Consider the following 229,090-nt stretch of genomic DNA (forward strand, 5'->3'; position numbering starts at 1 on the left):
CTGGCCGTGGCCGCCAGCCTGCTGGCGGCACCCGCAGTTGCGGCGGACAAGCTGCTGCTGAAAACACCGATTGCCTTTTCGACCGAACTGCCGGGCCTGGGTTCACCTATTCCACGTGTGGCTGATCAGCTGGAACTGATGTCCGGCGGCACGATGAAGATGAAGGTGTACGAGCCGGGAAAACTGGTGCCGCCCTTCGAAATTCTGGACGCCGTGTCCACCGGCAAGATCAACTCGGGCTACACCACGGCTGGTTACTGGGCCGGTAAAATCCCGGCTGCGCCGCTGTTCTCGGCCGTGCCGTTCGGCCCCGAGGCGGGCGAATACATGGCTTGGCTGTATTATGGCAACGGCATGACCCTGTATCAGGAGATGTATGATCAGGCCGGTTACAACGTAAAAGTACTGCCCTGCGCCATCATCGCGCCGGAAACCTCGGGCTGGTTCGCGTCCGAGATCAATTCGCCCGAAGACCTGAACGGGCTGAAGATGCGTTTCTTTGGTCTGGGCGGCAAGGTGATGCAGAAACTGGGTGTAGCGACCTCGCTACTGCCAGGTGGTGAGATCTTCCCCGCATTGGAAAAAGGCGCGATTGACGCGACCGAGTTTTCGATGCCTGCCATCGACGCGCGTCTGGGCTTCCACAAGCTGGTCAAGTTCAACTATTTCCCCGGCTGGCATCAGCAGGCGACCGTGTTTGAACTGCTGATCAACAAGGACGTCTGGAACGAAACCAGCGATCAGCACAAGGCAATCATCGAAAGCGCCTGCAAGGCTTCGATGGCGGACAGCTTTGCCGAAGGCGAAGCCATCCAGCACGCGGCCCTGATCGACAACGTTGAAAACAACGGCGTCACCATCAAGCAGTGGTCGCCCGAGATGTTGGATACCTTCCGCGCGACCTGGGAAGAGGTTGCCGCAGAAGAGGCCGCCAATGATGCCTTCTTTGCCAAGGTTCTGGCCGACATGAACGAATTCCGTGACGGCTATAACCTCTGGAAGACGAACGCCTTCCTCCCACGTCAGTAAACTCTCCCTCACTGACGTTGCCGGGGCGGCCCGATCCGCCGCTCCGGCCTCTGCTTTTCGATCTTCGGACTTTCTAACTTTTCACTGCCCGTATTCCGGGTTGCTGAGCGAGGAATGACCATGACCACCCAAAAGAACCTCAACGATCCAGTCGAAGCCTATGAAGGCATCCTGGAACACCCCGAGTCCGACCGCCAGAAAATCGCCGTCACGATCGACGCCGGGGTCAAGGCTGTGGGTCATGTCGTCATGTGGGCCAATGTCCTGCTGATGGGCGCGATCTTCGCACAGGTCTCGTTGCGCTACCTGTTCAGCCAGAACTACCCGAAACTGGATGAGATCCAGTGGCATTTCTATGGAATCGTCACGATGATCGGCATCTCGTATGCCTTGATCACCGACAGCCATGTGCGTGTGGACGTCCTGCATATGCAGCTTTCGCGCCGCGCGCAGCGGATCATCGAGGTGATCGGCATCCTGACCCTGCTGACCCCGTTCATCTATCTGATGGTCGATCAGGGCTATGATTATTTCTACGAAAGCTTCCGCGTCAACGAACGCTCGGACAGCCCAACCGGCCTGCCTGCGCGTTGGGCTTTCAAGGCGGTCATTCCGATCAGCTTTGTACTGTTGGCGCTGGCCGCGTTGGCACGGTTGATCCATGACGGGCACGCGCTGATCTACGGGCCGGCCTCGGAACGTGAAGGCGCGCCGCTGCGCCGTGTTCTTCTGGTGCTGGCGGTATTCGCAGCCGTCTGTGTTGGCCTGACCTTCCTGGTCGAAACAACCGAGGAAAAGCTGGTCATCGCGATGTTCCTGACCTTTATCGCGCTTTTGTTCACCGGTTACCCGGTGGCGTGGGTGCTGGCCGGTGTCGGCGTCGCCTATTGCGGTCTGGCCTATCTGTTCGACAACGATCTGATGCTGTGGACCGGGTTGGAAAGCACCTTTACCGGGCTTGATTATCTGACGCTTGGCGCGGTGGTGAACCGGGTCTACGCGACCATGTCCAACGCGGTTCTGGTTGCCCTGCCGATGTTCATCTTCATGGGGCTGATGCTGGACGAATCCGGAGTGGCCGAGCGTCTGATGTCCTCGATGCAGCGCCTGTTCGGGACGGTGCGCGGAGGACTGGCCATCACCGTGACCCTGATCGGGATCATTCTGGCGGCTTCGACCGGCATCATTGGTGCCTCGGTTGTACTGCTAGGCGTGCTGTCGCTGCCGTCGATGATGCAGCAGAAATACCAGCCGACGCTGGCTGCGGGCGTGGTTTCGGCCTCGGGGACATTGGGCATTCTGATCCCACCCTCAATCATGTTGGTGATCATGGCCGACCAGATGGCGCTGTCCGTCGGAGACCTGTTCATGGCCGCGGTTTTCCCGGGCGTGATCATCGGCGCCTTGTACCTGACCTACATCTTCATTCTGGCTCTGGTGAAACGCGACGCGGCTCCCGTGCCCGAAGGTGCGAAAGCCCCCGACTGGGCAGCCGTGAAGGACGTTCTCATCGCCGTCATCCCTACGCTGATGCTGATCCTTGCCGTGCTGGGGTCGATCTTTGCCGGTCTGACCACACCAACCGAAGCGTCCGGCATCGGTGCCTTGGGTGCGACCTTGCTGGCGCTGGGCTATCGCAAGCTGACCTTTGCCAAGCTGTGGAACGTGCTGGTGTCGACCTTCAACACCACCGCCTATATCTTTGCGATCTTCCTCGGTGCGACTGTATTTTCCTATGTGCTGCGCGAACTGGGCGGGGATGAACTGATCGAACATGTGGTGCAATCCACCGGCTTTGGTGCCAACGGAACAATTCTGTTCATCCTGTTCATCGTCTTCCTGCTGGGCTTCGTACTGGACTGGATCGAGATCACGCTGATCGTGCTGCCCCTGATGCGCCCCATCGTGAACGGTCTGGGCATCGACATCCCCGGCTTTGGCGTACTGGATGAACCGGCGCTGGTCTGGTTCGTGATCCTTGTCGCTGTGACGCTGCAAACCAGCTTCCTGACGCCGCCCGTTGGCTTTGCCTTGTTCTATCTCAAAGGTGTTTGCCCGCCCGAGATCAAGCTGACGCATATCTATAAGGGCATCATCCCATTTGTCCTGCTGCAATTGACCGGTTTGGCGCTAGTGTTCCTGTGGCCGACCCTTGCCACCTGGTTGCCGTCGGTCGCCTATTAAGGAGCTTATCGGATGCGTCTGAGCCAATGTCATAACTTCCACGACTTCCGGCGGCTGGCCAAACAGCGGCTGCCGGGGCCGATCTTCAACTATATCGACGGTGGCGCGGATGATGAGGTGACGTATCGGGAAAACACCAAGGCGTTCGACCGCTGCGATCTGTTGCCTTCGGTCCTGCGCGGGGTTTCGGACGTGGACATGTCCGTCACGGTGATGGGGCAGAAACTGGACATGCCGGTCTATTGCTCACCCACCGCGTTGCAGCGCCTGTTCCACCATCAGGGTGAGCGCGCGGTCGCGGCGGCGGCCGAGAAATACGGCACCATGTTCGGAGTTTCCTCTCTGGGAACCGTCTCGCTGGAGGAGCTGCGCCAAAAACACAAAAACCCGCAGGTCTATCAATTCTACTTTCACAAGGATCGCGGGTTGAACGCCGCCATGATGCAGCGCGCCAAAGAGGCGGGTGTTGAGGTCATGATGCTGACCGTCGACAGCATCACCGGCGGCAACCGCGAGCGTGATCTGCGCACGGGGTTCTCGATCCCGTTCCGCTTGACGCTGGGCGGCATGATCCAGTTCGCGATCAAGCCGATGTGGGGGATCAACTATGTCACTCATGAAAAATTTCGGCTGCCTCAGCTTGAGGAACATGTGGATATGGGCGGTGGGGCCAGCTCGATCGGCGGGTATTTCACCGACATGCTCGACCCGTCGATGAACTGGGATGACGTGGCGCAGATGGTGCGCGACTGGGATGGTCAGTTCTGCCTGAAGGGGATCATGACCGTCGAAGATGCCAAACGCGCGGCTGAGATCGGTTGTACCGGCATCATCCTGTCGAACCACGGTGGCCGACAATTGGACGGATCGCGCACGCCGTTCGATCAACTGGCCGAGATTGTCGATGCCGTCGGCGACAAACTGGACGTGATGATGGACAGCGGCATTCAGCGTGGCACCCATGTGCTCAAGGCGCTGTCGATCGGGGCCAAAGCGGTGGGTATCGGGCGGCACTACCTGTATCCTCTGGCTGCCGCGGGGCAGGCTGGGGTCGAACGGGCCCTTGGGCTGATGCGTGCCGAGATCGAGCGCGACATGAAGCTGATGGGTGTCACCAGTGTTGGCCAGCTCAGCCGCGAGAATATTCGTTTCCGCAATCCCTAACCCGAAACGGGGGCCGATATGACCAATGACGCGTTGATCAAACATTTCCGCTCTATCGTCGGTACGCGTCACGTGCTGATCGGAGCGCGCGCGACAGAGCGCTTTCGGCGCGGTTTCCGCTCGGGCGAGGGTGAGGCGCTGTGCGTCGTTCAGCCGGGGACCCTGCTGGAGCAATGGAAGATCCTGCAAGCCTGCGTTGCAGCCGACAAGATCGTCATCATGCAGGCGGCCAATACTGGTCTGACCGAAGGGTCTACGCCGTCCGGCACCTATGACCGTGACGTGGTTCTGATCAACACGCGCCGGATGGATACTCTGGTGCCCTTGAACGACGCAGAGCAGATCGTCAGCTTTCCGGGCGCCACGCTTTTTGCGCTGGAAAAACTGCTGGCCCCGTTCGGACGCGAGCCGCATTCGGTGATCGGTTCGTCCTGCATCGGCGCGTCGATCGTGGGTGGGGTATGCAACAATTCCGGCGGTTCTCTGGTAGAGCGCGGTCCGGTTTACACGGAACTTTCCGTCTATGCGCAAATCACCGAACAGGGTGAATTGGAACTGGTCAACCATCTGGGCATCGATCTGGGCAGCACGCCGGAAGAGATCCTTGCAAACCTCGATGCAGGCAGGTTCGAACGCAATCCCGGGGCAACCAACAAACGCGCATCGGCCAGCGACTACGCACAGATCGTGCGGGACGTGAATGCGCAAACGCCTGCGCGGTTCAATGCGGACAAGGCCAGGCTTTTCGAATCTTCGGGCTCGGCCGGGAAGCTGGCCGTTTTTGCGGTGCGCCTTGACACCTTTCCCAAGAACGAGGTTGAGAAGGTGTTCTATGTGGGCACCAACAATCCCGACGATCTGGCGGACCTGCGGCGCCACATATTGTCAGAGTTCAAATCGCTGCCGGTTTCGGCCGAATACATGCATCGCGAAGCGTTCGATATTGCAGCACGCTATGGCAAGGACACGGTCGTGATGATCGACAAGCTTGGCACGGACCGTCTGCCGATGTTCTTTGCGATGAAAGGCGCCGTGGATGCACGCCTGCGGCGCATTCCGTTTTTGCGAAATTTCACTGATCGTTTCATGCAGGCAGCTATAGCTTTGTGGCCACGTGTCCTGCCCAAACGTATGACGGATTTTCGCGACAAATACGAACATCACCTTATCCTGAAAATGAAGGATGAAGGTGTATCCGAGGCCGCTGAGTGGTTGCCGCGATTTCTGAGTGGCCGGGATGGCGGATTTTTCGAATGTGATGCGCGCGAGGCCAGAATCGCAGGCCTTCATCGGTTTGCGGCGGCGGGCGCGGCGGTGCGTTACATGGCGATCCATTCGGACGACGTCGAAGATATCATCGCACTGGACGTCGCACTGCGCCGCAACGACCAGGACTGGCTGGAGAAGCTGCCGCCTGAGATCGAAGACCAGTTGGTTCACAAACTCTATTACGGGCACTTCATGTGCCAGGTGATGCATCAGGACTACATAGTCAAAAAAGGAGCTGACCCAAAAGCTCTGAAGGCCGCAATGTTGAAACTGTTTGACGAACGCGGCGCGGAATACCCCGCTGAACATAACGTGGGGCACCTTTACAAGGCCAAGCCCGACCTGGCGGCACATTACAAATGCTGCGACCCGACCAACTCGTTCAATCCCGGTATCGGCAAAATGTCCAAGGCGAAGAATTACCAATAACCGGTTTTCCGGCGCGGCAGGGTGCTGTGAAAACGGCCGGCAGATACACCGGGTTCTGATGAAAAGGGTGTTGGTGCCCGACTGTCTGATATCCTGAACGCAACCCCGCAAGCATCTGCCGCGCAGAAGGCTGCCAAAACCGAATGAGCGTCGCGTGACAGGTATAGGGGAGATTCGGAAGGCGCAGTCGGGGTCGTCGGAATCGGCAGAGAATGTCGCGTTGAGACGCGGAATTCAGTAGCGTTTGACGCAAATCGTTTGGTTTTGAGTATCACAAACACGCATTTGACAGGCTGTCCGGGATCTGAACCGGCGGGTTCATGCGGTCAATTGACAGAGCACCTTTCTGTTCAGGTAATTTCAGGGTCGCGTGATTTCTGGCAGGTTTTCCTAGGGTTACCCTTGGCTTGCAATCGGCTGCAGATCACCCCTGTGAAGCTGCGGGCCGGAAGCCTGTCTTGCATGCGAAAATTTGCAGATGACCGGGGCCGGGAAAGCGCCACTTATCCCTTATTATTCGCGTTTCTTGGGGAACTACGGGAAACCCCCAATTTCGCGCCGCGACAAACAGGGGTAAACATATTTTACCGTACTTACCACACAAACACACACGGTACTAACTTTCCCCGATGAGGGGCTGGTCACACCCCCTCGGCCGGCCCCTCTTAACTTTTGGGGTCCATGGCAGTTGGGGTCAGTGGTCATGCGGATCGTTGCCGGTGTCAGCTTTTGATCAATTTGGCGACGAAGGCGGGCAAATCTTGTGATGCGCCATAGGCCACGGTGTGTGGAATTTCGGCGACCGGCGTCTTCCGGTATCCTTCAGTAAACAGCAAAAACGGGATCTTCGCACGCGCAGCCGTTTCCGCGTCAACTTCGCTGTCGCCGACGAACAGACGCGGGCCGGACGCCTGAAGCGCATCGAAGCTTGCGAACAGATGGTTGGGATCCGGTTTTCGCGTCGAAAGGCTGTCGCCACCCAGAACCGCGTCGAAAAACCGGGACAGGTTCAGTGCCTCCAGCACATGCCGCGCCGGTGTTTCGGGTTTGTTGGTGCAGACGCCTAGAACGCATCCCATTTGCTGCAATTTGGCCAGTGCCTCCGGGATGCCGGGGTAGGGAACGGTCGTTTCGCTTGCAGCGGAATTGTAGTGTTTGAGGGTCAGTTGGGTCAGTTCCGCATGGCGATCCAGCGGCAGCCCGCAATGCCGGATCATGCGTTCGACCAGCTTGGGTAAACCGTTGCCGACGAATCCTTTGATGATATCCGTCGCCAATGGATCATGCCCAACGTCGTTCAGCGTGCGGTTGGCCGCCGCCGCCAGATCGCCCAGGCTGTCCACCAGCGTTCCGTCCAGATCGAATACAACTGCTGCGGTCATGTTTGCTTGCCCTTCATCACCCGACCCAAGACCTAACCCGCCCTGTACCGAGGGGCAATCGCCTGTTTCAAAACCATGCTTGACAATCCTTACTAAAATAATCAGATTAAGCGGCAGGAACAGAAAGCCAACCCTTTCGGGGTCAGCCAAATCAAGTGAAACGCGATAGATATGGCACCATGCCGAAACGCTCTGGAGATGTCCCGATGAACGTACAGAACCCGACCCCAACCCAAGGTTACGCTGTCTCGATGCTTCCCGCGCACAAGGCCGAGGATCTGACCAAGGGCGGCAACCTGGCCCATATAGAACTTGGCGATCAACTCTATACCCTGCGCATCACCCGTGCAGGCAAACTGATCCTGACGAAATGAGCGCGCCTTTCAAGCGCGGCGGTGCAGCGGTTGGCCGCCTTGCCGATCTCGATCCCATCGAAGCGGGCGCCGTTATGTATCTGCGGATGTGGAGCGAAGGCGAGGGCGGTCGTGCCGACGCTGCCAGCGATTTCCAAGTCGCGCTGGGCGCGGATTGCGGGCGTGCGGCAATGCTGACTTTGGATCGTTTATGCTCGCTATGTGCTACCCATGGCCGCCGCCCGCTGATCCGGCATGGTCTTGGATGTGCATGCCTTGGCGCGGACGAGAATTGCTTTGCACAGATGATCGCGGCAGCGTCCGAAGGGGCGCGTGAAGATGCGATGATGCTGGCGTCTTTGATCGTACGTCCAGATTTTGCCCCCGCGCTGGCATCTCTGTCGGAAGAACTGGGGCTGACTCTCAGACGTATGACCGCAGGTTTCAAAATGCCGACCACCGGCCACCAGACCCCCTCGGCCGTGCTCCACTGACCCTGAGTGTGGAACGGTTGAACCCCGGCGCTGCGCCGGGGTTTTTTCGTTCAGCAGCACCCGCATCCGGCATGGTGATGGTCATGATCGCAAACAGGGGCAGGGGTAAAGTCGCCCACCTCGGACAACACATCCCGCAGCGCCCAGAGGATCATGTCAACATCCTCGGCCTCGATGGTCAGGGGCGGACGGATTTTCAGGATGTTGTCTTTGGGCCCTTCGCTGCCGATCAGGATGCGATGATCGCGCATCCGGTTTTTGACATAGCTGCAAATCTCGGTGCCTTCGCTTCCATCGGAGTTGATCAGCTCCACGCCGAGAAACAACCCCATACCCCGCACGTCGCCAACGCAACCAAAGTCGGCTTCGATCTGGCGCAGTCCCGCCATCAGACGATCCCCCATCCGGCGGGCATTGTCCTGCAACCCCTCGTCATCGACGATATCCAGCACCTCTTTGCCGATCCGGCAGGACAGGGTCGAGCCGCCAAAGGTCGAAAAGAACTCGATCCCGTTGTTGAAGCTGTCCGCGATCTCGCGGGTTGTCACCAGCACGCCCAGTGGGTGCCCGTTTCCGATTGGCTTGCCCATCACTACGATATCCGGAACCGCGCCCTGGTGTTCGAAGCCAAAGTAATACTCACCCAACCGTCCCAGACCTGTCTGCACCTCATCGGCGATGCAAACACCCCCCGCAGCACGTATTTTTTCGTAAACCGCAGGCAGATAGCCCTTGGGCGGAATGATCTGACCGCCGACCGACGGGAAGGTTTCCGCGATGAACCCGGCCACGCCCTGTCTCCTGTTGCGAAGGGCGGCAATCGCCGGATCGACAAGATCAGCAAATTTCTGTGCCCGGTCCGCATCGTCCCGCCTGAATGACCCGCGATAGTCATCGGCAACCTCGACCAGTTCAACCCAGTCGGCTTTCCCGATGCCGCCCGGTTTGTTGAATTTGTAGGCCGAGATCGCCACTGCAGCGTTCGTGTTCCCGTGATAGCCGTGATCCGGCGTCACGATCCCCTTTGCGCCGGTATGGGCGCGGGCCAGCCGCAGGGCAAGTTCGTTTGCCTCGGTGCCCGAGTTGACGAAAAAGCAGACCTGTAGGTGATCCGGCATCTTCGACAGAATCTTGTCGGCAAATTCCACCTGTGCCGGATGCAGATAACGGGTGTTCGAATTCATCCGCTTCAGCTGATCCGCCGCCACGGCCTGAATGCGTGGATGCGCGTGCCCCACATGCGGCACGTTGTTGTAGGCGTCCAGATAGGGGCGTCCCCATTCGTCGAACAGGTGATGCTTCCAGCCGCGCACCAGCATGACTGGATCGTCATAGGTCAGGGATAGGTTGCCCCCGAAATGCGCCCGCCGTTTGTGCAGGATTTCCGCTTTGTCAGTTGGGTGATAGAACACCTTGTCATCCGGCAGGTTCAGCAACGCCGCCGGGTTCGGGCAGACCGCGTGCCACAGCTCCAGTTCGTCCGGGTCTCCGACACCGGGCCAGTCCGCTTCCATGCCATCGGTGGTCAGTGCCAGCTGGAAATGCACATGCGGGGCCCATCCGCCATTCTGGTCGGCATCGCCCAACCGCGCAAACGCGGCGCCCTGTGCCACCGGGTCGCCGGGTTTCAGCCGGTCACAGCATTCCGGATCCAGATGGCCATAGAGCGTATAGAACGGGTCGCCTTCGGGCGTTTCGTGATGCAGGATGATCACCCCGCCGTAGTCAAGGTGCTGGTCGCGGTTTTCGACCACTTCGATCCGCCCGCTCATCGGTGCATGCAGAACCGTCCCGGCAGGCGCAAACACATCCACGGCCAGATGAACCGTCCGCCTGTCCGAGGCTTTCCACGGGCCCTTGCGGAACCCCGGCTCGGCATAGATCAGGCGGGGCTCGTTATAGTAACCCAGCCACAGGTCCTGCCCGTATTCCTCGCCAACGCGCGCGGCCTCGGCCAAAGGCATGTGGAACGGGTTCCGGGGCCAGACGCAGTTTTCGACCGAAAGCGAGCCCATGGGCACATCGCCCAGGTCCTGGCCGAACATGTCGGTAAAATGCCCCCGGTGTTCCTGAAGATAGGCGTGGATGCGTTCAGCCCCATCAACCACGGGCAAGCCGCAAGCCGCCCGCAACCGCGCCGACATCAGCCCGCCATTGACTGACGTGTTCTCAAGAAACCGCCAAGCAGGCGCCTGAGAGATCGTCACATAGGGATCATTCGGATTCTCGGCCGCCATCAGGGTCGAGTTGACGACCGATACGGCAAGCCGCATCCTCAGCAACGGCCAGATCAGGTCAACCTCATCCGCCCGCAGCCGGTTGGCCGCGTGATAGCCCTTTACCAACGCAGCCAGTGCCCATTCCGGCTTGGGGTGATCCAGCACGACATACGCGCCGGCAATCGCCAGATCGCAGATGCGCGGCGCGGCGCACATGTCGCCCAGATCAATCAGGCCCGAGATCCGCCGCCGCTCGCCCAGTTCCCCTTCGACCAGAATGTTGTAGTCATTGGCGTCATTGTGGATGGCCTGTTTCGGCAGGTCCGCAAGGACATCCGCGATTGCAGCGAACCCCTCACAGATTTCCGTCAGCAGTGCCTGCCGCGCGGGGTCAGAGATCGCGTTTAACTTGTCAGCAATCCAGCCCGCCTGCATCAGGTCCCATTTGAAACCGATCCGGTGCAACCCTTCATGCTCAAACCCATCCAGGGCCCGGTCGGTTGCCCCCAATACGCGGCCCAGTTTCAGGATCAGCTCTTCGGATTTTGGGGCGGCCTTCGCGTAACATTGGCCCGGCAGGCACTCCAACAGCCAAACCAGCCTGCGCTGTCCTTCAGAATCGGCAATCTCGGGCAGCATTGCTCCGGTCAAATCAGGGAACACCTTGGGAAACGGCAACCCCGGTGCCTCAGAAGCGATATGCGCCAGCGCCTTGATTTGCAGATCAACCAGATCCGCATCGCATCCGGCCCGCATGGCCTTAAGCACATAATCCTGACCATTGGTGGCGTGCACCAGAAAGTTCAGATCATATTCACCATCCAACCGCGTCAAGCGGGCGTCCAGCCCCCAGAGCTGCCGCAGCGCGGCCGTCCAAAAAGCACTTAAATCGTCCATTCCCGTCTCCGCTCCGATCGCGCCGGAGCCCTCTTCATCTGGCCAAAAATATCCTCGGGGGGAATCGCGCCTTGGCGCGATGGGGGCAGACAGCCCCTCCGCGTTACCCCAGGGCCCGCAGGCGCTTGATCAACGACGAGGTGTCCCAGCGGCCACCGCCCAGTTTCTGAACATCCTTGTAAAACTGATCGACCAGAGCGGTAACAGGCAGGGACGCACCGGTTTCATTGGCGGTATCCAGACAGATACCCAAATCTTTGCGCATCCAGTCGACGGCAAAGCCATGTTCGAACTGATCATCCAGCATGGTCTCATACCGGTTTGCCATCTGCCAGCTGCCAGCGGCGCCCTGGCTGATCACCTCGACCACGGCCCTTCCGTCCAGCCCGGCCTTCTCGGCGAAGTGCAACGCTTCGCTCAGGCCCTGAACCAACCCTGCGATGGCGATCTGGTTGCACATCTTGGTCATCTGGCCCGCGCCGCTGTCCCCGATGCGGCGGCAGATCTTCGCATAGACCTGCATCACCGGTTCAGCCGCATCATAAGCCGCCTGATCTCCGCCGCACATGATTGACAGAACACCGTTTTCGGCGCCTGCCTGGCCGCCCGAGATCGGCGCGTCCACAAAGCCGATACCCTGTGATTGGCCGGCAGCGTACAATTCCCGCGTGACCTTTGCAGAAACCGTGGTGTGGTCGACGAAAACAGCCCCGCTGGACATGCCGTGAAATGCGCCGTCCTCGCCCGTGCAAACCATGCGCAGATCGTCGTCATTGCCGACGCAGGCCATCACAAACTCGGCGCCTTCAGCCGCGTCTTTCGGGGTGGCTGCCATCGATCCGCCATGCTGCTTTACCCAGGCTTCGGCCTTGGCAGCCGTGCGGTTGTAGACAGTGACGTCATGGCCTGCGGCCTGAAGATGCCCAGCCATGGGATAGCCCATGACGCCCAGGCCAAGGAACGCGACTTTTGCCATTTTGTGATCCTCTCCGCTGTTCGGTCGGCTTCAGCGGTGCGTGCCTGGCCGAAATGTTTGGCGAAGACAAAGCAAAGCTGCGCCCAAAGGGCAACCCCAAGTCAGCCCTTCCCGCCCAGATCCTGCAGGATCGGGCAATCCGGCCTGTCATCCCCGGCGCAGGCGTCGATCAGGTGGCTCAGCGTTTCGCGCATCGCGTTCAGGTCGGCGATCTTGGCTTCGATCTGCGCCAGATGGTCCCGCGCGACCTGTTTCACATCTGCGCTGGCGCGGGTTTCATCCTCGTAAAGCGCCAGCAATGTCCGGCAATCCCCGATGGTGAATCCCAAAGCCCGGGCACGGCCCAGAAAGTTCAGCTTGTGCACATCCTGATCGCGAAATCGGCGATAGCCGTTGTCGTCGCGCAGCGGTTTGATCAGGTCGATGTCTTCATAGTACCGGATCGTCTTTGCAGGCAGGCCGGTGCGGGTGGACACATCTCCGATATTCATGCGTGCACCTCCTTGGCGGGCGGGATCGGGGTTTCCGGCACGCTGGCTTGAACGCGACGCAGACGCAGCGCGTTCGAGACGACAAAGACACTCGAAAGCGCCATCGCGCCCGCGGCCAGCGCCGGAGACAACAGATGGCCTCCGAACGGGTACAGCGCACCAGCGGCGACCGGGATCAGCAGGACATTGTAACCGAATGCCCATCCCAGGTTCTGGCGAATGTTTCGCATCGTTCTACGGCTGATCTCGGTTGCATTTGCAACCCCGCGCAGATCGCCGGACATCAGAACGACATCAGCCGTTTCGATGGCCACATCGGTGCCCGTCCCGATGGCGATGCCGATGTCAGCCGTTGCCAGCGCCGGGGCGTCGTTTATGCCGTCGCCGACGAAAGCCAGCGTTCCGAACTGGTCCCGCAAGGCGGTGATCGCATCCACCTTGCCGTCGGGCAGCACTTCGGAGGTGACGTGATCGATCCCCAGCCGATCAGCCAAGGCTTGCGCAGTGCGCGCGTTGTCTCCGGTGACCATGGCCACGGTCAGACCCATTTGGTGGAGACGCTCCAGCGCCTCTTCGGTGCCGGGTTTGACCGGGTCGGACACAGACAACGTGGCTGCGGCCTGCCCATCCAATGCGACGAACAATGGTGTTGCCCCTTCGGCGGCGCGGGCCTCTGCCTCGCTTGCCAGGGGACCAAGGTCGATCCCGCGTTGTTGCATAAGACGGTGCGACCCGATCAACACGTTCCGGCCTTCAACCAGCCCCTGCATGCCAAGCCCGGTAAGCGACAGGACGTCCGTCGCCTGTGGCAGCGTCGCAGGCCCGGCCCGGGTGATCGCCGAAGCTATCGGGTGTTCCGACCGCGCCTCGAGGGCGGCGGCCAGCCGCACAACCTCATCCCTGTCAAACCCGTTCGCCGTCAGAACATTGTCCAGTTCCGGGCGGCCCAGTGTCAGGGTCCCGGTCTTGTCCAGCGCGATGACGCGTGCCTGCTGAAGCTGTTGCAAGGCATCGCCCTTGCGGAACAACACCCCCAGTTCGGCCGCGCGCCCGGTGCCGACCATGATCGAGGTCGGAGTGGCCAGACCCATGGCGCAGGGGCAGGCTATGATCAGCACGGAAACCCCGGCGACAAGCGCCAGCGGCAGGGCGGGGCTTGGGCCGAAGATCAGCCAGGCTGCGACGGTGATCACGGCGACCAGGATGACCGCCGGGACAAAGCGATATGTAATCCGATCGACCAGACCCTGGATCGGCAGTTTGGCCCCCTGCGCCTGCTGCACCATGCGAATGACCTGGGCCAGCACCGTGTCGCCCCCCACGCGCGTCGCCCGAACCCGCAAGGCGCCAGTGCCATTCACGGTGCCGCCGACAACAGCCGCGCCGGCTGATTTTCCAACGGGTATCGGCTCGCCCGTGATCATGCTTTCATCGACGTAAGAGGTGCCCTCGAGCACTTCGGCATCCACCGGCACGCGTTCGCCCGGGCGGATGTGCAGGATGTCGCCCACCGCAATCTCGGCGATAGGGCGGTCTTCTATCCGGCCATCGATTTCGACCCGCGCGCTTTTGGGCTGAAGGCCCGCCAGTTTACGGATCGCAGCCCCGGTTTTGCCCTTGGCGCGCGCCTCCATCAGACGGCCCAGAAGGATCAGAACGACAATCACAGCCGCCGCCTCGTAATAGACGTTGGCAGTTCCCATCGGTAACGCGCCGGGGGCGAATGTGGCCACCACCGAATACAGATAGGCCGCCCCGGTTCCCAGTGCGACCAGCGCGTTCATATCCGGCGTGCCCCTCAGCAACGACGGGATGCCCTTGCGATAAAACACGCGACCGGGCCCCAGCAGCAGGGCCGTTGTCAGGGCGAACTGAATCAACTGGCTGGTCTGCGTGCCGATGGTGGCGTGTACCCAATGGTGGAAGGCGGGGATCATGTGCCCGCCCATCTCAAGAATGAACACGGGCAGGGCAAGAGCGGCCGCCAGCAGAGTGGCCCGGGTCAGCCCTGCTGTTTCAGTGTCTGCGCGATCTTCGGGTGTCGAAACGGCTTGAGGCCGCGCCGGGTAACCGGTGTCGGTGACCACCTGTGCCAGCGCCTGTGGCGATGTTGCCCCCGCGGCGTAGGTCACCGCGGCAGTTTGTGTCGCCAGATTGACCTGCGCTTCGATCACACCGGGGCTGGCCGTCAGCGCGCGCTCGATCTTGGCCACGCACGAGGCGCAGTTCATACTTTCAATGCTCAGATCCGCCCGGCTGGTCTCGGCCGGATACCCTGCCGCGTCCAATGCCTTGGTCAGCGCCGAAGCTGGCCCGTCAAAAGCCACCTGTGCGGACTTGGTTGCAAAGTTGACCGAGGCCGTTTCAACCCCGGGCACATCACGCAGCGCCTCTTCAACGCGTCCCAAGCAGGATGCGCATCCCATGCCCGTGATTTTCAGCTCTGTCAGTGATTTTTGCGCCATGCGACTCGCCCATGAAGTTTCCTTACCCACCAGATGGGGGTTCCAGTGACGGAAAGGTCAAGGGCCTGGGGCAGCTTTTTTTAGTGCCCCGAGCCGCGCATGTTTCGTTCCATCATGCGCTGATAGAGGCGCGGTGACAGACGGTTGAGCCACCAGGACAGGCGCGCCACGCGGCCAACCGGGATCATGGGCTGCGATTTGTCCAGCCCGCGCAGGATCGTCTCAGCGGCGGCCTCGGGGCTCATTTCGTCCATCCCGTCCTTCGCCGATCCGGGGCGCGCTGTGCCATCCGCCTGCTCTTGTGCGTTGCCGGGGTTGGTGGCCACAAAGGAGGGCGCAGCGATCAGAACGTCAACGCCATGAGGGGCTTCTTCCGAGCGCAGCGATTTGAAGAACCCCTCCAGCGCGTGTTTCGAGGCAGCATAGGCCGTCCGATGGTAAAGCGGTGCAAACCCGGCCACCGATGAGATGGCCAGATGTGTCCCCTTTGACGCCCGAACCGGGTGCAAGAAGGCGCGGGCCATTTCAACGGCCGCAAAATAGTTGATGTCAAACAGAGTTCGGTGGCTGGCCGCGTCGGACTTTTCAAAGCCCCTGATTTGCGTGACGCCGGCGTTGTAGATGACCAGATCGATACTGTCACTGGTCGCGATCACCTTTTGAGTTGCCCTGGCAAGCTGGTCGGGATCCGTTAGATCGCAGCCAACAGGCAACTGGTTCGGCCCGGTGTCCAGACCTGAAACATCGCGATCCAGCAGCACCACCCGCCACCCGCGACTTTGCAGAGCATGGCTGAGGGCCCGCCCCAAACCGCCCGCCCCGCCGGATATGACAGCCGTCTTCATAGCCCCGCTTGCTTTTGCCAGAGCGAGAATACCTGGGCGCTGGTTTTTTTCGGAGTGTAACCGAAGTCGGATTTCAGGGCGGTGTTGTCCAATACCGGTCGATATTGCAGAAATCGCACCTGTTCCGGCCCATAGCGGGACAGACCCAGCGGACGTGCAGCGGCCAAAGCCGATTTCAGCGCCCAAGCGGGCAGGCGCAGAACCGGTTTCCCCATCGCACGCGCCAGATCGGTCACGCCCATCGCGCCGTCCCCGGCGACGTTGTAAACGCCAACCGGCCCGTCGGTTGCCGCGCGCTTCAGGATGCGTGCCAGATCATGCGTCCAAATGAACACAAACGGGCTTTCGCTGCCGACGACGGCCAGCAGGCTGGGTTTGCCAAACAGGGCGGTGATCTGGTTTTCGGACCCGGCCCCCAGAACCGTGCCCACGCGCAGCACGACCTGTTCCAGATCGGGGGCGGCACTGCGAACCTCGGCCAGCATCTCTTCGACCTGCCTTTTGTGATCGGAATACGGAAACTCGGGGTTGCCGCGCAACGGATCATTCTCGCGCAGGGGCACGGGGTTGTCCGGGTGATAGCCGTAGGCTGCACCCGAGGATGTGACCACCAATCTTCGCACTCCGTTGGCAAGGGCCGCGTTCACCACCTTGCGGGTGCCCTCGACATCAACCGCATATGCCGCCGCCCGTTCCATTTTTGGCGGAGGCGTCACGATGGAGGCCAGATGCACTATGACATCAGGCTTCACGTTGGAGATCACGCGCGCGGGCGCGTCGGTCGTCACATCCAAGGGCAGATAGTGGACGTTTTCCGGCATGCTGTCGGGGCGTTTGATATCCGTTGCAAAAACATCGTGCCCCTTGAGTTCGGGCAACAGTGCCTGCCCGACCATACCGGCGGCGCCCGTGATCAGGATACGGCTCATCGCGCGGCCTCGGTTCGGGCCATGAACGACGCCAGGGCAATCCCCGAGATCGCGTGCCAGATGCCCCAGAACGCGGCCACCACGGCCATGCCGCCCAGCCCGTGAAAAAAGGCAAAGATCAGCACCAGCCCAAGGCCGGAATTCTGAATGCCGGTTTCGATGGTGATGGCGCGGCGATCGAAAGGGGACAGCCGGGTCAGAGTGGCCACAACCCAACCGCCCCCCAGCGCCAGGGCGTTGTGAAGGATCACAAGCCCGGCAACAGCCCCGGCAAAGCTGAGGAAGAACCCCCAGTTCGCGCCCAGGGCAAGTAAGATGAAAGCCGAAAAAATACCCATCGACAGGTATTGCAGCGGCGCACGCAACCGTGCGGTCAGGGCCGGGCGGCGCTGGTTCAGAGCGATGCCCAGGACCAGAGGCAGGATCAACATCAACCCGACAAGGATTGCGATTTGCACCGGGTCAATCTGGGTCTGTTGCAGGATCGCGCGTGTTGGCGGATACAACCCGCCCCAAAGCGCAATGTTGAAGGGCGTCATGAAAATCGCGCCGATGGTGGCAAAGGCGGTCATCGACACCGACAGCGCCGCATTGCCACCGGCGCGGTGCGTAATGAAGTTCGAGATATTGCCCCCCGGACAGGCTGCGACAAGGATCAGCCCAAGCGCAATAGACGGTCGAGGGGCCATCACCCACACAAGCGCAAAAGTCAGCGCCGGCAGGACCAGGAATTGGGATACCAGCCCGACGATCACTGGCTTCGGCGCGCGCCTGAGGCGATCAAAATCCCTTGGTGTCAGATCGATCGCAATCGAGAACATCACGATCGCCAGTATCGCATTCAACAGCGTCAGAGAGGCCGGGCTGAAATTCAGCGTAATTTCGTCGATACCACTCATACGGCGGCTTTCCGCAGCCGTTCGATCCATCCGGTGACAGCCTTTCTGTAGGTGGCCTTGTCCACGTAGTAAGCCATTCGCGGCAGATCGATATAGCTCATGCCTCCGGTGGCGCGCGTATAGTCTTTTTGTTTTTTGGATTTCAGATCGGCCGCCACCGGGCAGCCCTTTTGAAGACCTTTGATATAGCGCGCCACCATTTCGGCCTGCTCGTGCCTGCCTTGCCAGCCCAGACCCGTGGCCTCGACCATGCCCAGCACAAAAAGATCGTCCCGTTCGGGGTGCATCGCGTTCAGGTACAGATGTGGAGCATCGCCCTGCCAGTTCAGCAGGCCCTGGTCGATGAACGGATAGTGCAGCTTGTATCCGGTCGCGGCGAGAATCATGTCATAGTCTGCGCGCGTGCCGTCCTTGAAATGCACGGTTTTGCCTTCCAGGCGGTTGATATCGGGGCGAATGCGCAGGTCGCCATGGCCCGCGTGATACAGGACAAGCGAATTCACCACCGGGTGGCTTTCGTAAAGCTGATAATCGGGCTTGGGAAAGCCGTATTTCTGCGGATCACCGACAAACCAACTGAGGATGAGGCTGTCCACCTTGCGCTTCAGCCACATCGGCAGGCGGATCTTGCCGCCCATCGTGTCGGCCGGTCTGCCGAAAACGTATTTCGGCACGAAGTAATAGCCGCGCCGCATCGACAGATCGCAGCGTTCTGCGTGATGGATTGCGTCAACCGCAATGTCACAGCCGGAATTGCCCGCGCCCACGACCAACACACGCTTGCCGTCGAACTGACTGGGGTACCGATATTGCGAGGCATGAATCAACTCGCCGTCAAACGTGCCGGGAAAGCTGGGCATATTCGGTTCCGACAAGGTGCCGTTTGCAATCAGAACCCCTGCGAATTCGGCCTGATGTTCACCTTGGGCGTCCCGCCAGCCAACACGCCAACCATCACCGGATTTGCCTAGCGGAGTGATCCGGGTGACTTCTGCATTGAACCTGTAGCTTTCACGCAGGCCGAAACGATCGGCAAAGGACCGGAAATAGTCGCGCATCGCCCGGTGCGAGGGGTACTCGGCCACCGCCTCATCCATCGGGAAATCCTCGAATTCGGTCATGCGTTTTGAAGAGATCAGATGCGCCGATTCATACATGGTTGATCTGGGGGCATCGATATCCCACAGACCGCCCACATCCGAATGCAATTCGAACCCCTGAAAGGCGATGCCCTGTTCCTTCAGCACCTTGGCTGCGGCCAAACCCATCGGCCCCGCCCCGATCAGGGCGAATGCGTTGCGCGTCTGTGTCATGAACCCTCCCGAAGTTCGTGACGCTTAACTTGAACGAACGACCAAAATAAGGCAAGATGAAATTCATGAGTCCAAAAAACATCGAAAAACCAAGGCAAAGAGCCCCGTCCAGGCGATCGCTTGAAACCAAGGCGCGGATCATGGATGCGGCTGAAACCGTCTTTGCCGAACGGGGATTCGAGGGTGCGTCGATCCGGGATATCGCGGCCTTGGCAGGGGTTCAGATTGGTCTTGTGCACCATCATGGTGGTGGCAAGGAGGAATTGTTTTACAAAACCGTGGCGCGGCGCGCGGACGCGCTGGCGCAGCTTCGGATCGACGCGTTGAACAGGGCCAAGGCCGTCGCTCCGCTGACGCTTCACAGCATTCTGGACAGCTTTATCCGACCCTATGTGGACCTGGCAGAAACGGGTGGGCCCGGATGGATGGCATATGGGCGGTTGGTGGCCCACGTATCGGTTGACCCCAGGTGGCGCGATATCGCAGCGGAATGTTTCGACCCTACCGCCCAGCTGTTCATAACCGAGATCGCCACGCTTTACCCGGATGTCGATCCTGCGGTTTTGGCAAGTGGCCAGGTTTATTCGGTCTCGGCGATGCTGGCCCATCTCAACAGCGGATGGCGGGTCAAAGCCCTGTCGCAGGGCGGTGACGTATCAGGCATGGAGCGTCTGGTGGACTTTTGCGCCGCCGGTATCGAAGCAATGGTACGATCCGACCATTGATGAACCACCACGCGGCGCCCGGTTGCGTGTTCAATCGTTCAGTTGGCGCCTTGTATCCGAAGTATCTGTTTCCAAAAGTTGGACAATTGGCGCCTACCAGATGATTGTGACCTTTTCGACGCTCTTTGGGGCGTCATTCGCCTTGATTGAGGTGAAAACGTGGCGTCAATGTGGCGCTTGAGCTAGGAATATGATCCTGTTGTGCTGCTCTTTCCCAGAGTGGTTTGTAACGAGTATTCATACGTAAGGTGGGCACATGACTTTGATACGAAACATAGCTGCGATCGCTGTTGCAGGTGTGATGGCTGCAAGCGGTGCGTCGGCGCTGACCATTTCCAGCATCTCGCCCTCTTGGCAAAACGTAAATCCAAGTTCCGGCGTTACTGAAAGCACCTCTGGTTCTACGATTTCTCTTCGGTGGGGAAGTGGCAGCAGCTCAAGTGGTTACGATTTCACGCCAACTGGCACGCCAATTTCAGGTCTGTTGCCTGGAACGGCATTTGCTCTGGGTCAGTTCTCGCATCTGAATTTCCCGATCACTGGAACAACACTGAGCTCGGTCGACCTTCTTGTCGATATATTGATAAGCGGTGGCCCTCTGGTGTCCTCTTCGTTTGCCCTGACGCACAACGAGACATTGAATCGCCCAGCGAACTGTCCGGCGGATTCCACCCCTTGTGATGACATCGTGACCATTGCCAACAATTTGGGCTCTCAAAGCTTTAATTTTCGTGGGCAAAATTATGTGTTCTCGGTCCTCGGTTTCTCTCAGGACGGCGGCAGCACCATTTCTAACGGCTTCAGCACAACGGAAAACATGCAAAACGTCGCAACGCTGTATGGGGAATACACGATTGCCCCCGTGCCGCTGCCCGCTGCTGGCTGGCTGCTTCTTGGCGGCATCAGCGGTTTGTTTGTGATGGGGCGTCGGAAAAAGCGCAGCACGGCCTGATTTGGCTTTACATGCTCTCACCATTATTGGTGGTGAGAGCAGACCCGGAACTGTGCCGACCTTTTTCGACCAGGATTTTCAGCCTGACAGCGCATGCGCCCCCTGGGTTCGACTTGATAGCTTTTGTTGGAATCGACAAGCGCGCTTGTTGGACACCTGTCGCGGTGACGCGCGGTCATCATTCTTGCTGCAAGTGTTCGAACAAAATCTTGCTGAATACCGATGGCGGCGATGTTCGTACCGCACTGGGTGAAGCGAAAAAACCGAACATGATGATCAGAATGATCAGAGCAGTACCGGCAAGGCAAGCCGCCGAGAGGTGAAAGACCGAGCGAACCATTGCGACACTCCCTTCTCTTGATATCCGTAAATTTTGTGAGGGCTGAAACGTCAACCTGACTTTGCCAATTGCTGTTTCAGCCTTTGGTTTTCCGCCTGCAACTCTGCCAACTGCTGCCCCAGCCTGTTCAGATGAGGGCGCAACTCTGCTTCGGTGAAGCGCGGCGTGATGTGGCTTGGGCAGTTCCAGTCCAACGCCTCGACGCGGATGACCACGGCCCGTTCGGCCGGTGCCTCGGCCTCTTCCGGGTAAAGGGTGGCGGCCGCTGTTTCGCCTTCCGTGAACACGACACGCCCAAGGATCTTGAGACGGCGTCGGTTGGCGTAATCCATCAGGATCATTGCAATACGATCATTGCCGTCCAGATTCCCGCGCGAGATATACTGTTTATTGCCGGAAAAATCCGCATATCCGATGGTCTGAGGGCCAAGCACCTTCAGAAACCCTGTCGGCCCGCCCCGATACTGCACATAGGGCCAGCCGGTCTCGGACACGGTGGATTGATAGAACCCGTCCCGCGCCTGAATGAACTCTTTCTCGGGGTCTCCGATCAGATGGCCTTGCCGCGGGCCACCTGCAATGAACTTGGCATAGGTTCTGGCAGATCCCATCCTTTCTTGATGGGCGCGGACTGCGGGTGTGAAGGTCAGTTCGGAAAAAGCGCGGGGCATTGGAAAATCCTTTCAAAGACCCAGTTCGGACAACCCGGGGTGGTCATGAGGGCGTTCGCCCAAGGGCCAATGGAACAGCCTGTCATCTTCGGCTATCGGAAGATCGTTGAGCGAGGCATGGCGATGTGACATGCGCCCGTCATCGGCGAACTCCCAGTTTTCATTGCCATAGGATCTGAACCACTGACCGCTGTCGTCGCGCCATTCATAGGCATAGCGTACGGCAATGCGATTTCCGGCAAAGACCCACAGTTCTTTGATCAGGCGATAATCCAGTTCCTTCCGCCATTTGCGGGTCAGAAAGGCGTGGATGTCGGCATGGCCGGACAGGAATTCAGCCCGATTCCGCCATTGACTGTCATCCGTATAGGCGGGCGTCACGCGGTCGGGATCGCGGCTGTTCCAGGCATTTTCCGCCGTGCGCACTTTTTGAGTGGCAGTTTCCAATGTGAAGGGAGGCAAGGGAGTTCTGGACATTTCGCAAAGGCTTTCAGGTGAGGGAGGCGGCAAGAAGAGCCATGGTCAGAAGGAAGGGGACGTACTGAGGTGGAAAAATGCTGGCGCGACGTTTCATCGGTCAAATCCTCGGGTGTACAGATCGGTCAACTTACAGGCAAAGTGTACCGATCTGTAAACTTTTGCAAGTGGAAATTTCATGGTGAGACAAGGCGCCTGGTAAAACTATTTCAAAACAACGCTTTGGCCTGGGGTCATTGTACTTCACGCTCCATGGTAATATGTACAGAACGGTACACCATGGAGCCGAATCATGCGCCCAAACAAACGGGATGAGTTGGTCAGCAAGGCCCTGAAGGTCTTTTACCGCGACGGGTTTCACGCAACCGGCATGGACAAGCTGGTCGTGGAAACAGGCGTGTCCAAGACGTCGATGTACAAGCATTTCCGCACCAAGGAAGACCTGATCGTCGCCGCGCTGCACTTGCGGGATGAGAACTTTCGCGACTGGTTCTTTCAGCGCATCGACGAGATGGCGGAAACACCGGCCGAGCAGATCATCGTCAGTTTCGATGCCCTGAAAGAGTGGTTCGAAGAGGACGGGTTCCGGGGCTGCATGTTCATCAAGGCCGGGGCCGAGTATCAGGACAAGGATCACCCGATCCATGTACAGGCCGCCGAACACAAACAGCTTTTGCTGGAACACTTCACGGCCATAGCCCAGCAGGCCGGCGCGCATGATCCTCGGAAGCTCGCGAGTCAGATCGTGTTGTTGCAAGAAGGAGCCATTGTTTCCGCCGTTCTGCTCAAGAACTGCGATCCGGCGGAAGACGCCAAGGATGCGGCCAAGCACCTTTTGGCCAAAGCACTGACTTAACCCCGCCAGCCAATAGGTATTCTCTGACATCGTAGGCCAGGGAACGTTGCGTTGTTCCGCAAAGGGACGCGGCGTCACAAGGATTGGCGTGAACCGAACACGGCGCTAGCCTTTTCCGGAAAGACCGATTGGAGGGCGTTCAATGTCACTTTTCACTTCGACTGCGGCATGGGTCACTGATGAACACCGCATGTTCGCGGATATGGCGGGTCGGTTCATGGATGACGAACTGTCGCCTAATATCGAAACCTGGGTTGAAAACGGCGTTGTGGATCGCGATTTCTGGCGCAAGGCCGGCGAAACCGGGCTGATGGCGGGTGCGATCCCCGAAGAATATGGCGGCGTCGGTGGCGGCATGGGCTTTGACGCCATCACGGCCTACGAACAGGGCGCGCGGGGTGATGCGGGTTGGGGTTATGGCATTCAGTCGATCGTGACCCACTATCTCACCGCGTATGGCAGCGAAGATCAGAAGAAGAAGTGGTTGCCCAAACTGGCGTCGGGTGAATTGGTCGGCGCGCTGGCAATGACCGAACCCAGTACCGGTTCGGACGTGCAGGCGGTGCGGACGACTGCCGAGAAGGACGGCAACTCCTACCGGTTGAACGGGTCCAAAATCTTCATCACGAACGGACAGACTGCGGATCTGATCATCGTGGCCGCCAAGACCGACAAAACCGCTGGCGCACGCGGCGTTTCGTTGATCGTGGTGGAAACTGACGGGTGTGAAGGTTTTCGCCGGGGGCGGAACCTCAAGAAACTGGGCATGAAGGGCAATGACACTGCCGAACTGTTTTTCGAAGATGTCAAAGTGCCGATGACAAACCTGCTGGGCCCCGAGGAAGGGCAGGGATTCTATCAGCTTATGAAACAGCTGCCGTGGGAACGGCTGAATATCGCGATCATGGCGCTGGGCGCGATCGATTTCGCCATCGGCGAAACCGTGAAATACGTGCAGGAACGCAAAGCCTTCGGGCAGCGGGTGATGGATTTTCAGAATACCCGGTTCAAACTGGCGGAATGCAAGACCAAGGCCGAGGTTCTGCGCAGTTTCATCAATGATTGTATCGGGAAACTGGAAGCAGGCGAGTTGGACGCGGCAACTGCTTCGATGGCCAAATACTGGGGGTCCGAGGTGCAGAACGAGATCATGCATGAATGCCTGCAACTGTTCGGCGGCTACGGGTTCATGATGGAATACCCGATTGCACGTCTTTACGCGGATGCCAGGGTGCAGATGATCTATGGCGGCACCAATGAGGTCATGAAAGAGCTGATCGCGCGATCGCTCGACGTCTGAGCCCACCACGCGGGCCCTCCCGCCCGTCGTCTTCATTCCTGACGGAATGACTCCTCCGGTTGGGCCCGGCAGGCCCGGGCAAAGCCCGGGCCTGCCGGGCCTGTTTCGTTGTCGCAGCACGGGTCAAAAGGCCGCTTGCAAAGGGGGGGTGTCGGTATGATGATCCGCCGACAAGACTCAGAGGCCCGACGTGAACGATCCCGAACAATCACTTTGGCAGACCACCTGCACCGAGACAGTCCCCGCACCGCCCCTGACCGCTGACGCAGCGGTTGATCTGGCTGTCATCGGAGGTGGCTACACCGGCTGTTCAGCGGCTTTGACCGCTGCCCGCGCCGGCGCGTCGGTCTGCCTGCTCGAGGCGCAGGAAATCGGGTTTGGCGGTTCGGGGCGCAATGTCGGTCTGGTCAATGCGGGGCTGTGGCTGCCGCCGGATGACATCCGGGCGCATATCGGTATTGAACCGGGGAACCGTTTGATCGACTTGCTGGCCAAGGCGCCGGCGGATGTGTTTGCCTTGATCGATGAATATGGCATTGCGTGTGAGCCCGTGCGCAGCGGAACCCTGCATTGCGCTCATTCCGCGTCGGGTTTGAAGGACCTGCATACGCGTCATGCGCAGTTGAGCGAAGCCGGAGCGCCGGTTGTGCTGTTGTCGGCGGACCAGGCCGGTGAACGCACCGGCAGCCAGGCCTTTCACGGTGCCTTGTTCGATCCACGGGCAGGAACCATTCAACCTTTGGCCTATGCGGTGGGTTTGGCACGCGCGGCGTCACAGGCCGGGGCGCGGATACATACGCAAAGCCCCGTGCAGACCATGACATATGAGGGCGGGCACTGGGTTCTGGTGACACCGGGCGGGACGGTTCGGGCAAGATCGGTCATTCAGGCGACGAATGCCTATCATCTTGCGCTGCCGGATACCGCGCCTGCCTATGTGCCGGTCTATTATTTCCAGTACGCCACGGCCCCGCTGACGGACAATTTGCGCGCCAGTATCCTGCCACGGAAAGATGGGTGCTGGGATACCGGGCTGATCATGACGTCATTCCGGCTGGATCAGGCGGGGCGGATGATCATTGGCGGCATGGGGGATCTGGGACACGCCGGCCGGGTTGCACATTCCGGTTGGGTCCGGCGCAAGCTGGCCGAGCTCTATCCGCAATTGGCCAACCAGTCGTTGGAACACGGGTGGCACGGGCGGATCGCAATGACATCGGATCATATTCCAAAGATCACGCAGATCGGCCCCAACGCTTTGGCCGCACACGGGTATTCCGGTCGCGGCATCGGCCCGGGCACGGTGTTCGGCCGCATGATGGCCGAAAGCCTTCTGGCCGATGATCCCTCGCTTCTGCCGGTTCCCGCCGTGTCGGAACACCGCGAAAACTGGACGCGCGTGCGCCGCGCATTTTTTGAATCCGGCGCGGCGCTGACGCATCTTGTAAAGGCGCGGTTCTAAGTTCAGACAGACCGGGTGATACCGCCGTCCACCCGGATATTCTGTCCGGTGATGTAACCGCCGCCTTCCGAGGCGAGCAGAGCGACGACCGAGGCGATCTCGTCGTAGCTGCGCCCATAACGACCCATCGGAATGCGGCTGCGGAATTCTTTTTTCTCGGGCAGGCTGTCAATGAAGCCCGGAAGAATGTTGTTTATGCGGATATTCTCGGCCGCATATTTGTCCGAGTACAGCTTGGTGAAGGCGGCCAACCCGGCGCGGAACACGCCCGACGTCGGGAAAACCGGATCCGGCTCGAAGGCGGCAAAGGTCGAGATGTTGATGATCGAGCCTCCTCCCTGCGCCTGCATGATCGGGGTCACAAGCCGGGTTGGGCGCACCGCGTTCAGGAAATAGACATCCATGCCGGTGTGCCAATCCTCATCCGTCAATTCAAGGATCGGGGCACGGGGGCCGTGACCGGCAGAATTGACCAGAACGTCAACACGCCCCCAATGGGCCATGGCGGCATCGACAAGCTTCTGCAAATCCTCCGTGGACTGGTTCGAGCCGGTAATACCGACACCGCCCAGCTCTTTTGCCAAAGCTTCCCCTTTGCCCGAGGAGGACAGAATGCCGACCTTGAACCCGTCCGCCGCCAGCCTCCGGGCGGAATCCGCCCCCATGCCGCTGCCGCCCGCCGTTATAAGTGCTACTTTTTCCATCTGACATCTCCGTTTTCAGTTGATCCCAAGATGGCCGTCGGACAGTGGTTTGACCAATCAGTTCTGCTGCCTCTATTCTGTAGAAAATCTACAGGATAACAGCATGACCGCCCTTCCACCCCTTAACGCCTTGCGCGCTTTCGAGGCTTCTGCCCGTCACTTGAACTTTCGACTGGCCGCCGAAGAGCTGGGCGTGACGCAGGGCGCCGTGGCGCAGCAGGTGCGCGGGCTTGAGGCGCGATTGAACGAGGTTCTGTTCGACCGCCTGCCGCGCGGGTTGCGCCTGACGGATGCCGGGCGGCGGTTTCACGCGCCCCTGCGACGTGCTTTCAGGTTGATCGAAGAGGCTGTGGCCGACTTGTCTCCGGACCGGCGGATCACATTGTCGGTCACGCCCAGCTTTGCCTCGAAATGGTTGGTGCCGCGTTTGTCGGGCTTCACGGACCTGTATCCGGACGTCTCGGTTCAGGTGGATGCGCGCGAGCGTCTGGCGGATTTCAGTTCGGATGGCGTCGATCTTGCAGTCAGGCAGGGTCGGGCGCCGTTTGCGGCGGAACTGGAGGCGGTGCCTTTGTTCTCGACCGAATTCATCCCGGTATGCAGCCCTTCTGTTGCGGGCGGAATCAGCACCTCTTCTGATCTGCTGACGCAAGTGCTGCTGAACGACACCCACGGATTGTGGCCCTTGTTCCTTGAACGGGTGGGGGTAAGCGGAAAACCCAGAATGATGAGCTTCAGCCAGACCAGCCTTGCGATCGATGCCGCAGTTTCGGGGCAGGGGATAGCACTGGCCAATGCGCCTCTTGTCGCGCCCGAGGTGGCCTCGGGCCGTCTTGTTCAGCCGCTTGCGGATGTCCTGGTTGCAGATCTGGGGTTTTACGTGGTTGCGCCCCGCAAGCCGCGCCAGCCGCAACTGGTCAGGATCATGCGCGACTGGCTGTTGTCTCAGGTCTGAAGAGACGCGGCGATCGCCTCGATCCGGGCCCGCAACCAGCGATGTGCCGGATCATTGGCCGACCTTTGGTGCCAGACCATGTAGATCGACACCGGGGCGCATTCGAACGGCAGTGGCGCGCAATCCAGCATGGCCAGCGGGCCCTGTTTCATCAGCGCCGTGTCGGTCGAGATCAGGTCGCTGCCCAGTATGAAGGCCGGGATGGCGTTGAAATGCGGCAAGGTCACCACCGCTGGCCTGATCTGGCTTTGATCGACGCCACGCATGACGGCGCGGGCATTGCGGCCATCGGCAAAGCGAACCTCGACATGATCGCAGTTGCAATAGGCGTCCCAACTGTCCGGCGGCGTGCGCTGTGTGGCGTCATAGAACAGCATCAGCGGGCTGGTCATCAGGCGTTTTTGAAAGATATCCGGCCCATCCGGTGGCAACGGGGTCAGCATCAACTGGCATCTGTCACTGCGCAGCAGCTCGGGGTCGGGCACGCCTGAAGGAATGAATTCCAGCCGCAGACCCGCGCCTTCGGCACGTGTTTCTCGTAACAGCTGCGGAAAGATCAACTCGCGCGGCATGTCATTGGTGGCGATGCGGATCCTGATCTGTTCAGACTGCGGATCGAACGGCCGCCCTTCGGTCAGCGCCCGCATTCCGTCCAGCACCTTTTGTGCGGGCTCCTTCAGGGACAAGGCGCGCTCAGTCGGGGTCAGGCCCTGACCGGACCGAACAAACAGCGGGTCGCCCAGCACCAGCCGGAGCTTGGCCAGCGTGTGGCTGATGGCCGATTGCGTGACGCCCAGCCGATCCGCAGCTTTCGAAACCGAGCTTTCCTCGAGAATGGTCAGAAAGGTGCGCAGAACCTTGCCGTCGAGATCAGTAAAATCGATTTTCCTCATACCACTTATGACTATGCATGAATGGTTTTGCTGTCCATGACGGGGTAGGGGATGGATGGCAACAGGAGGCGCATAATGGGAATCCGCTTTTTCTCGGACAAGAACCGGCCCGTTCACATGGGGCGATACCCGTTGGAGCGTTTGACCCGACAAGATACCATGCCGGATTTGTCGCGCGTGCCCGCCATGGGCGAACTGAGTTTCCTCCGGCCGGAACGGTCCGACAGCATCGTCAACGCCATGGGCGAGTTTCAGGCGATGCTGGACGCGATCCGCGACGGGTTGGTGAACCCGATTGCATCCGAGATCCCCTCAGATCCGCAGGAGCGCGCCAACCATCTGAAGGCATTTGGGTATTTCAACGACGCATCGATGATGGGCTGTGGGCCGTTGCCGTCGGATGCACTGCTGGAGGAACCACGCCGCAACCCCGATATCGACCGGCTTGCCCACGCATTGCGCACGCGCCAGACCAAAACGCTGGCCTCTGGGATCGATCTCATCATGGCCGATCTGAAAGACAGTATGGAGGCCGCGCCCAAGCCGATTGACGACCACCGTCACGCCATCGTCTTTCTTTACGAACACAACCGCGACCCTGACCCTTCCGAACCCGGTGCGGACTGGATCATCGACGCGCAGGATCATCGTGCCTGCCTGCTGGCAACCGAGAATGCGGTGGTCATCGCCAACTATATCCGACTGCTGGGTTTTGACGCCCGCGCGCACAGCATGATGTCGTCCGAAGTTGATCTGGGCAAGCTGGCCATGGCCGCCGGTCTGGCCTCGGTCGAGGGCGACCAGCTGGTTGCGCCTTGGCTGGGCACCCGGTTTGGCCTTGCTGCCGTGACGACCGAGATGCCCATCGCGCATGACCGGCCGCTGAGGCCCATGCCGCAACAGCCGTGGTTTCGGACCCAAGGTCCGGCATGGTGGCTGGGCACGGGATTTGCCAAGAACGCCCTCAACCGTGACCCATATGCCAAACGACGCTATGTGGACGGGGCCCATCCCTTCGAAAAGCTCAAACGGGTCGAGGCTCCGACAACCTATATCGACGAAGAGAATGTGGCCCGCGTTCCCAAGCGCGCCGACATGTTCGCCCGCGCCCAGTTCGGCGACATGGGCAAGTCATTGCAGGACGCCGCGAAAGGCGGGTACTACGTGCGCAAGGCCGCGCCCAGCTTTGCCCAGCGTCGCGCGCTGGGTGCATTCGTTCTGTTGCAGGATGGTGAAAGCGCCGGGGTCGCCGGATCCACCGAAGCCGAGCGCAATGCGGCGAACATCAAGGCGGCGACCTATTTCCTTGGGGTCGATGCGGTGGGCCTCAGCCGCTGCCCGGAATGGGCGTGGTATTCTCATGACGCCACGGGCGAAGAAATCGTGCCGCCGCATGATCAGGCCATCAGCATGATCATCGATCAGGGCTATGAAACGATGGAAGGTGCCAGCGGTGACGACTGGATCAGCGTCGCCCAATCCATGCGCGCCTATCTGCGCTTTTCGCTGCTGGGCGGCGTGATTGCCCAACAGATCCGCAACCTGGGCTACAAGGCCAAGGCGCATACGGTGATGGATGGCGAGGTGCTGCAACCGCCGCTTTTGCTGCTTTCGGGGTTGGGAGAGGTCAGCCGGATCGGAGAAGTTATCCTGAACCCCTATCTGGGCCCGCGCCTGAAATCAGGCGTGGTGACGACCGACATGCCGATGACGCATGACAAACCCATCGATTTCGGCCTGCAAACCTTTTGCGAATCCTGCAACAAATGCGCCCGCGAATGTCCCTCGGGCGCGATCACCGCCGGACCGAAGCTGATGTTCAACGGTTACGAAATCTGGAAATCCGACAGCCAGAAATGCGCCACGTACCGTGTGACGACCCCGGGCGGCGCGATGTGCGGGCGCTGCATGAAGACCTGCCCGTGGAACCTCGAAGGCCTCTTCGCTGAACGCCCGTTCCGCTGGGCTGCGATGAACATCCCCACCGCCGCGCCCGCGCTGGCCAGGCTGGACGATGCGGTCGGCAATGGCGGGCTGAACGACACCAAGAAATGGTGGTGGGATATCGAGTTGCAGCCCGACGGCGCCTATCGCCCTACGACGCACCCGTTGAACCGGCGCGATCTGCAAAAGGATCTGGACCTGAAATACGAGGATCAGACCCTGGCCGTCTATCCCGCTTATCTGGCTCCGCACCCATGGCCCTATCCCTTTGCAATGGACCGAGAGGCCGGGATTGCAGCCTATGAGGCCATGGTGACGGCTGACGAGTACAAGGCCCGCAAGGCAGGCGGGGACATGTCGATCATCCATCGCTATCAGATCGCCGGTGATGCGCCCGTGATGCGGGTCGCCGTGACCAAGGTTGAAAAGATGACGGCGGATGTCACGAAATACGAATTTGCATCGCTGGACGGTGCGCCCCTGCCGGGATGGACAGCGGGCGCACATCTGGACGTTCTGGTCGCGCCGGAATTCCTGCGGCAATATTCCATGTCCGGCGACCCGTCGGATCGTACGAAGTATCAGATCGGAGTGCTGCGCGAGGATGACGGGCGCGGCGGGTCCGCGCTGTTGCATCGCATCTTCTCCGAGGGCCGAAAGGTTTTCGTGTCCAATCCGATCAACCACTTTGAATTGGATGAAAGGGCAACCAGAACATTCCTCATGGGTGGCGGCATCGGAATCACCCCGATGATCGCATTTGCCCATCGTCTGCATGCGCTGGGCCGCGAGTTCGAATTACACTATTCGGCCAGCACACGGGGCGGGGCGGGGTATCTGGATGATCTGGCCGCCATGCCCTGGGCGGATCGCGTTCATTACCATTTCTCGGATGAAGGCACCCGCGCCGACCTGAATGTAATTCTGTCCGGCTACCAGGATGGATGGCATGTCTATACCTGCGGGCCGGATCGTTACATGGACGGCGTGGTTCAGGCGGCCGAGCAGCAGGGCTTTCCCGAAGAGGCGCGTCACCTGGAATATTTCTCGGTTCCTGAAACGCCTGAATATGAAAACCACGCGTTTGAGCTCAAGCTTGCGCGTTCGGGCCGGACACTGCCCGTGCCCGCAGACAAGGACGCGGCGCAAGTTCTGAACGAAGCCGGTATTCATGTGGATGTGAAATGCGCAGACGGCATCTGCGGCGTCTGTAAATGCGGTGTCATTTCGGGCGAGGTCGAGCATCGGGATTTCGTTTTGTCCCGCAAACAGCGCGAAGGCGCCATGATCCTGTGCCAAAGCCGCGCGGCGGAACCTGATGGGGTGATCGAGATCGATCTCTGAACCCTGTCCAAAAGCGACATTTGGAAGTTGAATTTTGATCGCTCGGCCCATGGACGCCGGACGAGGGGTGAATTAACGTCGCCGCGAACCCAGATATTCCTGACCAACAGGTACGAGGTAGCTTCATGGATTATCACAGCCCTGCCAGCTTTGCCGAAGCTTCGGCTCTGGCCGCGAACGCGACGGGCATCACACGTTTTCTGGCGGGCGGTACGGATGTACTTGTGCAACTGCGCTCGGAACTGGTGACGCCCGATACGCTGATCGACATCAAGAAGATCGACGGCGTGCGTGACATCACCCGCAATGCCGACGGCAGTTGGACGATCGGCGTGGCCGTCACCGGCGCCGAGATGAGCGAGCACCCCGAGCTTGGCCGCGACTGGCCCGGTGTGGTCGAGGCGATGGACCTGATCGGTTCAACTCAGGTTCAGGGCCGCGCGACGCTGACGGGCAATCTGTGCAATGGCTCACCTGCGGCTGATTCCGTGCCCGCTATGGTGGCCGCAGGCGTGACCGTCACCGTAACCGGCCCCGATGGCACGCGTGACGTTGCGGTCGAGGACATCCCGACCGGGCCCGGCAAGACCTCGCTGGCGAAGGGCGAGTTGATCTCGGCCGTCAACATCCCTGCCCGAGGCAAGAATGGGGGCGACGCCTATCTGCGGTTCATCCCCCGTACCGAAATGGACATTGCGGTGGTGGGCGTAGGTGTGAACCTCCGTCTGGACGGTGAAGTCATCACCGAGGCGCGCGTGTCGCTGGGTGCCGTGGCACCGACCGTTCTGTTGGTTGAAGACTGTGCCAACGCGATCATCGGCAGCACTTTGGACGATGCCGCCCTTGACGCACTGGCCGCGGCCGCGTCCGCCGCCTGCAATCCGATCGACGACAAACGAGGTACGATCGCATTCCGTACCGAAGTCGCCGGCGTTCTGGCCAAACGTGCCGCAAAGATCGCCTATGCCCGCGCGAAGGGAGAAAACGCATGAGCAAGCTCCACATATCCACCACCGTGAACGGGGACGCAGTCGAATACCTGTGCGACCCGCGCGAAACCCTGCTGGACTGTCTGCGCGACAAACTGAACCTGACCGGCGCCAAAGAGGGCTGCGGCACCGGTGATTGCGGCGCGTGTTCGGTCACCGTCGATGGCCGCCTTGTGTGCTCGTGCCTGATGCTGGGTGTCGAGGCCGAAGGCAAGCAGATCGAAACCGTCGAAGGGATTGCGGATGGTGACATCCTGCACCCGTTGCAGAAGAAGATGATCGAATACGCCGCGCTGCAATGCGGCATCTGCACCCCGGGCATTCTGGTGGCGGCGAAGTCGCTGCTGGAGAAGAACCCCAATCCGACCGAGGAAGAAACGCGCTATTGGCTAGCGGGCAACCTATGCCGCTGCACCGGTTACGACAAGATCATTCGCGCCGTGATGGACACGGCGGCTGAGATGCGGGAGGCGTCATAATGGCTCTGGACGATCGCAAAACTGACTTCACCTTCGTTGGCACCCGCCCCGATCGCCCTGACGGTCTGGACAAGGTGACGGGCCGGGCCAAGTTCGGTGCGGATATCTCGGCCCCCGGCATGTTGCACGGCGCGATTCTGCGCTCACCCCATGCCCATGCCCGGATCGTCAGGATTGATACCTCGAAAGCCGAGGCATTGAAGGACGTCAAAGCCGTCGTGACCCGCGCCGATTTCGCCGATGTCCCGTTCAAGCCCGGGCTTGAAGGCGAATTCTGGAATGTGCTGGAAAATGTCATGGCGGGGGAAAAGGCGCTCTATGACGGGCACGCGGTAGCTGCGGTGGCGGCCACATCTGCCTTGGCGGCACGTGATGCGCTGAAACTGATCGAGGTCGAATACGAGGTACTGTCGCACGTCACCGATGTGGACAAAGCGATGGCCCCGGATGCGCCGGTGATCCGGGAAGGTGCTGCGGATTATTCGGTGCCGGAAGGGATGCACCCGAACGTCGTGCGTTATCACGAAAGCGGTCACGGTGACGTCGAGGCGGGCTTTGCCGAGGCCGATCTGGTTATCGAAGACAGCTTTGTCACCGAGGCGACCCATCAGGGCTATATCGAACCGCATGCCTGCCTGGGCATGCTGGGCAATGACGGCAAGGGCGAGTTGTGGTGCACAACCCAAGGCCACTGGATCGCGCAAAAGACCTGTGCGGCGCTGCTGGGAATCGAAACCTCTCAGCTGCGCGTCACGGCGTCTGAAATCGGCGGCGGTTTTGGCGGCAAGACCACGGTGTTCATCGAACCCGTCGCGCTGGCGCTCAGCCGCAAGGCCAACCGTCCGGTCAAGATCGTGATGACCAGGTCCGAAGTTTTTCGTGCCACCGGGCCGACCTCTTCGGCGTCGATGGACGTGAAGATCGGCATGAAGAAAGACGGCACGGTCACGGCGGCGCAGGGTGTCTTCCGCCTGCAAGGCGGGGCCTTCCCCGGCGCCCCGGGCGATATGACGGCCATGTGTGCCTTTGCGCCCTACAACCTGACCAACGTCAAGCAGATCGGTTACGATGTGATGTCGAACCGTCCGAAACAGGCCGCGTACCGCGCGCCGGGCGCTCCGATGGGCGCCTTCGCCGTTGAATCCGTCCTTGATGAGCTCTGCAACAAGCTGGGCCTCGATCCTATTGATGTGCGTTTGAAAAATGCCGCGCATGAGGGCACGAAGGCCAGCTATGGCCCGACCTACGAACGCATCGGTCTGGTCGAAACCCTTGAGGCTGCCAAGGCGCATCCCCATTACGCGGCACCGCTGAAGCCGGGTCAGGGGCGCGGGGTTTCCTGCGGTTTCTGGTTCAACCACGGGGGCGAGACCAGCGTCTCATTGGCACTGTCCGAGGATGGTTCGGCGCAGTTGATGGTCGGCACACCCGACATTGGCGGGTCGCGCGCATCCATGGCCTTGATGGCGGCCGAGGTTCTGGGCATTCCGTATGAAAATATCCGCGTGACCATCGCCGACACGGCGACGCTGGGTTACAACGACGTGAGCCATGGTTCGCGCGTGACCTACGCGTCGGGCCTCGCGACGATCAAGGCAGCAAGACACACGGTCGAGAAACTGTGCGAACGTGCGGCGGCCAAGTGGGGCATCCCGGTCGATGCGGTGAAATGGGAAGACGGCTGCGCGGTGCCCTCGGGGCCTAATGCGGGGGATTTCGACCCGATGCCTTTGGCCGACATCACGGCGGATATGGGATCGACCGGAGGCCCGATTTCGGGCCATTTCGAAGCAACCCCCGAAGGCGCGGGCGTATCCTTTGGCACCCATATCGTCGATGCCGAGGTCGACCCGGAAACCGGCAAGACATCGATCACCCGGTACACGGTCATTCAGGACGCCGGCAAGGCGATCCACCCGACTTATGTGGAAGGGCAGTTTCAGGGTGGCGCCGCACAGGGCATCGGCTGGGCACTGAACGAGGAATACATCTATGGCGAAGATGGCCGGTTGCAGAACTCGATCTTTCTTGACTACCGGATTCCCGTTGCCAGTGACCTGCCGATGATTGACACGGTGATCGTCGAAGTGCCCAACCCGGGCCACCCGTTCGGGGTGCGCGGCGTGGGCGAGACGGGCATTGTGCCGCCCCTGGCCGCCATTGCCAATGCGGTGTCCAATGCGGCGGGTGTTCGGATGAAGCAACTGCCGATGTCTCCGCCGCGCATTCTGGCGGCCCTGAAAGAAAATGGTTGAGGTCCACCTTTGGTCCGGCCTCCGGTCACTGACCGGGGGCCAGCAAGTGGTTGAGGTCGAGGCCAAAACCACCGGAGAGCTATTACGGGCTTTGGTCCGTGCCCACCCACAGTTGCAGGCCCCCATTGATGCAGGGGTCTCCATCGCGATCGACGGGCGCGTCATAGCCACCGGGCTTACCGAGCCGATTCCCGAAGGCAGTGAAGTCTATCTGATGCAACGTCTCAGGGGCGGTTAGGCGTCAGGTGACCAGGGCTCGCGCCCGACCATCCGGTCAGCTTCTGCCGTGATGTCGTTCATGTGCTGCTCCAGGCTCAGGCGCAGGGTCTCGATTTCCTCTTCGCTGGCCTTGCGGGGCACTGTTTCAGTCCATTCCCGGCACAGAAACACGCCTTCATTTCGCCAGGGGCGGGGCATCAGAAGGTGATCCCAGGTTCCCGCTTCGCGACCATGTTTCGCGGAAAAGGTGATACCGAATACGCGCTTGCCCGAGGTGCGCGCCCATACCAACGGAACCGTCGACAGAACCCGTTCCGGCCCGCGCGGTCCGTCTGCCGCGATCCCAATAGAGATACCCTGCTTCATCTTGCCCAGAACCTGGCGTGACAAGGCAACGTGGCGTGTCTTGCTGGCCATGGCGATCGTGTCCATGCCAAACAGCTTTTGTACCCGGCCCACCATGCTGCCCGCCCGGGCAGACGAGGTGATCGAACAGATGCGCCCCTTGTCCAGCGGGAAGAAATAGGGCGACTGCGCCAGCCGTTGGTGCCACAGCACAACGATGACCGGTTCACCTTGTTCGGCCAGCTGATCCAGTTCTTCGTATCCGATGCGCTGCCAGCGTGTGTTGCGGTTGACCAATCGAATGTAAGTGGCGATCCGGCGGGCCACCCAGTTCAGCACGGCTTCGCTGTCTGCGATCTTCTTGCGGAGGTTCACACGGGGTTCCTTTTGCTGACCGGACCTTGTCTTAGCGCACTGCACATTTTGCGCAACTTGTTTGTCGGCTCAGATAGTGGCGTGGAATTCGAAAAAGCCTCTTGAGTCCGCCGCGCGGCTGTCATATCTGGGGCTCACCATAGGGGTATAGCTCAGTTGGTAGAGCGACGGTCTCCAAAACCGTAGGTCGCGGGTTCGAACCCTGCTGCCCCTGCCATCCGCATTAAAACACCATTCGGCAATCGTGCCTGGCGCGTTTCCAGCGCGCGCGGCTTTCGGCTATGGCCGGGGCGGACCGGCAATAAGAACGCATGCAGGCTTTGTGAGCCGCAGTGCAGCCAAACCCTATATGCCATCTAAAAATACCGGCCCAGAGTGTGAACAGCGTCACTGACGGATGTTGGAAAGTCTGGTTGTTTGAGAATGTCAAAGAGTTGGCGTTCAGGTTCTGCACAGAACGCAGGTTTTCAGTTTCTCCCTTGTGACTGGGGCGCGCTTGTGGTCGAGCGCGCCCTTTCCGTTTCTGGTCAGCAACCCATAGTGACGATATCAGAACGTGCAGAGAATCCGTCCAAAGACGGTACTTGAGCAGAACCCGCAAAATCGGGCTTTGCACCATAGAAAGGTGTTGGGCGACCGGTCAGTCAGGCCAGCAGCGCCAGATCCCCGATATTTGTCTTGTGCCGGGTCGGCATCGTTTTTGCCGGATGGCCGTCGATCGTCAGGGCGAGGTCCTCATAAAACCCGCCGCTGTCGAACCACCAGCGATGCGACTTCATCATCTTGCGCTGCCCTTTGGGGACGTCTCGTTGATATTGGTGGTCACAGAAAATATCCCAATGACCTTTCGAGGTCAGCTTCGGCATCCCGACACGACCAGCGCGACGCCGACCGCCGTGAACAATCCCGCCGGCCAGGGCCAGCACCTTGTCTTTCCGGCTATAGTAATTGGTGAATCGCTTGCACCGTTTTTTCAGGACCAGATCGCCCCATGCGCCCTTTTCCAGCCATTCTGAATCGATGTCCGCTGATGCAAACATGACCTGATCCGCCGACCATATCTTGTTGCCTGGCCCGGCCGAATCCCCGAAGTCCGAGAAAGCGCGCAGTACCACCAATGCCCCCATGGAATGCGCGATCAGATGCACCTTGGGGCGTGGCGACATCCCCAACAGCGGCAAGATCCCGTCCCCCACCAGATGCGGCGCCACCGCCTTGGCATCGGAGCGGTCCGAGTCGTAGGTGTGCACCGATCCGTCGCTGGGCCAGTCAAAGGCAACGACCGCGCCCTGATACCCGTTGCCCCTGAGATTGGTTTCTATTTTCCCCAGCCGGTCCAGCATGTCCTTCTGGCTGGTGTTGAACCCGTGAACATAGATCAGGACGGCCGAATCCCCGCCCTCCTGTCGCACGAGATCCAGCCATTTGGTTTTTTTGATAATACTACCCTTACGAATTTTTCCACCAGGGCTTTGCTGGGTGATGTGAACATACCTGGTCTTTGCCGCCGGCTTAAACGTGAACTTTTTCTTCGGGGCGTTATAGGTGCGGCGTGAAAAAAACAGTGCCAAGTCGGAAACTCCCTTCTGAACAATTCCTGAATTGTGCCACGAACTGCCATTTTCACAAAGGGTTGGCCTTTAACCACTTCGGGGCCAAATCGGCGTCGTTGGGAGAATGCGGGAATGCGCCAAGGTTGCATACCGGGGCATCCTGACGTCCAATGCCTGTTTCCTCTGCCGGCTTAATGCCCTAGTGTCCGCTGCAAACGAACACACGCACGAGGCCCCATGTCGCGTTTTGATGGATATTTCCTGCGGCAATTGCTGATTCTGTTTGGCTTTTTCACCCTGGTGCTTGTCGGTGTGTTCTGGATCACCCGGTCTGTCAGCCTGTTTGACAGGGTCATCAGCGGTGGGCAGTCGGCGATGGTCTTTCTGGAATTCACCGCGCTGACTTTGCCGACCCTGATCCGCACGGTCATGCCCATGGCGGTGTTTGCCGCCGCCGTCTATGCCACAAATCGCCTGAGCCGCGAAAGCGAACTGACGGTTATGCTGGCCACCGGATCCAGCCCTTGGCGGCTTGCCTGGGCGGTGCTGCTGTTCGGTGTGATTACCGGGGTGATGATGGCGATCATCAGCGTGTTCCTGCGCCCGGCCTCGGTTGAACAGCTGGAAATCCGGCAGGCTGAAGTGGCCGGAGATGTGACGGCTCAACTGCTGAACGAAGGCGAATTTCTGCACCCCGCCGAAGGTGTCACGGTTTACATAGGCAGGATTGATCTGGACGGCACACTTCATGAAGTCTTCGTGTCTGATCGCCGCGATCCTGAAAACGCGGTCAGCTATTCAAGCGTAACGGCCTATCTGGTCAACAATGATGCTGGCATTCACCTTGTGATGGTTGATGGGGTTGCATTGCGCCTGAACAAGGAAGGCAAGGTGTTGTCATCGACCCTGTTCCAGGACGCGTCCTACGACATCTCGGAACTGACGAATACAAATCCGATGGCCCGGCGCAGCCTCGAAGCCATTCCAACCGCCGACCTGATCCGCAACCGGGATGAGGTTTCAGCCACGGAAGGGTTCAGCCAAGGCAAGCTGATCGAAGAGCTGCACCAGCGGTTCTCGTGGATTGCGATTTGCATCGCCGTGGCGCTGGCCGGGTATTCAACCCTGATGCTGGGCAGCTTTTCCCGGTTTGGATTGTGGCCTCAGATATTGGGCGCCTTCACCATTCTTGTGCTGCTTGAAGGTGTGCGCGGGTTTGTTTCCCCGGTGGTGATCGATGACCCGGAGCTTTGGTTTCTGCTGTACCTTCCCGCAATCATAGGGGTGCTGATCTCGGGCCTTTTCCTGCTTGTTGCTGGTCGGCCGCTTGTGCGAAAACGGCAGCGCGATCCCCAGATCATGCCGACACCGGCCTGAGTTCTAGCCGCGAAGATCCACCAAACAGCTGTGAATGTCGTCAAATTCCTCGCGATCACCGCGGGTGACCAGATACATGGGCAGCGGCAAGCTGATACTGTCCTCGACCCGCTCCAGAGCACCCGAGGCCAGATGTTCGGAAATGACGTAATCGGGGAAATAGCCGTTTCCGCCTCGGTGCAGAACATATCGCAGCGCCATCATGCAATTGCCAAGAAACACTGTCTGACCCGACGCCCGTCGCGCAGCCGATCTGACATGGTCCTGATAGACCTCGCCCAGTTCAAGGTTGACGAAGATCATGTCATCGTCCGTGCCGTCAGCCTGTGGCGTCCGGACCAGGGACAATAGCTCGGGTTCAAGCGCGTACCATGTGACACGCCGGTCCGCCGGCTTTTCATGTGTGATCGCCGCGTCCAGCACATGGGTTGCCACCGCTTCGACCATGTTCAGGTCGTGGTCATAGTTCAGCGTCAACAGCAATTTGCCAAAGCGCTGTTCAAACCGAACCGCCAGGTCCACCAGCAACGGATCCCAGATGCTGAGCTGGCCGCCCAACCGCAGTGCCGGGCGGTTCTGTGCCTGTCCCGGCAGGTCGCGCGATGCAAAGCCCCAAAGGGACAACATCTGTTCCGCATAGGGTTTGAACTGCCGGCCGAACTCGGTCAGCGCCGTTCCTCCGGCACCGCGCGTGAACAGCGCCCTGCCGGTTTCCTCCTCGATCAGGCGAATACGCGCGCTGACAGCGGTCTGCGTCACATTCAACTTGCGAGCGGCGGCATGAAAGCCACCGGCTTCGGCCACGCAGAGAAAAGTTTCCAGAGCTTTGAATTGCATGTCGAAAGTATTTTTTGATCATTGCGATAAAATCAATTCATTTTTTTGAAAGGTGGTTTCGAACTACGCTTTCGCTCAGGACACATGCCAAAGGATCAGCCATGCTGGACAAAAGCCACAAACCCACCTGGACCAGTTTCGAAACAGCCACCAAGGCCGACTGGGACGCCGTGATGGAGTATGAAGAGGCGTATAATGCGGCCCTGCCAGACCGTATCCTCGATGCCATCCGCTCGTTGGACGAAGAATGGACGCCCTATCCGGTCAACCGTTACCAGCACAGCCTGCAAGCCGCGACCCGTGCTTACGAGGACGGTGCGGATGAGGAACTGGTAGTGGCGGCGTTGATCCATGATACCGGCGATATTCTGTCGCCCTACAATCACGGAGAGCTGTCAGCGGCGATGATGAAGCCTTACGTCAGCGAAAAGACGTATTGGATTCTCAAGCATCATTGTGTGTTTCAGGGGTACTACTACAACCACCATCTGGGCGGCGACCGCAACGCGCGCGACAAATATCGCGACAGTCCTTATTGGGAAGATTGTCGCTATTTCTGCCATGAATATGATCAGAAGGCGTTTGACCCGAATTATCCGACCAAGCCGCTGGAGTTCTTCGAACCTATGCTGCGCCGCGTCCTGAACAGGGGCGAAGGCCATATGGAGCTGAACGAAACCGCCGATGACGGCAAAACTGGCTAGGAACCGGATCAGGCGGGCCAGCCCGGCCCGCCTGTCTGATCAGCAGCTCGCCATCAGGCGATAGACGATCTGCGCCGCGGTGAAATCCCAGGCGGCATTGCCGTCGGGGGCCAGTTCGACCACGTCGAAGCCGACGCATTTACGACCCTTCAACGCATGTTCCACCAGGCGAAGCGCCTGATAGTATCCCAGCCCGCCCGGAACAGGCGTGCCGGTCGCGGGCATCTGCGCCGGGTCCAGCCCATCAACGTCAAAGCTGACATAGACCAGTTCGGGGAAGTCGTCGGGCAGGTCGACGGCATGGATGTTGCCGGTCACCAGCTCTTCGGCATCCACGTGGAAGACGTGGTTCCTCAGGCGGCTTTTGGCTTCCTCGGTGGAAAAGGCGCGCACGCCGAACTGGGCCAATGGGATACCTTCCTCGGCCAGCAGATGCATCACCGAGGCATGCGAGTGTTTTTCGCCCTGATAGGCGTTGCGCAGATCGGCATGGGCGTCGATCTGCACGATACCGACGGGCTGGCCCAGGGCGCGGGTCACACCCATGACCGCGCCATAGCTGAGCGAGTGTTCACCGCCCAGCGTGACCGGCACCTTGCCGGCACGGACGGCGGCCTCGGTGTGCTGGGCGAGGCGCTCCATGACGTCCGGCAGCGGGCCGGCGCAATCCAGTGGGGCTTCGGTAAAGATGCCTTCGACGCAGGGTTCCGCGTGACCCGTGATGCGTTCGAGTTCATTGCTGGCCTCGATGATCGCTTCAGGGCCTTTGGCGGTGCCAGACCCGTATGAGACCGTGCGCTCCAGCGGCACCGGGATCACACGGAACCGGGCGTCTTCGCTGCGTTCGGCCTCGGTCAGTTCGCTGTCGAGGAAAATGCTCATGAAAGTCTGTCCTTAAAGTCGTCATAGCCGAATTCCCTGATGATCTTCAGGTCATCGGTTTCGCTGTTCCACAGGGCGATGGTGGGCAGGGGCACGCCGTTGAACGTGTTGGTCTTGACCATCGAGTAATGCGCCTGATCGAGGAAGGCAAAGCGCTGCCCGATCCGCAGCGGCTCGGCCCAAGTGTAGTCGCCGATCACGTCGCCCGCCAGGCACGAGGGGCCGCCCAGGCGATAGGTGTGGCCGGTTTCGGCCTCGTCCATCAGGGCGGGGCGATAGGGGGCCTCGATCACGTCGGGCATGTGGCAGGTGGCCGAGATATCGGTGATGGCGAGGTTCATGCCATTGGTGGGTAGGTCAAGGATTTCTCCGACCAGAATGCCTGCGTCCAGGGCGACGGCCTCACCGGGTTCGAGGTAGACGTCGACGCCATATGCCTCGCGTATGGTTTTGATGAAAGCCACCAGACCCTCACGGTCGTAATCGTCGCGGGTGATGTGGTGACCGCCGCCGAAATTCAGCCATTTGAGCTGGCCCATGAATGGCCTGAGTTTTGGTTCGACAGCCGCCCACGTGCGTTGCAGCGGCTCGAACCCTTGTTCGCAGAGTGTATGCATGTGCAGGCCGTCAACTCCGGTCAGAGTCTCGGCAGTCAACTGGCTGACCGGCGTGCCCAGGCGTGAGCAGGGCGCGCAGGGATCGTATTTCGGCACCTCACCTTCGGAATGTTCCGGGTTGATCCGCAGGCCGACCTGAACGCCCGCGGCCTGGGCTTTGGTCAGGAACCGGTCTTTTTGCGCCGGAGAGTTGAAGATGATGTGATCGGACAGCGACAGGATTTCGTCGATATCCGCGTCCTTGTATCCGGCGCAGAAGGTGGCAACCTCGCCGCCATATTCTTCGCGGCCGAGCCGTGCCTCGTAGATGCCGGACGCACAGGTGCCGCCGAGGTGCTGGCGGACCAGCGGGGCCAGTGAGAACATGGAAAACGCCTTGAGCGCGCTCAGGACATGCGCGCCGGACCGGGTGCCGATGTCGGCGAGGATGCGCAGGTTTCGCTCAACCGCTTTTTCATCGACCACAAAGCATGGGGTTGGCACGCGGCTGAGATCGAAATTGCGAAAGGCACCGGCATCGCCGGCTTGTGTGGTCATCATGTCTGCCATGAGAATCCAATCCCTTTCATTCTAACCGCGGCCCCTCAAGTTCTAGGCAGTTTCAGAGGAGGCCCATCATCCAAAGTGGCACAATGAATGACAGGAGATGGGCGATGAGAGCGACAGGATTTTCTACTGCCACACGAATGGTGGATTTTTCCAAGCGGAACATTTCGACCGTATCTGTCCTATAACGCTTGGAAAAAACAAGAAGGAGTGCGTAGGTTCCGAGCATCGACCCGATCAGAACAGCCATTTGCTTATCTGACGACATTGTTTCTACACGCTCCTTCCTTTGTTTTAGGACGATTGAGCTTCAGAACTCGACCGGGCCGTCGAGTTCGTGGACCTGCCAGGGCAGGCCGTGTTCATTCAGCATGTCCATGAAATCATCCGGATCGAGCTGTTCCATGTTCCACACGCCGGGCTCGCGCCAGTTGCCTTTCAGCACCTGTGCTGCACCGATCATGGCGGGGACGCCGGTGGTGTAGCTGACGGCCTGAGAACCAACCTCGCGGTAGCACTCTTCGTGATCACAGATGTTGTAGATGTAATAGGTTTTCTCGCCTGAGCCGTCCTTGGCCTGACCCGTGGCGATGTCGCCGATGCAGGCCTTGCCCTTGGTTTCGGCGCCCAGATCGCCGGGATCGGGCAGCAGGGTTTTCAGGAACTGGATCGGGATGATTTCCTTGCCGTCATGCATCACCGGATCGATGCGGGTCATGCCGACATTTTCCAGCACCTTGGCGTGGGTGATGTAGGCGTCGCCGAAGGTCATCCAGAAACGGGCGCGCTCGATTTCGGGGAAGTGGGTGCTGAGCGACTCCAGTTCCTCGTGATACATCAGGTACATGTTCTTGGGGCCGATGGCGGGGAAGTCGAACTCGACCTTATGGGTCATGGCGGGGGAGTGTTTCCACTCGCCACCTTCCCAGTGGCGCACCTCGGCCAGCACTTCGCGCAGGTTGATCTCGGGGTTGAAGTTGGTGGCGAATTCTTGGTCGTTGCTGCCGCCATTGGCGTCGAGCACGTCGATCTGGCGGATCGTGTCCAGCTTGTGTTTCTTGAGCCACTTGGCGAAGACGGATGTCACGCCCGGATCGAAACCCGAGCCGAGGATGGCGGTCAGGCCAGCCTGTTTGAACTTGTCCTGATAGGCCCATTGCCAGTGATATTCGAACTTGGCCTCATCCTCGGGCTCGTAGTTCGCAGTGTCGAGATAGTGGCACCCGGCCTCGAGGCAGGCGTCCATCAACACCAGGTCCTGATAGGGCAGGGCCAGGTTCACCAGGATCTCGGCACCGGTTTCCTTGATCAGCTTGACCGTGTCTTCGACCTTGTAGGCGTCAAGCTCGGCGGTGGCGATGTCAACGCCCACGCGCTCTTTCACCGATTTGGCGATGGCGTCGCATTTCGACTTGGTCCGGCTGGCCAGTGTGATTTCGGTGAAGATGTCCGAATTCATCGCCATCTTGTGCACGGCGGCGTGGGATACGCCGCCCGCGCCGACAACCAGTGTTTTGCCACTAAGTGAACCCATGGGGGTAATCTCCTCTCACAGGGGGTTATTCGTAATAGGTGTAGCCGTTGATCGAGTCGCGATAAGCGCTCATCAGGGTTTTGCGGTCCTTGGCTTTCAGAGTACCGGTCGAGATCGCCTCGTCCACCATTTTGCGGAAGGCGGCGACGCAGTCGGTGGGGTCGAATTCGACATAGGACAGCACCTGACTGATCGTGTCGCCCTCTTGTTCGTGCAGCAGGTCGAACCCTCCGTCAGCGCGCAGGTCGATGGTGACGACGTTGGTGTCGCCGAACAGGTTATGCAGATCGCCCAGCGTTTCCTGGTAGGCGCCGACGAAAAAGACGCCCATGAAATATTCATCATCTTCCGGCAGGGTATGCACCGGCAGACTGGGTGAAACACCGTCGGCCAGGATGAACCGGTCGATCTTGCCGTCGCTGTCGCAAGTGATGTCGGACAGGACTGCGCGGCGGTCGGGTGTTTGGTTCAGGCCCTGCAAGGGCACGATCGGATGCAGTTGGTCAATGGCCCAGACGTCTGGCAAGGACTGAAACAGAGAAAAGTTGCAGTGGTAGATATCGGCCACTTTCTCAAGCTGGTCGTCCACGTCGGTTTCCAGATCGTCACTGGCCGCCAGCGCCTTGAGGCGGGCCATCAGCGACAGGTAGATCCGTTCGGCCCGGGCCATCTGGCGCAGGTCTACATATCCACGGCGGAACAGGGCGCGCAATTCGTTGCGATAGAAGGTGGCGTCGTTCCAGCATTCCTGAAGACGGTCTTTGCTGAGATAGCCGTGCACCGCGGCAAGGTCTGAAACCATGTGGTGATCGTCGGCTTCAACCTCGGGGCCGTTGGGCGCATCATAGAGCGTGCTTTCCAGCACGTTGAACACCAGCATCGACGACGTCGCCACCACCGCGCGGCCGCTTTCGGTAACCAGCGTCGGGTGGTCCACCTCGGCCTCGTCCATGGCATAGGCCACGGTTTCCACCACATTAGCGCAGTATTCCTCGACCGTGTAGTTGATCGAGTTTTCAGCCGCCTTCTTTTCACCGGTATAGTCCACCCCCATACCACCGCCGAGGTCCAGATGGGTCAGCGGCACGCCCTCGCGCGTCAGTTCGGTGTAATAGCGGCAGGCCTCGCCCACCGCGCGGCGCACGTCGTTGACGTCCTGCACCTGAGAGCCCAGATGCGAATGCTGCAACTTCAGGCAATGCAGAAGGCCCGCGTCGCGCAGCTTGTCCACCGTAGCCACCAGTTGATCGGTGTTCATACCAAAGGCGGACCGGTCGCCCGAGCTTTCTTCCCATTTGCCGCTGATCTGGTTGGTCAGCTTGACCCGCACGCCAATCAGGGGTTCAATGCCCAGCTCTTTGTATACTTCGATCACCGTGTCAGCCTCTTTCGGGCTTTCAAGAACGATCACCGTGTTGAACCCGATCTTGCGGGACAGGATGGCCAGCTGGATGAATTCGGCATCCTTGACACCGTTGCAGACGATCAGCGCTTCGCTGGCCAGCCGATGTGCCAGCGCGATCACCAGTTCGGGTTTGGACCCGGCCTCGAGCCCATAGTTGTACTTCTTGCCGAATTCGACGATCCGGTCGACGACCTGGGCCTGCTGGTTCACCTTGATCGGGAACACACCGCGATAGCTGCCCCTGTAGCCGACGCGGGCGATGGCTTCGCGGAAGCTTTCGTTCAGATGCGCGATCTCGTGTTCCAGATAGGAAGAGACGCGCAGAACCATCGGGGCCTTGATGCCTCGGTCGTTCAGATCGCTGAGAATACCTGGCAGGCTGATCGCGCCAACATCGGGAGCCAAGGGATTGCGCAGACCGATCTCGCCCTGCTCCGTCACCTCGATGAGGCCTTTGCCCCATTTCTCAACTCCGTAGATCGAATGCGGTGCGTCGGGCGTCTGTTTCAATCAAGTCGGTCCTTAACGTTGGGGTGCCAGTATCGCGCCCGGCAATACGGCAGCTGTTTGATTCTTCCAAGTCTAAACTATGTGACGGAAAAATCCGAATTTCATGCCGGTGGGCTGATCGGGACCAGATGATTGTCCCACTGGCACTTCGCGCGGGTCCGGATCTCGGGGTGCGCAGTGGTCAACGCACCGAACACACCGGTTCCGGTGGTGAAAACCAAATCGTTTGGGCCGGAACCAAGCCCGCAGACATCCTCAAGTTCGAACGCATCGCTGAATGTGCCACTGGCCACGTCGAACCGCTGCAACGCATTGCCGCGTGGACAGGTGATGGCAACGGTTGCACCATCCGCCGAAAACGCGATGCTGCCCGCATAACCTTGCAGCGTGCTCTGATCCTGCACCGGCGCAGACAGAAGGTGCGGGTTTTCCCCCTGACGGTGCAGGCCCAGCAAGGGCGGATGTTCGGCTTTGCTGCCCTGCCACTGCATCGCAAAGCCCACCAGCCCGTCGCGACGGACCGCCAGATGGCGGATCGAGTTCTTGTGAAGCGCAGGCGACAGCGACACCTGTTCCTGAACCAGGCCCGTCAGGGAAAGGTAGGTCAGGTTGGGCTTCATCGTCGGCAGGTTCAGCTTCGTGCGCCCGGTTTCGGGATGGGTTTCGATACCGCCATTGGCAATCACAAGCGTTTTCCCACCCGGCATCAACCGCATGTCATGCGGCCCGACGCCGCCGGACGGGAATTCGCCCAAGCGCGCAAAGGTTTCAGCGTTCCAGACGCCTATGATACCTTTTCCGGCCTCGTAATCGTTTTCGGTGGCAAAGAAAATCGTGCCGTCGGCTGAAAAAGTACCGTGACCATAGAAATGCCGGCCTTCCGGCGCCGTCAGCCGCGCGATCGGTGATCCCGTCACGCAATCAATCACCACGGCAAAGGTGCCCGGACGGCGCGCAAAGGCGACGGCCTGTGCTTTGACCGGATGTGCCGCAGCCGCATGCCCGCGCGCGGGCAGGGGCACGGAAAACAGAAGGGTTCCCTGTGCATCCAGACCGGCCAGTCGATACGAACCATCCGGAAACAGCGCTGCGGCCAGAAACTCCGGCGTGCCCACCGAGGCCCATCCATGGATCGGAGGAAGAGAGGTTGCAGCAAGCCCTGCAAGGAAACGGCGGCGCGATGTCACGGATCAGTCTCCGTCCAGAGAATTGAAGCCTGCGCTGACGCCCAGCGTCGGGCCAAGTTCAGTCGAAGCAATTGCGCGAATATCGTGGATGGACTGTTGCAGGGCCTCGATACGGAACCGGGCCTGCGGATCCGCAACGCCGGCCAGCGCCGGGTCGTCAATGGCCTGCGCATTCTCAATGGCGCGCGCAAAAGCAGCATCCAGATCCGCGGCGATATCGGGATGATCAAAGGCCAATCGCGATGCAAGATCACGAAGGGCCATCAGCGAAAGTTCGACATGGCGCAAGGATCGCTTCGACCGCCACGCTTCGGCGCGGTTCGGACGCGGGCGGTCGAACGTGCCCAACGGGCGACCAAGCCGAGTGTCGGCCGTGAATTCAAGACTCGTGGACAATGCCTTGAACAGTTCCTGCATCGCTTCGTCCTGCGTTCGGAAGCGGCCGTTCTCGCCGGGCCGGGTCAGGCTGGGGGCATAGCTTTGCCAGTCATCGGCCATCGCCCGTGCGTTGGCATCAATGTCCGCCGCGATCGCCTGAATCAGCGCGCAGCGGTAATCCGCATTGCCCTGCTCTGCAAAGGCGGGATCGAACAGCATTCGTTCCAGCGCAAAGAACCCGCGTCCGGCTATGGATGTCTCGGCATAGGCTTCGGGGTCTTGCACGGCGTCATCCTCGGTTGCGATATGCTGGGACAGGGCTTTGGTGGTGAACCCTTTCGTGTCGGGCCAGAACGCCATGGCAAATGCACGATCATCGACCTCGGTCGGACCGAACCGCAGGTGACTGGCGGAAATCCAGCTGTCGAAGGCCGCATCATAAGCCGCGCGCAACGCAGGTGAGGTCGGATCGCAATCCACCCGCGATGCACTGACCAGAGCCCCGGTCGTTTCCGGCAGCTTGTCGAACCTGGGCAGTATATGTGTCTCGGCAACTTCCATCAGGATCGGTGCGCGGTCCTGCGCCTGTGCGGCAAGCGGCATCATCAACGCGGCAATAATTGTAAGAATACGCATGGGTCAGAGGCTCTCCAGAAAACGGATCAGGGCGTCGCGATCAGTTTTCGGCATCGACACAACCGCATCGCGCGCGGCCTGGGCTTCGCCGCCGTGCCACAGGATCGCCTCGAGCAGATTGCGTGCCCGCCCGTCATGCAGAAACTGCGTGTGGCCCGAGACGCGTTCGGTCAGACCAACACCCCACAAAGGCGGCGTCCGCCATTCGCGCCCCGTCGCGCGGGCCTCGGGGCGGTGATCCGCCAGACCTTCGCCCATGTCATGCAGCAGCAGATCCGTGTAAGGCCAGATCAGCTGAAAACTGTGCTCGGGCCGATCTTCCAACCGGTGGGTGACATGGGCCGGAGTATGACAGGATGCGCAGCCGGTCGTGTGAAACACCTCTTTGCCGCGCAAAACCTCGGGGTCGTCGACATCACGGCGGCCGGGCACGCCCAGATTGCGGCTGTAGAAATCCACCAGGTCCATGCCCTGCTGATCGATCTCGAACTCGCGGGTATCGGTGTCGCCATGCGGGGCCTCGACGCAGTTCACCTGCAACTCCGTGCAGTCCCCCTGAGGTGCCGGGTAAAGCGGGCTTGAAATACCGATATCCCCGGCAAAGGCTGCGGCGGATTGCTCCATCACCGTCGGCATGCCTGCCTTGTGCCCGAACCGGCCCATCATCGGGGCGCCGTATTCAACAGACCAGACGATGTTCGGACGGCCCGAGATGCCATCCCCATCCACGTCGTCGGGATCAGCCTTGGCCAGAAGGTCTTCGACCGGGATCGCCTCGAGCAGGCCAAGCCCGATCATCTGTGGTGCGACCCTCGGGCTCAGCATTGCATCCGGGTGCAGCGGGCCATAGCCCAGATCAGCGGCCCTGTAAGTCGGGCGGCGCAGTGACGCGGTCTCGCCGTCAGAGAGTTCAACAGGGACTTCTTCGTAAGAGATATCCAGCCGATATTCCGCCGGATGCCCCGCAAGCGCGAAATCCTGCATCTGCCCGCCATAGTTGGGATCGGGCCGGGTGGCGATGTAATCCTCGATCTCGGCATACCCGTCTTCCGGCGCGCCGGGGATCGAGACCCGAAGGAACATTGAGACCGCGTTGTCATCGGGCCCGTTCGGTGTGTGCCCCCGCCCATCCTTTATATGGCAACGCTGGCAGGATCGCGCGTTGTACAGCGGCCCCAACCCGTCAGAGGCCAATGTGGATGATGGTGACGACACCCAGATTTTCTTGAACAACCCGTTGCCGACCTTGAAATCCAGCTCCTGCTCGAAGCTCAGATTGCCCGAGGGTTGCGAGAACGCATCCGCGTCGTTGCGGACCCGGACAGTTGCCGCCCCGGCAGAGAGTTCTTCGAACGGCTGCGACACGCCAAAATCCTGCGGGGGTGCCGTCACGGCGGCAATGCGGGCGCGTTCCTCGTCGGTGCGGGGGCTGAATTTCAGATGCAGGTCCCGCAGCTCGGCTGCCAGGGAGGGGGTGGCCGCCAGGGCGGCCACTGACAGGGCAAAAAGACTATTCGCCTTCGTCCATTTTCGATGCGTTGAGTTGCGCATAATTGGCTTCGCCGATCCTTTCATACAGGTCGAGCTGCGTTTCGAGGAAGTCGATATGTCCCTCTTCATCGGACATCAACTGTTCGAACAGCGACATGGAGACAAAGTCGCCGGCCTCCCGACAATACTCGCGCGCTTCCTTGTAAAGTGCCCTGGCGTCGATCTCGGCCGCCAGGTCGCATTCCAGCGTTTCCTTCGGCGTCTGACCGATCCGCAACGGGTCCAGTTTCTGAAGGTTGGGGTGACCTTCCAAAAAGATGATCCGTTCGATCAGCTTGTCCGCGTGGCCCATCTCTTCGATGCTTTCCTCGCGGCTTTTCTTGGCCATATGGCCAAGGCCCCAGTCTTCTTGCAGGCGGTAATGCAGCCAGTATTGACTGACGGCAGTCAGCTCATGCCGCAGAGACTTGTTCAGATATTCGATGACCTTCGGATCGCCTTTCATCAGCCTTCTCCTGTGTTGCTCCGGCACGCAAAGTGCGGAGTTGCATGGGGACTTCCAGATTACCGCTGGCCCGCATTGTGTCTAGGAACAGCGGCATGCACCCGCCACAATCCGCCGATTTGCCAAGGGCATGGTAGATCTTGCCGGGGGTGATTATGGTCCGCGGATCCGCCGTGCGCATCCAATCGATGGCGGCACGGATGTCGTGATCGGATATGTTGGTGCAGTGGCAGACAATCATTGGTCTTGGCTCGTTTCGCCGCCCTGTCAGGCGATCAGTAAGGTTTGCAGGGGCCGGAAAGAAACCCTCTCCGGCCCGCTTGAAGATTAATGGAAGACGGCGTCCGGGTTATCCAGGCTGTCTGACCCTTCAAACGCAACCCCGTCCAGCTCCAGCGCGGTTACGATGCGCTCGATCGTTTTGGTCTGATCGATCAGGCCGTTGACGCCGCCCATGATCAGGGCCTCACCGCCTTCGTTACCGCGCTCAAGCATCTGGTCATAGGCAAATCCCGCCTCGGCCGTTGTCTTGATCTTGCCCAGGGCCTGCATGGTGGCGGCCAGTTTCGCTTTCATCTCGGTATCCAGCGCCGGATCGGTGGCGATGACCAGATCGGCCAGAGATGCGCCCGAAACCGGGGTGCCATCAATGCGGGTATAGCTGCTCAGATAGACGTTCTGGATGCCCAACCCGTCATAGTAATGGCTGTTGTGGGTGTTGTCCGAAAAGCAGTCATGTTCTTCTTCGGGATCGTTCAGCATCAGGCCAAGGCGCATCCGTTCGCCGGCTTGCTCGCCATACGAGAGAGAACCCATGCCGGTCAGGATCGCGCTGATGCCTGCTGCTTCGTTCTCCACAAGGGCTGCGCGCGCCGCTCCGCCGTCTTTCCACTGATCCGCCATCCAGGCCAGATCGCTGACCAGCAGTTCGGTCGCAGCGCTCAGATATTGCGCGCGACGGTCGCAATGGCCGCCGGTACAGTCCTCGCCCTGCGCATAATCGGTCGCTGGGCGGTTGCCGGCACCGGCGCCATGGCCGTTCATGTCCTGACCCCACAGAAGGAACTCGATGGCGTGATAGCCGGTTGCCACATTCGCCTCGATACCATCGGCTTCGTGCAAGGTGTCGCTCAGCAGTTCGGGGGTGATTTCGCTGGCATCAATGGTCTCGCCCGACAGTTGGAAACTGGGGTTGGCGATGACGTTCAGCACGGCAAATTCGTTTTCGTCCGTCGCGCCGCCGTAGGCCGCGTCGACATAGTCGATCAGCCCTTCGTCCAAGGGCCAGGCGTTCACCTTGCCTTCCCAGTCATCAACGATGGCATTGCCGAAGCGATAGACTTCCGTCTGCTGATAGGGGACACGCGCAGCAACCCAGGCCGCGCGCGCCGCGTTCAACGTTGCGTCCGAGGGATCGGCGATCAGCGCGTTGACCGCATCCTGCAATTTCCTGGCTGAAATCAGGCTGTCCTCAAATTTGGCTTCCGCAATATTGGCATAGGTGTTCAGTACATCTGCCTTGCTGGGGGCATCACCCGAGATCGCGGCGGTTGCCATGCAAAATGTCAGGGCGCTGGCAGTGGTGAATAACTTGGTCATAGGAGTTCGATGCTTTCCTGTCAGAACTGTCGGATCGCGCGGGGATGCCCCGCGGGTTTTGCGAAGAAATAACTGAGTGATTTAGTCGGCAATGTCAACCTGAGTTTTATTGTCGGATATAGGTGGTGATGGTTGAATCCCACGCTCCTCCCCAAATCTGGCGAGCTCCGATCCGAGGGTTAACGTTGCGTGGCAGGTGATTCGCGGTAAAATCACTGTTGTGATTCTGTTCAAGGCGGTTTTTGGTTAATGAAGTGCTCTGTTCTGGCGTTGTCTCTTTTTCCGGCAGCTCTTGCCGCTCAGGCGACGCAGATCACGCCCACCCATCAACATGGGTCCGGTCAATTGGAAATCGTGTTTACGGACACGGAATTTACGCTGTCGCTCAGGGTTCCAAGCATTGACATCATTGGGTTCGAGACCCCGGTGGCAAGTGATGACGAGCGTACGCGTGTCGCCATCGCGATTTCCGAACTGTCCAAACCACTGGATCTGTTTGTCGTCCCGCCCGACGCCGTGTGTTTTACCGCATCTGCAAACGTGATCCTGACGCATGATATTCCGGGGCAGCAGGACAACGCGGGCGAGGGGGGCACGTCATTCGCAACGGGCGAACATTCGGAATTTCAGGCTGACTACGTTGTTCAATGTCAGGATATGGATGCGCTGACCACGATGGAATTTGCGTATTTCCAGCGGTTCAACGGGACAGAGAAGCTGAACGTTCGCGTCGGATCAGGCGCGGCGACCAGCGCCCATGAAATCACGCGCGCCGCGCCCAGGCTGGATATGACGCAAATCCGTTAGAAACGGCGCTTGAGCGCCTGTTGGGCGGTTTCAGGCACGCAGCCGAATCTGTCGAGCCAAGATTGCCCCGTCCATCCGTGGGGTGCCGGGCAGAAAACGAACACCTCAGATCGAAGCATATTGCTCCCCGGTGCGATCTTTGAATGCAGCAAGGACGAAACCTGTAATTTATATTTTTTGCAAGTGGTTATGGCCTTTGAGGTTGCCGGACTTCGCTGAATCAAAAGTCTCCAATTGAGGCAAAGATTAACGAATAAGGGCACAAGAATCGCATGTATGACAAGTTCTCGCAAAACTTATGCCAATATCCAAATCTATTGGTACATCATCCTGCCGATCTGTTGACTAGTCCGGTTTTAATGAGGGGGTATCTCGGCAGGGTTAGGGGGATGCCCGTTCAGGCCCGTCATGGGCCGACAAAGCGCGGCATCCCCTGCCGTTTCGATTGCGGCAAACCCACTACCACACAATGTCAGTCGATCTTGTTGCGTTGCGCGTGCGGGGTGACGCCAAAGCTTGATCGGTAGACGCGCGAAAAATGGCCCGGGTTTTCAAAGCCGCAGGCCACGGCAATCTCGGTGACGGATGCTTCGGTCTGAAGCAGCAGTTTCTGGGCGCGTTCCAGCCGCATTTCCATGAAGTATTTCTTGGGCGACGTGTTGAGGTATTTTCCAAACAGCCGCTCAAGCTGCCGGGTTGAAATGCCAAGTTCTTCTGCAATGAACGAAGGGGAAACCGGGGTTTCGATACTGTCCTGCATGATTGTGATTGCCTTGGCGAGGTGCGCATTGCGCATTCCGTTGCGTGATTGCAGGGAAACCCGTTGTTTGGCCGTGGCATTGCGTACCGCGTTATAGACCATCTGATCCGCCACATCGATGGCCAGTTCTTCACCGTGATCGCGTTCGATCAGGTGCAGCATCAGATCCGCCGTTGCCGTTCCGCCAGATGCGGTAATGTGCTTTTCATCGGCCACGAACACGCTGCGTACCAGGTTGACCTCGGGAAAGGCCTCCATGAACGCGTCGTGATATTCCCAGTGGATTGCCGCTTGCATTCCGTCGAGAAAGCCAGCCTCGGCCAGCACCCATGCCCCCGAGCACAGGGCGCCGATTTTCGTGCCGCGCGCGCGTTCGCGGCGAAGGGTTGCAAGCAGGGGGCGGGTGACGTGGTCACGCATGTGAATGCCCGACAAGACAAACAGCTGATCACATTTGGCCAGACCCTGAAGGCCGGAATGCACCAGCGTGATGGATCCGTTCGAGCACACGGCCTGCTCGCCATGTTCTGACAGAAAGGACCAGCGGTACAGTTCATCGCCGCTCACAAGATTGGCGATCCGCAAGGGTTCGACTGCGCATGAAAACGCAAGGTGCGAGAACTCCTCGACAAGGACGAAAGTGATGTGCCGCGTCTGAGGCATGAGCAGTACCGTTTGCAAGCTGGGACAAAGCCCAGAACATGAGTCTATTTCGCAGGCTCTTATGCTGCACGAATTATTATTGTATACAAGTTGTATTTTAATGGAATACAAAACTGTGACCGCACGCGATTCGACCGCGTTCGCCGAACAGAAGGATGAGGCCAAAGCATGAAAGACGAAGCCAAGTCTCGTAAAAGCGCGCTGAAAGAGCACCTGAAAGTGTCCATCCTCACGCTGCGCCTGCGCCCAGGCGCCGATCTGGACGAAGCGCATTTGTCCGAGGAATTCGGCTTGTCGCGCACGCCGCTGCGCGAGGTGTTTCGACAATTGGCTGGCGAAGGCTATCTGGATCTGCGGACAAACCGCAGCGCCCGGGTTTCGGAAATGTCCTACACCACACTGCGCGACTTCTTCCTTGCCGCGCCCATGGTATACGGAGCGATCCTGCGTTTGGCGGCTTTGAATGCGTCGAACGCCCAGATCAATGATTTGAAAAAGGCCCAGCAGGCGTTCAAGGCGGCCCTTCGGTCCGGGTCCGGCGAGGACCGAGCCTTGGCCAACAACCGCTTTCATGACGTGACCGGCGAAATGTCCGGAAATGTCTACCTGCTGCCGTCGTTCAACCGGCTGTTGATCGATCACGCCCGGATCGGCATGACGTTTTACCGGCCTCAGACGGCTGAGATGTCCGAGAACCTGTCCGAAGCAAGCCGCCAGCACGACGCCATCATCGCCGCCATCGAGGCGCGCGACGAGGCGGCTGCTGCGCAGCTGGCCGAAGATCACTGGAACCTGTCACGCGATCAGATCGAGATGTTCGTGATGCCTGACGCGCTGGATGTCCCGATGGGCGTCCCGCCCCTTTCGAAACCTGCATGAGGACGGAATGAACCCGATTTTCAAGTTTGAGGGGATCTATACCCCTGTGGTCACGCCCTATCACGACGATGGCAGCGTGAATTGGGACATGCTGTCCGACGTGATCGAATACCTAATCGAAAACGGCGTGCATGGCCTGATCTCGGGTGGCTCAACCGGCGAGAACTATGCCCAGACCGTCCACGAACGTGTGGAACTGGCCCGGTTCACGCATGAGCAGTTGAAGGGCCGGTTGCCATTGGTGGTTGGCACAGGCGCGATGCTGACGCCGGATTCGATTGCCCTTGCCGCTGGCGCGCGCGAAATCGGCGCCGATGCGATCCTGCTGGCCAGCCCGCCGTATTCGGTGCCGACTGATCGGGAAAACGCGCTGAATGCGCTGGCCATCGACAAGGCCGCGGACCTGCCGGTGATGCTGTACAACTACCCGCACCGCACCGGCACGATGATGGGTGAGGAATTCCTCGACCGCGTTGGCCGCAGTCGCAACTTCTGCGGCATCAAGGAAAGCTCGGGCGATATCAACCGGGTGCATTTGCTGGCCCGCGACTATCCGCATATCCAGCTTGGCTGCGGCATGGATGATCAGGCGCTCGAATTCTTTGCCTGGGGTGCGCCGTTCTGGGTGTGCGGCGGGTCCAACTTCCTGCCTGCCGAACATGTGGCTCTGTATCAGGCCTGCGTGGTCGAAGGGAATTTCAACAAGGGCCGCCGGATCATGTCGGCGATGATGCCGCTGATGCGGGTGCTGGAACAGGGTGGCAAGTTCATCCAGACCATCAAGCATGGCGTGACCATGAACGGGATCGATGCGGGCGCTATGCGGCCTCCGTTGAAGGGCTTGAACAAGGACGACAAACGCGCGCTGGAACAGGTCACGCGCGTGCTGAAGAAGACAATCGCCGACATCGTGGCGGAAGGGTAAGAGACATGGATCTGCTAACACAGGACGAATACCAATCCATCGCCGCAGGCCTGAACCTGCCGACCGGGGCGTTCATCGACGGCGCATTCCGCCCGGCGATCTCGGGTGAGACGTTTGCAACCGTAAACCCGGCCACCGGCGACAAGCTTGCCAATATCGCATCCTGCGGTGCGGCGGATGTGGATTTTGCAGTCGAAAAAGCGCGCGAGGCCTTCGACGATGGCCGCTGGTCGAAACTGCACCCGTCCGAGCGCAAGGACGTGCTGATCCGGCTGGCCAAGCTGATGACCCGCAATGCCCGCGAACTGGCGGTGATGGAAAGCCTCGACAGTGGCAAGACCATCTATGACTGCGAAACCGTGGACGTGCCCGAAACCATCCACTGTCTGAAATGGCATGCCGAGGCGATCGACAAGATCTACGATCAGGTCGCACCTGCCAGCGACGACCATATCGCCATGGTCGTGCGTGAGCCGATCGGCGTCGTGGGGCTGGTACTGCCGTGGAACTTCCCCCTGCTGATGCTGGCGTGGAAGATCGGCCCGGCACTGGCGGCGGGATGTTCAGTGGTTGTGAAACCCGCGGCTGAAACCACACTGACCGCGCTGCGTATGGCCGAACTGGCGATGGAGGCTGGCCTTCCCCGCGGCGTGCTGAACATCGTACCGGGTGGCGGTGCCGACGTGGGCGAACCCATCGGGCGGCACATGGATATCGACATGGTGTCCTTCACCGGCTCGACGGTGACGGGCAAACGGTTCCTGACCTATTCGGCGGAAAGCAACGCCAAGGAAGTGGTGCTTGAGATGGGCGGCAAGAACCCTGCCATCGTCATGGATGACGCCGAAAACCTAGACCGGGTGGCGGCGCATGTGGTGAACGGTGCGTTCTGGAACATGGGCGAGAACTGCTCTGCCTCGTCGCGCCTGATCGTGCACAAAGACGTGAAAGCCGAACTGCTGGACCGCATCGCGCATCACGCCAAACAGTGGAACATCGGCGACCCGCTGGATCCTGAAACCCGCATGGGCGCGCTGGTCAGCGAAGGGCATTACAACAAGGTCTGCGGATATCTCGATCAGGTTGAAAACGTGGTGATCGGCGGCAAGGCCGATAAAGGCTTTGTCGAGGCGACCGTCGTCGAAGTGCCGGGCAATGACGCCGTGCTTGCCCGAGAGGAGATCTTCGGCCCGGTCCTGTCGGTGATCGAAGTGTCGGGCTTTGACGAGGCCATCAAGATCGCCAATGACACCGACTATGGCTTGTGTGCCTCGATCTTTACCGCCAACGCCAAACGGGCCATTCGTGGTGCGCGGGCGATCCGGGCGGGCACCGTGACCGTCAACAGCTTTGGCGAAGGCGACATCACCACGCCGTTTGGCGGCTACAAGCAATCGGGCTTTGGCGGGCGCGACAACTCGATCCATGCGCATGATCAGTACACCCAGCTGAAAACCGTCTGGATCGATCTTGCTGACGACGCCGACGAGGCTGTGGATTGACACGATACGAGGCAAAAAGACTGCCGCGGCAGACCGGTCCGGCGGGATGGAATGCCATCCTGCCGCCCCAGGACCCTCTGCCAGAGCTCGAACAGGACCTGACCGCCGACATCACCATTGTCGGTGGAGGGTTTGCCGGGCTGACGGCGGCGCGGCGATTGCACCTACTGGACCCTTCGCTGAAGATCGCCCTGCTGGAAGCGGGCCGATTCGCCGATAGTTCGGCGGGGCGGAACTCGGGGTTCATGATCGACTTGCCGCATGATCTGGCCTCGGACAATTACGCAGGCGATGGGCTGGAAGCGGATCGCGTCGCCATTGCCCTGAACCGCAAGGCCATCGCCTTCGCGGCCGAGGTCGCCGCCGATTGCGACCTGCCGCAGGAAATGTTCGACCCTTGCGGAAAATACAATGCGGCCGCCACACGGGCAGGAGACGCCCATAACCGCGCCTTCGCCGAGCATCTGACCAAACTGGATGAGCCGCACACGCTGTATGACCAAAAGCAGATGCAAGAGATCACGGGCAGCCCGCATTATGTTTCGGGGCTGTTTGCGCCGGGGACGGTGATGATCCAGCCCGCAGCCTATGTACGGGCGCTGTCGGGTCAACTGGCTGGCCAAATCAACGTATTCGAGAACGCGCCAGTCACCAGCTTTGAAAAGCAGGGCGCAGGTTGGGTGGTCAACACCGCCAGGGCCAAAGTCAGCACCGGGCGGATCGTTCTGGCCAACAATGGCCATCTGGAAAGCTTCGGATTCTACCAACGGCAATTGATGCATATCTGCCTCTACGCCTCGATCACGGCGCCGCTGACCGAGGCGCAGATCAAGACACTGGGCGGGCAACCGCGCTGGTCGGTGACCCCGGCGGATCCGATGGGCACCTCGGTCCGGCGCATTTCGGGCAGCTACGGGGATCGCATCCTGATCCGCACCGGGTCCAGTTTTCACCCGACGATAGAAACCACCCGGATGCGGTTGCGCAATGCCGGCTGGGTGCATGACCGGAAGTTCCGTGAACGCTTTCCGCATCTGCCCGATGTACGGATGGAGCATCGCTGGGCCGGGATGCTGTGCCTCAGCCGCAACGGATCCGCAGCGTTCGGCGAAGTGGCGGATGGCGTGTTCTCGGCCTGCTGCCAGAACGGCCTGGGCATCGCCCGCGGCACCCTGCAAGGCATGGGCATCGCGGAACTGGCGCTGCAAGGCGGATCAGAGATCGCGGATCACTTTCTGGCGCAGCCGGATCTTCCGCGATTGCCGCCCGAGCCTTTCGCCTCGCTTGGGGCGAACAGCTATCTGATCTGGAAAGAATGGCGGTCCGGCAAGGAATGACGCGTGGGCATCAGGGCAAGCTCAGCTTGGCCATACGCCCACCATCTATCGTAAAGACCTGCCCGGTGATGAAACCCGCATCCCCGGACGCCAGAAACGCGACGAGCGCGGCAACTTCTTCAGACCGCCCTGTTCGGGCCACCGGGTGGATCTTGGCGATGTCGCGACGGAATGCGGGCGGGTCGGGCATGGATTCGATGAAATCCTCGTTCAACTCGGTATCGATCCAACCGGGCGCGACGGCGTTGCAGCGGATACCTTCGCCCCCGTGATCCACGGCAACGGCGCGGGTCAGGCCGTGCAACCCTGCCTTTGATGCGCAATAGGCAGCGTGGCCAGGATTGCTGCCTAAGCCTTCGATGGATCCGGTGTTGACGATGGCGCCCTTGGTCTGGCGTAGATGCGGCAGCGCGGCCTTGATCATCAGGAACGGGGCGGTCAGGTTCACCGTCAGGTTGCGGTGCCAGTCCTCAAGGCTCATTCCTTCGACCGAGGCTTCCTGCATCATGCCGGCGTTGTTGACCAACACGTCCAGACGCCCGGCTTTCGCGATCACTTTGTTGACCACCTGTGCCGGGCTGTCGGGAAGGGTGAAATCTGCAGCAATGCCTTGGAATTCGGTGTCCTGACCACGTTGGGCGGTGAAGACCAGTGCGCCTTCGTCGTGCAAACGCCGGGCAATGGCCTTGCCGATGCCGCTGCGCCCGCCGGTGACCAGTGCCACCTTTCCATCGAACCGCCTCATGATACCGGTTTCCCTCCATTCACCTCAACCAGCGTGCCGCAAACATAACGCGACGCGTCCGAGATCAGGAACATGATGACGTCGGCGATGTCCTCGGGCTCGGCGATCCGGCCCAGCGGCACGGTCCGGCCCAGTTCGGCTACGGCTGTATCGGGGTCAAAGCCCCGCGTTTCAAAGCCTGATCGCAGCATCGGGGTATTCACTTCGTTCGGGCAAACGGCGTTGATGCGGATACCCTGATGGGCGTGATCCATGCCCATGCACTGGGTCAGGGACGCGATGGCCGCCTTGGTCATGCAATAGACCGCATGATTGGGGCCGGGGCGCAGCCCCCAGCAGGACGCGGTGTTGACGATGGCCCCGCCGCCAGCGTCCGCCATGATCGGAATTGCCGCACGACAAATGCGGAACGGGGCTTCGACATTGACACCCAATGACAGAGACCAATCCGCATCAGACGTATCCGTGACCGACCCGCGCGTGATGACGCCCGCATTGTTGATCACGATGTCAAGCCCGCCCAATGCGGACGCGGCTGCGCCGGGCAGCTGGTCTGCATATTCGGGAACAAGCAGATCACCGGGCAGATGTGCCTCGGCCTCGATGGCATCGACAGCCCGGTCGGCGACTGCGACCCGCGCCCCGGCATTGCGCAGGCGTTGAACGATTGACGCCCCGATGCCGCCAGCCGCGCCAGTGACCAGAGCCGATTTTCCTTTCAGGTTCATATTGTCATCCATTTCTTAGAATGATGCGACAGGTGCGCCGAGCAGGCTTTCATCAGGAACCACGCCCAGCCCCGGCCCGGTTGGCAGCGCGATATGCCCGGCGTCGACCCGGATGCCGTTTTCGGGATCGTAGTTGCCTTCGATATATGGCGCAGCCAGCCAGACGCCTTCCAGCAGGTCGGGCCGAACGGTTGCACCGATATGGGTGCATGCAGCGGCGATGATGTCCCCGCCCCAGCTGTCATCGCAGGTATGGGGCAGGTTGCGCGCCTCGCAGATATCACGGAAGGCGCGCATCGGGTGCAAGCCGCCGATGCGGGTGACCTTCATGCCGAACCCGTCGACCAGACCGGTGCCCGCCGCCGAGACCACGGTGTTCAGGTTGGTGCTGTTTTCATCCATATAGATGCCATGCGTGACCTGAGGCCGGATCTTCCTGAGATCTTCGATTGTGTTGCAGGGCTGTTCCATGATGAAGGGGATTTCGGGGCATTCGCGGCTGACCCGCAGGGCGTCTCGTGTGGTCCAGCCCCGGTTGCCGTCGACGGCCAGACGCATACCCGATTCCTTTACCACGTCCCAAACCTTTCGAATGGTTTCGATGTCGATCTCGACCGGGCGGCCTCCGACCTTGATTTGCAGACGCGGGTAGCCTTCGGCCATTTTCTCGGCAGCCAGTTTCGCGATGTCGTCGGGTGCACCGACGCCCGTGGCGTAATAGGATGGCACCTTGTCCGTCATCTTTCCGCCCAGCAGATCGCAGACTGGAACACCTAAATGTTTGCCCAGCAGGTCATGCGAGGCGATGTCGATGGCCGCCTTGGCATAATTATGCCCGTTCAGCAGCCCGTCCATCCGGCGATGCAAGGCCAGAGGCAGGACCTCTGTTCCGATCAGGCCCGGGGCCATTTCGACCAGAGCGGCGCGCGCCCCGGCGGCGTGCGCCTCGGCATAGGTCGGGCCAACCGGGCAGGTCTCGCCCCAGCCGGTCAGACCGTTGTCCGACACGATTTTGACCAGCGTGGTATCCAGCGCCCAGACCTGAGCGTTGGCCATGGTATAGGGCCCGTTTTTGACCGGCAGGTCGTGGCTGTAGATATGCAGTTCGGCGATCTTCATCTTGGTTTACGTGTCTTGAGTGGAAAAAAAGGGCCCACCCGGATGACGGGTGGGCAAGTACGGGGAGTGCGGATCAGTATGTTTGGTTCAACTCGTCCGCCGCCGGGATTTCCCTTTCGCGGCGGGCGATATAGTCCAGAAGGGCCTCGTTCTTGGCCTCGTCCAGCTTTGGTTCTTCATATTCGGCCAATAGTTTCCGCGCATGTTTCAGGGCGCGTTCGGTGATTTCCACCTCCCCCTCGGCCACCCATTGCTCGATCGAGTTGTTGTCGAACAGTTCCGGCATGAAGAACGCGGTCTGAAAGTTGTCCTGCGTGTGCGGATGACCCAGATAATGCCCGCCGGGCCCCACATCGGGAACCGCTGCCAGGGCCTGATCGAAATCGTGCCACTTTGGGCCTTCCGCCATCCGGTAAGCCATCGCGCATTGTTCGGCGTCGACGATAAACTTGGCGACCGAACAGTGCATGCCCGCCTCGTTCCAGCCTGCCGAATGCCAGATATAATTGGCCCCGGCGTGAATGACCGCACTGAGCGTCGTGGCGGATTCGTACCCGGCCTGTGCATCAAAGGTCTTGGCCCCACCCAGAGTGTTCGAAGTGCGCCACGGTACGTCGTAGAAGCGCGCCATCTGGCCGATCATGAAGTTCATCAGGCTGATTTCGGGCGTGCCGGCCATCGGCGCGCCGGATTTCATCGAAACGGTCGACAGGTAATGCCCCCAGATCGCCGGGCAGCCCTTGCGGATCACCTGCGTATAGGCCAGCGCCGAAAGCGCCTCGGCGGTCAGCTGCGCCACGGTCGCGGGCACCGATGCCGGGGTGTTCGCGCCACCCAGAACAAAGGGCGAGCACAGAACCGGCTGATTGCGGCGGCAGAAGGCCCGCATCGCACCCAGCATGGTTTCGTCCCACACCAGTGGGCTGTTGCCGTTGCAGTTGCCGGTGGTGACCGGATGATCGTCAATGAACCCTTCGCCGAACAGGATATCGCACATATCCATCACATCCTCGGCATTCCTGGGCGAGGTGGTCATGCCCATGAAGGTCTTGTCCGAGTACTTCATCGACGAATAGGTGATGCGCAGGTGCCGCTGGCTGATCGGGTGGTCGTAGGGCTCGACAATGTGATGGGCCGAGCTGTGCAGCGCCGGCATCATGTGCGACAGCTTGTGGAACATCGCCAGATCATCCAGCGTCGGGTTCCGGCGCACGTCATCCAGATCGCGCAGGAAAGGGGCCCCGGTCATTGGCACGAAGATCGCGTGCTTGCCACCCAGTGCAAGGTTCTTTTGCGGGTCGCGCGCGTGATAGGTGAACTGCGCCGGAATGGTCGAGATCAGCTCGCGCACCATATTTCGGTCCAGATAGACCAGTTCGCCGTCAACCTTGGCCCCGGCTTTTTTCCAGTCTTCCAGCGCGATGGGGTCGCGGAACTGAACGCCGACATTTTCCAGAATGTCCATCGCCGCATTGTCGATGCGCTCAACCTGGGTTGCGTCCATGACTTCGCACAGCGGGATGCCTCGGGTCAGGCCCGGCAGCATGTCGAAATTTGGAGCGGTGCGTTGGGCTCGGCGGGCAGAACGTCCGCCGGAACGCGTGACAGTGCGAGTGGTCAAGGGGCAATCCTCCAATTTTGAAACAAACTGACGGATTCGCGGCGCAACCACCTCTCTGATTGCGATATGTGCTTGCAATAAGCGACACGGGTCATTCCAAATAATTTTGTCCCTGCGTAACGAAAAAGACGCCGGGTCATTGTTACCTGTGTGACCTACTTCACAGCCAGGCAAGTGCATATATCTGCAACAGATAAACGCAGGGTTGTTTCAGAAGGCACTCACTCATGCACCACAAAACAGAGATGCTGATCGTCGGCGCCGGGTTTGCCGGGCTGACGATGGCGCTTGAGGCGCGCAAGCGCGGTATCAAGGATATCGCGATTTTGGAAAAGGCCGATGATATCGGGGGGACATGGCGCGAAAATACCTATCCCGGTGTCGCCTGTGATGTGCCGTCGCATCTGTATTCCATGGCGACCCATCTCAACCCGCATTGGAGCCGCGCCTATGCCGGTGGCGCGGAAATTCAGGCTTATCTGCAAAATGTCGCGCGTCAGGAAGGGTTGTATGACCTGTGCCATTTCCGGCAGGAGCTGAAATCGGCCAGCTGGGATGGAACGCGATGGCAAGTTGAAACGATGGATGGCCAGCAATGGTCGGCGCGGTTTCTCGTCTCGGCCATTGGCGCACTTCATTATCCCAGCATCCCGGATATCCCCGGCGCCGACGGTTTTTCGGGGCCCAGTTTCCACTCGGCCGAATGGAATCACGAAGTCGATCTGACCGGCAAGCGCGTGGCGGTCGTTGGAACCGGCGCATCCGCCGTTCAGTTTGTACCCGAGATCGCCAAGATTGCAGGCCACGTCGCGATCTTTCAACGCAGTGCGCCTTACGTGATGCCGCGCCCGGACGGTCCGATTGCGCCCTGGGTGCGCAGCCTTTACGCTTGGCTTCCCATTTTGCCCCGCATTCGGCGCAAGCTGATATTCATGATCTTCGAATTTCGCCACCGCGTGTTTCGTGGTGAGGAACGCGCGGTGAATTTTGCTTTGAAGATGTGGCAAAAGGCATTGGAGCGCGCCATCACCGATCCGGTCGAACGGCGGACTCTGACCCCCGACTATCGGATCGGCTGCAAACGTATCCTGAGTTCGAACGATTGGTACCCGACCCTGGCCCGCGACAATGTCAGCGTTGTTCCGAAGGGCGTCGCTCGAATCGAAGGTGACACGGTCATCGCGGCGGATGGCACCCGGACCAAGGCGGATGTCTTGATCTGGGGCACCGGGTTTCACGTAACCGACGTGGTCGAGCGTCTGGACATTACCGGTACGGACGGGCTGACGCTGCGCTCTGCCTGGTCGGATGGCATGTGCGCGCATCTGGGTACCGCAGTTTCGGGTTTTCCCAATTTCTTCCTGCTTCTGGGGCCGCATACCGGGTTGGGGCACAACTCGGTCGTGCTGATGATCGAGGCCCAGGTTGGCCATATCGGCCGGGTCCTGAGCGAGATGCAGCGCGAAGGGTTGTCCGCAATCACTCCAGACGCCGCAAAACAGGCGGCGTTCACGCGGGAAATGCACAGCCGCCACGCGGACGGCGTCTGGCAGGCCGGCGGCTGTACATCCTGGTACATGGATGCGGAAGGCCGAAACACGACCTTGTGGCCCGGCACCGTTGCCGAGTTTCAGAAACGCATGGCACAATCAGGGTTGGAGCAATACGGACCCGCCGCCCCTGGCAATGGAGAAAACTGAATGACAACCGTTCTGATCGCAATCGCCGTCCTTGTTGCGGTTCTGTTTGTCTTGAACCTATGGACCCGGAAGATTACCCGCCGGGGTCGTGAAACCGTGCCGCAGCTGGGTCAGATCACACCCGTTCGCGGCGGCAGCATCCACTATGTGGAAAAGGGAAATCCCGAGGCGCAGACCATCGTCATGATTCACGGTCTGGCCGGGCAGTTGCAGCACTTTACCTATGCGCTGGTGGATCTTCTGGCCGACGACTACCACGTTATCGCGCTGGACCGGCCGGGATGCGGGTATTCAACGCGCGATACGGCCGAGCTGGCGCAATTGCCCCACCAGGCAGGCATGATTGCCGAGTTTCTGGACAAAAAAGGCGTGGACCGCGCCGTTCTGGTCGGCCATTCACTGGGGGGCGCGGTTTCACTAGCGATGGCACTGGACCATCCGGCCCGGGTCGCCGGTCTGGCGCTGCTGGCGCCGCTGACGCACAAACTGCCCGAAACCCCGGCGATCTTCAAACCGCTTGAGATCCGCTCCGAATGGATGCGCAGCCTGATCGGCAACACGCTTGCCGTTCCCCTTGCGTCCAGAACCGCGCCGCACACGCTGAGCGCAGCGTTTGATCCGGAAACCCCGCCGGACGACTTTCTGGACCGGGCAGGCGGCGCGCTTGGCCTGCGGCCTTCCGCCTTTGTCACGGCCTCTCAGGACGTTGCCGGGGTCGATGCAAGTATCAATGCGCAGGTCGCGCGCTATCCGAAACTGACTGTCCCCGGGGGCATCTTGTATGGCCGTCAGGACGCGATACTGTCACCGCCGCTGCACGGGCCGACAATGACCGAGTTCGGGCTGAGTTACGAAGAGCTGGACGGGTTCGGCCACATGATTCCGATCACAGAGCCCGAAATATGTGCCGTCTTCATCCGCAGGATGACCGACGCGACCACATCCCCTCGAACATCCTTGCAGGACAGGCCATCAGAGCAGGCGTGAAAGAAATCTTGAGGTTGGTTGATTTCCCTCTTGACCCTCCCGGGCCCCTCGCTTACATCGCCTCTCACTCAAGGCGGAGTAGCTCAGTTGGTTAGAGCAGCGGAATCATAATCCGCGTGTCGGGGGTTCAAGTCCCTCCTCCGCTACCAAAACCCTTCCCATTTTGTTGAATGGTTTGAGGCCGCAACGCCGGGGATCCTCCTTCGCTTGTGTATCTACGTATCCAGCCGGCAACACCCGTCTTTGTGCAGATGCTGCCAGCTTGTTCTGGCGTGCCTTGTGCGTCAAATCCGCCCCATGCCGTTAAAGAGCCGGGGGTCTGCGTCCTTGATCGCCCGGCGGCCGTGCTTTACCCGTGTGTGTTGTCGATCACGGCGATATCCCCGTCCTGCCAGTTGATTTCGACCGTGCAGCTTTCGGCGATGTCGTGTTCTTCGTTCGTCAAGAAAACTTCCGCCGCCCCACATCAGGGAATTTACAGGAAGTGTCCCGAGAGTCCGAGTATATCTACAACATCGACTAAATCGGAAATCATGGTGCTGCTGGAGAGAATTGAACTCTCGACCTCTCCCTTACCAAGGGAGTGCTCTACCTCTGAGCTACAGCAGCGCTGTGGGCGGGTGATTAGACTCAAACGAAACGCGGCGCAAGGGTGTCTGGACGGTTTTTTTCGCCTCCTGTAGAGAAAGATCATGACGAATAAAAATTCACCCAAAAAACAAGGCAAATCCGGGGATGCGCGCGAAGAGCGGCTGAAAGCGGCGCTGAAGGCCAATATGGCCCGGCGCAAGGCGCAGGCCAAGGCGCGGGCGACCTCTGGGGACAAGGCCGACAAGGACAAGGGATAAGAGCAGATGGATTCGATTCTGGTGACGGGCAACGGCCCGCTGAATGGTCAGATACCGATTGCGGGGGCCAAAAACGCGTGTCTGACGCTGATGCCTGCAACCTTGCTGAGCGAAGAACCGCTGACGCTGACGAACGCACCACGCCTCAGCGACATCAAGACCATGACCGCTCTGCTGCAATCACTGGGGGCCGAGGTGTCGTCGCTGCAAGATGGTCAGGTGATCGCGATGTCGAGCCATAGCCTGACCAGCCAAACGGCGGATTATGACATTGTGCGCAAGATGCGTGCCTCGAATCTGGTGCTGGGCCCCTTGCTGGCGCGGTTCGGGCAGGCGGTTGTTTCTCTGCCCGGTGGCTGCGCGATTGGTGCCCGTCCGATGGACTTGCATGTCGAAGGGCTCGAGGCGCTGGGCGCCGAGATCGAGCTGAAAGACGGGTATCTGCACGCCAGGGCTCCGGGAGGGCTGAAAGGCGCGGTGCACGAGATGCGCTTTGCCTCGGTCGGGGCCACCGAAAACATCGTCATGGCGGCGACGCTGGCCAAGGGCACCACGGTGCTCAAGAACGCCGCGCGCGAGCCCGAGATCGTCGATCTGGTCGAATGCCTGCGCAAGATGGGTGCGCAGATTTCGGGCGAGGGCAGCTCGACCATCGAAATTCAGGGCGTCGACCGGCTGCACGGTGCCACCCATCAGGTTGTCACCGACCGGATCGAACTGGGCACCTATATGCTGGCCCCGGCGATTTGCGGTGGCGAGGTCGAACTGCTGGGCGGGCGCATGGCGCTGGTTGAATCCTTTGCGGCCAAGCTCGACGCGGCGGGGGTCAGTGTCACCGAAACCCAAAACGGCTTGAAAGTGGCGCGCAAGAACGGCCGTGTGCAGGCTGTGGATGTGGTGACCGAACCCTTCCCGGGCTTCCCGACCGACCTTCAAGCGCAGATGATGGCGCTGATGTGCACGGCTGAGGGCACCTCGGTTCTCGAAGAACGCATTTTCGAAAACCGCTTCATGCATGCCCCGGAACTTGTGCGCATGGGCGCGAATATCGAGGTGCACGGCGGCACTGCCACCGTCACGGGTGTCGAAACCCTGAAAGGCGCCCCGGTGATGGCGACGGATCTGCGGGCTTCGGTGTCGCTGATCCTCGCCGGATTAGCGGCAGAAGGTGAGACGACGGTAAGCCGGGTCTATCATTTGGACCGCGGATATGAACATGTGGTGCGCAAGCTGGAAGGCGTGGGCGCAAAAATCGAACGGATCAAGGGCGAATGACGGACGCAAGTTTTGAAGACGGGCGCGAAGCCCCGCTGAATCTGGGGGCTGAGGATGCAGATGACCTGAAGGTGATCTCGACCCTGGTGCAGGATGCGGTTTTTCCCGTGACCGAGATGAAATGGCAACCGTCGCACCGCCGCTTTGGCCTGTTGCTGAACCGTTTTCGCTGGGAAGACAAAGATGCCGCCGCCCGCCGTGACCGCCCGTTTGAACGGGTGCAGTCGGTGCTGGTCTTCGATTCCGTTCTGTCCGTGTCCAGTCAGGGCATTGATCGCAGCGAGAAAGACATGGTCATGTCGCTGCTGTCCGTCGAATTCGAACCCGGTGAGGATGGCGCGGGCCAGGTCTTGCTGACCCTGGCGGGTGACGGCGCGATCCGCCTGACGGTCGAGGCGTTGGATGCCACGCTCAAGGACGTCACGCGCCCATATCGGGCCCCATCCGGCCGGGTGCCGCAGCACCCCGAATAGATGCAGAACAAGCGCGGCATTTCTCAGGCGTTTTCAAATGTGCCCGAGGGTATTGCCCTGCGTCCCGCGACCGTGTTCGATGTGTTCGACATCAGTCGCGTGCTGATACGGTCGATCACGCAGCTTTGTGTGGCCGATCACAACAACGATCTCGACCATCTGGAACAATGGACCGCGAACAAAGACCCGGCGACCATCCGGGGCTGGTTCAAGCCGGGATCACAGATCTGGCTGGCCGAGCGTGAAGGGCGGGTGGCCGCGGTCGGTGGGTTGTTCGAAACCGGCAAGATCACCTTGCTCTATGTTGACCCGGATCACGTCGGCAGCGGGGTGGGGGCCGCGTTGCTCAACCGGCTGGAACGGCAACTGGCTGCGTGCGGCTGTACCGAGGCGCATCTGGACGGCACGAAAACCGCCCGGGAATTCTATTTGCGCCACGGCTGGAAGGTCACCGGTCAATGCAGTGACAGTCGGGACCTGACCTGCTTTGCCATGCGCAAATCGCTGCACCCCCAGGGCTGAGGGTTGAGGCCGCGCCCCGTGGGCGATATGTCCCGTGGCGCAACGCCCGGAGTGCCAGATCATGCCCGTTTTCCTTGACGCCACATCACCCGATTTCGAAACCGCCTTTCAGGCCCTGCTGTCCGCCAAGCGCGAGGACAGCCCGGATGTGGACGCGGTTGTGGCGCAGATCATCGACGATGTCCGCAACCGGGGCGACGCGGCAGTCATTGAATTGACCGCGAAATTCGACCGGTTGGAGCTGACGCCCGAAACGCTGGCCTTCAGCGCTCAGGAAATCGCGGACGCGGTGACGCAGGTCTCGGCCGAGGATCGCGCGGCGCTGGAACTGGCCGCCGCCCGCATCCGGGCCTATCACGAAAAGCAGATGCCTAGCGATCACAGCTGGACGGATGAGGCCGGGGCCACGCTGGGCTGGCGCTGGTCGGCGGTTTCTGCCGCGGGGCTTTACGTGCCGGGCGGGCTGGCTTCTTACCCGTCATCGGTGCTGATGAATGCCATCCCGGCCAAGGTGGCGGGGGTTGAACGGCTGGCCATCGTGGTGCCCACCCCGGACGGGCAGGTGAACCCGCTGGTGCTGCTGGCAGCGCAGCTGTCGGGTGTGGACGAGGTCTATCGCATCGGCGGCGCGCAGGCCGTGGCGGCGCTCGCCTATGGCACCGACACCATCGCGCCGGTCGACAAGATCACGGGCCCGGGCAACGCCTTTGTTGCGGCGGCCAAGCGCCGTGTCTTTGGCAAGGTCGGCATCGACATGATTGCGGGCCCTTCCGAGATTCTGGTTATCGCCGACAAGAACAACGATCCCGACTGGATCGCGCTGGACCTGCTCAGCCAGGCCGAACACGATGAAAGCGCGCAGTCGATCCTGATCACGGATGATGCCGCTTTTGGCCAAAGCGTCGCTAAGGCGGTCGAAAAACGCCTCGAAACCCTGCAACGCCGCGCCATCGCCGGGGCCAGCTGGCGCGACTTCGGTGCCATAATCACCGTCCGTGATCTGGATCAGGCTGCAATCCTATCGAACCGTATCGCCCCGGAACATCTGGAGCTTTGCGTCGCAGACCCGGTGGCGCTGAGCGAAAAAACCATCCACGCCGGGGCCATCTTTCTGGGCCAGTACACACCTGAAGCCATCGGTGATTATGTGGGCGGTCCCAACCACGTGTTGCCCACCGCGCGTTCGGCACGGTTTTCGTCAGGCCTCAGCGTGCTGGATTTCCTCAAACGCACCACGCTCAGCCAGATGACCCCCGAAGCCCTGCGCGCCATTGGTCCTGCCGCCGAACAGTTGGCGTGCTCGGAAAGCCTCGAGGCGCATGGCCTCTCGGTCACCGCGCGCCTGAACCGCCTGAATGGCTGAAATGACGCAAAGACCTGGCGCATATGGCGTTTCTGTGCGTTGCCCGTTGAATATCATTGCTATAGGTCTGTGCTGACGCAAGGAATGTGACTGTAAAGATGACCCGCATCTCGCATATCGAACTGGATGATAGAAATCTGCCGCCGCCCACGCCCGAGATCGAGCAGGAACGCAAGGTTGCCATCTATGATCTGCTGGAAGAAAACAGCTTCTCGCTGCCCAAACGCGACGACCGCGTTGTGCCCGAAGGCCCCTATCGCCTTCAGCTTTCGATCCGCGACAAACGGCTTGTCTTCGACATTGAAACCGAGGCCAACGAAAAAGCGGCCGAGTTTCACCTGTCGCTCGGTCCCTTCCGGCAGGTGGTCAAGGATTACTTCCAGATCTGCGAAAGCTATTTCGATGCGGTGAAATCACTGCCGCCCAGCCAGATCGAAACCATCGACATGGCCCGCCGGGGTATCCACAACGAAGGCAGCCGCGTGTTGCAGGAACGGCTGGAAGGCAAGGCAGATGTCGACACCGACACCGCCCGTCGCCTGTTCACGCTGATCTGCGTTCTGCATTTTGGGGGCTGACGCGTGAAGCCTCTGCCGCAGTCGGTCTTGTTCTGTTGCGACCACAACGCGGTTCGGTCCCCGATGGCCGAGGGGCTGATGAAGAAATTCTATGGCACCGGCACCTATGTTCAGTCCGCCGGTGTGCATAACGATCTGGAAATCGACGGCTTCAGCATCGCCGTCTGCCACGAGGTCGGCGTAGAACTGTCCCGCCACCGCTCGCGCTCCTTTGACGAGATGCAGGAATGGGGTGATGACCTCAGCTCGTTTGATCTGGTGGTAGCGCTTTCACCCGCCAGTCAGCGGCAGGCGCTGGAACTGACCCGGGTTTTTCACCTCGATGTCGATTATTGGCCAATAATGGACCCTACCGGGTTGGGCGAGACCCGCGAAGAAAAGCTACATCACTACCGACAGACCCGCGATCAGATCATCAAACATCTGAAAGACCGCTGGGGCGAACCTACGGAGTGACCATGAACCAGACCGTCAAAACCTATTTCGAAGCCTTCAATGCCGGTGACGTGGATGCCATGCTGGCCTGCCTGTCCGATGACGTGGCCCATCACGTGAACGAAGGCCAGATCCGCATTGGCAAGGACAAGTTCGCCGCGTTCTGCGCGCATATGAACCGGTGCTACAAAGAAAACCTGACCGACATCGTCGTGTTCGAAGCCGAAGGCGGCACCCGCGCCGCAGCCGAATTCATCGTCAACGGCACCTACCTGGAAACCGATGATGGCCTTCCGGATGCGCATGGCCAGACGTACCGCCTGCCTGCCGGTTCGTTCTTCGACCTGAAGGATGGCAAGATCACCCGCGTCACCACTTTCTACAACCTGGCAGACTGGACCAAACAGGTTTCGAATGGCTGAGGTCACCGACGTCCGCCCCCTGACCGGAGCGGCACTCGGGGCCGCTCTGGACGATGTCGCCCGCCTGCGGATCAGAGTGTTTCACGCCTGGCCCTACCTCTATGACGGCGATCTGGAATACGAACGCAAATACCTGCAATCCTACCGCGACAGCGACAAGGCCATCGTGATTGGCGCCTTCGACGGCGACCGCCTGATCGGCGCCTCGACCGGCGCACCGCTGACTGACCACGCTGACGATTTCGCGGCGGCCTTCGAGGGCTCCGGGCTTGACCTGCATGACATCTTCTATTGCGCCGAATCGGTGCTGTTGCCCGACTATCGTGGGCAGGGTGTCGGCCACAGGTTCTTTGACGAACGCGAAGCCCACGCCCGCGCGCTGGGTTTCACCAAATGCGCATTCTGCGGCGTGCAACGCCCGGCAGATCATCCGATGCGGCCCGACAATTACCGCCCGCTGGATGCCTTCTGGCGCGCGCGGGGATACACGCCTTTGCCCGGTGCGATCGCACAGTTTTCGTGGAAAGACATTGAGGAAGAGGGTGAGACGCTGAAGCCGTTGCAGTTCTGGATCCGGGATCTCTGAACGCCAAACGCAAAAAAATTCCCGAATCATGGTAGTGTTGGGTTTTCTGTGGGGGAATTGCCATGAAACGCTATGTTATCGAACGCGATCTTCCGGGTGTCGGTTCCATGTCCGGTGACGAACTGTGCGGCGCGTCTGCGAAGTCGAACGAAGCGCTGGCGCAAATACCCGGCGTGCAGTGGGAGCATTCCTATGTTGCTGGTGACAAGACCTTTTGCATCTATCTGGCCGAGAGCGAGGACGCGATCCACAAGCATGCGGAACTCAGCGGGTTCCCGGCCAACACGGTCACCGAAGTGACCACGATCATCGATCCGACGACCGCAGGGTAATTGGGCTGTACTCCGGTCTGCGTCCGCGACTAAGGTCACGCGAATTTGACCGAACGGGGACGCTGCCATGAAAGTCGCAACTGCCGCCTACAACCTCGACTGGCTGAATAGCTGGGCGCAATACGAAGACAAGCTTGAGGGGTGGGTGTCCCAGGCCGCAGGGCAGGGGGCCGAATTGCTGGTCTTTCCCGAATATGGCGCGATGGAGCTGTCGACCCTCGAAGGGGCCGAGATTGCCGGCGATTTGGAGCGGTCGATCCGGGCCGTGTCCGACCGGATGGAGGATGTACAAAACCTGCACACCCGCCTCGCCAAGACGTACAAAACCTACATTCTGGGTGCGTCGGCGCCGGTTGTTGATGGCCCCGGGCGTCCGGTGAACCGTGCCGCCTTCTACGCGCCGGATGGCAGTTTCGACCATCAGGACAAACAGATCATGACCCGGTTCGAACGCGAGGATTGGGACATCGCCCCGGGGGGTCCGCTCAAGCTGTTCGACACCGCACTGGGCAAGATCGGTGTGTTGATCTGTTATGACAGCGAGTTTCCGTTGCTGGGCCGCGCGCTGAGCGAGGCAGACCTGATCCTTGCGCCATCCTGTACCGAAGCGCTTTCGGGTTACTGGCGCGTGCGGATTGGCGCAATGTCAAGAGCTTTGGAAAATCAATGCGTTACGGTCATGGCCTCGCTGGTCGGGAACAACCAGTGGTCCGAGGCGGTGAATATGAACACCGGGACCGGAGGCGTCTTTGGCCCGCCCGACAAGGGGTTCCCGGCCACCGGTGTGCTGGCCGAAGGCACTTTGAATCAGCCGGGCTGGACCTATGCGGATGTCGACCTGTCAGCCATCGCCGAGGTCCGCGCGGACGGTCACGTGCTGAACCGAACCCATTGGGAGGAACAGGCCGCCCGAGTCGAATCGGTCACAATATCCGCTCTTTAGGTGATTCCGCCCTTGAAATAAGGCCGAAATAGGCTCATTTAAGCGCACACCCCCGCAGATTCTGCGGGTGCAACGTAATGATGGAGACAACATGGCCAAGGAAGATACGCTCGAATTTCCCGGTGTCGTGAAGGAACTCCTGCCTAATGCGACGTTTCGGGTCGAGCTGGAAAACGGCCATGAGATCATCGCACATACGGCAGGCAAGATGCGCAAGAACCGCATCCGTGTTCTGGCCGGCGACAAGGTTCAGGTCGAGATGACCCCATATGATCTGACCAAGGGTCGGATCAACTATCGCTTCAAGTAACGCCTGCCGCAATGGCGTTCATTCTCGGATCGGGCAGCCCAAGACGGCTGGACCTGCTGGCCCAGCTTGGCGTGCGGCCCGATGCCATTTGCCCTCCTGACATCGACGAAACGCCCTTGAAGGGCGAGCTTCCGGTTCCGTATTGCCACCGCATCACGCGCCAAAAAGTGCAGGCTGTTCAGTCAGATAGAGGTGACGTTACCCTCTGTGCAGATACCACCGTGGCCTTGGGGCGTCGGATTCTGGGAAAGCCCGAGGATGCGGGGCAGGCGGCAGAGTTTCTGCATTCCCTGTCTGGTCGTCGTCACCGCGTGATCACCTCGGTTGCGGTCCGGCGCGGAGACCGTGTGCTGCAGCGTGATGTCGTCTCACAGGTCAAGGTCAAACGTCTGTCGGATGTCGAGATCAACGCCTATCTGGCGACCGGAGACTGGCGCGGCAAGGCAGGCGCCTATGCGATTCAGGGGCCCGCAGGGGCTTTCATTCCATGGATTTCGGGGTCGTTTACAGGCATCGTTGGCCTGCCCCTGTCCGAGACCGCGGCCTTGCTGCAAGGCATCGGCTATCCACTGTATCGAGAGGCATCATGAAAGGTCGCACCATTGTTCTGGACCACATCCAAGGCCGCGAAGCGGCTGCGCTGATGGTCGACGGCAAGTTGGATGACTTCTTGATCGCCACAGACGCACCCGCGCCCGGCACGATCTATCGCGCCCGCGCTGACCGCCCGGTCAAGGGGCAGGGCGGAATGTTCCTGACCACACCAGATGGCCCTGCTTTCCTGCGACAAGTCAAAGGCTTGGGTCCCGGTGCCCTGTTGTTGGTACAGGTTACCGGCTTTGCAGAGCCCGGCAAAGCCATACCGGTGAGCAATCGCATCCTCTTCAAAAGCCGCTATGCGATTGTTACGCCGGACGCTCCGGGCCTGAACATTTCGCGCAGTATCAAGGACGAGGACACACGCGATCAACTGCTTGAAATCGCCCACGAGCAGATGGGTGACAGCGCCTATGGATTGATCCTGCGCTCCTGCTGCGCTGGTGCGGATGCCGAAGAGATCTCGGAAGACCTCTCGGCCATGTTGACGCAGGCCGAGCAGGTGATGAATGACGACGGGACCGAGCCTGAACTTCTCAGCGAAGGTGACAGCCCCCATATCCTTGCCTGGCGCGACTGGACCGACCCGGCCGAAGTCGTGACACAGGCGGGCGGGTTCGAAACCCACGGCGTTCTGGATGCGCTGGATACCGTGCGTGGAGCGTCCGAGCCTTTGCCGGGCGGAGGGTATCTTTACATCGAACCCACACGCGCGTTGGTCGCCGTGGATGTGAACACCGGAGCGGACACCTCGCTGGCGGCGGGCACCAAGGCCAATTTCGCCTGCGCCAAGATGCTGCCCCGTGCTTTGCGCGTACGTGGGCTGGCTGGTCAGATAACGCTGGACCTCGCTCCCATGCCAAAGAAGGATCGCCGCGGGTTTGAGTCCGCTTTGCGTGCCGCGTTCAGATCAGACCCGGACGAGACGATTCTTGCAGGCTGGACCCCGCTGGGCCACTTTGAGTTGCAGCGAAAGCGTGGTCGCGTTCCTGTAATGGAGATCCTGAAATGAACTGCCCGATTTGCGGAGGCGAGACCGAGCAGAAGTTTCGTCCGTTTTGTTCCAGGCGGTGTGCGGACATTGATTTGGCCAAGTGGCTGAACGGGTCCTACTCGGTTCCGTCGCAGCGCGAAGATGACCTTGAAGCCGAGGATGACACGCAGGACTTCACGCCAAAGCGACCGCATTAAAAAATGTGAAAAAGCCTCTGGACACCGCTGGTAGCAAGTCATAGAAGGCCCCCACCCAATGACGAACGTCGTTCCCGTGCCCGGGTAGCTCAGGGGTAGAGCAGTGGATTGAAAATCCTCGTGTCGGTGGTTCGATTCCGCCCCCGGGCACCACTTCCTCAGGTAAGCCCTTGGCTTCACTCCGGCTTTTAACAGCAGGTTGGAGCCGTAGGCCATGGCAGAGACCATTTCACCCAAGTACACCTTCGTGAAAGAGGGTGTTTTTTACTTCAGTCGCCGCATCCCCAAGGAGCTTTGCCGCTACTACTCTTCTTCTCGGATCGCATTTTCTTTGCGTACTCACTCGGTAAACGTAGCGGCGACGATAGCAAGAAGAGCAGCTGATCAACTGGATGAGTATCGGTTTCATCTGAAGTCGAAGGATGCGCAACTGCGTGGAAAGTACATGTTGCGTCTTGGCGCAGCCAACTCCGCCGTAGCGCCAGTTGTTCTAAACGAGACTTCTGCTGCTTCTGTGCTGTTGCCAGAGGCAGTCGAGATTTATCTTACACAGAAAGGTCAAGGACGCCCCGTGACGTTTCACCGGGGTGCCGAGAGAACGTGCGGCTACGTGATTGATGCCTGTGGCGACAAACACCTTGAAGTCTATATCAAAGCCGACGTGAACGGGTGAACAACCTGACGGTCTGACCGCGGATTACCTGATCAGGTCGGGCTTCCCGGCGATCTGGTCAGGTGAGCACAAGCAGTTTGCTGAACTCAGGTCTACAGACTCTCCCAAGGTCACCAAACTCGTACCGCCGGAATGGCGAACTGAGACTGCGGCCCGAAATCGACCATTGTTGCGCATAAACTCGGGTCTCAGCTGGAGTAGCCGGATGATAACCTGCTGAAAACACGCGCTAATAGGCGGCCAAATTCTCAGTGCGTGATTCTAGAGAAAATCATGGCTGGGGTGGTAGGAATCCTTGCCGACCGATGAAACCTATGGGCTTTTCAGCGAAGCCCGAGAAACTGGGGCGGTTTCGGGGGCATTTAAAGGGTGAGCACGGGGCATTCTCGACCGGAGGAGTACCCGTTCACTGCCACTAGAGTGCCGCTCACTGGCGCTGGCGGGACCTCTGACGAGTCGTTCCGGGGTGCTGACGGGGGTCGCTGCTGCTGGCGGGTGACTGAGCGGTCGTCCGAGCCTAGTGCTGCGGATGACCGTTGAGAGCCCAAGGCTGACGACGAAAAGACGGCCAATCGCTATTGGGTTTCTATTGCGTTTTCTAAGCAGCGGCTACTCAATTGCCGTTCGAAATGTCTCGGTCAGCCGTGTGTTCAAACCGTGATGAGGTTTGGCTGAAGTACCGTAGTGCAACTCCGCCAAGGCAGCGATGTCATTGAAAATGACTACGGAGCCGCCCTCTTCATTCGCATAAACCAGAAGTTTTTGGCAAAAGGCATCCAAACCAATTGCTGGAAAGCCCGCCATTGCCACGCCACCGGGTGCTGGTCCGCCGAACAGCAAGAGAACCGTATCCGGCAGCGCCACCCCCAGTTGGGAAGCTTCGGTCGCAAAATCGATTTCCCCAAACCAGACGGTATCGTCCTGCCCCATCACGGCTGTCCTGAGACGTTCGACTGCCTCTGGTACGCTGAGCTGAGATCGCAGCTCGATGATCCCGTAGTCGGCAAACAACCCGTTGGTCGGCGCTGGTGTTGCATCCAAGTCGTTTAGAACTTCGAGCATCTTGCTCTGAAACGCACGCAACGAAGAAGCGTCCGTGAGTCCATGCCGGACTTTGAGAAACTGCGAGTCTGTGTAAGCGATCTGTGGGCTACCATCCTGAGCGAAGGAAAGTACGCGAAAAGGAAGGTCCAGACCTGCTCGCACAGTCTCTTCCAGAATTGGTGTGTTTATCTCAGGATCAGAAAAAATGAGTACACGAGACGCTGGCATTTCTACGCCTTCGGCATTGGCCAGTCGCGCGTGATCTATCGATGCGTTTGGAGTAACTCCCGCTTCGGCAACGACAGTCTCAAGCGCCAAGAAGTTTTCATCCACCGCAGTCTGGATGGATGACGATTGTGCAAGAGCGGATGGCGACACAGATGAAGTCGCAACCATCGAGAGAACGAAGAAAAACCTCAGCACTTTACCACTTCCTATTTCATCAAACTTTTTTCAGGGAAACTGCCGCCAGAGCCGCAAATGCTATCTCGGCTGCAAGATAAAAGAGAAGTATCCCGTTCGGAACTCCATCGATAAGAATGCTTAGTATGCGTCCAACGGCCAGTCCCGACATAAACAAAAATAGAACCCACAGCGCGGGGCGTTGTAATTCTGGTTTCGAAGCGGCCGCCAACCAAAACAAAGCGTTTGCCAGATAAAGACCCATAATCGCTCGGAACACGTGGGTTTGGTTCGTTCCTTCCACCGGAAATCCCAGCAAAACTGGGATCGAACTGCCCGGCATCAGGCCATATGATAACGCAATTGGCACGAGGCCGACGGCAGCAAGCAGAAGGACTAATCTGGCACTCATGGAGGACTCCTTCCCGTAGAGGTTTCGCTTTTTTGCGAAAATCCTAGTCGGTTTTTTGGGCACCCGATGATCCGACACGGATGCCCACGCTGCGGTGAGAAAGGCGTATTGGAAGCCTCGCTTTTTCTACTGAGAGATGCCGCCTTCGGTTGTTGTCTGTTCTTCAACATGATCTTGATTGGCGACCGGCTTACCGCGCGGAGGGAACTCCTCGAAAGTAGCGAGATGTGCCTGCACTAGTCGGGCGGCTGGGCCGAAAGCCCACATTTTCTCACCCATCCAGCGGACGTACATCCCGCTTTCCTCTGCTGCTTTCTCATACGGGTCGCGGCGAAGGTTGAAAAGCAAGGGGGCGACCAATTCTTCTTTAGGACCTGACCAGCCGTGGTTTTGAACGACAAAATGCGCCTTCCAATCGTTGTACCGTACTGCTTGGAGATCCGTGCCCTGATAGTAAATCAGCTCGCGGCGGCTACTCTCTTCATCCTCACCGGTCAGGTAAGATAGCTGGTTGTAGCCATCGAGGTGTACTTTGTACCCTTCATAACCCTCTAGGAGTTTCTCTCTTAGGTCTGTGGGGCCTCCCGCCGCGGCGACAAAGGTTGGCATCCAATCCATACCGCTGAAGATACCGTTCAAGACTTGTCCTTCAGGAATTTTGCCCGGCCAGCGAATAATCGCAGGTACCCTAAAGCCACCTTCCCAGGTAGTACCCTTTTCCCCATGAAACGGTGTCGTACCACCATCGGGCCACGTCAGGGTTTCCGGGCCGTTATCGGCGGTGAACATCACTATGGTATTATCGGCGACTCCCAGATCCTCAAGGTGGCTGAGAACGTTACCAACGTTGTTGTCCAACTCCTTCATGACAACATCCTGAAGTCCACGCCCATTGCCTAACATAGCTTCGTATTCGGGGCTAAGGTGGGTCCAGACGTGTGCACGGGCAGGAGCCATCCAGACAAAAAACGGAGTGTCCGACTCTACTGCACGAGAAATGAAGTCCTTCGTGTAAGATGTCACTTCGTCATCCAAAGTCTTTTGGCGCTCCGGAGGTGCAGGCCCGTCATCAATGATGCGCTGCTTCCCTACTTTTCCAAATCGCGGATCGACTGTTTCGTCTTCTTCCTCTGTTGCGAACGAATGAATGATGTTGCGAGGCGCAAATTGCGCATTGAATTCTGGGGCGTCTGGCCAATCCGGATCAGACGTATATTCCATAGCATTCAGGTGATAGAGCCAACCCCAATACTCGTCGAAACCTTTTGTAGTCGGTAGGAACTCGTTGAGATCGCCCAAGTGGTTTTTACCGAACTGGCCCGTCGTGTACCCCAACTTTTTCAAGAACATCGGAAGCGTCGGATCATCTGGATTTAACCCTATCGGATCCCCCGGCAGCCCTACCGTGTGCATACCAGTCCGAATAGGCAACTGTCCGGTCATAAAGGCTGATCGACCGGCAGTACAACTTGGCTCGGCATAATAATCTGTGAGACGAGCACCCTCAGACGAGAGGCGATCCAAGTTCGGCGTCTCGATGCTTTTGACACCTCCGTGGTAAACGCCGACGCTCGCCCAACCCACGTCATCTGCCATGATGACAAGAATGTTGGGCGGGGTATGCTCGTCGGCCCAAGCTCCAGTGAAAGAAAAACAGACCGCACCCGCTACTGAGATAAGCTTGTTCATTAAGACCTCCCGATACGCAATTTCTCACCAACGATAAGAAAAACATCGGCTTGGAGGAACAGTCTAATTTGTTAACTTTTAAGCACAGCACCTTGGTGCAAGAAATGCCTTTGGCCGCAAAGTCCGCAACTTGGTCATTCCCGCAATAAACCTGAACGTCCGCCCCCCGTCGAAACCGAGCAACCTCCTGCATCTAAATAAAGAAGCAACTGCAGGAGTTTGATCCATGAAGTACCTGTCTGCCCTCGGCGTTCTCGTCGGGGGTTTTCTTTTGCACCCACCGCCCAAGGCTGTCCTGACGACGATGCTCTGGGTGGTGTCTCGGTCCCATCCCGCTGTCTCGGCGCTGGTTCTGCTGGCGGTCCTCTGGACGTGGAGGTCCGACGATGACTGAGCTGAAACTGAACCCCGGTGACGTCGTGGTCGTCCGCGCCTTCGATGACGTCCCTGAACATCTGTTCCGCGTGGAAGAGGTGTTCGAAGACTGCGTGACCGGCCATGCCGTCACCGGCCCTCTGGCTGGAGCCTACGGCGAACCGGCACTCGAGATGATCGTCCGGGTTGTCTCTAGCGCCTAACGGCAATCCCCAAAATTCAAAACAGAAAAGGAGGAGATTGATGTCTGCTCACATTCGCTATGCCTATCTGAAGGGCCATACGTGGTTGTTCAGACGCAACTATCCCGTTGACGTGGCTCTCGCGCTGGGCGCTCAGGCGCTGAAGCAGAGCCTCAAGACCGGAGATCGTAACACCGCCCGTGTCCGAGCCGCTGAAGTCAATGCACGGTTCGAGACACTGGTGGAGCAAGTCCGGGGTCAGGCAGAGGAGGCCCTGTCTGCCACAGAAAGCACCGCTGACGGTCCTGATTGGCTTGACCAGCCAGAGTCGTCTCTCGTGCGTCTCCGGGCCACTCTGGAGGGCTCCGGGACAGTTCTGGACGGTCCTGCCTTCACCCGACCAGCCGCACCGGTAAAGGTAGTGATCCGGGACCTGAGCCGCGCCTATCTCTCCCGGCGTAGTGATGAACTGCGACCCAGCGGGTTCAAATCGGTCCGATACTCTGTTGGGTTGTTCACGAGCCGATATGGTGACCAGTCGGTTTGCAGTCTGACGCGGACGGAGGGGCGAGAGTTTCTGTCAGCGATAGCCCAACTGTCTCCGATGATCGGTAAGTCAGAGAGGACCCGCGGGCTGAGCCTGGACCAACTCGTTACCTACTCGTCTCGGGGGTCGGTGACCATCACCGCCAGAACCCAGCGGCGGATCTGGTCGCAGGTCAATCACTTCCTCGACTGGGTGGTCTATGAGGGGCATCTGGAGGTCAACCCGTTCAGGACTGTTCTCTTCGACCGGAAAGTGCGTCCTCAACCCTATGCGGTGCCGACTGACGAGGAAGTCGTGCGATTGCTGGGAGCCAAAGACCGGGACCTGCATTCCGTGCTGCTGACCTGCCTGTTGACGGGAATGCGCGCTGGGGAAGCGGTTGGGTTGCTCCGAGAAGACCTCGTGGCCAAGGGCAATCTCGGTTGCTTCGTTCATGTTCAACCGAACCAACTGAGACTGCTGAAGACCGACGCGGCGGAACGACTGGTCCCGGTTCACCCGGTGCTGGATGAGACCTTCCGGCAATTGCCTAGCCATGGTCCTCTGTTCCCTGACCTGACCGTGGCGCACGTCACCAAGGGGTTCGCGAGACTGAGACGTCGGCTGGGTCTGGAGCGACCGGGACTGGTGTTCCACTCGACCCGCAAGTGGTTTGTGACCCAGTGCGAGCGAACAGGTGTCCCTGAGCACTTCACGGCATCTCTGGTCGGTCACCAATCGGCGCGGTCAGAGAACGGGATCACCTACGGGATTTACTCGGCTGGAATCAGTGATGAGCAGCGTCGGTCGATCGTTGACCAGATACGGCTTCCGGTATGACGTTCCCTGACATTGATGCGTTCGAGGAACGGGCCGCTATCGCTGAATACGATGGTGGCTGCACCCGTAAAGCGGCGGAAGATCTGGCTGCTCGGGCTCAGGGATTCCGGGATGCGGACGCCTACTGGCAGTGGTTGGCTGACTACGTCGTCAACCGCGGACCACCCTGACGCCTAACCCTCGGCGGCCCTAATCGGGTTGCCGGGGGACGCTCACTTTGTTTTCTTTTTTCAGAAGTGGGCGTTGGGTAACGGTTGGCTGAATGGTCGAGTTGCGGGACAATGCGAACCTATTGGTCTTGTGTAACTGAACATTTGTGTCGGATCATTCAGCCAAGCCACAAAATGCCTGAGAGGCGGAAATCATGCGGGTACTTCTGAGTGAAATTCGAGATGCCAAGCACACGCAAGCCGCGTATATTGTGGCGCTTCTAGGCTTTATGGCAAACGCCATATGGACTGTAGCTAATGTCTTCGTGGGAGAGAGGTTTGTTACTGTCGAAAACGCTATCGTCAGTGTCTTGTTTTTGCTTGCTCTGCTCCTGCTTCGTCGCAACAGGCACGGTGCCGCTGCACTTTTGATTTCGACAGTCTTTCTATTGCACATGTTATTTGTTGCATTGACCTTTGGATATGCCTCGGGTGCGCATCAGTTCTTCTTGCTTGGGACAGTCATCCCCTACCTTGTCTTTCCTAGGTCGGCCCGACACGCGGCGAATAGCTTTGCGGCCCTTTCCGGCTTGGCATATCTGGCTTGCACAGCTTTGCGAGATCAGCTTCCCGGAACGATTATCGTCGGAAGCGAAACGGGTATGGCAATATTGAATGCAGCTTTATTGCTGTTGATCCTAGCGGCGACTACCGCTTTCTTTGTTACAGAGATGCGCAAGTCGGACGATGCGCTGGAGGCCGAACATGCCCGTTCCGAAGACCTTCTCTACAACTTGCTTCCGACTGAAATCGCGGCACGCCTCAAAGACGCACCGGATCAGATCATCGCTGACAGCCTCGATCACATTGCGATCTTATATGCCGACATCGTCGGTTTCACCCAGTGCTCAGCCCGGATGGCACCGACCGATCTTGTAAGCTTCCTCAACCGTATCTTTTCCACTTTCGACCACCTTGCGGCAAAACATAAGCTGGAAAAGATCAAGACCATTGGCGACGCCTACATGGTTGCCGCGGGGACGCCTTCTCCCGTGGGCGACCCGGTTCAGTGCATCGCCGAGATGGCGCTCGACATGCAGGCCGCCGTGCAAGACATGTCGCCCGAGTTTACCGACGGGTTGCAGCTACGTATTGGCTTGCATGCCGGTCCCGCCATTGCGGGGGTAATCGGCACCAAAAAACTTTTTTATGATGTCTGGGGCGAAACTGTGAACATTGCAAGCCGAATGGAGAGCCACGGCGAACCGGGCCGCATTCAGTTAACTGGTCTGGCCTATGAAGAACTAAAGACCGAATATACTTTCGAAGAACGCGGAACCATTGAAGTGAAGGGTATGGGCGAGGTTAAGACCTGGTGGCTTACTGGGCGGGTAACTTCCGCATAGGGCTCGGCTCGGTCATCCGACAGAATTTGTTAGATGTATGGTTTGAGGGTGCGAGCGGACATAGCGACCGCTCGCGGGGTGGTCAAAACTCGATCTGTTTAGCAACACTAGGCTTTCCAAGTGAGACTAGAGAGTGCCTTCATCAGTCAACGACATGATGCCATCCGTTGTACCGTCACTGTAAGCGATGCACTGCCATGGGGCGCGGTCAGGTCCTACACCAACGCGCACGAACGTCCCGGCTTCAGAGAACTCCGAACCGAACAGTGCCACATCCGGATTGTTGGTAGTTGCGGTGACATCACGCAAGCAAGCTTGCTCAGCCGCGGTTGGTGTCGCCGACGTAGCGCTGGTTGTACTACCTTCATCACAGGCGGCGAGAAGTGCGACCGCTGGCAATGCCAAAAGATAATTTTTCATAATACACCCTGTTCCGTGTTGATCCATAGAAGCGCCGAAGCGCACTCTGCGGGAACTTAGTTGTGTCCCATATTCGACAATACGGTTTTCACATAGGTGGTCAATTTCTTGCGCTTTTCAAAGGCTATCTAGCTCGGTCTACGAAATTGCTTCCGCTCTGGGCTCAGACCAGTCGTTCGCAGCACTTGGATTGAACGACCGCTCAGTCACCCGCCAGCACCAGCGACCACCCGTCAGCACCCCGGAACGACTCGTCAGAGGTCCCGCCAGCGCCAGTGAGCGGCACTCTAGTGGCAGTGAACGGGTACTCCTCCGGTCGAGAATGCCCCGTGCTCACCCTTTAAATGCCCCCGAAACCGCCCCAGTTTCTCGGGCTTCGCTGAAAAGCCCATAGGTTTCATCGGTCGGCAAGGATTCCTACCACCCCAGCCAGTTCATCGAACCATCGTTACTTCGATACCCGTGGCACCCGTTTGCCACGGAAAATGCCCCCGTTTATGCCCCAGTGGTTTCGGGTGTTCTGACACCCTCTGACCTCTTCTCTTTCCTAACCTCTAGCAGGGGTTCTATGGGGGTGGGGAATAGGTATAAGTAATGAATAGAAACCGGAGGATAGAGAGACCCGAGTATCCTCGTTCCTGATCCATAATACACAGAGGGAGGAGGAGGTTATGGGGGAGATAGAGAACCCATGGCACTCGCGGCCAATCGACGTTCACCGCTGGTCGGATCATCCAGAGGTGGCAGAGTTGGTCGACCGTATCTGGGACAACTACCTGCCGAGTGATCAGACCTCCGGACCGAAGCCGAAGACTGCATTCAGACATCAACTCCGAGTGCTGGTTCTGGACCTGTATGTTGCTTGGCTGGAAGACCCAGAACTGTCTATCGGCGTCTCCATGTCCTCGAACCACTGGGACACGTCTTCTCGCTATAACGCGATCCATATATCTAAGAAGATCATCCCGATCATTCACACCCTGATTGAGGCAGGACTATTGGATGTTGCCAAGGGCAGCTACTCGGGTCCTCTGGCCCAGGGGAACAGAACAACAAGGATACGAGCCTCCGAGGTCCTGCAGGGATGGTTCGCCGAAGTGGCATTCCGACGAGATGACGTTGGTCGGGTCGAAGGTGAAGAAATCATCATCCTCAGAGGCGACAAAGCAGAGGCACTGGTCGAGTACGAGGAAACCGACGAGATCATTAGAATGCGGGCTGAGCTTGAGCGCTATAACCAAGTTATTGGTGGCGCTTTCATTGATATCCCTGTTTTGGATGAACCAAGGGTCGATGATGTCACCACCGATCATCATCATAAGTTCACCCGCAGGATATTCAGCCGCTCTGACTTCAACCTGAATGGGCGCTTTCATGGCGGTTGGTGGCAGCAGATAAATAGTGACTGGAGGTCGAAGATCTTCATCAATGATACGCCAGTTGTCGAAGTGGACTTCCGCAGCCTCCATGTCTCGTTGCTCAGCCTTCGAGCAGGAAAAGAACTTGATGGCGATCCCTATGAATTGCCCAACATACTGGGTGCATGGCTGCCTTCAGTGCTGCAGCGTCAATTTATCAAGCGGCTTGTACTGACAGCAATCAACGCCGGTTCCAGGGATGCCGCCTTCCGGGCGTTTCGAGACGGACACCCAACCGGCCACGCAGGCAAGACACTGACGAACGAGCAACTGGAGGCCCTGCTGACTGGCTTTCTGGAAAAGACCCCTCACATCAGGGACTTTCTGTTCGCGGATCAAGGTATTCAGTTGATGAACCTTGATAGTGAGATAGCGGAGCGCGTCCATCGGCACTTCTGCGATCGGGCCGTTCCAGTCCTATCCGTGCATGACAGTTTTATTGTCGATTACACCCGAGTGGGCGAACTGAAGCGGGTGATGGCCGAGGCGTCTGCTGAAGTGGCTGGTGCACCGTTACCAACATCAAACAAGTTCTACGGGCTGGACGAACAACCCGACCCGAACGCCAACCACGTCAAAGACTACATCATCTGGCGGCAGACGGCCCGGTCTGAGGGGTATCTTCAGAGGTTGGCGGAACATGAACGGAGAACTGGGCGAGAAGTGGTGCCGTTCGAAGCTCAAAATTGACGCTGCAGAAATAAGTGGGACGAGTTATCGGACAGACGAAGGGTTGAATTGAGCATAAATCAGTTTCTAACACTCCGTGAAGTCACAGGAAGCTATTGCTGTGCTCATTCAGTTCTTTCATCTTCAATTTTGTGACCTGACGTTAACTTGGAGCGGTGCGAAGCTAAAGCCTTTGCAAAAAACGCTACGGATACTCATTTTGGTAACCCTGCTTTTAGCCAACCCTCACGCCAACTATCTGCACAGGATGGAACAGTGAATATTGGCATTTGTGTCTGCGCTGAGGCTGCAGTCAGGCCTGGGCGCAACGTCTGAAGGTCAGCTACCGCTTTGCGAGCTGCAGCATCATCGGTGAGGTGTCCTAAAGCAGCAATCAGCATGAGATGGCTCATTACGAAATTTGAGCGTACAGATAAAGCGTCTCGGCAAGCCTTAGCCGATTCTTCATAACGCCCAAGGTGAAAAAGCGCGCTAGCCTGAGCAAGGTAAGCAGCGTGGCGCAATGGATCGTGAGGGCTGAGCTCAACAGATTGAACCGCGTGACTTAGTGCTTCCTCTGGACGATCAAGCAGAAAAAGGTTGATGGAGCCCAGCATATGGACCGTTGCGGCATTTGGATTTTGCTCAAGGGCTTGTTTGAAAGCAACCCGCGCGCGTGGCAGGTCTCGCGCCAGCATAGAGATTGAATGCGCAGCGTACGCCAACGCGATGCCGTCTGCACGATCGCTCAACAGAACCCGCTCGGCTGCCTGAATAGCCTCTTTCGGCCCTTCACCAATTGGCTCAAGCCCTTGAACCATTCGTTGAATATGCAACCAAGCCAACAGCCCTGACGCGGAGGCGTATTCTGGATCACGCCTCAATGCGAGGTTTGTCAGTCGTATGGCCTCTCGATTGTCTTGATCCGTTAAAAGATGGAAATGCGATTGTGCTCGAAGATATAGTTCATAAGCTTCCAAATTTCCCGTAGGTTTTGCCCGCGCACGGTTAGTTTCGGCGTGCCTTAGAGACGGTTCAATCGCGGTTACGACCTCCAGCGTTACTTTGTCTTGAAGTTCAAAAATATCATCAAGCACGCCGTCGAAGCGATCTGCCCAGAGATGACTGCCGTCGTCCGCATCAATCAACTGACCTGTAATGCGGACTCGTTGACCTGCTCGTCTGACTGAACCCTCGAGAACGTAGCGCACTCCAAGAATGCGACCCACTTCGCGTATGTCCGTGCTTTTTCCTTTGAATGTAAAAGATGAATTTCGTGCCACGACCATCAGCCAACGGAAACGAGACAACTCTGTGATAATGTCTTCGGTAATGCCGTCCGCAAAAAACTCCTGTTCGGGATCACCAGACATATTGTCGAATGGCAGCACTGCAATCCCGGGTCTGACATCTGCCTTTTCTGATAGATTGGCATAAGTGCCCTTTGGCCAGCACCAAACACCAATGCGGCGCGTGATATTTTTGAGTTCTGTCTGCTCGCCGCCATCGAATTTGGACGCGTCACCTCGGTCAAGACTGTTGTGAGATGTGTCCGATATCAAAACCTGATCCGGCTCGGCCAGCGCTTCGAGACGAGCGGCGACATTTATTCCGTCACCAAAAATGTCATCGCCTTCTGTAACGACCTCGCCAGTATGAATGCCAATTCGAAGCTTGATGCTCTCTGGTTTCTGCGCTGACTGTAATGCAATAGCGCAATCTGCAGCGTCTGATGTGGACTTAAACTCGGCAATCCAACCGTCGCCCAAGCTTTTGATCAATGTCCCCCTGTGGGCTTGCAGCAGCGACTGAAGTGTATCTTCACGGAATGATCTAAGCGCAGCAATCGTACCTTCACGGTCATGATCCATCAGTGCTGAATATCCGACGATGTCCGCCGCAAGCACTGTGGTAAGCCGTCTGTCCATTCGTTCCCCCGTTTTGAGGAACTTAGCGCGACACTCAACTTCTGTCAGCCCGACAACTTTGCCTTTGAGCGGTAAACCCTAAGTCCCAAACTGCTCTCAAAATCCATTCCATGCTGGAGATCATCCCAGATACGGTCGACCAACTCTGCCACCTCTGGATGATCCGACCAGCGGTGAACGTCGATTGGCCGCGAGTGCCATGGGTTCTCTATCTCCCCCATAACCTCCTCCTCCCTCTGTGTATTATGGATCAGGAACGAGGATACTCGGGTCTCTCTATCCTCCGGTTTCTATTCATTACTTATACCTATTCCCCACCCCCATAGAACCCCTGCTAGAGGTTAGGAAAGAGAAGAGGTCAGAGGGTGTCAGAACACCCGAAACCACTGGGGCATAAACGGGGGCATTTTCCGTGGCAAACGGGTGCCACGGGTATCGAAGTAACGATGGTTCGATGAACTGGCTGTGCGCGCAGTCTCGAGCTATCCAGTCTCCGGCTTCGAAATCCCTGTTTACAGGGAATTTACAGGGAAATTCGTACGCATTGCAGTGTCCCGGGCTGATTTCGGCGCAAATAACGGAGACTTATCAATCGGTTGCGATATATTTCCCTACACGCCGAAACAGGGAATTTCACCGACCTGAACAAGGTATCTGGCGGACAAGAACAGGGAACGTAAGCGTGCAGGAAATGCGACTGTAAGGAGCGGAACAATGATCGCGGCGCCGTCGAGGATGGGCATGACACTCAGGACTGTGGTAGCGCTGCTGGAGTGTGAGGCGCAGGAAAAAATGACCCTGATCGGCTAGAATGCATGTACAGAAAAAAGGTAAGAAGATGGTGACACTACGTAACAGGCTGCAAGCGCATCTGGAGGGTTGGAGAAGTAATCTGCGACCTCTTTGGCGCGAGTTTTTTGCGGAATGCGATGGTCCCAATATTCTTGGTCTTTCGAACGTTTGCTTGCCGGATGCAGCGTTGCGCGATCCGTTTCCGCCGCTCCTTGACCTGAACGGACCACGTCAGGACGGTGATCCGGTTCCGGAGCGTCATATGTCAAAGGCTTTCGACTGCATCGATCCAAACGACGTGCGTGTTATCGTCCTGGGTCAAGATCCTTATCCGAACCCGGCCCAAGCAACTGGGCGGGCATTCGAAGATGGTGCATGGAACGGGCGAAGAACACAGGATATCGCCAGCAGTATGAAACCTCTTTTGCTGGCGTCTTTGGCCACCCGGCAAGGCCATCAAGGAGATTTTCGTGCAGGACAGTGGCCGAGGGTGCGACGAGAGATTGAGCGAGATGGCTTAATCATTCCTGCACCCAGTGCCTACTTCGATCATCTGGCACGCGAAGGCGTGCTATTCATAAACGCTGCTTGGACCTTCACTCGCACGGAAGATTTTAATAGCCATTTGGCGCTTTGGGAACCTGTGGTGCATTATACACTTTCCAAGCTGGTTCGAGATTCACGGCACATGCTTGTCTTCGTTCTTTTCGGGGTACCAGCCCAGCGGGTGTATGTCGCAAGTGATGCAGCGAGGATAGCTCAGCAAGTCAACGCACGAGTAGACCAGGTGGAGAGGGATCATGTCAGTCGAATGCGTCTTGATCATAACCCCTGGCTGGAGGTGAACCATATTTTCACCAACGCGACGGAACAGGAAATCGTGTGGTGGCCCCCGGGGGGTGCATAAGCGCCACTATGTTTAATTCCCCCCGCTCCGATTAGCGGTGTCTTAGTCGCGGACGTACTCCGATCTTGATCAATGATCGCTGACGAGCGACAACAGGATGCATAACGGATCCGGCTGCGGAAGTTTCAATCGTCCCGCTCCAAATTCCTGGATGAAACTGATCGCCTCAGTGCCATTTAGGCGAGCCATTTCAAGTGAGCGCTCGAGCGCGGAAATCTGGCCCTGCCAGAGTTCGATGGGCACGCCTTCAGGCTGCGAATTTCTGCGCCGTTGCAGTCTGAGCTCTCGGTTCCGGATTTCAATTTCGAATTGACTGGAAACTTGGGTGGCAAACTCTTCCAGCACCGGGAAGAGCTGTGCAACGCTATCGTGATAAAACTGATGCGCTTCAGCTCGTACGAGCTCCGACTGTTTTGAGCGAAGTGCGGAGGCCACCTCAGGCTTTAGGAAGTTTGACATGGGCCTTCGGCCACGGGCCATCGCTTTGTCGGTAGACGCCGTAATTGGTTGAAGGCATTGGTCAACATCCTCAGCGTTCATGCGTTTCCACCCGTCTGAACCTCTTACAACCCCCTCTCGGATCAATCTTCCCGGAACTTCAAGACGCACCCTGCGCTGTAGTGCGTGGAAAAGTGCTTGTAGGGCCTTCCGGTCTTCAAGGAGCGAGCTTCTCTGAGCGTCAGTTGTCGCCCGGTCAAGAAGCGCTCTGGCTTCCGAAGACCAAAGGCCCGGCACCAGTTGATCTGGGAAAGGGTCAAGCGTCGAAACCGCTAAGAACGCAAGAGGCCCGACTTCTCGAGCTGGGTGGCCTTCCGGAAGAATAACGCTCGTTTGCACAACCGGTGTATCGGGTCCGAACTGACTGCTGACGGCTTTTGCATATCCACTCAGCAAGGTGTCATGGACAACGCTCCCATGGTCGAGGAAATGCAAGGGCCTGGCTGTTTCTTCGCCTTCATCCGTGAACACAGCCTTTCGTGGCGGAGTTCCAATATCTGAGCGCCGATATATGAAAGGAATATGATCGGACATCCAGTTATCGCGGGAGGTAGCTGGCAGCTGAAATGGGCTGTCCCCAGCGCGTCCGGTGGCGGCTTCGCGATAGTACCACAACGTCCTGAAGCGATAGTCATCCAACGTGTCACGGCGCGAACTCACGTCGAAATCATCAGATTTCCCAATGGCTTGAAGCCAAGCCCCCAAGGCGCGCTCTTCTCTTCTGACGGGCGTGTCCTGTGGCCGCTCGATATCTTGCATCATAGCTGGAGCCGGGCACGATTGCACTTGCCACTCAGAGAACGTTTTGACCGCCCGCTCTGGAGTATACGGATCTTGCGATGTGAGTCGGGTCGTCAATCCGGTTCCGTCACCGGTAAGTCGCACAATCGATCCGGGAACTTTTCGCGACTTTGCTGTTTTGCCCAGCTGGGCTTGAACCTGTTGCAGTTCGTCAGCGGAAAGTGGCGGCATCGGTGCATCAAACACGCCCAACGAAGCAACCATATCCGCAATTGCGGCTTCCTGCGAACCCTCGATAAGGATGCGCCATATATCGACAGTATTCTGCTTCCGGCTCCGCGATTTCGAGCCGCCAAGGCGGTCGATGCGGCCGATAAGCTGATCGATGCTGTCAATTTCCCAAGGCAGCGAGAAGAAAATGATACCCTGGGCAACGTGATGTAAATTCAGTCCGGCCTGCACCCAGTCACCCACAAGGAGCAGCCTGCTCTCGCCCGCGAGTAGCGGGGCAAGAGTTTCCTGAACCTCTCGAAGGTTAGCGACACCATCGAGCTCACTTGTTGCAGGGCGCCGCATCACCGAAATCGCTCCTGCCAGAACAGGGAAATAACGAGGTAGTGTCGTGCGGAGCATATCGATCGTAGGGTTGTCGCCACAGACGATGATGAAGGCTCGGTCCGCTGCTGAATTCCATTGATCTGCAAGAATGTCGAGAAGTGCGTCGAGGCGGCTGTCCCCGGGGTCTTCGAGCGAGGCCATTCGCGCTCGTTCTGCCCTTTCGCCCAGATCTCCTTCCTGCATTGAAAGGTCCGTCAGAACGTTTCGCGCAGCCCTTGCGCTTCTCTGCAAAGCGCGTGCAGCAGTCCACAGTGGCCCCTGAAGACCTTTCTCCGGATCAGCTTCTTGCAGCAGTCTGTCGGCAATTTCATACCGGGCCCGTTCAGACTCAATAGGTTGGATGCGTACCTCATGGTTCCGGCGCCTAGGCAAGAATTCGCTCCATTGGTTCCGTCCGTTGCGGATCACTCTCCTGCCGGCAGCGGCTAGCAAGAAGCTTCGCGACCCTTGCTGTGTGTCGGCGCTATCTCCTATGAGCTCAATAGCGGCATTCTCGCGTTCCTCGAGAACATCAACGAGAGTACGGCCTTCCAATCCCGCCAACTGGCTGGCTTCCGGTTCAATCATCCGCAGGATCAATTCACGCCATGCCGGATCACCGAGGCGCGGGGTAGCAGAGAGCACGAGCGTCTGCCTGAAGTTGTCAGAGGTCTGTGACAACAGTTGGATCGTCTCGCGAGGCATGGTCTGCGGTTCGTCTACTACCAGCAGATCAAACAGAGTTGAGTCTGCAGAGATGGTGCGTGTGCCCTCACCCTGTCGGATCATCAGATCACGAGGCCTTGCAAGGGTAACAGGTGCCGTTTCGTCGACGCTATTATCGATGGTGCCAGCAAGGGCAGGCATAATGTGCCCACGAACCCAGCATTCCTCCTGCCATTGCGACAAGAGGTTGTCGGGCGCAACAATAATTGTGCGATGCGAGGGCTGCTGCCAGCGCAAAGCATTGATAATCATTAATGCCTGGACCGTCTTCCCGAGACCAACTTCATCTGACAAAAGGTGTCTGACTCGGGTATCGCCGAGCACGCGTCGTACCGTTGAAAGCTGGTGAGGAAGAGGATCGGCCGCCACACCAAGAGCTCCGCAAAGGCCGATGCTAAGGGCCGAGGTTCTGCGGCGCAGTGCCTGGACTCCATTGACGAAACGAAGGTATTGATCTGTCACGCCGGCGCTCCATCGCGCATGTCAAGGCGCGCAAGCTTGTAACGCAGAGCAGTATAGCGAACGGCGCGCGCCGATCGCACATCTGACAAGGCTTTTGACAAAAGCCGTGGCCAGTCTTCCTCAAATATCGTCGATTCGGGTGACAGCCAGAATTGCAATAAAGTCCTCAACTCAGCCCTGCCAATCCATCGCTGACCAGGCCGACGGGATGCATCAACGTGGCACTCGTCAAGGAGGTCCACAAGATCGTCCTCGGTAAACTCGTCATACGGTGCACTGGTTAGGGCTATCCAACGTGAGTCCGGCAAGATGAACCGCCTGAACATTGGTAGTAGTGGCATTTCCTGTGCCTGCTTCAATGCCCTTAGCCAATCCTCTGCCGGGCGCGCCATATCGACTTCTTCGAACGCTTCGCGGTTGTTTTTTTCCAGATGAAGTCGAAGGTCTTCGTAGGCGTCGATCACGGCGAGATCCAAATCTCCGCCCAAGTCCTCATCCCAGTGATGAACGGTTTCCGGTAATGTGGTCACTATTGCCCGAAAACGGTCAATCAGGCGGTCTCTGAAAAACATCCAGTCGGAATTGATTTCAATCCTCGGCAGGTCTTCACCTGTAAGGAGACCCAAAGACTCCGCACATCGAAAGAGCGCTCCATGTTGAGACAAAATCGAAAGGTCTATTCCCGCCTCTGTTTTCTGCCAGTCGGTACCACAAAGCAGTCCGATTACAGCCGCTTCGAGCTGGTCGAGAACGGAGAAGCGGCGCCAGTTGCTGATCAGGTGGTCTGCTTCGGCCAATTGCCAGGCCAAAGTCGCCCGAGCAACATCGGTCAATCCTGCGCAGCCGTCACGGGAGTCGGCTTCACGCAACAGAGACGGCACATTGACCTTCTCTCCGGCCAGTTGTGCAAAGCTGAGCCGACGGTCGTCCGAAACAACAATACCTGATCTCAGCGTCTCGTGCCGAGGGGAAGCAGGCAGGAGCAGCCTCAGGTCGCCATCTCCAGATGTGTCACCATGGGGCAGTGGAGAGTCCGGGGTCGCAACGAGAGTCGAGAATGTTCTTTTTTCGTTGCTTTCGTCCAGCCAGAGCCCTGAAGCCTGATCGTAGCGGAGGTCCAGGGGGTCGGATGTAATCAGTGCATGGGCCGGGCGAAGTCCTTGGACTTCCACGTCGAGGCGCAGGCCGCTCAAGGGCGCTTGATGCTCCAGCAATTGCGTCTGCAGGCGGCGCAGCGGTGGCGAACCTCCGGCAATGACGTGAGGTAGTCGCTCTATTGTGTCTTCGACTATGGAGATCTGCCGGTCGCCTGACGAAATGCGAAGGCAGACAGGCACCTGTTCCAATGCAAGCGGCGACGAGATTTTTATCTCCAGTCTGCCTAGCTCAAGATCACGCAAAGTTGCGCTTGCCGGCTGAATACTGATGGATGCCGGTTCAATATCGGGAGGCTCCACAACCTCGAAAAGGATAGTGTCACCATCGTCGAGTTCGGGCGATGAGAGCGTATGCTCTCCAGGGGAAGGCCGAAAAGCAGCCCATTTGTTACCGCGCAGCTCGAGCCAATCCGCCGGGTGTATCTCACCGTCGAGAAAGGGAGTAGGGCCATGACTTCGAGCTGAAACAAGGATTGGAAACTGCGCAGAATAGCTTGGATTAGCGCCAGGCATTGGAAGACCGAGAACTTGTAGCTCTGGCTGCTTCGATAGTAGCGTGAAACCATGCCGTCGCAGGTACTCAGCGTCGGCATCTGAATCGGTATCGAGACGACGAAACTCGGGCGAACCGGTTTGATCGGTGCGAATCCAATGTATGACGGTCGCACCTAGAGGAAGCACATCCCCCGGTACGACAGCGGTGGCAGTTTGCCCCTCTGACTCAACAAGAAAGAACGAAGCCGCGGCAGGCTGTAAATCTTCTAAGAGAGATTCTGCAGTTTCCTGTTGTGGGCGCAGGAAGGTATCGCCTCGATACAGAGGAGAGTCTGGCAAAATGCCGAATTGACCCAGTACGATCTCGCCGCCGGCAAGGAAGGAGCGCAATGGAGTACTGTGTTCCGAACCCGTTGCTCTTATTCTGTCTCCATGAATACGCAAACCCGCGATCACCTCTTCTCGCAAACCTGCACCCAGAACAGGTCCGCGAATCGCCACATTGACAGGCACGCCATCAGAAAGGCATACTACGAACCGGGACGATGGAATTTCTTTTGGTCGTGAGACCCTTCGCGCGGAATTCCGGCGAGCTTCGGAAATCGCGCGGAATGAGCGGGCGTCCTGTCGGACATCCTTATCAATCCGATGAAGAATGCCAGCAGACATCCACCCCTCAGAAGCGGGAATGAGAAGGCGCCGCATAACCTCGAGCGCGACATTGGTATTTCCAATCCAGTGCTCAAAGCGACGGCTGGCGTGTCCCGCGGCGAGCTTCTTGAGATACTCGATTATCCCCTCTGTATCTTCGAAAGAGATTCCTGCGCGAACAGCTCGCCGCAGTGCGTCTGTAATCTGGGGCTGAATCTCCAAGGGCACCAACGCGTTACCAATTGGCCACGCTATTAATGGAAAGTGTCGCTCCCACGGGCTGTCCCCAGGCCGAAACAGCTGAAAGCTCTTGGTGCCGAGTTCAAACAGCCGGGTGATCGCAGCCCGGAACTCTCCACCGGTCTCAACCGTCAGCTCCCGGGACAGCATCGGCCAGAAGTCCGTTCCTGTCCCACGGTAACGATAGCCAGTTTCGGCAGCCACCACTAACAATGGGAGGTAGCGCCAAGCCCATCTGGCCCCCCTCAATTGAGGGTCCTGCTCAATCTCAAGCGCGAGAGCAGCCCGGAGTTCCGAGAGAGCCTCTTGGTCCAGATCATGTTCTATGGCAAAAACCGGAAAGGCTCCGCGAACACTTGCCAGACCTGAGAAACGATCAGCAAGCGAAGCGTGGTGATCCTCCAGAGTTTTTTGGAACCACGTCATTCGCTCTCCTACACAAAAATCAAAATTTTGCCGCTTCGTGCGGTTGAAAAATGGCGCAACCTCGACGAGAGTGTTCATCATTAAGTCTTGGAAGGTCAACGCCAATTTAGCAGAAAGCCCATTTAGAACGTGAACACGGTCTCCCAGGAGTTTCCAGATTTGGTTGTGTCGGCAGAGCTCGGGCCGACGGCCAGACGTATGATTGCCGACCTTTTACGCAGCATTGTTTATGCCCGGAAAGGCATCAGCCGGATCGCTGCTGTGGAGTGGGTGTCTCAGTTGATGAGCGATGGTCCCTCCTCGGAAGCAATGTCCACAGTTGAGAGCGTGATCGATACATTGTGCGGCGTTCATGACATCGGCTTTGGGACAGTTCGTGGTGAAGCTGTCCTGGTATCGTTGCCCGAGCGGCGCATATCTCTGCCGGATGGCCGTACTATCACACTCGGGAGCTATGGTATCGGCGCCGGCAAGGACCCTGATCTTCTTTTCCCGGTCGTAAAAGAGGGCGGAACAGAAACCCTGATCGACCTGCTGCGGGAGTTAGGCCATAGCGACTTGCAGGGTGTCACCGAGTTGCTTCCATCGGAAGGCCGGTGGGCGAAACCGGACCCTATGCCTGAGACTTTGAAGCTCGCGCTTCAACTGTGCGGTTCCTTCGACCCTGTGACGCAGGAGTGGTCGCTGAGCGAGCCGAATGCCAGGTTCCTGAACGAATGGTTCGGGATAGCGTTGTTGCCTGAGGATGCCGAAGGCACTCGGCCACACGATCCCAGCCAGGACAGAGTGATCAAAGCACCAGGCCACGCTCGCCTCGTAGTCGAGGCAGGACCGGGGTCGGGGAAAACCCATGTTGCGTGTGAACGCGTAATTGCGCTTGTACAGGAGGAAGACCTTTCTCCCTCACGTATCCTACTTCTGAGTTTCACGCGCATGGCGGTGGCAGAACTCAGAGAGCGGGTTTTGGTGCGGCTCGCTCAGGAGCCGAATGTAACCGCCGTTCAAATACGGACCTTCGACTCCTTCGCCTCACGTCTTCTTTCTGTCACAGGCGCCACGGGCGGGGCTACCTACGATGCCAACATAAGAGCCGCGGCCCAGCTGCTGCGTTCCGGTGATCCGCTGGTTGCAGATGCAATCGGCCAGCTTGAACACGTCATTATCGATGAGGCTCAGGACCTCGTGGGTGATAGAAAGGCGCTTTGCGATGCGCTGGTCGAACTGCTGCATCCGGAATGCGGTGTCACGATTCTTGGTGATTTTGCTCAGGCAATCTATGGCTACCAAGGCCGCGACAGGACTGAGTCCACTTTCCTATCGGAGAAGGCAGATACAAATGCGTTCGAGACCTGTCGTCTGGAGCATGATCACCGGACCAGTAACAGCTCCCTGAAGCAGCTCTTTTCAGACGCTCGGGAGACCCTGCGGAATGACCCTCGAGGTTCTCGTGATACGTACTTCGAGGTGCGCCGGAGAATACAGAACGCGGCTCTCGAGGCAGATGTAAAGAGCTTCACCACCCATCCGTCCACGACAAGCGGCCTGATCCTTACGCGGAGCCGCAACGCGCTCTTTACAGCGGCAGAGGCCCTGCGAGTGGAAGGCCGACAGTTTCGTATGCGCCTTCCCGACCGCCCTATTCGGATCGCGCCTTGGATCGGTGTGACACTTGGCGGACTTTCGGGGTCCGAGAGACTGTCAAAAGATGCATTTGAGTTCCTACACAGTGCCGTTCATCCAGCAATTGACCAAGATTATGAGTCATGTTGGGAAATCCTTCTGGAGCTTGACGGAAGCGGTCGAGATAGCATCCTGATTGGCCATGTCGCGGAAGCGCTTGAGGATGCACCTCTGGAGCTACTTTGCGACTATGAAGGCAAACGTGGGCCATTGCTTTCAACGATCCACGCGGTAAAGGGTCGTGAAAATCAACGAGTGATGTTGCTTCTGACGCGTGCTCCATACGGCGACACGGTCGATTGGGGAGAGGAGGCGCGTACACTCTACGTCGGCTCGACACGTTCCTCTGCTGAACTGAGGACGTCATGGATCCATCCGGATAAGTATTATTCCACAGGCAAGCCCGAAAGGTACTGGGCGCCTCGCAAGGACAACAGATTGATCGAAATCGGTCTCGAGGGCGACCTAGAAAACTGGCAGGATTTTACTCGAGCAGTGCAGGTAAGTGATGCTCGGCTTGTGATCGAAGCGATCTGGCGGGCGGCGGCGGGCGGGGTTTCTGCTGAGACGTTCCTTGATTCCCAAGGCAGGCTGCTGGTTCGAGCTAAAGAAAACGATGCTGACGCAATTGGTTGCCTGTCTTCCGGTTTTATCGAAGCGCTGCGGTCCGTAAGTCAGACTACTTCGGATAGTCCAATGCCTGAGCGGATTTCTGGTTTTTCTGTTGTAGGAGCAACAACCGTTGTCGTTCCAGACCGCACGGGTAACGCACCATCTATTGGGTTGATGCCCCTTTTAGGCGGCTTTGCACAGGTGCCTCGCTGAAGCGAAAAAGATCTTGGAGAATTCGGATGAACGATGCCCGCGATACAATGCTTGAACGACTGAAAGTGGACCTCATCGGGCCGGAAGCAAACGACGAGGTAATCACCGACAGGCCGACGGACCGATATCTTACCGGCATTCTCTTTGCTCACAGAACAACGATTTCTCCAGAAGAGGATGATGAGGCATCTGATGCCGACGACGCGGACTATGCCGGCACATCACTTGACGGGGTAAAGGCCTCATCAACGTTCAGGCCGAGCTCCATGGGCCTGTCGTTCGCGGTTCAGTCGCTGGGGAATGAGGCTTCATTGCGTGTCCGGGTTGAAGGAGCCCGTTACCGAGCCGAGGAGCCTGCGAACGAGGATGAGGATACCCGCACTCGACGAAGAAAAGACTGGCGACGCGAGCCGCATGTAGCCGAGCTCGTTCTTCCACTCGACAAATTGCAATCTGGAGAAGTGCCGATAATCAGTCTGGCGGAACATGGGCTTTCTGGCGCAAGCCTTCATGTCCGTGCTGCACCCTGGTCAGATGTCCTTTTGGTAACTCTGGCACTGACCAACGATACCAAGCCAGCGCGGGCAAAGAGCCGAGAGGCCAACGAAGAGGCCGCGTTGTTTCAGGTTTCGCTGGCTGTTCAATGTGATCGGGAATGCCGCCTTGTTCCAAAGCCAGATCGTCTGGTGGGAGAAAACCAAGACGACGATGCAAAATCGGCGAGTCTGCTTTACAGGAATGTAAAGCAGTGGGCTGTGGGGCACACGTGTTCCGCAACATGGAATGAGCCGGTCGACGGCACAATCCAGGAGATAAGAACCAGCTGGTTTCCGGAGGCGACGGTTCACGTTGTCAGCGCGGCGGGTGATGTCGAATTCAAAGGGGACAAAGTTCGTGCCGCGCTTAGTGCCCGCTGGCTCGCAACTCAGGACAGAATTGAGCTTTGCGGGTCCCTGAATGCGTTCGTGGATGCATATTCGGCATGGATTGCAAGGACGGCGGGTGGCGTTACCGGGCTTCCAGCGCAACTGGTTGAGCAAGGCGATCTTCACATGAGGCGTTGCCGTGCGGCAGAGGACCGTATGCGAAGAGGTATCTCACTTCTGGCCGAAGCGCCTGATGTTCTCGATGCCTTTCGCTTGGCCAATGCTGCGCTTGCGCTTCAATACTCCTGGAGGGTCGAGCCCGACCCGCCTGAATTGTCATGGAGGCCTTTCCAGCTCGGTTTCGCGCTTCTAAGTTTGGAATCCCTTGCAAATGGCGCTTCGCCAGAGCGCGAGACAATGGACCTCCTCTGGTTCCCGACCGGAGGCGGGAAAACAGAAGCGTATTTGCTTCTCACAGCCTTTACTATATTCCTGCGGCGCCTCAGAGCCGCTGGTGATCCCAGTGGTGCGGGGGTAACCACTTTTATGAGGTACACACTTCGGCTCCTCACAATTCAGCAATTTGAAAGAGCCGCTGCGCTTATTTTGGCCTGCGAATTGATCCGGATCGGCAAGGCCGATGCAGGCATAAGTCAGATACCAAAGCACTTCGAAACTGATGCACCGATTTCTCTCGGTCTCTGGGTCGGAGAAGGGGCTACGCCAAACAGTGTGGCGGATGCCGAGAGAGCCCTTGCGAACAACGGCGACAGCTCTCCCGCACAGTTGCGAACATGTCCTTGCTGTCACAAGCCTATGGAGTGGAAGCTTTCCGCCAATGGTGATCGGGTCGAAGCACGTTGTAATTCGGCGTCTTGCGAATTGGCCCAGTCGATAAGCCCAGTACCTGTCTGGACGGTTGACGAGGACGTGTATCGCGAGCAGCCAACGCTCATCATTGGAACGGTGGATAAATACGCACAGATTACGCGAAATCAGACATCGGGTCGTTTGTTCGGTATCGGAACTCCATCAGACCCGCCGGAACTTATCATTCAGGATGAGTTGCATCTCATCTCAGGGCCCCTTGGAAGTCTCGCGGGCCTCTATGAAACCGCAATCGACGAACTGTGCCGGGGCACTTCAGGCTGTAGGCCAAAAATCATTGGGTCGACTGCAACAATCCGCCGTGCCGAAGCGCAGATCAGAGCGCTGTTTGATCGAAACTCCTTTCAGTTTCCCCCGCCGGGACTCGATCATACCAATTCCGGGTTTGCTGTTGAGGATCGCACTGTTCCGGGCCGCCGGTATGTTGGCATCTCTACGGTCGGACGCTCGGCCAAATTTACTCAGCAGGCGGTTGCTGCTTCGCTTTTGCAGGCGGCGACTGATCAAAGATTGGATGACAAGTCCCGCGACGGCTACTGGACGTTGGTGAACTATTTCAATTCGCTGCGAGAACTCGGAGGTGCTCTGGTTCTGATGCGAGACGACGCGGCACGAAGTATTCATGATTATGCTGCGCGCCATGGGAATGAGCCTGAGCGCGATGCTCAGACGCAAATCGAGTTGACGAGCCGTGTTCGCTCCAGTGAAATTCCTCGCTTCCTGAAAGATCTGGAGCGGCCATGGAATGATACGGATCATATCGATATCGTGTTGGCCAGCAACATGATCTCGGTTGGAATGGACGTCTCGCGTCTTGGCTTGATGTTGGTTAACGGACAACCGAAGACCATCGCAGAGTACATTCAGGCTACGAGCCGCGTTGGTCGCAGCAGCCGTGCCCCCGGCCTTGTGATTACCCTGTTCAACGCCGCAAAGTCTCGAGACCGCAGCCGGTATGAGACTTTCGCCAGCTGGCACCGCAGCCTTTATCGAGACGTCGAAGCAACAAGTGTCACACCCTTCGCCCCGCGCGCTCGAGACAGGGCACTTCATGCTCCGTATGTGGCGCTCGTTCGCCACCTTGTACAAGGGATGACAGACCCAGGAGCTATTGAGCAACATCAGAAAGACGCAGAGGACTTGCTTGATAAAATCATTGATCGGATCGATCGAATCGATCCGTCCGAGGCTGAAGCCGCGCGACGGCAACTAGACACATTCCTGGACGACTGGTTCGACCATCAAGGTCTTAGCGAGTACTGGAGCGACTATAACGATGCGCTGTTAACCTCCGCGGAAGCTGCCGCTGAGCGCGGAAACAGAGCGCGCTTCAGCAAGCAAAAACCGACGCCAAATTCACTTCGGACAGTTGAGGCGTCGACACCATTCGTTCTCCTTAGCGGATCTCAAGACAGAGAGGCAAATCGATGAAACCTATTGGGAAGATTCGACGGAGCCAGGTTCTCTCTGGCAATGGCCCTGGGGCCATAATTGACTTTCGGGGTGAAGACGGAGCGCCAATTTCGGTGGTTGCAGCTGGTCTCGAGTCCTGGGATAAGCTCTCGACCAAACCAGGCTTGCTGAATGATCAGCGTATCAATCACGAGCCACTCCAGGCGCGTCTTCAAGTTCGGGGCTTCCGGTTGCCACCTGTGGGTGAGGAGCGGTTCGGCCAGTCCAAAAGGCCACGGCTTTTGCCAGCGTATCGTTTCCCCGACTGGCATGTATGCCCGAGTTGCAATCTTTTGCAGCGAAGCCGCTTCTGGGGCTCTGAGATCGAAAAGCCTGAACTCTACTGCACAAACTGCAGCACTGGCAGAGGGAGACGGATCAGAAAAGTCTACGCGGTGCCGGTAAGATTTGTCGTTACTTGCCCTGCCGGGCATCTCCAGGATTTTCCCTGGATGTCCTGGCCGAGACATCTGGAAAAGTGCTCAAGAAAGAAACCCTTAAAGCTTGTTGGCGATGGCGCCGGTCTGAAAGGCCTGAAAGTTCACTGTACTGAATGCAAACAGGAAAAAGATCTGGACGGGGCGCTGTCCCCGGGAGCGCTTGGAAAACTGCCCTGTGAAGGCAAGTCGCCATGGCTGAAATCTGAGGCAAAGGGGTGCAGTCATCAGCCCGTCGCAATTCAGCGCGGTGCTTCCAATGCTTATTTTCCGGTCATTGCTTCGGCGTTGGATGTACCTCCTTTCGGCGGTTCATTCCGAGATATGCTTGAAGAATTCTGGGATGATTTGACATCCTTGGACGACCGCAATCAGCTTCCTCTGTATGTGAAGAAGAAGATCCACCCGGTTTGGCCTGATCCACAGGTTACTGCAGACGAACTCGCGGCAAAAATTCTGACTTTGCTCGTTTTGCTGGATGACCAAACCGGCGATCTTCGACCCAACGAGCATATGATGCTCTGTTCGGGGATGGCGGGTGATGAGCACTTCCCCGAGTTTCAAATAAGCCCACAGAGTCTGCCACCCGAGTTGACTGGTTATCTGAGTCACCTCGTGTCAGTCGAACGATTGCGCGAAGTCCGGGTGCTGCGAGGCTTTAGCCGGCTCAATGCTGTGGAGGCCAATGATAACAGTGCCTTTGTTGCCCCGCTTTCTGACACGAAACTGAACTGGCTTCCGGCTATTGAAGTACGTGGAGAAGGAATCTTCATAAACTTTGACGAGGAAGAGGTCTTACGTTGGGAGGCCCGGAAAGATGTTTCTGACCGGGCTAAAGAGGCGCACTCTGCGGCAGAAAGCGCGTGGCGCGAGCACAATGGAGACGATCGCCCGTTCCCTATGACGATCTCGCCACGTTTCCTTTTGGCACACACGACCGCACATGCTCTTGCTGAGCAGCTGTCGCTGGACAGCGGGTATTCTACCGCTTCCATCAGAGAGCGTCTGTACGTTTCGTCTGGCCCTGGTGGAATGTGCGGCTTCCTTCTGTACACGTCGGCGCCGGATTCCGATGGCACACTTGGTGGGTTATCGCGAAAGGGGCGAACAAGTGAGTTGGGACCGCTTTTGGTTTCTGCCTTGCGTGATCTGGAATGGTGCTCCTCTGATCCACTGTGCAGCAGCGGGATCCTGTCTTTATCGGAAGGCTCGGGTTCCGCGGCATGCCATTGCTGCACATTCCTTCCTGAAACTTCCTGCGAGCATTTCAATCGCCACCTTGATCGCGGCATGATTGTCGGCACCCCGGATCAGCCTGGAATCGGATTTTTCAGAAAACTTCTCGACGGGAGTGAGTGATTATGGCCCGCATGTATCCTTCTCAGCTTCCTAAACATGTTATCGAAAATCCAAAACTGTCTTCCGAAATTCGCGTTTACGAGAAGCTTCGCGACCTACTCGCAGGCGATTACAATGTATATTACTCACGCTCATGGCATGAAGCGGACGCCGGCGGTGGCGAGTTTGATGGCGAGGCGGACTTCATCGTTGCGCATCGCGAGAATGGACTTCTTTTTCTTGAAGTTAAGGGTGGCCGCGTAAGCTGTCGCAAGGAAGATGGTCAATGGCTCAGTACTGATCGGGATGGATTCACGTTCAGAATCAAGAATCCGATTTCTCAGGCTCGGAGCAGTAAGCATCACTTTCTCAAGCGAATTAAGAAGCGTCTCGGCAGCCGTTTCCTACGAGTACGTCACGGGGCAATCCTTCCGGGAAGCACTCGACCCTCACGGGCACTTGCTTCTGATGCACCGCTCGAAATCGTGGCCTTTGGTGACGACATAGAGAAACTCGATCGCTGGGTCGTGCGCCGAATGACAGAAGGGGCTGACGCTCGAGAAGAGCCACTTGGCCTCGATGGGTTGAAAGCACTTGAAGAACTGCTGGCCAGCCACTTCGAACTTCATGCTCATATCGGTGGCAGCCTGGCGGACGACGCCAAGGAAATAGAACGCCTAACCGGCGAGCAGGCCTGGATACTTGACTCCCTGACTGACAACAATGAACTGGCGATTTCCGGCGGAGCAGGTAGTGGAAAGACCGTTCTGGCAATTGAAGCCGCCATCAGATTTGCAAAGGACGGACAGCGTACATTGTTGACCTGTTTCAACGCGCCACTGGCAAGCCATCTTCAAAACTCATGCAAAAATCAGGAGAACCTTGTAGTCGCCAGTTTCCACTCGCTATGTCGCAAGTTTGCTGAAGAGGCTTCCATTGAGTTGCCTGCGAACGCTGGGCAGGCATTGTTTGATACACTTCTGCCAGAAGCTTTGATGGAGGCAGTTGGTAGTCGATCTGATCTCGGCTTCGATACAATCATAATTGATGAGGGTCAGGATTTCCGTGACTCTTGGTTAAACTCATTGCGCATGATCTTGAAAGATGCAGGGGAGCAGCGCTTCTATGTGTTTTTCGACGACAATCAGCGTCTTTTCTCGCAGGACGATAACTTCATCTCAGCTTTGCCGCAGTCGGCCATTCCACTTACGCGAAACCTCAGAAACACCCGGCGCATTCATGCACTTATTTCCAAGTGGTACGAGGGTCGGCGGTCAACGGCCATTGGCCCTGAAGGCGAACCGGTAGGCATAATGGAGTGTCGCTCAAGCGACGTCGCATTTTCCAAAGTGAATGAACGAATAGCTCGCTTGTTATCATCCTCCCAGGTTGGTGTCGGACAGATTGCCGTGCTCACGGGAAATTCGGCAGACTTAAGAGCGCCGCCTAGAAGAATTGCTGGCATCGAAACTTGCCCCGCGGATGGCCTGTTGCCTAACCATATAATCTTCGACTCTGTCCGCAGATTCAAAGGTCTCTCCCGACCCTGCGTCTTTGTAATCGGCCTTGAAGAATTGCGAGATCCCGAGTTGATTTATGTCGCTACAAGCCGGGCCAATATTCTGCTTGAGCTGGCAGGGACGTCTGAAGACATCGCTCGAGTAACCATGACTAAGGAAGATGAGGCTCGCAATACGGGTTAGTCTGCCTTTAGACATCCGCAGCGGGTCAGCCGTTCAATTTTTCAGCGCTGGCCTAGAGCGGGCGTTGAAGCCAAGCTTAGCTAATGGCCGTTTTCGAGCGTATGTTCAAAAGATAAGGTCCGTTATGTTAAATTTTGGCTGCATGCTGCAGGAGGCCCGACCGAGCCCTAGGCACCCGGCGCACGTAATTACTTTCTAGTGCGCCAGATCCTTGACCCATTCTGAAACCGCCGCGCCCATCGCGTTGATGTGATCCGTATGGGTAAGGCCGGAGACGCGCTTGCGCGGCTTGAGGTCATGATCGCCGTCTTCAAACCACCTCATCCGGATGGCCGGGGAGAGTTCGTACTGGCTGACTTCATCCCTTGAGCCGAACTGGTCACGCGTTCCCTGGCAGATCAGCGTTGGGGTCCGGAGGTGTTTCAGATGCTCAGTCCGAAGCTTCTCGGGTGTCCCGATCGGGTGGAATGGATAGCCTAGGCAGAGCAGCCCGGCGATGCGATCCGCTTCAAACTGCTCATCGGCAATCATACTGGCAACCCGCCCACCCATGGACTTCCCGCCTATTATCAACGGGCCTTTGACTTGCAGCGCTTCGATTGCGGCTAAGTACTCCGAGTTCAGTTTTTCGGCGCGCGGCGGAGGTTTCCGGGTGCCTTCAGTTCGGCGGGCAGCCATGTAGGCGAATTCAAAACGAACAACTCTTAGGCCCTGGTCAGCTAGTGCTTCCGCGATTGCGGTCATCGCAGGAGAATCCATTGGTGCGCCGGCGCCATGCGCAAACAGGATGGTTGCCGTTGCTGGATTGGGTCCGATCCTCAAGAGTTCAACTGACATGGGCTAATTCGCTATTCGGTTCGAGGTGCTTTCTCAGTGTTCAGCAACTCCATCAAGAAACCGCTGGAAGCTCGGTACACCCCACCCCATAAACGGCTTTGGGACAACTCTGGTCCAGCGCCGATCCCGCTTGGACAGTGAGGTCACACGTCAGCGAAACTTCTGCCTAGTTTGACTGCCTGTAGCTCCCATACCCCAGGTTGACCCTTATGCGAGGTCATTCCCTAGACTATCAGCACTGGTTTGCGTCATAATATCACCAAAAAAAGAAGTACCCTCAAAGGGTTGACGCAAGACAGCTGGAAAACCGGAATGAACACGGCCGCGGACATAAGGCAATCCGATATTCTTGATCGATGTGTCTCCATCGATCTCGAAGTCGATCCTGAGAAGGCGAAGATCTTCGCCTTCGCGGCTGTCGTGCGCGACCCAGATAGCCCTAGCCTAGTCGTGAAGGGTCACGTCGAAACGGGACTACCGCGGCTCGATGATTTCTGTAGAGGCTTCGGTCACGTCATCGGGCACAACATTCTTCGCCATGACTTGCCACATCTCGCAGCCGCCTCAACCAGGTTTGTGAAGTTGGCTGAGGCTCCAATCGACACGTTGTGGCTCAACCCATTGGCCTTTCCACGCAATCCTTATCACCACCTGGTCAAACATTACCAAGATGGTCGCCTGCAAACAGGGCACATCAATGATCCTGAGTTCGATGCACGTCTGGTGTTCGAGGTCTTGGAAAACCAAATCAGCGAGTTTCGCCGGCTTAACGATCGGGCGCCAGATGCCCTGATTGCCTACCACTATTTGTGTTGTCGCACGCCAAACAGCGGCGGCTTTGATCAGTTGTACTCAGAAATCCGCGGGGGCGCGGTCCCGACACAGAGCGAAGCTGAGAATGCAATTCGTCGTTTGCTAGAGGGTGCGGCGTGTTCTGTGATGGTTGAGCAAACGTTGGCCCGTCTCGACGACACAAGTCTTTGTTGGCCTATGGCCTACGCACTGTCTTGGATTTCCGTGGCTGGCGGAGATTCTGTCATGCCGCCCTGGGTTCGCATGCAGTTCCGCGAAGCATCGCATATTGTGAAGGCCCTCAGGGATACCAACTGTGGTAATCCCGATTGCGAGTACTGCCGCGCCCACAACGACCCTAAACAGGCTCTAAAGCGATGGTTTGGATTCGAAGACTTCCGTCCCGAGCCCATAGATGAGTTCGGACGTCCCTTACAGGAACGTATCGTGGAGAGCGCGATGCAAGGCGAAAGCCTTCTAGGCATTCTCCCAACGGGAACCGGCAAATCGATCTGCTATCAAATCCCCGCACTCTCGCGTTTTGACAAGACGGGTGCGTTGACTGTCGTGATATCTCCGCTCGTCGCGCTCATGGCGGACCAGGTTCAGGGGTTAGCTCGAGCGGGTATCTCGTCAGCAGTCACGATAAACGGATTGCTTTCACTTCCCGAGCGGCAGGACGCATTGGACAAGGTGCGTATGGGAGACGCCGCCATTCTACTTATTTCGCCCGAACAACTGCGCAGCATGTCGGTGCGGTCTGTGCTTGCGCAACGTGAAGTCGGGTTATGGGTTTTGGACGAAGCGCACTGCGTCTCGAAATGGGGCCACGACTTTCGACCTGACTATCGATATGTTGGGCGTTTCATCAAAGAGCGATCCGATGACGAGATCGCCCCCATCCTTTGTCTCACCGCCACAGCAAAACCCGATGTCGTTCAGGACATCCGAGGACACTTCAACGAGCGCCTCGGACTTGAACTGACCTTACTTGATGGCGGTGCGTCTCGCTCGAACTTAAGCTTCGAGGTTCTCCCGACCCAACGATCTACCAAGTTGGCTGACATCCTGGATCGCATAGAGGAATACCTCCCTGCATCCGGGGCCTCTGGCGCTGTCGTCTATTGCGCGACTCGAAGCGCCACGGAACGCGTGGCCGAATTTCTGAAGCAACAGGGTCTGGCAGCCGAGCGCTATCACGCAGGTCTATCAGCAGACGACAAGCGAGAAATCCAGGAAGCGTTTCGCGTCGGCGAGCTTCGCATCATCGCGGCAACCAACGCGTTCGGGATGGGCATCGACAAGCCTGATATTCGTCTTGTTGTGCACGGAGACGTGCCCGGTTCATTGGAGAACTACCTACAAGAAGCGGGTCGAGCGGGTCGGGACCGTGCGCCTGCCCGTTGCACACTCTTATTCAGCAGTGAGGATGTAGATCGCCAGTTTAGCCTGAGTGCCCGCTCACGATTGGCGCGCCATGAAATAGGCGCGATCCTCAAAGCCGTTCGGAGGCTTGACGGAAAAACACGCAAGAACGGCGAGGTCGTCGCGACTTCGGGTGAAATCGTCAAAGAAGAGAAAGACCACGATTTCCAGCGCGACAGTGCCACTGACGATACGCGTGTCAAAACAGCCGTGGCTTGGCTCGAAGAGTCAAAGCTCCTTCGGCGCGAGGAGAACCGCGTTCAGGTGTTCCCAGCCTCATTGCTGGTAAAGGACATTGATCAGGCCAAGTCTATTCTTGATCGCGCAGACGTCACCGAAACGCGAAGGCGACAGCTTCTCAAGATTGTCCAGCACATCATCAACGCACCCCCAGAGGAGGGGATTTCGACAGACGACCTAAGTGGCGCAAGTGGGCTCACAGGACCAGCCTTGCGTAGAGCACTCACCGATCTGGAAGCGCTGGGCATCGCCAATGACGACACTAACATTACGATTTTTGTGCATGTCGGTGTGGAGAACGCGTCGCAGGCTCGGTTGGAAGCGGCTGCAAAGCTTGAGGCTGGATTAGTCTCTATTCTGAGGGAAGAGGCTCCCGATGCTGATGATGGAGAGCCAACGCCGTTCAATCTCGCAGCAACGAGCCAAGTACTCAGAGAAGCCGGCCACGACACTGTGCGCCCAGACATTGTGGAGGGTCTTTTACGTGGAATGGCGCAAGACGGCCGGGACATGGAAGGAGGCCGGGGGAATCTGCACGTTAGAAAGGCCTCGCGCGGAAGCCTGTTTGTTCGGCTGCAGCGCTCTTGGTCCATTGTCGACAAGACCGCTGAAATCCGCCGCCTAGGCGCCGAGCGACTTCTCTCTCATTTAATCGGGAAAGTCCCGAAAGGCGTCAGGGGTAAGGACATCTCGGTCGAAACGACTTTGGGTGGTTTGTTGGCCGCGATAAATGGCGACGCCATTCTTCGAGAAGCCGTCAGCGACCCGAATAAACTCATGGATCGTGCGCTTCTCTGGCTGCATGAACAGGAAGTCGTAACGCTCGGCAAAGGTCTTTCGGTCTTTCGACCAGCAATAACTCTTCACCTTGACCCCAAGGGAGGGAACTTCACGGTGCAAAACTTTGCGCCGCTTGAAGAGCACTACACAGAGCAGACCATCCAAACTCATGTCATGGCGGCCTATGCCGAGAAAGGCCTCGAAAGCATCGACGACGCCGAGAGGCTGGCGGAAGATTACTTTGTTTTGGAGCGCGACGCATTCATGCGTCGATGGATGCCTGGCCGCGGCACGGAGTTTCGCAGGCAAGCAACGGGTGAGACTTGGACCAATATCGTCGACTCGTTGGGCAACAGCACCCAGGAGCACATCGTCCGCGACGATCGCGAGCAGACCAATGTTCTTGTTCTGGCCGGCCCGGGCTCTGGCAAGACCCGCGTTCTGGTGCATCGCATTGCCTATCTGGTGAAAATCAAACGAGAAGATCCCAGAGGCATTTTGGTCCTTGCCTACAATCGGCATGCCGCCGCTGAGATCCGCGAGCGTCTACGTATCTTGATTGGAGATGAGGCCCGGTTTGTGACTGTCTCGACCATTCACTCCCTAGCGATGCGTCTCGTGGGAGCGAGCTTTGCGGGCACCGCTGCCGCCGAGAGTCCAGATTTTGACAACCTGCTGATGGATGCCGTTCGACTTCTGCGCGGCGACGGTATGGACAAGATCGCGGCCGAGTCATTGCGGGATACCCTGATACAGAGCTATCGCTGGCTTCTTGTTGACGAATACCAGGACGTCGGCCCGGAAGAATACGCTCTGATTTCGGCAGTTGCTGGCCGGAGTCTTGATGATCCGGACCTTCGAATCAGTCTCTTCGCGGTTGGAGACGATGATCAGAATATCTATTCGTTTGCAGGCGCCTCTATCCGTCATATCCGTCAGTTCGAGGAAGACTATTCTGCAAAACCAGTCTTTCTGATCGATAACTATCGCTCAACAAACAACATCATTTCCGCGGCTAATGCGGTAATCGAACATGCCGCAGACAGGATGAAGACAGGCCACGACATCACGGTCGACCCGGCGAGGCGAAGCGATCCGCGAGGCGGAGAAATGGCCGGGCTTGATCCGGTTGCCCAAGGAAGAGTTCAAATTCTGGAATGCGCTCACGGCAACGACGCACAAGCGATGGCAGCGATCGACGAGCTTGTTCGCTTGTCACGGTTGATTCCCGATTGGTCCTGGTCAAAGGCGGCCGTCATCTCACGAGACTGGAAGAAACTCGCGCCTGTCCGGGACTTTGCTGAGGCGCTGCACATTCCTGTCGAGGTCGCGAATGAACAGCTGCCCGGCCTCTGGCGCATGCGCGAAATGCAAGCGTTTGTCGAAGCGCTCCGTCAGGACCACAGCCGGGTAGTCTCGATATCCGATCTGACGGACATTCTAAACTCGATCCCGAGCTCGCGCTGGACCAATCGCATCGGAGAGGGCTTGGGCTTACTCGCCCGCGAGATCAACGATCGCAGCATGCCTGCTGCTGATGTCATAGAATGGCTTGCCGAGTGGTCCAGAGAGTCATGGGGCGAGCAGCGAGGGTTAAAGCTCCTCACGGCACATCGAGCAAAGGGGCTCGAGTTCGATGATGTCGTCATCCTCGATGGAGGTTGGGAACGCCCTTCGCGGAACGAGGATCAGGATGCCCCCAGGCGTTTGTTCTATGTAGCTATGACACGCGCGCGTCGAAATCTCATCGTGATGAGCAACGACAACCATGAATACCTTCCAACGCGATCACCTGCGATTGTCAGCCGGTCTGTAACGCCCGACCTTTCGGCCTTCCCAGGTCCGAGGCGATACTTCCAATCTGCTGAAACAGGAATTGTTGATCTGTCGTTCGCAGGTCGCTTGGGCCAAAGAAATGAAGCGCTAGATGCCATTTCCGATGCGAAAGTTGGCGACCCGGTTTCTTTGGATCTTCGCGAACACCCATACACAATTCGCGACGCAGAAGGTCGAAGCATTGGGCGTATGGCAAAGAGTTTCTCGGCTCCGCCCAATACGAGGTTTCTGCGCGGGGAAATCGCTGCGATCGTTCGCAGACGGAAAGAAGACAGCGACGAAACATATCATCACACACTAAGGCGAGATGCCTGGGAAGTTGTGGTCCCGGAGTTGGTATTTGAGACGCAATAAAACCGCACAACGGGACGAAACCTGACTTCGGATTCAGGACAAGCGCAGTCTGCGCTTGCCGCGATGTGCGCAAGTGACAATCACGCCGCTATCGCCGACGCCCAGAGATGCATCGAGGGTGCGCTCAAGTTGAGCATACCTCATGCCTCGTACTCCTCATCCCCGATCATGCATTTTTGAGCAGCCGGTTTTCCAGGGTCAGGTCGGCAACCCGTGAAAGCGGAGTGGCCGCGAGTCGGGATGGCCAGACTTCATCCACAAGCCGGCGTCCACGGGGCCTCCGGCCGGTGCAAATAGCTCTGAAATGCAGATTCTGTATAAGCGATTTATATAGTACCAAAACTTTTTGTTGACCGCTGCTCCGAAACCGGCGCAGAAGGATGCCCGCAGATTGCCTCAAGCGCAAACCTGCACAAAGACGTAACGTGGATTGCCTGTGGCTTTCGCACGGATCGGTACTAAAGCCGACAACTCCGAAGGCATTCCCCGGGTTTGCCTGCACATCAACTGAAACAACGGCGTGTCGCGGCGCTTGATCGCCGCAACTTGAGTTTCGAAGTCCCCGGAATGGTCCGGGGACAGTTGGTGTGAAAGGAGCAAAGCCATGAACGCCGCCACCCCGGGAACCGAGATTCCCAATCTGAGGGATGAAACCCTCGAAAAGATCGTCTGGTATGATCCGGAGGAGCTCGACTTCTATGCGCTAAATGAGCGCGATCACAGCGATGCTGAGATCGACAGCTTTCAGCGGACGATCCGTGACTACAACGGCGCGCAGCCTGTTGTCGTAGATGATGACGGCAACATCATTGCAGGTCGTGGACGTGTCGAGGCTGGGTATCTGCTCGGTGTCGATGACGTTCCGGCGCTGCCAATATCCGCGCTGACCGCCGACGATGTCCACCACTATCTCGATACTGTAATCCGCTTCGGCAAATACGTTGGCTGGACTCGCGAAATGCTGGAGATCGACCTGCAGCACTTACTCAATATCGATGTTCTAATCAGAGCCGCAGCTGACGATACCGCGTCGAGACTCAACTGAGACCGCAACCGGAAATGCTGGGCCTCATTGGCCCGGCCCAAACAAGCGAAGTGATCGGCGGGGGGCCTGCCGATCTTGTGCCGGAGCGATCCGGCCCTTTGCAAGGATCTGATGATCCGGCCTCTCCCAGAAACAGCGCAGACCGGCTCCCGAGTTGGGGGTGGTCCCTGTCACGGCGAGCCGGCTGCGCACATCATGAAAGGCCCTGACAATGGCTGACATCAAAGCACTGCCGGAACAGACCCGGCTCAACGTCGTCTATCGGAAGACCGACGATCTTATCCCTTACGCGGGTAACGCCCGCACCCATTCTGACAAGCAGATCGCCCAGATCGCAGCGTCGATCCGGAAATTCGACTTCGCGAATCCGGTGCTGGTCGACAGCGATGGCGGCATCATCGCCGGTCATGGTCGCGTTGCGGCCGCCAGACTGCTCGGCATGGAAACGGTGCCAACAATCGAACTGGCGCATCTTTCCGCGGCTGAGCGGCGGGCTTACGTCATCGCCGACAACCGTCTGGCCGAACTGGCGGGCTGGGACCGTGATATCCTGAAGATCGAATTTCAGGCCCTGGCTGAGCTCGATCTGGACTTTGAACTGGAAATTACCGGCTTCGAGACTGCCGAGCTGGACATCCTGCTGGACGACGATAGCAGCGAGGCTGCCGAAGACCCGGCTGATATCGTACCGGAGCCCGATCCGGGCCCGGCAGTCACACGTCCCGGTGATATCTGGCAGCTCGGTCGTCATCGGCTGATCTGCGGCGATGCGCGTGACCCGGCGACCTACGCCGCGCTGATGGGCGGTGATCGTGCCCGGGCTGTGTTCACAGACCCGCCGTACAATGTGAAGATCGACGGCCATGTCTGTGGCTCCGGCGCGGTGAAACACCGCGAATTTGCTATGGCCGCCGGCGAAATGGATGCCGGCACCTTCACGGCCTTTCTGGAGGTTTCGCTGGGCGCCATGGCGGATGTCAGCCATGACGGCGCCATTCACTTCGTCTGTATGGACTGGCGGCACATGGCCGAACTGCAGACCGCGGGTTCAAAGGTCTATTCCGAGCTGAAAAACCTCTGCGTCTGGGCCAAGACCAATGGCGGCATGGGCACTTTCTACCGGTCCCGCCATGAGCTGGTCTATGTCTGGAAGGTTGGCACAGCGCCACACACGAACACCTTCGGCCTCGGCGAAAAGGGACGTTACCGGACGAATGTCTGGGACTATCCGGGCGTCAACAGCTTCGGCGGAAACCAGCAGGATCTGGCACTACATCCGACCGTCAAGCCAGTAGCGCTGGTGGCCGACGCGATCCGCGATGTCACCCGGCGCGGCGAGATCGTGCTGGATGGCTTCGGTGGTTCTGGCACGACCCTGATCGCAGCCGAGCGCAGTGGTCGCGCCGCACGGCTTGTCGAACTGGATCCGGTCTACTGCGACGTCATCTGCCGCCGTTACGCGGCGCTGACGGGCCATGATGCGGTCCTGGCAGAAACGGGCGAAAGCTTTGCTGCGGCCGCCGGGCGGCGGGCACAAGAGGCACTGACCCCGGCAACGGAGGCGGCAGAATGACCGATCAGACCAAGACCTCGGTGGGCTATATGAGCCCGCCGGAGCACAGCCGCTTCAAGAAGGGCCAGTCCGGCAATCCGAAGGGCCGGCCGAAAAAGCCCGATGACATCTACTCGCATCTGCAACGTGTCCTGAAACGCCAGGTCAAGCCAAAGGGCGCAGACAGACAGATGCCGATCAGTGAAGCTCTGATCCGGAAGTTGCGCGAGCTGGCCCTGTCGGGAGACAGGCGGGCACTGGCACTGCAGAGAAAGATTCTGGACGAAGCCGGTGTCGCTGAGGCCCGGCGCTTCGATCCCGAAGCAAAGAAAAAGGAGATCCTCGATCGGATCCGGCGCGTGGACGCGAAGCTCAAGAACGAAGGAGGCAACGATGCCGGATGAATATAATATCGGCTACGGCAAACCGCCAAAAGCCAGCCGCTGGAAGAAAGGCCAGTCGGGCAATCCGAGGGGTCGCCCGAAGACCCGCTCTGATCTCGTAAACGAGGCTGCAAAGATCCTGTCTGAGCCGGTGACGGCCCGGACGCCGGAGGGCCGCAAAGTGTCCCTGGCCGCCTATGAGGCGGGGTATCTGGGGCTCTGCAGGCGCGGACTTGCGGGGCATGTCCCGTCCCTTATTGCGGCAATCAAAATCATGCTGGAGGTCCAGCCTGCCGTAGACGCGCGTGAAGAAAGTGACCGGCAACAGCGCGATGATTTCTTCGCCAGACTGGAGAAGATGGGCGTAAAGGTGCCAGGCCGGGAGCCTGGAGATGAGGCCTGATCCCCGCCAGATTAACAGGCAGCCACTATAGGCCCCACAGCCGTGCACGGACCGCTGTGGGGCCGTATGTTGCCAGCGCAGGGCTCCGGGGCACCAAGCCCACAACAGCTTAAGAGCGGCTCTCAGACCCTTGGGCAAAACTGGATAGATCAAGGGGCGCCTCCACGCCTGAGCTCCCGGTTGTGATGGGTATTGTGAGCCAGAACCCGGTTGCCTCAATCTCATGAAATCGACCAAGCAGGTTCCTGTTTTGTCCTTGTATCTCGCCTGGATACAGTAGGTATTAACGGAAAATATACCATATGTCCGCAGATTGTTCTTGTCTGGCGGGCGCGCGCCCGCCATAGTGTCAGAAAAATTCCCAGGGCGGTGAGCAGTGATGACGGACTTTGAGATCCTTCTCCGGAAGGCAGGTTATTCGGTACCCCAGGCGGCAGAACACCTCGATTATTCAGAGGGTCATATTTATCGCTGGATCCGGGGCGAAGAGCGGCCGAGGGACGGTATCATCCGTCTGCTGGAGTTGGAAATCAACCAGCGGCGCGGGCCGGACAGCGGCGGCGGCTTCACCTTCATCGATCTCTTTGCCGGGATTGGCGGTCTTCGGAAAGCGATGGAAAGCGCGGGCGGGCGCTGCGTCTTTACCTCTGAGTGGGACAAGTACGCGCAGCAAACCTATCTTGCGAACTTCCCCGACAACCGGCCCATCGCGGGGGATATCCGCGAGGTCGATGCTGCGGCGATTCCGGATCATGATGTCCTGGTGGCCGGGTTTCCTTGCCAGCCGTTCTCTATTGCCGGGGTCTCAAAGAAGAATGCGCTGGGACGCCTGCATGGATTTGATGACGAGACCCAGGGCACGCTCTTTTTCGATGTCCTGCGGATTCTGATGGCCCATCGCCCGGCGGCCTTCCTGCTGGAAAACGTCAAGAACCTTAAAAGCCATGACCGGGGCCGGACGTTTGACGTGATCCGCCGCAAGCTGGAGGACGACCTCGGCTATACCCTCCAGACCCGTATCATCGACGCGGCACACTACGTGCCTCAGCACCGCGAGCGGATCGTTATTGTCGGGTTCAGGGAAGAGGTGCCATTCTCTTTCGACGATATTGATCTTCCGAGGCGCGGGCACCGTGTGATGCGGGATATCCTGCACCCGGAAAACGGTCTGGAGGCGCCGGAGCGGCACTACACGGTCGGCGACAACGCCGCCGTCAGCGACAAATACACCCTGACGGACAAGCTCTGGCAATATTTGCAGGACTACGCGGCCAAGCACCGGGCGAAGGGCAACGGCTTTGGGTTCGGGCTGGTCGATGGCGACAGCATCGCCCGCACGCTGTCGGCCCGGTATTACAAGGATGGATCGGAAATTCTCGTCAGCCGCGGCGAGGGAAGAAATCCGAGGCGTCTTACTCCGCGCGAATGCGCCCGCCTCATGGGCTACGACGAAGATTTCCGGATCCCGGTCTCCGATACCCAGGCCTACAAACAATTCGGGAACTCTGTCGCGGTGCCGGTCTTCGCGGAGGTTGCACGGATCATGAGACCGCATATCCTGAACCTGACCAGCAATCAGGCGGAGCCGGTAATCAGAGTTGGCTGATGTTCATGACAAAGCGACCCGCAGCCGGAATATGGCGGCGATCCGGGGCGCTGACACCAAGCCGGAAATGATGATCCGCCGCGGGCTCCACGCCCGCGGTTTCCGCTTCCGGCTGCATGATCGGAGGCTGCCCGGACGCCCTGATCTGATTTTTCCGAAACATCACGCGGTGCTCTTCGTCCATGGTTGCTTCTGGCACGGCCACGGCTGCCATCTCTTCAAGTGGCCAGGCACGCGGGAAGAGTTCTGGCGTCAAAAGATCGGGGCCAATGTTGCCCGGGATGAGGCCAGCAAAAAGGCGCTGCACGAGGCGGGCTGGCGCGTCGGGGTTGTCTGGGAATGCGCCCTGAAGGGGCGCCAGAGACGGCCGGTGGACGATGTGCTGAACGCCGTTTCCGATTGGCTGTACGCGCCGGTTGGCGACTTCAGTCTGCAGGGTTTGACCGCGGATGAGCCAGAGGCGGTGCCCTCATGAAGTTCGGTGTTCTGGCAGATCTTTTTGAGGGCGCCGGGGCCAAGGTGCTGACCGAGGTCGAGATTAACCGACAGCGCTCAAACCAGCACGAGTTTCAGGGCGTCAGCGGCTTCCGGGCATTTCTGGGCACGCCCGCCGAAAAGCAGACGTTCCCGGCGATCTTCTACTGGCTGGAAGACGATGAGGACGCCGAACCCGTCCGGCTGGACTCGTTTTGTACCTGGAGCGACGTTCGTCGAGGCAGGGCAGGACGGAGCCCTGAATATCACCTTTACTATGCAGCGGAGTCTGAGCCGGCTGTGCACCGGGCCCGGGCCGGCGATCAGGTTGTGATTGCCCGGACAAAGGATGGCAGCCTGATGGTGCTCCTGACGCCGGAGGGGTCAACGATCGGCCAGCAGCTTTTGTGGCTCTTCGGGCTGGATCTTTTCGAGGGAAGATCTGTCGCGCGCCGCCTTGATCGCGACGATGCGGTTGAACTTGGCTTTGCAGCGCGAAGCGTTCTGGCAGATCTGGGGATTGAGACAGATGAGCCGGAGCCAGATGCCTTTGACCTGCTGGTCGAAAAGTTCGGGCGGGCGTTTCCAGGAACCGTTCCGCTGTCTGTATTTGCCCGGGAAACGCTGTCACATATCGATCCGCTGGACGATCCTGACGGTGCGCTCATTGCCTGGATGGAGCACGAGGAGGCGCTGTTCCGCCATCTGGAACGCGAGATCGTGTCAGACCGTCTCAAGGCAGGCTTCTTCGAGGCGGATAGGGCTGATGTCGACGGGTTCCTGAGCTTCTCACTGAGCGTTCAGAACCGGCGCAAATCGCGGGCAGGCTATGCCTTCGGACACCATGTCGAAGCCATCCTGCAGGCCCACGGGGTCAGCTACACGCGCGAAGCAACGACCGAGAAGCGGAACGCGGCAGATTTCCTGTTCCCCGGCGAGGACGAATACGCGGACCTCCGATATCCCGATGACCAGCTTGCTATGCTGGCGGTGAAAACAAGCTGCAAAGATCGCTGGCGGCAGGTTCTGGCAGAGGCGGACCGGATCAGGACAAAGCATCTGCTTACCCTTGAGCCGGCAATATCGAAGATTCAGACGGGCGAAATGCAGGGCCAGGGCCTGCAGCTTGTGCTGCCCGCCTCATTGCACAGCACATATCAGGCTGACCAGCGCGCGTGGCTCATGGGAGTCGGGGATTTTCTCGGAGCGGTCCAAGACCTTCGTGGGCGGCAACGTCTTTTGATTTGAGGGATTGTAATGAGCGAAGAGTTCTGGCGCGTAGGTCACCAGTATCGTGACAAGGCGGGCGTGAAGTTCGAGGAAGACGAACTTCTGCGTTGGCTGAATACGTCCGCCGGTTCGATCGCGAACTCGGGTGGTATCAGGTTCAAGGACCCGGTCTCGGGAGGACCAGTGGATCCGGAGACAGAGCGTGCCGTCCCTGCATTTTTTGTCCTGATCACCAGGGACATGTCCGCCCAGCATCACAATCCCTGGGACGACGTCGTCGATGAGGTCAGCGGAAACATCTACTATTGGGGTGATGCGAAGTTTTCGGCGCGCGAGAAGTTGTTCAATCAGTTTCCCGGCAACGCGCGTATCGAAGCGACAAACAACCTGCGACTCGCCGGGCGGCTCGATGAGATGCCACCGATACTTCATTTCTCGAAGCAGAAATCCGGGTGGCTGACATTCAATGGTCTTTGTGCCTTATCTGACGTCAGACATGCGTGGTTTGAGGACGAAGGGAAGCCGATCAAAAACCTGCGCATCCTGCTTTCCATCCTGGATACCGAGACGGTTTCTGTAGAGTGGCTTCGGCAACGTGTCATTGCCGGCGATGTTCGTGAGGTCGACAGGAAACTTGCCCCGGAAGTCTGGCGGAAGGTAATCAAGGGTAAGATAGAAAGGCGGCAGGTCTGGTCTTCTAAGGTTCGGAGCAAACAGCAGCAGGTTCCGGTTGCCGGATCAGATGATGAGACGATCCTTGAAGAAGTCGCTGCGCTCACGCCCGCTGAATTTGAGGCGTTCACCGTGGCCCTGATCGACAAGCTCCCGGACATCGTTCCGGGCCTGGAGCATCGCGTTACGCGAACCAGAAGGACAGGCGACCACGGCATCGACTTCTTCGGCATGTTTAAGATGCCATATCCAATTGACTATGAGATCGAGTTCCTAGGTGAGGCCAAACGCTACAAGACGGCCATCACGCCGGATCAGGTTTCCCGTCTTGTTGCACGGCTTGGGAGAGGCCAGTTCGGGCTGTATTTCACAACGTCTTGGTACTCTGAACAGACGCAGAAAGAGATCGAGGCTGATCGCTATCCAGTGCGCCTATTTTCCGGGCAGGACATTGTAAACATCCTTCGGGCTGGAGACTGTGTCTCCGGCGGAGGACTAAGGGCCGAGTGGAAAGAGCTGGCCCTTGCCGATGTGGAGGGACATAGCGCCGACGGTCTCAGGCCCACATCTTTGTGGTAGATGCGGTTTCAGGGAGCTTTGCCGCGCTCATTCACACGCACACATACTTGGAATTATCGGCTCAAAGGAGACATCGATGGTATGCTCGAACGCTGCATCGCAACACCCGTGAAACTGCCATTTCCGCCTTGAACCACAACAGCAGACGCGTTTGCTAGGCGATTGGGCTGATATCGTTCTTCGGAGCAGTCTGATCCCGACCATCAAAGCCATGTAACGGGTTGCGGCACCGCTGGACACACAACTTTTGCGAGTTGCCTCGTCAAAGCTCTTAGGCCATGGTGAATCCAAAATACCAAGAGCAGAATATTAAATGTCAAACCCTTACAAGCTCGCCCCCAACTGCATTCTATCCCGTGTTACGGACGCCAACGAAAGTTCAGAGAGCTATTGCGCAGGCTTCGAACTATCCGAGTGGCGGTGTTCTGGTCTCGCTGACAATCTAATAGAATGGATTATTGACTACGCATTAAAATCTGACGAACTTCGCGACACGAACCACACCAATACGTTTGTTCGCCTCAAACAGGCAGCTTCCAGAGTTTATACCAGTGAAAAATATGAACGGCGTGGCGAGGTAGGTGAGATTGCCGCTCACGCTGTTTGCCGAACCTATTTCAATACAATACCGGTTGCGGCTAGGGTAAACTATCTGAGCGCATCAAACGATCCGGTAAAGGCATTTGACTTGGTTCATGTGCGGTACGTCGGCGGTGACAATATAGAGCTTTGGTTGGGTGAAGCGAAATTCTTCGGAAACCGGAACGACGCAATTAAGGATGCAATCGCATCCATAAAAGGGCACATCACGTCCGGATTCCTTAAAAACGAAAAGCTGCTGCTTGGACCACAGGTTTCCAATGACATTCCGCACAGCATGAAAATCAAGAAACTCCTGTCTGCGGAAGCTTCACTAGACGAACTAATTGCGAGTGCAGTTTTCCCAGTTCTGATCGCAGCAAACAGCGATGCGACTTCTCGCCACGTATCGGCAAACGATAGCTACAGCATCGAGGTAACCGACGAGATGAACGCCTTGTGGGAGAAGTTGAAGGCGTCAGGGCTGACAAAAAAAATAAGAATCAAACTCATTTACGTCCCGTTGGGCGACAAAGATGCGCTCAACAAAGCCTTCGATGACCGCCTTAAAGGGCTTCAAATTGTTTAAGGTGTAGGAAATGCCCGTTCTGGATATCAACTGGAGTGATCTGAATGCGCTAACTGGTTCCGATTTGAAGCGCGAAACCTTTCGAGTGCTGCAAGCCGCGTCGTTCGCCATTCAATCAACCGACGTCGACGACCCAAGCTTGCTTGAGGTCGTGCCTAGGCTTGCCGATCTCTTGGACACACACCAGGAAGAACTTCTAAGCTATCGGCCTCTCGTAAGCTCTTTGGCCCGAGCTACGGGCCTGTGGAATTATATCGAAACTGAGTTTGCAGACGAGACAGACGCGCTTGTTGCTGAGGCTGTAACTGCTCCTGAATTGGGAGGGGTAACGTTTCACCGTGAACAGATCAAAGCTCTGGATGCGCTCCTAGCAGGGCGAAATCTTATCTTGAGCGCCCCTACCAGTTTTGGAAAGAGCCTGTTGATCGACGCTCTACTCTCGACGGAACGCTATCGTCGCGTGGCGGTTGTACTTCCAACGATTGCGCTACTCGATGAATTCAGAAGACGCTTTCGGGACCGCTTTTCGGAAAAGTTCAAGCTGGTGATGCATCAGAGCGAAACATCGACAGATGAGCCAACCATTTTCTTAGGTACCCAAGAACGACTGATATACCGCGAAGATTTGGGGGATTTGGACCTCACTGTTGTTGACGAGTTTTACAAACTTGACCCCGACAGACGTGACGAGCGAAGCATCACACTCAACGCTGCGGTCTACCGTTTGCTCAAGCGGTCCAAGCAATTCTTCTTTCTTGGCCCCAATATCGACAAAATATCTGTCGCACCAGATTCCCGGTGGAACTTTGAGTTTCTGAGGACTCGGTTTTCTACCGTCGCGGTGGAGACCTTGGACCTCCAAACTGTATCGGACAAGCGCGGACGTCTGATTGAAGAAATTGGCGAGGATAGAAACTGGCCTGCGCTTGTCTTCATTTCGTCGCCGGGCCGGGCCAACAAACTCGCAATCGAACTTTCTGAAAAGATGGCCGTGGCAGAAGACACGAGCGACTTCGCTGTCTGGTTGAAAAACAATATTGGGCGAAACAATTTTCTGTCATTGGCAGTCTACTATGGATTTGGTGTTCATCATGGCCGCATTCCGCGAGCAATTGCCGCGCAAATGGTTCGCCTCTTCAATCAAGGTAAGCTGCCCGTACTGCTTTGCACGTCAACGCTCATAGAGGGCGTCAACACGGCGGCAAAGACCGTCATGATATATGACAAAAAGATAAACCGAGACTCGTACGACTTCTTCACCTACTCAAATATCAAAGGGCGCGCTGGGCGGCTGGGACAACATCACGTAGGCCAAGTTATGGTCTTCAACGATATTCCTGAGCACACCGAACTGGAAGTCAGCCCAACACTGTTTTCTGAGGATGACGAGCTACCCGACGAATACATCGTGCATATCGACAAACCGGATAGGTCAAAACGGTCAGATGATCGCTTTCGTTACTACCGGGATCGTTTGGGTCTAGAGGGCGACGATCTCAAACTGGCGTCTTCAATCGGATTGGAAACTGCCATCGCGATAAAGGAGCAGGTAAACCGCTCCCTTAAAAAGAGCGACAAATTGATTTGGGCAAACTGGCCAAGATGGCCCGAGATTCTCGAAGTCTGTGATGTATTCTGTTCTCAACAGAAGGTCGGCTCTTTTGGAGCGTTCAATACCAGACAACTTGCTACTCTTATCGACAGACTTCGAAAGGCAACAAGCCTAAGAGGTTTCCTTCTGGACCAAGATCAGAGCTACAAGGGCCAACCGGAAAATCGGGACAATATTTTTAAGTTTTTGCGGGCTTGCGAGTATGGTTTGCCGCAGAACTTTGCTCTGGTAGAGCTATTTGTCCGCCAGTCCTCGCCACAAGCCGACTACAGTCTGTTTCTTGGCAGCATTGGAAGCTGGTTTCAGCCAGAAATTCTCAAGGAGTTGGACGAGGAAGGGGTGCCAATTCAGATTTCGCAGGCGTTCTATGTTGATGGTGACACCAAGACGAGCTTGAGGAAACGCTTGTACGAAGCCATCCGCAACCCGAAGACAGAGCTAACGAAATTCGAGCGTGAGTGGTTGCAGCAAGCCTTGTGATGGTGGTTCGGCCAAGAGCATAGGCTGTCGGCGGCCGCTCTCTCGCAGCCGCAGCGAATGACCGGATTCCCGCCAAACTTTTCCATAATCCACTGGACTTTTGAGCGTGATAGAGCGGAACTGGGCACGCACCCTGTCGCCCGGAATGTCCGGGCTCCACTCAGTACTGGGCGGGGGATTGGCCTTAGTCCGCAGAGTGGAGAAACAGGATGGCAATGTCATCTCATCAAGAGAACAAACCGGCGAGCCCAAAACCTTCCGGAGGCAACGCGACGCGTAGCGTCCAGTTGCACAAGTTGCTGACCCGAAATCCGGAGTAACGCTGGCGCATTTACAGAAGACCTTCGGCTGGCAGCCCCATACAGCACGAGCCGCGATCTCTGCCCAACGCAAGGCAGGCTACCAGATCGAACGCAGCGATAGCGACAAAGGTTCGGTCTATCGCGTGGTCTGGGCGGACACTGCGGCATGAGCGGTGACGGCCCCGGCAAGCTGGAATGCCTGATTGCAGACATCAGTGCCTTTGACCGCACCGAATGCCTGGATCGCTGGAGAGAGGTGTTTGGGCGTCCGCCACCCAAACACCTCTCACTGCAGTTTATGAAGCGGGTGCTGATCTGGGAGACACAAAACCGGGCGCTGGGCGGTGTGTCACTCAAGACCACCCGGCGCCTGAACCAGATCGCCTCCGGTAAATCACTTCCAGCCACGACAAAAGCGGGGTCGCATCTGATCCGCGAATGGAATGGCCGCACCTATCAGGTTGAGGTGGTGGAGGGGGGCTACGTCATGGATGGGAAAACCTGGCGGTCCTTGTCGGCCATTGCCCGACACATCACCGGCGCCCGGTGGTCCGGACCCCGCTTCTTCGGAGTGCAGTGATGCGCCGGATCCGCTGCGCCATCTACACCCGCAAGAGCTCGGAAGAGGGGCTTGAGCAGGATTTCAATTCTCTGGATGCGCAGCGAGAGGCCTGCGAAGCCTATATCGCCAGCCAGAAGCACGAGGGCTGGGAACTGCTCCCGGACCACTATGACGACGGCGGGATCTCCGGAGGGCATCTGGATCGTCCGTCTCTGCAGCGATTGATGCAGGCTGTCGATGAAAAACGCGTCGACCAGATCGTTGTCTACAAGATCGACCGCCTGACGCGCTCGCTGGCTGACTTCGCAAAACTGGTCGATCGATTGGACGCGGCCGGGACGTCCTTTGTCTCGGTAACCCAAAGCTTCAACACGGCCACCAGCATGGGGCGGCTGACTCTCAACATGCTGCTCAGTTTTGCCCAGTTCGAACGTGAGGTCACGGCAGAGCGCATCCGCGACAAGATCGCAGCCTCAAAACGCAAGGGCATGTGGATGGGCGGAAGCGTTCCACTTGGCTATCAGCCGGATGGCCGAACGCTGAAGATCGACGAGGATGAAGCGAACACGATCCGGACGCTTTACGACCTCTATCTGAAACACGGCATCTTACGAGAGGTTAAAGAACGGGCAGAGCAACTCGACCTCAGGTCCCGGTGCCGTAACCGGGCGGGTGGTCGGATATCAGGCGGAAAACACTTTGATCGTGGTCACCTCCAGCACATCCTGAGCAACCCAGTCTATGCCGGACGGATCCGTCACAAACAGCAGGTGTATGAAGGGCAGCATCCGGCGATCATTGATCCTGAGATCTGGGACACGGTTCAGGATATGCTGCAATGCAGGGCCTCCATCGCACGCGGTTCAGTAAAAAAGGCAACAACATCTCTGCTGGCTGGAAAGCTATTCGATGAAACTGGCGATCGCCTGACACCCAGCCACAGCCGCAAGAACGGCAAACGTCTGCGCTACTATATCTCTCGCAGGCTGGTGAAAGACCGTAGTCGGAAACATCCTGACGCCTGGCGGCTACCCGCCGAGCAGGTTGAAAGGCTGTTGTCAGATCTTGTTGCGCAGCATGTGGGCCGACCTGATGCGGCGTCGTCAATGATCCAGAATGCATCGGCGGCAGAGATCGTCTCGGCTGCCGAAAAACTGAAAGAGCTGACGCAGACGCGAGCATGCCTGGCGCTTGTTGAACGTGCTGATTTGCGACCGGGTTTGGTCACCGTGCAATTGAGCGCTGCCGTTCTCGCAAAACAGTTGGGGTGCCAATCGGAACAGATCTATCAGGCGGAATTGATGATCAAAGCGCCCTTCCAGATGCGCCGGCGCGGGGTGGAGTTGAGATTGCATCTGGGTGCACCGCCACCAGAGATCGATCAAACCCTCGTGCAGAACATCATGAAGGGGCGCCGTTGGTTGTCGATGGTCATTGCGGGAAAGACCTTCTCGGAGATCGCAGAAACCGATGGCGTTTCAAAACGGCGCGTCCAGGACGTGGCCAGTCTCGCGTTGCTCGCCCCTGATATTCTTGGCTCCATCGCTCAGGGTGGACAACCCGCAGGTCTCACCACCGACTATCTGATCAAGACCCGGTTCCCCGCAATCTGGTCAGAACAGCGCGTGCAGTTCGCAGCGCTCTGATATCAGAATCTCCCAAACTCGTACCGTCGGAATTGCAAACAGAGACTGCGGCCCGAAATCGGCCTTGGATGTGCCCGGGATTGTGTCTCTGCTCGAAGCGCCGCACGCCAAGCGCCCGGAAACACGGGACAATTGCCCGGTAACTTCTCAGCGTCTGAAATCAGGGAAGTGTTTGGCTGGGGTGGTAGGATTCGAACCTACGATACACGGTACCAAAAACCGCTGCCTTACCACTTGGCTACACCCCAACAGTGAGCGGCTATCTACGATTGTTGTTGGCGGGGATCAAGAGCGTTTTGTCAAAAAAACTCAGGTTGAACCGATTTTTTTCAGGGCAGTCATTGGGTGTCGATCAACACGGCTCCGGTCCGGTTTCCATCCTGCACCATTGCATGCGCAGATGCGCATTCTTCCAGTGCAAAGACCTTTTGAACAGGGCAGGTCAAAGCGCCATCCGTCAATGCCTTGTGAAGGGTTTTCACGGCATTGGTACGAAGATCCAGCGGAAGAAGGTAAATCAAAATGGTCTCAAGCGTCATGGCTTTGAACATCATCGGTCCGAATGGAAACACGGGGGCCATGTCTTGGGCAGAGCCATAGGCGTTGATGCGACCGTTCTCGGCAATGACCGCGGCGTTTGTTTGAATATTCCGGCCGAATTCGACGTCGATAATTCGGCCGATTGTCTTTCCTTCATTTGCATCGAGAATTTCGGAGGAAAGATCCTTGCTGGCGTAATCAATCACGATATCTGCGCCGGCTTCTCGGACCCGGTCAAAGTTGCGAGGGCTGGCGGTAGCGATCACGCGCGCGCCTGCCCATTTGGCAAGCTGAACGGCCAGAAAGCCGACGGTGCCCGCGCCACCGTGTATCAAGATCGTTTGCCCATCGGGACAGCCGCCTGAAAACACCGCGTGGCAGGCGGTAAGACCGGGAATGCCCAGAATCGCGCCGGTCTGCATCGACACCGCATCCGGCAGAGCCACGGCCTGGGCATCGGGAAGGGTGATGTGGCTGGCGGCGGTGCCGAAAGGGCGTTGCCATTGCCCGTTCCAGATCCACACGCGCTGCCCGATCCGAGATGCGGATACTCCGTCGCCAACGGCCGAAATCACACCAGCGCCGTCACTGTGCGGGATGATCAGGGGGAACGGAGGCTCTGTCACGCCCGGTCTGGTCCCGGCGCGGGCTTTGACGTCGGAAGGGTTCACTCCGGAAAAGGACAGCTCTACCGTGACCTCGCCCGGACCCGGCGGGACCGGAGGGAGGTCCTTTATCCGCAGGACATCGGCCGGGTCTCCGAAGTTGGAATATGTAACTGCGCGCATGATCGCCTCCGTTTTGGTCGAGTTTCACAGCATATCGGCAGGAAACTCAAACACCTTGTCGCGTGTCCGCAACGCGGGGGAAGGTCGGCCCTGTGGTTATTCGCGAATCTCGGACGGGTCGACCCCCCAAAGGTTCGACTTCAAGGTCCAACCCCGATACCCGCCGGCGGTGATCCGGCACCAGTCCAGCGAGCAGGTTCCCAGTCGGGCCACGACCCCGGATTCGAAATGCGCATTCACGGGGGAGGTCGGATCGGGTCGGGCATAGACAGGCAGCATTTCGGATTCAATCAGCACTGTCCGAACACCCGACAACAGGGCGTAGTGAACCCAGCCTCCGGCGCCGTCGCGGTCCTGAACCCGTCGCCAGTTGCCGTATTCGGCAGTGACTTGAAGCGGCATTCCGCGCCGTTTGAACACCCAGTCGATTCGATGTGTCAAAGAAGGTCCGCGTCGCACGTTGCCTTCTGCTGCTTTCATCGAGACATAACGGGGCAGGGGGAGGTTGGTGACGGATCCTCGTTTCACGTCGGCATGAGCAGCCCATGCGCCGAACATGATCAGAAATACGGATAGTGCCGCCAGACAGCGGCGATTTACCGGTCGAATACCACTCACTGACTGCCTGCTCTTATGCCTGTTGATCCGGTTCCGAAAAAAGGTCGACTCAATGCCAAAGGGGTTCTTGTGCCCCGCCTTATCCTGCGCCACGATGCCATGGCGCGCGTCCGTTTGCAAAGCAGTGGGAGGGCCGAGGTGCCAAGAGAACGTTTGAGTGTTGTCGTTACGCGACGGTTGCCCGAAGCGGTCGAAACACGTTTGAGCGAGTTGTTTGATGTGCGCTTGCGCGACGATGACACTCCGATGACGCGCGAAGAACTGGTGGCCGCAGTGCAGGACGCTGATGTCCTGGTGCCTACGGTGACTGATGCGATTGATGGCGGTCTGCTGGGGCAGGCGGGCGAAAGGCTGAAGCTCATCGCCAATTACGGTGCCGGTGTCGACAATATTGACGTGTCCACAGCGCGCCAGCGTGGGATTCTGGTGTCGAACACGCCGGGGGTTCTGACCGATGACACCGCCGACATGACCATGGCCCTGATTCTGGCCGTTACCCGACGCATTCCCGAAGGTCTGAGCGTGATGCAGCAGGGAGATTGGTCCGGCTGGGCGCCCACCGCGTTTCTGGGAGGCCGTATCGGTGGTCGTCGTCTGGGCATTCTGGGCATGGGCCGGATCGGGCAAGCGGTGGCGCGGCGTGCGAAAGCGTTTGGAATGCAGGTCCATTATCACAACCGCCGCAGGTTGCGCACCGAGACCGAGCAGGAGCTGGAGGCAACCTATTGGGAAAGCCTCGATCAGATGGTCGCGCGGATGGATGTGATCTCGGTTAATTGCCCCTCAACGCCGTCGACCTTCCATCTGATGAACGCACGTCGTCTGAAACTGATGAAACCCTCGGCAGTGATCGTGAACACGTCACGTGGTGAAGTTGTGGACGAAAACGCCCTGACCCGGATGATCCGCGCAGGTGAAATTGCGGGGGCGGGGCTGGATGTCTACGAACAGGGCACTGACGTGAACCCGCGCCTGCGGCAGCTGCCCAATGTGGTTCTGTTGCCTCATATGGGATCAGCCACGCTCGAGGGCCGGGTGGAGATGGGCGAGAAGGTCATCATCAACATCAAGACCTTCGAAGATGGCCACCGCCCGCCGGATCAGGTTGTGCCAGCAATGCTCTAGCGCTCTGGAAAGGAGCAGGAATGGACGTCTATGAAGGAGGGTGCCGTTGTGGAAATCTGCGCATCAGGGCTTCGGGTCGTCCTCTGCGGGTCGGAATCTGTCACTGTTTGGACTGCCGCAAGTATCATGGCGCGGTTTTCTATGCGGCGGCCGTTTTCCCGGACGACAGAATAGAGGTTTCCGGCGAAGCGCGTGGTTATGCTAACAGGTATTTTTGCCCCGGCTGCGGCTCTCCGGTCTTTGCGCGCAGCGGAACCGAAGTGGAGGTGCATCTTGGATGCCTTGATGCGCCAGATCAGTTGGCGCCAACATATGAAAGCTGGGTCATCCGGCGTGAAGCTTGGTTGCCCGAGTTCCGCGGTATGACCCGCTATGATCAGGATCGATTGGTGGGCGACGCAAAGGCTTAACGCGTGCTGCGGACACCGGCCATTTGCTGATGGCGTGCAGGTTGGACTTGTTCAGAGCGTGTTCGGCGCGCAGTTTTGATAATCAGGGATGTATCGGAGGATTTGATCAGATGAGACGTGTTTCAGTTCTACTGTTTTCTGCATTTTGTTTTGCTGCTCCGGGGGTCGCTCAGGAAGCGGCCGATGCCGTTGCGCCCGAAAAGGCCACGGAAGGGCAGGTACAGGCCATGACCGACGAAGTCATCGCGGCGCTCGAGGCCAAACTGGATGGCGTTCCGGTCACGTCCCAGAACTGGATGGTTGCCGCGGCCAACCCGCTGGCGGTGGAAGCCGGTGTCAGAGTATTGCGCGCAGGTGGGTCTGCCGCAGACGCCATGGTTGCGGTGCAGGTCGTGCTGGGCCTGGTCGAACCGCAATCCTCGGGCTTGGGCGGCGGTGCGTTTCTGGTCTGGTACGATGCAGCGACCGGTCAGATGACAACTCTGGACGGGCGAGAAACGGCGCCGCTGGCGGCTACACCGACCGTGTTTCAGGACGAAAACGGTGAGCCGCTGAAATTCTTCGATGCGGTTGTCGGTGGGCTGTCCGTGGGGACGCCGGGCACACCTGCTTTGCTGGAAGAGGCGCATCGCCGCTGGGGGCGTTCCTCGTGGCCCGGATTGTTTGCCGATGGAATCCGGTTGGCGGATGAAGGGTTCCTGGTGTCCCCACGTCTGGCCAGCCTGGTCGAAAAAGATGCCGAGCGCCTGTCACGCTTCCCGGAAACCGCTGAATATTTCCTGCCGGGGGGCGCACCGCTGCGACAGGGGCAGCGCCTAATGAACCCGGCTTATGCCGAAACGCTGCGTGTGTTGGCCAGTGACGGGGCGGCAGGATTCTATGGCGGTGAGATTGCCGCGGATATCGTGCGCACGGTTCGCAATGCTCCAAGCAATCCTGGTGTTCTGTCCGGTGCGGATCTTGCGCTGTATCAGGTGATCGAGCGCGAGCCGGTTTGCGCGGAATACCGCGCCTATGAAGTCTGCGGCATGGGCCCGCCGTCGTCGGGTGCGCTGACCGTGGGGCAAATTCTGGGGATGCTGAACGGCTATGATCTGGCGGCTATGGGGCCGGAAAGCGCCGAGGCCTGGCGGTTGATCGGGGACGCTTCGCGCCTCGCCTTTGCGGACCGGGGCCGGTACATGGCTGACAGCGATTTCGTGCCCATGCCGACCAAGGGGCTGGTTGATCCGGCCTACCTGTCGCAAAGAGCGGAATTGCTGAACACCGAAGGCGCGCTGGCAGATGTCGGGCCCGGTCAGCCGGAGTTCGACCACGCGCTGAACTGGGCGGATGATGTGTCGCTGGAGCTGCCTTCGACCTCGCATATCTCGATTGTAGACAGCTATGGCAACGTGCTGTCGATGACCACGACCATCGAAAACGGCTTTGGCTCACGTCTGATGACGAACGGGTTCCTTCTGAACAACGAACTGACGGATTTTTCGTTCAAGACCCACAGCGATGGTGTGCCGATCGCCAACCGGCTGGAACCCGGAAAACGCCCGCGTTCGTCCATGAGCCCGACCATCGTGATGCAGGATGACGCGCCGGTTCTGGCGATTGGCTCGCCGGGCGGCAGTCGGATCATCGGCTATGTGGCCAAATCGATCATCGCATGGGCCGACTGGGGCATGGATGTGCAACAAGCCGTGTCGCTGCCGCATCTTGTCAATCGTTTCGGAACATATGATGTCGAGGCCGGGACCGCTGCCGAAGGCTTTTCCGACGGGCTGACCCAGTTTGGGTTCGAGGTAAACCCGCGTGACCTGACATCTGGCCTTCACGCCATCGAAATCGGAGACGGGCTGAGCGGTGGTGCCGACCCCCGTCGCGAAGGTATTGCGCTGGGCGAATAGGGCCTCGGTATTTGTGGGGATTGCCGGCACTTGGCGGGCCCTTTAGTCATGGACTGAACGGCCCGCAACGTGCTGGGACAGGGGAGGATGACGATGGTGCAGGCGACCGCTTTGCCTCGGAATGAAACAGGTATTGAAACCGTCATAGGCGTTCTGAAACAACGTTTTGGCGACAGGTTGCAAACGGGTACCGCGATCCGTGAACAGCACGGGCACACCACGACCTGGATCGAAAACCAGAGCCCGGATGCTGTGGTTTTCCCGCATACTACGCAGGACGTGTCGGAAATTGTCAAAACCTGTGCCGCGCACCGGGTGCCGGTGATTCCCTTTGGCACGGGAACGTCGCTGGAAGGGCATGTGAATGCGCCAGCAGGGGGGATCTCGGTCGATCTGATGCAGATGGACAAGGTGCTGGCTGTCCACGCCGAAGATCTGGATTGTGTCGTGCAGCCCGGCGTCACGCGCGAGGCGCTGAACACCCACTTGCGGGATCAGGGTTTGTTCTTTCCGATTGACCCGGGGGCGAATGCCTCGCTGGGCGGTATGGCCGCGACCCGCGCGTCGGGCACCAATGCGGTGCGATACGGAACGATGCGGGACAACGTTCTCAGCCTCGAGGCGGTGATGCCGGACGGCCAGATCATCCGTACCGGTCACAGGGCCAAGAAGTCATCGGCCGGGTATGATCTGGCACGCCTTCTGATTGGGGCGGAAGGCACGTTGGGTATCATCACCGAGCTGACTCTGCGCTTGCAGGGCATCCCCGAAGCGATCAGCTCGGCCAGGTGTTCCTTTCCTTCGGTCGATGCCGCGTGCCGCGCGGTGATGATGACCATTCAGTATGGCATTCCGGTCGCCCGAATAGAGTTGCTGGATGAAATGTCGGTTCAGGCGGCAAACGCCTATTCCGGGCTGAGCCTGCCGGAAACGCCATTGCTGCTGCTGGAATTCCATGGCTCTGAAAGCGGTGCGGCGGAACAGGCTGAAACCTTTGGTCAGATCGCCCGGGAATTCGGCGGTACAGATTTTGCTGCGACCTCGACCACCGAAGAACGGAACAAGCTTTGGCAGGCGCGCCATGATATGTATTGGGCATGTCTGCAACTGCGCCCCGGCGCGCGTGGTATTTCAACGGATGTCTGCGTGCCGATCTCGCGCCTGGCGGAGTGTGTGACAAGCACTCAGCAGAAGGCAGCTGATCTTGGCTTGCTCGCGCCAATGGTGGGGCATGTGGGGGATGGGAACTTTCACTCGCTTCTTTTGATCGACATGCAGAACGCCGAAGAAGTCGCCAAGGCCGAAGAGTTTGTCGGGTGGTTGAACGACCTGGCAATTTCAATGGAGGGCACCTGTACAGGTGAACACGGAATCGGTCAGGGCAAGCGGCCATACCTCATCAAGGAACTGGGCGCCGCCACGCAGTATATGGCCGCAATCAAGGCTGCTTTGGACCCCGAGAACATCATGAATCCCGGCAAGGTTTTGGCGGGCCAATCCTAGCGGTTTTCGCGTTCTGGCCGGCATTGCGCCTTCAAATCGTCCACATGTTCTGGTCTCACCGACTCGGTTAGGAACAGGTGGCCGACATGAGCGCAAAATATCTGGCAGGGTTTGCAGCGATCTGCGGGATCGCCGTTGTTGGGCTGGACTATTATCAGCAGGCCAAGGCATCCGAAAACGGGCTGGGCTTCAAAGGTTATGTTACCTCGGTATCCGCGCGTGTCGGGATTTCGGAAAGTCGGCTTGAAGCTGATGCCCAACCTTCACAGCCCGAGGAACCTGCGGCGAAGACACCGTAAGAGGAAGTTCGGAAACTTGTCTGCACCACGATCGGGACAAGCAAGCGCTGTCGCTCCAGCGGTTGAGATCACGGGTTTCATGTCAGATCTGCGACCCGCATTCGATCATCGGGTCGTTTTTTTCATATCACTGGTCGGATGAATGTCGCGCGATCCCCCTCAAGTGCGCCATATGGTGTCAACTGATTTCAAGGGGAGACGCCCGGTTATGAAAACCCAAGTCAAAGCACTGGTTGTTGGCGGCGGCGCCGTTGGGACCTCGATTGCCTACCATCTGGCCAAAGCGGGCTGGGATGATGTGATGTTGATCGAACGGGACGAGCTGACGTCCGGGTCCACCTGGCACGCGGCTGGTCTGCTGCCATTGTTCAACATGTCCTATGCGACAACTCACATCCACAAGTACTCGGTCGACTTCTACAAGACGCTGGAAGAAGAAACCGGGCTGAACGCGGGCTTTGCCGTCGTCGGCAACCTGCGCATGGCACAGACGCAGGAGCGCATGGATGAGTACATGCTCTACGCCTCCACCGCCGAAACCTGCGATGTTGCCTATGAGTGGCTGACCCCCGAGCAGATCAAGGAACGTTGGCCGTTGATCGAGACATCGGATCTGAAGGGCGCAATCTACCATACCGAAGACGGGTATATTAACCCGGCAGATGTGACGCAGGCCATGGCCAAGGGGGCCCGTCAGCGTGGCGTCGAGATCGTGCGCAAGATGCAGGCGGATGCCTTCCACTGGAACGGCACCCATTGGGAAGTCACCTGCACCAAGATGGTGGAAAAAGGCGGCAACCTTGTCGAAAGCGACGAAAAGGTTGTGATCACTGCCGAACATGTCGTCACTGCATCGGGCAACCACGCACAGCGCACCGCCAAGATGCTGGGCATCAAGATGCCGGCGATCCCGGTCGAACACACTTTCATCGTCATGGACAAAGACCCTGAACTGGTCAAATGGCGCGAAGCAGGCAACCCCGAACACCCCGTCGTGCGCGACGCCGACAATGAATCCTACGCCCGTGAAGAACGCGGCGGCTGGATTCTGGGTATCTATGAACATGGCGCCCCCGCGCGGTTTGAACACGGTGTACCGGACAGCTTCCGCGCGGATCTGTTCCCGCTGGATTTGGATCGGATTGCGGATCAGTACATGGCGATGGCCGAACGTGTGCCGTCCTGTGCTGAATCCGGCCTGAAAGACGATTTCAACGGCCCGATCTGCTATACGCCTGACGGCAACCCGCTGGTCGGTCCTGCGCCGGGCCTGCGCAACATGTGGCTGGCCGAAGGTTTCAGCTTTGGTATCACTGCCGCAGGCGGCACCGGCTATTATCTGGCGCAGATGATGGTCGATGGCGAAGCCGAAATCGATATGGCCTCGCTGGACCCCAAACGCTATTCCAGCAACTGGATGACCACCGAGTTCGCGGCCCGCAAGAACGAAGAGTGCTATGAGCACGTCTATATCCTGCACCACCCGGACGAAGAGCGTGAAGCCTGCCGTCCGCTGCGGACCGTTCCGGCCTACGACCGTCAGAAAGCGCGCGGTGCCCAGTTCGGCTGGGTCAACGGCTGGGAACGTCCGAACTACTTCGGCCCTGTCGATGCGCCCGAGAACTTCGACAAAGAAGCACGCTCGTTCCGTCGTGGCGGCTGGTGGCAATATGCCGTCGAAGAAGCCAAGGCGATCCGCGAAGGCGTCGGCCTGATCGACGCATCGGCCTTCACCAAGCACGTCGTCAAAGGCCCCGGTGCGACTCAGTTCCTGGATTGGTTCACCTGCAACAAGCTGCCCAAGGTTGGTCGTATCAACCTGACCTACGCGCTGACATCGCACGGCACCACCCGCACCGAATACACCATCGTCCGCAATGGCGAGAACAACTATTACCTCGTCTCTGCCGGTGCCTGGACCGAGTACGACGCCGATTATCTGCGCAAGGCGGCCGAGGACAAGATGGAGGAGTTCGGTTACATCGAGATCCAGGACGTGACCACGCAATGGGGTGTTTTCGCCATCGCCGGACCCAAGTCGCGTGACGTTCTGAAAGAGGTCATCAAAGATGCCGATCCGGAAACCGCACTGTCCAACAAGCGCTTCCCTTGGCTTTCGGCGCGCCAGATCGAACTGGGCATGTGCCCGGTCAACGCGATCCGCGTGGCCTATACCGGTGAGCTGGGCTGGGAACTGCACCACCCGATCGAGATGCAGAACTACCTGTTCGACCTGCTTGAAAAGGCCGGTGAGAAGCATGGCATGAAGCTGGTTGGCGCGCGAGCCCAGAACTGGCTGCGTCAGGAGAAATCCTATCGCGCATTCGGCACCGAACTGGGCCGCGACGCGACTCCGCTGGAAGCCGACCTGCCGCGTTTTGTCGACCTGTCCAAGGACTTCTACGGTAAGGCCAAGCTGGAAGAGACCGGCGTGCGCGTCAAATGCTGCACCCTGCTGATCGACGGACCGGACGATGCAGATCCGTGGGGCCGCGAGGCGCTGTACACACCAGAAGGTGAGCGCGTGGGTCGATTGACCTCGGGCGGCTACTCGGTGGCGTTCGAGAAATCCATTGGCATGGGTTACGTGAAGCCTGAAATGGCGGTCGAAGGCACCAAGCTGCAGGTCAAAATTCAGGACAAGCTGTGGGATGCGGTCGTCACCTGCGACAGCCCCTACGATCCGAAAAACGAAACCATCCGCAAGGACGGTTGATCGAAGAAAGGCCCCGGAAACCTTCGGGGCCTTTTCTTTTTGTCATCCAGACAGTTCGTCGAAGCATTCCAGCGCCTTGGCCGCGTACATCATGGCTGGGCCGCCGCCCATCTGGATCGCCATGGCCAACACGTCGGACACTTCTTCCCGGGTCGCACCGGCCTTGATCAAAGCTTCGGTGTGCAGGGTGATGCAGGGTTCGCATCGCAGGGTGACTGACATGCCCAACGCAATGAATTCCTTGGTCTTGTAGTCGAGCGTCCCGCCCTCTTTGACGGCTTTGCCAAGCGCTCCGAATGCGCGTGACGTATCGGGAATGGATCCGTTCAGGTTTCGCAAACTCTTTCGTGTTGCCGAGAGTTTTTCTTGCCATGCCATTGCTGAGTGCCCTTCTTCATATCTAGCAACTGGAATATGAATTGGGTTGCGGCTGTTTGACTTTGATCTCGATCAGACGTCAGGGCGTTCGGCAATGAACGCTAGATTGTTGGCAGGCATTTCGACCGGTGCCAGCGCGAGCAGGCCGACGTTTTCGAACAGGTTCAGAATGTCCACGTCGTTTTTATAGCCGATTTGCGGGTCTTGCTGGATCAAAGCCTTATGAAAGTGGACATCCCCGTCACTGATGAGTTTGCCCGAACGTTTGAACGGGCCGTACAAGATGAACCGGCCCATTGGTGACAGGGATTGTGCGACCTCTGAAATGATGGTTCTGGTTTCCTGCCAACTGATCAAGTGAATCAAGTTTATCAAAACGATCAGATCCTGGCCGAAAAACCGCCTGTGCCAGCCTGATGTCGCTGCATCCAGTTCTGCGACCCGCGCGACATTGGGCAGGTTGCGGGTATAGGCATCGATGCTCACGCGCCGCTCAGGGTCAACTTCCGAAGGCTGCCAGGTCAGCCCGGGCAGCACTTCGGCGAAGGCCCTGACATGCTGACCAGTCCCGCTTGCGATTTCCAATGCGTGGCCCTGGGGCGGGCCCCATTCTTGCAACACAGCACACAGGGCGTCCGTGTTCCGGGATGCTGCCGGGGCCACCAGCTTGCCATCTTCAGACGCATTGGCGACGCTTGCAGAAGAGGGGAGGCTGCGTTTGATCATCGTTCCAGCCTGTCAGGGGTCAACATGCCTATTATGTCAGGTTCCAGCTCGGGTGTGTTTCCGACAACAAGATCGCACAGCAGTTGCGAGGCCGCCGGTGAGGTTTGAAAACCATACCCGCCCTGACCGCCACACCAGACAAACGAAGGGTCCAGCGGGTCGCGCCCAAGCACCAAGGTCCCGTCCGGGGCAAAACTGCGCAAGCCCGCCCAATTCGTTTCCACCCTTGTGACAGGCTCGGTCATCAGTTCCTCATACCGTGCCAGACCTTCTGCCAGCACCATATCATCGGCATAAGCATCCTGTGGCGGAACTGGATCGGCTTCGGATGGTGAGACCAGCAGCTTGCCCGCATCCGGTTTGGCGTACCATGTTTCGCCGGCGCCCAGCATCATCGGCCAGATGGAAACGTCATGCCCTCCGGGGGCGGGAAGACGCGCCATCGACCGACGGCGAGGTGTGAGGCCGATACCGGGCAGCCCCGCAAGCTGTGCAACCTCATCCACCCAGGCCCCTGCTGCGTTGATCAGAGTGCGGGCTTCAAAGATCTCACCGGCCTCAACCACCCAGTGCTTTTCTTTTCGAATGCCGGTGACTCTGCTTTTCGTCGAAACCGTTCCATCGTTTTGCCGGATGGTCCGGGCGAAATCCTGCAACAGGCGATCCGTATCGATGTCAAAGGCCGCTTCGCTGATGGCTGCAAACCCGACCTTGTCCGGATCCAGAATCGGAACGCGCGATATCGCCTGATCCATCGGTATTTTCACCATGTTCAGATCGGCGCAATCGGCTTCGAACATGTCGGGCTGGTCAATTGCCCCGACCAGCATCAATCCGCGCGGGGTCAGGTAACCGCCATTCTGCGTATGAAGAAAGGCAGCCCCCGCTTTGTTCAATGCGACGACCGAAGGCGGTCCATAGCTTTCTTCGAACAACGCCGCTGACCGGCCCGAGGCGTGATAGCCCAGGGCATCTTCCGCTTCCAGAACCACCACGGTTCCGTGCTGCGACAGGCGCGCACCGGCGCTCAGCCCGGCGATGCCGCCTCCGACTATCAGGAAATCAATCATGACTTGCGATCCATCCTGTACAGAGACGCTACAGGTTCCTTGAGTTTCATGCTGACGCCAAAGCTCCTCATTCGCCACGCGTTTGGTTTTCCGGACTATAAGCAGCCTTGAAATTGTGCTTCAACCCGGTCAAAGAAGTATCAAAATAAACAGGAGGGTAAGGTGACCGCAGCAGACGTTCATCCAATGGCCACAGGGCATATTCCAGGATATGTTGTCGCAGCTGACGGAAGCGATTACCTTTTCTCCGCCATGGTCGTTTTTTTCGTCGTTCTCGTGGTGCTGATCGGTGTCGGATACCTGACGCTGCATTCGGTTCCTGAAAAAATGGCCCACGAAAACAATCACCCGCAATTTCAGTTGGTGGGTATTCTGGCGCTGCTGGCGCTATTTACCCATAATGGGCTTTTCTGGGTTGCTGCAATATTGGTCGCAGGGTTTCAGTTTCCGGATTTTGCCACCCCGCTTCGAAACATTGCCGATGCCATTCGTTCTCTGGGTCGGTCACCTGTTCTGGAACCAGTGCCTGAAACAACGGTGCCGGCATCGTCAGAATCCGAACCCAGCGACGCGCAGGAGCAAGCCATATGATCGAGACCATGCTCTGCGCCCTGATAACGGTGCTGCCCGACTATCTGTTCCGCCGTTTTGTACAGGGCAAGCGGATCGGTCACGAGATTACCTTGTTCACCATGTGGTACGAACTGCGCTGGGGTTTGACCACCTGTGCCATTCTGGCGCTGACCGTCATTACCACACTGTTTTATTTTCATCCGGCCAGCAAAACCGCGGCATCCTATTTCCGAACGGTGACCATTCTGCCGCAATTGGGCGGTCGTGTTTCCGAGGTTTTCGTCAAGAACAACGAACTGGTAACCGCAGGACAACCGATCTTCCGGATCGAGGATTTCAGCCAGACTGCTCAGGTTCAGGCGGCAAATGCGCAGATTGCACAGGTGCAGGCCTCGCTTAGGGTTGCGGAAACCGATTTGGCCGAGGCGGAAGCTGGAATTGCAGGTGCCAAGGCAGCGCTTGCGCAGTCTCTGGAGGATCTTGAGCGCAACACAACCTTGCGAGATGAGGGTTCAAGCGCCGTAAGACTGGCCGAGATTGAGAGGCTGGAAAACCTTGTCGCCGAGCGAGAGGCCCAGGTTCTTGCAGCGGAATCCAAACGTGCTGCGGTTGAGCAGCAGATCGAAGAACTGATCCCCGCGCAGCTGGCCAGTGCCATTGCGCAACTGGATGCTGCGCAGACCGAGTTGGACAAGACGGTGATCACCGCGGGCGTCACAGGGCGGGTCGAACAGTTCGGCCTTCAGGTCGGTGACTACGTAAGCCCATTGTTGCGCCCCGCGGGCATTCTTGTGCCATCGCACACAGGGCATGATCGTTTTCAGGCCGCTTTCAACCAGCTCTCTGCCCAGGTTATCAAGCCGGGCATGATTGGTGAATTGGGCTGCATGACAAAGCCATTCACCGTGATCCCAACCGTGGTGGTCGAGGTGCAGGATGTCATCCCGTCCGGCCAGATCCGCCCATCGGACGAATTGCGGGACGTGCAGACCAACAACAATCCGGGCTCGATTCTGGTCTATATGGAGCCGCTATACAAAGGTATGGCCGATGACATTCCGCCGGGCAGCAATTGTCTGGCCAATGTCTACACAGACAACCACGAGCGGCTGGAGCACGAGGATCTGGGCTTTTGGGAGGCGGCCTTTCTGCACGTGGTCGACACGATCGGCGTGGTACATGCCGCGGGTCTGCGCCTGCGTTTGATCCTGATGCCGGTGAACACTCTGGTTTTGACCGGGCATTGATCTTATCTTGGCAATCCGAACGCGAAGGGCCCGGCAAGTTTCGCCGGGCCCTTTGGTTTCTTAAAGCGCTGCTTTGAACAGCTGCGTCAGGTTGTCTTTCGTCAACTCAATCGGGTTGCCGCCGCATGACGGATCGATGATCGCCCCTTCGACAAGCTCTGGGATAGAAGCTTCGGTCACACCCAATTCGGACAATGTGCGGGGGATGCCAAGGCTGTCGTTGAAATTCTGCACGAAGGCGCGGAAACCATCGAAGCCGCCGTCGATGCCCAGATATGCCGCAGCTTGCTGGAACCGGTCTGCAATGGCCGGGGCGTTGAAGTCCAGCACCGCGGGCATGCAGACGGCGTTCGTGGTGCCGTGATGGGTGTTGAATACCGCACCTATTGGGTGGCTCATCGCGTGGATCGCGCCAAGGCCCTTCTGGAAAGCCGTTGCGCCCATGGCAGCGGCGCTCATCATCTGGGCGCGGGCCTCGATATCGGTGCCGTCTGCATAGGCACGGGGCAAATACTCCTTCACCAGTCGCATACCCTCCAGCGCGATGCCCTGGCTCATCGGGTGATAATGCGGGCTCGAGAAGGCTTCGACACAATGCGCGAAGGCGTCCAGGCCAGTTCCTGCCGTGATGAACTTGGGCATCCCGACGGTCAGCTCCGGGTCGCAAATCACCACGGTCGGCAGAACCTTGGGATGAAAGATGATTTTCTTGGCATGGGTCTCGGAATTGGTGATGACGCTCGCGCGGCCCACTTCCGATCCTGTCCCTGCGGTGGTCGGAACGGCAATGATTGGCGCGATCACGTCGGCATCGGCTCGTGTCCACCAGTCGCCGATATCCTCGAAATCCCAAACGGGGCGCGTCTGACCGGCCATGAAGGCGACCATCTTGCCCAGATCCAGACCAGAGCCGCCGCCAAAGGCGATCACCCCGTCATGACCACCTGCGTTATAGGCCGCAACTCCGGCTTCAAGGTTCTTCTCATTCGGGTTGGGGTCCACATCGCTGAACAGGCCGCAGCCCAGTCCCGCGGCTTCCATGATGTCCAGTGTCGCGCTGGTGATGGGCAGATCGGCCAGCCCCTTGTCCGTGACCAGCAATGGTTTCTTCATTCCGGCGGCGGCGCAGGCTTCGGGCAATTCCCTGATGCGCCCGGCTCCGAATTTGATGGAGGTCGGATAGGACCAGTTTCCAACAAGTGTCATGTCAGGTTTCCTTTGCAAAATAAGGCCTGCTTCGGCGAGGGGGTGGGTCCGAAGCAGGCCGTCGTCCTTAGCCCGTTACCTTTTTGAGGTGGTAGGATTTGGGACGTGTCAGGTTGTGATATCCGATGACGGACAAACCGCCGCCGCGCCCGGTATTCTTGCAGCCCGTCCAGCACAGGCCGGGGTCCAGATAATCGGCGCGGTTCATGAACACGGTCCCGGTTTCGATCCGGTCACCTACCCGCGCTGCACGATCCACATCGCGGGTCCACAGGCTGGCAGTCAGGCCAAACTCACTGTCATTCATCAAGGCGATGGCCTCCTCATCCGAGAACACTTTCATGATGCTCACCACGGGCCCAAAGCTTTCGTCCCGCATCACGCGCATGTCATGTGTGACATTGGTCAGGATTTGCGGTGTCAGGTACGCGCCACCGTCGTCTTCAGCGAAGGTGTCGATATGCGCAACCGCACCGGCTGCAACCGCCTCGGCGATCTGGGCTCGCACCTCATCGGCAAACCGCACATTGGCCATCGGGCCAATCGTCGTCTCGGCATCCAGCGGATTGCCCAGCTTGTAACCCTTCACAATGTCCACTGCCTTGGCGACGAAGTCATCATAAAGGCTCTCGTGAACATAGATCCGCTCGATTCCGCAACAACACTGGCCCGAATTGAACATCGCACCGTCAATCAGCGTGTCGACCGCGGCATTCAGGTCGGCGTCGTCCATGACATAGCCGGGATCCTTGCCGCCCAGCTCGGTGCCGACGCCGGTAAACGTGCCCGCCGCGGCACGTTCCATCGCCTGACCGCCGCCGACTGATCCGGTGAAGTTCACGAAGTCAAATGCGTTGCCCGCGATCAGGTCGTTGGTCACGTCATGGCTCAGGAACACATTCTGGAACACGTCCTCGGGCACACCTGCCGAATGGAACGCCTTTGCCATGCGCTTGCCCACCAGCAGCGTCTGTGTCGCGTGTTTCAGGACGACCGTATTGCCCGCGATCAGCGCCGGTGCGACCGTGTTGATCGCCGTCATATAGGGATAGTTCCAGGGCGCCACCACAAAGACCACCCCATGAGGAATGCGCTTGATGTAGCGTTTGAACGTTTCGTCTTCGCCGACGGCGATATCTGCCAGGGACGTCTCGGCAATCTCCGCCATATGGCTGGCGCGTTCGTTGAATCCACCGAACTCGCCGCCATAACGCACCGGGCGTCCCATCATATGGGCCAGTTCCGGCACGATCTCATCGTTCATGGCGCCAACGGCGGCCACACCCGCCATCACAAGATCGATCCGCTCCTGCAACGGACGGGCTGCCCATTCCGCCTGAGCAGCCCGAGCACGCGCCGCGGCCCCGAACGCGGCCTCTCGCGACAACACTTCACGTTCGGCAAAAACCGATCCGTCGATCGGCGAGACACATTTCAACATCTGCCCCATTTTCACTCCATTTCCGAAAGAAACAGGATCCCTGCTTCATCTGGCCCAAAATATCCCGGGGGTCTGGGGGCAGAGCCCCCAGCGTGACCCGACCTCACGCCCGCTCGAACCCGCGGGCAATTTCCCAATCCGTGACCACGCGTTCGAACTCCTCGATCTCGACCTCTGCGGCACGGGTATAGTGGTCGACGACGTCATCGCCCATGGCCGCGCGCAACATGACCGATCCGTGCAGCGCATCCCGCGCCGCACGAAGGTTGCCCGGGATCATGGCAGTCTCACCCTGATATACGTCGCCCTTGGTCGGCGGTTGCAGATCCAGCCCTTCCTCGATGCCCGCGATCCCTGCCGCCAGCATGCCAGCCATCGCCAGATAGGGGTTCATATCTGAGCCCGGAATTCGACACTCGACGCGTACGGCCTTGGTGCCGTCACCGCACAGGCGGAACCCGGCGGTGCGGTTGTCCACAGACCAGATGATCCGCGTTGGCGCGAAGGTGCCTTTCATGAAGCGTTTGTAACTGTTGATGTAAGGTGCCATGAAATAAGTGTAATCAGGGGCATATTTCAGCAGCCCAGCCATATAGCTTTTCATCAGCGCCGACATGCCCAGATCGTCCCCGGCGTCATAGAAAGCAGGCTGTCCATCCGCCCACAGTGACTGGTGCACGTGAGATGAACTGCCGACTTTCTCGTGGTGCCATTTCGGCAGGAACGTCGCTGCGTGACCATGTTGCCACGCGATCTCTTTCACAGCGTTCTTGGCGATTGAATGATACTCGGCCGTTTCCATCGCGGGCGCGTATTTGATGTTCAGCTCTTCCTGTCCGGTCTCGGCCTCACCTTTGGAGTTCTCAACCGGAATGCCCGCATCCCACAGATGGTTGCGGATCGGACGCATCACATGCTCTTCCTTGGTGGTCTGAAGGATGTGATAGTCTTCGTTATAGCCCGAGATCGGCTCCAGATCCCGAAATCCTTCCTTGCGGATCTGGTCAAAGCTTTTCTCGAACAGGAAAAACTCAAGCTCGGTCGCCGTCATGGCGTCATAACCCATGGCTTTCAAACGGCTGACCTGTTTTTTCAGGATTGAACGCGGCGCGTGCGGCACTTCCTCGTGCGTGTGATGATCCAGCACGTCACACATCACCATCACCGTGCCTTCAAGCCACGGCACCGGGCGCAGGGTGCTGAGGTCCGGTTTCATGACATAATCGCCATAGCCCCGTTCCCAACTGGTCGAGGCGTAGCCATCGGGTGTCGCCATCTCCAGATCGGTGGCCAGAAGGTAGTTGCAGCAATGGGTCTCTTCCCATGCGCCAGCCACGAAATGGCCCGCGTGAAAACGCTTGCCCATCAACCGGCCCTGCATGTCCACCATGCAGACCAAAACCGTATCAACCGAACCTTCGGATACCTGCGTTTTCAGATGTTCGAACGTGAGCATGTGCCACCTTTGTCTTTGCCGAAATCCTTCATCGGCCTTTCGTTCTTTCAGACCCGCCCCCACGCAAGGGGCGGGTCGTTTGGCCAATTCTTAGCCGTAGCGGTAGGGCCGTCCAGCCTTGAGCATGTCGGCGTTGTACTGTTTGAAGATTTCAACAACCTTCGCCTTGGTTTCGGATTCGGCTGCGATCTCGTCCCAGAAGGCAACGGCCGCGGCTTCGACGGTTGCCCATTCTTCGTCCGGAATCGACGTCAGCTGCATCTTGTCTCCGTTGACGCGCAGGCTGGCTTCGCCGCCCCAGTACCACCACTGACGATAATAGTGTGACTGATCGGTGCAGACGCGGAACAGGGTCTGCAAATCTTCGGGCAGCTCGTTCCAGCGGTCCATGTTGGCAAAGAACGAACCGGCCCAGGCGCCCGAGATGTTGTTAGTCAGGAAGTAGTTGGTCACATCCGCCCAGCCGACAGTGTAGTCTTCGGTAATGCCGGACCACGCGATGCCGTCCAGCTCTCCGGTTTGAACCGCGACTTCGATGTCTTCCCAGGGCAGGGTGACCGGCACAACGCCGAACTGAGACAGGAAGCGGCCCGCGGTCGGGAAGGTAAACACACGTTTGCCCTGAAGGTCTGCCAGGCTGTTGATCGGGTCCTTCGTTGCAAAGTGGCACGGGTCCCAGGCACCGGCCGAGATGTGCTTGACGCCGACTTTCGAGTATTCCTCGTCCCAGATCTCGTTCAGCCCGTACTGGTTGAACAGAACCGGCACGTCCAGCGAGTAGCGCGAGGCAAAGGGGAAATAGCCGCCGAACACGGTGACCTCGGTGGGCGACGCCATCGAGTCATCATCCGACTGCACGGCATCAATCGTGCCGCGCTGCATGGCACGGAACAGCTCGCCCGTCGGAACCAGCTGGTCGGCATAGAACAGCTCGATCTGCATCCGGTCTCCGGCGATCGTGTTGAACATCTTGATGGCCGGGTCGATCACGTGTTCGGCCAGCGCCGGGCCGGCATAGGTCTGCATCCGCCATCTGATGGTCGATTGCGCCAGTGCAGGCGTCGCCAGAGCAGCGGCGGGAGCGGCCGCAGCACCTTTCAGAAATGTACGTCTGTTCGTCATTCTCTCTCTCCGTTGGTCAGTTTCGATTGTGCGGGGATTGCCCGCGAAGCCCCGGTTTGATCCGGGATCATTTGTTGTAGATGTATTCAGGCAGCCACAGCGCGATCTGCGGGAATGTCATGATGATCGCCAGCGCCAGCGTCATCACCATCACGAAGGGCAGGATCGAACCGTAGATGTCGCGCAGCGATATCTCTGGCGGCGCCATCGCGCGCATCAGGAACAGGTTGTAGCCGAAGGGCGGCGTCATATAGGCGATCTGGGTGGTGATCGTGTACAGAACCCCATACCAGATCAGGTCGAACCCCAATGCACCCACGAGCGGCACGTACAAAGGCGCGACGATCACCAACATGGCCGTATCGTCCAGAAACGTGCCCATCAGAATAAAGCTGAGCTGCATCAAGATCAGGATCACCCACGGGTTGAGGCCCAGCCGCTCGGTAAACAGGTTCTCGATTGCCCGAACGGCGCCCAAACCGTCGAAAACAGCGCCAAAGGCAAGCGCAGCCAGGATGATCCACATGAACATACAGGTGATGCCCAGCGTTGACCGTACAGACGTCTCGAAAACCTCACGTGTCATACGGCCCTTGAGGATGGCTGCGGCGAACGCCGTCAACGCACCGATGGCCGAGCTTTCAACCAGCGAGGTCCAGCCGTTGACGAAGGGCACCATCATCGCGGCAAAAATACCCAAGGGCAGAAGGCCTGCGCGCAACAGGCGCAGTTTCTCTGTCATGGGCACGTCGCGCTCCTCGGCTGACAAGGCGGGCCCTAACGCCGGGTTGATGCGGCAGCGGATCACGATGTAAAGGATGAACATTGCGGCCATCATTAGCCCGGGAAGCAGCCCTGCAAGCCAGAGCTGCCCGACAGGCTGGCGCGCGATCATCGCGTAAAGAACCAGCACGACGGAGGGTGGCACAAGGATACCCAATGACGATCCGGCTTGTATTACCCCGGTCACCATTTTCTTGTCATAGCCGCGTTTCAGCAGTTCCGGCAGCGCAATGGTCGCGCCGATGGCCATGCCTGCGACACTCAGCCCGTTCATGGCCGAGATCAGCACCATAAGACCGATCGTGCCAATCGCGAGCCCACCGTTCAGGCCGCCCATCCAGACGTGGAACATCTTGTACAGATCGTCTGCAATTTTGGATTCGGCCAGAACATAGCCCATGAAGATGAACATCGGCAGGGTCAGCAGCGGGTACCATTTCATCAGCTTCATGGCGGCCGAAAAGCCAATGTCATAGCCGCCGCGATCCCCCCACAGAAACAGGGCGGCCATCACGGCGACAAATCCAATCGCGCCAAAAACGCGCTGCCCGGTCAGCAGCATCAACATCATGGTCGAAAACATCAGGATGGCGATCAATTCGTAAGACATCAGATCACCTCGCGCGGGATGTCATCGCCCCTGAGGCGCAGAATATCTTTGAACAGTTCCGAGATCGCCTGAAGCAACATCAGGAACAGACCCACGACCATGATGACCTTGATTGGCCACAGATATGGACGCCACGCGGTCGGGCTGCGTTCGCCATATTGCAGCGAATAGCTCAGAGAGTCGTATCCGCCGTAGATCATCACGCCCAGGTAGATGATTAGAAAAAGGACGGTGATCGCATCCGTCCACGCGCGACGACGGTCGGACCATTCGCCGTACAGAAGGTCCATGCGGACGTTGGACCCCATCTGGATCGAATAGGGGCCGCCCAGAATGTAATAGGCGACCATTGCGAACTGGGCCATTTCCAGGGTCCAAAGCGATGGCAGGAAAAAGGTTTTTGAAATCGAGGACCAGAGCAGAATGCCCATCATGACGAAGATGCCGTACATGACGAAGCGTCCGATCCAGCGGTTCGTGCGGTCAATGACCGCCACATATCCCCGCATGAAATTCATCCCGATACCTCTGCTCTCATGGTTTCGCCTCTGCGTGCGATAAGTCTTGGATGACCGATTGCAGAATTGGCGTCAGCAATCCCGCAATGCGGTTCACGCCGTCTACTGTGTCGATCAGATCGTTTCGAACTTCGATCATGACATTTGGAAGCCCGCGCCGGACCGCGTGTTCGCGCAACGTGTGCGTGACGCCATCCGTGGCCGAGTAAGGTTCGTTCAAAGCCACGCGCAATCCCGAGCTTTCCGCGTGGCTCAGCATCAGCTGCGCGGCGCGGTCGTCTTCGTCATGAAGAATCCCCAGCTCTACCGTTCGGGGGGTTCCCTTGTAGACGGGCGTGAAACTGTGGATCGTGATGACAACCGGAGGTTTGGGCCGTTCGTCCAAAGTGGATGAAACCAGTGTTTTGAAAGGTTCATACACGTCGCGAACCCGCTGGGCGCGCTGAGCATCTGTCAGGTTCATGTTTCCGGGAATGGAAAACACTTCGCTGACCTGCGGCATGGCATCGTCGCGTTCGGGCGGGCGGTTGCAGTCATAAACAAGGCGACTGACGCGCGAGTGGACCAGCGGCGCATCCAAAGCGCCCATCAGCTCCACCGACAGGTCCAGCGCGCCGATGTCCCAGGCCGCGTGTGAGCTGGCCGCCGCCTCATCCAGCCCCAATCCATCCAGCGCGGCCGGAATAAACCGGCTTGCATGTTCGCATATCAGCACGGCAGGCGCGCAACCGTGCGCATTGAGCACGCGGGCTGCCGGGGCTTCGGTCGGCAAAAGCAATGATGACTCGGTCTCGTGACACATAGGTAGCATTTGTTACAGCAACTTCTCACCTGTCAAGAAAATTTCTGTAGACAAAATTTCAAACGAACATATTCTGTAACAAATTCAAGAAACGAGGGCGCCGATGGCCACCGTTGCCAAACTTGTCAAACAGCGGATTCAGGATGAACTGGACGATCTGACACGGTCTGAACGTCAATTGGCCTCGGTCCTGTTGCAGGATTATCCCATGGCCGGTTTGCAATCGATCACCAAGCTGGCCGCTGCGGCGCAGGTTTCGACCCCGACCGTCATTCGCATGGCGCGCAAGCTTGGGTTTGACGGGTTCCCCGACTTGCAGGATGCGCTGCGCGAAGAGGTTGCGGCGCAGATCAAAAAGCCGATTTCGAAACGGGACGCCTGGGTTGTGGATGATGAGGCAGAACATCCGACAACGCGCTTTGCCCAGGCCGTATGGACCAACATGCGCCACACGCTGGAACGTTTGGACAAAGAGATGTTCGATGCCGTCGCGCGTCTTTTGGCCGAGACAGAGCGCCATCTTTATGTCGTTGGTGGCCGCATCACACGGTCAAATGCGGATTATCTGTTCAATCACATGCAGATCATCCGGCCCAACGTGACGATGCTGGGCAATTCGGCGAATGTCTGGCCGCAATACCTTTTGGATATGGATAAATCATCCGTTCTGGTGATCTTCGACATCCGCCGCTACGAGGCGCATCTGGAGAAGCTGGCACAGGTTGCCTCGGGCCGCGGCGTCACCGTTGTTCTGTTTACGGACCAATGGGGATCGCCGATCGGAAAGACCGCCAATTATTCCTTCCACGCATTGGTCGAGGCGCCATCCAGTTGGGATTCGACCATTGCCTTGCAGTTGATCTCGGAAACGCTGATTGCCGAAGTGCAGGAGGCGCGTTGGGAAGAAAGCAAGGAGCGGATCGAAGAACTGGAGCGGTTCTTTTCCTCGACCCGGATATTTCGCAATCAGGACTGACGGGCCGAGCCGTGTCGGAAAAATTGCGCCACTAAATTTGCCACTTCCGGCTTGACGATCCCGAAAGCATGACTTAACCAGCGCAAACCATTTGCGGGTATAGCTTAATGGTAAAGCCCCTGCCTTCCAAGCAGGCTATGTCGGTTCGATTCCGTCTACCCGCTCCACGCCTTCCCTGAAATTCTGCGTCAAATGGCCCTTTCGACCTGCCGATTGCGGTTGTGATGCTTGACCATACCTGCCGCTACCTCCAAGAAAGCGGTCACTCAGTACGGTTCAGGACACAAGGGCCAGACATGGCAAGACAAGCCGCCAGCAAGCCAACGCATATCGCCGCGCCCGGAGCTTCCGAGGAACGCGCCCGTTCAAAGAAGATTGGGGTTCTGGCCTCGCTTTGGCCGTTCATGAAACCCTACAAATTCCTGATGATCGGCGCGACGCTGGCGTTGATTCTGACGGCCAGCATGACCCTCACGCTGCCATTGGCGGTGCGGCGCGTGGTCGACAATTTCCGAATTCAGGATGGAGAGCTTCTGGATTGGTATTTTCTGGCCGCGCTGGTCATCGCTGCCGTTCTGGCCGTGGGCACCGGTATTCGGTATGCGCTTGTGACCCGTCTGGGCGAACGGGTGGTGGCCGATATCCGCAAGGCGGTGTTTGATCGGGTCATCGGTATGAGCCCGGAATTCTATGAGCGAATCATGACCGGAGAGGTGCTGAGCCGGATCACCACTGACACGACGCTGATCCAATCTGTTCTCGGCTCGTCCGTGTCCATTGCCCTGCGAAACATGCTGATGTTCATTGGCGGACTGGTTCTGATGCTGCTGACATCCGCCAAGCTGACCGGGCTGGTGTTGTTGCTGATCCCAGTGGTCATCGTGCCGATCCTTGTACTTGGTCGCCGTCTGCGCGTGATCAGCCGCGAGAATCAGGACTGGATCGCGGCCTCGTCCGGCAACGCGGGTGAGGCATTGGGCGCGGTACAGACCGTTCAGGCATTTTCTCATGAACTGGCCAGCCGCCAGCAGTTCAGCGAGATGACCGAGACATCTTACGCCGTCTCGCTGCGCCGTATTCAAACCCGCGCGGTGCTGACCGTCATCGTAATTTTTCTGGTCTTTTCCGGCATTGTCGGCGTTCTGTGGATGGGTGCCAATGACGTACGCAATGGCGTGATGACCGAAGGTGTTCTGATCCAGTTCGTCATCTATTCGATCATCATGGCGGGTTCGGTCGCCGCCCTGTCCGAAATCTGGAGCGAACTTCAGCGTGCGGCGGGGGCCACCGAACGTCTGGTCGAGCTACTGCATGCAGAAGATACCGTGACCGACCCTGCCAATCCCAAAGCGCTTCCCAAGAACATTCAGGGCGAAATCCGGTTTGAAGATGTCAGCTTCCGCTATCCCGCGCGGCCCGATACGGTTGCACTGGATCATCTGTCGCTTCTGGTGAAACCTGGCGAGACGGTCGCATTCGTCGGGCCATCCGGGGCGGGAAAAACAACCGTGATCCAACTGATCCAACGGTTCTATGATCCGAACTCGGGCCGCGTGACGCTGGACGGTCTTGATCTGCGCGACATCAACCGGTCTGATTTCCGCCGCCACATGGCTCTGGTGCCTCAGGATCCTGTGATCTTTGCCGCATCCGCGCGGGAAAACATCCGCTTTGGCCGTCTGGACGCCTCGGATGCAGAAGTTGAGGCCGCCGCGCGGGCCGCTGCCGCGCATGATTTTATCGCGGCCTTGCCGCAAGGATATGACAGCTTTGTCGGCGAACGCGGTGTCATGCTGTCTGGGGGGCAGAAGCAGCGTATTGCCATTGCCCGCGCAATCCTGCGCGACGCGCCGGTTCTACTGCTGGACGAGGCGACTTCGGCGCTGGATGCGGAAAGCGAACGCGCAGTGCAGGGCGCGGTGGACAAGATGCGCGCCGGCCGCACGACCCTAATCGTCGCGCACAGATTGGCGACGGTTAAGAAAGCCGACCGCATCGTCGTGCTGGAGGAAGGCCGCATCGTGGCACAAGGCCGCCATGAGGATCTGGTGTCTCAGGACGGGCTGTATGCACGCCTTGCCCGGTTGCAGTTCACCGATGGTGTCGCCGCAGAATAAGAGTGACGCTCCGGCACTTGCGAATTCGCCGTAGCGTCATTCTACATTTTACTCCCCTTGAAGGCTAAGGCCTCGCTTGCGCGAGGTTCGTTTTGCTTCCATCTTGGTTGCGAACAACAAGCCCGCGCAAAACGCGGGAGAATAATACGGGAGGAACCACATGGCCTTTGTGGGTTTGGAAGACAAGAAGCGCATGGAACAGGAAATGCCGTGGGAGGATCGGGATTTGCCTGTCACCTTCCACCAGCTTTTGTCGCGCACCGCAGGGAAGTTCCCCAACCACAATGCCATGAGCTTCCAACTGTTCTCGGGCCCGACGGACAAGGCCGAGACCCTGACCTGGTCGCAACTTCTGGCTCAGGTCAACCAGGCGGCGAACCTGTTCCGCTCGCTGGGTGTGGGTGAAAAGGACGTGGTCGCCTATGTGCTGCCCAACTGCAACGAGACACTGGTCACGATGATGGGCGGCGCGGTTGCGGGGATCGTGAACCCGATCAACCCCTTGCTTGAACCGGAACAGATTGCCGCGATCCTGCGCGAGACCGGTGCCAAGGTCGTGGTGACGCTGAAATCTTTTCCGAAAACAGATGTCGCGCAGAAGGTCGAAGAGGCGGTGCGCCACGCACCCAAGGTCAATACCATTCTGGAAATCGACCTGAATCGGTATCTGACCCCGCCCAAATCATGGCTGGTGCCGTTCCTGCGCCCCAAGATGGGCGACAAGGAAAAGCTTGCCCATGCGGATTACAAGAACTTCCACACGGAACTGGCCAAGCAACCGACGAAGCTGACGTTTGAAGACAGCAAAGAAGATCGTGTCGCCTGTTATTTCCATACCGGCGGTACCACGGGTATGCCGAAGGTGGCGCAGCACAAGTATTCCGGCCTGATCTACAACGGCTGGTTGGGGAACACGCTTCTGTTTGACGAAAACGACGTCATCATGTGCCCGCTGCCCATGTTCCACGTTTTTGCGGTGCATGTGATTGTGATGGCGGCCGTATCATCCGGTGCCCATGTGGTTTTCCCGACGCCACAGGGATATCGCGGCGACGGGGTGTTCGACAATTTCTGGAAGCTGATCGAGCGTTGGAAGGTGAGCTTCATCATCACCGTGCCAACCGCGATTTCAGCCAAGATGCAGCGCCCGGTCGATGCCGATATCTCAAGCGTAAAAACGGCCTTCTCGGGCTCGGCTCCGCTGCCCGTGGAACTGTTCCGCCGCTTTGAAGAAGCGACCGGCGTCACCATTGTCGAAGGATACGGTCTGACAGAGGCCACGTGTCTGGTTTCGTGCAACCCGGTGGATGGTGAGAAAAAGATTGGATCGATCGGTATTCCGTTCCCCTATACAGACGTCAAGATCTTGCAGGATGGGCCAGATGGACCGACCGAGTGCGACACTGATCAAATCGGTGAGATCTGCATCTCGAACCCTGGTGTCTATGCGGGCAATACTTACACTGAGGCCGACAAGAACGTTAACCTGTATCACTTCGACAAGTACCTGCGCACGGGCGATCTGGGGCGCTTCGACGAAGATGGATATCTGTGGATCACCGGTCGCGCCAAGGACCTGATCATTCGTGGCGGTCACAACATCGACCCTGCCGAGATCGAAGAGGCTTTGCTGGGTCACGAGGCCGTTGCTTTTGCCGGTGCCATCGGCCAGCCGGATGCGCATTCCGGTGAAGTTCCCTGCGCCTTTGTCGAGCTGGTCGAGGGCGCGTCTGTCACCGAGAAAGAGCTGATGGATTACTGCAAGGTTCACGTGCATGAACGCGCGGCGCAACCCAAGCACATGACCATTCTGGATGAGCTGCCCAAAACGGCTGTTGGCAAGGTGTTCAAGCCTGATCTGCGGAAACAGGCCATCACTCGTATCTACAACGGTGCCCTCGAGGATGCCGGTTTGGCGGCGCGAGTGGTTTCTGTCATTGATGATAAGAAACGCGGCCTCGTCGCGCAGCTTGACGCGAACGGATCTTCGGAAGACGATGTTGCAAAAGTGCTGGGCGTATACACCCGGCCATGGGAGTGGTCTGAATAAGCCGGAGGGACAATGGACTATGAACGCCTGATCGACGAAGAAACCTGGGCGTTCATACGTCGCACGGCCGAAAGCTATCCCGATGACGCTGTCGAGCTGTCGATCGAGGATCAGCGCCGTGTCTATGACTCCATGTGTCAGGACTTTCGCCAACCACGCCCGGCTGGCGTGGAAACAGAAGACCGGGCGGCCGATGGTGTTCCGGTTCGAATTTACTCTGCCGGGCAACCAACCCGAACCGTCATCTATTTTCATGGTGGCGGGTTCGTTGTTGGTGGTCTGGAAAGTCACGACGATGTTTGCGCTGAATTATGCGCCCAAACCGGGTATCGGGTCGTCGCCGTCGATTACCGGCTGTGCCCTGAACATGTGCACCCGGCACAGTTTGACGACTGTTGGAGCGCTGCGAACTGGGCCGCAAACGAATTCGGAGACCCTTTGATTTTGGCCGGTGATAGCGCCGGTGGAAATCTGGCTGCTGCTGTATCCCACTACGCGCGCGGGCGTTTGGACGGGATTCTTGGGCAGGTTCTGATCTATCCGGGCCTCGGAGGGGACCGCAGTCAGGGGTCCTACCAGGAACATGCCCAGGCCCCCTTGCTGACGCTGGACGAAATCAGGTTCTATGAAACCATCCGATGCGCGGGCGATCCGCCCCAGGGCGATCCGACCTATGCGCCATTGCAGGACAGTGACTATTCAAACCTGCCACCGACCGTGGTTGTAACGGCTGATTGCGATCCGCTGCGTGACGACGGGCAAGTTTATTGCAGTCGGATCAATGCGGCGGGCGGGCAGGCCCACTGGATCAATGAATTCGGTCTTGTGCACGGATATCTGCGCGCACGAACTGCGGTGAAACGTGCGGCCGACAGTTTTGAGCGTATTTCGGTTGCGATAGAAGCGCTGGGGCAGGGGATCTGGTCCTACGACTGATGCAGTGAATTGAAGGCTCAGGTCCTTTTGGGGCCTGTATGCCGAAAACCGGCTGGCTGTGGTAAGCTCACTCAAATTTTCCGAGGAGATCTTACCTTATGGCCGACCCCTTTCAGAACGTCGATGCCGCAGGGCCTGAATTCATCAAGCTGTTTGCGGATTCGATGGACCAGCGGCAAGCGGACCCGACGATGGAACAGATCGTTGCCGCGTATCTGGGTCACCTGAACGTCACGGATGCATCGACGGTTGTTGAGGTTGGCGCCGGTGCAGGCGCCGTTACACGTCGCATCGCATCACACTGCCACCCGGCGAACGTCATAGGTTTCGAGCCTTCGCAAGGATTTGTCTCGGAAGCCAGCACTCGGGCCAAAGAGCATTCGAACCTGACTTTCAAGGTTGCCGACGGTGCCGCGCTTCCGCTGGAGGATGATGCCGTCGATGCGGTCATCATGCACACGGTGCTCACGCATGTAGAAGACCCCAAATCGTTGGTTGCCGAGGCCTTCAGAGTGCTGAAACCCGATGGGATCTTGATCGTCTGTGACGCTGATTTCTCAAAAGCGACCTTCAGTGCTTTTCCGAATGATCCACTGGATATGTGTGCAAAGGAATTTGTACGCGAGTTTGTGACCGATCCTTTTGTCGTCGCAAAACTCAGGTCAATGATTTCCGATGCCGGACTTTCCGTGCAACATTTCGACGTGCAGAGCAGAGTTGTCTCGACACCCGAGCAGATGTTGCCTTGGGTCGACCTGACCACCAAGCAAATGTACGAGCGGGGTGATATCGGAAAAGAACTGGCAGAGGGGCTCGTAGCCGAGCACGAAAGACGTGCTCGAAACGGGTCACTTTATGGATATCAGGTGTTTGCGACAGTGGTGGCTGCGAAGGCCGCATAAGTGACCCCGAAGCTGCGTGCGCATTACCGCAGAAACGGTTCGGCCTTCATTGTCTCAGCAATGGGGGCACCCATTCGGCTCAGGATGGTCGGGGCCAATTGCAACTGGCTTATGACGGTATCTGCGTCTGGCCCTTCGGCGTCGCCGAAATAGTACAGCGCCGTTTCCTGTTGCAGCGTGCCGCGCCCGCCGTGGTGCCCACGCTCGTCCTGGCCGTGATCCGCGGTGACGATCACTTCATATCCCAACTGGCGCCAGCGGGGGATGAAAGGGGCGAGCATTTCGTCGGCGACAAAGCAAGCGTGATCCATTTCTTCACAATCGTGGAAGAAACGGTGGCCCATACTGTCCAGCGTGCAGGTGTGCAGAATGCCATAGTCCAGCCCGAAACGCAGGCACAGATTGGTCAGAGTGGCATACAGGTCGACATCGGATGGCGTCATCTGGTTGGCTTTGCCATAGCCCGTCATGCTGTGAAAACGGCCATGGTTGATCGTCGCGCTTTCGGGTTCGTCATATTCGATGTCGCGGACGTAATCGAAGGGATGACGGTTGAAGAATTGCGACCAATAGCTGTGTGTGACCGCCCCGGTCACACCACCGGCTTCACGCACCTGGCTGAACACGTCCTTGTGGTTCAGCCGGAAGACGTTTCCATTTCCGGTGCAGCCATGCTCTTGCGGCGTCACGCCGGTGTGGATCGACGCATAGCAACTGGCCGATGTCGAGGGCAGCACGGCATGCAGTTTCCAGACGCGTGCTTCTCCGCTGTCGACCCAGCCTTCGAGATTGCCGAACAGGCGGCGAAAGTTGCGATAGGGGACACCGTCCAGAATGATAAGGAGTAGCTTGCGGTCCATGTCGAGGCCCTTTGAGAGACATTGCATTCCGGCGACCCTAAGAGATTTGACGTCCTCGGGCTGCCACTTTGCGCCCCCAATAGCAAAATCCCGACACCTGTCTTCACACAAGGTGCCGGGATTTCAAACCTTCATCGAAATGTCACGAACCGGATCAGTTGCCGGCGCTTTCCATCTTGCGATGGGCGACAACCTCTTCCAGCCAGCCCAGGTGCATTTCAGGCACCGAACTGAGCAGCAGGTCGGTATAATCGTCGAAGGGCGGGCTCAGCACCTGGCTCTTCGAGCCATAACGGGCCACGCGACCCTGATACATCACCGCGATGCTGTCGCTGATCGCGCGGACCGTCGCCAGATCATGGGTGATGAACAGATAGGCCACATCTTCGATCTTTTGCAGGTCCAGCAGCAGCTTGAGGATCCCGTCTGCCACCAGCGGATCCAGAGCCGAAGTGACCTCGTCACAGATGATCATCTTGGGCTTGGCTGCCAGTGACCGGGCGATACAGACACGCTGTTTCTGACCTCCGGACAGTTCCGCAGGATAGCGGTCGATGAACTTTTCGCCCAACTCGATCTCATCCAACAGCTCGATGATCCGCTTGCGCTTTTCAGCGCCACGCATGTTGAAATAGAACTCCAACGGACGGCCGATGATGGTGCCGACGGTCTGACGTGGGTTCATTGCCACGTCTGCCATCTGATAGATCATCTGCAACTCGCGCAGATCCTCCCGAGAACGCCCCGCAAGGTCCGGCGACAGCGTGCGACCGGCAAAACGGATCTCGCCATCGCGCGGCGGCAACAGGCCGGTGATCACCCGGGCCAGCGTGGATTTGCCCGAACCGGATTCGCCCACGACCGCCAGCGTTTGCCCCGGATGAAGCTCGACATTGACGTTGTGCAGCACGTCGAAGTTCAGCCCCTTGTAGCGCGCGGTGATCCCGTCAACGGTAAGCAGCGGTTCCGGTGTGGGCTGCTTTTCTTCGTGCTCGATCGAACGCACCGAGACCAAAGCCTGAGTATATTCTTCCTGAGGGTTGTTGATGATCTGATCGGTGCTGCCGTATTCGACTGTGTCACCCATCCGCAAAACCATGATATCGTCGCTGACCTGCGCAACCACGGCCAGGTCATGGGTGATGTACAAAGCGGCAACGCCGGTGTCGCGTATGGCATCCTTGATCGCCATAAGAACATCGATCTGGGTGGTAACATCCAGCGCCGTGGTCGGTTCGTCGAACACCACCAGATCGGGTTCAGGACACAGTGCCAATGCGGTCATACAACGCTGCAACTGACCGCCCGAAACCTGGTGCGGATAACGGTTGCCGATGTTGTCAGGGTCAGGCAAACCCAGCTTTGCGAACAGCTCGCGCGCGCGGGCCTCGGCCTCTTTGCGCGAAAACTTCTTGTGCTCGACAGCCGCTTCGACAACCTGATCCATGATCTTCTTGGCCGGGTTGAACGACGCGGCGGCAGATTGCGAGACATAGGCAACCTCGCCCCCGCGCAGATTCCGAATATCGACATGCGATGATTTCAGGATGTCGCGCCCGTTGACCCAGACTTCGCCGCCGGTGATTTCAACGCCACCCCGGCCATAGGCCATCGAGGCAAGACCGATGGTGGATTTCCCAGCGCCGGATTCACCGATCAGACCCAATACCTTGCCGCGCTCGAGGTCAAAGCTGACCCCGTGCACGATTTCGATGTCATGGGGTTTCTCACCCGGTGGGTAAACGGTTGCACCGATCTTGAGGTCACGGACCTTGAGAAGGGAATCACTCATCCCCGACCTCCTTTCAGCGATGTAGTACGGTTCAGGATCCAGTCAGCCACAAGGTTGACCGAGATCGCGAGCGTCGCGATGGCCACCGCGGGGTACAGGGCCGCGCCAATGCCATACACGATGCCGTCCTTGTTTTCCTTCACGATGCCACCCCAGTCGGCCAGCGGCGGTTGAACGCCAAGACCCAAGAAAGACAGGGTAGAGATGAACAGCACCATGAAGATGAACCGCAGGCCGAACTCGGCCACCAGCGGTGACAATGCGTTCGGCAGGATTTCCCGGAAGATGATCCATGTCCGCCCCTCACCACGCAGTTTCGCGGCTTCGACATAATCCATCACGTTGATGTCCACGGCGACGGAGCGCGAAAGGCGATAAGGGCGTGTCGCATCCAGAAGGCCCATGACGAGGATCAGGATCGGGACAGTTACCGGAACGATGGCCAGAATGACCAGCGCAAGGATCAGGGTTGGGATCGACATGATCAGATCGACCGTCCGGCTAAGCGCCTGATCCGCCCAACCGCCCAGAACGGCGGCCAGAAGACCAAGCGATGTACCGGTCAAGAAGCTGAGCAATGTCGCGGCGGCGGCAATGAAGATCGTCGTGCGCCCGCCATAGATCATGCGGGTCAGCAGGTCGCGGCCGATATTGTCGGTGCCCAGCAGGTGTTCGGCGCTGGCCGGCTCCCATACATCGCCGACCACTTCTGCCATCCCGTAAGGCGCGATCAACGGGGCAGCAATGGCCACGAAGAAATAGGCGCCGGTGAATATGAGGCCAATCAGAGCCGAAAGAGGGATGTTTTTCATTTCGGATGCCTCAGTCTTGGGTTGGCGAGGATCGAGACGATATCCGCGACCATGTTCAGGCCGATGTAAACAGCCGCGAATACCACGCCGCAGGCCAGAACAACCGGCACGTCACGCTTGGTCACGGCGTCCACAAGGTACTGCCCCATGCCGGGATAGACGAACACCACTTCAACCACGACGACGCCAACAACGAGGTAGGCGAGGTTCAGCATGACAACGTTCACGATGGGTGAGATTGCGTTGGGAAAGGCATGCCGCGCGATGACCTGAAATGTGCTCAGGCCCTTGAGTTCGGCCGTTTCGATATAGGCTGATTGCATGAGGTTCAGAATTGCAGCGCGGGTCATCCGCATCATCTGCGCGAGGACCACCAGTGTCAGAACGAAGGCCGGCAGCGCAATCGCGTTCAGCTTTTGCCAGAACGACATCGAGTCGTTGATCATCGCAAGCGAGGAAAACCATCCCAGTTTGACCGAGATATAGTAGATCACGACGTAGCCGATCAGGAACTCGGGGATGGAAACCGTTGTCAGCGTGACGGCGGAAATCAGTTTGTCGGGCCAGCGATTGCGGAACCGGACAGCCAGCAGACCCAGAAAGATCGCAAGCGGGACGGATACGATTGCCGCGACACAAGCCAGGAACAACGTGTTTCCGAGGCGTTTTCCGATGCTCTCGGCAATATCAAGCTTGTTGGTCAGCGATTGGCCAAGGTCGCCCTGAACGATGCCGCCCAGCCATTCAAAATAACGGGTCAGGGCCGGGCGGTTCAGGCCCATTTCTTCGCGAAGGTTGGCCAAGGCCTCGGGGGTTGCGGACTGCCCCAGGACGGCTTGCGCGGCGTCTCCGGGAAGAGCTTCGGTCAGGCCAAAAATCAAGGCCGAAGCGCCGAACAGCAATAGAATTCCCAGCGCGAGGCGCTGGGAAACCAGTTTTATGATAGGATGCATTATCCGATGCCCGTATCAGACGAACCACATTTTGCGGGACATGTTGCCGTTCATCATTTCCTGTGTCGGGTCGCTTTCCCAACCATCCAGTTGGTTGCTGACACCTTCAACAAAATCGTTGAACATCGGGCAAATCAGACCGCCTTCATCACGGACCATGCGGCCCATCTGGCTATAGATGCCCTTGCGTTTCTCGACATCCAGTTCAGCACGAGCCGCGAACAGCAGGTCGTCAAATGCCTGAACTTTGAAACGTGTATCGTTCCAGTCCGCCGTCGACAGATACGCGGTCGAGTACATCTGGTCCTGCACCGGACGACCGCCCCAGTAAGAGGCGCAGAAGGGCTGCACATTCCAAACCTCGGACCAGTAGCCGTCATTCGGCTCGCGCTTGATTTCAAGCGGAATTCCAGCCTGGGCGGCTGTCTGTTGGAACAGGGCTGCGGCATCCACCGCGCCCGGGAAGGCGCCGTCTGCAACACGAAGGACAATCGGCGAGCCGTCATGACCGGACTTCTTGTAGTGCTCGGCTGCTTTTTCCACGCTGAACTCGCGCTGTTCGATTGTCTCATCAAACAGTGGATAGGCTGCGTTAATCGGCATGTCGTTACCGATCGAGCCATAACCGCGCAGTACTTTGTCCACCAGATCCGCACGGTTGATGGCATACTTCAGGGCCGTGCGCAGTTCGTTGTTGTCGAACGGTGCGGTATCGCAGTGCATGATAAAGACATAGTGGCCGCGGCCAGCGGTCGAGTGCACGGTCAGATTGGGTGCGCGCCCCAGCAGGTCCGCGACCTTTGGTTCAACACGGTTGATGGCGTGGACCTGACCCGATTGCAATGCAGCGGTACGCGCAGTTGCGTCATTGATAACCACGACTTCAACACTGTCGAAGTTACCAAAATCAGAGTTCCAGTGATTCTCGTATTTTGTGAACAAGTGGCGCACACCGGGTTCGTCCACTTCCACCTTGTACGGTCCGGTTCCGATACCTGCTCCGGGATTGTCCATGCCGCCATCGGGCTGAATGATCAGGTGGTAGTCGGCCATCAGATACGGAAGGTCAGCGTTTGGCTCGGACAGAGTGACCTGGAAATTGTCGCCATCGGCTTTCATTGACTCGATGCCCTTCATGATACCAAGGGCACCGGACTTGGAGTCTTCGTTCGAGTGGCGCTGCATTGTCTTCAGCACGTCCTCGCTGGTCATGGTTTTGCCGTTGTGGAATTCGACACCCTGACGCAGTTTGAAGGTCCAGACCTTGGCATCCGCGCTGCCTTCGACGCTTTCCGCCAGGCGCGGTTCGATGGACCCATCGGGTGCAACTTCTACAAGCTGGTCGCCAAACTGCTTGCCGTTCTGGAACGGAACCGAGCTGGCATAGGTCGCCGGATCCAGCGAGTTGGTCGACTCACCGCCTTGCAGACCGAACTTCAGATCACCACCCTTTTTCGGGCCTGCTGCGCGTGCTGCGTCCGCGAACATCGTGCTGGCCACGGCAGCCGAAACGCCCAGGGCCGCGGCTTTCCCCATGAATTCGCGGCGAGTCATCTTCCCGGCTGTGACCTGACCGGCCATATGCGTTATTTGTTCATTCATTGAGTGTTCTCCCTATTGAGTGGTTCCAGCCCCTTTGGGGGCTTTTTGTTGACGCATGAGTCAACGTTGGCTTATTTCCGCGAACCGGGCAAGGTTATTTCTCTTAAATACCGAAGGCCAAAGCCATCGCTTTGTTGTCCGGTGTGCGGCAATTGCTGAGTGGGTGTTCAGGTACATTCTGCATTTTCGGGTAGTTTCCGGTCGATTGCGGGCCAAAGCGGCATGATAAGCGTCAAATCATCCACGTATCGCGACAACCAGGTCCATGACGTTGGTGCCGGTTGGTCCGGTTGTCAGCAGGCCGTGCGCTTTTTCCAGGAATGATCCGCTGTCGGCTTTGTGAAGAGCGCGTTCGGCGCCATCACTCCAAGTCTTTCCTGTTATGATTCCACCCGCCGCATTTGTCGGGCCATCCGTGCCGTCGGTGCCGCCCACGATCACCGCGAGATCCGTCTGCCCCGCGATCTCTTTTGCCAAAGCAAGCGCAAGGGCTTGATTTCTGCCGCCACGTCCCGGGTGATCAGGCAAGACCACGGTCGGTTCTCCGCCAAAGATCATCACGCCCTTTTCCATTCCACGCAGCAAGGGCCCAAGACGCGCCGCGACCTGCAAATAGTCGTCGTGCAGAGCCTCATCATTGATCAAGACCCTCAGCCCCATTGTTTCCGCTGCTTTGGCAGCGGCACTGCGGGCATGCGCGTTCGAAGCAACGATCCGGGTGCTGGCGGCAAAGGAATGATTGTCGGGCAATGCTCCGATTCCCGAACCGATGACGTTCAGATCGTCTCCGGGCACATCCGATATCGCCAGAACAGTGGCGCGGTCTCCGGCGAAATGGGACAGCAGGCCGCCGCCCTTGATGCGCGACAGCTTGCGCCGCTCGGCATTCATTGCGCGGATATCCAGCCCTTTGGACAGCAGTTCGCGGTTCAACGCCTCGAGATCCGCCAGCGATGTTCCGGGAAGCAGGTCTTCGGCCAGGGATGACGCGCCGCCCGAGACCAGCAGCAGAACATGTGATCCGGGCCCCATCTGATCCATGGCCAGGCGCAGCGCCCGCCCGCCCGCCACGCTGCGGTCGTCCGGAACGGGGTGTGATGCTTCGATCACCTCGACCCCAGCCGGCAGGTCGTGGCCATGCCCGTCTTTGGTGACCACAAGCGTGGGGATGGCGCCGAAATGTTCCAGCGCAGCCCGCGCCATGGCTGCGGCGGGTTTGCCCACGGCCAGAATACGGTCTGGTTTCGGGACATCAGGCAAGGCGGCCAGGGTGGCCTTATACCCGCCGACGGCATCAACACCGGCCTGCCACAACCTGACAGCTTGCTTTTCAATATCCATCAATTCTCCACCCAGATCGTGACCGGCCCGTCATTTACAAGCTCAACCGCCATGTCCGCGCCGAACTGTCCGGTTTCCACCGCGATCCCCTGCGCGGCAAGGTGCTCTGCGAAGACCTTGTACAATTGCTCTCCCAACTCGGGCGGGGCCGCGTTTGAAAATCCGGGACGATTGCCGCTGGAGGTGTCCGCCGCCAGTGTGAACTGGCTTACCACCAAAGCAGAGCCTTCAACATCCAGAAGCGAGCGGTTCATCTTGCCGGCGTCATCCTTGAAAATCCGCAGTTTTGCGGCTTTCTCGGCCAATTTTTCTGCCTGTGCCTTGCTATCGCCCTGCATGGCGCAGACAAGAATCATGAGCCCGGGACCAGTTTTGCCGATGACGGTGCCTTCGACCGACACTTTGGCCTGTGTCACCCTTTGCAGCAATGCGCGCACTTGGTTCCTCCCCCGAAACGTTGAGCCTGCCTGAGCGACGGTTTAGCCGCGCCAGTCCACAAAGTCACCCAATGCCGCGCGTTCCGTACGGAAGCTGTTTGCAGGATGATCCATATCCGAATAGCCAAAGGAAATTGCGCACAGGATCAACCGGTCATCGGGGATCTGAAAATACTGATGCAAAAACGGGCTGTACGCCGCCAATGCCGCTTGCGGGATGGTCGCCACGCCCAAAGCCTGAGCGGCGAGCGCAAAAGCCGTGACAAAGCCGCCGCAATCCATTGCACCATAAGGTCCCAGCTCTGCCGGGCTTGAGATGATGGCACAATGTGGTGCGCCAAAAAGGGCGAAGTTCTGCATCATTTGCTGCGCCGATCCTTTACGGTCCCCCCGTTCGACGCCAACCGCGCGGTAGAGCGCCCAGCCGCACGTCCGGCGGCGGTCTTGATACACGCCGGAGTAGGAAACGGGAAAAGGAAGATCGGGGGCCGGCGTGCCGTTCCTGGCTTCGTTTGACATCGCGTCGCGGAACCTGTCGGTTTCGTCTCCGCTGGTGATGACCAATTGCCAAGGTTGCGCATTGCACCAGCTCGGCACCCGGGACGCGCTGGTCACGATCTGTTCGATGTCACCACGTGGCACCGGGTCAGGCCGAAAGGCGCGGCAGGAATGGCGCGCAGTCAGAAGAGTGTTCAGATCGGCCAGGGTCACGTCGTCTTCTCCTCCGGGGCAGCCGGCGGCAGGATGGGTGAGAAGCCGGGGATGTTCAAGGGGTTCCGCCGCACAGATTTTGGCTGCGGCCCCCGAAGGTCATTGCTGTCCGGTCGCCATGAGGTATCCGATGCCTGCCGCAACCAGCAGGCCAAGCACAACGGCGATCGTGACCTTGATTGCCGACCAGGGGCGTTCTCCCTGAACCCGGCCGGTCCGGCCGTTCACCACGAAACGATAGGTCTGACCGCGATACTTGTACGCCGCCAACCAGACCGGCAGCAGGATATGCTTGAACGTGACATCGCGCACATCAGTGTCCACTGCATGGATGCGTTGCCTGTCGCCCCCAATATCAAACCGCACGTCCCGCTCGATCACGCGGGCCATATAAGCGCGTGCCTCGGCATATCCATCTTTCAGCTCGACCGTATAGGCCTCGGCCCGAAAACCGGCGAGGTACTCTGGCTGGTAGGGTTCCAGAGCCGGGAGATCCCAAGGCTCCAGAGCATCCGTGTAAGCCTTGGGCAGGGACCTTGAGGCCAACACCAACACGTCGTCAAAAAACCGCGCCACCCGGCCGGACTTGGGCGTCCAGCGGACCTTGGGCACCTGTTGTTGCACCCGTTTGCCATCCCGCATGACGGTGCGGGTTTCATAGTAGACTATTCCGCGCTCTCCGCGATAGGCCGACTTCGTATCGGCGTCGAAGGTCCAGTACGGCACATAGATGCCCTGCATCCTGCGGCCCTTGCGGGCATAATCCTTCAACCCGTTCGGCGCGAACCACAGCCGCCCCAGCCAGTCGCTCATGGCTTTGTGGGCGGCGCGTTCGTCCAGCGCAAAAGGCAGAACGCCCTTCGGTTTGATATGCCGGTTCATCCCGGTGTCCGTCACGACCGGGGTGGCGCAGAACGGGCATTCCGAAGCATGGGTGTTGGGATCGAATTCAACCTGCGCTGCACAGTTCGGGCAGGACAGAACCCGCGTCTCTTCGATTTCGCTGTCGGGCAGGCGGTCGGCGATGGCAGCGTCGAAATCCAGCTCGCGCAGGCTGGCGCCGCCCCAGGGGCCGGCACCGATCGGTTCGGAATGGCCACAGTGATCGCAGATCAGCGTGCCAGATTTTGGATCGAACCGATAATCGGCGCCGCACTGGTCACACGGGAAACGATGTTCCGCGAAATCAGGCGATGGGGCAGGGGCATCCGTCATGCTACGCTCAGTCCTTGAGAGGGAAGTAGAGATAGTCCGCGCGGTCTTCCGCAGGCAGGACATGCGGCAGCATCGCGGCCTCGCAGGCCCCGATCGTCTTGAAGTTTTTACGCCCCTCAGCCAATGTCAGGCCGTGATTGGCCGCCGAAGGCTCGCGCAGGTTCGTGTCATATTGGATGTCCTCGTCTTCCCAGAAACAGATCGGGCAGATCAGGTACTGTCCACGTTCCGAAAGGGTGACATAGTCGCAGCAGGGGCAGACGAAATGCGGTTCGGGCCGCGTTCTGCGCCTGCCCTTTTTCGAACGCTTTCCAAGGCCGGCCATGCGGTGCCCTCATGCGCCGGGCGGGGGCGGAGGCAGAATGGTGAACAGCTGCGCCAGTTCCTGCACCTCACCCGCCTTCTTCCAGCCGTCCTGACCGGGCGTCCACACGTAGGTGTCGCGCGTGATCTCGCCCTCACTGGCCATGCGGCCCATCTTGGCCTTCGAGAACGGGCCGCTGGTCTGTCCGTCCACCGCAATGTGCCAGACATGCTCGACCGGCGGCGGAGGCGGCGGGGCCACATGTGCGGCCGGTTGCGGGGCAGCGGGCGCGGGCGCGCCCCACGGGCCTGACGACTGACCCGCTGCCATGTTCGACATCTGGTTCGCCATCGCCATGCCCATTCCCATACCAAGGCCAGCGCCCATGCCGCCGCCTCCGCCCGGGGAACTGGCTGCCGCCGTCATCGCCTCGGCCGCGGAATACTGGGTGAACTTGCCCAGATCCCCCGCCAGACCCATCGAGGTGCGCTTGTCCAGCGCCGCCTCGACCGCCGGCGGCAACGAGATGTTCTCGATGTAGAATTCCGGCATCTCCAGCCCATAGCCGTCCAGTACGGGCGAGACCTCGGCCGCGATCAGCTTGCCCAGATCGGCGGTATTTGCAGCCATGTCCAGAACCGGGATGCCCGAGCCCGCGATCACTCGGCTGAATTCCTGCACGATGATGTTGCGGATCTGAAAGCTAATCTCGTCCATGGTGAACTCACCGTCGGTGCCCACGATCTCGACCAGGAAACGGGCCGGGTCCTTCACCCGGATCGTGTAGGTGCCATAGGCGCGGATCCGGGTGGGGCCGAATTCGGGATCGCGCAGCATGATCGGGTTCTTGGTGCCCCATTTCAGGTCGTTGAACCGGGTCGTGTTGACGAAATAGATCTCGGACTTGAACGGCGACTGGAACCCGTGATCCCAATGTTGCAGCGTCGTCATGATCGGCATGTTGTTGGTTTCAAGCATGTAGAGGCCCGGCGTGAACACGTCGGCCAGCTGGCCTTCATGCACGAATACGGCCGCCTGGCCCTCGCGCACGGTCAGCTTGGCGCCATACTTGATCTCGTGGCCCTCACGTTCGAACCGCCAGACCATCGTGTCACGGGTGTCGTCCACCCAATGAATGACATCAATGAATTCTCCGGTCAGAAAATCGAAAATTCCCATCTGGGTTCTCCTGTCATCGGGGTCAGAGCGGCTGCCCCATCAATTCATGTGCGATTATTCGTACAATGGGTCGCGCTTCATCAACGTCTATGCCGGGCTGCAACCGTGGGTCATACAACATCGTCAGCAGCTTTTCGTCGTGACTGGTCAGCAGGGCAAATTCGTCATCATCATTGAAAATCGAAGGCCGCGCTGCCGGGCTGTCATTGGACAGGCCAAGACCCTGAGCTATTTCTTCGTGAATGCAGCTTTGGCGGCCCAGATCCGTCAATTCGGCCCGGATAAGGGAAACGGCACGCACGTATCTGTGTGGTGAAGACGTCGTTGCCGATGCAATCACCAGGCAATCGAAATTGGCGCGTGGATTGGCCACCAGATTCAGCGAGTCCTGACTGATATTCGGGATCAGCTGTTTCAGGCGGGATACGATATAGGCGCTGTCGTCCTTGCCTGCAATAAAGACATGGAAATTGGCGTTGCGAGAGACGACGGAAACCGGATGATCCGTCAATCTGGCCAGTCGGGTGGCAAAGGACCGAACCTGATCCGCATCATGCTGCCGTGCAGAAGGAAGCACGGAGGGCCCGAACTCGGTCTGTATGCGGACAGAGCCGGACCACCGGCTGAGTTGCCCGTCGGTCTGACGCGAGCCAGCCGCGACGCTTTGCGTCGGATATTCGCTGTAGAACGCAATCGCTTCGAAATTCCGCGCCAGATCATCGGCATCATAGGGAGTGTCCGGACCGCCCCCATCGGTGCGTAAAAGCCCCCGCACCAGCAAATCCCGTTCAACCCGCTGATAAAAACGCGCCAGATCCTGACTTGCGGCCGACGGCGGCACATAGGCATTGGCTGCCACGGGTGCGGGTGTCGGGCGAGGTTGCGGAACAACAGATGACGTCAGGGTTTCATCGCAATTGGCCAGAGCCAAGAGCGACACCATCCCCAAGGTTCCTTTCAAGTAACCGAAGGCCCGCACGCCGATCCCGCCCTCAGCCGGGAACCGCCGTACCGGCATTGTCGCCGGTTCCGTCGCGGCGCGCTTTGGCGGCCGCCAAAGTGTCGCGCAGTTCCTTTTCCATCTTCTGCAACTCAGCCTCGGCTGCGGCGCGTTTGGCTTTGCCTTCGTCCGCAATGGCAAGGCTTTCGTTGATGGTGCCAATCAGGTCGGCATTGGCCTGCTTGACCGCTTCGATGTCGAACACGCCGCGCTCCATCTCTTGGCGGATCATCTTGTTCGATTCGCGCAGGTTGGCCGCATTCGAAGTCAAAAGCTCGTTCGTCAGGTCGTTCGCATCCCGCACCGCGGCGGCGGCTTCGGCGCTGCGTTGTATCGTAACCGCCTGGGCCAGCTGCGTTTCCCACAGCGGTACCGTGTTTACCAGCGTCGAGTTGATCTTGGTGACCAGCGATTTGTCGTTTTCCTGAACCAAACGGATCGACGGCAGCGACTGCATCGTGACCTGTCGTGTCAGTTTCAGGTCATGAACCCGGCGTTCTAGGTCGTCACGCGCCGCACGGATGTCACGCAGTTCCTGTGCCTTCATCACTTGCTGGTCTTCCGGAGCGGCCTGAACTTCGGCTTCCTTTTCAGGGATGTCGTGGCTGTCCAGCTCGGTCAGCTTCTCTTCGCCCGCAGCGATGTACAGCGCCAGTTCGTCATAAAAGCCCAAGGTCTTCTCATACAGCAGATCCAGAGATTTGATATCCTTGAGCAGCGTATGCTCATGTCCCAGAAGATCGTCGGTAATGCGATCGATCTGGCCCTGAACCTCTTCGTACTGGGCGGTAAATTTGGCAAAAGGCGCAGCCCTGCCCAACAGTTTCTCCCACCAGCTGCGCTCGCGCCGCACGTCAAGTTCACTGACCGAGAAACCGCGGATCGTAGTTACGATATTGCGCAGGCTGTCACCGGCCGGGCCGACATCCTTGTTGCGCACATCCGCAAGCATGGCCTGGCTGATCTCCTGCAACTCGGCCTGCGCGGACGAGCCGAACGCGACAATCGAATTGGTGTTGCCCATGTCGATTTCATCCATCCGCTTGCGGATTTCGGCGCTGACGGGTTCGTCGGCTTCCTCCAACGACACGACCTCGGCCTGCGGTTCGGGCAGGGCAACTGCGGTGACTTCCTGTACCAGTGTTTCGGCCTGAACTGCCTTGTTCTTGATCTCATCGGACATGGGTATGTTCCTCGCTCAAATAATGGCCGGTCAGTCCAGCCGGACGCCTTCGCGCTGCAGTCTTTCACGCAACACGTCAATTTCGACCGTCAGATCACTGCGGTCATCCAAAAGCATTTTCCGCGTTCGCGCGGCGAAATTCTGTTCCAGATCGTCCAGCAAAGCAGAGTAATCCGCAAGCGCCTGCGCATCGCGGGTTCGGGCGTAGACATCAGCAAACTTAACGGTCGCGTCGCGTGCGCCCTGCAAGTACACGGTCAGGTACTTTCTAGCACCGGCCAGATCTCGCGGGTCTTCCTCGACCGTGCGAAACAAATCCCGCGCGGTGTTCTGAAACCGTTCGACGCGGGCTTCGACCCTGCGGTCACCAGCGCGTTTTATGGCATTCGTCATTTCCGACAGATGTTTCTCGGCATCATCGACCACGCGGGCCACGCGGTCCTGCTGAAAAGTGTCGACCCCTTCCATGCCCTTGTTCTTCATCGGATCAAGCCCGAATGAGACAGAATGCAGAACGGTCGCTGCAACACCAAACAGCACGGGGGCCAACAAACTGACCTGCGCTGCCGCTTCAGCGTCCAGAAACTCGGACCTGTAAGACGCAAGGCCAGCGCCAAGGCCGGTGAGAACACTGGCAAATATCTTCCGCGGAAAAGCAGGACGTCGGGCGGTTTTGCGGGCATTGTACGCGGCCTCAGCTTTCAGACCTTCTCGCAGCAAAAATGCGGCCGCCGTCAGAAAACCAGCGGCGACCAGCCCCAGTGTCATGCCAATCGCGCCGTCGTTCAGGGACAGAAACACCAATGGAATGGCGGGTAGAAACAGAATATTCGCACGTGCGCCAGCGGGCTCGACCCGTGCGCCGTCAAACTGCCCCCTCGGCAGTGGGGTGTTTTCCGATTCATCCCCCTGTGGGCTGTATTTGCCGCCGAACCGCTTTGCCATGGCTTACAGACCTCCGAGCAAACCAGTGCAGACGCCAAACAACAGCACCAACAGCACAGCGTAGGCCAGTTTTTGCACTCCGCTTCCGGACATCACGCCCCCCAAATAGCAGCTTTCACTGAAAATTTAGGGTATGCGCGGGCTTAGCGCTAGGGGGAAGGTTGCCGAACCCACATCACTTACGGGGATTCTTGCCGATCGGAGGCCGTTTTCTTTTGGGCCGTGACGGGCGTTTGGGCGCGTTGCCGGGTTTGTCTTCGGCGTCCAGACCCAGCTGGTCCCGCATGACCCGGCGACGGACTTCTTCGACCTCGCCCTGTTTCAGCGTCCCAAGCTGGAAGGGGCCGTAGGACACGCGCAACAGACGATTCACGGTGAAACCGATATCTTCCATCGCGCGGCGGATTTCGCGGTTCTTGCCTTCGCGCAAGCCGATCGTCAGCCATGCATTTGCGCCCTGCTGGCGATCCAGTGTGACGGTCATTGGCTGGAACCGTTCTCCCTCGATCACCAGCCCCTTGCGCAGCGGTTCGAAATCCTCGTCCTTCGGGCGACCGTTCACCCGCACGCGGTACTTCCGCAACCACCCGGTCGAGGGCAGTTCCAGCTTGCGCTTGATGCCGCCATCGTTGGTCAACAGCAGCAATCCTTCGGAATTCAGGTCCAACCGACCAACGCTCATCACTCGTGGCATGTCGTCAGGCAGCTTGTCGAATATTGTATCTCGTCCTTTTTCGTCGCGGGTCGTCGTCACCAACCCGGCGGGCTTGTGATACAGCCACAGACGCGACGGTTCCGGTTCCGAGACCGGCTTGCCGTCGACTGCGATCTTGTCTTTCGCGGTCACGTTCAGGGCGGGGCTGTCGATGGTCTTGCCATTCACTGCCACGCGGCCTGCTTCTATCATGCGTTCAGCCTCGCGCCGGGATGCTACGCCAGCGCGGGCCAGGACTTTGGCGATCCGATCGCCGGGGGGTGGGGTCTTGTTCATGTCAGGGCCATACCGCATCCCGGGAGCTTGCGAAAGGCGGGTTTCTGCGGCAGTCAGGGGGCATGGTGTTCAAATCGCATATGCAACAGGCCCTGGCCGAGGCGCGCGCAGCCGCTGACCGCGGCGAGGTGCCCGTGGGGGCCGTTGTCGTCGGACCGGACGGAACGGTCGTGGCCGCGGCTGGGAACCGGACGCGCGAATTGAATGACCCCACGGCCCATGCGGAAATCATGGCCTTGCGTGTCGCCTGTGCGCAGGCGGGCTCTGAACGGCTGCCGGATCATGATCTCTACGTCACGTTGGAGCCTTGCGCGATGTGCGCCGCGGCCTTGGCGGCCACGCGCATCCGGCGGATCTATTACGGTGCGGCAGACCCCAAATCCGGGGGCGTGGCGCATGGCGCGCGCGTGTTTTCGCATGCACAGGCGCATCACGTGCCCGAAGTCTATGACGGAATTGCAGGCGAAGAGGCTGCCGCGCTTTTGAAGGCCTTCTTCGAAGCGCGCCGCCAGGACAAGCCGGGCTGACGCGCTGCGCTGTCGTCAGACGGTGATGGCTTTCATGACCTCAGGTTCGATCACGTCGACCCCGGGCAACCCGTCGATCAATGCCTGTGCGGATTGTTCCAGAATGGGGAACGTCTGGTAGTGACATGGGATGACCGTCTTGAAGTCAAAGTACCGTTTCGCGGCATAAGCGGTGGCTTTCATATCCATGGTGAAATGCCCGCCGGCGGAAAGGATTCCGATATCGGGCTTGTAGTAATCCCCCATCCATTCCATGTCGGCCATGATGTCGGTATCGCCCGAGACGTAGAGCATACGCCCCTCGGCCGCGATCATGAAGCCGACCTCACTGCCACCAGTGCGCAGACCGTCCGGTGTTGAAAAAGTCGAGCTGTGAGAGGCCGGTACCATTGTCACCATGACGCCGTTCAGGTCGACGGTGCCGCCTTTGTTGAAACCGATGGTCTCAATGCCTTCCGCTTCGCTCCAGTATCCCATCAGGTCATACTGTCCGACAACGGGGATTTTCAGGTGCTTTGCCAGAGGAAGTACATCGGCCACGTGGTCAAAATGCGTATGGGTCAAAAGAATGTGGGTCGCCCCTTCCAGCACGGCATCATGCCGATCTTCGGGCAAGACCGGGTTGCCGGTCAGCCACGGGTCGATCAACAGAACCTGCCCCTGAGTTTCTATGCGAAAACTGCCATGGCCCAGCCAGATAATGTTCATTCCAAGTTTCCTCCCAAATGGTCTCTTGGCAGCAGCCTAGCATTGGCTATGTAAATTTCCATGGACTGGATTCGAGAAGTTGATGGCTATTGCGAACGCGTGTCCCCGGAGTATTGGGCCGAGCCGATCAACGCGATCACAAATGCGGCTTTTCTGATTTCCGCATGGGTCATGTGGCAGCGCGTGCGCGATCAGGACATGCCGCTGGCCAAAGGTCTGGTCGTGATTTTGGCCATGATCGGGGTTGGAAGCTATCTGTTTCACACCCATGCCCGGGTTTGGGCGGCATTGGCGGATGTGGCGCCGATCCTGCTGTTCATATTGGTCTATATATTTGCGGTGAACCGGAACATCTGTCGCATGTCGTCCGGAATGGCGATCTGCGGTACGCTTCTGTTTCTTCCTTTTGCGGCACTTGTTGCGCCTTTGTTCCAGCTTGTGCCGGGGTTTGGCGGGTCGGCGGTTTACGCGCCGGTTCCTTTGTTGATCCTGATCTATGCGTTCCTGCTGCGGGGCCAAGACATGATCCTGGCCAAAGGGATGACAATCGGGGCCTTGATCCTGATTCTGTCGATCACGTTCCGGGCGCTGGATTTGCCATTTTGCGGGCAATGGCCGGTGGGGACGCATTTCATGTGGCATATCCTGAATGCCATCATGCTGGGATGGATGATCGAGGTGTATCGCGCAGCTCTTGTCAGGGGCCGTTTTAGCAAAGGCCCGGCGCCTTGAGGCGCGGAAGGATCGCGTGTGTCTTCCGAGCCTCATGGCAAGAAGCCAACGAAACCGCCCCGGTCCGATTCTAGTTCTGAAAGGCTGCGGCCAGATGGTCGGGCAGATCAAATTCGCTCAACACCCGAGCGCGGCCTTCGGGCGACATCTTGCGGGCCGTTTTTTCAACGATGCTCTGGATTTTCTCGGCCGAGTGTTTTGCGGCAAAGGGCTGGAAATACCATTTCAGAAACACAAAGCAGATCACGTCTTCCAACGCCTGCACTTCCGCGTCGCGCTTGATGCCTTGTTTGCGCAATATGCGCCCTGCGGCCTCGATCTGTTCTGAATCGTAACCTTCGCGGGCCATCAACCCCATGACCACGTCGGAATGGTGTTCGCCCTGCGCCTTGCGCCATGACAGATATCCAACCCGGCCTTCGGGGTATTCACTGCGGGCAAGTTTCCAACGTTCCACATGCTGACCGCGCGCGGCGATTTGAAGGGCGTCGGAAGCATCCGGAAACAGGCGGCCCAGCTCGGCACTCATGCGTTCGCCATACAACAGTGCCGCGGGGCGGCCCTCGTCTTGGTTGGGGTCATTTGCATTGGCTGCGTCGATTGCGTCCAGAACCGCTTGTTTTTGCGCGCTCATCATCTGCTCCACTGGCTTGCCTGAACTACGAAACCTCGGCGCAGTTCTGTTCTGTATTCGACGTCATGCTAGCGGCTTGCTCAGGGATGTGCATCCTCGAAAATGCAAAACAGCCGGGTCAGAGAGGGGATATCTGACCCGGCTTGGACCTGCGCGTTACTTGGCAGGTTTAACCTGATCCTGCGTGACCGGTTCCGCGATAGGGGACGGGAAGGTCAACGTGCGTGTCAGGTTGCTTGTGTCGATACCCAAAGCCATGGCCGGTGCGGCCAAAATCGTGGCGGACAAGACCGCGGCTGTTATCAGGGGTTTCATGTTTTTCTCCGGTTTGCGTTATGTCGCATAAATAAAATGAACAGTACAGTACAGTTTTCAAGATCGATAATGAACTATTCGGTTTACTTTTTTGCATACCAGTCATTCAGTTTTGAATAGCCTCATAAGAGGGGGGATTCCAAACTCGGACCTGCCCAAGGCACCCCGGTCTTGCGACTGCCGCTGCAGACGGGTAAACGCCCCCTAACGTAGATGAGGGAAGCCGATGTCGATTGACCAAAGCACCGCCGCCAAAGTGGCCAAACTGGCCCGGATCAAGGTCGAGGATGACGCGCTGCCGGCGCTGGCATCCGAGTTCAACACCATCCTTGGGTTCATCGAACAGCTGAACGAAGTGGATGTGGAAGGTGTCGAGCCGATGGTTTCGGTCACACCCATGCGCCTCAAGCGTCGTCAGGACGAAGTCACCGATGGCAATCAGCAGGACAAGATTCTGGCCAACGCCCCCGACGCCCGCGAAGGGTTCTTCGCAGTCCCCAAAGTGGTGGAGTAAGACATGAGCGATCTGAACAAATTGGGCCTGGCCGAGGCCCGCGACGCGTTGCGAGCCGGCGACGTCACCTCTGTTGAGCTGACAGAAGCCTGCTTGAAAGCCATTGATGAAGCAGATGCGCTGAACGCATTCGTCCACAAGACGCCCGAGATCGCGATGGAGCGCGCCAAGGCTGCGGATGAACGGATCAAGGGCGGGGACGCTCCGTCAATGTGTGGCCTGCCGATCGGCATCAAGGACCTGTTCTGCACCAAGGGCGTGCCGTCACAAGCCGCGTCGGGCATTCTTGAAGGCTTCAAGCCGGAATACGAATCCACCGTGTCACAGCAACTGGCCGACGCAGGCGCAGTCATGCTGGGCAAGCTGAACATGGACGAATTCGCCATGGGCTCGTCCAACGAAACATCGGTCTATGGCAACGCGGTCAGCCCGTGGCGTCGTGGCAACGATGATGCGCAGCTGACACCGGGCGGTTCGTCGGGCGGGTCCGCGGCCGCTGTGGCCGCCGACCTGTGCCTTGCGGCAACGGGCACTGATACCGGCGGTTCCATCCGCCAGCCCGCGGCTTTTGTCGGGATCACCGGCATCAAGCCGACCTATGGCCGATGCTCGCGCTGGGGCATTGTGGCGTTTGCGTCCTCGCTGGATCAGGCCGGTCCGATGACCAAGAACGTCCGCGACGCCGCGATCATGCTGGAAACCATGTGCGGCCATGACGCCAAGGATTCGACCAGTGCGGACCTGGCCGTCCCGAATTTCGAAGCGATGTTGACTGGCGACATCAAGGGCAAGAAGATCGGTATCCCCAAGGAATACCGCATGGACGGAATGCCCACCGAGATCGAAAAGCTCTGGGCCGATGGTGCCGCGATGCTGAAGGATGCGGGGGCCGAGATTGTCGATATCTCGCTGCCGCACACCAAGTATGCGCTGCCTGCCTACTATGTGATCGCCCCGGCCGAGGCGTCTTCGAACCTCGCCCGCTATGACGGTGTCCGCTATGGGCATCGTGCACAGATGGCGCAGGGTGATGGCATCACCGAGATGTACGAAAAAACCCGCGCCGAGGGCTTTGGCCACGAAGTGCAGCGCCGGGTCATGGTTGGCACCTATGTTCTGTCGGCTGGTTTCTATGACGCCTATTACAACCGTGCCCGCAAGGTGCGCACGCTGATCAAGAAAGACTTCGAAGACGTGTTCGCGGCCGGTGTCGACGCCATCCTGACCCCGGCAACCCCATCGGCGGCCTTCGGTCTGGGCGAAATGACCGAAGCAGATCCTGTTCAAATGTATTTGAACGATGTCTTCACCGTGACCGTGAACCTGGCCGGACTGCCCGGTGTCTCGGTCCCCGCAGGGCTGGACACACAAGGTCTTCCGCTGGGATTGCAGCTGATCGGACGTCCCTGGGAAGAAGGCGACCTGCTCAATACCGCCTATGCGCTGGAAAACGCGGCCGGTTTTGTGGCCAAGCCCGGGAAATGGTGGTAAGCCTCGGGCAACTGAAGCACTAGACACGGAGCCAAACTATGCGCGTTTTGCTTTTGGTCCCCGCTCTTGCACTGGCAGCGGCGTGCACGGATGTCGCACCGCTGACCAGCACGGGTTTCAACACGCCTGAATACCAGGCGCAGCGCGAGGCTCAATTGGCAGGTCAGGGTGCGGCCGGCAACCCTCTGCTGGCCCCGGTCGAAGTTTCACAACAACCGCTGGGCGCCCCTGGTACGGCGCCTGTTGCCACGGGTGAAAACGCGGATATCGCCAACCAGACCGCGGCGGCATTGGCCAGCACATCTGGCCAAAACCCAGCCGCGGTTACGGCGGTTCCCGTGGCGAACACTGGCGCGATTTCGGATGAACAGGACTTTGCCGCCGTGTCCGAACGCCGCAGCATCGAATCCGACGCCGCCCGGATCGAGCAGAACCGCCAGACCTACGAAATCGTGGCCCCGACGGCAGTGCCCGAGCGCACGGCGAGCGGCCAGACAAACATTGTGCAATATGCGCTGAGCACGTCCAATCCGGTAGGTGTGCAACTTTACAGTCGGTCCGGTTTCAACCTTCAGGCCAAGGCTCAGAGGAACTGCGCGCAATTCCCATCCCCTGATCAGGCTCAGATCGAGTTTCTGTACAATGGCGGCCCCCAGCGCGACCGCAAAGGTCTGGACCCGGATGGGGATGGTTATGCGTGTGGCTGGGACCCGAGCCCGTTCCGCAGTGCCGTCAGCAACTGACCCCCTGAACCCAATCTGGCATCCGTCACCCAATTTTGGTGAACGCCGAGATGGTCTGACACCATCCTTGATCGTGATCCATTACACGGCGATGGACAGCGCGCAGGCGGCTCTGGATCGTCTGTGCGACCCAAAGGCCGAGGTCTCGGCCCATTACCTGATCGGCAATGATGGCACGCTGTGGCAGATGGTGCGCGAAGAAGAACGTGCCTGGCATGCTGGGGCAGGGGAGTGGCACGGTCAGACCGACATCAACTCTCGTTCCATAGGCATCGAGCTGGACAACACCGGCAAGCATCCGTTCCCTGAACGCCAGATGCACCGGCTGGAACAGCTGTTGCGCCAGATAATGCACCGTTGGGCCATCTTGCCAAACGGTGTTATCGGCCATTCGGACATGGCGCCCGGGCGCAAATTTGACCCCGGTCCGCGATTTGACTGGTTGCGGCTCGAGCGCAACCTGCTGGCCGCGCCCCGCGGATATGCCGCTGGTCCGCAAACTGCATCAAAGGGCCAGTTCCGAAGCCTGGCTCGGGCCGCCGGTTTCAGCGCTGACGTAGACGATGATACGCTGTTGCATGCCGTCCGCCTTCGATACCGCCCATGGGGCAGGGGGCCTTTGCAGCAAGCCGACCTTGCACCGTTGATCCCGCACACCTGATCCGCACTTCATCTGGCTGAAAATATCCCGGGGTTGAATTGGCCGCAGGCCAAGAAGGGGCTGGCCCCTTCTCTGAACCATCCACCCTTGACGCCGCCGACCGCAGAGCCTACCCAACCCACGCGCGGAGGGCCGGATGGCCGCTGGGGTCGCAAGGCCCGAGAGGAAAGTCCGGACTCCACAAGACAACGGTGCCGGGTAACGCCCGGGCGGGGCAACCCGACGGAAAGCGCCACAGAAATCAGACCGCCCGGAACCTAGGTTCAGGGTAAGGGTGAAACGGTGGGGTAAGAGCCCACCGCGCCTCTGGCAACAGGGGCGGCACGGCAAGCCCCACCGGGAGCAATGCCAAATAGGGTCCCCGCGCGGGCCGGTCGGCGCAAGCCGATACCGCCGCTAAGCGCGTCTTGGCCAAGAGGGACCGGGTTGGCAGCTTGAGCCGCGCAGCAATGCACGGCCTAGAGGAATGGTCATCGAAGGGGGCAACCCCGGAACAAGATCCGGCTTACAGGCCCTCCGCGCGTATCCGCCTATCCTCCGGGAGGTGTGTAGGAACCGGTCAGCGCCGCCGCTTTCTCGGTTATCGACGTGAACTCGTCTGCGGTCCAGGCGCGAACGGTTTCGATGTTCGTCACTGCACCCGACGCGGCGACAGCCATGCCAACGGCCACGGCGTCTGTCCCATCTGGGGCTTCGCTGATCACAACCACGTCGTTGCTGCCGGTTGTCATGTAGAAGGACAGCAGCCTGCCACCTACTTTTTCCAGCAAGGCTTTTACTGGGCCGGTGCGGTTCTCGGGTTTCTGCAACATGCCTTTGACACCGGCTTGCGAGTAAGATGCGTAAGTAATGAAAATGGGCATTGATACCTCCTGTTACATCAAATCGTTTTTGGGTCTTCAAGTCAGCCGACCCCAGGGCCGTTCAAAATCAAGTGCCAGAAAACAACAGTGCCGTGATGAACCAAAGGCCAGCGCCGATCAGCGCAAAACCTGTCACCGGCACAAGCCACCGGGCCCCGGGCAGAAGCTTTTCCAGCGCGACGTACGCGGCAATTCCGACAATCCAGTAGAGGTTCATGATCCCTCCGACGAAAAGCAGCAGCATCAGTGCCCAGCAGCATCCCAGACAATACGTGCCGTGCAGGATACCGGTGCGGAATGCACCGAATGTTCCGGGTCGGTTGTGATCGGCCAGAAAACGTGCGGGGCTCTGACAGTGGCGCAGACATGCGTTTTTCAAAGCTGAAAACTGATAGGCGCCAGCCGCCAGCAGGATGCCTCCTGCGAAGACACCCGAACTAATCGTCATCATCGGCCCGTCGGACAACCCGATTTGTTCCAACCCCCATTGCAATGCGGTTGCAATCAGGCTGAACGCCCCCCAGGCCACCAGATAGCCGGATAAAAACCACAGGCTGAACGCAACCGTCCGGTGCTTTTCAGGCCCTGTCCGCTTGACCGCGATGAACAGAAGAACGGCAGGCGCAGCGCTTGGGGTCATCATGGCGATCATCATGACCCACCACATCAGAAAAATCAGCAAGGCATAGCTTGCGCTCCACGCTGCTGCCGGGCCCATTTGCATCGGGTCTCCGACAGGGCCGGCCATCCGGGTCATCTCGACCGCGGACATGTTCATCCCGACGCCAGCTATCGTGTACCAGGTTGCACCGAGGATGATCAGAAGAACGCTTCCCAGAACAATCGCGCTGTCCTGTCTCAGCAACCACTCAACCGTCCCGCCCCGGGGCGATGCGTTCTGTTTGGTCATGGGTGTTCTCTGATTATGCGCCCAAGACGCCATGGCCCGAGATGTTCAGATGCGCCAGATGAGCATGGGTTGTGTCAAAGGTCAGCCGGATCTGACCACCCGTTGTAGTCGCACTGCCTGATGCCGCCTCGGCATGGCGGTATTCAAAGCCATTCGGCAACTGTATCGACGCGCGGTGAGGTGCGCCCGATACGATATGAGGGATCGGATTGACCTCAACATCGAAAACTCCGGTAACTTTGGCGTATCCGCTGCGCTCTTCGCGGTTCCAGTCCAGTTCAATCGGAACAAACAGAGTTTCATGTTTCAAAGGCGCCATGGCGCTGAAGACATACCAGAACGTGGCCATTTCATCAGTATCCTGACCGGTCATGATTGCTTGCAACGCAGCCCGCTGTTCAGCTGTCGCGCTGTCATCAATGATCAGCTGCATCTGACCGTTGCCCTCATGAATTGGTCCCGGCCAATGATAGACCCCTGCCGCCCGAAGACCGCCCAGATCAGTTTCACCGTAGTGACCGCTTTGAATGTCAAAGACCACAACCGCCTCGCAATTGCCGTGTGACGGCAGTACGCTGAACTGACACGGGCAACCAAAGTTGCAATTGCAATTGGCCAGTTCTTCGGCCTGAATAGCCCATTCTGTCATGATAGCCCCCCCAAGAAAAGTCGCCTAAAACAACTCTGCTCGTTGCAGGTTTAACGCATTCACGCTGCCTCGGCCTTCGAGCCTGAATTCGGCTTCTTGGATGGGCGAACCTATCACGAATCCGTGATATGTACAAACAAAACCGCAAATTACATGCCTTCTTTGGGCTTTATCATGTGCCGGGCTATGGGCCGGTCGCGTTCAGGTTGAGCACGGTATTCGGGATTGCATTCGGCTGTTAGACTTTCGGAACCAATTTGAAGATATGGGAGGTTGATTATGAGCTTTATGAAAACGCTGGCGTCCGTGGCCATTGGATTTGCTGCGGCCAAGGGCATGGAAAAATATCAGAAGATGGGCGGCATGGCTGGGCTGCAAGACATGATGCAGGGTGCCGGCGGTGGTTTTGGCGTGGATCAGCTGGGCAAAATGGCAGAACAATTTGGTCTGCCCGGTGGCGCGTCAGGCTTGCAGGACATGATGAGCAAGATGGGGGTTGGCGGCAGCACAGCCGGAGCCGCTGGGTTGGGTGGGTTGTTGAACGCCATGCAAGGGGCTGCCAAAACTGCCAATCAACACACAGGTGACATGATGGAAACCGTGTTCGGCGGCACGCCCGCGGGTGCAGCGATGGAAGAGCAGGCAAAACTCATGCTGCGCGCAATGATTCAGGCTGCCAAGGCAGATGGTGAACTTGACGAACAGGAAAAGGAAATCATCCTGGGTGAATTGGGCGATGATGTCAGCGAGGAAGAGCGCGCATTCGTGCAAGAGCAGCTGAACGCACCGATTGACGTCATGGGATTGGCGGCTGATTCTGGTGCGCCGCTCAAGACGCAGATCTATGCAACTTCCCTGGCTGCGATCCGTCTGGACAATGCGCGCGAGGCGTCTTACCTGCGGCAATTGTCCACCGCTCTGGGTCTTTCCGACGCGGAAAGGGACCAGATTCACACGTATATGGGCGCGCCAACCTTGCCTAGTTGAACCTGCATCAGATTCCTGTGCCTGTATCATCCGATTGGCCTTGACATAGGCGGTGCAGCGCGTAAAAGCGCACGCTCATAGGAATTCAACCGAAAGGCCCCTGCCTTTTCGGACGCAGGAGATAACCATGGCGAAGCCGACGACAATCAAGATCCGTCTGAACTCGACCGCGGGCACGGGCCACTTCTATGTGACCAAGAAGAACGCGCGCACCATGACTGAGAAAATGACCATTCGTAAATACGACCCGGTCGTTCGCAAGCATGTCGAGTACAAGGAAGGCAAGATCAAGTAATCTGCCATTCCACTTGGAAAATCCGAAAAAGGGCTCTGTTGCACAGAGCCCTTTTTCAGTTCCGGTTTCCTGATTTCGGCGGATGGCAGGCTGCGGCGGTCCGTTGCAGTGGCGCATCAGCGTTTGGGACAATCGCATCCCCTGCGGCTTGCTTTTTATGGGAACCTGCAAGTACGCTTCAGCAAACCGCCACAAAATGTTGACCGCCATGAAAAAAATCTTGTTATCCACAATTGCCGTTCTGACCCTAGCGGCCTGTGAAGACCCGTTTAACCGCGAAGGTGTCGGGTTTACTGGAATCGATGGCGAACCGCGCACGATTTCGGACGTACCCGGGGCCGTCGCCTTTCTGCCAGACGCGACCAACGTTCCGGCAGAGCTGGCGGAACTGCGGACAGTCACGCTTTTGAGTGATGAGGTTGACCCGTCCAAGGTGGCTTCGGTTGCAATAGACAATGGCGGGCAGACGCCAAACACTGCTGTTCAACTGCAAGGAAGCGACACAAACCTGTTCCTCAGCACTGTCAGCGTCAACGGCACCTTATTTGGTGTGCTGCGTACGCGCTCTAACAGTGTGAAGGTCGACAATTCGGTCGGTGTAGGCTTTGCGGAAGAAGCAGAGCGTTTTACCGGCTGTCTGCCGGCTGGTCAGGTCTACCGCAAAGGCACCTCGGAAAAGAGCTCGGGCTTTGCCGTTCCGCTGAATTGCAGCTAACAGATTTCTCTCTCAAGTCCAAAACCCCCGCCGAATTCGGCGGGGGTTTTTGTTTGGTTTACGGCAAACAAAAAGGCGGACCCGTAAGGCCCGCCCTTGGAAGTCGGCTATTCCGGTCGCTTATTCTCGATTGCCGAACAGTTGCAGCAGGAACATGAACATGTTGATAAAGTCCAGATACAGGCTCAGAGCGCCCATGATCGCGGCTTTGCCCAACCATTCTTGATCGCCCGAATGGGCCATTTGCAGATAGGTGTTTTTGATGTTCTGCGTGTCATAGGCTGTCAGGCCGGCAAAGATCAGTACGCCCAGAACCGAGATCGCAAACGCCATCGCCGACGAGGCGATGAAGATATTCACGATCGAGGCGACAATCAGGCCGATCACACCCATGATCAGGAATGTGCCCATTGCCGACAGGTCTTTCTTGGTCGTGTAGCCATAAAGCGACAGACCGGCAAAGGCGATTGCAGTGATCAGGAACACCTGAATGATCGATTCACCGGTGAACACAAGGAAAATCCAGCTGATCGAGACACCCATGACCGCAGCAAAGGTGTAGAACACCAGCTGAGCAGCCGAGGCCGACATACGATTGATCCCGGCGCTAAAGCCAAAGACAAACAGCAGCGGGGCAAACATGATGACCCATCTCAGAGGCGACGCAAACAGCGAGTAACCAAACGACGTCAGGTACTTGCTTTCGCTCAGTTGAGCGGCGGCTGCCGACGGATCGGTTGTGGTTGCCAGACCGGCAATTGCCCAGGCCGCTGCAAAGGTGATCAGCATGCCGACGGACATCGTGCCGTAGACTTTGTTCATGTGGGCGCGCAGGCCCTGATCAATCTCGGCGGCGCGCGCGCCGGATGCCGTCCGGATCGTGTCGAATTGTGCCATCAAAGGGTCTCCCTAGTCGTCAAGTTACAGCGCCCCGGCAGAGCGGGGCGGTTTTCCCTCTAAATATCGGCAACAAGGGGCTGTGTTTCAAGAGATTCCGGGCGAAAACCGACTAAAACACGCAACAAAAATGCCAACAGGCGACCCACGGTCGCCCATCGCCATAAAAATATGAGAGTCACAGTTACCTTTTCCAGAATTGAGGTGCATCCCAGAAAAAGCGTTTTGCTTCTGCGGATGCTTCCTCGCGGGTGACTCCGATATCGTCCAGCACGGCGGCATCCAGCTGTGCCAGCTTTCGCCGCTGTCTGGACAGTTCGAACGCTTGTGAGATCAGGGACACCAAAGAACGTTTGGCTGGTTTGCAGGGATTATGGATTGCGAGTTGAGTCATAACGTGTCCTTTCCGAATTTTTGATGGTTTCGATGGGTGTCATCAATTTCCTTGATTGATATGGGTGAGTATGACATATTTTTAAAACGAATATTATTGATGGAACGCATAAGGAATCGTGAAGATGCGAAATCTGGACATTACAACCCTGCGATCTTTTGTGGCGGTGGCGGATCAGGGCGGTGTAACCCGCGCCGCCGGATTTCTGCACCTGACGCAGTCTGCGGTGTCCATGCAGCTGAAGCGGCTGGAGGAGCTGCTGGGCCTGGAGTTGCTGGACCGAAGCGGCAGGACAATTGCATTGACCGCATCCGGTGAGCAGCTGCTGGCCTACGCGCGCCGCATGATTGCCCTGAATGACGAGGTAATCTCAAAACTCACCGATCAGGCCTTTGAGGGCGAAGTGGTTCTGGGCGTTCCCCATGACATCGTCTACCCCGCGATTCCCCGGGTCCTGCAACGGTTCAATGCCGATTTTCCCCGCGTCAGGGTGCAGTTGGTGTCGTCCTATTCACTGCAATTGAAAGACATGTTCAAGCGGGGCGAATGTGATGTGATCCTGACGACCGAACCGTCTTCGGCCGATGGCGCAGAGACCATCGCAGAGCTGCCGTTGCGCTGGATCGGCGCGTCGGGCGGGTCCGCATGGCGCAAGCGCCCGTTGCCTCTGGCGCTGGGGCGGCGCTGCTTGTTCAGACCGCAGGTCATATCGGCACTGGATGCGGCCGGAATACCGTGGGAGCTGTCCGTGGAAACCGAAAACGACCGTACCATAGAAGCCACGGTCAGTGCCGATCTTGCGGTTCACGCAATGCTGGACGGAACCGAGGCCGCACATCTTGAACAGATCGACTCGGGTGGGGCCCTGCCGGATCTACCTGCACACATGATCAACCTCTACGGTGGCGAGCAGGGCCGGGATGCGGTTGTCGAAGCTCTGGCACAGTTGGTGCGACAGAACTTCAGATTGCTGGGCGGTACCCAGTTGCGGGCCGTGGTTGGATGATCGCGATCAGGGCGTGATCACGATCTTGCCCGTCGACTTGCGCTCTTTCAGCAACTGCATTGCATGTGCGACATCTTCAAGGGGCAGAACATGACTGATATGCGGTTTTATCCTGCCCTCAGAATGCCACTTGAACAGGGTGTCAAAACTGTTGCGCACAGCTTCGGGGCGGAACTTCAGATAGCCGCCGATATACACCCCGATCACGGTCAGGTTTTTGACCAGCAGATGATTGGCCGGAATCTGCGGGATATCGCCCCCGGCGAATCCGATGGGCAGCAAACGCCCTTCGGGATTGGTGGCCCTGAATGCGGCCTTGAACACATCCCCGCCGATGACGTCATAGACGACATCTGCGCCACCCAGCGATTTGACCCGCTCGCGCAGGTCTTCGGAAGCATCGATCAGATGATCGGCACCAGCGGCGAGGGCAACGGCAAGCTTGTTCTCGCCGCGCGCCTGCGCGATGACCGTGGCGCCCATGAGCTTGCCGATTTCGACGGCAGTCAGGCCGACGCCTCCCGCTGCGCCGGTGACCAGAAGGGTTTCACCCGGTTGCAGGCGTGCCCTGTGATCAAGGGCCATGTGACTGGTGGCATATGCGATCTGGATGGCGGCGGCGTCTTCGAATCCGGTGTCGTCCGGCAGCACGATCGCACGATCCGCGTCGAATACACCGTACTCGGCCAACCCACCCTGACCGGAATAGACTGCGATCCGGTCGCCTGGGCTGAGTGTTGAAACGCCGGGTCCGACTGTATCCACGATACCGGCGATCTCCATGCCCAGGGTGAATGGGGCAGGTGGCGTGTCCTGATATGCCCCCGTCTGCATCAGTAGATCGGCGAAATTCAGGCCGCAAGCTTTTATCGCGACTCGCACCTGGCCTTCGCCCGGCTCGGGTATTTTCACGTCACAAAGCTGGGCAGGCGCCCCGTCGGATGGAATGCAATAGGCCCGCATATTGTTCCTCAAGAGTTTCCGACATAGGCGCGTGTGCCGTCAGAAAAGTCAATCCGTTTGCTGCGCGGGCGCAAAAGGCACCCGATTTTGAAGGAGGATTCAGTTGCAGGAACACGGTTCTGAAAAGGCTTTGGGTAATACAACCACAAATCCCTGTCAGGGGCGTTCGATTCAACCAGCTTGAAAAAAATCTCAAAACCGGCATTATAGATAATCAGTGCTGTAAACGGGGGGCGGTACAGTCCGTATTAGGGAGCGGTTAAGGGGAGCTCTCTAAAACTGCGATATCGGACGTCGCAAAATCCCGTGCAGATGTTTGTGTAGTATAGGAGAATACCAATGACTCATCACGTCGATGTCCATGTGGGCAAGCGCGTTCGGCATCGCCGCTGGCTGATTGGGATGACCCAGCAGCAGTTGGCGCAGCAAGTTGGTATCAAGTTTCAGCAAATCCAGAAATATGAGACCGGTGCCAACCGAATCAGCGCATCCCGCCTGTGGGACATCGCCGAGGCGCTGGATGTTCCGGTCAGCTTTTTCTTCGAAGGTCTGGAAGAAGCCCAGAAAGGCGATGCGGACAAGAAATCCGTCCCTGCCGACTTGATGGGTGACAAAGAGGCTTTGGATCTGGTGCGCTCTTACTATGCGATTCCGGAAAATCAGCGTCGCCGCCTGTTCGAGCTGGCGCGGGTTCTCAGCGACGTTGCCTGACTGACTTGACTTTGTCGCGGATTGCTCGCACCTCAGGGTCATGCAACCGACGACACAGAGCGATATCGAAATTGCCGAAGAAATGGCCGAAGCTGCGCGTGAGGCCATACTCCCCTTTTTTCGTCAAACAAATCTGGAAACTACGAACAAGCTGGCCGATGGGTTCGACCCGGTCACAGTGGCTGATCGTGCCGCTGAACAGGCGATGCGGGACGTTCTGGCGCGGCGGCGCCCGGATGACGGTGTGCTGGGCGAGGAGTTCGGCGCGCATACGGGCACCAGTGGCCGCACCTGGGTACTGGACCCCATCGATGGGACCCGCGGGTTTATCAGCGGCACGCCAACCTGGGGTGTTCTGATTGCGCTGAGTGATCAGGACGGGCCTTTTATGGGGGTAATCGATCAGCCGTATATCGGAGAGCGCTTTGTCGGATCGTCTTCCGGTGCTCACATGACCGGTCCGCAGGGCACCAGAAGAATGCAAACGCGCGATACCAGGGCGCTGGATCAGGCGACTTTGTTTACCACGTTCCCTGAGGTTGGAACCCCGAAGGACCGCGCAGGGTTTCAGGCGGTGTCCGAGCAGGTACAGCTGACGCGCTATGGAATGGATTGCTATGCCTATGCGCTTCTGGCTGCCGGGCAGGCGGATTTGGTGATCGAGGCGGGCTTGAATTCCTATGATATCCAAGCGCCGATTGCCGTTATTCAGGCGGCCGGCGGTATTGTGACCGATTGGCAGGGCGGCCCCGCACATCAAGGCGGCCGGGCCCTGGCCGCAGCAAACGCTGACCTTCACGCCGCAGCGCTTGAGATACTCCGCCAATTCTGAATTCTGTTGCCCGGCGCATCAAAGCCAACTACACCGGTGATGGCCGGTTCTTGCGCCCGTTTTCCACCGGCCGACGCACTTCTTGCATGAGACGGGCAGATGCAGGAGCGCGAAATGACGGAAACCCTACTCAAGAATGCTGATCTGATCCTGACGATGGACGAGTCCCGGCAGGAATTGTCCAAGGCCGATATTCTGGTCCGCGACGGGCAGATTGCCCGGATCGGGCAGCGACTGGAAACACAGGGTGAGGTGCATGATGTTTCAGGTTGTCTGGTGACGCCTGGCCTGGTGAATACCCACCACCATCTTTACCAAACCCTGACACGGGCGGTGCCGGGCGGGCAGGATGCGCTGCTGTTTGGGTGGCTGCAAACGCTCTATCCGATCTGGTCGCGTTTCGGGCCGGAGGAAATGTTCACCTCGGCTCAGATCGGTTTGGCCGAACTGGCGCTGTCGGGGTGCACGCTCAGTTCCGATCACCTTTACCTCTATCCCAACGGCGCGCGGCTTGAGGATACGATCGCGGCCGCGTCCGAGTTGGGGATGCGGTTTCATCCGACACGCGGCGCGATGAGCATCGGCGAGAGCGACGGGGGCTTGCCGCCGGATCACCTGGTGGAAAACGAAGCCGCTATTCTGGACGACATGGTACGTGTCGTGGACGCGTTTCACGACCCGTCGGACGGGTCCATGTGCCGCGTTGGCCTTGCCCCGTGTTCACCATTTTCCGTCAGCCGCGACCTGATGCGCGATGCGGCGTTGCTGGCGCGAGACAAGGGCGTGATGTTGCATACCCATCTGGCCGAGAATGATGAGGATATCGCCTATTCGCAGGCGCAATTCGGCTGCCGCCCGGGGCAATATGCCGAAGAACTGGGCTGGACCGGTCCGGATGTCTGGCACGCCCATTGCGTTAAGCTGGACGGGGCCGAGATTGATCTGTTCTCGCGCTCGGAAACAGGCGTGGCCCATTGCCCCTGTTCAAATTGCCGCCTCGGATCGGGTATCGCACCGGTGCGGGCGATGCGCGATGCGGGCGTCAAGGTCGGCCTCGGCGCCGATGGATCGGCCAGCAATGATAATGGCAACCTGATGCTTGAGGCGCGCCAGGCGATGTTGCTGCAACGGGTCGCCAATGGTGCAGATGCCATGTCGGCCCGCGAAGCGCTCGAGATCGCGACGCGCGGCGGCGCGGATGTGTTGGGACGTCCCGATTGTGGACGGCTGATGCCCGGAAAACGTGCCGATATTGCGGTGTGGGATACCCGCGGCATCGAAAGCGCGGGCAGTTGGGATCCGGCGGCGCTGCTTCTGGCTGGGCCGATGTCTGTGAAACATCTGTTCGTCGAAGGCCGCCAGATCGTGCGTGACGGGCACATAACGACCATCGATCTGCCCCGCGTGATCGAACGCCAGAACACGCTTGCCCGGGCGTTGCAGGCCTAAGCCGCCTGTTGTCCGCCGATCCAGACCTCAGCCACGGCGCGATCATCGCCCATCATGATGGTTGGGAAGATCGCTTCCCAAACATCTTCTGCATGGGCCTCGCGCTGGGCGATGGCGGGGGTCGAGGCGAGGTCGATTACCACCAGATCCGCCTCCATCCCCTGAGCGATGTTGCCGATGCAGTCGTCCATACGCAGGCTTCGGGCGGATCCGACCGTGCCCAACCACAGCAATTGCGCCGGATGCAGGGGACGGCCGCGCAATTGGCCGATCTCATAAGCGGCGGCCATGGTGCGCAGCATCGAAAAGCTGGACCCGCCGCCGGTATCCGTGGCCAGACCGATCCGGTGGCCATCATGGATCAGCCCGTTCATGTCAAACAATCCCGATCCGATGAAGGTGTTCGACGTGGGGCAATGGATCAAAGAGGCATCGACCTCGCGCAGCCGATCCCGTTCCCGGTCCTCCAGATGGATGACGTGGCCATACAGGCCGTTCTGGCCCAACAGGCCGAATTTCTCGTAGGTATCCAGATAATCCCTTGCTTCAGGGAACAGGGATCGAACCCATTCGATTTCATCCGTTTGCTCGCTCAGGTGGGTTTGCATGAGACAATGGGGATGCTCGGCCCAAAGCGCGCCCATGGCCTCGAGCTGTTCCGGGGTCGAGGTCGGTGAAAAGCGCGGCGTGATCGCATAGGACAAGCGGTCGACGCGATGCCATTTTTCCAGCAGGGCGGCGGATTGGTCGTAAGCCGTCTGCGCGGTGTCGCGCAGCCCTTCGGGCGCGTTCCGGTCCATGCAGGTCTTGCCGGCGACGACACGCTGCCCACGCTGTTGCGCCGCGGTGAAGAAGGCATCGACGCTTTCAGGGTGAATCGTGCAAAAACTGCACATGGTCGTGGTGCCGTGGGCGGTCGTCAGGTCCAGATACCGGTTGGCGATCTCGGTCGCATAGTCGAAATCGCCGAACTTCATCTCTTCCGGGAAGGTGTAGGTGTTCAGCCAGTCGATCAGCCGTTTGCCCCAGCTGGCGATCATCGCTGTCTGTGGATAATGCACATGTGGATCGACGAACCCAGCCATGATCAGGCGCGTTCCGTGATCCTTCGTGACTGCGTCAGGATGGGCTTTATTCAGCGCATCGGCGGTGCCGACCTCTGCAATTCGCCCGTGTTCGATCACGACCGCTTCGTCCAGCCGGGTCGCCTCGGTCGGCTCTCCGTCGAAGGGTGATCCTGTGAAACTCAGAACACGCCCTTTCAAAAGCGTCTTTTGCGCCATTTTCCCTGTTCTCCACCTGTTTGGAACCGCACACCAGCATAGGCGGACGAAAGAAGTGGGTAAATCGGCGCATTGTCATTGTTTTCCGGTAGCTGCTTCTTCTATTTAAGGGCAAATCGTAAAAAAGGGGCAGAGCATGACGACAGGCAGAGACGAAGCCGGACACGATCAGCCCCGGGATGAAGACGCCTATGCGTTGGACCCCAAGGCTGTAGCGGCAATTCTGTACGCGGTGGATATAGACGACCGCGACAAGCTGGTTGAGTTGATGGAGCCGCTGCACTCGGCCGACATTGCCGACCTTCTTGAACAGATCAATCCGTTTGACCGGGCGCGCCTGATCCGCTTGTATGACAAAGAGTTCGACGGCGACATCCTGTCTGAACTGGATGAATCGGTTCGTGAAGAGGTGATCTCGGTTCTGAACCCGGATGTTCTGGCCGAAGCCGTGCGCGAGATGGAAAGCGACGATGTCGTTGACCTGCTGGAAGACCTTGAGGAACCGCAGCAGGAAGCCATTCTGGACGCATTGGAGGTTTCCGAAAGGATCGCAGCCGAGCAGGCACTGTCCTACCCCGAGAACTCGGCCGGTCGTCTCATGCAGCGGGAAGTCGTCATGGCGCCGGAACATTGGAGCGTCGGGCAAGCTATCGACTTCATGCGCGCCAATGACGATTTGCCCGAGCAGTTCTATCATGTCGTTCTGGTCGATCCGCGCCTGAAACCGGTTGCTCAGGTGACGTTGGGCAAGCTTATGGCGGCGCGTCGTGAAGTGCCGCTGATTGATCTGGCAGAAGAAGAGTTTCACATCATCCCCGTCGATCAGGATGAGGAAGACGTGGCTTATGCCTTCAACCAGTATCACCTGATCTCGGCCCCGGTGGTGGATGCAGATGGTCGTTTGGTCGGTGTCATCACCATTGACGACGCGATGGTCGTTCTGGATGAAGAGCACGAAGAGGACATTCTGCGTCTTGCCGGTGTTGGCGACGAAAGCTCGTTGTCTGACAGTGTGGCGGCAACCAGCCGGCGAAGGTTGCCCTGGTTGGCGGTGAATCTGTGCACGGCGATTTGTGCCTCTTTGGTGATTTCGCAATTCGAGGCGGCAATTGATCAATTGGTCGCGCTGGCCATCCTGATGCCGATCGTTGCGTCAATGGGCGGCAATGCAGGAACACAATCGCTCACCGTGGCGGTGCGTGCGCTGGCGACGCGCGACCTGACAAATTCGAACGTGATGCGCGTTATCAGGCGGGAACTGCTGGTGGGGATGCTGAATGGGCTCTGCTTTGCCATCGTGTTGGGGACCGTGGGGATGCTGTGGTTCGATTCCCCGCTGCTGGGTGTCGTGATCGGGTCGGCCTTGGTCGTGAATATGATCATCGCCGGGTTCGCAGGTACGGTAGTACCGGTGGTGCTGGATCGTCTGGGAATTGACCCGGCTCTGGCTTCAGGAACCTTTGTGACAACCACGACGGATGTCATGGGTTTCTTCATATTTCTTGGGCTTGCCAGCGTGGTGCTACTGTGACCGATCTGACCGATATTAAAGCCGCAGCGCGCAAAGCGGCATTTGCCCGCCGCAAGGCCGCGTTTGATGCCCGCTTGCCGGGCGCAGCCGGGCGCTTGTCCGAGGTTCTGGCAGGCTATCGCGGCGTGCCCCTGTCAGGTTACATGCCGATCCGGACCGAGATCGACCCGGTGCCTGCGATGGCCGAAGCATCGGCTTATGGCCCGGTGGGGGTACCTGTCATTCAGACAGCCGGTCAGCCGCTGAAATTCTCTCGCTGGACGCCGGACGGTGTGCTTAAGGACGGCCCGTTCGGTGCAAAAGTGCCCCAGGTGGATGACTATTTCGAACCCGAAATTCTGATCGTTCCACTGGTCGCCTTCGACGCAAATGGTGGCCGCCTGGGGTATGGCGGCGGGTTTTATGACCGAACGCTGGAAGGTCTGCGCGCCAAACGCCCGACGCTTGCCATCGGCTTTGCTTTTGATGCGCAAGAGGCTGCGGACCTGCCGCTCGAGCCAACCGACCAACCGCTGGACATGGTTGTCACGGAAAGCCGCGTGCTGACCTTCTAGCTGCTACTGTTCGAAATGGCTGCGCAAGTAATCCCAGGCATCCACCTCGGTGCCGTCCTTCAGGATGCAGACGCCATAGACACTGCCGTCTTCGTTTTTACGAAGCTGGTAGGTCCCGTCGTTTTCAATGCAAAAGGTCGCGGCGGGGTTGGGCATGGATGTCTTGGTGCCTTCGGCAGCGGCAGCAGTTGCCGCCAAAAGGCAGCCGGTCAAAACAATTGACGACTTCACGAAGAATTCCTTCTGTATTCAAGAGACGTATCGAAACATTGCCACGGCAAAATTTGATTTCAACCCCCAAGTCTGCCGTTAATTTCACGCTTCCGCCTTGTTATTGCCAAGTACAGCCCCTACGACCCGGATCATGAGGATTCTGTTTCTTGGTGATGTCATGGGGCGCGCGGGACGCGCTGCCGTTCAGCAGCATTTGCCGCGCCTGCGCGACGAATGGCGGCTGGATTTTGTCGTGGTCAATGGCGAAAACGCGTCGAACGGCATGGGGCTGACCGGAGATCACGCCAGGCTGTTGCTCGACGCCGGAGCGGATTGCCTGACGCTGGGCGATCATGCGTTCGACCAGAAAGACATGCTGCAATTCATCGAGAAGGAACAGCGCATCATACGACCCGTCAATTTCGCCAAAGGCGCGCCGGGGCGGGGTCATCGGCTGTTCACGGCCCCGGGGGGGCGCAAGGTTCTGGTGGTTCAGGTGCTGGGTCAGGTCTTTATGAAACGCCCGTTCGACGATCCGTTCTCGGCTATCGAACCGATCCTGAAATCTCATCCCAGAGGCGGGCAGGCGCAGGCGATCATCGTGGACATGCATTGCGAGGCCACGTCCGAGAAGATGGCGATGGGGCACTACTGCGACAAACGTGCAAGCCTTGTGGTAGGAACGCATACCCATGTCCCGACGGCGGATTCCCAGATTCTGCCGGGGGGCACTGCGTATTTGACCGATGCGGGCATGTGCGGAGATTACGATTCGGTCATCGGCATGGACAAGCAGGAGCCCATGCGCCGGTTCATCACCGGCATGCCCAAGGCGCGCTTTACCCCTGCAAACGGCGAAGCCACACTAAGCGGCGTGTTCGTGGAAACCGATGATCGTGACGGACAAGCCAAAACCGTGCGCATGGTGCGCGTCGGAGGGCGTCTGGAACAAGCCGGGTCCGAATAGTCATCGTCAGGCTTGCTCTGTCGGGCGCAATGCGTGAAACTGCATGTCATCAGGCGCTTGGGCCCGGGTTCGGACAGAATACCACGAATGAATTTCCTTTCACTGACAGACACAGGAAGCGCAGTTCTGGCGCTGGTCATCGTTGCGGGCATGTTTATCATGTTCCTGCGCGAGGTTTATCCGACCGAAGTCGTGGCCATTGGCGGTGTCTCACTGATGCTTGTAACCGGCATTCTGCCCTATCAGAATGCGCTTGCAGTTCTGTCCAACCCGGCACCCTGGACGATTGCCGCGATGTTCATCATCATGGGGGCTTTGGTGCGGACCGGAGCCCTGGATTCGTTCACCTCGACCGCGCAAAAGCAAGCTCAGGTGAACCCGCGTGTCGCAATCGCTTTGCTCATGGGGTTTGTCGTGCTGGCCTCGGCGGTGGTTTCGAATACGCCAGTGGTCGTGGTGATGATACCGGTCTTTGTGCAAATCGCCCGCACCCTGAATGTTCCCGCGTCCAAATTGCTGATTCCGCTGAGTTATGCGGCCATTCTGGGCGGCACGCTGACATTGATCGGCACGTCCACCAACCTGCTGGTTGATGGTGTGGCCCGCGCGCAGGGGATGAAACCCTTTACGATTTTCGAAGTCACGCCGCTGGGGATCGCGCTGGTGATCTACGGCATGATCTATTTGCGGTTCATCGCGCCGAAACTGTTGCCCGAGCGGGACAGCATGGCGTCGCTGCTCAGCGACCGGTCCAAGATGAAGTTCTTTACCGAGGCCGTCATTCCGCCGGACAGCAACCTGATCGGGCGCGAAGTGACCGGCGTGCAGTTGTTCAAACGCCCCGGCGTGCGCCTGATCGATGTCATCCGGGGGGATGAGTCGTTGCGGCGCAACCTGAAAGGCGTCGAACTTAAGGTCGGCGACCGGGTGGTTCTACGCACCGAGATGACCGAGCTTCTGAGCCTTCAGCGCAACAGGGAACTCAAACGCGTGGATCAGGTATCGGCCGTTGAAACCAAGACGGTTGAGGTGTTGATCACGCCCGGATGCCGTCTGGTGGGTCGGACCCTTGGGATGATGCGGCTTCGGCGTCGTTATGGCGTTTACGTGCTGGCGGTGCACCGCCGCAACCAGAATATCGGTCGTCAACTGGATGACTTGGTGGTCAGGGTTGGGGATACGCTGCTTTTGGAAGGTGCCCCGGCGGATATCCAGCGGCTGGCGGCGGAAATGGACATGGTGGATGTCACCCAGCCATCGGCTCGTGCCTTCCGTCGCAGCCACGCACCGATTGCGATTGGGGCTCTTGTAGGGATTGTTGCCCTTGCCGCGCTGGGCATTGCGCCCATCCTGTTGTTGTCGATTGTGGCCTGCGCCGTGGTTCTGCTGACCCGTTGTATCGATGCGGATGAGGCGTTTTCTTTTGTGGAAGGTCGCCTGTTGGCGTTGATCTTTGCGATGCTGGGCATTGGGGCTGCGCTGGACAGTTCGGGCGCGGTTTCTCTGATCGTCGAGGCCGTTGCGCCGGGGCTCAGTGTCTTGCCGCCATTCCTGATTATCTGGGCGATTTACCTGCTGACCTCGGTGCTGACGGAACTGGTTTCCAATAACGCCGTGGCGGTTGTGGTCACCCCGATCGCCATCGGTTTGGCGCAGGCGGTCGGAATAGACCCGCGTCCGCTGGTCGTCGCGGTCATGGTGGCGGCCTCGGCATCTTTTGCAACTCCGATCGGATACCAGACGAACATGATGGTCTATGGCCCCGGGGGCTACAGGTTCACCGACTTCATGAAGGTCGGTGTGCCGCTGAACCTGACGGTCGGATTGTTGGCGTCTCTGCTGATCCCGTTGATCTGGCCGTTATGACATCGGCACAGATTTGCCGCTTTATCCGCGGCGTACTTGTAAATGTCAGATGAACAGCAATCTTTTGTAGAAATATTACTTTAAGGGGTACTGCCATGCTGACATTCGGCCGCACCATGTTTCCTGCGGTTGCTTTCGCCACCGTTTTGAGCGGCGCATCGCTTGCCGGAACCGTCGAAGGAACTGCAACCTACCGAGAGCGTATTGCGCTTCCGCCTGACACGACCTTGTTCGTCGAGCTTCAGGATATCTCATTGGCGGATGCGCCGGCCGAAACGCTTGCCGCGCAGAGATATGCTCTGACCGGAGTTCCGGCGCAGTTCGAACTGACCTATGATGACGCATTGATTCAGGACGGGCGCAGATACGCCGTGCGTGCTTCGGTCATGCAGGGGCAAAAGCTGTTGTTCACCACGGACACCGTTTATCCGGTACTTACACATGGGGCCGAGAATTCAGCTGACCTGCTGATGATACAGGTGCAACACCAAGGTGCTGCGATGCTGGAAAACACCGAATGGGTCGCTTCGGGCCTCAATGGTGCGGCTGTCGAGACAGAGAAACGTCCTGAACTTGCTTTTGGGCAGGGCGGGGCATTTTCAGGCAGCGGAGGTTGCAACCGGTTCAGTGGCCAGGCCGAGATTTCTGACAATCGGATTGCGTTCCCGGACAATATGGCTGCAACGCTCATGGCTTGCCCACCCCCGCTGGATGAGGTCGAGCGGCAGTTTCTCAAGGCGATGCAAAGTGTCACGACCTTCGCGATGCAAGGCAACGCGCTGGCCTTGCTGGATGCTCAGGGTGAGCCGGTGATCAAAATGATGCGCAAGTAATAGGGCAGGGCTGTCACGCGATGGCCCTCGATCGTCCGGCGTTGCGACCCGAAAAGATGCAGCCGCCCAGGAAAGTTCCCTCAAGCGCGTTGTAGCCGTGATAGCCACCGCCTCCGAACCCGGCGACTTCGCCGGCTGCGAACAGGCCCGGCACAACCTGACCGTCGGCGCCGATCATCTGACTGTCCAGATTGGTCTGCAAACCGCCCAGTGTCTTGCGGGTCAGCACGTGCAGCTTGACCGCGATCAGCGGGCCATTCCTGGGGTCCAGGAACTTGTGCGGTTTGGCGGTGCGGATCAGCTTGTCGCCGCGATAGTTGCGCGCCGCCAGGATCGCCATCATCTGCGCGTCTTTTGAGAACGGATTGTCCACCTGTGAATCCCGTGCTTCGATCTGGGCGCGCAGATGCGCCTCGTCGATCAGACCCCTGCCCAGGTGGTTCATGCCACTCACCAGTTCGGTCAACGTGTTGGCGACGACAAAATCCTCGCCCTTTTCCTTGAACGCCTCGACCGGGCCGGTGGCTTTCGACCCCGAAAGGATGCGCTGCCGGATCACTTCCTTCCAGCTGCCTGATGTGAAATCGGGGTTCTGTTCAGACCCGGACAGGGCGAATTCTTTCTTGATCACCTTCTGTGTCAGGACGAACCAACTGTATTCATAGCCAGTCTTAAGGATTTCGCGCAGGGTGCCCAGCGTGTCGAACCCGGGCAGGCAGGGGGGCTGCAACCGGTTTCCGCGCGCGTCGAACCACATCGAGCTGGGACCGGGCAGAATGCGAATGCCATGGTCGGGCCAGATCGGATCCCAGTTGCGCACGCCTTCGGTGTAATGCCACATGCGGTCTCCGTTGATGACATGGCCACCGGCCTTTTCGCTGATGGCGATCATCCGACCATCCACATGGAAGGGCACACCCGCCACCATGTCCTTGGGCGGTTCGCCCAGGCGGTCGCGGGGCCAGTTCTGGCGCACCATCTCGAAATTGCCACCGATCCCGCCCGAGGTGACGATGACGGATGGTGCATAGACCTCGAACTCGCCCACCTCGTCACGGTTGGTCTTGCCGCCGCGTGGGGCCGCATCATCGGCCAGAACCTCGCCCGAGACGCCCTTGGCCTCGCCGTTCTGCATGATGATATGGCTGACCTGATGGCGGAACTTCAGCTGGATCAGGCCGGCGCTGACATGGTCGCGGACCCGGCGGATGAAGTGTTCCAGTACGCCGGGTCCGGTGCCCCAGGTGATGTGAAAGCGCGGGACGGAATTGCCATGCCCGTTTGCATAAGACCCGCCACGTTCAGCCCAACCCACGACCGGAAACCAGCGCAGGCCCATGTCATGCAGCCAGGGGCGCATTTCACCGGCGGCGAACTCGATATACGCCTCGGCCCATTTGCGGGGCCAGGTGTCTTCTTCGCGGTCAAACTGCGCGCTTCCGATCCAGTCGCGCAATGCCAGATCGTGGCTGTCGCGGATACCCATGCGGCGTTGTTCCGGCGTGTCGACCATGAACAAGCCGCCCAGGCTCCAGAAGGCCTGGCCGCCCAGAAAACCTTCTGGTTCCTGATCGAGTATGATTACCTTCTTACCTCGGTCGCCCAGTTCGGCGGCGGCGGCCAATCCGGCCAGACCAGCACCGATTACGATCGCATCAGCAGTGTTGTTTGTCATAACGGTCCTTTCAGCGCCTGCGGAACCAGACAAGAAACGGCAGAACCACGGCGTACATCGTAATGCCATAAACTGCCGAGGGCAGGGCCAGCGGGCTGAACCCGCTTTCGGTATTCGTGATCAGCGCCGCCAGTGTAATGCCCAGCGTGGAGTTTTGAATTCCGGTTTCGATCGAGATCGTCTTGCACTCATTCCAGGGCAGGTTTGATATCCGCGCCAGCCCGAGCCCGATGAACAGCAGGGCGATATTCAAAGAAATCAAGCCTGCGCCCATGATGCCAAGATTGTCGACGAACAATTGCCAGTTCCCGGCCAGTGCCGCGGCAACGATCAGCACGAACAAAACGGTCGCGAGCGTCGACAATCCCGGCTCTACGCGGTTTGCAAACCCTGTTGCAAAGTTGCGAATTCCGACCCCGATGGCCACAGGCAGCGTTGTTATCAGAAACAATGCAACAGCCAGCCCGGTGATCGAAACCTCGGGGGCTTCGTCGCCCATGAAGTGCCTGATCGACCACGCGGCCAGTATTGGCACGGTCACCATCGACAAAAGGCTGATCACGGCGGTCAGGCTGACCGAAAGCGCGACATCGGCTTTGGCGAGCTTGGAGAGGATGTTGCTGGTTACGCCGCCCGGGCAAAAACTGAGCAGCATGAAACCAACCGCGATCTCGGGGGGCAATGCAAAGATTGTGACCGTCACAAAGGCCGCGACTGGCAAGAGAACAATCTGGCTTGCCGCCCCGATGGCAAAGGCGCGTCGCCGGCTCAGGACACGACGGAAGTCTGCCACCTCCAGCCCGATGCCCAGAGACAACATGATAATGGCAAGCGACACCGGCAAGCCGACATTCAAAAGCAAATCCAAGGACAACTCCTCCCAAAGTTGCGTCAGATCAGCCTATGCGAGGGGGCAAGGCGCAGGCAACCGCGCCGTTGGGTCATTCGTATCGTCGGACGAACCGACGCAGGATTTCGCCCGGCTGCGTGACATCGGCCGAATGGCAGTGGTCGATTAGTTTTTGCGCGTCTTCAGGCGGGAAATAGCCGTGGTTCTTGTAGATATTGATGCGCTGTTCAAAATCCCTGGCGTCGGCTTCTGGGTGGAACTGCGTGGCGTATACGTTCTGCCCCCAACGGATCATCTGGAACGGGCAGGGGTCTGACGCGACAAGGTGCACGCATCCCTCTGGCAGAGCCTGAACCGCTTCCTTGTGGCCAACGAAAGCGTCGAAGGTGGGTTCCAACCCGGCGGTCAACGGATCCTGCCGCCCTTCAGCGGTCAGGTGGCACGTGGATGGTCCGACGGGTTCGCCATACCGGGCCTTGCTGACGTCGCCGTCCAGGTAAGCCGCCAGAATGCCAAGGCCATAGCAGCAGCCCATGAACGGGTGATCCCGTGCGATGATCTGCGGCATCAATCCCATGATCGCAGCCTCGATCCGGGCATCCAGCGGGGATTTGGTCGCCGGGTCGTCACTGACGCATCCCGGTCCGCCGCCTACGATGACACCGGCATACTCCGTGACATCCAGCCCTTCTGGCAGGTCGTCGCAATCCAAACGGACGCGGTGCGCCCGTTCCTGAGGCATCCCGCTTCGGTTCAAGATCGAGGCATATTCGGCGTCGGACGCATCTGTTTCGGGGCGCAGTTGCAGGATCAAAAAGGGTTTCATGCGCAGCCTTTACCGGTCACAGCGGCCAGAATACAAGAATGGCGGGAACAGAAACGGCTATGATCAGCACTTCCAGCGGCAATCCCATGCGCCAGTAATCTCCGAACCGATAGCCGCCGGGACCCAGAACCAGCGTGTTGTTCTTGTGCCCGATGGGGGTCAGGAAGGCAGCCGAGGCCGCAACGGCCACGGTCATAAGGAACGGGTCGGGTGACACCTCGAGCGTGCGTGCCATCTGTATCCCGACCGGCGCGGCGACAATGGCGGTGGCGGTGTTGTTCAACACGTCCGACAGAGTCATCGTGACAACCATCAATACGGTCAGAATGGCCCAGGCGGGCAGACCATCGGTCAGCTGGATCAGGGCGTTTGCGATCAGCGCGGTGCCGCCCGAGGTCTCCAAAGCACTGCCCAGAGGGATCATAGACCCCAGCAGTACGACCACCGGCCATTCGATGTGATTGTAAATGTCGGTGATCGGCATGATCTTGGTCAGCACATAGGCAATCACGACCAGTCCCAAAGCAATGGGAAGGTAGATCAACCCAACACTTGCGGCCAAAACAGCGGCGGCAAACAGACCGATGGCCAACCCTGCCTTGTCGTTTGCAGTAACGTTCAGCCCGCGTCCGGCAAGGGGCAGGCAACCCAGCCATTCCGTAACATCCGCAGCGCGGTCGCGGGGGCAGAGCAGCAGTAGGATATCGCCCGGTTCCACCTCGGTCTTGCGGACCTGTTGGGTGATCCTGCGCCCCTGGCGTGAGATGCCCATCAGAACGGTGCTTTGCCGCCAGGCCAGCCCAAGCCCTTGTGCCGTGCGACCTGTGATACGCGCGCTTTCCGGCACGACGACTTCGATCACTTCCAGCCCGTCACCCTCAGCCGTCAGCAATTCCTGCCGGCGCGTGTCCGAGAAGTTGAGATTGAGCGCCGCGCGAAACTCGTCCAGCGCTTCGGGTCGGGCTTCCAGAACCAGCGCGTCACCTTCTTGTAAAACAGCGTGCGCCGACCGGCCATAACGACGCTTGCCATCCCGGATTAATCCGATGATGGCCACGTCCGATTTCTCGGCCACCTCATAAAGCTCGCTGACCCGTTTGCCGATATGGGCGGATTCCGGGGGAACGGTCAGCTCGGCGATGTACTCGGCCAAGGTTTCCGATGTCTCGGCCTGCGGTCCGCGATTGGGGATCAGGCGCCAGCCTACCAGTGCGACAAAGGCAAGACCGGCGATCGCGGCCAGCCCACCGACCGGGGCAAAATCGAACATGTGAAACGGCTCGCCCAGTGTTTCGGTCCGGATCGACGCGATGATGATGTTCGGAGGTGTGCCGATCAGCGTCGCCATCCCCCCCAGAATAGTGGCAAAGCTCAGCGGCATCAGCGACAGGCCCACTGATCGTCCGGCCTTGCGTGCGGTCTGAATGTCCACGGGCATCAGCAGCGCCAGCGCCGCTACGTTGTTCATGAAGGCCGACAGAACCGCACCGATCCCACCCATCAGGGCGATATGCGCGCCCAGACCCCGCGAGGCATCCACCAGCGTGCGGGTGATCAGGAACACTGCTCCGGACCGGACCAAACCGGCAGAAACCACCAAAACCAGCGCCACGATGATGGTGGCCGGGTGTCCGAACCCGGCAAAGGCGTCATCCACCGGCACGACGCCCAGCACGACGCCGATCATCAGCGCGGCAAAGGCCACAAGGTCGTATCGAAACCGGCCCCACAGCAGCATTCCGAAGACGGTGATGAAAAGCGCAAAAAGAATGATCTGGTCTGTCGTCATGCCGTCACCATACTAGTCGGTGAAGCCGTCGCAAGCCGCTCTCTTGATCCTGCCCCCTGCAAACGTCTATATGAGCGCCGAACACGCAATCACGATGACGAGGACGCATTATGGCAGGCCACTCAAAATGGGCCAACATCCAGCACCGCAAGGGGCGTCAGGACGCCGCGCGGTCCAAACTGTTTTCCAAACTGTCGAAAGAGATCACCGTTGCCGCCAAGATGGGCGACCCCGATCCCGACAAGAACCCGCGCTTGCGTCTGGCCGTGAAAGAGGCCAAGTCGAACTCGGTTCCCAAGGATGTGATTGACCGCGCGATCAAAAAGTCCACCGCCGGTGAAGGCGACGATTACGAAGAAATCCGCTACGAGGGCTATGGCCCCAACGGCGTGGCCGTGATTGTTGAAACCATGACGGACAACCGCAACCGCACTGCGTCGACCGTGCGTTCGACCTTTTCCAAGAACGGCGGCAATCTGGGCGAGACGGGCTCGGTCGGGTTTATGTTTGAACGCAAGGGCGAAGTGATTTACCCGGCAACGGCGGGTGACGCAGACACCATTTTCGAAGCCGCCATCGAGGCCGGCGCGGAAGATGTCGAAAGTTCAGAGGATGGCCACATCATCTGGTGTGCGGATACGGATCTGAACGACGTTTCGAACGCGTTGGAAGCCGCGCTGGGTGAATCGGAATCCACCAAATTGGTCTGGAAGCCAACCACCACGACCGAGCTGGGTCTGGAAGACATGCAAAAGCTGATGAAGCTGGTGGACGCGCTGGAAGACGATGACGACGTGCAGCGTGTCACGACCAATTTCGAAGCCTCGGATGAGGTGATGGCACAGCTCTGAGTTGTTGCGGATCTTGACGGCGAAACCCGGCCCAACGGCCGGGTTTTTTCGTTTTCGGACAGTTTTGAAGAGTTGTTGGCTGAACCCTTCGAAACGCATAGGCTGGAAAAACTCGGAATTTCCGGGACAACACCACCGAAAGATCCGCGATGGATGCGACTGCTGAAAAGGCCAAGCGAAACGTGCCGGTTCTTGCTGGGCAGAGTATCGTGTCTCAGGTTGCGTGGACTCTGGGCAGCCCATCGGTGGTTTTGCCGTTTCTGGCCGTGTCATTCGAATTGCCGATGTTCGTGGCGGGCGCGCTGGTTTCGGTGCGAATGATTGGCAGCATGATTTCCGATTTCTTTCTGGCGCAATCCGTCGCGGCGAAATCGCAAAAGAAACGCGCCATTGCCCTGACCGAAGCGATCATCGGATCCTGTCTGGTTTTGGCGATGGTGGCCGCCGCGACCGGGATCGTTCCGTTGATCGCAGTGGTCTTCGTGGCGGTCTTTTTCGTGATCGGTCTTGTGGACGAGGTTCAGAACCTGATGTTCACCGATCTGCTGGGCGATCATGTCCACTCGCGTTCGCGCATGGTCCTGCATTACCTGCAACTTGGGGGCGGAGGCCTGTGTGCCATCGGTCTTGCCATGCTGGTGCATCAGATCACCAGGGAAAACCCACCTTTTTCCCGCCACTCAACCATGATCGGTGTATCGGTTGCGTTCTTCATGCTGTCAGGGCTTTTGATGCTGGCCATGACAGAGAATGCCCGCTCGGCGGAGTCGGCAAACAAGACCGGACCCACGGCAAAGCTGTCGTTCAAGGCCAATGCCCGGGGTATTCTGGGCATGTTCGAATACTCGTGGTTTCGGCGTTACATGGTCATGCGAATGCTCTTGGTGGCTGTTTCGCTCTCTGTCCCGTTCTTCGCGCTGATCGCGGCCGAGGCGCATCACAGCTCGGCCAAGGGACTGACCGCGATGATTGTTTCATCTGCTTCGGGCTATCTTGTGTCCGGGCCTTTGTGGCAGGTCGTGAACATGAAGTCTCATCGTGCCGTCATGGTGGTCGGGACACTGATGGTGGCCGCAACCGGTGGCGTTCTTCTGGCATTTCACGACTTGGGTATCGATCACGATGTGCATCTGCACGCGATCGCGCTGTTTGTCGTCACCGTTGCGGTGACCGGGATCAGCAGCGCGCGCAAGCTCTATTTCCTGGACGTCGCGCCCAAGGAACAGCGCGTTCAGGGATCAGCCGCGATCAAGTCTTTTACCCGTTTGTTGGCGGTGCTGCTTTCGGCGGCTCTGGCCGCGGTCGCCCATATGCACGAGGTTGCATTGGCCGTCGGGTTCATAGTCGCGGCCAGCCTGGTGGCCTGCGTGACATGCTATCTGACGATGTCGCCGGGCCGAAAGGACGCCTCTGGCACACAGGGCTGATGCGGCTCCGCCTAGAAAAAGGAAGAAATCTCGTCCAGGGGCTTTTTCAGCTTTGCAACGGAAGGCACGGTCGCGGTTTCCGAGGGATGTCCAACTGCGATGATCATTGTCGGTTTCTCTGAAGCGGGCCGACCCAGCGCATCGGTCAGAAATCGCATCGGGTTCGGGGTATGTGTCAATGTGCTGAGACCGGCGTGATGCAACGCCGCCAGCAGAAAGCCGGTGGCAATGTTCACACTTTCTGGCACATAGTAATTCTTGTACCGCGTCCCGTCTTCGAATTGCCCCCAGCGTTGGGCAAAGACCACGATCAGCCACGGGGCGATGGTCAGATGTTCCTTGACTGCGTTTGTCCCGATGGGTTCCAGAGCCTTGATCCATTCATCGCCCGCCGCTCCCGCGTAAAAGCGACGCTCTTCTTCCTCGGCTTCCTCGCGGATGCGCAGTTTCAGCTTGGGGTCCGAGATGGCAGCAAAATGCCAGGGCTGGTGGTTTGCACCTGACGGGGCCGTTCCCGCGGTGCGCAGGCAGGTTTCGATCACGTCACGAGCCACCGGGCGCGTGGAGAAGTCCCGAACGGTATGACGTCGCCGCATCTTTTCAAAAAAAGCCACTGCCGCGTCCTGCATGTCCGCATCACTGATCTCGCATCGGTCGGGCAGGGGAATGGGGTCATAACTGAGGGCGTCGCGCGAGAACATTGGTTCCTCCAATCGAATGAGTCTGACTATTTGCCTTGTGACGGTAGTAAAACCCGTTGCGCAGCATGCTGGACTGCCTGTGTAAGGGGTTTGAGCGCCGGGGCAAGAACCCGCCCGACCTGCCAGCTGAGCGCGATGTCCAGTGGCGCATCTGGAACGATCGGGCTCAGAAGTCCGCGCGCCATGGCGTCTTGCACAAGGGCTGTGGGGTTCATGCCCCAGCCAATTCCGGCGACTGCGGCATCAACGAACCCTTGCGAAGATGGCAGGAAGTGGAAAGGCGGTGACAGATGTTTGCCGGTGTGATGTGCGATCCACGCTTTTTGCAGACCGTCCTTCCTGTTGAAGACAAGGCAAGGCGCTTTGCTGAGGGTTTCCTCGGTAACGCCGTTCTTGAACCAGGTGTTGACAAATTCCGGGCTGGCGGTGGGCAGATACCTCAACACGCCCAGCTCAATCGCGTCGCAACCGCTCACGGTTTGTCCGCCGACAGTGACGGCGGCGCTGACCTCGCCGCGCCTCAGCCAGTCTGCAGAATGATCCTGATCGTCGATCACAAGGTCGAACAGCAGGTCGGGCACCCGCGCCATCGCGTCAATGAACCAGGTGGCCAGAATGTCGGCGGGTACCGCAACGCGAACCCTTGCGGACCCGGGTTCTTGTACCAGAGCCAATTCCCGTGCCAGCTGCGCCTCGAGCAGTCCGACATCTTCAGCGTAACGTGCGATGCGCTGCCCGGCTGGCGTTCCGGTGCAAGGGGTTCCCCGATGGATGAGCGAGGCGCCCACGCGATCCTCCAGCGCTTTTATCCGCTGGGATATCGCCGAAGGGGTTACAGCCAGTTCCGCCGCCGCCGCATCAAAGCTGCCATGGCGCAGAATGGCTGACAAGGCGGCCAATTGGTGAGGATCCAGAAGCATTAGCAAAACTTAACTGAGGGCAACATCTTTAATTTGATAGATCGCATCGCGGCCATTAGTCAACGCAAACGCAACGCAGGAGATACCATGCCTACATCCGTGATCGCCGGTTTCGCGCTGGGTTTCAGCCTGATCCTCGCCATCGGGGCGCAGAACGCCTTTGTTCTGAGGCAGGGCCTGCGGCGCGAGCATGTGTTTTTTCTGTGCCTGACCTGCGCGGTGTCTGATGCCATCCTGATCGGAGCAGGCGTAGCAGGTTTTGGCACACTGGCACAGGCCGCACCTTGGTTCGAAACCGTGATGCGATACGGTGGGGCGGCATTCCTGACCTGGTATGGCTTGCGCAGTCTTCGGTCGTCCTGGCTGGGTGGTTCGGTGATGGAAATCGGCAATGGCAAGCGAACCAGCCTCAAGGCTGCGCTGCTGACGGTTTTCGCGTTCACCTGGCTGAATCCGCATGTATATCTGGATACGGTCGTGCTGATCGGCTCGATCTCGGCCCAATATGACGACCGGCTTGGTTTCGCCCTCGGCGCGATGACATCCAGCTTTGTATTCTTCTTTTCGCTTGGCTATGGGGCAAGCATCCTGTCGCCTGTTTTTGCGCGCCCCAGGGCGTGGCAGGTGCTGGACGCAGGGATTGGCGTGGTCATGTTGGGTATCGCGTTGAAACTTGTTACCATGTGAAGGGTTGTTCCCGGCCGGGTTTCGGTGTTCAACCTTGAACATGACTTCATCCACCGTATCGTCCCGTCCGCTTGCCGGCATGTTCTGGATGTTCGCCGCCGGCTTGTCCTTTGTTGTGATGACCGCGCTGGTGAAGTCGCTGGGCACATCGATGAATTCCATCCAGGCCGCCTTTCTGCGATATGTGCTGGGGTTGGTGTTTCTGTTGCCGGCCATGCGGTCGATCATGGCGACGCATCTGACCCCCCGCCTGCTGACGCTGTTCGGTCTGCGAGGCGTCGTGCATGCGGTTGCGGTCATGCTCTGGTTCTTTGCGATGACACAGATCCCACTGGCCGAAGTTACAGCCATGAATTACATGACTCCGGTTTACGTCACACTGGGGGCGGCCCTGTTTTTGGGCGAAAAGCTGGCCTTTCGCCGGATTGCTGCGATTTTGGTCGCTCTGGTTGGCGTCCTGATCATCCTGCGGCCCGGGTTTCGCGAAGTGTCATCAGGCCATCTGGCCATGCTGGGAACGGCCCTGACCCTTGGGGGGTCGTATTTATTGGCCAAGATTCTGGTGCGTGACGTACCGCCCGCCGTCGTTGTGGCACATCTGTCGATCTGGGTGACCATTGCCTTGATACCCTTTGCGATCGCCGTTTGGACGCAGCCAAGCCTGCGGGATATCGGGGTTCTTTTTCTGGTGGCCAGCTTTGCGACCGCCGGGCACTATTTCATGACCCTGGCGCTTCAGGCGGCGCCAGTGGCCGTCACGCAGCCGGTGACGTTTCTTCAGCTGATATGGGCCACGATCCTGGGCGCCGCGGTTTTCCATGAAAGCGTTGACGTGTGGGTTGTCGCGGGCGGCACGCTGATCCTTGCCGCCGTGAGCTTTATATCGTGGCGCGAATTCGTGTTGAACCGCAAGGACTTGACGCCTCCGAGTATTGCGCCGAAGCTGTAACGACATCGCTCTCTGATTTTTCATTAATTGACGAGTCAATAAAAACCCCCTAGCGTGGTCCCGTGACGCCTGCTCAAGGGGAGAACGATGCCAAAAGTCGGAATGGAGCCAATCCGCCGGGATGCGATTGTTCGCGCGACAATCGCTGAGCTGGGCGTGAAGAAATCCCTTGATGTAACCGTCAGTCAGATTGCCAAACGTGCGGGCATGTCCAGCGCGCTTGCGCATCACTATTTCGGCGGCAAGGATCAGATCTTTCTGGCCGCCATGCGCCGGATCCTGTCGGACTTCGGCGAAGAAGCAAGGGGCGAGCTGAAAGCGGCTACGCCGGACCAAAGGGCGCAGGCGATCGTCAGGGCGTGTTTTGCGCCTTCTTGTTTCACACCCGATGTGATCGCGGCATGGATGACCTTCTATGTGCTGGCTCAGACAAATGATGATGCCCTGCGCCTGTGGCAGATCTATCAGGCCCGCATCAAATCCAATCTGACCCACGCCCTGCGGCACAAGTTGGCTGACCCGCAAGAGGCGGCCGAGAACATGGTTGCCCTGATTGACGGTCTGTACATCCGCGCCGCACTCAGCGCCCCTGAAGAACCGCAACTGGCCGTGAACCACGCGATGCGTGTGCTCAACACTCTGCTCGAGGCTGAAAAATGACAAAACCGAACATTCTGATCCTGATGGTGGATCAGCTCAACGGGACTCTCTTTCCAGACGGTCCCGCTGATTGGCTTCATGCTCCGAACCTGAAGAAACTGGCAGAACGGTCAACCCGGTTTGCCAACGCTTACACGGCGTCGCCCTTGTGCGCGCCCGGGCGGGCCAGCTTCATGTCCGGTCAATTGCCGTCGCGCACCGGCGTATATGACAACGCGGCCGAGTTTCGCAGCGATATCCCCACATACGCACATCACCTGCGCCGCGCGGGCTATTACACCTGCCTGTCGGGCAAGATGCATTTCGTCGGTCCCGATCAGCTGCACGGGTTCGAAGACCGCCTGACCACCGACATCTACCCGGCCGATTTCGGCTGGACCCCGGATTACCGCAAGCCGGGTGAACGCATCGACTGGTGGTATCACAACATGGGGTCCGTCACCGGCGCCGGTATTGCCGAGATTTCCAACCAGATGGAATATGATGACGAGGTCGCCTACAACGCCAAGGCCAAGCTTTATGATCTGGCACGCGGCAAGGATGATCGCCCGTGGTGCGTAACCGTCAGCTTCACCCATCCGCATGATCCCTATGTCGCCCGGCGCAAATACTGGGACCTTTACGAGGATTGCGCGCATCTGCTGCCCGAAATCGCTGATATCGGCTATGACAACCAGGATCCTCACGCCAAGCGGATCTTCGATGCCAACGACTGGCGTAGCTTCGACATCACCGAGGAAGACATTCGCAAGTCGCGCCGCGCCTATTTCGCCAATATTTCCTATTTGGACGACAAGATAGGCGAAATCCTCGAAGTGCTGGAAACCACCCGGCAAGAGGCGATCATCCTGTTCGTTTCGGATCACGGGGACATGTTGGGTGAACGCGGGCTGTGGTTCAAGATGAACTTCTACGAAGGTTCGGCGCGAGTGCCGCTTATGATCGCGTCGCCTGATCTGCCCGCCGGCCGGATTGATGCTCCGGTGTCAACAATTGACGTAACGCCGACCCTGGGGGCGCTGGCCGGCGTAGACATGGCCGAGATTGCCCCCTGGACCGATGGCGAAAACCTCGTGCCGTTGGCACTGGGCGAAGAACGAACCACACCGGTAGCCATGGAATACGCGGCCGAGGCATCCTACGCGCCGCTGGTCTCGTTGCGATATGGCAAGTGGAAATACAACCGCTGTGCGCTGGACCCTGATCAGTTGTTTGATCTTGAGGCCGACCCGCACGAAGTGAACAATCTGGCAGACAGCCCCGAACACGCAGGTACGCTGCAAACACTGCGTGCCAAATCCGAGGCCCGTTGGGATCTGGATCGCTTCGACGCCGAAGTCCGTGCCAGCCAGGCGCGGCGTTGGGTTGTGTACGAAGCGCTGCGGCAGGGCGGATACTACCCGTGGGACTATCAGCCGCTGCAAAAAGCGTCGGAACGCTACATGCGCAATCACATGGATCTGAACATCGTCGAGGAAAACGCCCGGTTCCCACGCGGCGAATAACCTCTTCATCTTTTCGAAAATACTCCCGCCGGAGGCATCCAACCTTCTCGGCGGGGCAGGAGTTGTGGAAATGGAAGCAGATTTTGTCATCGTCGGCGCAGGGTCCGCAGGCTGCGCAATGGCATATCGTCTGAGCGAGGCCGGGGCCTCGGTTCTGGTGATCGAACACGGCGGCACCGATATGGGGCCGTTCATTCAGATGCCGGCGGCGCTGAGCTATCCGATGAACATGTCGCGCTATGACTGGGGCTATCAGTCCGAGCCCGAGCCGCACCTGAACAACCGCCGCCTGGCCTGTCCGCGCGGCAAGGTGATCGGCGGGTCGTCCTCGATCAATGGCATGGTCTATGTTCGCGGCCACGCGCGCGATTTCGATACCTGGGCCGAGATGGGGGCTGACGGTTGGTCTTACGCGGATGTTTTGCCTTATTACAAACGGATGGAAACCTGGCACGACGGCGGCCACGGGGGCGATCCGGCATGGCGCGGCACTGACGGTCCGCTGCACGTGTCGCGCGGCCCGCGCGAGAACCCGTTGTTTCAGGCCTTTGTGGATGCCGGTCAGCAGGCCGGTTACGAAGTCACGGGCGACTACAACGGTGAAAAGCAGGAAGGCTTTGGCCCGATGGAGCAGACCGTCTGGAAAGGGCGGCGCTGGTCTGCGGCGAATGCCTATCTGAAACCCGCGCTCAAGCGCGACAATTGCGATATCGTGCGCGGTCTTGCGTCTCGGGTTGTCATGGAAAACGGCCGCGCCACAGGGGTCGAACTGATCCGTGGCGGCAGGAAAGAGGTCATCAAGGCCCGGCGCGAAGTTGTTCTGGCGGCATCGTCGATCAATTCGCCCAAGCTGCTGATGTTGTCCGGTATCGGCCCAGCGGCGCATCTGGCCGAGCATGGGATCGACGTCGTGGCGGATCGCCCGGGGGTTGGTGCTAACCTACAGGACCATCTTGAGCTGTATATCCAACAGGCGTCGCTGCAACCGATCACGCTCTACAAGCACTGGAACCTGTTCAGCAAGGGCCTGATCGGGGCGCAATGGCTGTTTACCAAAACGGGACTGGGCGCATCGAACCAGTTCGAAAGCGCTGCGTTCATCCGGTCGAAGCCGGGCGTGGAATACCCCGACATTCAATACCACTTCCTGCCGATAGCGGTGCGCTATGATGGGCAGGCCGCTGCCGAGGGGCACGGGTTCCAGGCGCATGTCGGCCCGATGCGGTCCCCGTCACGCGGGGCGGTCACATTGCGCTCTGCCCAAGCCGCAGATGCGCCGGTGATCAAGTTCAACTACATGAGCCATGAAAAGGATTGGGAGGATTTCCGCACCTGTATCCGGCTGACCCGCGAAATCTTTGGGCAAGCCGCCTTCAAGCCCTTTGCGGGCAAGGAAATTCAGCCCGGTTCCGCTGTCCAAACGGATGAAGAGCTGAACGCCTTTATCGCGGAGCATGCGGAAAGCGCCTATCACCCCTGCGGTACGTGTCGGATGGGGCGCGCGGATGACAAGAATGCGGTAGTCGACCCCCAAGGCCGTGTCATCGGCGTGGACGGGTTGCGCGTTGCGGACAGTTCAATCTTTCCGCAGATCACCAACGGCAACCTTAATGCGCCGTCTATCATGGTGGGTGAAAAAGTGTCGGATTCGCTATTGGGCAAAGATCCGCTGCCGAAGGCCAATGATCGTCCGTGGATTCACCCCAACTGGGCAACCGCTCAACGTTAACCTTTCCAAACGGCCCCCGGTTGAATGCGCGTGAAATACCGCGCATATCGGGGGCATGTTAAGGATTTGTTTAACCTTTGTTCTTCTGCTGCCAGGTCTAACCCATGCCGCAGAGCACCTTGCGGGTCGGGTTCACGTAATCGATGCGGACACCTGGAATGTCGGTGGTGTTCGGGTGCGGCTGCACGGTATCGATGCGCCCGAACTGGATCAGACCTGTCAGGATTCCGACGGATCAAGCTGGCCGTGCGGGGCGTGGGCCACTCATATGGTTCAGAAGCAGTTTCAGGGACGGATGACCACATGTGTCCCGGTGGATCGGGATCGCTACGGTCGCATCGTTGCTCGGTGCAGCGTGGAGCGCGAAGACGTCGCCACCCAGATTGTAGAGCAGGGCTTGGCCTTTGCGTACCGCAAATATTCGGACACGTATGCAGGCGCCGAGCGGGTTGCGAAGACTGGAAACAGGGGATTGCACAAAACTCAGATTCAGGTGCCTTGGGTGCACAGGGCGCGCAAGAAACCGAAATCCTCTGATGTATGCATTATTAAAGGAAATGTTTCGTCAAAGGGCGAAAGGATCTTTCACGAACCGGGCCAGAGGTACTATTCCAAGACCCGGATCAGCGCAGCCAAGGGCGAGCGATGGTTTTGCTCTGCTGCCGAAGCACGTGCAGCGGGTTGGCGTGCTGCGCGACGCTGAATTCTGAATTTTTACTGTATGAAATTGATCCGCGTCAAAGTGGGCGGCGCGTCACGCTTCTACCACTGATATGCAACGACATATTAAGGAGCGAACAGACATGTCCCACACCCCGCATGAACTGGCCGAAGAGTTTCCGGACAAGGTTGAACTGATGAGCCAGCTCAAGCAAACGGACGCGCATTTTGCCCGTCTGGCTGATGAGTATCACGAGGTCAATCGCGTTGTGCATCGGGCTGAAACCAACGTCGAACCCATGGAAGACCTGGCCGAAGTTGATTTGCGCAAGAAGCGGGCAGCGCTGAAAGACGAAATCTGGGCGATTTTGTCCAAGGCCTGAACATTATGGCCGGGGGATACTGTCCCTGTCCTTTCCCGGCCCCGGTCGGGGCTCCCCCGGTTAATTTCTGGCCATACGAACTCAGGTGACTTCGTATGGCAGGGTGCCGCGCGTATGGGTGTCGATGCTGAGCCGACGTTCCAGCGGCGGGACCGAGCGCTGATGGCAGTTTTGCCGCTCGCAGATGCGGCAGGAAATGCCGATGGGCTCGTAAGCGCTGGCGTTGTTTATGTCGAGGTTGTCGGCATACACGAGCGCCGGGGCGTGGCGCACTTCGCACCCCAGCGCAATTGCGTACCGCCTGACCGGTGCGCCGAATGAACCACCTGATTTCGACACATCCCGAGCCAGCGAGATATAACGCACACCATCCGGCGTTTCTGCCAGTTGCCGAAGGAAATGGCCCGGCGTTTCAAAGGCCCGATGCACGTTCCAAAGGGGGCATGCGCCACCAAACCGTGCAAATTGCAGACGCGTGGCCGAGTGCCGTTTCGTGATTGTTCCGGCCTGATCCACGCGGACAAAAAAGAACGGGATACCTTTTGCACCGGGGCGTTGCAGCGTCGACAGTCTATGCGCAACCTGCTCAATCGATGCGCCGAACCGGTTGCTGAGCAGCTCCAGATCGTGGCGCTCTTCCTGAGCGGCGGTCAGGAATGCGGAATAGGGCATCAAGGAAGCGCCGGCGAAATAATTGGCGAGGCCGATCTTAGCGATGGACCGTGCCTCTTCGCTTTGGAACTTGGCAAAATCGAGTGTCGCTTCCAGCAGCTTGTCCTGACTGATCAATGCGACCTGCAACAGCAGTTGAAACACTTGCGTTTGCGGAGTCGAGCGAGAGGAAAGGCGCAGGATTTTGCTTTCAGCGTCATAGGTGCGCAAAGGGGCGATGTCAGAGAACATCACTTGAATGCCACGCTCAGTCAGGCTGTTCAAAGCAGCCTGCCGGATGCTGCCCGGGCTTTCCGCGCGATTGGCGAACAGTTCTGCCGCCCGGTCCACGGCGTCGATGTAGTTGTCGCAATAGTGGAAGAAGTCCCGCACCTCTTCCCAGGGGCTGGCCTGCATTCGGGCGTCTTCCCGCCCCAAAGCTTCGTCCAGTGACGCGAGGCGTTCATGCGTTTGCCGGTAGGTTTTGTGCAGCTCGATAAATGCGCGGGCCAAGGCCGGGGCGTTTGATGCCGTCAGGCGTAAATCGGCAAGTGGCGGCAGAATATCCGCAAAAACCGGGTCGGCCAAAGCTTCGCGCATGTCCGACACCAGTCGCTCGCTGTCGCCGGTGCTGAGCTCGGTGACATCCATGCCGAATTCTTGTGCCAGAGCCAACACAACCGTGGTCGAGATCGGCCGGTTGTTGTTCTCCATCTGGTTCAGATATGGGAGTGAAACACCCAGTTTCGCCGCGAATTCGCGTTGTGTCAGGGCCAGTCGCGTGCGCATTTCACGCAGTTTCGCGCCGGCATAGAGCTTTTGGGTGGCCATGAGGTGCCTTTGCAAGTTTTCTGTTTGGGGAGATTAACTTTGCAAAGTTTTCTGGGCAAGTCGTTACAGCCCCAATTGCCGTTCTCGCCGAATGACGGATACAATTGCGAAAATCGCCAGAACTGCGGAGGTGAGCATCAGCCAGAGCAACGGCATGGCTCCGGTTTCCCGGGTCAGCAGGGTGCCTGCCAGCGCGCTCAGGCCCGCGCCGCCCCCCAGCATGATTGCGCCGCTCAGCCCCGAGGCGGTAGCGGCCAGATGCGGACGAACAGACAATGCGCCGGAAGTGGCATTGGGAATGGCCATGCCGTTTCCGACGCCCACAAAGGTCATCAAGCTGAAAAAGCTGAGTGCGGTGCCCAGACCTGCGAGGAACAAGGATGCCGAAAGCGCAACGCCCAAGGCGTTCAGCAGGCTGCCCCACAGCACCATCCGGTTGATGCCAATCTGCATGGAAAAACGACCGCTCAGAAAGTTGCCAACAAAATAACCGACTGCCGGTGCACCAAAATAAATGCCGACCTGTGCCGCGCTTAGTCCGAACAGCTCGGTTCCAATAAAGGGCGCGCCACCGAGATAGGCAAAGAAGGTGCCCGAAGACAACGCGCAGGACAGTGAATAGCCCCAGAACCGTGGCGAGGTCAGAAGTTCAGGGTATTCCTTGAACTGCTGAACAAGGGTCTTGCCGCTTTTGGCTGACGTTTCGCCAAAATCCGCGAAGGTCAAGGCAAGCGTCAATCCACCCAGGGCGAAAGGCAGCCAGAAATTCGCTTTCCAGCCAAAGCTTTCCTCCAGCAGCCCGCCGATCGCCGGGCCGATCATCGGGACCACGGCCATACCCATTGTCACATATCCGATCATCGATGCCGCCTGATCCTGATCGTACATATCCCTTACCGCGGCTCGGCTGAGAACCATGCCGACAACCACGACCGCCTGGCACATTCTGAACGCCAGAAAGATTTCAACGTTGGGGGCATAGATGCATCCAAGCGTGGCCAGCAGGAACAAGCCGATCCCCCACAGCAGAACTGGCCTGCGACCTGCCTTGTCGGCGAGCGGCCCAATCAGGATTTGCAGAACGGCATTGACCAGAAGATACAGCGCGATCGACAGCTGCATGACCTTGTAATCGGCGCCAAAATACGCGGCCATGTTCGGCAGGCTCGGCAGAAACAGGTTCATGCTCAGCGCAGACAAGCCCGCGAGCAATACCAGTGTCGCCAATGTGGGTGGTGTGCGGCGAACCGCGCGAGAGCTGAACTGCATGGTTCACATGTATAGTCATGGAATTTGGGATTGCCAGCAATCCAGCGATCTCAATAAGAGACTTTGCAAGTTTACAGTTATCCAGATTGTTGTTGCTGAATATTTGCAAATTTGCCGAAAAGGGCTTTGGATGAGAGGCGCAAAGGGGTAGGGTCCCGGCAAATTTTACAGGGGATAATCGTCATGAAAGACATCCTTTCCGAGTTGGAAAACCGCCGCAACGACGCACGACTGGGCGGCGGGCAGAGGCGGATTGATGCCCAGCATGCGCGCGGAAAACTGACGGCGCGAGAGCGGATCGAGTTGTTGCTGGATGAGGGCAGCTTTGAAGAATTCGACATGTTCGTCAGTCATCGATGCACCGAATTCGGAATGGAAAAACAAAAACCTGCAGGTGATGGCGTTGTCACCGGCTGGGGTACCATCAACGGCCGCATGGTCTATGTGTTCAGCCAGGACTTTACGGTCTTTGGTGGGTCGCTGTCCGAGACGCATGCCCAGAAGATCTGCAAGATCATGGATATGGCGGTGCAAAACGGAGCACCAATTGTCGGAATCAACGATTCGGGCGGTGCGCGAATCCAGGAAGGCGTGGCTTCGCTGGCCGGGTATGCCGAAGTGTTTCAGCGCAACATCACGGCCTCGGGGGTGGTTCCGCAGATCAGCGTGATCATGGGCCCATGCGCCGGCGGTGCGGTTTACAGCCCCGCGATGACTGACTTCATTTTTATGGTCAAAGACTCGTCTTACATGTTCGTGACGGGCCCCGACGTGGTCAAAACGGTTACCAACGAGGTTGTAACGGCTGAAGAACTGGGTGGCGCCTCGACCCACACCAAGAAGTCCTCGGTCGCCGACGCCGCGTTCGAAAACGATGTGGAAGCATTGGCAGAAGTGCGCCGTCTGGTGGATTTCCTGCCGCTCAACAACCGCGAAAAACCTCCGGTGCGCCCGTTCTTTGATGACCCTCACCGGATCGAGGATTCGCTGGACACTCTGGTTCCGGACAATCCGAACACGCCCTACGACATGAAGGAACTCATCACCAAAATAGCCGATGAAGGCGATTTCTACGAAATTCAGGAAGATTTCGCCAAGAACATCATCACCGGCTTTATCCGGCTGGAAGGTCAGACCGTAGGTGTGGTGGCGAACCAGCCGATGGTTTTGGCGGGATGTCTGGATATCGACAGTTCGCGCAAGGCGGCGCGGTTCGTGCGGTTCTGCGACTGTTTCGAAATTCCGATCCTGACGCTTGTCGATGTGCCGGGCTTTCTGCCGGGCACACAGCAGGAATATAGCGGCGTGATCAAGCACGGCGCAAAGCTGCTTTATGCATATGGCGAGGCGACCGTGCCCAAGGTCACGGTGATCACGCGCAAGGCGTATGGCGGTGCCTATGTGGTTATGGCGTCCAAACACCTGCGCGGCGATTTCAACTATGCCTGGCCGACAGCCGAAATCGCGGTGATGGGTGCCAAGGGTGCAACCGAGATCATTCACCGGGCAGATCTGCATGATGCGGAAAAGACCGCACAGCATGTCGCCGATTATGAAGATCGGTTTGCAAACCCCTTTGTCGCCGCCGAACGCGGGTTCGTCGACGAGGTCATCATGCCGCATTCGACCCGCCGGCGCGTGTCCAGAGCCTTTGCCAGTTTGCGCGGCAAACAGCTTAAGAACCCATGGAAAAAGCACGACAATATTCCGCTTTGACCCATTCGGGGCGGCGTTGTCCGCCCCGGTTGTTGGCACCGGTAGTCCGATTCTGAGCAGGAAATGCTCAAAATTGCGGCGGAATTGACAAAAAGCGACAAATAGTTGAATGATCCGACCCGTCAGACATAGAACCGCGCAGGCCAAAAGCACTGCGCGCGCGATCCCGGAAGGAGGAGCCTGCCTTCGGTGGGTCCGGGATCGTGCCATATGTCTGGTATTGTGCGCGCTCGGCGCTCCTGTTTTTGCCCAGACAGACAGTTCGTTGCCGGTACCGTCCGGTCAGCCCGTGCATCTGAGCGATGTCCTGCTGGACAACAACCCCGGTGAGCTTTGGGTGCGCTTTCGATTTGTCGCCCCGAAGATCGGAGCATCAGTGGGACGGATCGGCTATGATGTGGCGTCCAGGGATATGGAGCATCTGTGCCAGGTTCTTGCCGTTCCTTATGTGGCTCTGCACGAATTGCAGCCATCCAGAGTTGTCATTTCCCTGTCTGATCGCCCGGTGGAATTCGGCGACACCGCTCCGGACGCGACACAGTATTTTGAAGCCTACCGGCTGGAGCAGTCCCGGTGTATCTGGGAAGGGCTTTGACCATGAACTCACGCTGTCATGACGTCAAAGCTTCTCAGACCAACGGTGCGGCTTTGGAGGTGCGCAACATGATCCCATCCAAGTTCGGGTTCGAACTATTTTTGACTGCGAAACAAAGCTGTGGAGTGTCGCCATGCTGAAACATCGCGGGTTTCCAGGGCGTCTTTCAGGCACCGATTTTCAGTTCACTATTCGCCGCGCCAATCCCAAGGGTGTGACGCCGCTGACGCGGCGGGAACGGTTCCGGGATCGCAAACCGGCGGACAAACGTGCCGATGCCGCCTTCATGGAGGCCCTTTGGGCGCATTTCGGCGATCAGCCGTTCGAGAGGGGCAACCTGGATGCCGGACGTCTCAGCTGGCTTTTTGGGCGCGAAGTCATCCCGGCGGAAGATCCTTTTGATCCGGCCAGCTATGACGCGATGCTGGTGATCGATGTGGACGCCGCCCGTGCGTCCTTTCCCGACGTAATCGACGGGACAGGCTGATCGTGATCCAGGCCGCCGCATATCAGCCCTTCAAGACCGGTTTCGGGATGACCCTGCCCGAAACCGGGCAGGATCCGTGTGCGGCGTCAGAAGTTCAACTGAGCGGCCAGCTGAACGCGGCTTCCGTCAAAGGTTCTGCCGGTCGGCGCGTCGTTCCGTTCGCCATAGATGTACTCGGCGCTGAGTGTCAGATCCTCGGTTGCCTTGTAAAATGCGTTGACGTGGATCGTTTCCAGTTCGGTAAACGACAGGGTTCCGGTCGAGGTCGGCAGGTCATAGTCTTCTTTGCCGTATGCAATGCCAACATTCCATTTCGGGCTCAGATCCTGCCGGAATTCGATGGTGTATCCATCCACGTCATTGGCCTGGCCGTTCACGATGGGATCACCAAGGCCGATCAGGTACGGGCCGAGTGCCTCGCCGTTCACATAGTTGACCTGGAACAGACCGCCCTGCCATGGGCGAACCGAGCCGGATATCGTGAACCCGGTCTGATCAACTTCGACATTGCCGGATTCCGCCTTGCCATAAAGGCCGGACACACGTGCGACATAAGTCCCGTCATTGTATTCGGCGGATGCGGTCAAAACCGGATCGTCCGAGTTCGAACCGCCGACATTCTCTTCGATCGAAACGGCGAAGGACGTGTTCGTTCCGAAAGAGTTGGTATAGCGAACCTGCGGAACCCGTGCGAAAGGGATACCAACGGGGCCGTTGAATTCCACCGAGGTCGGGTAGGTGTCCAGCGGCATGAAGTTGGTCCAGGTCTGTCCGATCAGCCAGTTGTCACCGATGGTGATATTGGCGTGGCGTATACGCAATTCGGCCGTTCCGCCGGAACCGAACAGATCCAGTTCCAATTGTCCGCCGATATCGCCGATACCGCTTGGGGTGGTGGTGCGCAGACCGATCCGCGATTGGCGGACGGTGGCACCAAATGTACCATCGGTCGCGGCCGACGGTTCCCCGATGACATTCACGAACGCCGTGTCGCCCTGATCGAACTCGAAATCGTAGAAGAAGTCGGCCTTTACATAGCCATAAACGTCCAGAACGGTGTTACCGATGCGGAAGTCACCGTTGGCAGGGCTGGCACTGGCGGATTCCAGCGCCTCGACCCGGGCGCGCAAGGCGTCAAGTTCGGCTTGGGTTTGGGCATCCTGAGCAAAGGCAAGCGTGCTGGTCACACAAAGCGCAGAGGCAGCAAGCAGGAGTGCCTTTTTTCTAGTCTTCGTCATGTGGGTGTTCCTTTGAGTGCGAGTGTGCACAAGGACCGTTTCACGAGGTGCAAACCTTGGGAAATCACGAGAATGGGAAGTGAAGGCTTTGATTTTTCAAGTATATGTGTGTTTTTTACTGCGCTGAAACACGACGTCTTGAGCTGCTTGGATAACGCATTGGCGCAAGGCGGTTCTGTATGTCCAACGCTGACCGAGAGTCGTGATGCTGCAACCGCGAAACGCGCGGGAAGCGGCTTGATCTGTCACGAAACTGTGACGGTAAAGCGGCCTCAAACGCCCGAGCAGTATCGAACCGGTATAGGCGCGAAGTTGCGCGGCATTTCCGGGTGTGGGCAGATTCCAGCCGAAATCCCGATTGGAAACAATACTGTGTTTGCCGGCAATATTGTGCTGTGCAAACTGGATGAGCCGTGCGGCTCTACTTTGCCTGCGCCGCACATGCACCTACTATTCCGTACCCCTTCCTTGCGCGGGCAGGCTTGTGTTCCCCACATAGTCCTGTCCGCGTTTTTCTTTTTGCCTGTCACGGACAAAAAGAGGCAAAATCCCGCACAAAAATCGCCGGCGCGTCCGTTGATATTGAATAACAGGGTGTGTTTCGCGCATCTGACCCGAAAAGGACCAAGAAACCAAAAAGGGCAGATACTATGCGATTCTCACGCTTCATCCTTGTTGCGACGACCTGCGCGGGTCTGGCCGCCTGCGGAGACACCACGGGCGAACAGGCAATCCTCGGCGGAGGTGCCGGGGCAGTGGGGGCGGCCGTCCTCAACGCGGACCCGTTGTTTGGCGCAGCAGTCGGCGCGGCGGGCAACGTGCTGTACTGCAAGACACAGAACACCTGTAACTAACGCATATTTTGCGGGGCGCATGTCGTCCCGCCCGTCATCGCGCATCACGCCGTCGTGGGGATTGTTCCCTGCGGCGGCGTTTTGCGTTTCCAGAACACCAAGCCAAAGGACGTTCCATGTTCAATAAGATCCTGATCGCCAACCGGGGCGAGATCGCCTGCCGGGTTATCAAGACCGCCCGCAAGATGGGTATCGGCACCGTCGCCATTTTCTCGGACGCGGACAAGAACGCGCTGCATGTGTCGATGGCGGACGAAGCCATCCATATCGGCCCGCCACCTGCAAACCAGTCCTATATCGTTATCGACAAGGTGATGGACGCCATCCGCCAGAGCGGCGCGCAGGCGGTCCATCCCGGTTATGGTTTCCTGTCCGAAAACGCCAAGTTTGCCGAGGCGCTGGAAGCCGAAGGTGTGGTTTTCGTCGGTCCTCCGAAAGGCGCGATCGAGGCGATGGGCGACAAGATCACCTCGAAGAAAATCGCGCAGGACGCGAATGTGTCGACGGTTCCCGGATATATGGGGCTGATCGAAGACGCGGAAGAGGCGGTCAAAATCTCGAACGAGATCGGCTATCCTGTCATGATCAAGGCCAGCGCCGGCGGCGGCGGCAAGGGCATGCGGATCGCGTGGAATGACGACGAGGCGCGCGAGGGCTTTCAGTCGTCAAAGAACGAAGCCGCAAGCTCGTTCGGGGATGATCGGATCTTCATCGAGAAATTCGTGACCCAACCGCGTCACATCGAAATTCAGGTTCTGTGCGACAGTCATGGAAACGGCATCTACCTTGGCGAGCGCGAATGCTCGATCCAGCGCCGGAACCAGAAAGTCGTGGAAGAGGCGCCGTCGCCGTTTCTGGACGAAGCGACGCGCAAAGCCATGGGGGAACAGGCGGTGGCCCTGGCCAAGGCCGTGGGCTATTCCAGCGCGGGAACGGTAGAGTTCATCGTTGACGGTGAAAAGAACTTCTATTTCCTGGAAATGAACACGCGTTTGCAGGTTGAACACCCTGTCACCGAACTGATCACCGGCGTTGATCTGGTCGAACAGATGATCCGCGTAGCAGCGGGTGAAAAGCTGTCGATCACGCAGGACGACGTGACACTGACCGGATGGGCGATCGAAAACCGCCTGTACGCCGAGGATCCGTATCGCGGCTTCCTGCCCTCGATTGGCCGTCTGACCCGGTATCGCCCGCCGCAGGAGACGGCAGCCGGACCGATGCTGGCCAACGGCAAATGGCAGGGGGATGCGCCCGAAGGCGATGTTGCTGTTCGAAATGACACCGGCGTCTATGAGGGCGGTGAGATCAGCATGTATTACGACCCGATGATTGCCAAACTGTGTACCTGGGCTCCGACCCGTGATCAGGCGATCGAGGCGATGCGCGTGGCGCTGGACAGTTTCGAGGTTGAAGGCATTGGCCACAACCTGCCGTTCCTGTCCGCCGTGATGGATCATCCGAAATTCATCAGCGGCGATATGACCACGGCCTTCATCGCCGAGGAATACCCCGACGGGTTCGAGGGCGTCGAACTGGCCGAGGCAGACCTGCGCCGGATTGCAGCGTCCTGTGCAGCCATGCATCGCGTCGCAGAAATTCGCCGGACCCGCGTGTCGGGCCGGATGGATAATCACGAACGCAAGGTCGGCACCGATTGGGTTGTTTCCTTCGGGCGCGAGATCCAGTGGCCCGTCAAGGTTAACGCGGATCAGGACGGGGCCACGATTAGGTTTGACGACGGTCAGGAAATGCGGGTGACGGGTGATTGGACACCGGGTGATCAACTTGCCGTCATGACGGTCGATGAAGCGCCGCTGGTCATGAAGGTGGGCAAGATCTCGGGCGGGTTCCGCATCCGTAACCGCGGCGCGGATCTCAAGGTGCAGATACGAACCCCGCGTCAGGCCGAACTGGCGCGGCTGATGCCTGAAAAACTGCCGCCGGACACTTCGAAAATGCTGCTGTGCCCGATGCCCGGCCTGGTCGTGAAGATCGACGTCGAAGTGGGGCAGGAGGTGCAGGAAGGTCAAGCGCTGTGCACCATCGAGGCGATGAAGATGGAAAACATCCTGCGCGCCGAGAAGAAGGGCATCGTTGCCAAGATCAATGCAGGCCCCGGCGACAGTCTCGCCGTGGACGAAGTGATCATCGAGTTCGAGTGATCATGACCGCGCTTTTGCCATACCCGTCAAAGCCTCCGGCATTCTGTGCCGGGGTCTTTCGGGGTGGCGAAAGCGGTCAGCCGCCTTCGCGCCGATCGCGGATTTCGCGTTCGCGCAGGGGGGTCTTGTCGATGGACCGGCCAATCTCGCGCACGCTCCACGGAGAAGGTTTGCGCAGTTTGACCACGCCGTCCTTGTCGACGAATACCATCTGGAACCCGCGCGGGCGCAGCTGTGACCGGATCGGAGACCGCGCCGATGGGTCTGTGTCGGTCAGAACCACCACGTCACGCTCACGCATTGCGGCTTCGCCCTCGACCAGCATGTCGATCTGTTGCTGGAACCGCGGGTCCGCCGGCGTGTCGGCAAAGACTACGATAGGTCGGTTGACCCAAAGAAACTCGCTGAGTTCGCTGTCACCCACCGGGCGGACAAAACTGTCATCCGTCGTCGCCGTGCCATCCGCCGCCCAGACAGACATCGGGATTAGTGCCAAGAAAACAAAGGCAAGCGTGCGTGTCATGTGGCCTCCTGTTCCTTCGAATATAGCCTCTGTGACACCGATTGCGACCGACGATTTGTACCAAACACTCAAAATGTCGCGCTTGCGGCTGAATGAAACGGCCAAGCGCAAGACCTCAATGCGGAAGCTTTCGACTGCCGCCATCCGAATTGACAAGAGGAAACCGAAATGACCGACACCAAGGATTGGAAAGCGCTGGCCGAGAAAGAGCTGCGCGGGCGTCCGCTGGACGACCTGACCAAAGAGACGCTGGAAGGCATTGCGGTCAAACCGCTCTATACGCAGGAAGACACCGCTGGTTTGCCGCATATGGGTTCGCTGCCGGGCTTTGGTCCGTTTACACGCGGTGTGAAAGCCACGATGTATGCCGGCCGTCCGTGGACGATCCGTCAATATGCGGGCTTTTCGACCGCCGAAGAATCCAACGCCTTCTATCGCCGCAACCTGGCGGCGGGCCAGCAGGGTGTGTCGGTTGCCTTCGATCTGGCCACCCACCGCGGCTATGACAGCGACCACCCGCGTGTCGTCGGTGACGTGGGCAAGGCCGGTGTGGCCATCGACAGTGTCGAGGACATGAAAATCCTGTTCGACGGCATTCCGTTGGATCAGGTCTCGGTCTCGATGACCATGAACGGCGCGGTGATCCCGATTCTGGCGAACTTCATCGTGGCAGGAGAGGAACAGGGGCACGACAAATCGGTTCTGTCCGGCACCATTCAGAACGACATTCTGAAGGAATTCATGGTGCGAAATACCTATATCTATCCGCCCGAGCCCTCGATGCGGATCATCTCGGACATCATCGAGTATACCTCGAACGAGATGCCCAAGTTCAACTCGATCTCGATCTCGGGCTATCACATGCAAGAGGCCGGCGCGAATCTGGTGCAGGAGCTGGCCTATACCCTGGCCGACGGGCGCGAATATGTCCGTGCAGCGACACAGGCCGGGATGGACGTGGACAAGTTCGCAGGCCGTTTGTCGTTCTTCTTTGCCATCGGCATGAACTTTTTCATGGAGATCGCCAAACTGCGCGCCGCGCGCACGCTGTGGCACCGGGTCATGACCGAGTTCGGCGCGAAATCTGAACGGTCAAAAATGCTGCGCACCCACTGCCAGACGTCAGGTGTTTCGTTGCAGGAACAGGATCCTTACAACAACGTGATCCGCACCGCCTATGAGGCGATGAGCGCGGTTCTGGGCGGGACTCAATCGTTGCACACCAACGCATTGGACGAGGCGATTGCGCTGCCCACCGACTTTTCGGCGCGTATCGCCCGGAACACGCAGCTGGTGTTGCAGGAAGAGACCGGCGTGACCGATGTGGTCGACCCGCTGGCGGGGTCTTATTACGTCGAAAGCCTGACCAATGAGCTGATCGAGAAAGCCTGGGCCCTGATGGAAGAGGTCGAGGAAATGGGCGGCATGACCAAGGCCGTGGCCAGTGGTATGCCCAAGCTGCGCATCGAGGAAAGCGCCGCGCGCCGCCAGGCGATGATCGACCGTGGCGAAGAGGTGATCGTCGGGGTCAACAAATATCGCAAGGAACAGGAAGATCCGATCGACATTCTGGACGTCGACAACGTGGCGGTTCGCGAAGCGCAGGTCGCGCGTTTGGAACGTATCCGTGCGACCCGTGACGAAGCCGCTTGCCAACAGGCGCTGGACGCTTTGACCAAGGCTGCCCAAGAGGGCGGAAACCTGCTGGCCGCCGCCGTCGAGGCCGCCCGTGCCCGCGCATCCGTAGGAGAGATCAGCATGGCAATGGAAAAGGAATTCGGCCGCCACCGCGCCGAAGTGAAAACCCTGGCCGGCGTTTATGGCGCGGCCTATGAGGGCGACGAAGGCTTTGCCGCGATCCAGAAATCCATCGAGGAGTTTGCCGAGGCCGAAGGCCGCCGCCCGCGTCTGCTGGTGGTCAAGATGGGGCAGGACGGCCATGACCGTGGGGCCAAGGTGATTGCCACCGCGTTCGCCGATATCGGGTTTGACGTGGACGTTGGCCCCTTGTTCCAGACCCCGGCCGAGGCCGCGCAGGATGCAGTGGACAATGACGTGCATGTGGTCGGCATTTCCTCGCAGGCGGCAGGGCACAAGACACTGGCTCCGCAACTGGTGGAAGAGCTGAAAAAGGCCGGGGCCGAGGACATCATCGTGATCTGCGGAGGGGTGATCCCACAACAGGATTACCAGTTCCTTTATGATCATGGGGTCAAGGCAATCTTTGGCCCGGGCACCAACATTCCCGAGGCCGCTCAGGACATCCTGCGCCTGATCAGCGAAGCGCGCGGCTGAAGAAGGTCGGGTTTTTCGTCAGATCATCTTGTGATCGTGCCTCTTTGGCGAAAACATACGGCCAGATCCGCAAGGGTCTGGCCATTAACTTGCAGGAGGTGGCACATGTTACTGGATCATCTGGCCGTCGCGGGCGAAACGCTTGAAGAAGCGTCTGCGCATATCGAACAGGCGCTTGGCGTTGCGCTGCAACCCGGTGGGAAACACGAAAAATTCGGGACACATAACAGGCTGCTGGGTCTTAGGGATGGGCTCTATCTGGAAGCGATTTCCATCGATCCGCAGGCGCACCCTCCGGGCAGGCCGCTATGGTTCGATCTGGACAGTTTTCAGGGCGGCCCGCGTTTGACGAACTGGATATGCCGGGTCGAGGATATCGAGGCCACACTGTCGATCTTCCCCGATGGCACCGGAGAGCCGATCGACCTGACCCGGGGCGCGCTGCGGTGGCGCATGGCGGTTCCACCAACCGGGCGCTTGCCGTTCGACAACCTGTTTCCCGCCCTTATCGAATGGCAGGGCGATCTTCACCCGGCCGACATGCTGCAAAACAGCGGCTGTCGGCTGCGGCGTTTGGTTGTGTACCACCCGGATGCGTTGACGCTGGCCAGACATCTTGGTGCATTGGATCAGGTGGTGTTCGACACCGGCCCGGCCGCGCTCAGGGCGGAGTTCGAGACGCCTCATGGGGTCCGGGTGCTGGAATGATCATTCGCCCGGCCATGGCGGCGGATGCGCCCGAAATCGCCAGGATCACCAATGCGATCATTCGTGAGTCGTTGATCACCTTCACGACCGATGAGCGCAGCACAACGCAAATCACCGAGGATATTACGGAGCGGGGCACTGGATTCCTAGTCGCCGAACATGATGGGCAAGTTGTTGGTTTTGCCACCTATGCCCCGTTTCGCGCGGGCCCCGGATACGCGCAAACGCGCGAACATTCGATCCAGTTGTCACCGGACGCGCGCGGAAAAGGCGTTGGGCGTGCTTTGATGCAGGCGCTTGAGGCGGCCGCAAGAACCGACGGGGTGCATGTGCTGGTCGCAGGCATTTCCTCGGCCAATTCGGGCGCCGTGGCGTTTCACGCGGCGCTGGGCTTTTCACAGGTTGGTCGCATGCCCGAAGTTGGGTTCAAATGGGGTCAATGGCTGGATCTTGTGCTGATGCAGAAAATTCTTTCACCTGAATGATCTGTCGCACCTGACAGTCCCGAATTGTGACGCTAGTGTACGCCCATGTCGATCTGGACCCGCATATCCGATGCGCTCAGCGCGCTGGCCCAAGGCGAAAGCCTGGCCGCAGTTTTTGAAAAGCTGCGAACACCTCCGGAACGATCGGTGGCGTTCACGATTGCGGTGATTGCCCTGGGCGCAAAAATGGCCAAGGCAGACGGTCAGGTGACACGAGATGAAGTCACTGCCTTCCGCGATGTGTTCCAGATCGCGCGCGAAGACGAAGAAGATGCTGCGCGGGTCTTCAACATGGCCCGCACGGATGTGGCGGGGTATCAGGACTATGCCCGCAAGATCGCCCGGATGTTCGCCGAAGACAGCACCACGCTTTGCGACCTGATGGAGGGGCTGTTTCACATCGCCATGGCCGATGGGTTCTACCACCCCAATGAGAACGCGTTCTTGGAGGAAGTGAGCAAGATATTCGGGCAGTCCGACGCTCAATTCAAAGCATTGCGGGCACGGTTCGTGCCGGATGCGCCAAAGGATCCTTACACGGTTCTGGGTGTGCCGCAGGACATGCCTTTGCCCGATATCCGCAAAGTCTGGCGAAGGCTGGTCCGCGAAACACACCCGGACGCCATGATGGCGCGCGGTGTCCCGGAAGAGGCGATCAGACTGGCCGAGAAAAAGATGATCGACATCAACCGCGCCTGGGATGAGATCAACGGCGCGCGGGCCTGACAGGATGCGGCTGGCGACCTACAATATCGAATGGTTTGCCAATCTTTTTGATCAAAACGACCATCTGATCGTCGATGACACCTGGTCCGGTCGGCATGATGTCACCAAGGCGCAGCAGGTCGAGGCGATTGCAAAAGTGCTGATCGCGATTGACGCGGATGCGGTATTGATTGTCGAGGCTCCGAACACCGGCAAACGCCAGAACACGGTGCGGGCCCTGCAAACCTTTGCCGAGGCGTTCGATCTGCGCATCTCTGACGCTGTGATGGGGTTTGCCAACGACACCCATCAAGAGCTGGCGCTGCTCTACGACAGGACCATTCTTACCGTGCGTCATGATCCCAAGGGTGACATCGACGACCCCTTGGCCCCCCGGTTCGATGGTGCGTTCAGAATCGATCTGGATATTGATGCGACCGAGGATGTGGTGCGGTTTTCCAAACCACCGATGGAACTGGCGGTGACGACGCAATCGGGCCACGACGTCCGGCTGATCGGAGCTCATTTGAAATCCAAGGCTCCGCATGGGGCCGGGTCGCGGGACGAGGCGATCCGGATCTCGATTGCCAACCGCCGCAAGCAACTGGCGCAGGCGGTCTGGCTTGCCAGGCGGGTCGAGATGCACGTTGCCAGCCAGGAACCCGTCATTCTGCTGGGAGACCTGAACGACGGTCCCGGGCTGGATGAGTTCGAGCATCTGTTCGGCCGCTCTTCGGTCGAGATTTTGCTGGAAACTGGGTTGTTCGACCCGCACGCGGTGACGGCTCATGGTTTTCGGCCGGGATCGATACCCTCCACGGCTCGCTTTGCCCGCCCGGAAGAAGGCAGGTTTCTCGAGGCTCTTCTGGATTACATAATGATTACACAGGATCTGCGTGCATACCGCCCGGCCTGGCGCATTTGGCATCCGTTTCGCGACGCGGCCTGTTGGTCCGCACCGGACCTGCGACAGGCACTGCTGACGGCGTCGGATCATTTCCCGGTCACACTGGACATCGACCTGTGACCTTTCACGCCTTCGGCTGGGGCGCTATATACTAGGTATGAAACACGTTTTGCTGATCAGCATAATCACTGCCGGCATCGCCGCGCCCGCCCTTTCGCAGGAAGACAACAGCAAATCCCTGATGGAGCAGGGGGCCGAGCTGTTTTTCGAAGGTCTGCGCAAGGAGATGGAACCGGCGCTGGATGATCTGCTGGGCCTTGCGGATGAGTTTGGCCCGGCAATGCAGTCGTTCTTGCGGGAAATGGGCCCCGCACTGGCCGAGCTGGGGGCCGAGATCAAGGATTGGAGCGCTTATGAAGCGCCCGAGATCTTGCCCAATGGCGATATCATCATCCGAAGGAAACAGGCCGAGGATCCGCCAGAGCCTGAAAATGAAAGTGAAGAATTGCCCGAAGGGGCAACTGATATCTGATCGGATCGATGGTCAGCCCTTGATGATCACGCGCGTATCGGATTTCAGGGCGTTCGCCAGTGAATTCAGGCGCGCTTCGGCAACTTCGCTGAACAGGGGGGCTGCTGCTTCGGGCAGGTATAGCTCCAACTCCCGCTTTTTGGGATAGAATTTCAGGCGCCCCATATTGGCGTCCTTGTGCATCCACAGCATCGCGCCAAAGCGCATGGCCTTGCCCAGAATTTCGGCCTGTTTCTGGCTTTTCTCATCCAGCAATTCATAAAGCCGAGAGAACCGGTTGCCTTCCCGTTTGTTGCGATAGCGGTGTTGCAGTGCCAATCCGATGAAAACACGCTCGGAGTGCTTCAGGCCCCCCAGATTGGCGCGCGTTACATTGTCGAAACACACCTCGGCCCGATAATCGGGATGTGCGCGCCAGCTTACATCGTGCAGCAGGCAGGCCGCCTTGATCAGGCGCACCCTGCTGGGCGGTGCGGATCTGAACAGCGGGATGACAAAATCATAGAGATTGCTACCAAATCCGGGCAGGCGCGCGTCCTTGGCTTCCGAGAACCGGCTGGCTTCGATCAGCGGGTCGCGGTCGCGCACTTCCTGCGGCATCTGCTCATACAGCAACCCCTCGCGGATACCATAGCTCGATATGGCGATATCTTTGGGTTTGAACGTGCGGATCAGCCGCGCCAGAACATCCATCGCATAAGGGATAAGCGCCATGCGCGAACTGGACACGCCGGCCTGAGTACGCAGCTTTTCATGATCGTGTTTCTCGATGTATTTGATTGTCTCGCGCACCTGCTTGGTGGTCATGCGGTATTCATGCAGAACGTTCAGCGGATAGCCTCGCCGCAGCATGTCCAGCCGCGCAAAGGCACGCCAGCTGCCGCCGACCAAAAACAAACGATCCCGCTGCTGGCCCATCTGATTGCGCAGATCCTCCATCGTTTCCTTGATATGCGCTTTTCGCGCGCGCCGCCCGCCTTTGATGTCACGCAGTTTCAGCGGCCCAAGCGGCGAGGTCACGCGGCGGCCGACCTGACCACCGCCGATTTCGGCCAATTCCATCGACGATCCGCCAATATCGCAGATCAGCCCATAAGCTCCGGGCCATCCCAACAGGACACCCTGTGCCGACAGGCGGGCTTCTTCGTCACCGTCAATGATGGCCACTTGCAAACCTGTTTCAGCCTGCACCTGATCGCAGAACTCGGGCCCATCCGAGGCTTCGCGCACAGCAGCGGTGGCGACAACATGCAAACCGGGCAAATCCAGATCCATTGCCAGGTGCTGGAAGCGCCGCAATGCCGCCAGGGCACGTTTGCGGCCTCGCGGGTTCAGCCGTCCGGTTTCGGACAGGCCCGCCCCCAGTTCGCACATGACCTTTTCATTGTAGAAATAAGCCGGTGATCGGGCCGCCCCGTCGAAAATGACCATCCGGACCGAGTTCGACCCGACATCGACAACCCCGACGCGCGACAGCGCCCGTGCGTCCGGTTTGTCAAACAGAGGCTTTCCGATTGTTCCCCAATCCGGGATATCGGTTTCGACGGTCTGATCCATGTGCCTTCCAGATTGTTCTGTTTGAGGATGCGAAATTGACGTCAGCGGGTCAATCATTGGTCTCGATCTCGTCCGGGCTCATGTTCAGAACCCGCACGGCCAGGGAACGGGTGATGTCGCGCTTTTCCATAAGGGCCAATTGATCCAGCTGCGCCACTACGTCGGCCGCAGTTTCAAATCGACGATCCATGTGTTTGACCAGATAGGCGATTACTTCGGGGCCGGGGTTCAGCTGCCGATCTACGAACAGTTTGGCCAGAACCGCACCCAGCAACGCGTCGTCGGGCGGATCCAGCGCCACGTGATGGGCGCCTTCGACCCGGCTTTGCAGGTCGGCCAGTGGCAATTCCCAGAACTTCGGGGCCAGCCGACCCGTCATCAGCAGGGCGTTCCCCTCGGCCAGAACCAGATTGTGCAGGTGAAACAGCGTTTTCTGCTGGTCGGCATCGTCGGCGATCATGGGCACGTCTTCGACGGCAATCGGCCTGCGTGCCAGATCCGGCACGTCGTCATACCGCAAATCGGCGGCCTGAATGATGCGCCCGCCGGTTTCCGCGGCCCAGACATGTGCCAGATGGGTTTTACCCGCGCCAGCCGGACCGGTCAGAACAAGCTTGTTTCCCGGCCAGGATGTGGCCGAGATCATCGCCACGGCCAAGGCATTGGCAGGCGACACAAAAAAGTCCTCTCGCCCGAGCGCAGTTTTGGCGGGCAGATCAAAGCTGAGTTGTCGGGCCATTTACTCGGTTTCCTGATCCTGACGTTCAAGACCGGTATAAAGTCGGCTGTCCAGGTACAGCGATGTGGCAAATCGGGCCAGCACGCCCAATGCTGCGGCCACGGGCACGGCGATCAGCATGCCGACAAAGCCAAACAAGGCCCCAAAGACCGACAGCGCCAGCAGCAGCCAGACCGGGTGCAGCCCGACAGAGCTGCCTACCAGTTTGGGTGTCAGGAAATTCCCCTCGGTGACCTGTCCGATGGCAAAGATCCCCGCGATCAGTCCTACATGTGCCCAATCACCCCAAAACTGAAACAGCGCCAGCCCGATGGCCAATGAGCCTCCGATCAGGGCGCCCAGATAGGGGATGAACGTGACCAGCCCCGCGATGAACCCCACGATCAGGCCGAATTGCAGACCGGCAAGCATCAGCGCGACGGCATAGTAGGTACCTAGGATCAGGCAGACCGTTCCCATCCCGCGCACGAAAGAGGCCAGCACGGCGTCAATCTCTCCGGCCAGCCGCCTGATGGTGGGGGCATGATCACGCGGCAGGAGCTCTCCGATGCGAGCGACCATGCGATCCCAGTCCAGCAGCAGGTAAACGGCCACAACGGGCACGATCACCAGAAGGACAACAATGTTTATCGCAGACCCAAGTGAGGCAAGAACCGTTTGCAGAACATCACCAGTCTTGGATTTCAGCATATCGCCGAAGGACACCAGCATCTGATGAGTGTTTGATTCCCGATCCAGCAGCGACGGGAATTGTTTTTCAATGAACCCGCGCAATTGCTTGAACAGGTCTGGCAGAACGTCGATCAGATCCAGCAACTGGGTAATCAGGGCGGGCACGACCATCAGGATCGCCAATATAAACCCCAAAATCCCGATGACGGTGATGACGGATGTGGCTGCGATGCGCGACAGGCCCAACCTCTCCAGCCGATCCGCAACGGGATCAAGGAAATACGCAATTGCTCCGCCTATGACGAAGGGCAGCAGGACATCCCCCAAAGCCCAGAGGATCAAAACAAAAACCGCCGCGGCGACGCCCCAGTATCTCAGCTGATCCTTTACCGGCAAAGCCATCGTGATCCCCTTGTTCAGGCACTTGCAGGCGTTCTTGGCGCATCAAAGCCCATGATGCAAGCGCTTCATGGGCAGGGGCTTTGCCCGCTTCAATCGTGCAACGTCCCCAGTTCAGGGGTGTCTTCTTCTGCGGCTTCATCGGGCCAGTTGGTGCGCCAGATTTCTGCCGACCAGTGGCCGCAATGAACCGCCGGACGGTCGAAACCGGGCAGGGCGGGCAACAATGGTTCAACAATGACGTCATGGCGGGGTACGGCGAAATAAGGGAAAGAATACCGTTCCTTGCCCGACCGGTTGACCACCCGATGTGGCGTGGATTTCAATCGCCCGCCTGACCAAAGTTCCAGCATGTCGCCGATATTCACCACGAAACCACCGAGTGGGCAGTCTGGTGAAATCCACTTGCCGCTGCGGGTCTGCACCTCGAGCCCGCCCACCGGATCGGGCGCGATGATGGTCAGTGCGTCCGTATCCTTGTGCGGATGGATGCCATAGCCCGCTTCTTCCGCGGCCTGCGGGGGATAGTGCAGCAATGTCATATTGGTCATCGGATTGCGGAACGCGTCGCGCAAAATGCCAGAGGTCAAGTTCAGGCCGGATTCCAACGCGCCCAACAACACATCAGTGACCTGATCCAATTGACGCCAATAATCCAGGATGACCTCTTTGGCGCTGGGAACTTCGGCGGGCCACAAGTTTGGGCCGTACAGGGCACATTCAGAGCGCACAGGGTCGGTGGCGGCAA

Annotated in this window: 209 protein-coding genes, 6 tRNA genes, 1 other RNA gene and 1 pseudogene (2 of these 217 cut by a window edge); 123 read left to right on the top strand and 94 right to left on the bottom strand. The window is 58.6% G+C overall.

All coding sequences use genetic code 11. From position 1 onward, the window contains the following. The 4 genes from ACR0LI_RS00865 to dld form a co-directional block, all read left to right on the top strand. A protein-coding gene (locus ACR0LI_RS00865) for a TRAP transporter substrate-binding protein (RefSeq protein WP_171634294.1) crosses the window boundary here: on the top strand, window positions 1–1,029 show its 3' portion. The gene continues 21 nt to the left of window position 1, outside the view; only the last 1,029 of its 1,050 coding nucleotides appear in the window; its start codon lies beyond the left edge, outside the window; the stop codon is at window positions 1,027–1,029. A gap of 120 nt (window positions 1,030–1,149) precedes the next feature. Continuing rightward, on the top strand, window positions 1,150–3,213 hold the full coding sequence (locus ACR0LI_RS00870; RefSeq protein ID WP_480492109.1) for a TRAP transporter large permease subunit: 2,064 nt from the start codon (window positions 1,150–1,152) through the stop codon (window positions 3,211–3,213). Window positions 3,214–3,225: 12 nt separating this feature from the next. Beyond that, window positions 3,226–4,377 (top strand): alpha-hydroxy acid oxidase, encoded by a 1,152-nt coding sequence (locus ACR0LI_RS00875; RefSeq protein WP_171118676.1) that lies wholly within the window; start codon window positions 3,226–3,228, stop codon window positions 4,375–4,377. 18 nt (window positions 4,378–4,395) lie between these two features. Beyond that, a complete protein-coding gene (gene dld / locus ACR0LI_RS00880) occupies window positions 4,396–6,075 on the top strand; it encodes a D-lactate dehydrogenase (protein WP_480717849.1) in 1,680 nt (559 codons plus the stop codon). A 722-nt stretch (window positions 6,076–6,797) separates the two neighbouring features. Here dld and gph read toward each other — a convergent pair. Then, window positions 6,798–7,457 carry a phosphoglycolate phosphatase gene (gene gph / locus ACR0LI_RS00885; protein ID WP_480492105.1) on the bottom strand — a complete coding sequence of 220 codons (660 nt, stop codon included), beginning with the start codon at window positions 7,455–7,457 and terminating at the stop codon, window positions 6,798–6,800. 206 nt (window positions 7,458–7,663) lie between these two features. On the opposite strand from gph, the gene hemP reads away from it, so the two are divergent. Both hemP and ACR0LI_RS00895 read left to right on the top strand, forming a co-directional pair. Beyond that, window positions 7,664–7,831, top strand: coding sequence for a hemin uptake protein HemP (gene hemP, locus ACR0LI_RS00890; RefSeq protein ID WP_083445319.1), 168 nt, complete (start codon window positions 7,664–7,666; stop codon window positions 7,829–7,831). After that, window positions 7,828–8,304 carry a hypothetical protein gene (locus tag ACR0LI_RS00895; protein ID WP_171228953.1) on the top strand — a complete coding sequence of 159 codons (477 nt, stop codon included), beginning with the start codon at window positions 7,828–7,830 and terminating at the stop codon, window positions 8,302–8,304. Before hemP ends, ACR0LI_RS00895 begins: the two co-directional genes overlap by 4 nt. Window positions 8,305–8,354: 50 nt before the next feature. On the opposite strand, the gene ACR0LI_RS00900 is transcribed toward ACR0LI_RS00895, so the two are convergent. The 8 genes from ACR0LI_RS00900 to ACR0LI_RS00935 form a co-directional block, all read right to left on the bottom strand. Then, entirely contained in the window at window positions 8,355–11,420 is a 3,066-nt protein-coding gene (locus ACR0LI_RS00900; protein ID WP_480717850.1) for an aminotransferase class III-fold pyridoxal phosphate-dependent enzyme, read from the bottom strand. 103 nt (window positions 11,421–11,523) lie between these two features. Continuing rightward, complete coding sequence (locus ACR0LI_RS00905) at window positions 11,524–12,396, bottom strand: NAD(P)-dependent oxidoreductase (protein WP_480717851.1); 873 nt, start codon at window positions 12,394–12,396, stop codon at window positions 11,524–11,526. Between the two features lie 101 nt (window positions 12,397–12,497). After that, window positions 12,498–12,887 (bottom strand): Cu(I)-responsive transcriptional regulator, encoded by a 390-nt coding sequence (gene cueR / locus ACR0LI_RS00910; RefSeq protein WP_171634268.1) that lies wholly within the window; start codon window positions 12,885–12,887, stop codon window positions 12,498–12,500. Further along, complete coding sequence (locus tag ACR0LI_RS00915) at window positions 12,884–15,352, bottom strand: heavy metal translocating P-type ATPase (protein ID WP_480717852.1); 2,469 nt, start codon at window positions 15,350–15,352, stop codon at window positions 12,884–12,886. Before ACR0LI_RS00915 ends, cueR begins: the two co-directional genes overlap by 4 nt. An 80-nt stretch (window positions 15,353–15,432) precedes the next feature. Continuing rightward, window positions 15,433–16,197, bottom strand: coding sequence for an SDR family NAD(P)-dependent oxidoreductase (locus ACR0LI_RS00920; protein WP_171634261.1), 765 nt, complete (start codon window positions 16,195–16,197; stop codon window positions 15,433–15,435). After that, window positions 16,194–17,126, bottom strand: coding sequence for an SDR family oxidoreductase (locus ACR0LI_RS00925; RefSeq protein WP_480717853.1), 933 nt, complete (start codon window positions 17,124–17,126; stop codon window positions 16,194–16,196). Before ACR0LI_RS00925 ends, ACR0LI_RS00920 begins: the two co-directional genes overlap by 4 nt. After that, window positions 17,123–18,025, bottom strand: coding sequence for a bile acid:sodium symporter family protein (locus tag ACR0LI_RS00930; protein ID WP_480717854.1), 903 nt, complete (start codon window positions 18,023–18,025; stop codon window positions 17,123–17,125). Before ACR0LI_RS00930 ends, ACR0LI_RS00925 begins: the two co-directional genes overlap by 4 nt. Continuing rightward, window positions 18,022–19,338, bottom strand: coding sequence for a flavin-containing monooxygenase (locus ACR0LI_RS00935; RefSeq protein WP_171722788.1), 1,317 nt, complete (start codon window positions 19,336–19,338; stop codon window positions 18,022–18,024). The genes ACR0LI_RS00930 and ACR0LI_RS00935 overlap by 4 nt, the downstream gene beginning before the upstream one ends. A gap of 65 nt (window positions 19,339–19,403) precedes the next feature. Here ACR0LI_RS00935 and ACR0LI_RS00940 point away from each other — a divergent pair, with 65 nt between their 5' ends. Both ACR0LI_RS00940 and ACR0LI_RS00945 read left to right on the top strand, forming a co-directional pair. Further along, window positions 19,404–20,063 (top strand): TetR/AcrR family transcriptional regulator, encoded by a 660-nt coding sequence (locus ACR0LI_RS00940; RefSeq protein ID WP_171722789.1) that lies wholly within the window; start codon window positions 19,404–19,406, stop codon window positions 20,061–20,063. A gap of 256 nt (window positions 20,064–20,319) precedes the next feature. Further along, window positions 20,320–21,015, top strand: coding sequence for a THxN family PEP-CTERM protein (locus ACR0LI_RS00945; protein WP_209832326.1), 696 nt, complete (start codon window positions 20,320–20,322; stop codon window positions 21,013–21,015). A gap of 390 nt (window positions 21,016–21,405) precedes the next feature. Here the strand turns inward: ACR0LI_RS00945 and ACR0LI_RS00950 are convergent, their stop codons facing one another. Next, window positions 21,406–22,026, bottom strand: coding sequence for a pyridoxamine 5'-phosphate oxidase family protein (locus ACR0LI_RS00950; RefSeq protein ID WP_171634247.1), 621 nt, complete (start codon window positions 22,024–22,026; stop codon window positions 21,406–21,408). Between the two features lie 12 nt (window positions 22,027–22,038). Then, window positions 22,039–22,503 (bottom strand): nuclear transport factor 2 family protein, encoded by a 465-nt coding sequence (locus ACR0LI_RS00955; protein ID WP_171634244.1) that lies wholly within the window; start codon window positions 22,501–22,503, stop codon window positions 22,039–22,041. Window positions 22,504–22,795: 292 nt separating this feature from the next. On the opposite strand from ACR0LI_RS00955, the gene ACR0LI_RS00960 reads away from it, so the two are divergent. From ACR0LI_RS00960 to ACR0LI_RS00970, 3 genes are all read left to right on the top strand, one after another. After that, a complete protein-coding gene (locus tag ACR0LI_RS00960) occupies window positions 22,796–23,359 on the top strand; it encodes a TetR/AcrR family transcriptional regulator (RefSeq protein WP_480717855.1) in 564 nt (187 codons plus the stop codon). A gap of 142 nt (window positions 23,360–23,501) precedes the next feature. Beyond that, window positions 23,502–24,659 carry an acyl-CoA dehydrogenase family protein gene (locus tag ACR0LI_RS00965; protein ID WP_171228939.1) on the top strand — a complete coding sequence of 386 codons (1,158 nt, stop codon included), beginning with the start codon at window positions 23,502–23,504 and terminating at the stop codon, window positions 24,657–24,659. 190 nt (window positions 24,660–24,849) lie between these two features. Next, window positions 24,850–26,121 carry an NAD(P)/FAD-dependent oxidoreductase gene (locus ACR0LI_RS00970; RefSeq protein WP_480485495.1) on the top strand — a complete coding sequence of 424 codons (1,272 nt, stop codon included), beginning with the start codon at window positions 24,850–24,852 and terminating at the stop codon, window positions 26,119–26,121. Window positions 26,122–26,123: 2 nt separating this feature from the next. Here the strand turns inward: ACR0LI_RS00970 and ACR0LI_RS00975 are convergent, their stop codons facing one another. After that, the gene (locus ACR0LI_RS00975; protein WP_480717856.1) at window positions 26,124–26,825 is read right to left on the bottom strand and encodes an SDR family oxidoreductase; all 702 of its coding nucleotides are present in this window, start codon (window positions 26,823–26,825) and stop codon (window positions 26,124–26,126) included. Between the two features lie 103 nt (window positions 26,826–26,928). Between ACR0LI_RS00975 and ACR0LI_RS00980 the strand changes: the two genes are divergently transcribed. Then, the gene (locus ACR0LI_RS00980; protein ID WP_171634228.1) at window positions 26,929–27,780 is read left to right on the top strand and encodes a LysR substrate-binding domain-containing protein; all 852 of its coding nucleotides are present in this window, start codon (window positions 26,929–26,931) and stop codon (window positions 27,778–27,780) included. Here ACR0LI_RS00980 and ACR0LI_RS00985 read toward each other — a convergent pair. Further along, entirely contained in the window at window positions 27,771–28,673 is a 903-nt protein-coding gene (locus ACR0LI_RS00985) for a LysR family transcriptional regulator (protein ID WP_480717857.1), read from the bottom strand. The genes ACR0LI_RS00980 and ACR0LI_RS00985 overlap by 10 nt on opposite strands. A 75-nt stretch (window positions 28,674–28,748) precedes the next feature. Here ACR0LI_RS00985 and ACR0LI_RS00990 point away from each other — a divergent pair, with 75 nt between their 5' ends. The 5 genes from ACR0LI_RS00990 (at window position 28,749) to ACR0LI_RS01010 (ending at window position 35,922) form a co-directional block, all read left to right on the top strand. After that, the gene (locus ACR0LI_RS00990) at window positions 28,749–31,961 is read left to right on the top strand and encodes a reductive dehalogenase (RefSeq protein WP_480717858.1); all 3,213 of its coding nucleotides are present in this window, start codon (window positions 28,749–28,751) and stop codon (window positions 31,959–31,961) included. Between the two features lie 125 nt (window positions 31,962–32,086). Then, entirely contained in the window at window positions 32,087–32,953 is an 867-nt protein-coding gene (locus tag ACR0LI_RS00995) for an FAD binding domain-containing protein (RefSeq protein WP_171634219.1), read from the top strand. Further along, window positions 32,950–33,429: a (2Fe-2S)-binding protein gene (locus ACR0LI_RS01000; protein WP_171634217.1), complete on the top strand. Its 480-nt coding sequence runs from the start codon at window positions 32,950–32,952 to the stop codon at window positions 33,427–33,429. The genes ACR0LI_RS00995 and ACR0LI_RS01000 overlap by 4 nt, the downstream gene beginning before the upstream one ends. After that, complete coding sequence (locus ACR0LI_RS01005) at window positions 33,429–35,684, top strand: xanthine dehydrogenase family protein molybdopterin-binding subunit (RefSeq protein ID WP_480717859.1); 2,256 nt, start codon at window positions 33,429–33,431, stop codon at window positions 35,682–35,684. The genes ACR0LI_RS01000 and ACR0LI_RS01005 overlap by 1 nt, the downstream gene beginning before the upstream one ends. After that, window positions 35,677–35,922 carry a MoaD/ThiS family protein gene (locus tag ACR0LI_RS01010; protein WP_152458904.1) on the top strand — a complete coding sequence of 82 codons (246 nt, stop codon included), beginning with the start codon at window positions 35,677–35,679 and terminating at the stop codon, window positions 35,920–35,922. The genes ACR0LI_RS01005 and ACR0LI_RS01010 overlap by 8 nt, the downstream gene beginning before the upstream one ends. Here ACR0LI_RS01010 and ACR0LI_RS01015 read toward each other — a convergent pair. After that, window positions 35,919–36,623: a lysophospholipid acyltransferase family protein gene (locus ACR0LI_RS01015; protein WP_171634212.1), complete on the bottom strand. Its 705-nt coding sequence runs from the start codon at window positions 36,621–36,623 to the stop codon at window positions 35,919–35,921. The two genes, ACR0LI_RS01010 and ACR0LI_RS01015, sit on opposite strands and share 4 nt — an antisense overlap. Before the next feature lie 141 nt (window positions 36,624–36,764). Here ACR0LI_RS01015 and ACR0LI_RS01020 point away from each other — a divergent pair. Continuing rightward, window positions 36,765–36,840: transfer RNA gene (locus tag ACR0LI_RS01020), tRNA-Trp, on the top strand. Between the two features lie 427 nt (window positions 36,841–37,267). Here the strand turns inward: ACR0LI_RS01020 and ACR0LI_RS01025 are convergent. Continuing rightward, window positions 37,268–38,035 (bottom strand): alpha/beta fold hydrolase, encoded by a 768-nt coding sequence (locus ACR0LI_RS01025; RefSeq protein WP_171634209.1) that lies wholly within the window; start codon window positions 38,033–38,035, stop codon window positions 37,268–37,270. Window positions 38,036–38,413: 378 nt separating this feature from the next. Between ACR0LI_RS01025 and lptF the strand changes: the two genes are divergently transcribed. Further along, window positions 38,414–39,553 carry an LPS export ABC transporter permease LptF gene (lptF, locus tag ACR0LI_RS01030; RefSeq protein ID WP_480717860.1) on the top strand — a complete coding sequence of 380 codons (1,140 nt, stop codon included), beginning with the start codon at window positions 38,414–38,416 and terminating at the stop codon, window positions 39,551–39,553. Between the two features lie 3 nt (window positions 39,554–39,556). On the opposite strand, the gene ACR0LI_RS01035 is transcribed toward lptF, so the two are convergent. Beyond that, window positions 39,557–40,390 carry a LysR family transcriptional regulator gene (locus ACR0LI_RS01035; protein ID WP_171722796.1) on the bottom strand — a complete coding sequence of 278 codons (834 nt, stop codon included), beginning with the start codon at window positions 40,388–40,390 and terminating at the stop codon, window positions 39,557–39,559. A 101-nt stretch (window positions 40,391–40,491) separates the two neighbouring features. Here ACR0LI_RS01035 and ACR0LI_RS01040 point away from each other — a divergent pair, with 101 nt between their 5' ends. Beyond that, window positions 40,492–41,094: an HD domain-containing protein gene (locus ACR0LI_RS01040; protein WP_152458899.1), complete on the top strand. Its 603-nt coding sequence runs from the start codon at window positions 40,492–40,494 to the stop codon at window positions 41,092–41,094. Between the two features lie 39 nt (window positions 41,095–41,133). Here the strand turns inward: ACR0LI_RS01040 and speB are convergent, their stop codons facing one another. From speB to ACR0LI_RS01095, 11 genes are all read right to left on the bottom strand, one after another. Then, window positions 41,134–41,976, bottom strand: a complete 843-nt coding sequence (gene speB / locus ACR0LI_RS01045) for an agmatinase (RefSeq protein ID WP_171634201.1) — start codon at window positions 41,974–41,976, stop codon at window positions 41,134–41,136. After that, a complete protein-coding gene (gene nspC, locus ACR0LI_RS01050) occupies window positions 41,973–43,142 on the bottom strand; it encodes a carboxynorspermidine decarboxylase (protein ID WP_480717861.1) in 1,170 nt (389 codons plus the stop codon). Before nspC ends, speB begins: the two co-directional genes overlap by 4 nt. Window positions 43,143–43,194: 52 nt before the next feature. Then, window positions 43,195–43,389, bottom strand: a complete 195-nt coding sequence (locus tag ACR0LI_RS01055; protein ID WP_171634195.1) for a hypothetical protein — start codon at window positions 43,387–43,389, stop codon at window positions 43,195–43,197. 60 nt (window positions 43,390–43,449) lie between these two features. Further along, window positions 43,450–44,673, bottom strand: coding sequence for a saccharopine dehydrogenase family protein (locus ACR0LI_RS01060; RefSeq protein WP_480717862.1), 1,224 nt, complete (start codon window positions 44,671–44,673; stop codon window positions 43,450–43,452). Between the two features lie 25 nt (window positions 44,674–44,698). Continuing rightward, entirely contained in the window at window positions 44,699–46,588 is a 1,890-nt protein-coding gene (gene speA, locus ACR0LI_RS01065; RefSeq protein WP_171722800.1) for a biosynthetic arginine decarboxylase, read from the bottom strand. 101 nt (window positions 46,589–46,689) lie between these two features. Further along, window positions 46,690–47,775 carry a DUF1513 domain-containing protein gene (locus ACR0LI_RS01070; RefSeq protein WP_480717863.1) on the bottom strand — a complete coding sequence of 362 codons (1,086 nt, stop codon included), beginning with the start codon at window positions 47,773–47,775 and terminating at the stop codon, window positions 46,690–46,692. Window positions 47,776–47,778: 3 nt separating this feature from the next. After that, window positions 47,779–48,789, bottom strand: a complete 1,011-nt coding sequence (locus ACR0LI_RS01075) for an imelysin family protein (RefSeq protein WP_480717864.1) — start codon at window positions 48,787–48,789, stop codon at window positions 47,779–47,781. Between the two features lie 3 nt (window positions 48,790–48,792). Next, window positions 48,793–50,340, bottom strand: a complete 1,548-nt coding sequence (locus ACR0LI_RS01080) for a di-heme oxidoreductase family protein (protein WP_480717865.1) — start codon at window positions 50,338–50,340, stop codon at window positions 48,793–48,795. Further along, window positions 50,300–50,785 carry a bacterioferritin gene (bfr, locus tag ACR0LI_RS01085; RefSeq protein ID WP_170346155.1) on the bottom strand — a complete coding sequence of 162 codons (486 nt, stop codon included), beginning with the start codon at window positions 50,783–50,785 and terminating at the stop codon, window positions 50,300–50,302. The genes ACR0LI_RS01080 and bfr overlap by 41 nt, the downstream gene beginning before the upstream one ends. Continuing rightward, on the bottom strand, window positions 50,733–51,026 hold the full coding sequence (locus ACR0LI_RS01090) for a (2Fe-2S)-binding protein (protein ID WP_171722804.1): 294 nt from the start codon (window positions 51,024–51,026) through the stop codon (window positions 50,733–50,735). The genes bfr and ACR0LI_RS01090 overlap by 53 nt, the downstream gene beginning before the upstream one ends. A gap of 86 nt (window positions 51,027–51,112) precedes the next feature. Then, the gene (locus ACR0LI_RS01095; RefSeq protein WP_480717866.1) at window positions 51,113–52,384 is read right to left on the bottom strand and encodes an imelysin family protein; all 1,272 of its coding nucleotides are present in this window, start codon (window positions 52,382–52,384) and stop codon (window positions 51,113–51,115) included. Window positions 52,385–52,633: 249 nt separating this feature from the next. On the opposite strand from ACR0LI_RS01095, the gene ACR0LI_RS01100 reads away from it, so the two are divergent. Continuing rightward, complete coding sequence (locus tag ACR0LI_RS01100; protein ID WP_209832354.1) at window positions 52,634–53,191, top strand: ZrgA family zinc uptake protein; 558 nt, start codon at window positions 52,634–52,636, stop codon at window positions 53,189–53,191. A gap of 472 nt (window positions 53,192–53,663) precedes the next feature. Here the strand turns inward: ACR0LI_RS01100 and ACR0LI_RS01105 are convergent, their stop codons facing one another. Continuing rightward, a complete protein-coding gene (locus ACR0LI_RS01105) occupies window positions 53,664–54,614 on the bottom strand; it encodes a GlxA family transcriptional regulator (protein ID WP_480492575.1) in 951 nt (316 codons plus the stop codon). A gap of 168 nt (window positions 54,615–54,782) precedes the next feature. On the opposite strand from ACR0LI_RS01105, the gene ACR0LI_RS01110 reads away from it, so the two are divergent. The 4 genes from ACR0LI_RS01110 to ACR0LI_RS01125 are packed head-to-tail and all read left to right on the top strand — an operon-like array spanning window position 54,783 to window position 59,257. Continuing rightward, a complete protein-coding gene (locus ACR0LI_RS01110; RefSeq protein WP_480717867.1) occupies window positions 54,783–55,493 on the top strand; it encodes a GntR family transcriptional regulator in 711 nt (236 codons plus the stop codon). A gap of 7 nt (window positions 55,494–55,500) precedes the next feature. Further along, window positions 55,501–56,418, top strand: a complete 918-nt coding sequence (locus tag ACR0LI_RS01115) for a dihydrodipicolinate synthase family protein (protein ID WP_480492577.1) — start codon at window positions 55,501–55,503, stop codon at window positions 56,416–56,418. A 5-nt stretch (window positions 56,419–56,423) separates the two neighbouring features. Continuing rightward, window positions 56,424–57,920 (top strand): aldehyde dehydrogenase, encoded by a 1,497-nt coding sequence (locus ACR0LI_RS01120; protein WP_480717868.1) that lies wholly within the window; start codon window positions 56,424–56,426, stop codon window positions 57,918–57,920. Beyond that, on the top strand, window positions 57,917–59,257 hold the full coding sequence (locus ACR0LI_RS01125; protein WP_480717869.1) for an NAD(P)/FAD-dependent oxidoreductase: 1,341 nt from the start codon (window positions 57,917–57,919) through the stop codon (window positions 59,255–59,257). Before ACR0LI_RS01120 ends, ACR0LI_RS01125 begins: the two co-directional genes overlap by 4 nt. A 10-nt stretch (window positions 59,258–59,267) precedes the next feature. On the opposite strand, the gene ACR0LI_RS01130 is transcribed toward ACR0LI_RS01125, so the two are convergent. The 4 genes from ACR0LI_RS01130 to ACR0LI_RS01145 all read right to left on the bottom strand — a co-directional run bounded on the left by ACR0LI_RS01130 (window position 59,268) and on the right by ACR0LI_RS01145 (window position 63,470). After that, entirely contained in the window at window positions 59,268–60,002 is a 735-nt protein-coding gene (locus ACR0LI_RS01130; RefSeq protein ID WP_480485456.1) for an SDR family NAD(P)-dependent oxidoreductase, read from the bottom strand. Beyond that, the gene (locus ACR0LI_RS01135) at window positions 59,999–60,730 is read right to left on the bottom strand and encodes an SDR family NAD(P)-dependent oxidoreductase (protein ID WP_480485454.1); all 732 of its coding nucleotides are present in this window, start codon (window positions 60,728–60,730) and stop codon (window positions 59,999–60,001) included. The genes ACR0LI_RS01130 and ACR0LI_RS01135 overlap by 4 nt, the downstream gene beginning before the upstream one ends. Before the next feature lie 15 nt (window positions 60,731–60,745). Then, complete coding sequence (locus tag ACR0LI_RS01140) at window positions 60,746–61,849, bottom strand: mandelate racemase/muconate lactonizing enzyme family protein (RefSeq protein ID WP_480717870.1); 1,104 nt, start codon at window positions 61,847–61,849, stop codon at window positions 60,746–60,748. Window positions 61,850–61,922: 73 nt separating this feature from the next. Then, window positions 61,923–63,470: a trimethylamine methyltransferase family protein gene (locus ACR0LI_RS01145; RefSeq protein ID WP_480621143.1), complete on the bottom strand. Its 1,548-nt coding sequence runs from the start codon at window positions 63,468–63,470 to the stop codon at window positions 61,923–61,925. Window positions 63,471–63,697: 227 nt separating this feature from the next. On the opposite strand from ACR0LI_RS01145, the gene ACR0LI_RS01150 reads away from it, so the two are divergent. From ACR0LI_RS01150 to ACR0LI_RS01160, 3 genes are all read left to right on the top strand, one after another. Then, window positions 63,698–65,170 carry a flavin-containing monooxygenase gene (locus tag ACR0LI_RS01150; RefSeq protein WP_480717871.1) on the top strand — a complete coding sequence of 491 codons (1,473 nt, stop codon included), beginning with the start codon at window positions 63,698–63,700 and terminating at the stop codon, window positions 65,168–65,170. Further along, window positions 65,171–66,157 carry an alpha/beta fold hydrolase gene (locus ACR0LI_RS01155; protein ID WP_480485446.1) on the top strand — a complete coding sequence of 329 codons (987 nt, stop codon included), beginning with the start codon at window positions 65,171–65,173 and terminating at the stop codon, window positions 66,155–66,157. It begins immediately after the preceding gene. A 72-nt stretch (window positions 66,158–66,229) separates the two neighbouring features. Continuing rightward, a tRNA-Met gene (locus tag ACR0LI_RS01160) sits at window positions 66,230–66,306 on the top strand. 385 nt (window positions 66,307–66,691) lie between these two features. Here ACR0LI_RS01160 and ACR0LI_RS01165 read toward each other — a convergent pair. Further along, a tRNA-Thr gene (locus ACR0LI_RS01165) sits at window positions 66,692–66,766 on the bottom strand. An 83-nt stretch (window positions 66,767–66,849) separates the two neighbouring features. On the opposite strand from ACR0LI_RS01165, the gene ACR0LI_RS01170 reads away from it, so the two are divergent. From ACR0LI_RS01170 to ACR0LI_RS01250, 17 genes are all read left to right on the top strand, one after another. Further along, the gene (locus ACR0LI_RS01170) at window positions 66,850–67,005 is read left to right on the top strand and encodes a hypothetical protein (protein ID WP_171118532.1); all 156 of its coding nucleotides are present in this window, start codon (window positions 66,850–66,852) and stop codon (window positions 67,003–67,005) included. A gap of 6 nt (window positions 67,006–67,011) precedes the next feature. Then, window positions 67,012–68,280 carry a UDP-N-acetylglucosamine 1-carboxyvinyltransferase gene (murA, locus tag ACR0LI_RS01175; protein WP_171634135.1) on the top strand — a complete coding sequence of 423 codons (1,269 nt, stop codon included), beginning with the start codon at window positions 67,012–67,014 and terminating at the stop codon, window positions 68,278–68,280. Beyond that, entirely contained in the window at window positions 68,277–68,753 is a 477-nt protein-coding gene (locus tag ACR0LI_RS01180; protein WP_480485444.1) for a DUF2948 family protein, read from the top strand. The genes murA and ACR0LI_RS01180 overlap by 4 nt, the downstream gene beginning before the upstream one ends. After that, window positions 68,754–69,275: a GNAT family N-acetyltransferase gene (locus ACR0LI_RS01185; protein WP_480485442.1), complete on the top strand. Its 522-nt coding sequence runs from the start codon at window positions 68,754–68,756 to the stop codon at window positions 69,273–69,275. Between the two features lie 61 nt (window positions 69,276–69,336). Beyond that, window positions 69,337–70,638, top strand: a complete 1,302-nt coding sequence (gene hisD, locus ACR0LI_RS01190) for a histidinol dehydrogenase (RefSeq protein WP_210092684.1) — start codon at window positions 69,337–69,339, stop codon at window positions 70,636–70,638. Window positions 70,639–70,736: 98 nt separating this feature from the next. Beyond that, window positions 70,737–71,216 carry a UPF0262 family protein gene (locus ACR0LI_RS01195; RefSeq protein ID WP_171722821.1) on the top strand — a complete coding sequence of 160 codons (480 nt, stop codon included), beginning with the start codon at window positions 70,737–70,739 and terminating at the stop codon, window positions 71,214–71,216. 3 nt (window positions 71,217–71,219) lie between these two features. Beyond that, window positions 71,220–71,672: an arsenate reductase/protein-tyrosine-phosphatase family protein gene (locus tag ACR0LI_RS01200; RefSeq protein ID WP_171634118.1), complete on the top strand. Its 453-nt coding sequence runs from the start codon at window positions 71,220–71,222 to the stop codon at window positions 71,670–71,672. Between the two features lie 2 nt (window positions 71,673–71,674). Continuing rightward, entirely contained in the window at window positions 71,675–72,073 is a 399-nt protein-coding gene (locus ACR0LI_RS01205; protein WP_152458860.1) for a ketosteroid isomerase-related protein, read from the top strand. After that, a complete protein-coding gene (locus tag ACR0LI_RS01210) occupies window positions 72,066–72,659 on the top strand; it encodes a GNAT family N-acetyltransferase (RefSeq protein ID WP_480717872.1) in 594 nt (197 codons plus the stop codon). The genes ACR0LI_RS01205 and ACR0LI_RS01210 overlap by 8 nt, the downstream gene beginning before the upstream one ends. A 62-nt stretch (window positions 72,660–72,721) precedes the next feature. Further along, the gene (locus tag ACR0LI_RS01215; RefSeq protein WP_171722823.1) at window positions 72,722–72,991 is read left to right on the top strand and encodes a DUF4242 domain-containing protein; all 270 of its coding nucleotides are present in this window, start codon (window positions 72,722–72,724) and stop codon (window positions 72,989–72,991) included. A gap of 67 nt (window positions 72,992–73,058) precedes the next feature. Beyond that, the gene (locus tag ACR0LI_RS01220) at window positions 73,059–73,934 is read left to right on the top strand and encodes a carbon-nitrogen hydrolase family protein (protein WP_480717873.1); all 876 of its coding nucleotides are present in this window, start codon (window positions 73,059–73,061) and stop codon (window positions 73,932–73,934) included. Between the two features lie 91 nt (window positions 73,935–74,025). Further along, window positions 74,026–74,244 (top strand): translation initiation factor IF-1, encoded by a 219-nt coding sequence (gene infA / locus ACR0LI_RS01225; RefSeq protein ID WP_005978431.1) that lies wholly within the window; start codon window positions 74,026–74,028, stop codon window positions 74,242–74,244. Between the two features lie 11 nt (window positions 74,245–74,255). Continuing rightward, window positions 74,256–74,834 (top strand): Maf family protein, encoded by a 579-nt coding sequence (locus tag ACR0LI_RS01230; RefSeq protein WP_480492590.1) that lies wholly within the window; start codon window positions 74,256–74,258, stop codon window positions 74,832–74,834. Beyond that, window positions 74,831–75,853: a ribonuclease E/G gene (locus ACR0LI_RS01235; RefSeq protein ID WP_171722826.1), complete on the top strand. Its 1,023-nt coding sequence runs from the start codon at window positions 74,831–74,833 to the stop codon at window positions 75,851–75,853. Before ACR0LI_RS01230 ends, ACR0LI_RS01235 begins: the two co-directional genes overlap by 4 nt. Next, complete coding sequence (locus tag ACR0LI_RS01240; protein ID WP_171634093.1) at window positions 75,850–76,032, top strand: DNA gyrase inhibitor YacG; 183 nt, start codon at window positions 75,850–75,852, stop codon at window positions 76,030–76,032. Before ACR0LI_RS01235 ends, ACR0LI_RS01240 begins: the two co-directional genes overlap by 4 nt. Before the next feature lie 78 nt (window positions 76,033–76,110). Further along, window positions 76,111–76,185, top strand: a tRNA-Phe gene (locus ACR0LI_RS01245). A 61-nt stretch (window positions 76,186–76,246) separates the two neighbouring features. Then, window positions 76,247–76,705: a DUF6538 domain-containing protein gene (locus ACR0LI_RS01250; RefSeq protein WP_480717874.1), complete on the top strand. Its 459-nt coding sequence runs from the start codon at window positions 76,247–76,249 to the stop codon at window positions 76,703–76,705. Window positions 76,706–77,314: 609 nt separating this feature from the next. Here the strand turns inward: ACR0LI_RS01250 and ACR0LI_RS01255 are convergent. From ACR0LI_RS01255 to ACR0LI_RS01265, 3 genes are all read right to left on the bottom strand, one after another. Next, window positions 77,315–78,172, bottom strand: coding sequence for a DUF302 domain-containing protein (locus ACR0LI_RS01255; RefSeq protein WP_480492659.1), 858 nt, complete (start codon window positions 78,170–78,172; stop codon window positions 77,315–77,317). A gap of 19 nt (window positions 78,173–78,191) precedes the next feature. Beyond that, window positions 78,192–78,563: a DUF4345 domain-containing protein gene (locus ACR0LI_RS01260; protein WP_480492661.1), complete on the bottom strand. Its 372-nt coding sequence runs from the start codon at window positions 78,561–78,563 to the stop codon at window positions 78,192–78,194. A gap of 126 nt (window positions 78,564–78,689) precedes the next feature. Next, window positions 78,690–80,252 carry an arylsulfatase gene (locus tag ACR0LI_RS01265; protein ID WP_480621759.1) on the bottom strand — a complete coding sequence of 521 codons (1,563 nt, stop codon included), beginning with the start codon at window positions 80,250–80,252 and terminating at the stop codon, window positions 78,690–78,692. 226 nt (window positions 80,253–80,478) lie between these two features. Here ACR0LI_RS01265 and ACR0LI_RS01270 point away from each other — a divergent pair, with 226 nt between their 5' ends. From ACR0LI_RS01270 to ACR0LI_RS01290, 5 genes are all read left to right on the top strand, one after another. Continuing rightward, window positions 80,479–80,646: a hypothetical protein gene (locus tag ACR0LI_RS01270; RefSeq protein WP_170484287.1), complete on the top strand. Its 168-nt coding sequence runs from the start codon at window positions 80,479–80,481 to the stop codon at window positions 80,644–80,646. Beyond that, entirely contained in the window at window positions 80,639–80,830 is a 192-nt protein-coding gene (locus tag ACR0LI_RS01275) for a hypothetical protein (RefSeq protein WP_480492663.1), read from the top strand. The genes ACR0LI_RS01270 and ACR0LI_RS01275 overlap by 8 nt, the downstream gene beginning before the upstream one ends. Window positions 80,831–80,870: 40 nt before the next feature. Beyond that, window positions 80,871–82,175, top strand: a complete 1,305-nt coding sequence (locus ACR0LI_RS01280) for a DUF6538 domain-containing protein (protein WP_480492664.1) — start codon at window positions 80,871–80,873, stop codon at window positions 82,173–82,175. Beyond that, window positions 82,172–82,345, top strand: coding sequence for a hypothetical protein (locus ACR0LI_RS01285; protein WP_480492666.1), 174 nt, complete (start codon window positions 82,172–82,174; stop codon window positions 82,343–82,345). The genes ACR0LI_RS01280 and ACR0LI_RS01285 overlap by 4 nt, the downstream gene beginning before the upstream one ends. A 194-nt stretch (window positions 82,346–82,539) precedes the next feature. After that, entirely contained in the window at window positions 82,540–83,730 is a 1,191-nt protein-coding gene (locus ACR0LI_RS01290; RefSeq protein ID WP_480717875.1) for an adenylate/guanylate cyclase domain-containing protein, read from the top strand. Between the two features lie 126 nt (window positions 83,731–83,856). Here ACR0LI_RS01290 and ACR0LI_RS01295 read toward each other — a convergent pair whose 3' ends face one another. After that, complete coding sequence (locus ACR0LI_RS01295; protein WP_480492668.1) at window positions 83,857–84,150, bottom strand: hypothetical protein; 294 nt, start codon at window positions 84,148–84,150, stop codon at window positions 83,857–83,859. Between the two features lie 671 nt (window positions 84,151–84,821). Here ACR0LI_RS01295 and ACR0LI_RS01300 point away from each other — a divergent pair. Then, window positions 84,822–86,258, top strand: coding sequence for a hypothetical protein (locus tag ACR0LI_RS01300; protein ID WP_480717876.1), 1,437 nt, complete (start codon window positions 84,822–84,824; stop codon window positions 86,256–86,258). 194 nt (window positions 86,259–86,452) lie between these two features. On the opposite strand, the gene ACR0LI_RS01305 is transcribed toward ACR0LI_RS01300, so the two are convergent. Continuing rightward, window positions 86,453–88,165, bottom strand: coding sequence for an adenylate/guanylate cyclase domain-containing protein (locus ACR0LI_RS01305; RefSeq protein ID WP_480492672.1), 1,713 nt, complete (start codon window positions 88,163–88,165; stop codon window positions 86,453–86,455). An 811-nt stretch (window positions 88,166–88,976) separates the two neighbouring features. On the opposite strand from ACR0LI_RS01305, the gene ACR0LI_RS01310 reads away from it, so the two are divergent. Beyond that, window positions 88,977–89,864, top strand: coding sequence for a uracil-DNA glycosylase family protein (locus ACR0LI_RS01310; RefSeq protein ID WP_480717877.1), 888 nt, complete (start codon window positions 88,977–88,979; stop codon window positions 89,862–89,864). A 69-nt stretch (window positions 89,865–89,933) separates the two neighbouring features. Here ACR0LI_RS01310 and ACR0LI_RS01315 read toward each other — a convergent pair whose 3' ends face one another. Both ACR0LI_RS01315 and ACR0LI_RS01320 read right to left on the bottom strand, forming a co-directional pair. Continuing rightward, the gene (locus tag ACR0LI_RS01315; RefSeq protein WP_480717878.1) at window positions 89,934–92,888 is read right to left on the bottom strand and encodes an SNF2-related protein; all 2,955 of its coding nucleotides are present in this window, start codon (window positions 92,886–92,888) and stop codon (window positions 89,934–89,936) included. Beyond that, window positions 92,885–95,935, bottom strand: a complete 3,051-nt coding sequence (locus tag ACR0LI_RS01320) for a hypothetical protein (protein WP_480717879.1) — start codon at window positions 95,933–95,935, stop codon at window positions 92,885–92,887. The genes ACR0LI_RS01315 and ACR0LI_RS01320 overlap by 4 nt, the downstream gene beginning before the upstream one ends. 120 nt (window positions 95,936–96,055) lie before the next feature. On the opposite strand from ACR0LI_RS01320, the gene ACR0LI_RS01325 reads away from it, so the two are divergent. The 4 genes from ACR0LI_RS01325 to ACR0LI_RS01340 are packed head-to-tail and all read left to right on the top strand — an operon-like array spanning window position 96,056 to window position 105,046. Then, window positions 96,056–98,362 carry a UvrD-helicase domain-containing protein gene (locus tag ACR0LI_RS01325; RefSeq protein ID WP_480717880.1) on the top strand — a complete coding sequence of 769 codons (2,307 nt, stop codon included), beginning with the start codon at window positions 96,056–96,058 and terminating at the stop codon, window positions 98,360–98,362. A gap of 26 nt (window positions 98,363–98,388) precedes the next feature. Next, window positions 98,389–101,547, top strand: a complete 3,159-nt coding sequence (locus ACR0LI_RS01330; protein WP_480717881.1) for a helicase-related protein — start codon at window positions 98,389–98,391, stop codon at window positions 101,545–101,547. After that, window positions 101,544–103,364: a DrmB family protein gene (gene drmB, locus ACR0LI_RS01335; RefSeq protein ID WP_480717882.1), complete on the top strand. Its 1,821-nt coding sequence runs from the start codon at window positions 101,544–101,546 to the stop codon at window positions 103,362–103,364. Before ACR0LI_RS01330 ends, drmB begins: the two co-directional genes overlap by 4 nt. A 2-nt stretch (window positions 103,365–103,366) precedes the next feature. Continuing rightward, on the top strand, window positions 103,367–105,046 hold the full coding sequence (locus tag ACR0LI_RS01340) for a nuclease-related domain-containing DEAD/DEAH box helicase (RefSeq protein WP_480717883.1): 1,680 nt from the start codon (window positions 103,367–103,369) through the stop codon (window positions 105,044–105,046). A 195-nt stretch (window positions 105,047–105,241) separates the two neighbouring features. Here the strand turns inward: ACR0LI_RS01340 and ACR0LI_RS01345 are convergent, their stop codons facing one another. Then, window positions 105,242–105,883 carry an alpha/beta family hydrolase gene (locus tag ACR0LI_RS01345; protein WP_480717884.1) on the bottom strand — a complete coding sequence of 214 codons (642 nt, stop codon included), beginning with the start codon at window positions 105,881–105,883 and terminating at the stop codon, window positions 105,242–105,244. 312 nt (window positions 105,884–106,195) lie between these two features. Here ACR0LI_RS01345 and ACR0LI_RS01350 point away from each other — a divergent pair, with 312 nt between their 5' ends. The 14 genes and pseudogenes from ACR0LI_RS01350 to ACR0LI_RS01415 all read left to right on the top strand — a co-directional run bounded on the left by ACR0LI_RS01350 (window position 106,196) and on the right by ACR0LI_RS01415 (window position 125,024). Further along, window positions 106,196–111,310: a RecQ family ATP-dependent DNA helicase gene (locus ACR0LI_RS01350; RefSeq protein WP_480717885.1), complete on the top strand. Its 5,115-nt coding sequence runs from the start codon at window positions 106,196–106,198 to the stop codon at window positions 111,308–111,310. A gap of 604 nt (window positions 111,311–111,914) precedes the next feature. Further along, on the top strand, window positions 111,915–112,355 hold the full coding sequence (locus tag ACR0LI_RS01355) for a ParB N-terminal domain-containing protein (protein ID WP_480717886.1): 441 nt from the start codon (window positions 111,915–111,917) through the stop codon (window positions 112,353–112,355). A 211-nt stretch (window positions 112,356–112,566) separates the two neighbouring features. Beyond that, a complete protein-coding gene (locus ACR0LI_RS01360; RefSeq protein WP_480717887.1) occupies window positions 112,567–113,928 on the top strand; it encodes a site-specific DNA-methyltransferase in 1,362 nt (453 codons plus the stop codon). Then, on the top strand, window positions 113,925–114,311 hold the full coding sequence (locus tag ACR0LI_RS01365; protein ID WP_480717888.1) for a DUF5681 domain-containing protein: 387 nt from the start codon (window positions 113,925–113,927) through the stop codon (window positions 114,309–114,311). The genes ACR0LI_RS01360 and ACR0LI_RS01365 overlap by 4 nt, the downstream gene beginning before the upstream one ends. Further along, window positions 114,301–114,693: a DUF5681 domain-containing protein gene (locus tag ACR0LI_RS01370; RefSeq protein ID WP_480717889.1), complete on the top strand. Its 393-nt coding sequence runs from the start codon at window positions 114,301–114,303 to the stop codon at window positions 114,691–114,693. The genes ACR0LI_RS01365 and ACR0LI_RS01370 overlap by 11 nt, the downstream gene beginning before the upstream one ends. Window positions 114,694–115,072: 379 nt before the next feature. Continuing rightward, window positions 115,073–116,299, top strand: coding sequence for a DNA (cytosine-5-)-methyltransferase (dcm, locus tag ACR0LI_RS01375; RefSeq protein WP_480717890.1), 1,227 nt, complete (start codon window positions 115,073–115,075; stop codon window positions 116,297–116,299). Between the two features lie 31 nt (window positions 116,300–116,330). Next, window positions 116,331–116,774, top strand: a complete 444-nt coding sequence (locus ACR0LI_RS01380) for a very short patch repair endonuclease (protein WP_480717891.1) — start codon at window positions 116,331–116,333, stop codon at window positions 116,772–116,774. Then, the gene (locus tag ACR0LI_RS01385) at window positions 116,771–118,021 is read left to right on the top strand and encodes a type II restriction endonuclease (RefSeq protein WP_480717892.1); all 1,251 of its coding nucleotides are present in this window, start codon (window positions 116,771–116,773) and stop codon (window positions 118,019–118,021) included. Before ACR0LI_RS01380 ends, ACR0LI_RS01385 begins: the two co-directional genes overlap by 4 nt. Before the next feature lie 9 nt (window positions 118,022–118,030). Continuing rightward, complete coding sequence (locus ACR0LI_RS01390) at window positions 118,031–119,254, top strand: restriction endonuclease (RefSeq protein WP_480717893.1); 1,224 nt, start codon at window positions 118,031–118,033, stop codon at window positions 119,252–119,254. A gap of 313 nt (window positions 119,255–119,567) precedes the next feature. Further along, complete coding sequence (locus ACR0LI_RS01395) at window positions 119,568–120,422, top strand: HamA C-terminal domain-containing protein (protein WP_480717894.1); 855 nt, start codon at window positions 119,568–119,570, stop codon at window positions 120,420–120,422. A 10-nt stretch (window positions 120,423–120,432) separates the two neighbouring features. After that, a complete protein-coding gene (locus ACR0LI_RS01400; RefSeq protein ID WP_480717895.1) occupies window positions 120,433–122,514 on the top strand; it encodes a DEAD/DEAH box helicase in 2,082 nt (693 codons plus the stop codon). A gap of 316 nt (window positions 122,515–122,830) precedes the next feature. Next, window positions 122,831–122,986 (top strand): annotated as a pseudogene (locus ACR0LI_RS01405) (DUF3489 domain-containing protein); the annotation flags it as partial. Beyond that, window positions 122,983–123,396 carry a DUF2924 domain-containing protein gene (locus ACR0LI_RS01410; RefSeq protein ID WP_480717896.1) on the top strand — a complete coding sequence of 138 codons (414 nt, stop codon included), beginning with the start codon at window positions 122,983–122,985 and terminating at the stop codon, window positions 123,394–123,396. The pseudogene ACR0LI_RS01405 and the gene ACR0LI_RS01410, both read left to right, overlap by 4 nt. Next, window positions 123,396–125,024 carry a recombinase family protein gene (locus ACR0LI_RS01415; protein ID WP_480717897.1) on the top strand — a complete coding sequence of 543 codons (1,629 nt, stop codon included), beginning with the start codon at window positions 123,396–123,398 and terminating at the stop codon, window positions 125,022–125,024. The genes ACR0LI_RS01410 and ACR0LI_RS01415 overlap by 1 nt, the downstream gene beginning before the upstream one ends. Before the next feature lie 173 nt (window positions 125,025–125,197). Here ACR0LI_RS01415 and ACR0LI_RS01420 read toward each other — a convergent pair. The 3 genes from ACR0LI_RS01420 to ACR0LI_RS01430 all read right to left on the bottom strand — a co-directional run bounded on the left by ACR0LI_RS01420 (window position 125,198) and on the right by ACR0LI_RS01430 (window position 126,910). After that, window positions 125,198–125,272, bottom strand: a tRNA-Gln gene (locus ACR0LI_RS01420). Between the two features lie 90 nt (window positions 125,273–125,362). Then, a complete protein-coding gene (locus tag ACR0LI_RS01425) occupies window positions 125,363–126,352 on the bottom strand; it encodes an NADPH:quinone reductase (RefSeq protein ID WP_480717898.1) in 990 nt (329 codons plus the stop codon). A gap of 96 nt (window positions 126,353–126,448) precedes the next feature. Then, the gene (locus ACR0LI_RS01430; RefSeq protein ID WP_171205541.1) at window positions 126,449–126,910 is read right to left on the bottom strand and encodes an SH3 domain-containing protein; all 462 of its coding nucleotides are present in this window, start codon (window positions 126,908–126,910) and stop codon (window positions 126,449–126,451) included. A gap of 198 nt (window positions 126,911–127,108) precedes the next feature. Here ACR0LI_RS01430 and ACR0LI_RS01435 point away from each other — a divergent pair, with 198 nt between their 5' ends. The 6 genes from ACR0LI_RS01435 (at window position 127,109) to ACR0LI_RS01460 (ending at window position 134,921) form a co-directional block, all read left to right on the top strand. Further along, the gene (locus tag ACR0LI_RS01435; protein ID WP_171630745.1) at window positions 127,109–128,095 is read left to right on the top strand and encodes an NAD(P)-dependent oxidoreductase; all 987 of its coding nucleotides are present in this window, start codon (window positions 127,109–127,111) and stop codon (window positions 128,093–128,095) included. 20 nt (window positions 128,096–128,115) lie between these two features. Beyond that, window positions 128,116–128,505 (top strand): GFA family protein, encoded by a 390-nt coding sequence (locus ACR0LI_RS01440; protein WP_480717899.1) that lies wholly within the window; start codon window positions 128,116–128,118, stop codon window positions 128,503–128,505. A 110-nt stretch (window positions 128,506–128,615) separates the two neighbouring features. Continuing rightward, window positions 128,616–130,403: a gamma-glutamyltransferase gene (gene ggt / locus ACR0LI_RS01445; RefSeq protein WP_480717900.1), complete on the top strand. Its 1,788-nt coding sequence runs from the start codon at window positions 128,616–128,618 to the stop codon at window positions 130,401–130,403. Window positions 130,404–130,496: 93 nt separating this feature from the next. Continuing rightward, window positions 130,497–131,906 carry an FAD-binding oxidoreductase gene (locus ACR0LI_RS01450; RefSeq protein WP_171630751.1) on the top strand — a complete coding sequence of 470 codons (1,410 nt, stop codon included), beginning with the start codon at window positions 130,497–130,499 and terminating at the stop codon, window positions 131,904–131,906. 86 nt (window positions 131,907–131,992) lie between these two features. Then, complete coding sequence (locus tag ACR0LI_RS01455) at window positions 131,993–132,205, top strand: hypothetical protein (RefSeq protein ID WP_480717901.1); 213 nt, start codon at window positions 131,993–131,995, stop codon at window positions 132,203–132,205. Between the two features lie 208 nt (window positions 132,206–132,413). Then, the gene (locus tag ACR0LI_RS01460; protein WP_171630755.1) at window positions 132,414–134,921 is read left to right on the top strand and encodes a GcvT family protein; all 2,508 of its coding nucleotides are present in this window, start codon (window positions 132,414–132,416) and stop codon (window positions 134,919–134,921) included. Window positions 134,922–134,963: 42 nt separating this feature from the next. On the opposite strand, the gene ACR0LI_RS01465 is transcribed toward ACR0LI_RS01460, so the two are convergent. The 3 genes from ACR0LI_RS01465 to ACR0LI_RS01475 all read right to left on the bottom strand — a co-directional run bounded on the left by ACR0LI_RS01465 (window position 134,964) and on the right by ACR0LI_RS01475 (window position 137,095). Then, the gene (locus ACR0LI_RS01465) at window positions 134,964–135,299 is read right to left on the bottom strand and encodes a carboxymuconolactone decarboxylase family protein (protein ID WP_210092677.1); all 336 of its coding nucleotides are present in this window, start codon (window positions 135,297–135,299) and stop codon (window positions 134,964–134,966) included. A gap of 72 nt (window positions 135,300–135,371) precedes the next feature. Then, entirely contained in the window at window positions 135,372–136,025 is a 654-nt protein-coding gene (locus tag ACR0LI_RS01470) for a DUF938 domain-containing protein (RefSeq protein ID WP_480485392.1), read from the bottom strand. Further along, window positions 136,022–137,095, bottom strand: a complete 1,074-nt coding sequence (locus ACR0LI_RS01475; RefSeq protein ID WP_480717902.1) for an NAD(P)/FAD-dependent oxidoreductase — start codon at window positions 137,093–137,095, stop codon at window positions 136,022–136,024. The genes ACR0LI_RS01470 and ACR0LI_RS01475 overlap by 4 nt, the downstream gene beginning before the upstream one ends. A 186-nt stretch (window positions 137,096–137,281) precedes the next feature. Between ACR0LI_RS01475 and ACR0LI_RS01480 the strand changes: the two genes are divergently transcribed. Next, entirely contained in the window at window positions 137,282–137,686 is a 405-nt protein-coding gene (locus ACR0LI_RS01480; protein ID WP_245217997.1) for a hypothetical protein, read from the top strand. Further along, window positions 137,683–138,915, top strand: a complete 1,233-nt coding sequence (locus tag ACR0LI_RS01485; protein ID WP_480717903.1) for an HlyD family secretion protein — start codon at window positions 137,683–137,685, stop codon at window positions 138,913–138,915. The genes ACR0LI_RS01480 and ACR0LI_RS01485 overlap by 4 nt, the downstream gene beginning before the upstream one ends. A 60-nt stretch (window positions 138,916–138,975) precedes the next feature. Here the strand turns inward: ACR0LI_RS01485 and ACR0LI_RS01490 are convergent, their stop codons facing one another. The 7 genes from ACR0LI_RS01490 to ACR0LI_RS01520 form a co-directional block, all read right to left on the bottom strand. Beyond that, complete coding sequence (locus ACR0LI_RS01490) at window positions 138,976–140,121, bottom strand: iron-containing alcohol dehydrogenase (protein ID WP_480490729.1); 1,146 nt, start codon at window positions 140,119–140,121, stop codon at window positions 138,976–138,978. 67 nt (window positions 140,122–140,188) lie between these two features. Next, on the bottom strand, window positions 140,189–141,571 hold the full coding sequence (locus ACR0LI_RS01495) for an aldehyde dehydrogenase family protein (protein ID WP_480717904.1): 1,383 nt from the start codon (window positions 141,569–141,571) through the stop codon (window positions 140,189–140,191). Between the two features lie 94 nt (window positions 141,572–141,665). Next, window positions 141,666–143,018, bottom strand: coding sequence for a glutamine synthetase family protein (locus tag ACR0LI_RS01500; RefSeq protein ID WP_171205338.1), 1,353 nt, complete (start codon window positions 143,016–143,018; stop codon window positions 141,666–141,668). A gap of 90 nt (window positions 143,019–143,108) precedes the next feature. Further along, window positions 143,109–144,140 (bottom strand): TRAP transporter substrate-binding protein, encoded by a 1,032-nt coding sequence (locus ACR0LI_RS01505; protein ID WP_170343589.1) that lies wholly within the window; start codon window positions 144,138–144,140, stop codon window positions 143,109–143,111. A gap of 67 nt (window positions 144,141–144,207) precedes the next feature. Further along, window positions 144,208–145,533: a TRAP transporter large permease gene (locus ACR0LI_RS01510; RefSeq protein WP_171114700.1), complete on the bottom strand. Its 1,326-nt coding sequence runs from the start codon at window positions 145,531–145,533 to the stop codon at window positions 144,208–144,210. Continuing rightward, window positions 145,533–146,051 (bottom strand): TRAP transporter small permease subunit, encoded by a 519-nt coding sequence (locus ACR0LI_RS01515; protein ID WP_152458809.1) that lies wholly within the window; start codon window positions 146,049–146,051, stop codon window positions 145,533–145,535. The genes ACR0LI_RS01510 and ACR0LI_RS01515 overlap by 1 nt, the downstream gene beginning before the upstream one ends. A 16-nt stretch (window positions 146,052–146,067) precedes the next feature. Beyond that, window positions 146,068–146,829 carry an N-formylglutamate amidohydrolase gene (locus tag ACR0LI_RS01520; protein ID WP_480490724.1) on the bottom strand — a complete coding sequence of 254 codons (762 nt, stop codon included), beginning with the start codon at window positions 146,827–146,829 and terminating at the stop codon, window positions 146,068–146,070. Between the two features lie 127 nt (window positions 146,830–146,956). On the opposite strand from ACR0LI_RS01520, the gene ACR0LI_RS01525 reads away from it, so the two are divergent. The 6 genes from ACR0LI_RS01525 to ACR0LI_RS01550 all read left to right on the top strand — a co-directional run bounded on the left by ACR0LI_RS01525 (window position 146,957) and on the right by ACR0LI_RS01550 (window position 153,834). Continuing rightward, on the top strand, window positions 146,957–147,829 hold the full coding sequence (locus ACR0LI_RS01525; protein ID WP_171630773.1) for a MurR/RpiR family transcriptional regulator: 873 nt from the start codon (window positions 146,957–146,959) through the stop codon (window positions 147,827–147,829). Between the two features lie 93 nt (window positions 147,830–147,922). Then, window positions 147,923–147,996: transfer RNA gene (locus tag ACR0LI_RS01530), tRNA-Gly, on the top strand. Between the two features lie 129 nt (window positions 147,997–148,125). Then, window positions 148,126–149,946, top strand: a complete 1,821-nt coding sequence (locus ACR0LI_RS01535) for an ABC transporter transmembrane domain-containing protein (protein ID WP_480717905.1) — start codon at window positions 148,126–148,128, stop codon at window positions 149,944–149,946. A 160-nt stretch (window positions 149,947–150,106) separates the two neighbouring features. Beyond that, complete coding sequence (locus ACR0LI_RS01540) at window positions 150,107–151,996, top strand: acyl-CoA synthetase (protein ID WP_171722846.1); 1,890 nt, start codon at window positions 150,107–150,109, stop codon at window positions 151,994–151,996. A gap of 12 nt (window positions 151,997–152,008) precedes the next feature. After that, window positions 152,009–152,932 (top strand): alpha/beta hydrolase, encoded by a 924-nt coding sequence (locus ACR0LI_RS01545; RefSeq protein ID WP_480485382.1) that lies wholly within the window; start codon window positions 152,009–152,011, stop codon window positions 152,930–152,932. Between the two features lie 98 nt (window positions 152,933–153,030). Next, complete coding sequence (locus ACR0LI_RS01550; RefSeq protein WP_171722848.1) at window positions 153,031–153,834, top strand: class I SAM-dependent methyltransferase; 804 nt, start codon at window positions 153,031–153,033, stop codon at window positions 153,832–153,834. A gap of 23 nt (window positions 153,835–153,857) precedes the next feature. Here the strand turns inward: ACR0LI_RS01550 and ACR0LI_RS01555 are convergent, their stop codons facing one another. The 15 genes from ACR0LI_RS01555 to ACR0LI_RS01625 form a co-directional block, all read right to left on the bottom strand. Continuing rightward, on the bottom strand, window positions 153,858–154,694 hold the full coding sequence (locus tag ACR0LI_RS01555) for an alkaline phosphatase family protein (RefSeq protein ID WP_480490716.1): 837 nt from the start codon (window positions 154,692–154,694) through the stop codon (window positions 153,858–153,860). A 154-nt stretch (window positions 154,695–154,848) separates the two neighbouring features. After that, window positions 154,849–156,486: an ABC transporter ATP-binding protein gene (locus ACR0LI_RS01560; RefSeq protein ID WP_480619961.1), complete on the bottom strand. Its 1,638-nt coding sequence runs from the start codon at window positions 156,484–156,486 to the stop codon at window positions 154,849–154,851. Then, window positions 156,483–157,298, bottom strand: coding sequence for an ABC transporter permease (locus ACR0LI_RS01565; protein ID WP_171630787.1), 816 nt, complete (start codon window positions 157,296–157,298; stop codon window positions 156,483–156,485). Before ACR0LI_RS01565 ends, ACR0LI_RS01560 begins: the two co-directional genes overlap by 4 nt. After that, complete coding sequence (locus tag ACR0LI_RS01570) at window positions 157,295–158,251, bottom strand: ABC transporter permease (RefSeq protein ID WP_152458791.1); 957 nt, start codon at window positions 158,249–158,251, stop codon at window positions 157,295–157,297. Before ACR0LI_RS01570 ends, ACR0LI_RS01565 begins: the two co-directional genes overlap by 4 nt. 15 nt (window positions 158,252–158,266) lie before the next feature. Continuing rightward, a complete protein-coding gene (locus ACR0LI_RS01575) occupies window positions 158,267–159,853 on the bottom strand; it encodes an ABC transporter substrate-binding protein (protein WP_171167064.1) in 1,587 nt (528 codons plus the stop codon). A 237-nt stretch (window positions 159,854–160,090) separates the two neighbouring features. Beyond that, on the bottom strand, window positions 160,091–161,194 hold the full coding sequence (locus ACR0LI_RS01580; RefSeq protein WP_480490713.1) for a glycerate kinase type-2 family protein: 1,104 nt from the start codon (window positions 161,192–161,194) through the stop codon (window positions 160,091–160,093). Beyond that, complete coding sequence (dtd, locus tag ACR0LI_RS01585; RefSeq protein WP_209832422.1) at window positions 161,194–161,631, bottom strand: D-aminoacyl-tRNA deacylase; 438 nt, start codon at window positions 161,629–161,631, stop codon at window positions 161,194–161,196. Before dtd ends, ACR0LI_RS01580 begins: the two co-directional genes overlap by 1 nt. Before the next feature lie 42 nt (window positions 161,632–161,673). Next, the gene (locus tag ACR0LI_RS01590) at window positions 161,674–162,342 is read right to left on the bottom strand and encodes a nitroreductase (protein ID WP_171630793.1); all 669 of its coding nucleotides are present in this window, start codon (window positions 162,340–162,342) and stop codon (window positions 161,674–161,676) included. Between the two features lie 99 nt (window positions 162,343–162,441). Then, window positions 162,442–163,557 (bottom strand): TFIIB-type zinc finger domain-containing protein, encoded by a 1,116-nt coding sequence (locus tag ACR0LI_RS01595; protein ID WP_480490711.1) that lies wholly within the window; start codon window positions 163,555–163,557, stop codon window positions 162,442–162,444. Between the two features lie 7 nt (window positions 163,558–163,564). Next, window positions 163,565–163,882 carry a CPCC family cysteine-rich protein gene (locus ACR0LI_RS01600; protein WP_171722854.1) on the bottom strand — a complete coding sequence of 106 codons (318 nt, stop codon included), beginning with the start codon at window positions 163,880–163,882 and terminating at the stop codon, window positions 163,565–163,567. Between the two features lie 9 nt (window positions 163,883–163,891). Beyond that, window positions 163,892–165,040: an SPFH domain-containing protein gene (locus tag ACR0LI_RS01605; protein ID WP_171630798.1), complete on the bottom strand. Its 1,149-nt coding sequence runs from the start codon at window positions 165,038–165,040 to the stop codon at window positions 163,892–163,894. A gap of 22 nt (window positions 165,041–165,062) precedes the next feature. Beyond that, a complete protein-coding gene (locus ACR0LI_RS01610) occupies window positions 165,063–165,983 on the bottom strand; it encodes a DUF2927 domain-containing protein (RefSeq protein ID WP_480717906.1) in 921 nt (306 codons plus the stop codon). A gap of 49 nt (window positions 165,984–166,032) precedes the next feature. Beyond that, a complete protein-coding gene (locus ACR0LI_RS01615) occupies window positions 166,033–167,223 on the bottom strand; it encodes a toxic anion resistance protein (RefSeq protein WP_171630802.1) in 1,191 nt (396 codons plus the stop codon). A gap of 30 nt (window positions 167,224–167,253) precedes the next feature. Then, window positions 167,254–168,168, bottom strand: coding sequence for a 5-bromo-4-chloroindolyl phosphate hydrolysis family protein (locus tag ACR0LI_RS01620; RefSeq protein ID WP_480717907.1), 915 nt, complete (start codon window positions 168,166–168,168; stop codon window positions 167,254–167,256). A gap of 175 nt (window positions 168,169–168,343) precedes the next feature. Then, complete coding sequence (locus ACR0LI_RS01625) at window positions 168,344–169,159, bottom strand: pseudouridine synthase (RefSeq protein WP_480717908.1); 816 nt, start codon at window positions 169,157–169,159, stop codon at window positions 168,344–168,346. 62 nt (window positions 169,160–169,221) lie between these two features. Here ACR0LI_RS01625 and ACR0LI_RS01630 point away from each other — a divergent pair, with 62 nt between their 5' ends. After that, window positions 169,222–169,686: a nucleoside deaminase gene (locus ACR0LI_RS01630; protein ID WP_171722858.1), complete on the top strand. Its 465-nt coding sequence runs from the start codon at window positions 169,222–169,224 to the stop codon at window positions 169,684–169,686. 15 nt (window positions 169,687–169,701) lie between these two features. Here the strand turns inward: ACR0LI_RS01630 and ACR0LI_RS01635 are convergent, their stop codons facing one another. Further along, window positions 169,702–170,394, bottom strand: a complete 693-nt coding sequence (locus ACR0LI_RS01635; protein ID WP_171630810.1) for a metal-dependent hydrolase — start codon at window positions 170,392–170,394, stop codon at window positions 169,702–169,704. A gap of 60 nt (window positions 170,395–170,454) precedes the next feature. Between ACR0LI_RS01635 and ACR0LI_RS01640 the strand changes: the two genes are divergently transcribed. Next, window positions 170,455–171,126 (top strand): ceramidase domain-containing protein, encoded by a 672-nt coding sequence (locus ACR0LI_RS01640; protein ID WP_480717909.1) that lies wholly within the window; start codon window positions 170,455–170,457, stop codon window positions 171,124–171,126. 70 nt (window positions 171,127–171,196) lie between these two features. Here the strand turns inward: ACR0LI_RS01640 and ACR0LI_RS01645 are convergent, their stop codons facing one another. Both ACR0LI_RS01645 and ACR0LI_RS01650 read right to left on the bottom strand, forming a co-directional pair. After that, window positions 171,197–171,760 carry a DUF4202 domain-containing protein gene (locus ACR0LI_RS01645; protein WP_480717910.1) on the bottom strand — a complete coding sequence of 188 codons (564 nt, stop codon included), beginning with the start codon at window positions 171,758–171,760 and terminating at the stop codon, window positions 171,197–171,199. Window positions 171,761–171,916: 156 nt separating this feature from the next. Then, a complete protein-coding gene (locus ACR0LI_RS01650) occupies window positions 171,917–172,075 on the bottom strand; it encodes a hypothetical protein (protein WP_170343617.1) in 159 nt (52 codons plus the stop codon). Between the two features lie 226 nt (window positions 172,076–172,301). Between ACR0LI_RS01650 and gatC the strand changes: the two genes are divergently transcribed. The 5 genes from gatC to rnpB all read left to right on the top strand — a co-directional run bounded on the left by gatC (window position 172,302) and on the right by rnpB (window position 176,008). Then, window positions 172,302–172,589 carry an Asp-tRNA(Asn)/Glu-tRNA(Gln) amidotransferase subunit GatC gene (gene gatC, locus ACR0LI_RS01655; RefSeq protein WP_117868236.1) on the top strand — a complete coding sequence of 96 codons (288 nt, stop codon included), beginning with the start codon at window positions 172,302–172,304 and terminating at the stop codon, window positions 172,587–172,589. A gap of 3 nt (window positions 172,590–172,592) precedes the next feature. Then, window positions 172,593–174,080, top strand: a complete 1,488-nt coding sequence (gene gatA / locus ACR0LI_RS01660; RefSeq protein ID WP_171630817.1) for an Asp-tRNA(Asn)/Glu-tRNA(Gln) amidotransferase subunit GatA — start codon at window positions 172,593–172,595, stop codon at window positions 174,078–174,080. 38 nt (window positions 174,081–174,118) lie between these two features. Further along, the gene (locus tag ACR0LI_RS01665) at window positions 174,119–174,823 is read left to right on the top strand and encodes a hypothetical protein (RefSeq protein WP_480717911.1); all 705 of its coding nucleotides are present in this window, start codon (window positions 174,119–174,121) and stop codon (window positions 174,821–174,823) included. Beyond that, window positions 174,774–175,484, top strand: coding sequence for an N-acetylmuramoyl-L-alanine amidase (locus ACR0LI_RS01670; RefSeq protein ID WP_480490703.1), 711 nt, complete (start codon window positions 174,774–174,776; stop codon window positions 175,482–175,484). Before ACR0LI_RS01665 ends, ACR0LI_RS01670 begins: the two co-directional genes overlap by 50 nt. Before the next feature lie 124 nt (window positions 175,485–175,608). After that, window positions 175,609–176,008: RNase P RNA component class A (rnpB, locus tag ACR0LI_RS01675), an RNA gene on the top strand. A gap of 6 nt (window positions 176,009–176,014) precedes the next feature. Here rnpB and ACR0LI_RS01680 read toward each other — a convergent pair. The 3 genes from ACR0LI_RS01680 to ACR0LI_RS01690 form a co-directional block, all read right to left on the bottom strand. Beyond that, window positions 176,015–176,347, bottom strand: coding sequence for a GYD domain-containing protein (locus ACR0LI_RS01680; RefSeq protein WP_152458759.1), 333 nt, complete (start codon window positions 176,345–176,347; stop codon window positions 176,015–176,017). A 67-nt stretch (window positions 176,348–176,414) separates the two neighbouring features. Beyond that, a complete protein-coding gene (locus ACR0LI_RS01685) occupies window positions 176,415–177,257 on the bottom strand; it encodes a DUF2182 domain-containing protein (protein WP_171630822.1) in 843 nt (280 codons plus the stop codon). A 13-nt stretch (window positions 177,258–177,270) separates the two neighbouring features. Beyond that, window positions 177,271–177,906, bottom strand: a complete 636-nt coding sequence (locus tag ACR0LI_RS01690) for a DUF1326 domain-containing protein (RefSeq protein WP_171630824.1) — start codon at window positions 177,904–177,906, stop codon at window positions 177,271–177,273. Window positions 177,907–178,185: 279 nt separating this feature from the next. Between ACR0LI_RS01690 and ACR0LI_RS01695 the strand changes: the two genes are divergently transcribed. The 3 genes from ACR0LI_RS01695 to ACR0LI_RS01705 all read left to right on the top strand — a co-directional run bounded on the left by ACR0LI_RS01695 (window position 178,186) and on the right by ACR0LI_RS01705 (window position 179,903). After that, window positions 178,186–178,893, top strand: a complete 708-nt coding sequence (locus ACR0LI_RS01695) for a DUF533 domain-containing protein (RefSeq protein WP_152458755.1) — start codon at window positions 178,186–178,188, stop codon at window positions 178,891–178,893. Between the two features lie 127 nt (window positions 178,894–179,020). Then, window positions 179,021–179,188, top strand: coding sequence for a 50S ribosomal protein L33 (gene rpmG, locus ACR0LI_RS01700; protein ID WP_037309480.1), 168 nt, complete (start codon window positions 179,021–179,023; stop codon window positions 179,186–179,188). Between the two features lie 208 nt (window positions 179,189–179,396). Continuing rightward, complete coding sequence (locus tag ACR0LI_RS01705; protein WP_171630828.1) at window positions 179,397–179,903, top strand: hypothetical protein; 507 nt, start codon at window positions 179,397–179,399, stop codon at window positions 179,901–179,903. 120 nt (window positions 179,904–180,023) lie between these two features. Here ACR0LI_RS01705 and ACR0LI_RS01710 read toward each other — a convergent pair whose 3' ends face one another. Together ACR0LI_RS01710 and ACR0LI_RS01715 are read right to left on the bottom strand one after the other, a co-directional pair. Next, window positions 180,024–180,800, bottom strand: a complete 777-nt coding sequence (locus ACR0LI_RS01710; protein ID WP_171722863.1) for a Bax inhibitor-1/YccA family protein — start codon at window positions 180,798–180,800, stop codon at window positions 180,024–180,026. A gap of 184 nt (window positions 180,801–180,984) precedes the next feature. Beyond that, window positions 180,985–181,194: a DUF1127 domain-containing protein gene (locus ACR0LI_RS01715; protein WP_171630833.1), complete on the bottom strand. Its 210-nt coding sequence runs from the start codon at window positions 181,192–181,194 to the stop codon at window positions 180,985–180,987. Between the two features lie 124 nt (window positions 181,195–181,318). Here ACR0LI_RS01715 and ACR0LI_RS01720 point away from each other — a divergent pair, with 124 nt between their 5' ends. Then, window positions 181,319–182,200 carry a LysR family transcriptional regulator gene (locus tag ACR0LI_RS01720; protein ID WP_480717912.1) on the top strand — a complete coding sequence of 294 codons (882 nt, stop codon included), beginning with the start codon at window positions 181,319–181,321 and terminating at the stop codon, window positions 182,198–182,200. Between the two features lie 6 nt (window positions 182,201–182,206). Here ACR0LI_RS01720 and ACR0LI_RS01725 read toward each other — a convergent pair whose 3' ends face one another. After that, window positions 182,207–183,163, bottom strand: a complete 957-nt coding sequence (locus tag ACR0LI_RS01725; protein ID WP_480490697.1) for an NADPH:quinone oxidoreductase family protein — start codon at window positions 183,161–183,163, stop codon at window positions 182,207–182,209. 339 nt (window positions 183,164–183,502) lie between these two features. Between ACR0LI_RS01725 and ACR0LI_RS01730 the strand changes: the two genes are divergently transcribed. The 3 genes from ACR0LI_RS01730 to ACR0LI_RS01740 all read left to right on the top strand — a co-directional run bounded on the left by ACR0LI_RS01730 (window position 183,503) and on the right by ACR0LI_RS01740 (window position 186,155). Beyond that, the gene (locus tag ACR0LI_RS01730) at window positions 183,503–183,874 is read left to right on the top strand and encodes a helix-turn-helix domain-containing protein (RefSeq protein ID WP_152458749.1); all 372 of its coding nucleotides are present in this window, start codon (window positions 183,503–183,505) and stop codon (window positions 183,872–183,874) included. A 40-nt stretch (window positions 183,875–183,914) separates the two neighbouring features. Further along, window positions 183,915–184,706 (top strand): histidinol-phosphatase, encoded by a 792-nt coding sequence (gene hisN, locus ACR0LI_RS01735; protein ID WP_171205361.1) that lies wholly within the window; start codon window positions 183,915–183,917, stop codon window positions 184,704–184,706. Between the two features lie 114 nt (window positions 184,707–184,820). Then, a complete protein-coding gene (locus tag ACR0LI_RS01740; protein WP_171722865.1) occupies window positions 184,821–186,155 on the top strand; it encodes an 8-oxoguanine deaminase in 1,335 nt (444 codons plus the stop codon). Here ACR0LI_RS01740 and guaD read toward each other — a convergent pair. Beyond that, window positions 186,152–187,438 (bottom strand): guanine deaminase, encoded by a 1,287-nt coding sequence (guaD, locus tag ACR0LI_RS01745; RefSeq protein WP_171630843.1) that lies wholly within the window; start codon window positions 187,436–187,438, stop codon window positions 186,152–186,154. The two genes, ACR0LI_RS01740 and guaD, sit on opposite strands and share 4 nt — an antisense overlap. A 136-nt stretch (window positions 187,439–187,574) precedes the next feature. Here guaD and mgtE point away from each other — a divergent pair, with 136 nt between their 5' ends. Continuing rightward, window positions 187,575–188,969: a magnesium transporter gene (gene mgtE, locus ACR0LI_RS01750; RefSeq protein WP_171630845.1), complete on the top strand. Its 1,395-nt coding sequence runs from the start codon at window positions 187,575–187,577 to the stop codon at window positions 188,967–188,969. Further along, window positions 188,966–189,523: a 5-formyltetrahydrofolate cyclo-ligase gene (locus ACR0LI_RS01755; RefSeq protein WP_480490691.1), complete on the top strand. Its 558-nt coding sequence runs from the start codon at window positions 188,966–188,968 to the stop codon at window positions 189,521–189,523. Before mgtE ends, ACR0LI_RS01755 begins: the two co-directional genes overlap by 4 nt. A gap of 3 nt (window positions 189,524–189,526) precedes the next feature. Here the strand turns inward: ACR0LI_RS01755 and ACR0LI_RS01760 are convergent, their stop codons facing one another. Next, the gene (locus ACR0LI_RS01760; protein WP_224853568.1) at window positions 189,527–189,754 is read right to left on the bottom strand and encodes a putative hemolysin; all 228 of its coding nucleotides are present in this window, start codon (window positions 189,752–189,754) and stop codon (window positions 189,527–189,529) included. Window positions 189,755–189,887: 133 nt separating this feature from the next. Here ACR0LI_RS01760 and ACR0LI_RS01765 point away from each other — a divergent pair, with 133 nt between their 5' ends. The 3 genes from ACR0LI_RS01765 (at window position 189,888) to ACR0LI_RS01775 (ending at window position 193,402) form a co-directional block, all read left to right on the top strand. After that, window positions 189,888–190,703 carry a TIGR00282 family metallophosphoesterase gene (locus tag ACR0LI_RS01765; RefSeq protein ID WP_480717913.1) on the top strand — a complete coding sequence of 272 codons (816 nt, stop codon included), beginning with the start codon at window positions 189,888–189,890 and terminating at the stop codon, window positions 190,701–190,703. A gap of 87 nt (window positions 190,704–190,790) precedes the next feature. Beyond that, window positions 190,791–192,569, top strand: a complete 1,779-nt coding sequence (locus ACR0LI_RS01770) for an SLC13 family permease (protein ID WP_480717914.1) — start codon at window positions 190,791–190,793, stop codon at window positions 192,567–192,569. A 95-nt stretch (window positions 192,570–192,664) separates the two neighbouring features. Next, on the top strand, window positions 192,665–193,402 hold the full coding sequence (locus tag ACR0LI_RS01775) for a YbaY family lipoprotein (RefSeq protein ID WP_253283895.1): 738 nt from the start codon (window positions 192,665–192,667) through the stop codon (window positions 193,400–193,402). Between the two features lie 13 nt (window positions 193,403–193,415). On the opposite strand, the gene ACR0LI_RS01780 is transcribed toward ACR0LI_RS01775, so the two are convergent. The 4 genes from ACR0LI_RS01780 to ACR0LI_RS01795 all read right to left on the bottom strand — a co-directional run bounded on the left by ACR0LI_RS01780 (window position 193,416) and on the right by ACR0LI_RS01795 (window position 198,542). Further along, the gene (locus ACR0LI_RS01780) at window positions 193,416–195,077 is read right to left on the bottom strand and encodes an FAD-binding dehydrogenase (protein WP_480717915.1); all 1,662 of its coding nucleotides are present in this window, start codon (window positions 195,075–195,077) and stop codon (window positions 193,416–193,418) included. A 10-nt stretch (window positions 195,078–195,087) separates the two neighbouring features. After that, complete coding sequence (locus tag ACR0LI_RS01785; protein ID WP_480717916.1) at window positions 195,088–195,945, bottom strand: bile acid:sodium symporter family protein; 858 nt, start codon at window positions 195,943–195,945, stop codon at window positions 195,088–195,090. A gap of 73 nt (window positions 195,946–196,018) precedes the next feature. After that, the gene (locus tag ACR0LI_RS01790; RefSeq protein WP_480717917.1) at window positions 196,019–196,753 is read right to left on the bottom strand and encodes a glutamine amidotransferase; all 735 of its coding nucleotides are present in this window, start codon (window positions 196,751–196,753) and stop codon (window positions 196,019–196,021) included. A gap of 16 nt (window positions 196,754–196,769) precedes the next feature. Further along, entirely contained in the window at window positions 196,770–198,542 is a 1,773-nt protein-coding gene (locus ACR0LI_RS01795) for an SLC13 family permease (RefSeq protein ID WP_480717918.1), read from the bottom strand. Window positions 198,543–198,652: 110 nt separating this feature from the next. On the opposite strand from ACR0LI_RS01795, the gene ACR0LI_RS01800 reads away from it, so the two are divergent. Next, complete coding sequence (locus ACR0LI_RS01800; protein WP_152458737.1) at window positions 198,653–199,393, top strand: YebC/PmpR family DNA-binding transcriptional regulator; 741 nt, start codon at window positions 198,653–198,655, stop codon at window positions 199,391–199,393. Between the two features lie 149 nt (window positions 199,394–199,542). Then, on the top strand, window positions 199,543–200,820 hold the full coding sequence (locus ACR0LI_RS01805) for a permease (protein WP_480490678.1): 1,278 nt from the start codon (window positions 199,543–199,545) through the stop codon (window positions 200,818–200,820). 11 nt (window positions 200,821–200,831) lie between these two features. Here the strand turns inward: ACR0LI_RS01805 and ACR0LI_RS01810 are convergent, their stop codons facing one another. Together ACR0LI_RS01810 and ACR0LI_RS01815 are read right to left on the bottom strand one after the other, a co-directional pair. After that, window positions 200,832–201,521, bottom strand: a complete 690-nt coding sequence (locus ACR0LI_RS01810) for a nitroreductase family protein (RefSeq protein WP_171722874.1) — start codon at window positions 201,519–201,521, stop codon at window positions 200,832–200,834. Window positions 201,522–201,547: 26 nt separating this feature from the next. Continuing rightward, window positions 201,548–202,441, bottom strand: a complete 894-nt coding sequence (locus tag ACR0LI_RS01815) for a LysR family transcriptional regulator ArgP (protein WP_480717919.1) — start codon at window positions 202,439–202,441, stop codon at window positions 201,548–201,550. An 87-nt stretch (window positions 202,442–202,528) separates the two neighbouring features. Between ACR0LI_RS01815 and ACR0LI_RS01820 the strand changes: the two genes are divergently transcribed. The 7 genes from ACR0LI_RS01820 to ACR0LI_RS01850 all read left to right on the top strand — a co-directional run bounded on the left by ACR0LI_RS01820 (window position 202,529) and on the right by ACR0LI_RS01850 (window position 209,014). Then, window positions 202,529–203,128, top strand: a complete 600-nt coding sequence (locus ACR0LI_RS01820) for a LysE/ArgO family amino acid transporter (RefSeq protein ID WP_171630864.1) — start codon at window positions 202,529–202,531, stop codon at window positions 203,126–203,128. 40 nt (window positions 203,129–203,168) lie between these two features. Then, on the top strand, window positions 203,169–204,077 hold the full coding sequence (locus ACR0LI_RS01825; RefSeq protein ID WP_171227849.1) for a DMT family transporter: 909 nt from the start codon (window positions 203,169–203,171) through the stop codon (window positions 204,075–204,077). Window positions 204,078–204,164: 87 nt separating this feature from the next. After that, window positions 204,165–204,737 carry a choline-binding transcriptional repressor BetI gene (gene betI / locus ACR0LI_RS01830; RefSeq protein WP_171630867.1) on the top strand — a complete coding sequence of 191 codons (573 nt, stop codon included), beginning with the start codon at window positions 204,165–204,167 and terminating at the stop codon, window positions 204,735–204,737. Then, a complete protein-coding gene (gene betC / locus ACR0LI_RS01835; RefSeq protein WP_480717920.1) occupies window positions 204,734–206,242 on the top strand; it encodes a choline-sulfatase in 1,509 nt (502 codons plus the stop codon). The genes betI and betC overlap by 4 nt, the downstream gene beginning before the upstream one ends. Before the next feature lie 70 nt (window positions 206,243–206,312). Beyond that, complete coding sequence (betA, locus tag ACR0LI_RS01840) at window positions 206,313–207,971, top strand: choline dehydrogenase (protein WP_171227852.1); 1,659 nt, start codon at window positions 206,313–206,315, stop codon at window positions 207,969–207,971. A 55-nt stretch (window positions 207,972–208,026) separates the two neighbouring features. Then, entirely contained in the window at window positions 208,027–208,674 is a 648-nt protein-coding gene (locus ACR0LI_RS01845) for a thermonuclease family protein (RefSeq protein ID WP_171630873.1), read from the top strand. Window positions 208,675–208,774: 100 nt separating this feature from the next. Further along, window positions 208,775–209,014 carry an HP1242/YdcH family protein gene (locus tag ACR0LI_RS01850; protein ID WP_152458727.1) on the top strand — a complete coding sequence of 80 codons (240 nt, stop codon included), beginning with the start codon at window positions 208,775–208,777 and terminating at the stop codon, window positions 209,012–209,014. Between the two features lie 81 nt (window positions 209,015–209,095). On the opposite strand, the gene ACR0LI_RS01855 is transcribed toward ACR0LI_RS01850, so the two are convergent. Together ACR0LI_RS01855 and ACR0LI_RS01860 are read right to left on the bottom strand one after the other, a co-directional pair. Next, on the bottom strand, window positions 209,096–210,496 hold the full coding sequence (locus ACR0LI_RS01855; protein WP_480619925.1) for a helix-turn-helix domain-containing protein: 1,401 nt from the start codon (window positions 210,494–210,496) through the stop codon (window positions 209,096–209,098). A 63-nt stretch (window positions 210,497–210,559) separates the two neighbouring features. Next, window positions 210,560–211,765 (bottom strand): multidrug effflux MFS transporter, encoded by a 1,206-nt coding sequence (locus tag ACR0LI_RS01860; RefSeq protein WP_480717921.1) that lies wholly within the window; start codon window positions 211,763–211,765, stop codon window positions 210,560–210,562. Between the two features lie 183 nt (window positions 211,766–211,948). Between ACR0LI_RS01860 and ACR0LI_RS01865 the strand changes: the two genes are divergently transcribed. The 3 genes from ACR0LI_RS01865 to ACR0LI_RS01875 all read left to right on the top strand — a co-directional run bounded on the left by ACR0LI_RS01865 (window position 211,949) and on the right by ACR0LI_RS01875 (window position 214,563). Further along, complete coding sequence (locus ACR0LI_RS01865) at window positions 211,949–213,481, top strand: acyl-CoA carboxylase subunit beta (RefSeq protein WP_171630880.1); 1,533 nt, start codon at window positions 211,949–211,951, stop codon at window positions 213,479–213,481. A gap of 109 nt (window positions 213,482–213,590) precedes the next feature. After that, window positions 213,591–214,076: a DUF6497 family protein gene (locus tag ACR0LI_RS01870; protein ID WP_209832465.1), complete on the top strand. Its 486-nt coding sequence runs from the start codon at window positions 213,591–213,593 to the stop codon at window positions 214,074–214,076. 133 nt (window positions 214,077–214,209) lie between these two features. After that, window positions 214,210–214,563 carry a hypothetical protein gene (locus ACR0LI_RS01875; RefSeq protein ID WP_152458722.1) on the top strand — a complete coding sequence of 118 codons (354 nt, stop codon included), beginning with the start codon at window positions 214,210–214,212 and terminating at the stop codon, window positions 214,561–214,563. Window positions 214,564–214,649: 86 nt separating this feature from the next. On the opposite strand, the gene ACR0LI_RS01880 is transcribed toward ACR0LI_RS01875, so the two are convergent. After that, entirely contained in the window at window positions 214,650–215,801 is a 1,152-nt protein-coding gene (locus ACR0LI_RS01880; RefSeq protein ID WP_171630886.1) for a DcaP family trimeric outer membrane transporter, read from the bottom strand. A gap of 650 nt (window positions 215,802–216,451) precedes the next feature. Between ACR0LI_RS01880 and ACR0LI_RS01885 the strand changes: the two genes are divergently transcribed. Both ACR0LI_RS01885 and ACR0LI_RS01890 read left to right on the top strand, forming a co-directional pair. After that, window positions 216,452–216,655 (top strand): hypothetical protein, encoded by a 204-nt coding sequence (locus ACR0LI_RS01885; RefSeq protein WP_152458720.1) that lies wholly within the window; start codon window positions 216,452–216,454, stop codon window positions 216,653–216,655. Window positions 216,656–216,771: 116 nt separating this feature from the next. Continuing rightward, a complete protein-coding gene (locus tag ACR0LI_RS01890) occupies window positions 216,772–218,820 on the top strand; it encodes an acetyl-CoA carboxylase biotin carboxylase subunit (protein WP_171630888.1) in 2,049 nt (682 codons plus the stop codon). 76 nt (window positions 218,821–218,896) lie between these two features. Here ACR0LI_RS01890 and ACR0LI_RS01895 read toward each other — a convergent pair whose 3' ends face one another. Next, entirely contained in the window at window positions 218,897–219,343 is a 447-nt protein-coding gene (locus ACR0LI_RS01895; protein WP_171362466.1) for a DUF4174 domain-containing protein, read from the bottom strand. Window positions 219,344–219,511: 168 nt separating this feature from the next. On the opposite strand from ACR0LI_RS01895, the gene scpA reads away from it, so the two are divergent. From scpA to ACR0LI_RS01925, 6 genes are all read left to right on the top strand, one after another. Then, a complete protein-coding gene (scpA, locus tag ACR0LI_RS01900; protein WP_171630890.1) occupies window positions 219,512–221,638 on the top strand; it encodes a methylmalonyl-CoA mutase in 2,127 nt (708 codons plus the stop codon). A 105-nt stretch (window positions 221,639–221,743) separates the two neighbouring features. After that, the gene (locus ACR0LI_RS01905; RefSeq protein ID WP_480717922.1) at window positions 221,744–222,346 is read left to right on the top strand and encodes a VOC family protein; all 603 of its coding nucleotides are present in this window, start codon (window positions 221,744–221,746) and stop codon (window positions 222,344–222,346) included. After that, entirely contained in the window at window positions 222,343–222,831 is a 489-nt protein-coding gene (locus ACR0LI_RS01910; protein ID WP_480717923.1) for an N-acetyltransferase family protein, read from the top strand. Before ACR0LI_RS01905 ends, ACR0LI_RS01910 begins: the two co-directional genes overlap by 4 nt. A gap of 45 nt (window positions 222,832–222,876) precedes the next feature. Next, window positions 222,877–223,557 carry a molecular chaperone DjiA gene (locus ACR0LI_RS01915; RefSeq protein ID WP_171114829.1) on the top strand — a complete coding sequence of 227 codons (681 nt, stop codon included), beginning with the start codon at window positions 222,877–222,879 and terminating at the stop codon, window positions 223,555–223,557. Between the two features lie 4 nt (window positions 223,558–223,561). Continuing rightward, window positions 223,562–224,563: an endonuclease/exonuclease/phosphatase family protein gene (locus ACR0LI_RS01920; RefSeq protein WP_480717924.1), complete on the top strand. Its 1,002-nt coding sequence runs from the start codon at window positions 223,562–223,564 to the stop codon at window positions 224,561–224,563. Between the two features lie 49 nt (window positions 224,564–224,612). Next, entirely contained in the window at window positions 224,613–224,975 is a 363-nt protein-coding gene (locus ACR0LI_RS01925; RefSeq protein WP_371732205.1) for a hypothetical protein, read from the top strand. Window positions 224,976–224,987: 12 nt separating this feature from the next. On the opposite strand, the gene ACR0LI_RS01930 is transcribed toward ACR0LI_RS01925, so the two are convergent. From ACR0LI_RS01930 to ACR0LI_RS01945, 4 genes are all read right to left on the bottom strand, one after another. Continuing rightward, the gene (locus ACR0LI_RS01930; protein ID WP_171630901.1) at window positions 224,988–226,532 is read right to left on the bottom strand and encodes a Ppx/GppA family phosphatase; all 1,545 of its coding nucleotides are present in this window, start codon (window positions 226,530–226,532) and stop codon (window positions 224,988–224,990) included. Window positions 226,533–226,581: 49 nt separating this feature from the next. Further along, on the bottom strand, window positions 226,582–227,271 hold the full coding sequence (locus ACR0LI_RS01935) for a P-loop NTPase family protein (protein ID WP_171722886.1): 690 nt from the start codon (window positions 227,269–227,271) through the stop codon (window positions 226,582–226,584). Then, window positions 227,272–228,345 carry an AI-2E family transporter gene (locus tag ACR0LI_RS01940; protein ID WP_480619915.1) on the bottom strand — a complete coding sequence of 358 codons (1,074 nt, stop codon included), beginning with the start codon at window positions 228,343–228,345 and terminating at the stop codon, window positions 227,272–227,274. An 89-nt stretch (window positions 228,346–228,434) separates the two neighbouring features. Then, window positions 228,435–229,090, bottom strand: the 3' portion of a protein-coding gene (locus ACR0LI_RS01945; protein ID WP_480717925.1) for an isopenicillin N synthase family dioxygenase. The gene runs 319 nt beyond the window's last position; 656 of the gene's 975 nt are visible here — the last part of the coding sequence; the start codon falls outside the window, past its right edge; the stop codon is at window positions 228,435–228,437.

This window comes from Ruegeria sp. CL7 (genome assembly GCF_056536445.1).

Bases quoted from the DNA above. Each gene is read 5' to 3' on its own strand.
- ACR0LI_RS00870 (WP_480492109.1), top strand. From the start codon at position 1,150: ATGACCACCCAAAAGAACCTCAACGATCCAGTCGAAGCCTATGAAGGC.
- ACR0LI_RS00875 (WP_171118676.1), top strand. From the start codon at position 3,226: ATGCGTCTGAGCCAATGTCATAACTTCCACGACTTCCGGCGGCTGGCC.
- dld (WP_480717849.1), top strand. From the start codon at position 4,396: ATGACCAATGACGCGTTGATCAAACATTTCCGCTCTATCGTCGGTACG.
- gph (WP_480492105.1), bottom strand. From the start codon at position 7,457: ATGACCGCAGCAGTTGTATTCGATCTGGACGGAACGCTGGTGGACAGC.
- hemP (WP_083445319.1), top strand. From the start codon at position 7,664: ATGAACGTACAGAACCCGACCCCAACCCAAGGTTACGCTGTCTCGATG.
- ACR0LI_RS00895 (WP_171228953.1), top strand. From the start codon at position 7,828: ATGAGCGCGCCTTTCAAGCGCGGCGGTGCAGCGGTTGGCCGCCTTGCC.
- ACR0LI_RS00900 (WP_480717850.1), bottom strand. From the start codon at position 11,420: ATGGACGATTTAAGTGCTTTTTGGACGGCCGCGCTGCGGCAGCTCTGG.
- ACR0LI_RS00905 (WP_480717851.1), bottom strand. From the start codon at position 12,396: ATGGCAAAAGTCGCGTTCCTTGGCCTGGGCGTCATGGGCTATCCCATG.
- cueR (WP_171634268.1), bottom strand. From the start codon at position 12,887: ATGAATATCGGAGATGTGTCCACCCGCACCGGCCTGCCTGCAAAGACG.
- ACR0LI_RS00915 (WP_480717852.1), bottom strand. From the start codon at position 15,352: ATGGCGCAAAAATCACTGACAGAGCTGAAAATCACGGGCATGGGATGC.
- ACR0LI_RS00920 (WP_171634261.1), bottom strand. From the start codon at position 16,197: ATGAAGACGGCTGTCATATCCGGCGGGGCGGGCGGTTTGGGGCGGGCC.
- ACR0LI_RS00925 (WP_480717853.1), bottom strand. From the start codon at position 17,126: ATGAGCCGTATCCTGATCACGGGCGCCGCCGGTATGGTCGGGCAGGCA.
- ACR0LI_RS00930 (WP_480717854.1), bottom strand. From the start codon at position 18,025: ATGAGTGGTATCGACGAAATTACGCTGAATTTCAGCCCGGCCTCTCTG.
- ACR0LI_RS00935 (WP_171722788.1), bottom strand. From the start codon at position 19,338: ATGACACAGACGCGCAACGCATTCGCCCTGATCGGGGCGGGGCCGATG.
- ACR0LI_RS00940 (WP_171722789.1), top strand. From the start codon at position 19,404: ATGAGTCCAAAAAACATCGAAAAACCAAGGCAAAGAGCCCCGTCCAGG.
- ACR0LI_RS00945 (WP_209832326.1), top strand. From the start codon at position 20,320: ATGACTTTGATACGAAACATAGCTGCGATCGCTGTTGCAGGTGTGATG.
- ACR0LI_RS00950 (WP_171634247.1), bottom strand. From the start codon at position 22,026: ATGCCCCGCGCTTTTTCCGAACTGACCTTCACACCCGCAGTCCGCGCC.
- ACR0LI_RS00955 (WP_171634244.1), bottom strand. From the start codon at position 22,503: ATGTCCAGAACTCCCTTGCCTCCCTTCACATTGGAAACTGCCACTCAA.
- ACR0LI_RS00960 (WP_480717855.1), top strand. From the start codon at position 22,796: ATGCGCCCAAACAAACGGGATGAGTTGGTCAGCAAGGCCCTGAAGGTC.
- ACR0LI_RS00965 (WP_171228939.1), top strand. From the start codon at position 23,502: ATGTCACTTTTCACTTCGACTGCGGCATGGGTCACTGATGAACACCGC.
- ACR0LI_RS00975 (WP_480717856.1), bottom strand. From the start codon at position 26,825: ATGGAAAAAGTAGCACTTATAACGGCGGGCGGCAGCGGCATGGGGGCG.
- ACR0LI_RS00980 (WP_171634228.1), top strand. From the start codon at position 26,929: ATGACCGCCCTTCCACCCCTTAACGCCTTGCGCGCTTTCGAGGCTTCT.
- ACR0LI_RS00985 (WP_480717857.1), bottom strand. From the start codon at position 28,673: ATGAGGAAAATCGATTTTACTGATCTCGACGGCAAGGTTCTGCGCACC.
- ACR0LI_RS00990 (WP_480717858.1), top strand. From the start codon at position 28,749: ATGGGAATCCGCTTTTTCTCGGACAAGAACCGGCCCGTTCACATGGGG.
- ACR0LI_RS00995 (WP_171634219.1), top strand. From the start codon at position 32,087: ATGGATTATCACAGCCCTGCCAGCTTTGCCGAAGCTTCGGCTCTGGCC.
- ACR0LI_RS01000 (WP_171634217.1), top strand. From the start codon at position 32,950: ATGAGCAAGCTCCACATATCCACCACCGTGAACGGGGACGCAGTCGAA.
- ACR0LI_RS01005 (WP_480717859.1), top strand. From the start codon at position 33,429: ATGGCTCTGGACGATCGCAAAACTGACTTCACCTTCGTTGGCACCCGC.
- ACR0LI_RS01010 (WP_152458904.1), top strand. From the start codon at position 35,677: ATGGTTGAGGTCCACCTTTGGTCCGGCCTCCGGTCACTGACCGGGGGC.
- lptF (WP_480717860.1), top strand. From the start codon at position 38,414: ATGTCGCGTTTTGATGGATATTTCCTGCGGCAATTGCTGATTCTGTTT.
- ACR0LI_RS01035 (WP_171722796.1), bottom strand. From the start codon at position 40,390: ATGCAATTCAAAGCTCTGGAAACTTTTCTCTGCGTGGCCGAAGCCGGT.
- ACR0LI_RS01040 (WP_152458899.1), top strand. From the start codon at position 40,492: ATGCTGGACAAAAGCCACAAACCCACCTGGACCAGTTTCGAAACAGCC.
- speB (WP_171634201.1), bottom strand. From the start codon at position 41,976: ATGAGCATTTTCCTCGACAGCGAACTGACCGAGGCCGAACGCAGCGAA.
- nspC (WP_480717861.1), bottom strand. From the start codon at position 43,142: ATGGCAGACATGATGACCACACAAGCCGGCGATGCCGGTGCCTTTCGC.
- ACR0LI_RS01055 (WP_171634195.1), bottom strand. From the start codon at position 43,389: ATGGCTGTTCTGATCGGGTCGATGCTCGGAACCTACGCACTCCTTCTT.
- ACR0LI_RS01060 (WP_480717862.1), bottom strand. From the start codon at position 44,673: ATGGGTTCACTTAGTGGCAAAACACTGGTTGTCGGCGCGGGCGGCGTA.
- ACR0LI_RS01075 (WP_480717864.1), bottom strand. From the start codon at position 48,789: ATGCGTATTCTTACAATTATTGCCGCGTTGATGATGCCGCTTGCCGCA.
- ACR0LI_RS01080 (WP_480717865.1), bottom strand. From the start codon at position 50,340: ATGCGCAACTCAACGCATCGAAAATGGACGAAGGCGAATAGTCTTTTT.
- bfr (WP_170346155.1), bottom strand. From the start codon at position 50,785: ATGAAAGGCGATCCGAAGGTCATCGAATATCTGAACAAGTCTCTGCGG.
- ACR0LI_RS01090 (WP_171722804.1), bottom strand. From the start codon at position 51,026: ATGATTGTCTGCCACTGCACCAACATATCCGATCACGACATCCGTGCC.
- ACR0LI_RS01095 (WP_480717866.1), bottom strand. From the start codon at position 52,384: ATGACCAAGTTATTCACCACTGCCAGCGCCCTGACATTTTGCATGGCA.
- ACR0LI_RS01100 (WP_209832354.1), top strand. From the start codon at position 52,634: ATGAAGTGCTCTGTTCTGGCGTTGTCTCTTTTTCCGGCAGCTCTTGCC.
- ACR0LI_RS01105 (WP_480492575.1), bottom strand. From the start codon at position 54,614: ATGCCTCAGACGCGGCACATCACTTTCGTCCTTGTCGAGGAGTTCTCG.
- ACR0LI_RS01110 (WP_480717867.1), top strand. From the start codon at position 54,783: ATGAAAGACGAAGCCAAGTCTCGTAAAAGCGCGCTGAAAGAGCACCTG.
- ACR0LI_RS01115 (WP_480492577.1), top strand. From the start codon at position 55,501: ATGAACCCGATTTTCAAGTTTGAGGGGATCTATACCCCTGTGGTCACG.
- ACR0LI_RS01120 (WP_480717868.1), top strand. From the start codon at position 56,424: ATGGATCTGCTAACACAGGACGAATACCAATCCATCGCCGCAGGCCTG.
- ACR0LI_RS01130 (WP_480485456.1), bottom strand. From the start codon at position 60,002: ATGAGGCGGTTCGATGGAAAGGTGGCACTGGTCACCGGCGGGCGCAGC.
- ACR0LI_RS01135 (WP_480485454.1), bottom strand. From the start codon at position 60,730: ATGAACCTGAAAGGAAAATCGGCTCTGGTCACTGGCGCGGCTGGCGGC.
- ACR0LI_RS01140 (WP_480717870.1), bottom strand. From the start codon at position 61,849: ATGAAGATCGCCGAACTGCATATCTACAGCCACGACCTGCCGGTCAAA.
- ACR0LI_RS01150 (WP_480717871.1), top strand. From the start codon at position 63,698: ATGCACCACAAAACAGAGATGCTGATCGTCGGCGCCGGGTTTGCCGGG.
- ACR0LI_RS01155 (WP_480485446.1), top strand. From the start codon at position 65,171: ATGACAACCGTTCTGATCGCAATCGCCGTCCTTGTTGCGGTTCTGTTT.
- ACR0LI_RS01170 (WP_171118532.1), top strand. From the start codon at position 66,850: ATGACGAATAAAAATTCACCCAAAAAACAAGGCAAATCCGGGGATGCG.
- murA (WP_171634135.1), top strand. From the start codon at position 67,012: ATGGATTCGATTCTGGTGACGGGCAACGGCCCGCTGAATGGTCAGATA.
- ACR0LI_RS01180 (WP_480485444.1), top strand. From the start codon at position 68,277: ATGACGGACGCAAGTTTTGAAGACGGGCGCGAAGCCCCGCTGAATCTG.
- ACR0LI_RS01185 (WP_480485442.1), top strand. From the start codon at position 68,754: ATGCAGAACAAGCGCGGCATTTCTCAGGCGTTTTCAAATGTGCCCGAG.
- hisD (WP_210092684.1), top strand. From the start codon at position 69,337: ATGCCCGTTTTCCTTGACGCCACATCACCCGATTTCGAAACCGCCTTT.
- ACR0LI_RS01195 (WP_171722821.1), top strand. From the start codon at position 70,737: ATGACCCGCATCTCGCATATCGAACTGGATGATAGAAATCTGCCGCCG.
- ACR0LI_RS01205 (WP_152458860.1), top strand. From the start codon at position 71,675: ATGAACCAGACCGTCAAAACCTATTTCGAAGCCTTCAATGCCGGTGAC.
- ACR0LI_RS01210 (WP_480717872.1), top strand. From the start codon at position 72,066: ATGGCTGAGGTCACCGACGTCCGCCCCCTGACCGGAGCGGCACTCGGG.
- ACR0LI_RS01215 (WP_171722823.1), top strand. From the start codon at position 72,722: ATGAAACGCTATGTTATCGAACGCGATCTTCCGGGTGTCGGTTCCATG.
- ACR0LI_RS01220 (WP_480717873.1), top strand. From the start codon at position 73,059: ATGAAAGTCGCAACTGCCGCCTACAACCTCGACTGGCTGAATAGCTGG.
- infA (WP_005978431.1), top strand. From the start codon at position 74,026: ATGGCCAAGGAAGATACGCTCGAATTTCCCGGTGTCGTGAAGGAACTC.
- ACR0LI_RS01230 (WP_480492590.1), top strand. From the start codon at position 74,256: ATGGCGTTCATTCTCGGATCGGGCAGCCCAAGACGGCTGGACCTGCTG.
- ACR0LI_RS01235 (WP_171722826.1), top strand. From the start codon at position 74,831: ATGAAAGGTCGCACCATTGTTCTGGACCACATCCAAGGCCGCGAAGCG.
- ACR0LI_RS01240 (WP_171634093.1), top strand. From the start codon at position 75,850: ATGAACTGCCCGATTTGCGGAGGCGAGACCGAGCAGAAGTTTCGTCCG.
- ACR0LI_RS01250 (WP_480717874.1), top strand. From the start codon at position 76,247: ATGGCAGAGACCATTTCACCCAAGTACACCTTCGTGAAAGAGGGTGTT.
- ACR0LI_RS01260 (WP_480492661.1), bottom strand. From the start codon at position 78,563: ATGAGTGCCAGATTAGTCCTTCTGCTTGCTGCCGTCGGCCTCGTGCCA.
- ACR0LI_RS01265 (WP_480621759.1), bottom strand. From the start codon at position 80,252: ATGAACAAGCTTATCTCAGTAGCGGGTGCGGTCTGTTTTTCTTTCACT.
- ACR0LI_RS01270 (WP_170484287.1), top strand. From the start codon at position 80,479: ATGAAGTACCTGTCTGCCCTCGGCGTTCTCGTCGGGGGTTTTCTTTTG.
- ACR0LI_RS01275 (WP_480492663.1), top strand. From the start codon at position 80,639: ATGACTGAGCTGAAACTGAACCCCGGTGACGTCGTGGTCGTCCGCGCC.
- ACR0LI_RS01280 (WP_480492664.1), top strand. From the start codon at position 80,871: ATGTCTGCTCACATTCGCTATGCCTATCTGAAGGGCCATACGTGGTTG.
- ACR0LI_RS01285 (WP_480492666.1), top strand. From the start codon at position 82,172: ATGACGTTCCCTGACATTGATGCGTTCGAGGAACGGGCCGCTATCGCT.
- ACR0LI_RS01290 (WP_480717875.1), top strand. From the start codon at position 82,540: ATGCGGGTACTTCTGAGTGAAATTCGAGATGCCAAGCACACGCAAGCC.
- ACR0LI_RS01295 (WP_480492668.1), bottom strand. From the start codon at position 84,150: ATGAAAAATTATCTTTTGGCATTGCCAGCGGTCGCACTTCTCGCCGCC.
- ACR0LI_RS01300 (WP_480717876.1), top strand. From the start codon at position 84,822: ATGGGGGAGATAGAGAACCCATGGCACTCGCGGCCAATCGACGTTCAC.
- ACR0LI_RS01305 (WP_480492672.1), bottom strand. From the start codon at position 88,165: ATGGACAGACGGCTTACCACAGTGCTTGCGGCGGACATCGTCGGATAT.
- ACR0LI_RS01310 (WP_480717877.1), top strand. From the start codon at position 88,977: ATGCATGTACAGAAAAAAGGTAAGAAGATGGTGACACTACGTAACAGG.
- ACR0LI_RS01320 (WP_480717879.1), bottom strand. From the start codon at position 95,935: ATGAACACTCTCGTCGAGGTTGCGCCATTTTTCAACCGCACGAAGCGG.
- ACR0LI_RS01325 (WP_480717880.1), top strand. From the start codon at position 96,056: ATGATTGCCGACCTTTTACGCAGCATTGTTTATGCCCGGAAAGGCATC.
- ACR0LI_RS01330 (WP_480717881.1), top strand. From the start codon at position 98,389: ATGAACGATGCCCGCGATACAATGCTTGAACGACTGAAAGTGGACCTC.
- drmB (WP_480717882.1), top strand. From the start codon at position 101,544: ATGAAACCTATTGGGAAGATTCGACGGAGCCAGGTTCTCTCTGGCAAT.
- ACR0LI_RS01340 (WP_480717883.1), top strand. From the start codon at position 103,367: ATGGCCCGCATGTATCCTTCTCAGCTTCCTAAACATGTTATCGAAAAT.
- ACR0LI_RS01345 (WP_480717884.1), bottom strand. From the start codon at position 105,883: ATGTCAGTTGAACTCTTGAGGATCGGACCCAATCCAGCAACGGCAACC.
- ACR0LI_RS01350 (WP_480717885.1), top strand. From the start codon at position 106,196: ATGAACACGGCCGCGGACATAAGGCAATCCGATATTCTTGATCGATGT.
- ACR0LI_RS01355 (WP_480717886.1), top strand. From the start codon at position 111,915: ATGAACGCCGCCACCCCGGGAACCGAGATTCCCAATCTGAGGGATGAA.
- ACR0LI_RS01360 (WP_480717887.1), top strand. From the start codon at position 112,567: ATGGCTGACATCAAAGCACTGCCGGAACAGACCCGGCTCAACGTCGTC.
- ACR0LI_RS01365 (WP_480717888.1), top strand. From the start codon at position 113,925: ATGACCGATCAGACCAAGACCTCGGTGGGCTATATGAGCCCGCCGGAG.
- ACR0LI_RS01370 (WP_480717889.1), top strand. From the start codon at position 114,301: ATGCCGGATGAATATAATATCGGCTACGGCAAACCGCCAAAAGCCAGC.
- dcm (WP_480717890.1), top strand. From the start codon at position 115,073: ATGACGGACTTTGAGATCCTTCTCCGGAAGGCAGGTTATTCGGTACCC.
- ACR0LI_RS01380 (WP_480717891.1), top strand. From the start codon at position 116,331: ATGGCGGCGATCCGGGGCGCTGACACCAAGCCGGAAATGATGATCCGC.
- ACR0LI_RS01385 (WP_480717892.1), top strand. From the start codon at position 116,771: ATGAAGTTCGGTGTTCTGGCAGATCTTTTTGAGGGCGCCGGGGCCAAG.
- ACR0LI_RS01390 (WP_480717893.1), top strand. From the start codon at position 118,031: ATGAGCGAAGAGTTCTGGCGCGTAGGTCACCAGTATCGTGACAAGGCG.
- ACR0LI_RS01395 (WP_480717894.1), top strand. From the start codon at position 119,568: ATGTCAAACCCTTACAAGCTCGCCCCCAACTGCATTCTATCCCGTGTT.
- ACR0LI_RS01400 (WP_480717895.1), top strand. From the start codon at position 120,433: ATGCCCGTTCTGGATATCAACTGGAGTGATCTGAATGCGCTAACTGGT.
- ACR0LI_RS01410 (WP_480717896.1), top strand. From the start codon at position 122,983: ATGAGCGGTGACGGCCCCGGCAAGCTGGAATGCCTGATTGCAGACATC.
- ACR0LI_RS01415 (WP_480717897.1), top strand. From the start codon at position 123,396: ATGCGCCGGATCCGCTGCGCCATCTACACCCGCAAGAGCTCGGAAGAG.
- ACR0LI_RS01425 (WP_480717898.1), bottom strand. From the start codon at position 126,352: ATGCGCGCAGTTACATATTCCAACTTCGGAGACCCGGCCGATGTCCTG.
- ACR0LI_RS01430 (WP_171205541.1), bottom strand. From the start codon at position 126,910: ATGTTCGGCGCATGGGCTGCTCATGCCGACGTGAAACGAGGATCCGTC.
- ACR0LI_RS01440 (WP_480717899.1), top strand. From the start codon at position 128,116: ATGGACGTCTATGAAGGAGGGTGCCGTTGTGGAAATCTGCGCATCAGG.
- ggt (WP_480717900.1), top strand. From the start codon at position 128,616: ATGAGACGTGTTTCAGTTCTACTGTTTTCTGCATTTTGTTTTGCTGCT.
- ACR0LI_RS01450 (WP_171630751.1), top strand. From the start codon at position 130,497: ATGGTGCAGGCGACCGCTTTGCCTCGGAATGAAACAGGTATTGAAACC.
- ACR0LI_RS01455 (WP_480717901.1), top strand. From the start codon at position 131,993: ATGAGCGCAAAATATCTGGCAGGGTTTGCAGCGATCTGCGGGATCGCC.
- ACR0LI_RS01460 (WP_171630755.1), top strand. From the start codon at position 132,414: ATGAAAACCCAAGTCAAAGCACTGGTTGTTGGCGGCGGCGCCGTTGGG.
- ACR0LI_RS01465 (WP_210092677.1), bottom strand. From the start codon at position 135,299: ATGGCATGGCAAGAAAAACTCTCGGCAACACGAAAGAGTTTGCGAAAC.
- ACR0LI_RS01470 (WP_480485392.1), bottom strand. From the start codon at position 136,025: ATGATCAAACGCAGCCTCCCCTCTTCTGCAAGCGTCGCCAATGCGTCT.
- ACR0LI_RS01475 (WP_480717902.1), bottom strand. From the start codon at position 137,095: ATGATTGATTTCCTGATAGTCGGAGGCGGCATCGCCGGGCTGAGCGCC.
- ACR0LI_RS01480 (WP_245217997.1), top strand. From the start codon at position 137,282: ATGGCCACAGGGCATATTCCAGGATATGTTGTCGCAGCTGACGGAAGC.
- ACR0LI_RS01485 (WP_480717903.1), top strand. From the start codon at position 137,683: ATGATCGAGACCATGCTCTGCGCCCTGATAACGGTGCTGCCCGACTAT.
- ACR0LI_RS01490 (WP_480490729.1), bottom strand. From the start codon at position 140,121: ATGACACTTGTTGGAAACTGGTCCTATCCGACCTCCATCAAATTCGGA.
- ACR0LI_RS01495 (WP_480717904.1), bottom strand. From the start codon at position 141,571: ATGGGGCAGATGTTGAAATGTGTCTCGCCGATCGACGGATCGGTTTTT.
- ACR0LI_RS01500 (WP_171205338.1), bottom strand. From the start codon at position 143,018: ATGCTCACGTTCGAACATCTGAAAACGCAGGTATCCGAAGGTTCGGTT.
- ACR0LI_RS01505 (WP_170343589.1), bottom strand. From the start codon at position 144,140: ATGACGAACAGACGTACATTTCTGAAAGGTGCTGCGGCCGCTCCCGCC.
- ACR0LI_RS01510 (WP_171114700.1), bottom strand. From the start codon at position 145,533: ATGTCTTACGAATTGATCGCCATCCTGATGTTTTCGACCATGATGTTG.
- ACR0LI_RS01515 (WP_152458809.1), bottom strand. From the start codon at position 146,051: ATGAATTTCATGCGGGGATATGTGGCGGTCATTGACCGCACGAACCGC.
- ACR0LI_RS01525 (WP_171630773.1), top strand. From the start codon at position 146,957: ATGGCCACCGTTGCCAAACTTGTCAAACAGCGGATTCAGGATGAACTG.
- ACR0LI_RS01535 (WP_480717905.1), top strand. From the start codon at position 148,126: ATGGCAAGACAAGCCGCCAGCAAGCCAACGCATATCGCCGCGCCCGGA.
- ACR0LI_RS01540 (WP_171722846.1), top strand. From the start codon at position 150,107: ATGGCCTTTGTGGGTTTGGAAGACAAGAAGCGCATGGAACAGGAAATG.
- ACR0LI_RS01545 (WP_480485382.1), top strand. From the start codon at position 152,009: ATGGACTATGAACGCCTGATCGACGAAGAAACCTGGGCGTTCATACGT.
- ACR0LI_RS01550 (WP_171722848.1), top strand. From the start codon at position 153,031: ATGGCCGACCCCTTTCAGAACGTCGATGCCGCAGGGCCTGAATTCATC.
- ACR0LI_RS01555 (WP_480490716.1), bottom strand. From the start codon at position 154,694: ATGGACCGCAAGCTACTCCTTATCATTCTGGACGGTGTCCCCTATCGC.
- ACR0LI_RS01560 (WP_480619961.1), bottom strand. From the start codon at position 156,486: ATGAGTGATTCCCTTCTCAAGGTCCGTGACCTCAAGATCGGTGCAACC.
- ACR0LI_RS01565 (WP_171630787.1), bottom strand. From the start codon at position 157,298: ATGAAAAACATCCCTCTTTCGGCTCTGATTGGCCTCATATTCACCGGC.
- ACR0LI_RS01570 (WP_152458791.1), bottom strand. From the start codon at position 158,251: ATGCATCCTATCATAAAACTGGTTTCCCAGCGCCTCGCGCTGGGAATT.
- ACR0LI_RS01575 (WP_171167064.1), bottom strand. From the start codon at position 159,853: ATGAATGAACAAATAACGCATATGGCCGGTCAGGTCACAGCCGGGAAG.
- ACR0LI_RS01580 (WP_480490713.1), bottom strand. From the start codon at position 161,194: ATGGATATTGAAAAGCAAGCTGTCAGGTTGTGGCAGGCCGGTGTTGAT.
- ACR0LI_RS01595 (WP_480490711.1), bottom strand. From the start codon at position 163,557: ATGACGGATGCCCCTGCCCCATCGCCTGATTTCGCGGAACATCGTTTC.
- ACR0LI_RS01600 (WP_171722854.1), bottom strand. From the start codon at position 163,882: ATGGCCGGCCTTGGAAAGCGTTCGAAAAAGGGCAGGCGCAGAACGCGG.
- ACR0LI_RS01605 (WP_171630798.1), bottom strand. From the start codon at position 165,040: ATGGGAATTTTCGATTTTCTGACCGGAGAATTCATTGATGTCATTCAT.
- ACR0LI_RS01610 (WP_480717906.1), bottom strand. From the start codon at position 165,983: ATGGTGTCGCTCTTGGCTCTGGCCAATTGCGATGAAACCCTGACGTCA.
- ACR0LI_RS01615 (WP_171630802.1), bottom strand. From the start codon at position 167,223: ATGTCCGATGAGATCAAGAACAAGGCAGTTCAGGCCGAAACACTGGTA.
- ACR0LI_RS01620 (WP_480717907.1), bottom strand. From the start codon at position 168,168: ATGGCAAAGCGGTTCGGCGGCAAATACAGCCCACAGGGGGATGAATCG.
- ACR0LI_RS01625 (WP_480717908.1), bottom strand. From the start codon at position 169,159: ATGAACAAGACCCCACCCCCCGGCGATCGGATCGCCAAAGTCCTGGCC.
- ACR0LI_RS01630 (WP_171722858.1), top strand. From the start codon at position 169,222: ATGGTGTTCAAATCGCATATGCAACAGGCCCTGGCCGAGGCGCGCGCA.
- ACR0LI_RS01635 (WP_171630810.1), bottom strand. From the start codon at position 170,394: ATGAACATTATCTGGCTGGGCCATGGCAGTTTTCGCATAGAAACTCAG.
- ACR0LI_RS01640 (WP_480717909.1), top strand. From the start codon at position 170,455: ATGGACTGGATTCGAGAAGTTGATGGCTATTGCGAACGCGTGTCCCCG.
- ACR0LI_RS01645 (WP_480717910.1), bottom strand. From the start codon at position 171,760: ATGAGCGCGCAAAAACAAGCGGTTCTGGACGCAATCGACGCAGCCAAT.
- ACR0LI_RS01650 (WP_170343617.1), bottom strand. From the start codon at position 172,075: ATGAAACCCCTGATAACAGCCGCGGTCTTGTCCGCCACGATTTTGGCC.
- gatC (WP_117868236.1), top strand. From the start codon at position 172,302: ATGTCGATTGACCAAAGCACCGCCGCCAAAGTGGCCAAACTGGCCCGG.
- gatA (WP_171630817.1), top strand. From the start codon at position 172,593: ATGAGCGATCTGAACAAATTGGGCCTGGCCGAGGCCCGCGACGCGTTG.
- ACR0LI_RS01665 (WP_480717911.1), top strand. From the start codon at position 174,119: ATGCGCGTTTTGCTTTTGGTCCCCGCTCTTGCACTGGCAGCGGCGTGC.
- ACR0LI_RS01670 (WP_480490703.1), top strand. From the start codon at position 174,774: ATGCGTGTGGCTGGGACCCGAGCCCGTTCCGCAGTGCCGTCAGCAACT.
- ACR0LI_RS01680 (WP_152458759.1), bottom strand. From the start codon at position 176,347: ATGCCCATTTTCATTACTTACGCATCTTACTCGCAAGCCGGTGTCAAA.
- ACR0LI_RS01685 (WP_171630822.1), bottom strand. From the start codon at position 177,257: ATGACCAAACAGAACGCATCGCCCCGGGGCGGGACGGTTGAGTGGTTG.
- ACR0LI_RS01690 (WP_171630824.1), bottom strand. From the start codon at position 177,906: ATGACAGAATGGGCTATTCAGGCCGAAGAACTGGCCAATTGCAATTGC.
- ACR0LI_RS01695 (WP_152458755.1), top strand. From the start codon at position 178,186: ATGAGCTTTATGAAAACGCTGGCGTCCGTGGCCATTGGATTTGCTGCG.
- rpmG (WP_037309480.1), top strand. From the start codon at position 179,021: ATGGCGAAGCCGACGACAATCAAGATCCGTCTGAACTCGACCGCGGGC.
- ACR0LI_RS01705 (WP_171630828.1), top strand. From the start codon at position 179,397: ATGAAAAAAATCTTGTTATCCACAATTGCCGTTCTGACCCTAGCGGCC.
- ACR0LI_RS01710 (WP_171722863.1), bottom strand. From the start codon at position 180,800: ATGGCACAATTCGACACGATCCGGACGGCATCCGGCGCGCGCGCCGCC.
- ACR0LI_RS01715 (WP_171630833.1), bottom strand. From the start codon at position 181,194: ATGACTCAACTCGCAATCCATAATCCCTGCAAACCAGCCAAACGTTCT.
- ACR0LI_RS01720 (WP_480717912.1), top strand. From the start codon at position 181,319: ATGCGAAATCTGGACATTACAACCCTGCGATCTTTTGTGGCGGTGGCG.
- ACR0LI_RS01725 (WP_480490697.1), bottom strand. From the start codon at position 183,163: ATGCGGGCCTATTGCATTCCATCCGACGGGGCGCCTGCCCAGCTTTGT.
- ACR0LI_RS01730 (WP_152458749.1), top strand. From the start codon at position 183,503: ATGACTCATCACGTCGATGTCCATGTGGGCAAGCGCGTTCGGCATCGC.
- hisN (WP_171205361.1), top strand. From the start codon at position 183,915: ATGCAACCGACGACACAGAGCGATATCGAAATTGCCGAAGAAATGGCC.
- ACR0LI_RS01740 (WP_171722865.1), top strand. From the start codon at position 184,821: ATGACGGAAACCCTACTCAAGAATGCTGATCTGATCCTGACGATGGAC.
- guaD (WP_171630843.1), bottom strand. From the start codon at position 187,438: ATGGCGCAAAAGACGCTTTTGAAAGGGCGTGTTCTGAGTTTCACAGGA.
- mgtE (WP_171630845.1), top strand. From the start codon at position 187,575: ATGACGACAGGCAGAGACGAAGCCGGACACGATCAGCCCCGGGATGAA.
- ACR0LI_RS01765 (WP_480717913.1), top strand. From the start codon at position 189,888: ATGAGGATTCTGTTTCTTGGTGATGTCATGGGGCGCGCGGGACGCGCT.
- ACR0LI_RS01770 (WP_480717914.1), top strand. From the start codon at position 190,791: ATGAATTTCCTTTCACTGACAGACACAGGAAGCGCAGTTCTGGCGCTG.
- ACR0LI_RS01775 (WP_253283895.1), top strand. From the start codon at position 192,665: ATGCTGACATTCGGCCGCACCATGTTTCCTGCGGTTGCTTTCGCCACC.
- ACR0LI_RS01780 (WP_480717915.1), bottom strand. From the start codon at position 195,077: ATGACAAACAACACTGCTGATGCGATCGTAATCGGTGCTGGTCTGGCC.
- ACR0LI_RS01790 (WP_480717917.1), bottom strand. From the start codon at position 196,753: ATGAAACCCTTTTTGATCCTGCAACTGCGCCCCGAAACAGATGCGTCC.
- ACR0LI_RS01795 (WP_480717918.1), bottom strand. From the start codon at position 198,542: ATGACGACAGACCAGATCATTCTTTTTGCGCTTTTCATCACCGTCTTC.
- ACR0LI_RS01800 (WP_152458737.1), top strand. From the start codon at position 198,653: ATGGCAGGCCACTCAAAATGGGCCAACATCCAGCACCGCAAGGGGCGT.
- ACR0LI_RS01805 (WP_480490678.1), top strand. From the start codon at position 199,543: ATGGATGCGACTGCTGAAAAGGCCAAGCGAAACGTGCCGGTTCTTGCT.
- ACR0LI_RS01810 (WP_171722874.1), bottom strand. From the start codon at position 201,521: ATGTTCTCGCGCGACGCCCTCAGTTATGACCCCATTCCCCTGCCCGAC.
- ACR0LI_RS01815 (WP_480717919.1), bottom strand. From the start codon at position 202,441: ATGCTTCTGGATCCTCACCAATTGGCCGCCTTGTCAGCCATTCTGCGC.
- ACR0LI_RS01820 (WP_171630864.1), top strand. From the start codon at position 202,529: ATGCCTACATCCGTGATCGCCGGTTTCGCGCTGGGTTTCAGCCTGATC.
- ACR0LI_RS01825 (WP_171227849.1), top strand. From the start codon at position 203,169: ATGACTTCATCCACCGTATCGTCCCGTCCGCTTGCCGGCATGTTCTGG.
- betI (WP_171630867.1), top strand. From the start codon at position 204,165: ATGCCAAAAGTCGGAATGGAGCCAATCCGCCGGGATGCGATTGTTCGC.
- betC (WP_480717920.1), top strand. From the start codon at position 204,734: ATGACAAAACCGAACATTCTGATCCTGATGGTGGATCAGCTCAACGGG.
- betA (WP_171227852.1), top strand. From the start codon at position 206,313: ATGGAAGCAGATTTTGTCATCGTCGGCGCAGGGTCCGCAGGCTGCGCA.
- ACR0LI_RS01845 (WP_171630873.1), top strand. From the start codon at position 208,027: ATGTTAAGGATTTGTTTAACCTTTGTTCTTCTGCTGCCAGGTCTAACC.
- ACR0LI_RS01850 (WP_152458727.1), top strand. From the start codon at position 208,775: ATGTCCCACACCCCGCATGAACTGGCCGAAGAGTTTCCGGACAAGGTT.
- ACR0LI_RS01855 (WP_480619925.1), bottom strand. From the start codon at position 210,496: ATGGCCACCCAAAAGCTCTATGCCGGCGCGAAACTGCGTGAAATGCGC.
- ACR0LI_RS01860 (WP_480717921.1), bottom strand. From the start codon at position 211,765: ATGCAGTTCAGCTCTCGCGCGGTTCGCCGCACACCACCCACATTGGCG.
- ACR0LI_RS01865 (WP_171630880.1), top strand. From the start codon at position 211,949: ATGAAAGACATCCTTTCCGAGTTGGAAAACCGCCGCAACGACGCACGA.
- ACR0LI_RS01870 (WP_209832465.1), top strand. From the start codon at position 213,591: ATGATCCGACCCGTCAGACATAGAACCGCGCAGGCCAAAAGCACTGCG.
- ACR0LI_RS01875 (WP_152458722.1), top strand. From the start codon at position 214,210: ATGCTGAAACATCGCGGGTTTCCAGGGCGTCTTTCAGGCACCGATTTT.
- ACR0LI_RS01880 (WP_171630886.1), bottom strand. From the start codon at position 215,801: ATGACGAAGACTAGAAAAAAGGCACTCCTGCTTGCTGCCTCTGCGCTT.
- ACR0LI_RS01885 (WP_152458720.1), top strand. From the start codon at position 216,452: ATGCGATTCTCACGCTTCATCCTTGTTGCGACGACCTGCGCGGGTCTG.
- ACR0LI_RS01890 (WP_171630888.1), top strand. From the start codon at position 216,772: ATGTTCAATAAGATCCTGATCGCCAACCGGGGCGAGATCGCCTGCCGG.
- ACR0LI_RS01895 (WP_171362466.1), bottom strand. From the start codon at position 219,343: ATGACACGCACGCTTGCCTTTGTTTTCTTGGCACTAATCCCGATGTCT.
- scpA (WP_171630890.1), top strand. From the start codon at position 219,512: ATGACCGACACCAAGGATTGGAAAGCGCTGGCCGAGAAAGAGCTGCGC.
- ACR0LI_RS01905 (WP_480717922.1), top strand. From the start codon at position 221,744: ATGTTACTGGATCATCTGGCCGTCGCGGGCGAAACGCTTGAAGAAGCG.
- ACR0LI_RS01910 (WP_480717923.1), top strand. From the start codon at position 222,343: ATGATCATTCGCCCGGCCATGGCGGCGGATGCGCCCGAAATCGCCAGG.
- ACR0LI_RS01915 (WP_171114829.1), top strand. From the start codon at position 222,877: ATGTCGATCTGGACCCGCATATCCGATGCGCTCAGCGCGCTGGCCCAA.
- ACR0LI_RS01920 (WP_480717924.1), top strand. From the start codon at position 223,562: ATGCGGCTGGCGACCTACAATATCGAATGGTTTGCCAATCTTTTTGAT.
- ACR0LI_RS01930 (WP_171630901.1), bottom strand. From the start codon at position 226,532: ATGGATCAGACCGTCGAAACCGATATCCCGGATTGGGGAACAATCGGA.
- ACR0LI_RS01935 (WP_171722886.1), bottom strand. From the start codon at position 227,271: ATGGCCCGACAACTCAGCTTTGATCTGCCCGCCAAAACTGCGCTCGGG.
- ACR0LI_RS01940 (WP_480619915.1), bottom strand. From the start codon at position 228,345: ATGGCTTTGCCGGTAAAGGATCAGCTGAGATACTGGGGCGTCGCCGCG.